General features: G+C 63.1%; 168 protein-coding genes, 1 tRNA gene and 1 other RNA gene (2 of these 170 only partly in view). 120 read left to right on the forward strand and 50 right to left on the reverse strand.

What is annotated here, in order from left to right:
- The 5 genes from K1X11_RS03300 to K1X11_RS03320 all read left to right on the forward strand — a co-directional run.
- Positions 1 to 1,961 carry the 3' portion of a ribonuclease R family protein gene (locus tag K1X11_RS03300; protein WP_221032529.1) on the forward strand. 472 nt of this gene lie to the left of the window's left edge, so only the last 1,961 of its 2,433 coding nucleotides appear in the window; its start codon lies beyond the left edge, outside the window; it ends in the stop codon at positions 1,959 to 1,961.
- A gap of 147 nt (positions 1,962 to 2,108) precedes the next feature.
- Positions 2,109 to 2,513, forward strand: coding sequence for a hypothetical protein (locus K1X11_RS03305; RefSeq protein WP_221032530.1), 405 nt, complete (start codon positions 2,109 to 2,111; stop codon positions 2,511 to 2,513).
- A 175-nt stretch (positions 2,514 to 2,688) separates the two neighbouring features.
- Positions 2,689 to 3,405 (forward strand): flagellar basal body-associated FliL family protein, encoded by a 717-nt coding sequence (locus tag K1X11_RS03310; protein WP_221032531.1) that lies wholly within the window; start codon positions 2,689 to 2,691, stop codon positions 3,403 to 3,405.
- Positions 3,406 to 3,442: 37 nt separating this feature from the next.
- The gene (locus K1X11_RS03315; protein ID WP_221032532.1) at positions 3,443 to 3,988 is read left to right on the forward strand and encodes a DUF2726 domain-containing protein; all 546 of its coding nucleotides are present in this window, start codon (positions 3,443 to 3,445) and stop codon (positions 3,986 to 3,988) included.
- Positions 3,989 to 3,999: 11 nt separating this feature from the next.
- Positions 4,000 to 4,734 (forward strand): NYN domain-containing protein, encoded by a 735-nt coding sequence (locus K1X11_RS03320; protein ID WP_221032533.1) that lies wholly within the window; start codon positions 4,000 to 4,002, stop codon positions 4,732 to 4,734.
- Here K1X11_RS03320 and K1X11_RS03325 read toward each other — a convergent pair.
- From K1X11_RS03325 to K1X11_RS03335, 3 genes are read right to left on the reverse strand one after another with little or no spacing between them, the layout of a single operon-like run.
- A complete protein-coding gene (locus K1X11_RS03325; protein WP_221032534.1) occupies positions 4,718 to 5,428 on the reverse strand; it encodes a pseudouridine synthase in 711 nt (236 codons plus the stop codon). The genes K1X11_RS03320 and K1X11_RS03325 overlap by 17 nt on opposite strands.
- A gap of 49 nt (positions 5,429 to 5,477) precedes the next feature.
- On the reverse strand, positions 5,478 to 6,635 hold the full coding sequence (locus K1X11_RS03330; protein WP_221032535.1) for a hypothetical protein: 1,158 nt from the start codon (positions 6,633 to 6,635) through the stop codon (positions 5,478 to 5,480).
- A gap of 37 nt (positions 6,636 to 6,672) precedes the next feature.
- Complete coding sequence (locus tag K1X11_RS03335; RefSeq protein WP_225919638.1) at positions 6,673 to 7,560, reverse strand: PEP-CTERM sorting domain-containing protein; 888 nt, start codon at positions 7,558 to 7,560, stop codon at positions 6,673 to 6,675.
- 340 nt (positions 7,561 to 7,900) lie between these two features.
- Here K1X11_RS03335 and K1X11_RS03340 point away from each other — a divergent pair, with 340 nt between their 5' ends.
- Both K1X11_RS03340 and K1X11_RS03345 read left to right on the forward strand, forming a co-directional pair.
- Complete coding sequence (locus tag K1X11_RS03340; protein WP_221032536.1) at positions 7,901 to 9,094, forward strand: glycosyl hydrolase family 2 protein; 1,194 nt, start codon at positions 7,901 to 7,903, stop codon at positions 9,092 to 9,094.
- Positions 9,091 to 11,352: an O-antigen ligase family protein gene (locus tag K1X11_RS03345; protein WP_221032537.1), complete on the forward strand. Its 2,262-nt coding sequence runs from the start codon at positions 9,091 to 9,093 to the stop codon at positions 11,350 to 11,352. The genes K1X11_RS03340 and K1X11_RS03345 overlap by 4 nt, the downstream gene beginning before the upstream one ends.
- Before the next feature lie 202 nt (positions 11,353 to 11,554).
- Here K1X11_RS03345 and K1X11_RS03350 read toward each other — a convergent pair whose 3' ends face one another.
- Genes K1X11_RS03350 through K1X11_RS03360 form a run of 3 tightly spaced genes read right to left on the reverse strand, consistent with a single transcriptional unit; the run spans position 11,555 to position 15,482 of the window.
- The gene (locus K1X11_RS03350; RefSeq protein ID WP_221032538.1) at positions 11,555 to 13,561 is read right to left on the reverse strand and encodes a GumC family protein; all 2,007 of its coding nucleotides are present in this window, start codon (positions 13,559 to 13,561) and stop codon (positions 11,555 to 11,557) included.
- Positions 13,562 to 13,575: 14 nt separating this feature from the next.
- On the reverse strand, positions 13,576 to 14,193 hold the full coding sequence (locus K1X11_RS03355; protein ID WP_221032539.1) for a polysaccharide biosynthesis/export family protein: 618 nt from the start codon (positions 14,191 to 14,193) through the stop codon (positions 13,576 to 13,578).
- The gene (locus K1X11_RS03360; protein WP_221032540.1) at positions 14,190 to 15,482 is read right to left on the reverse strand and encodes a porin family protein; all 1,293 of its coding nucleotides are present in this window, start codon (positions 15,480 to 15,482) and stop codon (positions 14,190 to 14,192) included. The genes K1X11_RS03355 and K1X11_RS03360 overlap by 4 nt, the downstream gene beginning before the upstream one ends.
- 257 nt (positions 15,483 to 15,739) lie before the next feature.
- Here K1X11_RS03360 and K1X11_RS03365 point away from each other — a divergent pair, with 257 nt between their 5' ends.
- The 10 genes from K1X11_RS03365 to K1X11_RS03410 all read left to right on the forward strand — a co-directional run bounded on the left by K1X11_RS03365 (position 15,740) and on the right by K1X11_RS03410 (position 27,437).
- A complete protein-coding gene (locus tag K1X11_RS03365) occupies positions 15,740 to 16,423 on the forward strand; it encodes a hypothetical protein (RefSeq protein WP_324726076.1) in 684 nt (227 codons plus the stop codon).
- Between the two features lie 128 nt (positions 16,424 to 16,551).
- Entirely contained in the window at positions 16,552 to 17,085 is a 534-nt protein-coding gene (locus tag K1X11_RS03370; RefSeq protein ID WP_225919640.1) for a DUF5069 domain-containing protein, read from the forward strand.
- Between the two features lie 64 nt (positions 17,086 to 17,149).
- Complete coding sequence (locus K1X11_RS03375; protein WP_221032542.1) at positions 17,150 to 17,620, forward strand: (2Fe-2S)-binding protein; 471 nt, start codon at positions 17,150 to 17,152, stop codon at positions 17,618 to 17,620.
- 18 nt (positions 17,621 to 17,638) lie between these two features.
- Complete coding sequence (locus tag K1X11_RS03380) at positions 17,639 to 19,900, forward strand: xanthine dehydrogenase family protein molybdopterin-binding subunit (protein WP_221032543.1); 2,262 nt, start codon at positions 17,639 to 17,641, stop codon at positions 19,898 to 19,900.
- A 232-nt stretch (positions 19,901 to 20,132) separates the two neighbouring features.
- Entirely contained in the window at positions 20,133 to 21,482 is a 1,350-nt protein-coding gene (locus tag K1X11_RS03385; RefSeq protein WP_221032544.1) for a Gfo/Idh/MocA family protein, read from the forward strand.
- A gap of 49 nt (positions 21,483 to 21,531) precedes the next feature.
- Positions 21,532 to 22,044, forward strand: a complete 513-nt coding sequence (locus tag K1X11_RS03390; protein WP_221032545.1) for a hypothetical protein — start codon at positions 21,532 to 21,534, stop codon at positions 22,042 to 22,044.
- 103 nt (positions 22,045 to 22,147) lie between these two features.
- Complete coding sequence (locus tag K1X11_RS03395) at positions 22,148 to 23,491, forward strand: Gfo/Idh/MocA family oxidoreductase (protein WP_221032546.1); 1,344 nt, start codon at positions 22,148 to 22,150, stop codon at positions 23,489 to 23,491.
- A gap of 17 nt (positions 23,492 to 23,508) precedes the next feature.
- Positions 23,509 to 24,156 carry a discoidin domain-containing protein gene (locus tag K1X11_RS03400; protein WP_221032547.1) on the forward strand — a complete coding sequence of 216 codons (648 nt, stop codon included), beginning with the start codon at positions 23,509 to 23,511 and terminating at the stop codon, positions 24,154 to 24,156.
- A gap of 102 nt (positions 24,157 to 24,258) precedes the next feature.
- Entirely contained in the window at positions 24,259 to 25,770 is a 1,512-nt protein-coding gene (locus tag K1X11_RS03405) for a hypothetical protein (protein WP_221032548.1), read from the forward strand.
- Entirely contained in the window at positions 25,767 to 27,437 is a 1,671-nt protein-coding gene (locus tag K1X11_RS03410; protein WP_221032549.1) for an FAD:protein FMN transferase, read from the forward strand. The genes K1X11_RS03405 and K1X11_RS03410 overlap by 4 nt, the downstream gene beginning before the upstream one ends.
- Here the strand turns inward: K1X11_RS03410 and K1X11_RS03415 are convergent.
- The 7 genes from K1X11_RS03415 to K1X11_RS03445 all read right to left on the reverse strand — a co-directional run bounded on the left by K1X11_RS03415 (position 27,434) and on the right by K1X11_RS03445 (position 33,503).
- Positions 27,434 to 29,629 (reverse strand): DNA polymerase domain-containing protein, encoded by a 2,196-nt coding sequence (locus K1X11_RS03415; protein ID WP_221032550.1) that lies wholly within the window; start codon positions 29,627 to 29,629, stop codon positions 27,434 to 27,436. The genes K1X11_RS03410 and K1X11_RS03415 overlap by 4 nt on opposite strands.
- A gap of 25 nt (positions 29,630 to 29,654) precedes the next feature.
- Positions 29,655 to 29,993, reverse strand: coding sequence for a DUF1516 family protein (locus K1X11_RS03420; protein ID WP_221032551.1), 339 nt, complete (start codon positions 29,991 to 29,993; stop codon positions 29,655 to 29,657).
- A 21-nt stretch (positions 29,994 to 30,014) separates the two neighbouring features.
- Positions 30,015 to 30,195: non-coding RNA, 6S RNA (gene ssrS, locus K1X11_RS03425), on the reverse strand.
- Positions 30,196 to 30,242: 47 nt separating this feature from the next.
- Positions 30,243 to 30,743 carry a hypothetical protein gene (locus K1X11_RS03430; protein ID WP_221032552.1) on the reverse strand — a complete coding sequence of 167 codons (501 nt, stop codon included), beginning with the start codon at positions 30,741 to 30,743 and terminating at the stop codon, positions 30,243 to 30,245.
- 30 nt (positions 30,744 to 30,773) lie between these two features.
- Positions 30,774 to 31,337, reverse strand: coding sequence for a DUF2017 family protein (locus K1X11_RS03435; protein ID WP_221032553.1), 564 nt, complete (start codon positions 31,335 to 31,337; stop codon positions 30,774 to 30,776).
- On the reverse strand, positions 31,324 to 31,629 hold the full coding sequence (locus K1X11_RS03440) for an ATP-dependent Clp protease adaptor ClpS (RefSeq protein ID WP_221032554.1): 306 nt from the start codon (positions 31,627 to 31,629) through the stop codon (positions 31,324 to 31,326). The genes K1X11_RS03435 and K1X11_RS03440 overlap by 14 nt, the downstream gene beginning before the upstream one ends.
- Positions 31,630 to 31,739: 110 nt before the next feature.
- Positions 31,740 to 33,503, reverse strand: a complete 1,764-nt coding sequence (locus tag K1X11_RS03445; RefSeq protein WP_221032555.1) for a proline--tRNA ligase — start codon at positions 33,501 to 33,503, stop codon at positions 31,740 to 31,742.
- 139 nt (positions 33,504 to 33,642) lie between these two features.
- On the opposite strand from K1X11_RS03445, the gene xseB reads away from it, so the two are divergent.
- Positions 33,643 to 33,894, forward strand: coding sequence for an exodeoxyribonuclease VII small subunit (gene xseB / locus K1X11_RS03450; RefSeq protein ID WP_221032556.1), 252 nt, complete (start codon positions 33,643 to 33,645; stop codon positions 33,892 to 33,894).
- 30 nt (positions 33,895 to 33,924) lie between these two features.
- Positions 33,925 to 35,874: a 1-deoxy-D-xylulose-5-phosphate synthase gene (gene dxs, locus K1X11_RS03455; protein ID WP_221032557.1), complete on the forward strand. Its 1,950-nt coding sequence runs from the start codon at positions 33,925 to 33,927 to the stop codon at positions 35,872 to 35,874.
- Positions 35,875 to 35,902: 28 nt separating this feature from the next.
- Here the strand turns inward: dxs and K1X11_RS03460 are convergent, their stop codons facing one another.
- The 6 genes from K1X11_RS03460 to K1X11_RS03485 all read right to left on the reverse strand — a co-directional run bounded on the left by K1X11_RS03460 (position 35,903) and on the right by K1X11_RS03485 (position 43,029).
- Positions 35,903 to 39,115 (reverse strand): CotH kinase family protein, encoded by a 3,213-nt coding sequence (locus tag K1X11_RS03460; protein ID WP_221032558.1) that lies wholly within the window; start codon positions 39,113 to 39,115, stop codon positions 35,903 to 35,905.
- A 243-nt stretch (positions 39,116 to 39,358) separates the two neighbouring features.
- Positions 39,359 to 40,822 (reverse strand): Gfo/Idh/MocA family protein, encoded by a 1,464-nt coding sequence (locus K1X11_RS03465; RefSeq protein WP_221032559.1) that lies wholly within the window; start codon positions 40,820 to 40,822, stop codon positions 39,359 to 39,361.
- A gap of 119 nt (positions 40,823 to 40,941) precedes the next feature.
- A tRNA-Gly gene (locus tag K1X11_RS03470) sits at positions 40,942 to 41,015 on the reverse strand.
- 57 nt (positions 41,016 to 41,072) lie between these two features.
- Complete coding sequence (gene recR, locus K1X11_RS03475) at positions 41,073 to 41,732, reverse strand: recombination mediator RecR (protein ID WP_225919641.1); 660 nt, start codon at positions 41,730 to 41,732, stop codon at positions 41,073 to 41,075.
- Positions 41,733 to 41,745: 13 nt separating this feature from the next.
- Positions 41,746 to 42,054, reverse strand: coding sequence for a YbaB/EbfC family nucleoid-associated protein (locus K1X11_RS03480; RefSeq protein WP_221032560.1), 309 nt, complete (start codon positions 42,052 to 42,054; stop codon positions 41,746 to 41,748).
- A gap of 75 nt (positions 42,055 to 42,129) precedes the next feature.
- Complete coding sequence (locus K1X11_RS03485; RefSeq protein ID WP_221032561.1) at positions 42,130 to 43,029, reverse strand: NAD-dependent epimerase/dehydratase family protein; 900 nt, start codon at positions 43,027 to 43,029, stop codon at positions 42,130 to 42,132.
- Positions 43,030 to 43,048: 19 nt separating this feature from the next.
- Between K1X11_RS03485 and K1X11_RS03490 the strand changes: the two genes are divergently transcribed.
- From K1X11_RS03490 to K1X11_RS03610, 25 genes are all read left to right on the forward strand, one after another.
- Positions 43,049 to 43,603 (forward strand): DJ-1 family glyoxalase III, encoded by a 555-nt coding sequence (locus K1X11_RS03490; RefSeq protein WP_221032562.1) that lies wholly within the window; start codon positions 43,049 to 43,051, stop codon positions 43,601 to 43,603.
- 83 nt (positions 43,604 to 43,686) lie between these two features.
- Positions 43,687 to 44,856 carry a glycosyltransferase family 4 protein gene (locus K1X11_RS03495; protein WP_221032563.1) on the forward strand — a complete coding sequence of 390 codons (1,170 nt, stop codon included), beginning with the start codon at positions 43,687 to 43,689 and terminating at the stop codon, positions 44,854 to 44,856.
- Positions 44,853 to 45,686, forward strand: a complete 834-nt coding sequence (locus tag K1X11_RS03500) for an ABC transporter permease (RefSeq protein WP_324726077.1) — start codon at positions 44,853 to 44,855, stop codon at positions 45,684 to 45,686. The genes K1X11_RS03495 and K1X11_RS03500 overlap by 4 nt, the downstream gene beginning before the upstream one ends.
- The gene (locus K1X11_RS03505) at positions 45,683 to 46,939 is read left to right on the forward strand and encodes an ABC transporter ATP-binding protein (RefSeq protein ID WP_221033330.1); all 1,257 of its coding nucleotides are present in this window, start codon (positions 45,683 to 45,685) and stop codon (positions 46,937 to 46,939) included. Before K1X11_RS03500 ends, K1X11_RS03505 begins: the two co-directional genes overlap by 4 nt.
- Before the next feature lie 252 nt (positions 46,940 to 47,191).
- Positions 47,192 to 47,917 carry a hypothetical protein gene (locus K1X11_RS03510; RefSeq protein ID WP_324726078.1) on the forward strand — a complete coding sequence of 242 codons (726 nt, stop codon included), beginning with the start codon at positions 47,192 to 47,194 and terminating at the stop codon, positions 47,915 to 47,917.
- Between the two features lie 19 nt (positions 47,918 to 47,936).
- Complete coding sequence (locus K1X11_RS03515; RefSeq protein WP_221033273.1) at positions 47,937 to 48,812, forward strand: sulfotransferase domain-containing protein; 876 nt, start codon at positions 47,937 to 47,939, stop codon at positions 48,810 to 48,812.
- Positions 48,813 to 48,834: 22 nt separating this feature from the next.
- Complete coding sequence (locus K1X11_RS03520; RefSeq protein WP_221033272.1) at positions 48,835 to 50,040, forward strand: glycosyltransferase; 1,206 nt, start codon at positions 48,835 to 48,837, stop codon at positions 50,038 to 50,040.
- A gap of 58 nt (positions 50,041 to 50,098) precedes the next feature.
- On the forward strand, positions 50,099 to 51,721 hold the full coding sequence (locus K1X11_RS03525; protein WP_221033271.1) for a glycosyltransferase family protein: 1,623 nt from the start codon (positions 50,099 to 50,101) through the stop codon (positions 51,719 to 51,721).
- Entirely contained in the window at positions 51,718 to 53,040 is a 1,323-nt protein-coding gene (locus K1X11_RS03530) for a glycosyltransferase family 4 protein (RefSeq protein ID WP_221033270.1), read from the forward strand. Before K1X11_RS03525 ends, K1X11_RS03530 begins: the two co-directional genes overlap by 4 nt.
- Before the next feature lies 1 nt (position 53,041).
- On the forward strand, positions 53,042 to 54,022 hold the full coding sequence (locus K1X11_RS03535; RefSeq protein ID WP_221033269.1) for a glycosyltransferase family 2 protein: 981 nt from the start codon (positions 53,042 to 53,044) through the stop codon (positions 54,020 to 54,022).
- The gene (locus K1X11_RS03540) at positions 54,019 to 54,852 is read left to right on the forward strand and encodes a glycosyltransferase family protein (RefSeq protein WP_221033268.1); all 834 of its coding nucleotides are present in this window, start codon (positions 54,019 to 54,021) and stop codon (positions 54,850 to 54,852) included. The genes K1X11_RS03535 and K1X11_RS03540 overlap by 4 nt, the downstream gene beginning before the upstream one ends.
- A 9-nt stretch (positions 54,853 to 54,861) precedes the next feature.
- A complete protein-coding gene (locus tag K1X11_RS03545; protein ID WP_221033267.1) occupies positions 54,862 to 55,830 on the forward strand; it encodes a glycosyltransferase family 2 protein in 969 nt (322 codons plus the stop codon).
- An 11-nt stretch (positions 55,831 to 55,841) separates the two neighbouring features.
- Entirely contained in the window at positions 55,842 to 57,059 is a 1,218-nt protein-coding gene (locus K1X11_RS03550) for a glycosyltransferase (protein WP_221033266.1), read from the forward strand.
- 3 nt (positions 57,060 to 57,062) lie between these two features.
- Positions 57,063 to 58,103 carry a glycosyltransferase gene (locus K1X11_RS03555; RefSeq protein ID WP_221033265.1) on the forward strand — a complete coding sequence of 347 codons (1,041 nt, stop codon included), beginning with the start codon at positions 57,063 to 57,065 and terminating at the stop codon, positions 58,101 to 58,103.
- 5 nt (positions 58,104 to 58,108) lie between these two features.
- Entirely contained in the window at positions 58,109 to 59,107 is a 999-nt protein-coding gene (locus tag K1X11_RS03560; protein WP_221033264.1) for a class I SAM-dependent methyltransferase, read from the forward strand.
- A gap of 10 nt (positions 59,108 to 59,117) precedes the next feature.
- Complete coding sequence (locus K1X11_RS03565) at positions 59,118 to 60,440, forward strand: glycosyltransferase family protein (RefSeq protein ID WP_221033263.1); 1,323 nt, start codon at positions 59,118 to 59,120, stop codon at positions 60,438 to 60,440.
- Between the two features lie 98 nt (positions 60,441 to 60,538).
- Complete coding sequence (locus K1X11_RS03570; protein ID WP_221033262.1) at positions 60,539 to 62,062, forward strand: hypothetical protein; 1,524 nt, start codon at positions 60,539 to 60,541, stop codon at positions 62,060 to 62,062.
- Positions 62,059 to 63,216: a glycosyltransferase family 4 protein gene (locus K1X11_RS03575; protein WP_221033261.1), complete on the forward strand. Its 1,158-nt coding sequence runs from the start codon at positions 62,059 to 62,061 to the stop codon at positions 63,214 to 63,216. Before K1X11_RS03570 ends, K1X11_RS03575 begins: the two co-directional genes overlap by 4 nt.
- 118 nt (positions 63,217 to 63,334) lie before the next feature.
- Positions 63,335 to 64,699, forward strand: coding sequence for an O-antigen ligase family protein (locus K1X11_RS03580; RefSeq protein WP_324726079.1), 1,365 nt, complete (start codon positions 63,335 to 63,337; stop codon positions 64,697 to 64,699).
- Positions 64,700 to 64,765: 66 nt separating this feature from the next.
- Positions 64,766 to 65,323 (forward strand): LbetaH domain-containing protein, encoded by a 558-nt coding sequence (locus K1X11_RS03585; RefSeq protein ID WP_221032906.1) that lies wholly within the window; start codon positions 64,766 to 64,768, stop codon positions 65,321 to 65,323.
- A gap of 2 nt (positions 65,324 to 65,325) precedes the next feature.
- Positions 65,326 to 66,444: a glycosyltransferase gene (locus K1X11_RS03590; RefSeq protein ID WP_324726080.1), complete on the forward strand. Its 1,119-nt coding sequence runs from the start codon at positions 65,326 to 65,328 to the stop codon at positions 66,442 to 66,444.
- Between the two features lies 1 nt (position 66,445).
- On the forward strand, positions 66,446 to 67,336 hold the full coding sequence (locus K1X11_RS03595) for a glycosyltransferase family 2 protein (protein WP_221032908.1): 891 nt from the start codon (positions 66,446 to 66,448) through the stop codon (positions 67,334 to 67,336).
- Positions 67,333 to 68,565, forward strand: a complete 1,233-nt coding sequence (locus K1X11_RS03600) for a glycosyltransferase family 4 protein (protein ID WP_221032909.1) — start codon at positions 67,333 to 67,335, stop codon at positions 68,563 to 68,565. The genes K1X11_RS03595 and K1X11_RS03600 overlap by 4 nt, the downstream gene beginning before the upstream one ends.
- Positions 68,562 to 69,974: a sugar transferase gene (locus K1X11_RS03605; RefSeq protein WP_221032910.1), complete on the forward strand. Its 1,413-nt coding sequence runs from the start codon at positions 68,562 to 68,564 to the stop codon at positions 69,972 to 69,974. Before K1X11_RS03600 ends, K1X11_RS03605 begins: the two co-directional genes overlap by 4 nt.
- Positions 69,975 to 70,007: 33 nt before the next feature.
- On the forward strand, positions 70,008 to 71,414 hold the full coding sequence (locus K1X11_RS03610; RefSeq protein WP_221032911.1) for a dihydrolipoyl dehydrogenase family protein: 1,407 nt from the start codon (positions 70,008 to 70,010) through the stop codon (positions 71,412 to 71,414).
- 2 nt (positions 71,415 to 71,416) lie between these two features.
- Here K1X11_RS03610 and hisA read toward each other — a convergent pair whose 3' ends face one another.
- Complete coding sequence (gene hisA, locus K1X11_RS03615; RefSeq protein ID WP_221032912.1) at positions 71,417 to 72,145, reverse strand: 1-(5-phosphoribosyl)-5-[(5-phosphoribosylamino)methylideneamino]imidazole-4-carboxamide isomerase; 729 nt, start codon at positions 72,143 to 72,145, stop codon at positions 71,417 to 71,419.
- Positions 72,146 to 72,211: 66 nt separating this feature from the next.
- Here hisA and K1X11_RS03620 point away from each other — a divergent pair, with 66 nt between their 5' ends.
- Positions 72,212 to 73,282: a M42 family metallopeptidase gene (locus tag K1X11_RS03620; RefSeq protein ID WP_221032913.1), complete on the forward strand. Its 1,071-nt coding sequence runs from the start codon at positions 72,212 to 72,214 to the stop codon at positions 73,280 to 73,282.
- 82 nt (positions 73,283 to 73,364) lie between these two features.
- On the opposite strand, the gene K1X11_RS03625 is transcribed toward K1X11_RS03620, so the two are convergent.
- From K1X11_RS03625 to K1X11_RS03640, 4 genes are read right to left on the reverse strand one after another with little or no spacing between them, the layout of a single operon-like run.
- On the reverse strand, positions 73,365 to 74,072 hold the full coding sequence (locus K1X11_RS03625) for an ABC transporter ATP-binding protein (protein ID WP_221032914.1): 708 nt from the start codon (positions 74,070 to 74,072) through the stop codon (positions 73,365 to 73,367).
- Complete coding sequence (locus K1X11_RS03630) at positions 74,069 to 75,322, reverse strand: ABC transporter permease (protein WP_221032915.1); 1,254 nt, start codon at positions 75,320 to 75,322, stop codon at positions 74,069 to 74,071. Before K1X11_RS03630 ends, K1X11_RS03625 begins: the two co-directional genes overlap by 4 nt.
- Before the next feature lie 13 nt (positions 75,323 to 75,335).
- Entirely contained in the window at positions 75,336 to 76,433 is a 1,098-nt protein-coding gene (locus K1X11_RS03635) for an efflux RND transporter periplasmic adaptor subunit (RefSeq protein ID WP_221032916.1), read from the reverse strand.
- Positions 76,430 to 77,812, reverse strand: coding sequence for a TolC family protein (locus K1X11_RS03640; protein WP_221032917.1), 1,383 nt, complete (start codon positions 77,810 to 77,812; stop codon positions 76,430 to 76,432). Before K1X11_RS03640 ends, K1X11_RS03635 begins: the two co-directional genes overlap by 4 nt.
- 184 nt (positions 77,813 to 77,996) lie before the next feature.
- Here K1X11_RS03640 and K1X11_RS03645 point away from each other — a divergent pair, with 184 nt between their 5' ends.
- The 8 genes from K1X11_RS03645 to K1X11_RS03680 all read left to right on the forward strand — a co-directional run bounded on the left by K1X11_RS03645 (position 77,997) and on the right by K1X11_RS03680 (position 90,489).
- Positions 77,997 to 78,818 carry an ABC transporter permease gene (locus tag K1X11_RS03645; RefSeq protein WP_221032918.1) on the forward strand — a complete coding sequence of 274 codons (822 nt, stop codon included), beginning with the start codon at positions 77,997 to 77,999 and terminating at the stop codon, positions 78,816 to 78,818.
- Positions 78,819 to 78,825: 7 nt separating this feature from the next.
- A complete protein-coding gene (locus K1X11_RS03650; RefSeq protein WP_221032919.1) occupies positions 78,826 to 80,316 on the forward strand; it encodes an ABC transporter ATP-binding protein in 1,491 nt (496 codons plus the stop codon).
- A complete protein-coding gene (locus K1X11_RS03655; RefSeq protein WP_221032920.1) occupies positions 80,313 to 82,805 on the forward strand; it encodes a lipopolysaccharide kinase InaA family protein in 2,493 nt (830 codons plus the stop codon). The genes K1X11_RS03650 and K1X11_RS03655 overlap by 4 nt, the downstream gene beginning before the upstream one ends.
- A gap of 18 nt (positions 82,806 to 82,823) precedes the next feature.
- The gene (locus tag K1X11_RS03660; RefSeq protein ID WP_221032921.1) at positions 82,824 to 84,818 is read left to right on the forward strand and encodes an NAD(+) synthase; all 1,995 of its coding nucleotides are present in this window, start codon (positions 82,824 to 82,826) and stop codon (positions 84,816 to 84,818) included.
- Between the two features lie 50 nt (positions 84,819 to 84,868).
- Positions 84,869 to 85,876, forward strand: a complete 1,008-nt coding sequence (locus K1X11_RS03665) for an NAD-dependent epimerase/dehydratase family protein (protein WP_221032922.1) — start codon at positions 84,869 to 84,871, stop codon at positions 85,874 to 85,876.
- 56 nt (positions 85,877 to 85,932) lie between these two features.
- Positions 85,933 to 87,297, forward strand: a complete 1,365-nt coding sequence (locus K1X11_RS03670; protein WP_221032923.1) for a nucleotide sugar dehydrogenase — start codon at positions 85,933 to 85,935, stop codon at positions 87,295 to 87,297.
- A 271-nt stretch (positions 87,298 to 87,568) separates the two neighbouring features.
- Positions 87,569 to 89,524: a hypothetical protein gene (locus tag K1X11_RS03675; RefSeq protein WP_221032924.1), complete on the forward strand. Its 1,956-nt coding sequence runs from the start codon at positions 87,569 to 87,571 to the stop codon at positions 89,522 to 89,524.
- 212 nt (positions 89,525 to 89,736) lie between these two features.
- On the forward strand, positions 89,737 to 90,489 hold the full coding sequence (locus K1X11_RS03680) for a class I SAM-dependent methyltransferase (RefSeq protein WP_221032925.1): 753 nt from the start codon (positions 89,737 to 89,739) through the stop codon (positions 90,487 to 90,489).
- A gap of 79 nt (positions 90,490 to 90,568) precedes the next feature.
- Here K1X11_RS03680 and K1X11_RS03685 read toward each other — a convergent pair whose 3' ends face one another.
- From K1X11_RS03685 to K1X11_RS03695, 3 genes are read right to left on the reverse strand one after another with little or no spacing between them, the layout of a single operon-like run.
- Entirely contained in the window at positions 90,569 to 91,249 is a 681-nt protein-coding gene (locus tag K1X11_RS03685) for a class I SAM-dependent methyltransferase (protein WP_221032926.1), read from the reverse strand.
- Positions 91,242 to 92,198 carry a glycosyltransferase family 2 protein gene (locus K1X11_RS03690; RefSeq protein WP_221032927.1) on the reverse strand — a complete coding sequence of 319 codons (957 nt, stop codon included), beginning with the start codon at positions 92,196 to 92,198 and terminating at the stop codon, positions 91,242 to 91,244. The genes K1X11_RS03685 and K1X11_RS03690 overlap by 8 nt, the downstream gene beginning before the upstream one ends.
- A gap of 1 nt (position 92,199) precedes the next feature.
- The gene (locus tag K1X11_RS03695) at positions 92,200 to 92,889 is read right to left on the reverse strand and encodes an NAD-dependent epimerase/dehydratase family protein (RefSeq protein ID WP_221032928.1); all 690 of its coding nucleotides are present in this window, start codon (positions 92,887 to 92,889) and stop codon (positions 92,200 to 92,202) included.
- Between the two features lie 419 nt (positions 92,890 to 93,308).
- Here K1X11_RS03695 and K1X11_RS03700 point away from each other — a divergent pair, with 419 nt between their 5' ends.
- From K1X11_RS03700 to K1X11_RS03730, 7 genes are all read left to right on the forward strand, one after another.
- Complete coding sequence (locus K1X11_RS03700; RefSeq protein WP_221032929.1) at positions 93,309 to 94,982, forward strand: hypothetical protein; 1,674 nt, start codon at positions 93,309 to 93,311, stop codon at positions 94,980 to 94,982.
- A 61-nt stretch (positions 94,983 to 95,043) separates the two neighbouring features.
- A complete protein-coding gene (locus K1X11_RS03705) occupies positions 95,044 to 96,315 on the forward strand; it encodes a glycosyltransferase family 2 protein (RefSeq protein ID WP_221032930.1) in 1,272 nt (423 codons plus the stop codon).
- A gap of 6 nt (positions 96,316 to 96,321) precedes the next feature.
- Positions 96,322 to 97,488 (forward strand): UDP-galactopyranose/dTDP-fucopyranose mutase family protein, encoded by a 1,167-nt coding sequence (locus tag K1X11_RS03710; protein WP_221032931.1) that lies wholly within the window; start codon positions 96,322 to 96,324, stop codon positions 97,486 to 97,488.
- A 3-nt stretch (positions 97,489 to 97,491) separates the two neighbouring features.
- Positions 97,492 to 98,193: a glycosyltransferase family 2 protein gene (locus K1X11_RS03715; protein WP_221032932.1), complete on the forward strand. Its 702-nt coding sequence runs from the start codon at positions 97,492 to 97,494 to the stop codon at positions 98,191 to 98,193.
- 21 nt (positions 98,194 to 98,214) lie between these two features.
- Positions 98,215 to 98,937, forward strand: a complete 723-nt coding sequence (locus K1X11_RS03720; RefSeq protein ID WP_221032933.1) for a hypothetical protein — start codon at positions 98,215 to 98,217, stop codon at positions 98,935 to 98,937.
- Positions 98,934 to 100,934 carry a glycosyltransferase gene (locus K1X11_RS03725; protein ID WP_221032934.1) on the forward strand — a complete coding sequence of 667 codons (2,001 nt, stop codon included), beginning with the start codon at positions 98,934 to 98,936 and terminating at the stop codon, positions 100,932 to 100,934. Before K1X11_RS03720 ends, K1X11_RS03725 begins: the two co-directional genes overlap by 4 nt.
- A 42-nt stretch (positions 100,935 to 100,976) precedes the next feature.
- Positions 100,977 to 102,377 carry a glycosyltransferase gene (locus K1X11_RS03730; protein ID WP_221032935.1) on the forward strand — a complete coding sequence of 467 codons (1,401 nt, stop codon included), beginning with the start codon at positions 100,977 to 100,979 and terminating at the stop codon, positions 102,375 to 102,377.
- Positions 102,378 to 102,406: 29 nt separating this feature from the next.
- On the opposite strand, the gene K1X11_RS03735 is transcribed toward K1X11_RS03730, so the two are convergent.
- Positions 102,407 to 104,509, reverse strand: a complete 2,103-nt coding sequence (locus K1X11_RS03735) for an ArnT family glycosyltransferase (RefSeq protein WP_221032936.1) — start codon at positions 104,507 to 104,509, stop codon at positions 102,407 to 102,409.
- Complete coding sequence (locus K1X11_RS03740) at positions 104,502 to 106,637, reverse strand: ArnT family glycosyltransferase (RefSeq protein ID WP_221032937.1); 2,136 nt, start codon at positions 106,635 to 106,637, stop codon at positions 104,502 to 104,504. The genes K1X11_RS03735 and K1X11_RS03740 overlap by 8 nt, the downstream gene beginning before the upstream one ends.
- 201 nt (positions 106,638 to 106,838) lie before the next feature.
- On the opposite strand from K1X11_RS03740, the gene K1X11_RS03745 reads away from it, so the two are divergent.
- The 15 genes from K1X11_RS03745 to K1X11_RS03815 all read left to right on the forward strand — a co-directional run bounded on the left by K1X11_RS03745 (position 106,839) and on the right by K1X11_RS03815 (position 146,628).
- A complete protein-coding gene (locus K1X11_RS03745; RefSeq protein ID WP_221032938.1) occupies positions 106,839 to 110,816 on the forward strand; it encodes a glycosyltransferase in 3,978 nt (1,325 codons plus the stop codon).
- 123 nt (positions 110,817 to 110,939) lie between these two features.
- Complete coding sequence (locus K1X11_RS03750) at positions 110,940 to 114,950, forward strand: glycosyltransferase (protein WP_221032939.1); 4,011 nt, start codon at positions 110,940 to 110,942, stop codon at positions 114,948 to 114,950.
- A 41-nt stretch (positions 114,951 to 114,991) separates the two neighbouring features.
- Positions 114,992 to 118,291 carry an ArnT family glycosyltransferase gene (locus K1X11_RS03755; protein ID WP_221032940.1) on the forward strand — a complete coding sequence of 1,100 codons (3,300 nt, stop codon included), beginning with the start codon at positions 114,992 to 114,994 and terminating at the stop codon, positions 118,289 to 118,291.
- Complete coding sequence (locus K1X11_RS03760) at positions 118,288 to 121,563, forward strand: ArnT family glycosyltransferase (protein ID WP_221032941.1); 3,276 nt, start codon at positions 118,288 to 118,290, stop codon at positions 121,561 to 121,563. Before K1X11_RS03755 ends, K1X11_RS03760 begins: the two co-directional genes overlap by 4 nt.
- A gap of 87 nt (positions 121,564 to 121,650) precedes the next feature.
- Positions 121,651 to 124,056 carry an ArnT family glycosyltransferase gene (locus tag K1X11_RS03765; protein WP_221032942.1) on the forward strand — a complete coding sequence of 802 codons (2,406 nt, stop codon included), beginning with the start codon at positions 121,651 to 121,653 and terminating at the stop codon, positions 124,054 to 124,056.
- 37 nt (positions 124,057 to 124,093) lie between these two features.
- Positions 124,094 to 126,490 carry a hypothetical protein gene (locus tag K1X11_RS03770; RefSeq protein ID WP_221032943.1) on the forward strand — a complete coding sequence of 799 codons (2,397 nt, stop codon included), beginning with the start codon at positions 124,094 to 124,096 and terminating at the stop codon, positions 126,488 to 126,490.
- A 4-nt stretch (positions 126,491 to 126,494) separates the two neighbouring features.
- The gene (locus K1X11_RS03775) at positions 126,495 to 128,723 is read left to right on the forward strand and encodes a hypothetical protein (protein WP_221032944.1); all 2,229 of its coding nucleotides are present in this window, start codon (positions 126,495 to 126,497) and stop codon (positions 128,721 to 128,723) included.
- Positions 128,720 to 129,889 (forward strand): glycosyltransferase family 2 protein, encoded by a 1,170-nt coding sequence (locus K1X11_RS03780; RefSeq protein ID WP_221032945.1) that lies wholly within the window; start codon positions 128,720 to 128,722, stop codon positions 129,887 to 129,889. The genes K1X11_RS03775 and K1X11_RS03780 overlap by 4 nt, the downstream gene beginning before the upstream one ends.
- A gap of 7 nt (positions 129,890 to 129,896) precedes the next feature.
- Positions 129,897 to 132,128, forward strand: coding sequence for a hypothetical protein (locus K1X11_RS03785; RefSeq protein ID WP_221032946.1), 2,232 nt, complete (start codon positions 129,897 to 129,899; stop codon positions 132,126 to 132,128).
- Positions 132,125 to 134,206: a hypothetical protein gene (locus K1X11_RS03790; RefSeq protein ID WP_221032947.1), complete on the forward strand. Its 2,082-nt coding sequence runs from the start codon at positions 132,125 to 132,127 to the stop codon at positions 134,204 to 134,206. The genes K1X11_RS03785 and K1X11_RS03790 overlap by 4 nt, the downstream gene beginning before the upstream one ends.
- A 58-nt stretch (positions 134,207 to 134,264) precedes the next feature.
- Entirely contained in the window at positions 134,265 to 137,732 is a 3,468-nt protein-coding gene (locus K1X11_RS03795; protein WP_221032948.1) for a beta propeller repeat protein, read from the forward strand.
- Between the two features lie 74 nt (positions 137,733 to 137,806).
- A complete protein-coding gene (locus tag K1X11_RS03800; RefSeq protein WP_221032949.1) occupies positions 137,807 to 139,831 on the forward strand; it encodes a glycosyltransferase in 2,025 nt (674 codons plus the stop codon).
- Entirely contained in the window at positions 139,828 to 140,955 is a 1,128-nt protein-coding gene (locus K1X11_RS03805) for a glycosyltransferase family 4 protein (protein WP_221032950.1), read from the forward strand. Before K1X11_RS03800 ends, K1X11_RS03805 begins: the two co-directional genes overlap by 4 nt.
- 62 nt (positions 140,956 to 141,017) lie before the next feature.
- The gene (locus K1X11_RS03810) at positions 141,018 to 144,806 is read left to right on the forward strand and encodes a glycosyltransferase (RefSeq protein WP_221032951.1); all 3,789 of its coding nucleotides are present in this window, start codon (positions 141,018 to 141,020) and stop codon (positions 144,804 to 144,806) included.
- Positions 144,807 to 144,819: 13 nt separating this feature from the next.
- A complete protein-coding gene (locus K1X11_RS03815; protein WP_221032952.1) occupies positions 144,820 to 146,628 on the forward strand; it encodes a hypothetical protein in 1,809 nt (602 codons plus the stop codon).
- Here the strand turns inward: K1X11_RS03815 and K1X11_RS03820 are convergent.
- On the reverse strand, positions 146,609 to 147,286 hold the full coding sequence (locus tag K1X11_RS03820; RefSeq protein WP_221032953.1) for a class I SAM-dependent methyltransferase: 678 nt from the start codon (positions 147,284 to 147,286) through the stop codon (positions 146,609 to 146,611). The two genes, K1X11_RS03815 and K1X11_RS03820, sit on opposite strands and share 20 nt — an antisense overlap.
- Positions 147,287 to 147,417: 131 nt before the next feature.
- Here K1X11_RS03820 and K1X11_RS03825 point away from each other — a divergent pair, with 131 nt between their 5' ends.
- The 12 genes from K1X11_RS03825 to K1X11_RS03880 all read left to right on the forward strand — a co-directional run bounded on the left by K1X11_RS03825 (position 147,418) and on the right by K1X11_RS03880 (position 161,878).
- Positions 147,418 to 148,479 carry an NAD-dependent epimerase/dehydratase family protein gene (locus tag K1X11_RS03825; protein WP_221032954.1) on the forward strand — a complete coding sequence of 354 codons (1,062 nt, stop codon included), beginning with the start codon at positions 147,418 to 147,420 and terminating at the stop codon, positions 148,477 to 148,479.
- Positions 148,480 to 148,519: 40 nt separating this feature from the next.
- On the forward strand, positions 148,520 to 149,161 hold the full coding sequence (locus K1X11_RS03830; protein WP_221032955.1) for a hypothetical protein: 642 nt from the start codon (positions 148,520 to 148,522) through the stop codon (positions 149,159 to 149,161).
- The gene (locus tag K1X11_RS03835) at positions 149,158 to 150,984 is read left to right on the forward strand and encodes a matrixin family metalloprotease (protein WP_221032956.1); all 1,827 of its coding nucleotides are present in this window, start codon (positions 149,158 to 149,160) and stop codon (positions 150,982 to 150,984) included. Before K1X11_RS03830 ends, K1X11_RS03835 begins: the two co-directional genes overlap by 4 nt.
- 39 nt (positions 150,985 to 151,023) lie before the next feature.
- On the forward strand, positions 151,024 to 151,689 hold the full coding sequence (locus K1X11_RS03840) for a hypothetical protein (RefSeq protein ID WP_221032957.1): 666 nt from the start codon (positions 151,024 to 151,026) through the stop codon (positions 151,687 to 151,689).
- A gap of 120 nt (positions 151,690 to 151,809) precedes the next feature.
- Positions 151,810 to 152,886, forward strand: a complete 1,077-nt coding sequence (locus tag K1X11_RS03845) for an NAD-dependent epimerase/dehydratase family protein (protein WP_221032958.1) — start codon at positions 151,810 to 151,812, stop codon at positions 152,884 to 152,886.
- 33 nt (positions 152,887 to 152,919) lie between these two features.
- The gene (locus K1X11_RS03850; protein WP_221032959.1) at positions 152,920 to 154,593 is read left to right on the forward strand and encodes a hypothetical protein; all 1,674 of its coding nucleotides are present in this window, start codon (positions 152,920 to 152,922) and stop codon (positions 154,591 to 154,593) included.
- 39 nt (positions 154,594 to 154,632) lie between these two features.
- A complete protein-coding gene (locus K1X11_RS03855) occupies positions 154,633 to 155,409 on the forward strand; it encodes a glycosyltransferase family 2 protein (protein ID WP_221032960.1) in 777 nt (258 codons plus the stop codon).
- Between the two features lie 70 nt (positions 155,410 to 155,479).
- Positions 155,480 to 156,358 (forward strand): sugar nucleotide-binding protein, encoded by an 879-nt coding sequence (locus K1X11_RS03860; RefSeq protein ID WP_221032961.1) that lies wholly within the window; start codon positions 155,480 to 155,482, stop codon positions 156,356 to 156,358.
- Positions 156,359 to 156,376: 18 nt separating this feature from the next.
- Positions 156,377 to 157,375 carry a dTDP-glucose 4,6-dehydratase gene (gene rfbB, locus K1X11_RS03865; protein ID WP_221032962.1) on the forward strand — a complete coding sequence of 333 codons (999 nt, stop codon included), beginning with the start codon at positions 156,377 to 156,379 and terminating at the stop codon, positions 157,373 to 157,375.
- Between the two features lie 8 nt (positions 157,376 to 157,383).
- Positions 157,384 to 158,292: a glucose-1-phosphate thymidylyltransferase RfbA gene (gene rfbA, locus K1X11_RS03870; protein WP_221032963.1), complete on the forward strand. Its 909-nt coding sequence runs from the start codon at positions 157,384 to 157,386 to the stop codon at positions 158,290 to 158,292.
- A gap of 192 nt (positions 158,293 to 158,484) precedes the next feature.
- Positions 158,485 to 161,097, forward strand: coding sequence for a glycosyltransferase (locus K1X11_RS03875; protein WP_221032964.1), 2,613 nt, complete (start codon positions 158,485 to 158,487; stop codon positions 161,095 to 161,097).
- A gap of 16 nt (positions 161,098 to 161,113) precedes the next feature.
- The gene (locus K1X11_RS03880) at positions 161,114 to 161,878 is read left to right on the forward strand and encodes a class I SAM-dependent methyltransferase (RefSeq protein WP_221032965.1); all 765 of its coding nucleotides are present in this window, start codon (positions 161,114 to 161,116) and stop codon (positions 161,876 to 161,878) included.
- Between the two features lie 180 nt (positions 161,879 to 162,058).
- Here K1X11_RS03880 and K1X11_RS03885 read toward each other — a convergent pair whose 3' ends face one another.
- A complete protein-coding gene (locus K1X11_RS03885; RefSeq protein ID WP_221032966.1) occupies positions 162,059 to 163,699 on the reverse strand; it encodes a hypothetical protein in 1,641 nt (546 codons plus the stop codon).
- Positions 163,700 to 163,850: 151 nt separating this feature from the next.
- Between K1X11_RS03885 and K1X11_RS03890 the strand changes: the two genes are divergently transcribed.
- The 3 genes from K1X11_RS03890 to K1X11_RS03900 all read left to right on the forward strand — a co-directional run bounded on the left by K1X11_RS03890 (position 163,851) and on the right by K1X11_RS03900 (position 167,100).
- Positions 163,851 to 164,549 (forward strand): glycosyltransferase family 2 protein, encoded by a 699-nt coding sequence (locus tag K1X11_RS03890; RefSeq protein WP_221032967.1) that lies wholly within the window; start codon positions 163,851 to 163,853, stop codon positions 164,547 to 164,549.
- Between the two features lie 84 nt (positions 164,550 to 164,633).
- On the forward strand, positions 164,634 to 165,854 hold the full coding sequence (locus K1X11_RS03895) for a glycosyltransferase family 4 protein (protein WP_221032968.1): 1,221 nt from the start codon (positions 164,634 to 164,636) through the stop codon (positions 165,852 to 165,854).
- A gap of 49 nt (positions 165,855 to 165,903) precedes the next feature.
- Positions 165,904 to 167,100: an aminotransferase class I/II-fold pyridoxal phosphate-dependent enzyme gene (locus tag K1X11_RS03900; RefSeq protein ID WP_221032969.1), complete on the forward strand. Its 1,197-nt coding sequence runs from the start codon at positions 165,904 to 165,906 to the stop codon at positions 167,098 to 167,100.
- A gap of 133 nt (positions 167,101 to 167,233) precedes the next feature.
- On the opposite strand, the gene K1X11_RS03905 is transcribed toward K1X11_RS03900, so the two are convergent.
- The 6 genes from K1X11_RS03905 to K1X11_RS03930 all read right to left on the reverse strand — a co-directional run bounded on the left by K1X11_RS03905 (position 167,234) and on the right by K1X11_RS03930 (position 174,128).
- Positions 167,234 to 168,247 (reverse strand): glycosyltransferase, encoded by a 1,014-nt coding sequence (locus K1X11_RS03905; protein WP_221032970.1) that lies wholly within the window; start codon positions 168,245 to 168,247, stop codon positions 167,234 to 167,236.
- Entirely contained in the window at positions 168,244 to 169,518 is a 1,275-nt protein-coding gene (locus K1X11_RS03910) for a glycosyltransferase family 4 protein (protein ID WP_221032971.1), read from the reverse strand. Before K1X11_RS03910 ends, K1X11_RS03905 begins: the two co-directional genes overlap by 4 nt.
- Positions 169,502 to 170,764, reverse strand: a complete 1,263-nt coding sequence (locus K1X11_RS03915; RefSeq protein WP_221032972.1) for a glycosyltransferase — start codon at positions 170,762 to 170,764, stop codon at positions 169,502 to 169,504. Before K1X11_RS03915 ends, K1X11_RS03910 begins: the two co-directional genes overlap by 17 nt.
- A gap of 4 nt (positions 170,765 to 170,768) precedes the next feature.
- On the reverse strand, positions 170,769 to 171,602 hold the full coding sequence (locus K1X11_RS03920) for an SDR family NAD(P)-dependent oxidoreductase (protein ID WP_221032973.1): 834 nt from the start codon (positions 171,600 to 171,602) through the stop codon (positions 170,769 to 170,771).
- Between the two features lie 63 nt (positions 171,603 to 171,665).
- Positions 171,666 to 172,976, reverse strand: coding sequence for a beta-ketoacyl-[acyl-carrier-protein] synthase family protein (locus K1X11_RS03925; protein WP_225919698.1), 1,311 nt, complete (start codon positions 172,974 to 172,976; stop codon positions 171,666 to 171,668).
- Positions 172,977 to 173,138: 162 nt separating this feature from the next.
- Positions 173,139 to 174,128 (reverse strand): ApeI family dehydratase, encoded by a 990-nt coding sequence (locus tag K1X11_RS03930; RefSeq protein ID WP_225919699.1) that lies wholly within the window; start codon positions 174,126 to 174,128, stop codon positions 173,139 to 173,141.
- A 230-nt stretch (positions 174,129 to 174,358) separates the two neighbouring features.
- Here K1X11_RS03930 and K1X11_RS03935 point away from each other — a divergent pair, with 230 nt between their 5' ends.
- The gene (locus tag K1X11_RS03935; RefSeq protein WP_221032974.1) at positions 174,359 to 175,519 is read left to right on the forward strand and encodes a glycosyltransferase family 4 protein; all 1,161 of its coding nucleotides are present in this window, start codon (positions 174,359 to 174,361) and stop codon (positions 175,517 to 175,519) included.
- A gap of 26 nt (positions 175,520 to 175,545) precedes the next feature.
- Positions 175,546 to 175,950: an acyl-CoA thioesterase gene (locus K1X11_RS03940; RefSeq protein ID WP_221032975.1), complete on the forward strand. Its 405-nt coding sequence runs from the start codon at positions 175,546 to 175,548 to the stop codon at positions 175,948 to 175,950.
- Here K1X11_RS03940 and queG read toward each other — a convergent pair.
- Complete coding sequence (gene queG / locus K1X11_RS03945; protein ID WP_221032976.1) at positions 175,940 to 177,106, reverse strand: tRNA epoxyqueuosine(34) reductase QueG; 1,167 nt, start codon at positions 177,104 to 177,106, stop codon at positions 175,940 to 175,942. The genes K1X11_RS03940 and queG overlap by 11 nt on opposite strands.
- Complete coding sequence (locus tag K1X11_RS03950; protein ID WP_225919700.1) at positions 177,096 to 177,695, reverse strand: shikimate kinase; 600 nt, start codon at positions 177,693 to 177,695, stop codon at positions 177,096 to 177,098. The genes queG and K1X11_RS03950 overlap by 11 nt, the downstream gene beginning before the upstream one ends.
- A gap of 106 nt (positions 177,696 to 177,801) precedes the next feature.
- Between K1X11_RS03950 and K1X11_RS03955 the strand changes: the two genes are divergently transcribed.
- The 4 genes from K1X11_RS03955 to K1X11_RS03970 all read left to right on the forward strand — a co-directional run bounded on the left by K1X11_RS03955 (position 177,802) and on the right by K1X11_RS03970 (position 182,834).
- Positions 177,802 to 178,860, forward strand: coding sequence for a threonine aldolase family protein (locus tag K1X11_RS03955; protein ID WP_221032977.1), 1,059 nt, complete (start codon positions 177,802 to 177,804; stop codon positions 178,858 to 178,860).
- Between the two features lie 78 nt (positions 178,861 to 178,938).
- Entirely contained in the window at positions 178,939 to 179,832 is an 894-nt protein-coding gene (locus tag K1X11_RS03960; protein WP_221032978.1) for a transglutaminase family protein, read from the forward strand.
- A 31-nt stretch (positions 179,833 to 179,863) separates the two neighbouring features.
- On the forward strand, positions 179,864 to 182,002 hold the full coding sequence (locus K1X11_RS03965) for a transglutaminase family protein (RefSeq protein ID WP_221032979.1): 2,139 nt from the start codon (positions 179,864 to 179,866) through the stop codon (positions 182,000 to 182,002).
- 127 nt (positions 182,003 to 182,129) lie between these two features.
- Positions 182,130 to 182,834 (forward strand): PAS domain-containing protein, encoded by a 705-nt coding sequence (locus K1X11_RS03970; RefSeq protein WP_221032980.1) that lies wholly within the window; start codon positions 182,130 to 182,132, stop codon positions 182,832 to 182,834.
- Here the strand turns inward: K1X11_RS03970 and K1X11_RS03975 are convergent.
- Entirely contained in the window at positions 182,831 to 183,970 is a 1,140-nt protein-coding gene (locus tag K1X11_RS03975) for a glycosyltransferase family 4 protein (protein WP_221032981.1), read from the reverse strand. The genes K1X11_RS03970 and K1X11_RS03975 overlap by 4 nt on opposite strands.
- 104 nt (positions 183,971 to 184,074) lie before the next feature.
- Positions 184,075 to 184,860 (reverse strand): FKBP-type peptidyl-prolyl cis-trans isomerase, encoded by a 786-nt coding sequence (locus K1X11_RS03980; protein ID WP_221032982.1) that lies wholly within the window; start codon positions 184,858 to 184,860, stop codon positions 184,075 to 184,077.
- 126 nt (positions 184,861 to 184,986) lie between these two features.
- On the opposite strand from K1X11_RS03980, the gene K1X11_RS03985 reads away from it, so the two are divergent.
- The 12 genes from K1X11_RS03985 to K1X11_RS04040 all read left to right on the forward strand — a co-directional run bounded on the left by K1X11_RS03985 (position 184,987) and on the right by K1X11_RS04040 (position 199,926).
- Complete coding sequence (locus K1X11_RS03985; RefSeq protein WP_221032983.1) at positions 184,987 to 186,915, forward strand: LOG family protein; 1,929 nt, start codon at positions 184,987 to 184,989, stop codon at positions 186,913 to 186,915.
- A 558-nt stretch (positions 186,916 to 187,473) separates the two neighbouring features.
- Positions 187,474 to 188,769, forward strand: coding sequence for a phosphoribosylamine--glycine ligase (gene purD, locus K1X11_RS03990; RefSeq protein ID WP_221032984.1), 1,296 nt, complete (start codon positions 187,474 to 187,476; stop codon positions 188,767 to 188,769).
- Entirely contained in the window at positions 188,766 to 189,398 is a 633-nt protein-coding gene (locus K1X11_RS03995) for a hypothetical protein (RefSeq protein ID WP_221032985.1), read from the forward strand. Before purD ends, K1X11_RS03995 begins: the two co-directional genes overlap by 4 nt.
- Positions 189,399 to 189,465: 67 nt before the next feature.
- Entirely contained in the window at positions 189,466 to 189,957 is a 492-nt protein-coding gene (locus K1X11_RS04000; RefSeq protein ID WP_221032986.1) for a low molecular weight protein arginine phosphatase, read from the forward strand.
- A gap of 57 nt (positions 189,958 to 190,014) precedes the next feature.
- Positions 190,015 to 191,277, forward strand: a complete 1,263-nt coding sequence (glyA, locus tag K1X11_RS04005) for a serine hydroxymethyltransferase (protein ID WP_221032987.1) — start codon at positions 190,015 to 190,017, stop codon at positions 191,275 to 191,277.
- Positions 191,278 to 191,382: 105 nt separating this feature from the next.
- Entirely contained in the window at positions 191,383 to 194,019 is a 2,637-nt protein-coding gene (locus K1X11_RS04010; protein WP_221032988.1) for a CHASE domain-containing protein, read from the forward strand.
- 55 nt (positions 194,020 to 194,074) lie between these two features.
- A complete protein-coding gene (locus K1X11_RS04015; protein WP_221032989.1) occupies positions 194,075 to 194,698 on the forward strand; it encodes a hypothetical protein in 624 nt (207 codons plus the stop codon).
- A gap of 54 nt (positions 194,699 to 194,752) precedes the next feature.
- Positions 194,753 to 196,072: an amino-acid N-acetyltransferase gene (argA, locus tag K1X11_RS04020; protein ID WP_221032990.1), complete on the forward strand. Its 1,320-nt coding sequence runs from the start codon at positions 194,753 to 194,755 to the stop codon at positions 196,070 to 196,072.
- Between the two features lie 51 nt (positions 196,073 to 196,123).
- A complete protein-coding gene (gene dtd / locus K1X11_RS04025; protein ID WP_221032991.1) occupies positions 196,124 to 196,573 on the forward strand; it encodes a D-aminoacyl-tRNA deacylase in 450 nt (149 codons plus the stop codon).
- A 22-nt stretch (positions 196,574 to 196,595) separates the two neighbouring features.
- Complete coding sequence (locus K1X11_RS04030) at positions 196,596 to 197,468, forward strand: hypothetical protein (RefSeq protein ID WP_221032992.1); 873 nt, start codon at positions 196,596 to 196,598, stop codon at positions 197,466 to 197,468.
- Between the two features lie 195 nt (positions 197,469 to 197,663).
- Complete coding sequence (locus K1X11_RS04035; protein WP_221032993.1) at positions 197,664 to 198,902, forward strand: MFS transporter; 1,239 nt, start codon at positions 197,664 to 197,666, stop codon at positions 198,900 to 198,902.
- Between the two features lie 124 nt (positions 198,903 to 199,026).
- A complete protein-coding gene (locus K1X11_RS04040) occupies positions 199,027 to 199,926 on the forward strand; it encodes a histone deacetylase family protein (protein WP_221032994.1) in 900 nt (299 codons plus the stop codon).
- 444 nt (positions 199,927 to 200,370) lie between these two features.
- On the opposite strand, the gene K1X11_RS04045 is transcribed toward K1X11_RS04040, so the two are convergent.
- Positions 200,371 to 202,329 carry a phospho-sugar mutase gene (locus tag K1X11_RS04045; protein WP_221032995.1) on the reverse strand — a complete coding sequence of 653 codons (1,959 nt, stop codon included), beginning with the start codon at positions 202,327 to 202,329 and terminating at the stop codon, positions 200,371 to 200,373.
- A gap of 264 nt (positions 202,330 to 202,593) precedes the next feature.
- Positions 202,594 to 204,051, reverse strand: a complete 1,458-nt coding sequence (locus K1X11_RS04050; protein WP_221032996.1) for a UTP--glucose-1-phosphate uridylyltransferase — start codon at positions 204,049 to 204,051, stop codon at positions 202,594 to 202,596.
- Positions 204,052 to 204,189: 138 nt separating this feature from the next.
- On the opposite strand from K1X11_RS04050, the gene K1X11_RS04055 reads away from it, so the two are divergent.
- Positions 204,190 to 204,570 (forward strand): hypothetical protein, encoded by a 381-nt coding sequence (locus K1X11_RS04055; protein WP_221032997.1) that lies wholly within the window; start codon positions 204,190 to 204,192, stop codon positions 204,568 to 204,570.
- A gap of 213 nt (positions 204,571 to 204,783) precedes the next feature.
- Here the strand turns inward: K1X11_RS04055 and K1X11_RS04060 are convergent, their stop codons facing one another.
- Positions 204,784 to 205,035 carry a hypothetical protein gene (locus tag K1X11_RS04060; protein ID WP_221032998.1) on the reverse strand — a complete coding sequence of 84 codons (252 nt, stop codon included), beginning with the start codon at positions 205,033 to 205,035 and terminating at the stop codon, positions 204,784 to 204,786.
- Between the two features lie 139 nt (positions 205,036 to 205,174).
- Between K1X11_RS04060 and K1X11_RS04065 the strand changes: the two genes are divergently transcribed.
- Positions 205,175 to 206,503 carry a hypothetical protein gene (locus K1X11_RS04065; protein ID WP_221032999.1) on the forward strand — a complete coding sequence of 443 codons (1,329 nt, stop codon included), beginning with the start codon at positions 205,175 to 205,177 and terminating at the stop codon, positions 206,501 to 206,503.
- Positions 206,504 to 206,896: 393 nt separating this feature from the next.
- Here the strand turns inward: K1X11_RS04065 and ptsP are convergent, their stop codons facing one another.
- Both ptsP and ispE read right to left on the reverse strand, forming a co-directional pair.
- On the reverse strand, positions 206,897 to 208,660 hold the full coding sequence (ptsP, locus tag K1X11_RS04070; protein ID WP_221033000.1) for a phosphoenolpyruvate--protein phosphotransferase: 1,764 nt from the start codon (positions 208,658 to 208,660) through the stop codon (positions 206,897 to 206,899).
- A gap of 104 nt (positions 208,661 to 208,764) precedes the next feature.
- A complete protein-coding gene (gene ispE / locus K1X11_RS04075; RefSeq protein WP_225919702.1) occupies positions 208,765 to 209,658 on the reverse strand; it encodes a 4-(cytidine 5'-diphospho)-2-C-methyl-D-erythritol kinase in 894 nt (297 codons plus the stop codon).
- Between the two features lie 523 nt (positions 209,659 to 210,181).
- Here ispE and pyrF point away from each other — a divergent pair.
- From pyrF to K1X11_RS04105, 6 genes are all read left to right on the forward strand, one after another.
- Positions 210,182 to 210,877: an orotidine-5'-phosphate decarboxylase gene (gene pyrF, locus K1X11_RS04080; RefSeq protein WP_221033002.1), complete on the forward strand. Its 696-nt coding sequence runs from the start codon at positions 210,182 to 210,184 to the stop codon at positions 210,875 to 210,877.
- 188 nt (positions 210,878 to 211,065) lie between these two features.
- Positions 211,066 to 211,752 carry a 2-C-methyl-D-erythritol 4-phosphate cytidylyltransferase gene (gene ispD, locus K1X11_RS04085; protein ID WP_221033003.1) on the forward strand — a complete coding sequence of 229 codons (687 nt, stop codon included), beginning with the start codon at positions 211,066 to 211,068 and terminating at the stop codon, positions 211,750 to 211,752.
- Positions 211,753 to 211,997: 245 nt separating this feature from the next.
- The gene (gene ispF, locus K1X11_RS04090; RefSeq protein WP_225919703.1) at positions 211,998 to 212,495 is read left to right on the forward strand and encodes a 2-C-methyl-D-erythritol 2,4-cyclodiphosphate synthase; all 498 of its coding nucleotides are present in this window, start codon (positions 211,998 to 212,000) and stop codon (positions 212,493 to 212,495) included.
- Positions 212,496 to 213,015: 520 nt separating this feature from the next.
- Complete coding sequence (locus K1X11_RS04095) at positions 213,016 to 214,686, forward strand: peptide ABC transporter substrate-binding protein (RefSeq protein WP_324726081.1); 1,671 nt, start codon at positions 213,016 to 213,018, stop codon at positions 214,684 to 214,686.
- A gap of 342 nt (positions 214,687 to 215,028) precedes the next feature.
- Entirely contained in the window at positions 215,029 to 216,723 is a 1,695-nt protein-coding gene (locus tag K1X11_RS04100; protein WP_221033004.1) for a M28 family peptidase, read from the forward strand.
- Between the two features lie 428 nt (positions 216,724 to 217,151).
- The gene (locus K1X11_RS04105) at positions 217,152 to 218,771 is read left to right on the forward strand and encodes a peptide ABC transporter substrate-binding protein (RefSeq protein ID WP_221033005.1); all 1,620 of its coding nucleotides are present in this window, start codon (positions 217,152 to 217,154) and stop codon (positions 218,769 to 218,771) included.
- Positions 218,772 to 219,276: 505 nt separating this feature from the next.
- Here the strand turns inward: K1X11_RS04105 and K1X11_RS04110 are convergent.
- The 3 genes from K1X11_RS04110 to K1X11_RS04120 all read right to left on the reverse strand — a co-directional run bounded on the left by K1X11_RS04110 (position 219,277) and on the right by K1X11_RS04120 (position 221,836).
- The gene (locus tag K1X11_RS04110) at positions 219,277 to 220,386 is read right to left on the reverse strand and encodes a hypothetical protein (protein WP_221033006.1); all 1,110 of its coding nucleotides are present in this window, start codon (positions 220,384 to 220,386) and stop codon (positions 219,277 to 219,279) included.
- Between the two features lie 54 nt (positions 220,387 to 220,440).
- Complete coding sequence (locus K1X11_RS04115) at positions 220,441 to 220,806, reverse strand: four helix bundle protein (RefSeq protein WP_221033007.1); 366 nt, start codon at positions 220,804 to 220,806, stop codon at positions 220,441 to 220,443.
- A 211-nt stretch (positions 220,807 to 221,017) separates the two neighbouring features.
- Positions 221,018 to 221,836: an ExeA family protein gene (locus K1X11_RS04120; RefSeq protein ID WP_221033008.1), complete on the reverse strand. Its 819-nt coding sequence runs from the start codon at positions 221,834 to 221,836 to the stop codon at positions 221,018 to 221,020.
- Positions 221,837 to 222,312: 476 nt separating this feature from the next.
- Here K1X11_RS04120 and K1X11_RS04125 point away from each other — a divergent pair, with 476 nt between their 5' ends.
- From K1X11_RS04125 to K1X11_RS04140, 4 genes are all read left to right on the forward strand, one after another.
- Positions 222,313 to 222,588, forward strand: a complete 276-nt coding sequence (locus K1X11_RS04125; RefSeq protein WP_221033009.1) for an FtsB family cell division protein — start codon at positions 222,313 to 222,315, stop codon at positions 222,586 to 222,588.
- A gap of 468 nt (positions 222,589 to 223,056) precedes the next feature.
- A complete protein-coding gene (locus K1X11_RS04130) occupies positions 223,057 to 224,562 on the forward strand; it encodes an O-antigen ligase family protein (RefSeq protein ID WP_221033010.1) in 1,506 nt (501 codons plus the stop codon).
- A 214-nt stretch (positions 224,563 to 224,776) separates the two neighbouring features.
- Positions 224,777 to 228,439 carry a hypothetical protein gene (locus K1X11_RS04135; protein WP_221033011.1) on the forward strand — a complete coding sequence of 1,221 codons (3,663 nt, stop codon included), beginning with the start codon at positions 224,777 to 224,779 and terminating at the stop codon, positions 228,437 to 228,439.
- Between the two features lie 210 nt (positions 228,440 to 228,649).
- Positions 228,650 to 230,074, forward strand: a complete 1,425-nt coding sequence (locus tag K1X11_RS04140; RefSeq protein WP_324726082.1) for a sugar transferase — start codon at positions 228,650 to 228,652, stop codon at positions 230,072 to 230,074.
- Between the two features lie 599 nt (positions 230,075 to 230,673).
- Here K1X11_RS04140 and K1X11_RS04145 read toward each other — a convergent pair.
- Positions 230,674 to 230,686, reverse strand: partial view of a hypothetical protein gene (locus K1X11_RS04145; RefSeq protein WP_221033317.1) — the end only. It continues 713 nt past the right edge of the window; the window shows 13 of its 726 coding nt (coding positions 714-726); its start codon lies beyond the right edge, outside the window — the gene reads right to left on this strand; its stop codon occupies positions 230,674 to 230,676.

The raw sequence follows: 230,686 nt of genomic DNA on the forward strand, positions 1-230,686 counted from the left end.
GCACCCTGCGACGCATCCGCCGCCGCTACTACGTTTCCCCCGACGATCCGCGCTTCGTGCACGACATCGGCGTGACCGACCCGGCCGACGGCAAACTCTCCCCGCCGCCCGACGAAGGGGACAAGGTCGTCGTCAAACTCCACGAATGGACCAACCCCAATCGCCCCCCGGAAGGCCGCGTGGTCGAGCGCCTCGGCCGCCAATGGGAACCCCGCGCCGAGCTCCTGGGCGTCTACCGCAAGTTTGACCTGCATCCCGAGTTCCCGGCCGACGTCCTCGCCGAAGTCGCTCGCCTGCCCGACCGCGTGCAACCCCGCGATCTCACCGCGCGCCTCGACTATCGCCAGATCCCGACCTTCACCATCGACCCCGATGACGCCAAGGACTTCGACGACGCCCTTTCCATCGAGTTCCTGCCCGATGATCTCATCAAGATCGGCATCCACATCGCCGACGTCTCGGCCTACGTGAAGCCCGGCTCCAACCTCGACAAAGAAGCCCAGCGTCGCGGCAACTCCACCTACCTCGTCGGCACCGTTGTGCCCATGCTGCCGGAGAAGTTGTCCAACGGACTCTGCTCGCTCGTCGAAGCCGAGGACCGTCTCACCAAGACCGTCTTCCTCACCTTCGACCGCAAACGCCGCATCGTGGCCACGGCCTACGCCAACACAGTCATTCGCAGCCTCAAGCGTCTCACCTACAAGCAGGCTTACACCCTGCTCAAGGAGGACGACATCCAGGCCGCCCGTGACCTGCCGCTGCCCCCGAAACACCAGACCGGCTCCACCGGCCGCGCCCTCAGTTCACTCAAGGACCGCGAGCTATCCGACCTGCAAAACTGGATCCGCACCCTCTGGTCGCTCGCGTCCAAGCTCCGGCGCGATCGCATGAAGCGCGGCAGCCTCGATCTCGACATGCCCGAGACCAAAGTCTTCGTCGACGAAGACGGTTACGCCGATCGCCTCGAACTCATCGAGCACGACGAGAGCCACCAGCTCATCGAGGAGTTTATGCTCGCCGCCAATGAAGCCGTGGCCCGCCTCACCAAGCAGCACAAACTGTGTTCGGTCTATCGCGTGCACGATGACCCCGACGAAGAGAAGCTCGGCGAATTCCGCCAGGAACTCGCCGCCCACGGCATCCGCGTCGGCGACCTCACCCTGCGCGAGGAAGTCACCAAACTCCTCGTCATCCTCAAGGACCACCCGCAGGGCCATACCCTGCGCACCACCCTACTGCGCTCGCTCAAGAAAGCCGCCTACCGCGCGTCTCCAGATGGTCACTACGGCCTCGCGAAGAAGGACTACACCCACTTCACCTCGCCCATCCGCCGCTACGCCGACTTGCTCGTGCACCGTGTCGTCGATCATTACCTGATCACCTCCGGCGGTTGGCCCATGCCGGCCGGCTACAAGTTTGGCTACACCCAGGCCAAGATGGAGCGCCTCGGCGAACACATCAGCGAAACCGAAACCAACTCCCAGGAAGCCGAACGGGAGAGCGTGAAGATCAAGACCCTGGAGTTCTTCGAACGCGAACTCGCCAAACGCCACCCGCGCAGTTTCGAAGCCGTCGTCACCGACGTGCGCCAACACGGCCTCTTCATCGAACTGGTCGAGTCCATGACCTTCGGTTTCCTGCCCACCAGCGAACTCGGCAACGACTTCTACCAACTCGTCGACGACAACACCGCCATCGTCGGTCGACGCAGCGGCCAGCGATTCGCGCTCAACACGCGTCTCAGCGTGAGTGTCGCCAAGGTCGACCGCGTGAAGCGCATGATCGATTTCCAGATCGTGCCCGACGCGCCCATCCACACGCCCAACGCCCCGCAAAGCCTCGCCGCGCCGGTGCAACGCCGACCGCAACCCAAGTCCAAACAAGGGGCCAAACCCACGGGCCGTCCCAGCGCCCAAGCCCACCGCAAAGGCCCCAAGCCGCGCGGCAAACGCGGTCGTTAAATAACGGTCTAGCCAACAGTGTTTTAGACGGATTGACCTGAAGAAAACACCGTCTTACCGACGTCCCGCATCAGCACGACCCGTCCCCCATTTTTCCTGCGCCACTCGCCCCGCGTCATCGCCGCTTTCGGCGGGCTGATCTCCGTTTTGGTGTCGGTTAGCGTCGCGACCCTCTACGTCGGCAGCATCGGGATCGATCAACTCGACTGGCCGGCGGTCTTTGGACTGGCGATCCTGTGTCCGAGCATCATCGCGCCGCCGATTGTTTATTTTCAAAGTCGCGCCTACCACCAACTCGCGGAGCAGCGCGAAAAGCTGACCGAAACCAGATCGCGCCTGGAGCAAGCGCTGGCGCAAGTGAACGAGCTGACCGACCTGCTCCCCATCTGCGCGTGGTGTCACCGCGTCCGCGACGACGAAGGCTATTGGGAACACGTGGAGGAGGTGCTGGCCCGCAACACCCGCCGCGCCATCACGCACGGCGTCTGCCCCGACTGCAGCACGCGCGAAATCGCCTCCCTGGAAAAACCCCGCGCCGACCGGGTGCGCTGATTTTGTCTTTTTGACCCAATCAGAGCGCTCGGACTTTACCTCCGACCGAGTTCTGACTTGGTTCCGCGCAACAACTTCGGCGCTGGCCTCGCCCCGGTTGAAAACCGCATGAAAAAGCAGGACCAGACCAAGGCGAAAAGCCGCTGACTCCGGGACCTCATTAATCCCCGTTCCCATGAGCCAGAAGTTTTCCGCCAAAGAACTCGAACGCGCCCGCCAAATCGCCAACGCCGTGCGCAACACACGCTCCGACATGGAGCTGATTGAAGGCGCCGGCGGCGGCCCCAGTATTATAACCGTCACTATACTGTTAATTGTAGGTATTGCGGCAGTAGCCGGCGCGTCATGGTGGTGGTTAAGCAAACCGGATCCGGCTAATCACCTCGTGTTCACGCCTCCCCAAGCTGAGGTCGCCCAACCGCCCCTCGCTCCACCATCTCGGCAGCCGACAAACCAAAGTTCGACCAAGAAGGTCACTGCTCCCTCTCCTCGATCCACCGCCAAGAAGGAGTTCAACCCTTACGTCACTCGCACGCTGCCAACAAAGCCCCAACCTAAGGCGCGGCCGGCTTCTGGATCTTACCAATCGTCCGTAAGCCTTGAATCGCATCGCCAATCAGCGGCGGACTACGCCGAGTCCTTCTTTCTTCATGATTATGTTCTCGGATCCGCCGAGAAGGTTGTCCGAAATGTAACCGTTTTCCCGCGACAAACCGAACGGATGGTTGGGTGGTCCCAGATACGAAGCACCGGCAATGTTGAGATCGAATACTACAACCGGAACACCAGGGCCTACGGAACGACTCGTCGCGGATACGAGGCGATCACGACCGAAAGCGACGGTGATTTGCGTGTCGTGGAATTTGCCCCGAAGACCGCGGAATACAAATAGCCTGATCCGAGTCCCCCTCGTCGCTCGCTTTCTCCAAATGAACACCACACCGATTCTTCTGTTGGCTGTCGTCGTAGCTGTAGTGCTGGTCGCGTTCGCGGCAGTCGCTCTCAAGTCAAAGGTCGGCGAACCGAAGGCGGACGCGGCTCTCTACACCCTGCGCCCTTCGATATACTCTCCGGCCGAGCGGTCGTTTCTCGGCGTCCTCGACCTCATTGAGCTAGGTGAACTGACCATTTCGAGCAAAGTGCGCTTGGCTGACATTTTTGAGGTCAAACCCGGCGTCGATCGCCGCGAACGGCAGGGAGCCGTAAATCGCATCACCTCCAAACACGTTGATTTTCTGCTCATCCAAAAGTCGGACGGGAAACCGATCCTCGGCATCGAACTCGACGATAAATCCCACCAGCGCGGCGCCCGCGTGAAACGCGATGAGTTTGTCGACACGACCTTCAAATCGGCCGGCCTTCCACTCCTGCGGGTGAAGGTCCAAGCGACCTACGATCCTCGCCTGGTGCTTAGCGAGATCGAGAAGGCGTTGATACCGAGTGCTCCTACTTCCCCTGATACGCAAAACGTCTGACCCCAAACCCCATGCCCCTCCCCGCGCCATCGGCCAACATTGCCTTGTTCATCGACGCCGATAATGCCCCGGCGGCGAAGATCAATTTTATCATCGGCGAACTCGCGAGCTACGGCGTCGTCAACATTCGACGCGCCTACGGAAACTGGAAAAAACCTGAATTGGCGGGCTGGGAAAGCGTGCTGCACGACAAAGCCATCCGCCCGATTCAGCAGTTCGATCTGATCAAAGGTAAAAACGCGGCCGACATGGCGCTGCTGATCGATGCCATGGACACGCTCTACACCAAAAACGCCGAGGTGTTCTGTATTGTCTCCTCCGATAGCGATTTCACCCCGCTGGTGACACGTTTGCGGGCCGAGGGGAAGACGGTGATCGGTTTCGGGACCAAGAAGGCTGCGGAACCTTTCGCCAACAGTTGCTCGAAATTCCTCTATCTGGACGAAGAGCCTGCCAGTAAGGACGAAAAACCACCGCGGGCCAAACGCCCCGGGAAAGAGCTCAAGGGGGACACCAAACTCATGAACACGCTCAGGACCGCGGTCCGTTCAGCCATGGGTGAAAGCGATTGGGCGAACCTCGCGGTGGTGGGCACCCACATCGCGAACCAGGGTTCATTTGACCCGCGAAATCATGGCTACAGCAAACTCAGCGACCTCCTCAAAGCGATAGACGTATTCGAAACCAAATACGTGAAGGACGACAATGGTGGCACCCACTTCGTTCGGCTCAGGAGCAAGGGCTAGAACGAGCTGTTTCGTTCGCTGATTCAGGCACCATCCGCCACTCGCCCGGGGGCAGGTCTTCGGGCAGCACGTAGTCGCCGATGCTTTCGCGGTGGAGGGCGGTCACGCGATTTTGGATACGGTGGAACATGCGCTTCACTTGGTGGTAGCGGCCTTCGTGCAGCGTAAGCCGAGCGGTGTGGGCCGTGAGTATCTCCAGGTGCGCCGGCTGGGTGGTGAGGTCCTCGGTGTGGAAATAGAAACCCTCCGCAAACGCCGCCACCGCGTCTGGCGCGATGGGGTCGCGGGTCGTGACGCGATAGACTTTCGCCACCTTTTTGTCCGGGTGCATGAGCGCTTTGGACCAGCGGCCGTCGTTGGTGAGTAGGACCAACCCCGAGGTGTTGCGGTCGAGCCGACCGACGAGGTGCAGGGTGTCCTTGTCGGGGTCATCAATGAGGTCGAGCACCGTGCGATGCTCGGCGTCGCTCGTTGCGCTCACCACCCCCACCGGCTTGTGCAGCATCAGGTAAAGCCGTCGCGCCGCCGGTTGAACGATTTCATCGTCGACCAACACCGCGCTGAAGCGGTCCACCTCGGTGTCGAAGCGCGTCTCAATCTCGCCGTCCACTCGCACGCGTCGCGCCAGCAACAGGGTCCGCGCTTGGGTGCGGCCCATGAGGCGGTGTTTGGCGAGAAGGCGGTCCAGTTTCATCGCGTCCACGACGCGGCGCGGCCGGCGCGGTTGTCAATGACGGACCCGACTAGCGGTTCCCGGCCACTGCCACGGGCGATGCCTGGCTGCCCAGGCTTTCGCGCAGGGCGAGAATCATTCCGCGATCCAAAGGCACGTGCCCAACCATCAGTTCACTGGCTTTGAGGCTTTGCTCCGGGTCGGTTCCGCCCAGGTATTCACCAAGCAATGACGGCAGATGCCGCCCGGTCCGCCGACGGTAAGTCTCCGCCCAAAATCGCACTTCGCCTTCGAGCCCGTGACGCTGCGCCACCGCCCAACACGCGCCGGTCGTTTCGAGTGGCAACGCGCTCGCGTCGCCATGCCAGGCTTGCAACGTTGCGGCGGCGAGATCGGCGTGCACGGCCTCCAGCAAGTGGGTGCTGACGATCGTTCGCCGCGCCGGCGTATTGGCCACCCGCAACAACGCCGACCAGGTGGACGTCTCGGCCCAGCTACGGCGCCGCGACTCCAGCTGCCATTCACAAAGCGCACGATCAAACTCACTCAAACGATGCCCTTCACGAAGAAGCAGCATTTCGGCCACGTGGGTGCCCGCCAACTCGAGTTGCGCGGAGAATACCAAGAGCATCTCCGGCGGTGACATCCGGTCGCTGGCGAGCCCGGTTAATGTCTCAATCACCGCGTCCATTCCTGTTCCGGAAAGTTGCGCGTTGTGCGCTTCCAGCAACGCTCGCGTCGCTGGCGAATAGCCGCAATCGAGCGGGAGCGGCAGCCGTGCGATGCGAGCAGAGACCAGCAGGTCGCGGAACCAACGGTGCTTCGTCGCATCCTCGTGTGCTGAAATCTGCTGGCCACAGAAGACCGCCAGTTTGGCGAATTCGCGGCGTAGCAGCAGCGCATCGAAGACAAATTGTTCGCCCGACGCTCCGCCGCGGTTGGGCAGCGCCTGACTCAGCGCCAACGCCCCGGAAAAATCGTTTTCGTCAAGGCAGGCCTGGATCGCCCCCACCCGCGCGGAAAAGCGCTGCGGGTCCAGCCTCAAGGCCGATTGGTAGGCGGTGCGTGCGGTCCGTAATTCACCGTTCGCCCGGGCCGCGTCGCCTTGTGTCACAAATTCTTGAATACGCCGCTCGCGCAACCGTGGGGTGAGCGTGCGTGCCACGGTGATGCTCGCCGCAATCGCGACAGCCAGCAGGCCGATGATCTTGAGAAAGCGAATGGACATGGGGCAGTGAAATGGAGGGGCCGCACCGCCAGCCGGATCAGGCTTGCACGGGAAGCGATGCGCGCAGTCGCTGCCGGCGGCGGCGCCAGAAGAGCGCACCGGCCACCAGCATGAAGCCGCCGATCTGGGCGTAGGTCGCGGGCTCCGGCACCGGCGTGCCCGCGGCGGTGATCGAAGGCGTGAGCGTGCCGAGGTCGGCGAAGGTCATGCCGCTGGAAATGTCGGCCTTGTTGGCGCCGAAGAGGTCCTGGTTGATCGCGTTGTCCTGCGTGGAGGTGTAGGCGATGTAGGACACCTCGCTGTTGGCATCGAAGGTGAAGGTCGAAAAGGAGCCTTTGGCGTAGGTCTGGATCGCGGCGGTGAAGTCGGTGAAACTGATGGCAAAATTGACCCAAGCGTCGGGCGTGCCGTTGAAGGCGGAACCGTCGCTGGCCTGAATGAGGCTGTAGGTATCCCCGACCACGAGGTCGATCGGGGTCTGCGTCTGGAAAGTCCAAGAGGTCGTGCTGGGCGCATCGTTGGCCCCGCTGCCAGGTGTGCCGAAGGTGATGGTGCGGCTGCGATTGCCGACGTTGCCGGAGCCTTCTGCCATCATCATGATGAGGTCGATGCTGCCGGAGTTGTCCAAGTCCATACCGAGGCTGAACCGACCACCGTTGCCGCCAAACTTGTTGTCGACGTCGTAGCCATCCATGCGGGCGCGGAACATGATGTATTCGTCGCTGCCATGGCCCGCGAGCGTGCCGGTTTTCTGCGCCATACCGTAGAAGATGGTGCCGCTGCCGTCGTCGCCGCCAACGAAGTCATCGGAGCTTTGGCCGGTTTGCTGATCACCCAGCGGGTCGGCAATCGTGTTGCCAGTCGAGGCAGCCTTCCACCCCGACCAGCCGGTCGCATCGGAAACCGTGACCTGCGCGTGCAGCATCCGGCCCCCGCAGAGGCAAATGAAAGCAAGAAGAGCCCAACGTCGGAACGAAGAAAACATCCGCCTGTTATTCGTCCCCGGCGCAAAGGCGCTGAAGCGCTATCATGGGCGCAGAAATACTCATTTTCGATCGGGTAAACCTCCTAGGTGGAGTATTTTCCGGAATTTCCACCGGACAGGTTTTTTACGCCTATGCATCAAATTCCGCTCCGGCCCAGGCGGGTGTGTGCCGAAGAACCGCTCACCTTTAACGGCCTTAACTACCATGGCTTACTCCCGCTCCTCTCGTCGGGCTGCGCTACGCCGCAGTTCTCCCCTTCTGGCATTGTGTTTGTTTGGAATGGCCGTGGCGCCGCACGCCCTGCCCGCGGATACCACAGCCAAGGCCGCTCCCGCAGACGTGCCCAACAACTTCGCCCGCGGCTTCTCCGGAGCCCACATCTTCGTCGAGTCCGGCAACGGCATGGGCTTCGTGCCTGGCCAGGCGCTGCAGGCGGTGATCGATGACGATGCCGCCTCGGGCTGGACGCCGCCCGTCGGTCGCACCCGCTTGCTGATCCAACTCACGCAGGACGCCACGCTCGAAGACCTGTCGCTCTTCGCCCCGCAGGCCGAGGGTTCGTTTAAGGTTTGGACGGCCGCTTCCGCCCCCATTCTCGGCGACTCCGACCTCACCCTCGCTCACCCCGAGCACGCTCTGAATGACGGCCAACGCACCGCGCTCAATCTCCCTCAAGCGAGCGTCGTCGTGCTCGAGCTCAACGTATCCGCCTCAGCGCCGATCCGCGGTGTGAAGATCGGCGGACGTCCCACCGGCGAACTGAGCATCGCCACGATCATTTCTCCGGCGGCGGGTAGTGACGATAACGCCCCGACCCAGAAAGGCGAAATCGCCGAAGTGAACTTTGCCCTCAAGGCCCTCGGCGGCGCCATCAGCCGCCAAGACGTGCCCGGCGAGGCCGATACCATGATCGACGGAGACACCGCCACCAGCTTTCCGCTCACGCCAGGCGCCAACGCCAAAACGGCCCACTCAGTCATTCAGCTGGCCAGTGTAGTGGACATCGACCGCGTGACTCTCGCCGTCGGACCGGCGCGCGGCACCTTGCGCGTGCAAACCTCCGATGAGGAAGGCTCGGCGGGTCGCGAACTCGCCGCCATGGAGCTCGACGGCGGCACCGAAGCATTGTCCTTCAGCACAAACGGCGTGCGCGCCGCGCATATCCAACTCGACTGGACTCCCAGCGAAGGCGAAGCCCTCGCGGTTAAAGAAGTCGGCATTTTCGCGCTTGCCCGCATCGAACGCACGCCGCCCCCGCCCGGGTCCAGTGGTCCGGTCGTCGTGAGTGTCGCTCCCGCCTTCAACGCCGTGGCTACCGCCGTCACGCCGGTCACCCCCACCCGGGTCACGGAGGTGGAGGAAGAGGAGCCGGTGGTCGAAGAAGAACCGGTGGTCGAGGTGGAGCCCGAAAACACGGCCTCCGCCAGCGTGCCGGATGCCGACCCGGTCGAACCCAGACCCGTCAGTTCGTGAGTCTGCCGCTTGGTCGCGTTTGCATGGTGATCGGCGCGATCCTGTTGCCGATTGTAGCCTGCTTCGTGCCGACGTTTCTGGGCCCCGGCGCGTTGCTGGTGGGTTTGCTGCTGTGGGGTCTCCCACGAATCCACGCCGACCGCAACGCAACGCCCCTCCCGATAGCCTCCGGCCGCTTTGAACTCACGCTGTTGGTGGGTTCCGCGGTCCTCCTGCTCAAAGACCTCGCCCCGGCTCCGGCTACACTCCGGGCCTCGTGGGCCTGGCTGGATACGCTGCCCGGCGGCGACGCGCTGGGGAACGGCCTAAACCCGGCCCCGCTGACGTCGGTGCATGCCGTGGTGCTTTTGGCTACCGTGCTGATCGGCGTGCGACTTTGTCAGCAGCTCTTCACCCAAACCGACTACGCCGAGACTTGGTTGGCGACGACTGCGGTTCTCGGTGGCGCAGCCGCGTTACCCTTGTGCTTGAGTCCGCCCGATCTCACCCCGGGCGCACTCCGTTGGGGCACGCTCACGAACGTGAACGGCATCGCCGGCGCCCTCGCCTTGAGCTGCTTGGCGGCGGCGGGATGGGCGTGGATCGCGTTTCGGCGGCGCCACACCGGTGCCATGGTGACGGCGGTCTTGGCCACATTACTGGCCGGGAGCGCCTGCCTGCAGCTCGCATCGCGCGGAGCCACCGCGGCGTTGGTCACGGGCGTGGCGGTCGGTGTGGGCGTGAGTTTACGTTCCCAGTTTCGCTTTGGCCGCCGGTTCACCCTGCTCTATCTCGCGGTGGTGGCGCTAGGTGCCCTGTTACTCGCGCCCGCGGTCGTGGCAGAGCAGCTCGACGTCGGCGTGGGTTCGCGCGCGGAAATCTGGCGCTCGGCGCTGCACATTTGGGCGCAAACACCTTGGCGCGGTTTGGGCCTCGGACTCTTTGAACCCCAGTTTGCCTTGCTGGGCGGACTCTTGCCCTCGCTCGGCGCGCAGTTTGTGCACCCCGATTCGAGCTGGGTGCTGCTCTTGTTTGAGTTTGGCCTGCTCGGTCTCGCGGTCCTCGCGATCTGCCTCGCCGCGCTCGCACGGGATCGCCACCGCCACCTGCGGGAAGACGGCCAGGTTTTGCGCGCCATCGCGTGGGCGGGCACCACGGCTTGGGTGGTGCCCGCCATTGGCGATGTGAGCCTGCATCGACCGGCGCTCCTCGTGCTCGGTGTGCCGATGGTAGGACTGCTTCTTCGCGGTCGAAGCGCCTCCGCGCCGGCCCGGCCCCGGGCGTGGCCCGTCTTTGCCACTGGGACGGTCGCACTGGCAGCACTTTTCTTTTCGCTACGCCCCTATCTTGGCCGCGCAGAAGAATCGGAGCAGGGCGTGAATGCCTACGCGAAAGACCCAAACGGTCAGGTCTCACTCACCGAAACAGGACGGGCGTCCCTGCGCATTCACCCGCTGGACGCTGTGTCTCACCACCAACTAGGTCGGGCTGCCCTGCTGCAGGGAGACCTGAAATTGGCCAGCCGCCACTGGCACTTTGCGGCTCAATTGCAGCCGGCCAACTACGCGATGTTGCGGCAATACGCGGTCGCGCTCCAGGCGCGGTCGCCGGAGCTGGCGTTGCCGCATTGGCAACTGGCATTGGCCGGCGCCCCGGAGATTCGCGCCGGCGAGCTTTCACGTCTGCTCACTGAGTATCCGGAACTTAACTACGACGTTGCCTGGCAGGCGGCCGGCGAGGATCCCGCCATGCTTATCGTGCTCGCCGGTGCCTTTCCCACGACGGCCGGACAACAGGCTTTTACGGATTGGCTGCAGCAGCCCGCCGCCGCGTTGACCACGCCCCTGCGTCTCAGCGATGTGGTGGCAGGGTTTGCCCGTTGGGGCTCCCGGCGGGACTTCGCTCGCTGGCTGGCAACGCGGTCGCAGGAGCCGCGCGCCGTGGGTGACGCCGCCCAACGTTTTGTGAGAGTGGGTCGGGCGGATCTCGCTTGGGTTTTATTGGAACAACTTCTGCCCGAACCCAGCGCCCTGCCCGCTTCTGCCGTCACCGCGCGTTCGGTGGCGCGACTGGATCCCGCCGACAAAGTGTCGCTCGGTCACCGCATCGCAGCGCTCGACCCGAGTTCGGATAACTACCTCCAGTTGCTGCAGGATGCGGTTCAGGCCCAAGACATCGCGCCGTGGTTTCTCCTCCGTCATGCGCACGCCGAGGCTCGCTCGGGAGATTTCGCAGCAGCCAGCCAATCCGCCCTGCGGGCGCTCGCCGCTCAGCGGTAGTGGCGAAGGGAGCAAAGACACCGTCTCCTACACGGATGATTGCGCCTTGGCCCCCCTTGAGTGGCTGCGCTTGAACCGAAGGTGAAAGCGTGGCCCGAAGGCGACTACGTTCTCGCTGCGCTCGAACGCTGCTACCGTTCGACACGCCCCGGCGACAGAGGCACAACGCCATGGCCCCCTCGCGAACCTCTCAAAGCAGAGCTCAGCGGTAGTAGTTGTAATACTTGGAGGACAACTCCGCCTTCACGCCGTTGAGCACGATCTGCGGTTGGGCCACGCCCATGTCCTTCAAGCGGCCAACGTTTTGGGCCACGGTGCGCAGGGAGGTGCTGGCAGCCCGCACAACAAACAACACCTTCTCCGCCGAGGCCAGAATGCCGGCGGTGTCATCCACCGGACCGATCGGCGCCGAGTCGATAATGATCACATCAAAGCCCTGACGCAGCTCGTCGATGCGCGCGTTGACCCTGGACAAACTGAAGAGATCTCCCCCCTTGCGGGCTTCGAGGCCGCGGGGCAGCACGCTGAGATTCGCGTCACTGGTGGATTGCACGACGTCGCTCGCGGGCAACTTGTGCTCCAGGAATTGGGCAAAACCGTGCGGCGCTTGATCCATCCCGGGGAACAGACTCGCGATGCGGCCGCGGCGCAGATCTGCGTCGATCAGCAATACGCGTTTGCCGGCCGCGGCAAAGGCTCGCGCCAGGTTCACCGAAACCTCGGTTTTGCCCTCCGACGCGAGGGAACTGGTCACGAGGAACACCACGCCGGTGTGATCCTGCCGGTCAATCATCAGCAGCGAACGCAGGCGACGAAACGCCTCGTCGAAAGCCGCTTCTTCGTAGCGTGTCCGGCGCATGGATACACGATTGCGCGAACGCAGCGGCACTTCGCCGAGCCCCGGACACCGCAGAAAATCGACGGTCGTCTCGAGCGAGTAAGCGCGGTCATCCGAACGCACCAGCAGCCAGAAAATCAACCATCCGGCTAGGCCTCCCACAAAGGCGCCGTTGGCAACGGAGGTGCGCACGGCCGGCATGATGGGATGCGCCGGCGTGGCGGGTTGGAGGACTTGCACGAGTTCCTGGTCCATGCCCCGGCCCACATCGAGGTTGCGCAGGGAGCCCAGCATGCGGTCGTAAAGGTCTTTGGTGCGATCGCGGGCGTCGCTGAGTTTCTGATACTCGGCTTCGATGCGCGAAGATTCGAGGGCCTTGACCTCCCACTCGGCGATGGCGGCCCGCACGCTGGCGAGTTCGGACTCCAATGCAATCTGGCGTTGGTCCCCCACGCGCGCCAATTCCTTTTCCATGGCGGCGGCGAGCATCTCCTGCTTCTCGATTTCAGCGCTCAGCTGTTTCACGATCGGGTGAGCCGGTCGCAGCACGCGTAGTCGCAATTCGCGCTCCACCTCCAGGCGGCTGAGCTCGTGGCGCAGTGCGTTCAGCTCCCCCATCATGCCGCCAGACGAACCGTTAGCGGTGCCGGGGCCAGCGGCAGTCATCAGGCTCGGAGGTAGCTCCTGTTCGGAGCTGAGACGGCGCCAGTTGGTCATAAGCGAAAGCTCAAGTTTGAGGTTGGCCTCGCGGGATTTGAGTTCGGTGAGGTAGCCCGCGCTGGCGGCAGACTGCTGTTCCCAGAAGCCGATGTTGTTGTTTTCACGGAATGCAAAAAAGGCTGCTTCCTGCTGGGCAAGGTCATCCTCCAGCCGCGCGATCTCGCCTTTGATCTGCTCCAACGTGTTCTGCGAAACGGCGAGACGCCGATCGCGCTTAAACTCCATAAATTCCTCCATCACCGCATCGAGGTAGTGCCGCGCGTAGTCGCCGTCGGCACTCACACAGCTCAGATCCAGCACGGTGGTGCGCTCGGCCACACTCACTAACAGCGTAGCGGGGACGGAGGAAGTCTGCCCCGCCAATGCGAGACGTTGCAGACTGCGTTGGTGAATTTGCTCGCTGCGCATGATTTCGATCTGCGTGCCGAGATAGTTGGCCACTTCCTCCGCAAAGGCAGAGGGGGTGTCGGCCATGACGACCCGGCCGGTCACATACATCTTGGCGTCGGACTGAAAGTCGACGTGCTGCCGACGCAGCTGGAAGTAACCGTAGGCTCCGCCCAATACGACGAAGAGCACGATAATCCAACCATGGCGTCGCACGACGGGCGACAGCAGCGGGTTGTAGCGTTTAAGATCCTCGAGTTCCACGGTGATTGGCGGGGTTACCAGTTGATGAGTTTTTCGCCCACGATGACGAAGTCACCGTCCTGCAGCGCGACGTCCTGCTCCAAACGGCCTTGGTCGAGCACAGCGCGCAGATCGACCGTAATGGTGCGCGTCTCCCCGCCCTCGTGTTGACGGACGATGCGCACATTGCGCTTGTCGGCAAAATCGGTGAGGCCACCGGCCGCGAGCAGCACCCGACCGAGGAAATTCTCGCGAGAAAGATCGATCTCCACCGGCCCCACCTGCCGCACCTGGCCGGACAAATGCACGCGGCCGCGGCTGAGGTCGTCCATGCGATACTCCGCCACGGTCAGGTTCACCGTCGCAGTCACGTAGAGTTCGGTCTCGAGCGCGGTTTTGATGCTCGCGCGGAGTTCTGGAATGGTGAGCCCGGCCGCGTCCAGCGGACCGTAAAACGGCAGCTCAACCGCGCCCGTGTTGCCGACCACCAGTTCCACGGTGGGTTCGCCATCCTCGGTCACCCGGTAGCGCAGACGGTCGCCGACGGCGAGGGGGCGATCCGGTCGCACCTCCGCACGCAGCGGGCTGACCAGCGAGCCGGACAGCAGCACAACCGTAGCGAGCGCGAGTTGGATGATGGCGCGGGCGTTCACAGGCTGTATTGCACGAAGATCGCGATGCGATTGCGGGTGTAGGAACGCGCGGCGATGTCGGAGCGTTTGTCGACCCAGCGCCATTCCAGCGAAGCCTCGAGGCGCGAGGAAAGCGGACGTTGCAGGCGAGCCTGCAGGGTCTGGCGGGTGGCGGATTCGCCGAAGGAGCCCGACTCATGAATCCGTTCCCACAACCACATGCAGTCGAGGTGAGACTGGCGCCAGAGCGCGAGCTGCGGGGCCACCCGGATCGAACGGATCTCGTAAAAGTTGGTGCCAATGCCGTCCTGCACTTCCTGCGCGGCGATGACGGTGTAACGCAGGGCACGACGCACCTGGTGGTCGAAGCGCAGCGAACCGTAGGCGCCGGAAAAATCCTCGTTGTCGTTGATCGAGCCATCGCGATCGAAGCTCGAGCGTTGCACGCCAGCTTCGGCCATGAACCGCATCTGCCGAGAGATCAAATGCTGTAAAAACACCCCGACGCTTTCGGAGTGGGAGTCGTTCTGCTGGGCGAGATCGTAGTCGAGATCCGACGCGCTCAGCGAGACGCCCCAGCCGCCGCCTTTGCCGAGCGGGAAGTAAGGTTGCAACGATACCGCCCGGCGCTTGGCGTCGAGACCATTGCCTCCGGCGGTCTGATCCTGCCAGCCGTAGAGCACCATGCCCTGAAGCACGACCCGGTTCATGTCCCAGTCGAGCTGCGCGCCGGCATCGATGTTAAGCCGCCCAAAGCGGTCGGTCTGGCTGATCACGACGGATTCGATGGGGTCTTCCTGCAGGCTGGCGCTGACGAAGGTGCGGATCTTGGCGCGCCCCACAAAAACGTCGAAACCGAGGTCGGACCCCGGCGCGATGCTTTGGTAACTGTGCAGGCCGTCCGGACCGTCCAGGTAGATGCGGCGCGTGCCGGCCACCTGGAGGTGAAATTGGTTTTGCTCCGTCAACGGCATGTCGAGGCCCACCTTCAGGCCCAACACCAGCGCCAATGCGTCTTCGCCGTCGGTCGTGAGGCGGGCGTTGTCGGTGTATTCCAAGCCGACTTCGGCCGACAGTGTTCCCTGCAAGCCCGCCGGGCCACGGTCGTTCTGCGCCGGTGTGGCCACCGCGGCCGTGACCGCCGTCGGATCCCGCATGGTGTCACGCACCCAGGTTTGGGCGCTCGCGGTAGCCCCGACGAACGCAACCGACCAAATCAACGCCATGAGCAGGCGGAAACAAGCGGTGACGGGCGAACGGCTCGCTCGAACACCGGAGAGGGAAAAGGTGCAAGTAAGGGGACAACGCATGCGGTTGAAATCCCGTATCGGTGCGGCCTGCAGGGACTTGAAGGCGAACTGTCGCCGATACGGGGCAATGCGTAGGGACTCCCGCCTACGCCTGAGGGGCATCACCTATAACGCCGCGACGTATTACCTAATCTCCCCTCTCTGCATGCGCTTATCACACCGTTGATCAAAATTGCTAACCGGTTCGTGACCGGTCTTTCGCATTGAAGCTTCACGAATTTGCATGAGGTAGATCACCCATGCGGCTCTCCTTATCTGTGCCCGCCTTGTTCTTCGCCTGCGCGGCCGTAGCCGCCGCGGACACGATGGTCATTCCCCTCACCACTGCCAACGACGGCATCTCCATCGAGACACGTCGGCCTGACTTTTCTTGGCAGCCCCAGCGCTTCGACGAGGCCGCCCCCTCGCTGCCGGTGGGACGCACCTGCAATCCGGCCAAGGGCGAACGCACTCGGGCCTTCCTGCAAGTTCCGCTGGCGAACCTCCCCGACTCCCCCGCGATCGAACGCGTCACCCTGCACCTCTTTGTCGAAGCGCCGGCCACCACGCCTACGGAGACCGACGCAGCCCCCTGTGCCACTCTTCAACACGTCTCCTCGACGACCGCCGACGGCCAAGCCGGACAACAACTGGATCAAGCGATGGGGGGCGCATATCCGCTCGGCGCGACCCAAGGCGGTTGGCTCAAATTCGACATCACCGCCGATGTCGCGCGCGACCGCATGGACGGCGCGGCGGCGAGCGCCTTCGTCATCCCTCCCTGCGCTGGCGCCACGGCCGGCATCCGCTCGGCCGACTTTGCCGATCCCGATTTCCACCCCTACCTCGAAGTCGACTGGACCAGCGCCGAGGACAACTGGAGGTGGGGCGTATTCGTGGGTCTGGGCGTGTTGTTCCTCCTGACGATGAACACCTCCAGCCGCCGCCGGATGGAACCCTGAGGCCAATTCGGGTTTCAGTAGGCGCCATGATCCGACGGGTTCGCGCTCGGTGAACGGCCCACTTCCACTCAACGAAAAACAAACCCGAGGTTTTGCGTTCTGGGAGGTCCCCCCTACGGTTCGCCGCGATGTCGATCACGCACTTCGCCTTCCCTACCACGTTCCGCGAACTTTACGATCACGCCGTCCAAGCCTACCGGGCTGGGGCCAGCTCCTCTGCCGAGCTTTACGATGAGGCGCAAACCGCCTGGCTGGCCGCCAACGGCATCAACGCCCAGGCGATGTTTGACTACGCCGAGGACGACGTCTCCGGCGGCGCACCGGGCTTTGAACACGCCCTTGCGATCGAAACCATTCGCCGCGACTACTTCCTCAACGTCCAGAAGGGCGTGCCGTCGACCGTTGTGGCCGATCCGGATACCTGGGCGGGCAAAGCCGAAGCCATCGATGGCATCGTGTGGCTTCCCCGCATCCTCCCCAAGGTGCGCGCCAAGCTGCGTGGCGAGCTGCCGGCATCGATGATGTATTGCTGCGGCGGCGACCGAAACTTTTTCCGCACGCACGACATCCTGCCGGCCGAATTCCTCAATCTCGCATGGCGGCACTTCGATGACGACGATGCCATCATTGCCTGGGTGAAAGCCCGCTCGGTCGCGGTCTGACGCCACTTTCCCCCGCGCTCCTCCCGCTTCTTCTGCCTCGAACCCTTAGCTCCCCTCCCCACTCATGAGCAGCTACACCCTAAAGGTGAACGGCGAAAGCCACACCGTCGACGTCGCCCCCGATACTCCCCTCCTGTGGGTGCTGCGGGACCACCTCAACCTTGTGGGCACCAAATATGGTTGCGGTATGGGACTTTGCGGCGCGTGCACCGTGCACCTCAACGGCGCGGCCATGCGATCCTGCCAACTGCCGGTGTCCGCCGTCGGGGCGCAACCCATCACCACCATCGAGGGGCTCGATCCGGCCGGCGTCTCCGCCGTGCAACAAGCTTGGGATGAGGTCGACGTGCCGCAGTGCGGCTACTGCCAGTCCGGCCAGATCATGAGTGCCGCCGCGCTGCTCGCCTCCAACCCGCAGCCGACCGATAGCGACATCGACTCGGCCATGGCGGGCAACCTCTGCCGTTGCGGCACCTACGTCCGCATCCGCCAAGCCATTCACCTCGCCGCCGAAAAGACCGCGGCCAAAGCCTAACCCCAGGAGGACGACACCATGAACACGGAACTCGCCTCCCGCTTCGCCGATCGCAACGCCGCCGCAACCGGCGTCAGTCGCCGCGGTTTTATCAAAACCACCGGTGCGGCCTACGCCGGCCTCAGCCTCGGCCTCATGTTGCCGGGCCGGTCTGCCGCCGCCGACAAGAACCCGGCCTTCCCCGCCCCTGACGACGGGGACTTTGCGCCCAACTTTCACCTCCGCATCGCTCGCGACGGCAGCGTCGTAATCGTTTCCCAAAACCCCGAATGCGGTCAGGGCGTGAAGACCGCCCTGCCCATGCTGATCGCCGAAGAACTCGAGGTCACTTGGGACAGCGTGCAGATCACCCAAGCTGGTCTCGACAACCGCTACCAACGCCAGATGGCCGGCGGTTCGGGCGCCACCCCGGCGCATTTCATGGAATTTCGCCGCCTCGGCGCCACCGCCAAGGCCATGCTCATCACGGCCGCCGCCCAGAGCTGGGACGTGCCGGAGTCCGAGTGCCACGCGGCCGCCAACGCTGTGCACCACGCCGCCAGTGGCCGCTCGCTCGGTTACGGAGAACTCGTCACCGCCGCGTCTGCCCTCGAAGTGCCGGACGCCGAGTCCGTGCAGCTCAAGGACCCGCAGGACTTCAAGATTCTCGGTAAACGTATCCCGGGGATCGACAACCCCGCGCTGTTTACCGGCAAACCACTTTTCGGCATCGACCAAACCGTCCCCGGCATGGTCCACGCCACCTTCATCAAGTGTCCAACCTTCGGCGGCACGGTGAAGAACGCCAACCTCGACCACGTGAAGCGCCAGCCCGGCGTGACCGACGCCTTCGTCATCGAGGGCAATGGCAAGATCGACGAACTCTTACCCGGCGTCGCCATCCTCGGCGTCGACACCTGGTCGGTGCTCAAAGCCGCCAGCCGCGCCCTCATCGTCGAATGGGACTACCCCGAGGAGACAGCCGGCCAAAGCACCGATGGTTTCTACGCTCAGGCCGAGAAACTCTCCGCCGGTGAGCCGCAGAAAGAGCTCCGCGCCGACGGTGACGTCGATACCGCCCTCACCCAAGCGAGCGCGTCCCTCGAGTCGTATTACACCTACCCGTATCTGTCGCACGCCACGCTTGAGCCACAAAACTGCGTCGCCGTGGTCACGGCCGACCGCGCCGAAATCTGGGCACCGACTCAGCTCCCGAGCTGGGGCCGCGGACTCATCGCTGGCAATCTCGGCATCCCGGAAGAAAACGTCTTCATCCACATGACTCGCATTGGCGGTGGATTCGGCCGCCGGCTCATCAGCGACTACATGGTGCAGTGCGCCGCCATCGCGCAACGCGCCGGCGTGCCGGTCAAGATGACCTGGAGTCGCGAGGAAGACACGCAGCACGACCTCTACCGCGCGGCGGGTTGGCATCGCTTCAAGGGCGGCGTCGATGCGGCCGGCAAACTGGTCGCCTGGCAGGATCACTTCGTCACCGTCGGCCAGCAGAGCGATTCCGAGCCGGGTCGTGGCGCCGGCATCAGCAGCGACGAGTTCCCCGGCCGCTTCGTGCCGAACTTCAAACTCTCCCAAACCGTCATCAACACCGGCATACCGCTCGGTTGGTGGCGTGCCCCGGGTTCGTGCGCCATCGCCTTTGCCACCCAATCCTTCCTCGACGAGTTGGCGCAGGCGTCCGGCGTTGATCCGGTCGAGTTCAAACTAGCCGTCTTGGGCGAAGAGGCCAAACCCGCCGCCGGTGGTCGCGGCCCCGAATACCACGGCGGTCGCATGTCGACCGTCGTGAAGGACGCCGCCGCCAAGATCGGCTGGGGCAAAACGCTCCCCAAGGGCGAAGGCCTCGGCGTGGCGTTCCACTTCAGCCATCTCGGCTACGTTGCCATCGGTGCCCATGTGCAGGTGAGTCCTGCCGGTCAACTCACGGTCAAACGCGTCGTCGCCAGCTGTGATGTGGGCGAGACCATCATGAACCTCAGCGGTGCCGAGAACCAGGTGCAGGGCTCCATCGTGGATGGCTTGTCCTCCGCCCTCGGCTTGCAGGTGACCGTGGCCAATGGCGCCGTCCAGCAGTCGAACTTCCACGACTACCCGCTCATGCGTATCAACGGCACGCCGGAGAAGATCGAGGTGCACTTCATCTCCACGCCTTTCCCGACCACTGGACTCGGCGAACCGGCCCTGCCGCCGCTCGCGCCTGCCATTGGCAACGCTATCTTTGCCGCCACCGGCAAACGCGTGCGAAGCATGCCCTTCAACCAAGTCGACCTCAGCTGGAGCTGACGGTCGTCTTTGCCCGTGAAGTTAACAGGCGTTGACCGACCGCAAGCTGCGGTCGGTCTTTTGCAATATCCAGCCGGACAGAACCTGATTCAGACAGATATAAACACGACGCCTTCGCTTGGCATTGCCTCGGGAACACGGCGCGTTAACGGTCATGCAATTATGTGCATACCGGTGAGGTAACCCCTTTCCTCCCGGCCGGCCTATCTCCCCTCTTTCTTATCCCCCCATCATGCAACTCGACCCCAACCTCTCCCGCCGCAGTTTCCTCAAAAAAACCTCAATCGCCTCCACCGCCGCCATGGCGTTTCCGGCGATCATGAAAGGCCAGGGCGGCGCCGCTTCGCCCAATTCGAAGCTCAATCTCGCCATCGTCGGCGTCGGCGGTCGCGGTCGCAACGCCATCGAGGCCCTGGTGGGCGAGACCTTCGTCGCCTTCTGCGACGTCGACGACAAGATGGCCGCCGAGGCGTATCAGAATTATCCCGACGTCCCTCGCTTCCGCGACTACCGCGAAATGTTCGCCACTATGGGCGACAAGATCGACGGCGTGGTCATCTCCACGCCCGACCACATGCACTTCCCGATCGCGATGACCGCGATCGCTCACGGCAAACACGTTTACGTCGAAAAGCCGCTCACCCACACGGTTGAGGAAGCCCGCCTTCTGACCGCCGCCGCCAAGAAAGCCGGCGTCATCACCCAGATGGGCAACCAAGGTCACAGCAACGAAGGCACCCGCCTCCTCAAAGAGTGGATCGCCGCCGGCGTGCTCGGCGAGGTGCGTGAAGTGCACAGCTGGACCAATCGTCCGATCTGGCCGCAGGGCCTGCCGTGGCCCGACCACAGCAAGATGCTTCCCGTGGTGCCCGACACCCTCGATTGGAACCTCTGGCTCGGTGTCGCGCCGGAACGCGCCTACGACCCGGCTTACGTGCCCTTCGCTTGGCGCGGTTGGTGGGACTTCGGCTGCGGCGCCTTTGGCGACATGGCCTGCCACATCATGGACGCGGCCTACTGGGGCCTCGAACTTACCGCGCCGACGGCCGTGGAAGCGTTCTCCGCCAAGATGACGGAACACGCCTGCCCGGTCAGCTCGGTGGTGAAGTTCGACTTTGCCGCGCGCGGCAACATGCCCAGCGTGAAGTGGACCTGGTATGATGGCGGTCTCACCCCCACCCTGCCGCCCGAATTCGAAGCCGGCCGCCAACTCCCGCGCGACGGCTCCGGCAGCTTCATCATCGGCTCCGAAGCGAGCGTGCTGAGCACCACCTACAACAGCTCGATCCGCATCTTCCCGGAAACCAAGATGCGCGAGATCGCGCCGAACCTGCCGCCCAAGACCCTGCCGCGCGTGCCGACCAGCAACCACCACGAAGCTTGGGCCATCGCCATCCGCGAGGGTTATCAGCCGGCCGCCAATTTCGACTACGCCGGCCCGTTCAGCGAGACCGTGCTGCTCGGCAACGTGGCCATCCGGGCCAACCGCCGCATCGAATGGGACGCCGCCAACATGAAGATCCCCAACCTGCCGTCGGCGGAGCAATACCTCACCAAGTCCTACCGCCCGGGCTTCTTCTAAGCCTCACGCTCCGCAATCCGATCCCGGCTGATTCACTTACCTCCACACCATGTCCAACCCTGACCAAAACCTCGCCTCCACCTTCGCCTTCTGGGTGCTGCGTCTGTGGCTCGGCGTCCGCGCCGTGTTCACCGGCCTCGAAAAATACGCCGGCACCGTCACCGAGCAGCAACCGTTGCTCGATGAATTCGGTGAACCCGACATCAACGGCGCCATGGTGGAGGTGTCCAACAAAGTGTATGGACTCGAGCACTACCACGGCATCCCGGTGCCGCTCGCGGACAAGTTTGCCGCCGAACCGCTGCTGCCGGGCTGGGCGCTCGGAATCTACGACACGGTGCTGGGTCCTCTGCTCATCGCCATGGGCATCACGCTGCTGCTCGGCATCGCGCCGCGCATCTCGCTGCTGGTGCACGGCCTAGTCTATGTGAGCCTCACGGTGGGTCTGATCCTCATCAAGCAAGACGGCGGCATCGCGTGGCTCGGCATCCACGTCGCGCTGGTCGCCCTCGCCCTGCGCCTCGTGCAGCACGACCGCTTCTCCATCCTCAAGAAGTGGTGACGTGCATCGACTGCGCTGGAGGGAAACCGCGAGCCGCATTCGCTGTCTCCTTCCGACCCGTCGCTCTCCGCCTGAACGTTACGCCCTCGGATATTAAGAATTTATGACCGACTCCCCTTCCCCTCAGTTAAACCCCACGTCCTGGTCCCGCCGCGGCTTCCTCAAAACCGGCCTCGCTGCCGGCGGCATGGTGCTCGCCGCCCCGGCCGTGCTCCGTGGCCAACCGTCCGCCAACGCGATCAACATCGCGCTCGTCGGCGTCGGCTCGCAGGGCCGCGTGTTGCTCGATTCGATGCTCAACATCCCTGAGCTCAACTTCGTGGCCGTCTGCGACATCTGGGAACTTTCCCAACGCTACGGCGTGAACCGCCTCAAGAAGGCTGGCTTCAACCCCAACGGCTACACCGACATCGAGGACATGCTCGCCAAGGAGCAGAACCTCGACGCCGTCATCATCGCCACCCCCGACTTCTGGCACGCCCCGCACACCAACATGTGCCTCAAGGCCGGCCTCCACGTCTACTGCGAGAAGATGATGGCCCACACCGTCGAGTCGGCCCGCTCGATGGTCCAGACCATGCGCGAAACCGGCAAGCTGCTGCAGATCGGCCACCAACGCCGCAGCAACCCGCGCTACCTGCACGCGCTGCACAACATCATCGAGAAGGCCAAGATCCCCGGCCGTATCACCAACATCAACGGCCAGTGGAACCGCGCCGTCTCCGAAGATCTCGGCTGGCCCAAACGCTACGAGATCCCGGCCGACACCTTGCAGCGCTACGGCTTCAAGGACATGCACCAGTTCCGCAATTGGCGCTGGTTCAAAGACCTCTCCGGCGGCCCCATCTCCGACCTCGGCGCCCACCAGATCGACATCTTCAACTGGTTCCTCGGCACCGGCCCGAAGAGCGTCATGGCCTCCGGCGGCGCCGACTACTACGACACCCACGAATGGTATGACAACGTCATGGCCATCTTCGAATACGACACCGCCCAGGGCCCGGTGCGCGCCTTCTACCAGGTGCTCACCACCACCAGCGCCGGCGGCGGATACTTCGAGCAGTTTATGGGCGACGAGGGTTCGGTGAAGATCTCCGAGAACCCGAATCTCACCAAAGTTTACCGCGAAGACCGCGCCCCCGATTGGGAAAAATGGATCGAGCTAAACTACCTGCGTCGCTCCGCCGGAGCCCCCGCCCCCAAGGAAGCCGCCACCGTCGACGTGCGCGAAACCGCGCCCCTCGTCGCGTATGATCTCCCCGTCGTGCTCGACAAACCGCTGCACCAACCCCACCTCGAAAACTTCTTCGCTGCCGTGCGAGGTCAGGCCAAACTCAACTGCGACGCCGCTCACGCCTTCGAAAGCGAAGCCGCCATCTTCAAGGTCAACCCGGCCGTCGCCGCCCGCAAGGCCCTCGACTTCACCCCCGAAGACTTCAAAGCCTGAACGTCCCTTCCCCTATTATGATTCGTCCCCTGATTTTCACCGCCCTCGCCACCTGCGCGACTGTCGCCCTCGCCGAGTCGAAGCTTGAGCTTGAGTTTCCGCCGCCGAAGGTCACCTCCACCCCGGCGCCGATCAAGCTGTCCAACCTCGAAGCCCCCAACACTCCGGCTCCCGACATCATGGTCCCCAACGACGTCACCAACGTCGCCGCCGGCAAGACCGTCACCTCCTCCGACCCGTGGCCCATCATCGGCGAACTCGATATGGTCACCGACGGCGACAAGGAGTCCGAGGACGGTTACTACGTCGAACTCGGCGAGATGCAGCAATGGGTGCAGATCGACCTCGAGTCCGAAACCGAGATCTTCGGCATCGGCCTGTGGCACTACCACGCCCAGCCGCGCGCCTACCTCGATGTGATTGTGCAGGTATCCAACGACCCGGAATTCGCCTCCGGCGTGACCACCCTCTTTAACAACGACAACGACAACTCCTCCGACATGGGTCGCGGTGAGGACCCGGCGTATCTGGAAAAGAACTACGGCCGCCTCATCCCCGGCAAACAGGCCAAAGCCCGCTACGTGCGCCTCTATTCCAATGGCAATACCAGCGACGGCCTGAACCACTACATCGAGGTCGAAGTCTTCGGTCGTCCGGTCGAATAAACGTTTCGATCCCTCCCCCTTCTCCCAACGGCCTCACCTTTGCGTGAGGCCGTTTTGCTTCCGGCCTTGTCGCCTCCCAGCCCACCTGAAACCGTAACGCCGATGGCGCGCCCTCGCCCTACCCCCGACTCCTCCAGCCGCCGCCAGACGGTCTGGCTGCTGCTCGCGTTGGCGGCGGTGTTTCTCGGGCTTTTCTGGCGCGGTCAGCACCTCGACAACCGACCGCTGCACGCCGACGAAGCCGTGCAGGCCTGGCAGACTTGGAACCTCCTCCGCGGGGAAGGTTATCGCTACGATCCACTCGATCGCCACGGTCCCTCGCTCTACTACGGCGCAGCGATGTATCATCGGCTGTTGGGCGGCGATGCGGCCACTTTTGACGACGTGGCGGCCCGTCGTTTTGTCCTACTCGCCGGCGCGCTCACCCTCGCGTTGTTTGCTTTAGCTCCGCTTCGGCGCGGCTACGCACCGGCCCTCGGCGTGCTGGTCGCCGGACTGCTGGCGTTTGAAACCCTCAGCTCGCTCTACCAAACCTACTTCGTGCAGGAGGCATGGCTCGCGCTGTTCGTTTGGAGCTTCGTGTTCCTGCTCCTTGCACCGCGGTCGCACAGTAATCTTTTCGCGCTCGGCTTGGTGGCTGGACTCGCCCAAGCGACCAAGGAGGTCGCGCCGCTCTACCTGCTGCTGGCGTGGCTGGGGGTGCGCCGGTTTCGCGAGCCATCGACCACGCTGACGTGGCCTGATCGCGTTTGGACCGTCGTGGGATTCCTCATCCCCTTCGTCGCGCTCTACTCCAGCTTTGGCAGTCACTGGGGCGGTTTGGTGGACGCCTTCCGCACCTACGCGCTGCAGGCTCAACGCATCGGCGGCGACGCCCATCATTACCCGTGGTGGCACTACCTGCGCACCTTCGGTGTGCTCCCAACCGGCGGACCCGCGTGGGGCCAATACCCGTTACTATTGCTGGCCTTGGTCGGAGCAGGATTGGCGCTGCGCCGCTCAGCGGCCCCACTGCACCGCGCCGCCACCGTGCTGACCGTCGGCCTGTTGGTGATCCATAGCGCCATCCCCTACAAAACGCCGTGGCTCATGCTGACTCCCATGCTGGGCCTGTGCCTGCTCGCGGCCTACACCTTGCTTGAGCTCGGCCGGCGCGGCCGCTGGTTCGCCGCGATCGCAGCGGTGCTGCTGGTCGGCACGATGGCCCAATCCGCCCATGTCGGGCGTCTCGCCCTCGACCGCTATCCGGGCGACGCACGCAACCCCTACTTCTACCAACAAACGCCGCGCCCGTTCTTGCGGGTGCTGGATCGTATCCAAGATCTGGAGCGTGTGCTCGACCGTCCTCTACGTATCGCAGTCGTGAGCCCCGACCATGCCTGGCCGCTGCCGTGGTATCTGCGGAACCGCGAACAAGCAGGCTTCTTTGATCAGAAGCCTCCCTCCAACCTCAATACGTGGGATGTCGTGATCTGGGACAGCCAGCTCGGCTCGTTCGCCGAGGGCCAACCCGACGGCGCGCTCATGGTCGATTACGTCGGGTTGCGTCCGAATGTGCTGCTCGAAATCTCGGTGCAACGCGGGTTGTTTGACCGCACCTACGCCACGCCATGAGTAACCCGCCCCCGCTTGTTCAATTGCTCGAACTCGAAGGCCTGCAGCGCTTCGAACACGAGGCCATGGCGACTCAGTTTGTGCTGCATTTGGCTCCGCCGCCTGGCGGCTCGGTCCGGCAGGTGGCCGCCGAAGCGTTTGCCTTACTCGACCGCCTGGAGGACCAGCTCAGCTTTTACCGCGAAGGCAGCGACGTCACGCGGATCAACCGCGCGTCGCCGGGCGAGGTCGTGCGCATCAACGAAATCACCCACCATTGCCTGCTCACCGCGCTGGAAGTGTCGGCCGCCAGTGCAGGCGCCTTCGACCCCTTTGCCGGTGGTGCAGCCCTGATCGCCAAGGGTCAGCCGCTACCGCCGCACTTGCGCGACGTTCCTTCGCCCGAGCCCGACGATCAACGTCCGGCACTGGCGCTGGATCCCGCGCAGCCGCTGATCACCAAACTCGAGGGCAGCCGCTGGCTAGACCTCGGCGCCGTCGGCAAAGGCGCCGCCCTCAACGCGATGGCTGCGCTGCTGCAGGACTGGGATATTCCCACCGCCGTGCTCGTGGCCGGCGGCTCCAGCATCAAGGTGTTCGGCCCACCGCCGCAAAGCGACCAAACCACTTGGACGCTGCGTCTCGCCGCGCTCCCCGGCCAACCGGAAGTTGAACTCCCCGCCCCCTTCGCCCTCGGCGCCTCCGGCGGCGGGTTCCAAGCCGGCCACATCATCGCACCAAGCGGTTTCACTTCTCGCACGCAATCGCTGGTGCTGGCGCCGGACGCCGCCCTCGCCGATGCACTTTCAACGGCTGCTTACCTGCTATCCGACGACGCCCTGCAACGTCTGTTTGCCGAAGCCGAAGATTGCGCGGTCTTGGCGACGCGCGAGAGAGCGGCGCCGCTGCGCACGGGTGTATTCGCCACGTGGAGACGAGCGGCTCCGCAACTCTCGCTGGTCATTCCCTGTTGGCGTGAACAGGAACGCCTGCCGCCGTTTCTTGAAGCCCTCGCAGCAGCCATCGACACCGCTGCGCTGCCGGTGGAAGTGCTCGTCGTCGACGATGGTTCACCCGCCGACGATGCTGCCGCCACCCGCGAGGCGGTGCGACGTATCAGCGAACGTTTCCCGCAAATCCAGCCGATGATCGACATCGATCGCCACCGCGGCAAAGGCGGGGCGGTGTATTGGGGTTGGCGCCACGCCGCCCCCTCCGTGCAGTGGCTGGGTTTTGTCGATGCCGACGGCGCGATTCCGCCCGAAGAAGTCGTGCGCGGCATCCAGCAGACGCTAGCTCAACCCGACGACGCGTCACCGCGCCTCATCGCCGCGACACGCTACCACCGCGATTCGACGCGACGCGTTCAGCGTGGATTCTGGCGACAACGCACCGGCGGCTGGTTCGCCAACTGGGCCCGCACTCAGTTGCAACTCGGCGCCGCCGACAGCCAATGTGGTTTTAAGGTGGTTCCCGCGGCGTGGTGGCGTGATCGCGAGCCATGGCAGGTCGACGGTTATGACTTCGACCTCGAGCTCTTGCTGGCCGCACGTGACGACCAACTCACCGTGAGAAACCTTCCGATCACGTGGCGCGAAATCCCGGGATCCCACGTCGGCGTCGGCGACGGTCTGAACCTGGTCAAAGTCGTCAAACGCCTCCGCCGCGAACGGCCGCCAAGGGGCTAAAGCAACTCGCCCTGCTGCTCGGTCGGACCGAGTTTGGCTGCGTCCAGAAACGGTTCGTAGCGCGTCACCCAGTCTTCGAGCTTTTTGAGATAATACTTGGGATCGTAGGGGGCCTGCAGCGGGTCGTATTCACCGACTGGATTCGCGCGCTGCCAGTCACTGGTCTGACCTTTCTGTCGCGGCAGAATGTAATAACTCACCCGATCGCCCATGCGCGGCGGTGGTTGCATGCGCAGCGACACCTCGGCCGAGGCTCGGCGCGGTTTGCCCCCGCCGGCGATGAACCGTTCGTAGGCGTCGGGATTCTGACTGAGCACCTCCGTCTTGGCCAAGTCGGCGATCGCCACCTTGCCCGCCGGGATCGTGTCGCGATACTGCACCACCAGATCGGCCGGAGATTCGCCGCCTGCGCCCAGCAAATGCGAAATGAGGCTGTCGCTGAGGCGCTTGAGAAAGGGCTCCATGCCACGCGAACGCAGGGCGCTGCCTTTAAGCGTGATGCGTTCACCATCGTAGATCGCGTAGTTCTTGGCTTTGTAGCAGAACATCGCGTCGTAACGACCGTCATACTCCAACTCGATGCCCTCCGGCAGAATCGCGGACGCTTTGGCCAAGAGCTGTTCGGGTTGCTCGAAGTAATCCGGCGCGGACAGGTAGATGCCGTCGGTATCCGCTTCTAGGATCGTGGCGCCCTGCCGCTGCAGTTCATCAATCAAACCCTGCAAGAGCTCGCGGCCACGACGCGTCACCTCCGCAGCCAATTCGCCGTCGCCAAACCGGGCGCCGGAAAAGCCGAGGTAGCCGTAGAACGAATTGATCAAGATCTTAAAACTGGCCTGGCGCGCGGCGGCTTCGGCTCGTTCCTCGACATCGTCGCTCTCCCGCGCGAGCCGCTTGTAGCGCAGGCGGTATTCGCGGAGCTGCTTGAGAAGTGGAATAAAAACACCCAGCGGATCATTCACCGGGTTGCGGCCGATGTTCAGCAGCAGGCTCGGATAGAGCGACGCGACGTCGAAGTGTAGGACGTGTTTGAATACGCCGGTCTCAAAGCTACGGGTGAAACCGCCTTCAAAAGGACGCACTTCGGGCGGCACCGGCGTCGCCCGACCGGCATGAAAATAGTGCTCGAGAAAGAGCAGATCGATCTTGCCTGTCGTGCCGCGCAGCGTGGCTTCCTGCAACGTGATCGGGAACGTTTTGACCTGCTCGAAATAGGTCGGGAGCAGGCGATCGGCGATGCCCTTGGTCTCGCGCAAGTCATCGGCCAGGTAAGCCAAAAATGTCGGCCGATCATCGGTGTAAGCCTGGTGGATTAGGTTGCCGGCAAGGTAAGTGCGATCACCGCCATCGGCCGGCGTGATGCCGAAGTGGATGGCCACATCCTTCAGGCCGAACGCGGTGAGCTCGCGCGTCGAAATGTCGTAAAGCTGCACGAGCAGGAACGTGTCGACGACCGTGCGGCCTGGCAGGTCGCAGCGCGGAAAATCAATCCAGCGCTCCGCCACCTTTAGGCGACTGCTGCGAAACTTGGCGCGCTGCCCAAAACGGCCCCACGCACACGGCACCTTGAGGCGCTTGGCCCGACGGCGCAGGTAATCGAGGTCGAACTTGAAGATGTTGTGCCCTTCGAGGGTGTCGGGGTCTTCCTCTGCCAGCACGGCGTTGAGCTGTTCGAGCAAGGCCTTTTCGGCGGCGTCGGTTTTTTCGGCCAGGACGAGCGTGCGATCGCGATCGCCAAAACGCAGCCCGATCGCCAGCACGCGGTCCTCCGGTTTGTCCGCATCGCTGAACGAGCCATCCGGCGAATCCGTTTCGATATCGAGCTGGCAACGACGGAGCTGCCCGAAACTAACGTCTGCAAACAACCGCTGGCGTTCGCGCAGCAGATGCTGGCTCTCCAGCGGCTTCACTGCATCGCAAGCCCACCCACCGCGTGTCGACTTGACCAAGGCGTCGTAGGTCGAAAGCGACTCAGCTTCGGCTATCCAGGTGAACGCGCCCTCGCCTTCCAAGGGCCGCACTTCCACACCAGCGAAAGCACCGTCATCCGGAGCCTCGGCCAACCACGCAAACGGCCGCAGCGGCACCGATGACGCCAGACGACCGCCGTCGGCGGTGCGATGGGATAGATGAACCGTGCCGTCGCGATCGACCCAGATCCCGCAGAGAGAACCAGCGGCCGGCGCAGTCATGGCGCGGAGTTGTGCTAGACGGTCCTTAGAACGGACGTTGGTAAACCATCACCAACGCCACAAACACGAGGGCCAGGATGATGGTCATGAAGAGACCGGCTTTGTCGCGTTTGCGGTAGCCGATGCCCGCGAGACCGGCGAGACCGAGCCAGCACACGATCTTCACGATCGCCCAGCCGGGAAAACCATAGCTCAACTTGTGCAGCAAACCGACGCCGCTGATGAGCATCAGCAAACTCGCGATACCGGTGAAGATCATCACCTTCTTACGCGATTCCGCCGGACCGGCGAACCCGTAGAACGTGCCTCCCGTGAGGACGATGAGCGAAAGGAGGTGGAGGACGTGGTAGAACGCGGGCGACATAAGAACTTGGGTAAGGAAATTGGTCACCCCGCACTGTGCCGTATGCCAAAAGGCTCGAGACCTTTTTAGGTTAAGGTGGGCACCTTCCGCAGCAGTTTCAGCCTTCCGATTTACGGCCCGGCATCGACCACCACGTCACGGTTCCCGAAGTATATCAAAGGCGAAGAGCTGTATAGAAGCACCTCGAACACGGCAGGGTGAAGGACGACGGTAGAGCGGGATAACGCCCCGTCAAACGCCAAAGGCATTTCAATTCTGCAAGCCGCTGGCACCAGTGCGTCCCCGCCGCGGGCGCAACCAACCGCGGGCACTCCAAACCAATACCGCCAAGGTTCCAGCGACCGCGCAGAAACCCGATCCCATCGTCCCTCCGATGAGCAATAACACCGCACCCACCAACGCGATCGCCACGTCGACCCCACGGCGCGCGCCGGAACGTTGTTGGGCATAAGTCGTCAGGGCCCACGACAGCACGCCAACCGCCAGCGCGCCCCACCACAGCCGGTCGCCCAGCTCCCCTCGCCCGTCGCTGGCCACGATGCCGCTCAGCAACAGCAGCAGAATTTGGTTAAAAGCCGTGAACCCCGCCAGTAGCGCCAGGACCAACTCCGGGGTGACCGGAAACTCGCCATCGCCGGTGCGCACCCGGTCGGCCACGGCGCATCCGGCGCAGCAATACAGCTTCTCGCCGGGCGCCACGCGCCGGACCTTAAACGGCAATCCGCAGTAGTCGCACTCGACCGCTTTCATGACTGGAATTGGAGACCGAGCGACGATGGCTCAGTCCTCCTTACCGAAGGGGAAATCGTTGTCCTCCTCGTCGTCATCGCGATCGTCCTCGTCGTCCTCGTCGTCGAACTCCTCCGGCGCCTGAGCAGCCTGAGTCGATCGCGATGCGTTGCCGCTGAGATGTTCGATGATCAACTCCTGCACGGTGGCTAGGAAAAGGTAGCACATGAAGGCGCGCTGCGTGTCGTCCTGCAGTTCCTCGAGATCGATATCGCCGCTCTCGAGCTCTTCGTCAGGCAGATGCTGCAGATACCGCTCGCGCAGACGCAGGCGAACCGCCGAGCAGGCGCGCAGGATCGCATCGCCGTTGTCTTCGTCGAAGTTGACGATGCCGTTGGCAAAAAAGTCGGAGTCAAACAACGCGAGCAGCGTCGCGACGTCGCCATTTTGCCCCGCCACCAATTCGCTGCGCCAGGTGTCCCGCAACTCCGCATCAACGCGCTCGAGCGCCTGCGGCGCGGCGAGGCTGTCGTCGAGAGAATCGGCGACAGATTTGATCACGTCGAGCAGCGGGGCCACGACGCCCAGACTCAGCTTTACCTCAATCCGTTTCATTGCGTTCGAGGATGGCGGTCAGGTGCCATTGCTGGAGCACGAAGGCATAGTGTTCGGCCTGTTCGCGCAGGCCGCACCACACGATGGAGCGGCCTTGTTCGTGCACCTCCAACATGTGTTTGCGCGCCACGCTTTTGCTGAAGCCGAAGACCCGGCGAAACACCAGCACGACATAGCTCATCAGGTTCACCGGATCGTTCAGCACAATCACCTTCCAAGGGCCGGCCAGAGCCGTGGCTTCCTCGGCTTCGATGGTCGGCGTGGGGGCGGTTTGGGCTTGGTCGATCGTCATTTAAGAGAGTGGCAGGCTGCGGGTCGCGGCGCCGCAGGAAATCGCAGCGGCAAGCTACGCAGTGGCACGGGTGGGTCAACCACCCGCGCGCAGACCGGCGGAAGACGTTCTCAGCGGGCGGCTTGTTGCTCCACAAGACCAGCAATGTGACTCGCGGCTTCGGCCACCGGGATCGAGGCGACGTCCTTTTCGTGACGCCACTTGACCTCGACGATGCCGTTCTTGAGGCCGCGACCACCGATGGTGACACGCAGCGGAATACCGATGAGGTCCGCGTCCTTAAACTTCACGCCCGGGCGTTCCGCGCGGTCGTCGATGAGCACATCGGCGCCAGCCAACTCAGCGGCGACACCGATCGCCTTGGCGAGGTCGGCGGCCTCTGCGAGCTGCGGATCGAGGTTGCAAATGAGCACCTGGAACGGCGCCACGGCCCACGGCCAGACGATGCCGTCCTGGTCGTGACCTTGCTCGATCACGGCCTGGAGCGTGCGGCTGATGCCGATGCCGTAGCAGCCCATGACCATCGGGTGCGTCTGCTTCTGGTCGTCCATGTAGGTCGCCTCGAAGCAGTCGGAGTATTTGGTGCCGAGAATGAAGATGTGACCGACCTCGATGCCACGGCGGCTCTTGAGCGGCTCGCCGCAGAGCGGGCACGGTTCACCGGCCTTGACGGTGCGGAAGTCTCCCCAGCCGGTGATGGCGAGGTCGCGCTCCACATTCACGTTGCGCAAGTGGAAGCCGTCTTCATTGGCGCCGGTGGTGCCGTTGCCGATGAGTTTGATGGCGTTGTCGGCGTAGATGCCGTCGAGCTTGTCGGGCTGGGCGATGGTGCCCTTCACGGCGCCGAGGCTACCCGGCTTCGCCCCCATGATGGGCGCGATCTCTTCCGGGGTGGCCGGACGCACGAGCGTGTAACCGAGGGCGCCGAGCTTGGCCTCCTCGAGGTCGTCGCTGCCGCGCAGGATCACGAGGAAGGGTTTGTCGTCGCCCACGTAAACGAGGGTCTTAAACTGCGCGTCAGGCGCGACGCTGTAGGGCTCCTTGGCCAGCGCCGCGATGGTGACCACGCCGGGGGTGGCGAACTTTTCGGTTTCGGCGGTCGGCGCTGCGACCACGAAGTCGGCCGGGACGAGGCCGCTGGTGGCTTTTTCGCGGTTCGCCGCGTAGCCACTGGTTTCGCAGTAGATGACGTCGTCGTCACCCACTTCGGCCGGGACCATAAATTCGTGCGAAAAGCTGCCGCCCATCACGCCGGTGTCGGCTTCGACGGCGATCGCGAGCACGCCGACCCGCTTGAAGAAGGCTTCGTAGGCGGCCTTCATCTTGCCGTAAGCAACCTCGGCGCCGGCTTCGTTGGCGTCGAAGGAATAGGCGTCCATCATCACGAACTCACGCGCACGCATGAGACCGTAGCGCGGACGGATCTCGTTACGGAACTTAGTGGCGATCTGGTAAAAATTCTTCGGCAGGTCGCGGTAGCTGCTGATCTCCGCCTTGATGAGCGGCGTGATCACTTCCTCGTGAGTCGGCCCCAGCACAAACTCAGGGTCGGGGGAACTCTTCTTGCCGTCACCGGCGTGATCAGCGCGGAACATGATCTCGCGGGCGGCGTTCCAGCGCGGACCCTTTTGCCAGTTTTCCGCCGGATGCACGTGGGGCATCCACAGCTCGATGGCGCCGGACTCGTCGAGTTCCTCGCGGCAGATCTGGGTGATCTTCTGCAAAGTGCGCAGTCCCAACGGCATGTAGGTGTAGAGGCCACCGCTCAACTTGCGCACCAAACCGGCACGCACCAGCAGCTTGTGGGAAGCGATTTCTGCATCGGCCGGGCTCTCTTTGAGCGTCGGAACAAAGAACTGAGACCAATATTTCATGGGGAAAAGCGCCACCAGAGCACTGCGCCCGCCCTCGGGCAATCGTAATTCCGCGCCCAGGACCGGCCTCGCGTGCCATAGGGAGAACTTCGCAAAGATTGCATTGAAAACACCTCTACCCGGAGCATGTTGGCGCCCTATGACCAAAACCAAGGCCGCCGCACTTTCCTTCGAGGACGCTCTGGCGAAACTCGAAACCATCGTCGAGGCGATGGAGGATGGCGATGTGCCGCTGGCTGAACTCCTGGCCAAATTTGAGGAAGGCACCAAGCTGCTCAAGCAGTGCGAAAGCCGCCTCCAACAGGCTGAGCTCAAAATCGAACAACTTAAACAATCCAAGGACGGCGAGACTGAGTTCGCCGCTTTTGATCTGCCGGAATCCGAGGACTGATCCTCCGCTTCCTGCGTCACTTCATACTAGATGAGCACCCCCGCACCAGAAGCGGCATCCTCCCTCCCTTCCTCGCCCATTTTGCCCACCATCAAGGGCCCCGACGACGTCAAGGCCCTGCCGGCTGCCGCCCTGCCCTTGCTCGCCCAGGAGATCCGCGACGAGATCATCGAAGTCACTTCGGTCAACGGCGGTCACGTGGGCCCCAACCTCGGCGTGGTGGAGCTCTGCCTCGGTTTGCACCGGGTGTTCTCGACCCCGACCGACCAGTTTGTCTTCGACGTCGCCCACCAAGGTTACGTGCACAAGCTGCTCACCGGCCGCACCGGAGAGTTCTTCCGCGGGCTGCGCAAGACCGGCGGCGCGAGCGGCTTTCTGAATCGCGAGGAGAGCGAACATGACTCGTTCGGCGCAGGTCACGCCGGCACCGCCCTGAGCGCCGCCCTCGGCATGGCCACCGCCCGCGATTTGCGCGGCACCGATGAGCATGTGGTCGCCGTCTGCGGTGACGCGGCCTTCACCTGCGGCGTGACGCTGGAGGCGCTCAACAACGTCGTGGAGTCGACCAAACGCCTCGTGGTCATCCTCAACGACAACGAGTGGTCGATCGCCAAGAATGTGGGTGCCATTTCCCACTACCTGAACCGGCTCTCCACCAACCCGACTTACAACAAGATCCACCACGATCTCGAACGCTTCTTCACCAGCCTGCCCGGCGGCAACGACATGCACCGGGTTTACATGAAGTGGAAGCGGGAGACGAAGGACTTCTTCATGGAGTCCTCGCTGTTCGAGAAGTTCGGCCTGCGTTATCTCGGCCCCGTCGATGGCCACGACATGGACGAACTCGTGAAGAATCTCGAGTTCGCCCGCGACAGCGACACCCCGATCCTGCTTCACGTCGTCACCAAGAAGGGCAAGGGCCTCGCCGCGGCGATTCGCTCGCCCGAGAAGTTCCACGGTGCGAGCCCCTACGATCCCAAGACCGGGGAAAGTCGCGGCGGCAAAGGCGGCGCGCCTAACTACCAAGACGTGTTTGGCCAAGCCCTCACCCGTTTCGCCAAGGCCGATAAGAAGATTGTCGGCATCACCGGCGCGATGCCGGCCGGCACCGGCCTCACCCATCTGGCTGAAGGCTGCCCGGGACAATTTTTCGACGTCGGCATCGCCGAAGAACACGCCGTGTTGTTTGCCGCCGGTCTCGCCACGAAGGGCATTCGTCCGGTCTGCGCGATCTACTCCACGTTCCTGCAACGCGGCTACGACCAGATCATTCACGACGTCGCCCTGCAGAACCTGCCGGTGACCTTCTGCATGGACCGCGCCGGTTTGTCGGCCAATGACGGTCCCACCCACCACGGCCTGTTTGATATTTCTTACCTGCGCTGCGTGCCGGGCGTGACGGTCATGCAACCGAAGGACGAAGACGAACTCGTCGACATGTTGCACACCTCCCTGCAGCTCGACGGCCCCGGTTTCATCCGCTACCCGCGTGGTGCCGGTGAAGGCGTGACGATCAAAGACGAGCCGGTCGCCCTGCAAGTCGGCAAAGCCGAAGTCCTGCGCGATGGCACTAACCTCATCATCTGGGCACTCGGTCCGATGGTGGTGGAAGCTCAAAAACTCGCCGATCGCATCGCAGCCGAAGAGGGCCTCTCCGTCGGCGTGGTGAACGCGCGTTTCGCCAAACCCCTCGACGCCGAACTGTTGCTCGAACAGGCTGGCAAGGTGCCGCTCATCGTGACGATGGAGGACCACGTGGTGACCGGTGGCTTTGGCTCGGCGGTGTTGGAAACGCTGCAGGATGCCGACCTGCGCACCTCGGTCGAACGCATCGGTTGGCCCGACAACTTTGTCGAGCACGGCAGCGATGTCGCGACGCTGCGCGCTGCCCACGGCCTCTCGCCTGATGCCATCCACCAACGGGTCATGTCCCGCTGGCGGCGCATCGCATCGATCCCGGTCGAAGCCGACGCCTGATCGGCGTCGGCCAGCGGCCGTCGAAACGTCAGCGGATCTCGTAGACCTCGACCAGCGTCGCCCCCGTCGCGCCGTCGACGCCTTCGACCGAAGCGGTATAAACCCCCGGATCGACCGTGATGAGCATTGCCGCATCGGCCGTGCCGTCCGCGAGGCTGAACGCGCCCACGTAGCTGGAGGCGGCAATGAGATTCTCACGGTTGGGCGCGTCGGACCAGTCGTCATTCACCGCGACTTCGACCCCCTCGCGGCGCAGAATCAGGCGCGGATTATCGATGGAGCCGGGGACCTGAAAACTTGCCAGCGTGGGACCGATGGCACGGATGAGGAGGCGTTTGCGTTCGTTGCCTTGCACGACAAAACCCGCCACTAGCGGATCATCTTCGCCCCGCACGGAGCCACGCACCGAGAGGTTCAACACCGAGCCGATATCGTTCTGCTCGTAGACTTCGAGCAACCCCGTGCCGCCATCGCCGTCCGCGCTGGTAAGATGCACTGTGTAGTTGCCGGCCGGCAACATCGCCAAGGTCGCAGCGTCAGCCGAGCCTTCGTCGAACGGGAAGGCGCCGAGTTCGGCCGCGAGCCCAGGCAAGAGATCCGCGGCGGCGTCACTGCCCCACCCTTGATTGGACGCAATCACCTGCCCGGCCTGATTGAAGATTTCCAAACGCGGAGCAGCGATCACCCCGTTGATATTGTAGCGCCTGAGAGCCGGGCCCACACCGCGAATGAGCACCGGCTTCCCATCGCTTTCTTCGATGACCAAACCGGCGATCACGGCATCGTTGCCCGCAGCGAGTGCTGCCCGCGTGGATACGTTGGTGAGACGCGGATGCGACATGTAAGGCGCCCCCACTTCGCCGGGCACTGCGCCGCTCCAAGGGCTGCTGGGAAACACGCCGATCCGGCTCTCGTCGTAGGTGCGCGCGCGGAAGTTGCTGTCGGCCGGCAGCGTGACGGAGCCGATGACATCAATCGCATCCGGCGCGATCGCACCTCCGCGCAACCGTGGATCTGCGCCATCGAGGGTGTAAATGGTGCGCGTGCTGTCGGGCGGAGTGAGCGTAATGGTGCCATCGCCGTTATCGGTGATGCGCGGTCGGGAGGGGAACTGCAGATCAATCCAATAACCACGGGAGACCAACCACGTTTCCATGTAGTCCATCTCACTCGCCCAGTCCCCAAATCGGGAGGCATTCTCTGGCCATTTGGCCGCATCGCGAGCGGCGGCATCGGTCGAAACGAGACCACGAAAAGCGTCAAAGCGGCGGCGGATTGAGCCTTCGCCCAACACCCCTACGCGCAGGCTTTGCCAGCGGTCCACCCACGCCTGCATGAAATCGGGATCCTGGGCCAGCATCCCCCACCAACCGAGCCCCCAATAATCCACCGCCTCTCCTTGCGAAGTCGACGGCGTGGGCCGCCACGTGTTCCACTCGCCGTCACGGGGATCGAATGAATCCATCGAGCGCTCCATGTCCCAAATAGGACCGGCGGCCAGTCGCTGGCCGCGATCCTTGTGGTAGTAGGAACTGCGCCAAAAGGCGTCGGTGTTCTTGAAAAACACATTCAACATGTGGTGATCGATCCACGAACCGCGGTCGAGATACTCCAGGTAGTGGCGTCGGCGCCAGTTGTCGGCGGCGTCGGCGTAGAGTGCGTCCTCCATGCGCTGCACGTAATCAACGATGTAGGCCGATTGTTCGGGCGTGATATCGTCCAGCTTTGGTGTATCGACGTGGAGCTCGGAATTGAAAATATCCGGGAATCCGCGGTCCGTTCTCCAGTGAAGCTTCTCGGGATCCGGTTCGTCCACGAGCAAGAGGTAGCCGCCCGTGACGGCATTACCTTCGTTGTCCTCGTCGTCGAGCCTTTCCAGATCGATGCGACCCGGCTCGACGTCGGTCTTGTCGACCATGATGACCACGCCGTGGTAATCCGCCATACTGAGACCGTCATCATCGGTATTCAAAAACACCTCGGCCAAGCGCGTCTTGGCGGCCCAGCGACCGATCGCGTTACTCACTTCGTAGGAGTAAGCGTTCCGGATGTAGGCCGTGTCCCAAAGGTAGGGTGATACCATGTTCCATTCGTCGAACGGCCCCATGCCCAAGAGATCAAACGGGGTCTTTTCGCCCCAGTCATTGCGCATCTCGAATTTGAATCCCTTTTTTGGATACATCGACGAAGTTTGGCCGCGCACGCGAAAATCCACCATGGTGCTGGCGGTGGGCCCGTCGGAGATCCGGGTCAGGCCACCCGCCGATGGTTCGAAGGTATAAAGCCATCCGCGACGCTCCGCCCCCCCCTCCAACCAAACCGGGATCATGGGACCGGCCCCATGATTATCCACCACGACCACTGGCATGCTTGTGGAAAAGCTGCTCAGACCGGTGCCTCCATCGCCATCGATCTCCACCAATTGAATCGTCGAGATCACACCATGGCTTTGCCCGTTGCTCGAAAATACCGTGGCGCTGAGCACCGTGGACTCGGTGAGCGTGAGCGGCGCATTGTAAACGAGGGAATCCTCGTCCGGGTCCGGCGTGTCACCGCCATCCTCGGACGGCGAAGACAGCACGTAACGGATCACTTGGTCGCCCGTGGCACCGCTTAGGGACACCGTGATGGAATCGGAAAACGTAGTGGATCCGGTCGAGAAAACCACACTCTCATCGAGCACCACATCTTGGGTGCCGCCATTGCTAGCCCCCGGCGTGGCTTCCGCCAGATAGCCAATTACGTTGGTCTCGCCGTCAGTTGTGATGCCGTAGGAAATGTCGGTAATCTGTGGCGGGAACTCCGGGGCATACTGGTAGGCAATCGTAGTGCCATCGGGCTGCACTAAACCGAGATACTCCCCCCCCGCGCTCAGACTGAAACTCGCATGCAAAACGCCGGCCGGATCCGTCCGGTCTTTGCCCGAAGTAAACACCACCAAGTAGCCATTGGCGGGAATCGTGACCGCCGGAAACATCCACTTGGTCAGGTTATCCGCGCGGTCGGTGAGGAACCAACCGGACAGCGACAGAGCCTGATCGGACGGGTTGTGAATCTCCACCCAATCCTCAAACTCGCCATCTTCATCAGCATAGGTCTCGTCGTTCGAGGCCATGAACTCCGAAATCACCGGCTGGGCGTGAGCGCTCACCGCGCCCAAGACGAATACGCAAATGCAGTGTATCCAAAACCGACGCACACGCGCCGACTGCTTTTGTGAAACGAATGCAGGAAGAGTCATAGGTAAATCAATTGCGACAGCACAAGCACCCCGGACACTGGGTCTGGAACGCTGCAACAAGCAGAAGGGACAATCATCGCGACAGCGACCACCACCCGTGGTTTAAAAAAATACCCAAAAAGAGGGAAAAATCGCCCTACTCAGAGAGTTTCGGCCAATACGTCGAACGCGTGGGGCGCAAAAAAGAAGGGCTTCACCGCAAGCCGGGTGGAGCCCCCTGAATCGACCGCGCAGGGAACCGGTTCAACCGGGCATTTTGATCGGGAAGTCGCGTCCCGGCATGGCGACGTATTCCGGCTTCCGCCAGCCCGGCGCGAATTCGTCCAGCTTGACCGGCGCGCCGGTTTCGAAACAGCGGTTAGCGGCCGCCCCGACAAGCACCGAGGCCGCCCCACCCCGCTCATCCGACGCCCGACCGTAGGGATCGTGCGGTGGGTTTGCCAGGAACAGGTCGTCGAGCAGAACCTTGTCGCCGCCGCCGTGGCCGCCGGAGCTGACCCAGGGCTCGTGATCTGTGGCCGGCCCTCGCAGCGGGATCACCCGAGTCGAGATTCCGCCACGAGAGATACCGCCCTGCACGGCGTCGGTGCCATTCACGTAGATCTGCTCGACGATCTGATGCTCGATGCGTCCCTGCGTGCCGTTGAAGGCGATCTGGTAGCCCTCCCATGAGTTAAAGGCGTTGAGCGAGTAGGACAGCGTCACCTTGTTGTCGTAGCGCACGATGACGTTCATCGTATCCTCGATGTCGATACGTGGGTTAAAGACGCATTGATCGCGGTGGTAGCCGTCGTATTTTTCCTGGTCCAGATAGAGCGCCTTCAGGCCCGCGTTGGCGGCGAGATCCATCTTGAAGGTGCACTTGTCTCCTTCCGGACAGGTGTGGCAGCGCTCATGATGGCTTTCGAGACCGAGCCGGCGCGCCATCTCAGGCGTGTAAAACTCGCGCTTACCCATGGCTGTGACCTCGACGGGATTCGAACCGAGCCACCAATTAACGAGGTCAAAATGGTGAGTGGCCTTGTGGACCATCAGGCCGCCGGAATTTTTCTTTTCCCCGTGCCAGCGGCGGAAGTAGTCGGCGCCGTGGTGCGTGTTGAGCAGCCAATGGAAATCGACCGACAACAGGTCGCCGATCGCGCCCTCCATGAGGAGTTGTTTTACTTGGGTGCGGGCTGGTGAGTAGCGGTAGTTGAAGGCCACGCGAACGTTTCGCCCGGTGCGTTCGACCGCGTCCTGCACCCGCTGCACCTTGGCGGCCGTCGTGGTCATCGGCTTTTCGGTTACAACGTCGCAGCCAGCCTCCAAGGCACGCACGATGTAGTCGTCGTGCGTCGCATCCATGGTGGTGACGATCACGATGTCCGGCATCGTCTCGCGGATCATCTTCTCGAAGTCAGTGTGGGCGTAGGCGGGTGGTGCCTTGGCGCCATTGGTCACCGAACGCTGACGGGCGAGTTCGAGACGGCCGGCGTTAAGATCACACAGGCCAACCAACTCACAGGTGTCGGCATAGTTCTTTTCGATGGCACCTTGGTAGAAGCGGGAACGTGAGCCGGTGCCGACGATCGCATACCGCCGACGACGACCGCCAACTTGCGCGGCCAATCGCGGCGCGAGGGCGATGCCCATGCCGGCGAGGGCAGCAGTTTTAACGAAAGCGCGCCGAGTCGACGCGGAGGACGAAGAGGAGGGGGTATTGGTCATGGGGAGGGAGAAAGAAAACCCCGCCATCAAAACGACCAGCGACCCGGTTGTCGAATACCTCGCGATGGTGCATTGACTGTCCACCTCACAAAACGCCCTCACTTGCCTCTCGCTCACTTTGGTGCGCCGAGAGGGAATCGAACCCTCCTCTCAAGCTTGGGAAGCTCACATTCTACCGATGAACTACCGGCGCGTTTCCAAAGAGTAAGACCGGATATGAATCAGCTGACCGTCGCTGCGCAATCTCGAACTACGTGTAGGATCGTCGGCCATCGAGCGCGCTCTTCAGGGTCACCGAATCCGCGTAAAGCACGCCGCCGCCACTGGGCAGTCCAAAGCCGATTCGGCTCACCGCAATCTCCTGCCCCTCCGGCATCAGTTCGTCGGTCAGGTAGTGGCACGTAGCCTCGCCCTCGACGTCGTTCGACAGCGCCAGGATGAGTTCCCGCACCTCCCCGGATTCCATGCGCTCACGCAGACTCTGCAGGTTGAGTTGCTCCGGTCCCACCCCGTGAATCGGCGACAACTTACCGTGCAACACATGGTAGCCGCCCCGATAGGCGCCGCTGCGTTCGAGCGCGACGAGATCGGGCACCTGCTCGACGATACAAACCACACCATGGTCCCGCGCGTCATCTTCACAAACGGCGCACAGAGCGCCCTCGGCGAGATTACCGCAACGGTCACAGCGGCGCACCGTGGCCGCGGCGTTCTGCAACGCGTCCACCAGTTCTGGCAGGCGCTCCGGCTTCTCCAGAAGGAGATGCAACGCCACGCGCTCGGCCGAACGATAGCCGAGTCCCGGGAGGCGCTTCAGCAATTGCTGCAGATGTTCCAGCGATGGCGTCATGGGAATTTCGATCTCTCGGATGAGGCGGCACGCCGCTCCCAATCCAAAATCGAGATTCAAAAACCAAAAATCCTTACATGAAGCCCGGCATCTGGAAGCCGGAGGTCACGGCCTTCATCTGCTCGTCGTTGTAAGTCTTGGCTTGTTCGGCGGCATCCTGCACCGCAGCGAGCACGGTCTCGTTGACAAGGGATGGCTCTTCCTTGAGCAGCTCGGCATCGATTTCGAGCGCGAGGAATTTGCCCATGCCGTTGATCTTAATCTTCACCGCGCCACCACCGCTGGTGATGTCGAGTTCCTTGGCTTCAAGCGCGGCCTGAGTGGCCTCGACCTGACGCTGCATTTTCTGGGCTTGTTTGAGAAGTTTACCGACACCGGCCATGATGGATAGGGATTGGGTTAAAGGACTGCGTGTGAGTGAAGAAAGCCGCTATGCCTCGTCATCAGGCGACGATCTTCAAGCCTCAAGTATCGCGGCGTAACCTTCGCGAAAGGAGGCATAGCGTGGTCGCCAGCCGAGCACGCGCTTCAGTTTGGCATTCGAAATGATCCGATCCGGCATGTAGGCCCGCCGCCCCGGGGCGCTCACTCCAGTGAAATCGGGCACGGGGCGCCCGAGTGTGCTGGCCAGATGGGCCACCACGTCACCCTTGGTCGCCGCACCATCATCGGCCACATTGAAGGTCTCGCCGGCTGAATACGACGGCTGAGACCACGCGACCAGGATCGCACTCACGATATCGTCACGATGTGCCAGATTGAGGTGATAATCGCTCCGGCCCGGCACGGTTGCATGACCGGCACGCAAACCATCCAACAGGTAATGACGGCTTGGCCCGTAGATACCGGCCAGCCGCATCACCGTCCAATGACCAGGCCACGCGCGGACTGCTTCCTCGGTCGTGGAAAGCACCACGGCGCGCTCTTCGGACAATTCCAGCGCCGCGTCTTCCTCGACCCGCACACCACCATCGGCGGCATACACGGACGTGCTTCCCGTATAGATCAAATGGGCGGACGAATCGTGCTCTTGCGCCCAACGACTCAGAGACTGCATCCCGGCCAGGTAGCTGTGGCGATAGCCCGCCACTCCGCCGCCCCCTGAACTGACCGAAAACAGGACCAGGTCGAACGCGGGGGTCAGGCGGTCATGCCAATCGTCGGCCGCCACGTCCGCGACGACTGCGGCACAACCGCGCGACTGCCAGCGCGATCCCGTGGCCTCGCTCCGCGCCAAAACAGTGACTTCAGCGCCGCGACCGAGCAACGCCTCGACGACCGCTCCACCCACGTAACCTGGTCCGCAGACCAAAGCACGTTTCCCGTCGAAAAAACCATCGGCAAGTGAAGCAGGCATCGCGTAATCTGCCCGCACCATGGCCACTGTTCTGACAATTTTGCCAGAGGGATTTGAAGAGATCGAAGCCATCACGCCCATCGACCTGTGGCGGCGGGCCGGACTGACCGTCAAGGTGGCTGCGCTTGGAGCGAACAAAAAGGTCACGGGTAAGAACGGTATCACCGTGATCGCCGATCAGCTCTTGGGCGCCGTGCCGCCGGAGGCGACCTTTGACCTGCTCTTCCTGCCGGGCGGGCCCGGAGTAAAACACCTGCGCGCCTCGCCTGAAGTGCGGGAACTCCTCGGTCGTCAATTCGCCGCCGGTCGCCGGATTGCAGCCATCTGTGCCGCCCCGCTCGTTCTGCACGACGCCGGACTCCTCAGTGGTCGCCGCTACACTGCCCACCCCACCACCGAAACCGAACTCTCGGCCGTGATCGCCACTGAATACGTCGTCACCGACGGCCCCCTCACCACCTCCCGCGGCGCCGGCACAGCGCTGCCTTTCGGCCTCAGTCTGATCGAACAACTCCTCAGTGAAGAGAAGGCAAAAGAAATCGGGCTAAGTATTTGTGCGAAAAGTCTTTCTTAAGGTTCGCGCCACGCGTCCGAACGTTTCAACAATCCCGCCCTCACGTCTAGGGGATTCCCCCCTATGCGATTTGGGTCCGCCCCATGGTCCGCACCGGCACATCGCTCGAATCAGTCACATCCCCGGGAAGTGACGCGGCGAAGCCATCGCCGGAGGCTAGAAATTTCCACCCTAATCGCTGGATCCTGCTGGCCCCGGAGATCTTTAAGCATCAAGGCGGAATATCCCGGGTATCGAGACACTACCTGCAGGTCGTCAGCGAACTCTCCGATCCAGTTCCCTTGGACCTGATCGTGTTGAATGACGCGGACGCGCCGAAAACGGAACTTGCCCGCTATGGTGCGACCAACGCCCGGCTCCACCTGTGCAATCGCTCCAAGTGGGCGTGCTGGAAAGCAGTTTGGCGAGCCACCCAAAAGCCGGGGGCGCACGTGGTCTGCACCCAAGTCTACCTCTCGCCCCTGCTCTGGATCGCCCGCAAGCTGGATCGGTCGTTGAGCTACGAGATTCTGTTGCACGGCGTTGAAGTGTGGAAGCCGCTTTCGTGTTCCCTGCGTCTCGCGCTTGGCGGCGCGCGCAATGTTTTCAGCGTCAGCCGATATACCAAAGACTACGTCGGCGCACGTTATCCGAAGATCGGCGACAAAATTACCGTGCTGCCGAATGCTTTGGACCCGCAGTTCGCGGCTCGATTGCTGCATAAAAGCGACGAACCCCACGAATCGACCACAATACTCGCGGTTTCGCGCATGGCTGCCCACGACCAAAAAAAAGGCATCGATCACCTCATCGAGGCGATGCCAGCCATCCGCCGCGCGATCCCCGCAGCGTGCCTTCGAATCGTCGGCGACGGTGCTGATCGAGCCCGGCTGGAGGAGCTCGCCCGGCGAAGCGAAGCCGCGGCCAGCATCTCGTTTCTGGGCGCGGTCGACGACGCATGCTTACAAGAGGAAATCCAAGCATGTCGGGTCTTTGCGTTGCCCAGCGCCAAGGAAGGATTCGGTCTGGTTTATCTCGAAGCCATGGCCGCGGGTCGCCCCTGCATCGTCGCGCAGGCCGGCGGCGCCCCGGAGGTGATTGACGAACACTCGGGTATCCCGGTGCCCTACGGCGATGTCACTGCGTTGGCAAATGCGACGGTCCAAGCACTCACCAAGATTTGGAACCCGGAGCGCATCAAAGCTCGCGCCCAACACTTTTCCTACGCCGCGTTTGCCGAACGTTGGCGCCAACTCGTTTTGCATTCCGCGTGAGCTCTCCCGAACCAACCGCATCGATTGTCATAGAAGCCGGGCGATCCGAGCGCCACTACTGGAAAGACCTGTGGCGCTATCGCGAACTGCTCGGCTTCTTGGCGTGGCGTGACATCAAGGTCCGCTACAAACAAGCCGTGCTCGGCGCCGCCTGGGCGCTGATTCAACCGGTCATCACCACAGCAATCTTCACCATCGTGTTCGGTCGATTGGCCGGAATGCCGGACGGCGGCATTCCCTACCCCCTGCTGGTGCTCTCTGGCCTAATCGCTTGGCAACTATTTTCCACGGCGTTGAGCGGTTCGAGCGGGAGTCTCGTTTCAAACGCAAACCTCGTTTCCAAGATCTACTTTCCGCGGCTGATCGTTCCGCTGTCTGCCATCGGTGTTGCGGTCGTCGACTTTGCAATCGTGCTGGGATTGTTCACGGTGATGGCGATCAGCTTCGGCTACTACCCCACATGGCATTGGTTGCTCTTGCCGGTCTTCATCGCTTTTGCCCTTTTGACGGCGCTGGGAGCAGGCATGTGGCTTACGGCGCTCACGGTCAAGTACCGGGATTTTCGCTTCATCACGCCGTTCTTGATTCAAATCGGACTCTTCGTCTCGCCTGTGGGTTTTCGCACTGACTTTTATCCCTCTTGGCAGCCGCTCCTTAGCCTTAATCCCATGACGGGAATCATCAACGGGTTCCGTTGGTGCCTGTTGCAGGGCAACCAATCTATCAACTTCGCAGGGCTCACCCAGGGGGTCTTGGTCATCCTCCTTCTCAACGTTTTGGGCCTTTGGTACTTTCGCCGCACCGAGCGCGGTTTCGCAGACATCATATGAACGCGGTTCAAGTTGAAGGGTTGGGAAAACGCTACGTCATCGGCCATCAAGCCCAGGCCGACACCTTGCGTGACGCCGTTGCGGGCGGCGTGACCGGCCTGTGGCGCCGGCTCCGTCGAGGCGCGATGAAACGCGAGGCCTTCTGGGCGCTCCAGGACGTGAGCTTTGGAATTAAGCCAGGTGAGGTCGTCGGCATCATCGGCCGCAATGGCGCGGGAAAGTCGACGCTGCTGAAGCTGCTTTCCCGCATCACAGAACCGACCACTGGACGGATCACGCTCAATGGACGCGTTGCCTCGTTGCTCGAAGTGGGCACCGGATTTCATCCCGAGCTGAGTGGCCGGGAAAACATCTATCTGAATGGCGCGATCCTAGGAATGTCCCGAGCCGAAATCGCGTTGAAGTTCGACGAGATTGTCGCATTCGCGGAGATCGAACGCTTTCTGGACACCCCGGTGAAGCGTTACAGCAGCGGCATGTATGTGCGGCTCGCGTTTGCCGTCGCCGCACATTTGGAGCCGGAGACGCTCATCATTGATGAGGTTCTCGCAGTCGGTGATGCCAATTTCCAAAAGAAGTGCCTCGGCAAGATCGGTCAGGTGGCGAGCAACGGCCGCACGGTTCTCTTCGTTTCGCACAACATCGGAATGGTGAACCGCCTTTGCACCTCGGCCATCCTGCTTGAGAAAGGAAAACTCTCGCTTCGAACCGATAGCGTGGAGCAGGCGGTGAATCGCTACATCGAGTCCGGATTGGGACAGTCAACCGACGCGGCGCATCTGTATGTGAACGACGAGACCACGCCCGGCTCAAAGCCTGTGATCGTTCGTCGGATGGAGGTTATGCACCAGGGGCCGGCTCAGCAGCAGTCTCCCGCATCACCGGTTCATCTCGCCATGGAGTTGGAGCTGTCGGAGGAGATTCCCAACCTGAACCTCGGCCTCTACCTGCGCAACAATGAGTGGGAAACACTATCCGTCGTGGCTTCCTCCGACGGCGAACGCGACTCATGGCCGATTCTAAAACCCGGCCGTAACCGCCTGGAGGTTTCGATCCCGGCAGTGAGCCTCAACCTCGGCACTTACTTCCTCGAGTTCGTCGCGAGCATTCATAATCGCGATTGGATCATTTCTCCGGGATCGGGACCGATCGTGAGCTTTCGGGTCACCGAGTTGATGAGTCAATCGACCCGCTGGGTCAGTCGACGGGCCGGATTGCTCGCTCCCTTGTCGGAGTGGACACTCACCCCCTGACCCAGGTCGCGAGGTGCGGCGCCATTGCCTGAATCAGGCCAATTTCGAGCGAACTTACGCCATAACATGACAACTCCGGTATTATTGCTTTCGTTCAATCGCCCGGACTGCACTCGCCGGAGCATGGACCGTCTACGTTCCGTGAAGCCGAGCCACTTGTTTCTGGCGATCGACGGCCCCCGAGGAGCGGCAGATGAAGCAGCGTGTACCGAGTGTCGCAGCGCCGCTCAATCGATTGATTGGCCCTGCCGCGTGCACACCCTCTTCCGGGAGGAGAACCTTGGTTGCGAAAGGGCGATCAATGAGGCGCTTGACTGGTTCTTTGAACAAGTCCCTTGCGGTATCATCCTGGAGGACGACTGCCTCCCCGACATCTCCTTTTTCCGTTTTTGTGAAGAGATGCTGGAGCGCTACGCCGCGGATCTGCGGGTGTTTCAGGTCTCTGGCAGAAATGAAGCCCCGGACCGACGCTGGAGCGGTAACGCATCGTATTTCTTTTCCCGATACGGCGGAATCTGGGGCTGGGCAACTTGGGCCGACCGATGGCAGCGTCACGTAAAGCGGCGTGAACTGACGTCCGAAGAATTGTCGGCAATATCTGAATACACTGAACCTGGCTTCGGCGTGGGTAAACGCATCGAACTTTGGAAATCAACCCAAGCCGGGCAAATCGACACTTGGGACATCCAGTGGTGGCTCACCCGGGCTCTCGAACATGGACTCGCCGTCGTTCCCGAAACCAACCTGGTCGAGAACATCGGTTTCGGCAAGGGAGCTCACAGCACCTCGACAGACCAGGTTCGCCATCGCAATGAGGTGGGTGAGATCTCGTTTCCGCTGCGACACCCGGAAACCCTCCACGCCAACCTGACTTACGATCGCGAGTTCTGCCTGATCAACTCCAGTGGCGAAGCTCCTCGTCGATCGCTCAAGACCCGCCTACTTCAACGCTTTCCCGCGCTGGGATCGTTGAAATGACCGCATTCACCCGCTACCCGTGAATCCCGCGAATCCTAATCTTTTCATTGTCGGCGCCGCCAAGTGCGGAACGACTTCAATCGCCGCCATGTTGGCCGAGGAGGCCGAGGTTTTCCTCCCTCGCTTCAAAGAGCCCAGTCCGTTCGCCGAGGGCCTGCCCTACCAAACCAAGTTTCCGGATCCTTACCTCGATCTTTTTGCCGGCAAGGGAGACCACCGTTACCGACTTGATGCCTCCACCTGCCACCTGAGCACCCCTTGGGCGGCCCAGGAAATCCAGCGGCACTTCCCGGAAAGTCGCATCATCATCATGCTGCGCAACCCCGTTCGTCGCGCCTATTCGCTCTACAACTGGATGCGACGGGAGGGCTACGAACCCTGCGAAACCTTCGCGGCGGCGCTCGCCGCCGAAGCGCATCGGCGGGAGGCATTCCGGGAATTCAATCCGCAATATTATTGGAACTACCTCTACCGCGAGAGCGGCCTGTATTGCGACCAGGTGAAACGCTACCTTGAGCTGTTCCCGAAAGAACGCGTTCACGTCATCTTTCTCGATGCGCCAGACTCCAACGATGGGAAGATCATCGCAGGTCTGGAAGCGTTCCTTGGACTGCAGCTATCAGCCAACAGCTTGCCCCGCCTGAACGAAGCCCAAGGCGTTCGTTCCGCCCGACTCAGCTACGCGTTGCGCCATCAGTTCCAAAAGCCCGGGACCGCGTTGCGCCCGATTCCCGGCAAAGGGCGGTTGATCCGCTGGTTGCAGCGGGTCAACAAAAGCGGCCGGGTCCCGCGGCTCGACGGAGGCATCGCCCGAGAGCTAAGCGACTACTATCGCGCTGACGTGATCGCGCTCGGGAATCTGCTTCAGCGCCCGGTGGATCACTGGCTGCGGTGAGCAACCACCCGCGAAGATTGACGTGAAGATTCTTTTCCTGAGCGACTTTCATCTCGGAGGCGGAGCGGCGATTGCCGCCACCCGTCTGGCCAAGGCATTCTCCTCCGCTGGACACGAAATCGTGCGGGTCGTGGGGCGCCGAGAAAGCGATGATCCGACGATCGTCCAAGAATTTGCCCGTCACGACTCGACCTTGGATCGGCTCCGGCGCCGCGTGGGGCTGTTGCCGCCGACCACCTATCGATCGTTGCCCGACGCCACCATCGCAGACATCAATGCGGAAAAGCCCGATTGGATCAGTGTGCACAATCTGCACGGCTACGGGCTGCGCCTCGATTTCTTCGAGAAGCTGGATGCCCCCATCCTGTGGACCTTGCACGACATGTGGTCGTTCACCGGCCGCTGTGCCTACAACGGTGATTGTGTTCGGTATCAAACCAACTGTGGCCATGACTGCCCCACGCCGACAGAGTATCCGGCGCTCGCGCCTTCGTTGATTCCGCAGGCCCACGCGGAGAAAACGGCGATGCTGCGGACGCATCCCCACCTGCACGCCGTCACGCCGTCGAACTGGCTTCGCCAACATGCTGTGACTAGCGGTTGGCCATCCAACCGGGTGACCACCGTGCGCTACACGCTGGATCTCGACGTTTTAAAGCCCGTTTCAACCAGCGCGGCGCGGGTCGCACTCGGGATCGAACCCTCGGCCTTTGTCGTTGGGTTTGGCGCAATGAACCCCGGCGATGTTCGTAAGGGAGGCCCTGTGCTGACCGCCGCGTTCGATTCAGGTTTAGCCGCGGAAGCGACCTTGCTCAGCATCGGCTCGCGGCCATTGCCGCTCCGGCGTTCATCCGATTACCTCCACCTCGGCACGATCAATTCGGACGTTCTGCTGGCCACCTTCTACTCTGCCTGTGACGTGTTTCTGCATTTGTCCCAACAAGACAATTTGCCAAACATGGTGAACGAGAGTCTGGCCTGCGGAACCCCGGTAATCGCCACTCCCGAATCGGGCGCAGCGGAGGTGATCGAACACGGCGTTTCCGGGTTGATCCTGGATCGCGTGGATCAGCACTCGCTGTCCGCCGCGCTCGCCCACTTTCAGCACGGCGCCGGCGCGCACGGCGCTTGGCGCGCTGCCGCCCGCAGACGCGCCGAGACCGTGTTCGACGCCGCGACGGTCGTCCGAGAATACATGGATTTGGCGAACCACCTGATGGCGCAATGAACCGGGCACCTTTGACGTGGTCGTCCGATCCGCAAATGACCGGACCTGAAACTGAAACATGAAGATCGCGCTGGCCCATTTATGCTATGCGGAGCACGGCGCGGATTGGTATTCCGCCATTGCCAATCGTGCTCCCGCTCCGCTGAAGGTGGTGCCACTGCCGCTGGTTCTGCCGGGATTGGAAGGCCGCATCAGTTGGCAGGAGCTCGATGAACGCTGGCGCTTCCGCGACCGCGAATTGCTGAGCCTCTATCGGCATGTTCGTGAGATCGCCGAGGGGGTTGATGTGCTCTGGAACTACAGCGGGGCGATGCTGCACCCTGAGTTCGTCAGCACCCTGCCCTGCACCACCGTATTCACCTGTTTCGACGATCCCGAAGATTACCCGGATTTGGTCGCTCCCGCCGCCGACGCCTTCGACCTCGGGCTGCATGGTAACCTCGCCTCGGGTTCATTGTTCCGTCGCCACTTCCCGGTCACCGCCTGGCAACCGATCTTCACTGCGCCCGCCCCAGACCTGACGAATGCCGCGCGCGACATCGGACTGTTCTTTGCCGGCGGGTTGAGTGGCTACAGCGACTACCGCCGCATGCGCTTGGAACGTTTGTCCACGGAGTTCCCCGACGCCATCTGCGTCGGTCGGGGATGGGACCGTGGTTACGTAACGACGGCGGAAATCGAGGGATTCTATCAACGAGCCCGAATGGGCTGGAACGTGCATCGCACCATCGGCCCGGTGAACCAACGGCTGTTTGACCTCGCCCGCCAAGGTGTGGCCCAGGTTTGCGACAGCCTGCCCTACGTTGGCCAAGCGTTTGAAATCGGGACGGAGATTCTGGCTTTCTCCCAAATCGAAGACGGCATCCGGCAGATTCGCCAACTTCTCGCGGAACCGGAACGCGCCATGCGAATGGCCGCGGCCGCCCGTCTTCGCTACGACCGGGACTATACCACCGAGCGCCTGTGGGAACGGTTCGCGGAGTTTGTCGGCCGCCATGCTCCGACCGCACGACCCGCGCCGAAACCAAACAAACTGCCCGTGCCCACCGTATTGCCCTACCGCTGGCGCCGGCGAATTGAGCGTATCAACGCTTCCCTTACATCCGCTCTTTCTGCCGCCCGCGCCACTTGGCGGGCGAAACCCACCTATCAAAGCTGGAAATTTGATGAGAGCGCCTGCCTTCCGGTTTCAGCGGTTTCAGCAACGCCAAATGCTCAACACGATGAGCCGGCCAACCTAGATGTTCCCGAATCCGTGCAGGCAGCATGGATCTCGATATTGCCACTAGGATCGGACATCAAGGTGGTCGGTCGTGTATTGCCCGAGTTGAGCCGCTTGCTGCCGGCTGCCCGCGGAGCCACTCGCCTTGAGCCGGATACTCCGCGAGTCATCGTGGCAACCGGGCCCCTCTCGCCGCTGTGGTCGGCAAGCCGGGCGAGCTCACATCAGATCATTTCGTGGGCCACCTACGGCCATCCGGCGACAATCGTTCGAGAGTTCAATAGCCTGATGGGCGACTGCAAAGCACACGATCCGACCACCCCCCATCGCATCATCCGCGCCTATGTTCAGCCGAAACCAGATGTCCCGTGGTTGGAGGTGCTGGGCGATTCTCACCTGTCCGCATCGTTCTGGATGATCCTAACCGCCACTTCGGTCGATTTGGCACCACCAGCATGAGGCTTCTGCTCATTACCCCGGAATATCCGCCCGCCTTTGGCGGAGGAATCGGCAGCTACTACGGCGTGCTCGCACCGGCCCTGGTCGATCTCGGTTGGCAAGTCACCGTCGTGGCAGGCTCCGCGAATGCACCAGGGCCGGACGCCGGCGAGGCAGATGGCGTGCGGGTCGTTCCGCTCGACTCGAATCGGACACGCGCACTGGCGCGTCGCTTTCCGCAGTTCGATCTGGCTCCCGATTTCTGCGCACACCTTGGCGCGGCCTGGGCGGCTTGGGAACAGGCCGACGCCGGCCGGAATTTTGATGTCGTTGAGTGCACCGATTGGGGCCTGCCTTTCGTGCCTTGGATCGTCTCCCGGGAACCGACGCCACCCACCCTCGTGCGCTTGCATGGCAGTATAGGCCAAATCAATGCACACGATCCGCGGCCGTCGTTTGGTCTCAGCGAAAATCTCGCCGCAATGGCCGAACGCAGCCTGTTACCCCATGCCGCCGGTCGCGCGACCTGCAGCCTCGCCAACCAGAAGCTGTGGTCCGAAATTTTGCGGCAAGAGGTGCTGTATACCCCACCGCCACTTCACACCAACTCGCTACCGGACCCTCTTCCACCGAGCGCACACGGCTTGGTGGCGGGCCGCATCCAGCGCTGGAAGGATCCGGCAACACTTTGCCGGGCACTGGCACGCCTTGGCGCCGAAGCCCCGGTCATCGACTGGTTCGGCCGTGATACCGAGGAGGCGAGCGGCGGGAGCCACGGCGACTACCTTGCCCGGGAATTCCCGCGGATATGGGGGGCAAGGATTCGACCGCACCCACCCGTGCCACCGGCGGAGATCAGCCTCCATCAATCAGCGGCCGCGTTTGTCGTCGTGCCCTCCGCTTGGGATGTCTTCAACCTTGGCGCCGCCGAGGCCATGGCGCAGGGAGCGATTGTAATCTGTTCCCGCGGAGCCGGTGCCAGCGATCTCATCACCCATGGGGTCGACGGATTTCTGTTCGATCACGGCGACGATGAGGAGCTCGCCGCGTGCATTCGGCGTGTCCTGGCCCTGCGGGCGGAGGAGCGGACAGCCATCTCGGCCAGGGCTCGTAAGAGAATCCTGGATACCCTGGCGCCGGCAGTAAGCGCCCGCGCCCACGCCGAACAACTGTTGGCCACCGCACAGTCCTCGCGTCCTTCTCGATCGCCCTCGCTCTACGATGGGATGTTTTTTCCCCGCGAATCGGAGGCTGCCGATCACCACGGCTTGGACCGAATATCGATTCGCCAGATTGTCCACTACCTGACCGGGCGACTGCGGTCCAAATTCCGCGACTAGCATGTCCCGCCCCACCCTTGCTCTTTGTATTCCCGCCTACCGCGCCGCATGGTGTCTTCCCCGGCTGCTCGGATCGGCGGCGCGCCAGGGAATCCCTTTCGACGAGATCCTCGTCTACAACGACTGCAGTCCGGACAACACCGCCGAGGTGGCTCAGGCCCACGGTGCCACCGTCGTCGATGGAAAGGTCAACGTGGGCTGCAGTGCGGGAAAGAACGCCCTGCTCAACGTCGCGACATCCGAGTGGATACATTTCCACGACGCCGACGACGAGCTCCTGCCAAATTTCACCCAGTTGGCCCACGCGTGGATGGCCCGTGGCGCGGATTGCCCCGATGTTGTGCTGTTCGCCTACGAATATCGCGACAACGAGAACCAAACCCTCCTCGCCACCCGTTACTTCGAAGCGGACGCGCTGCGCCACGATGCGGTCGATTACGCCATCCGGGAACAAATCAATCCGTTCTGCGGATTGTATCGGCGGGACCGCGTTGCAGGCGTAGGCGGCTACGACACCGCCCCCGAGATCCTGTTCAACGAGGATGTCGCGTTTCACTGCAAATTGGCTGTGGCGGGATTAAATTTTGATGCCGAGTCGGCGGTCTCGATCATCAATTACCGCGTCGGCGGTTCGATGTCCGGCAGCAACCAACTGCGGTGCATCCAGGCGCACGTAGAAGTGATGCGTCGATTGATTCCCCAAGTCGGCAAGTCACACGGCGCGGCGATTGCGAGCCGGACGTGGCACGCCGCCGGTATTCTGGCGATGCACGGCAAGTGGGACGAGGCGGACGCCGCGATTGCACTGGGAAGGTCGGTGTATCCAAAACCTCCCGACGCAATCAATCGCACTTTCGCCATTTTGTGCCAACTGATCGGCCCTGAAAGAGCCTTCCGACTTCGGGAAGGCTTCATCCGCCGTTTTAAACCTCACCTCCGTTCATCGTTGGACAAGCAAACGTCCCCCTCCGCCTCACCATGAATGCTCAATGTGGATTCATCTATGTGGTTTCCGGCGAAAAATACGTCCGCGAAGCGGAACGGTCCGCGGCGCAGTTGAAAGCGCTGCACGACCTGCCCGTAACATTGATCAGTGACCGGGCGCCGAGTCCGGAGGCTGCAAAATACTTTGATGAAGTGCGGGTCGACTTGGTCGACTTCGACTACAGTAACAAAATTCGCATGCGGGAGAGTCGCTACGACCGAACCATTTTCCTGGACTCCGACACCCTGCCGATTCGAAGCCTCAAGGGAATCTTTCAGTTGCTCGACACCTTCGACGTCGCCTTCCAATTCACCGAAGGCGGGAATCACTACGCCCTTCCCGGGGTGCCCCCGTGTTTCTTCGAACCCTCTGCGGGAATCGTGGCTTGGAGACGATGCGCAAAAAGTGCCGAGTTCTTTGACGCGTGGAGCTCGGCCTACGCCGAAATTGAAAAGGACCAAGGCATGCGCGGGGCCTGGGACCAACGGAGCATGCGGCAGGCTGCCTTCTACAGCCAAGTGCGGCTCGCTCCCATTCCCAACGAGTGGCAGTTCTACACCTACAAGCCGAACTTTCTCGCCCACAATATCCACCTCCTGCACGGCCGCGATTCCACCCGGATCCTGGCGGACCAAGTGGATGCCAACAAGGGCCCGCGAGTCTGGTTGCCGCGGGTCGGATTGGTGCCCTCGCTGGAACACCCCAACTTGCTTGAAGCGGCGGGTTTTGGTCTGCGTTTTTACCGCCGCCTGGCCACTCGCTGGCTGCGGCTGTTGCTTCACCGGATCGGTCTTTGGCCCCTGCCAAAAGGAAAGCGCCCGGCTTAATTTGCCGCGATGCATAGCTTGGTCTCCATCTGCATTCCTTGCCACAATGCTGGCCCGTATATCGGGGAAGCATTGGATTCGGTTCTCGCCCAGACATGGCCCAATCTGGAGATCATCGTGGTCAACGACGGATCCACCGACGAATCGGCAGCGGTGCTCGATCGATACACCGAGCGAGGGATCATCGTCATCACTGAGGTGCTCGGCAGTGCCACCCGTGCCCGCAACCGGGCTGCGGCGGCCGCCACCGGGGATTTCATCAAATTCTTCGATGCCGATGATCTCATGTCACCGGATATGATCGCCAGCCAAGTGAAGCGACTGGGCGCATCAACCGACAAGATGGCCAGTGCGCAGTGGGGGCGATTCCAAGGTTACCGACCCGAAACGCTAAAACTCAACCCTGAGTCGGTATGGCGAGACATGGCCGGGACGGATTGGTTGGTGGAGGCCTGGCACCACGGCGAACCGATGATGCAACCAGGAATCTTTCTGCTTCCCCGCGCTTTGTGGGAGTCCGTAGGTCCCTGGAACGAAGAGCTGACCCTGATTGACGATTTCGAATTCTTCGCCCGGGTGCTCGCCAACGCGGAGCAGGTGCTTTTCTGCCCCGAGGCCACCCTGCTCTATCGATCTGGCATCCACGGCAGTCTCTCCGGCCGCCGCTCTCGCACCGCCGTTGAATCCGCCTTCAACGCGCTGCAACAGGGAACCCATTCATTGCTCGCGCGCCGCGACGATGCGGCGAGTCGGCGGTCCGCGGCCAATATTTTGCAGGGCTTCATTTATACCTACTACCCGGAGCACCCCGACCTGTGCCGCGAAATGGAGCGGCAAATTGAAAAACTCGGCGGGAGCGATCTGCCCCCGTCCGGCCCACCCCGCTTTAAGAAACTGGCCAAACTCACCGGGTGGAGGATCGCGCGCCGAATCCAGCGGCTGACGGATCAATGGCGCCATCCCGCGGCCGTCGCCTAGTTTATTCGCCCATGGCCCGCGTCGCCATCTACATTGCCCGCCATCTTTGCACCGCACCCCGAGGGCGGAAGGAGGCAGACGCGCTCGCCGCGGCCGGTCATGACGTGACGGTGCATGGGCAATGGTGGGATCCGCAGCTGATCGAACGCGATCGCGCGTTGATGCAGAATCGCCCCTGGTGCTTCCGCCCCTTCGCCGATCATCGGCCGGGCTCCGGGATACGAGCTCTCCGGTGGTGGTTCTATCGACTGCAGTGTCGTGCGGCGCGCGAACTGTTTCTACGCACTCGCGCGAAGTTTTCCCCACTGTTGGGCTACGGCGTGCCCGCGCTCCTTCGCCACGCGCGAAAAGAGCGCGCGGATCTCACGATTGCTCATTCCGAAGGATCGCTCTGGGCTATCAACAAACTGCGGGCGGAGGGCCACCGGGTCGGGGTGGATTTTGAGGATTGGTTCTCGCAGGACCTTCCCGCAGACAAACGTCGCCATCGTCCCGTCGCGTGGCTGGAAGAATTGGAGGCCGCCGCCTTGCGAACGTGCGTCTATCTGACCGCGCCCTCCCTCGCGGTCGCGAACGCCATGCAACGCGCCTACGGTGGTTCAGCTCCATCGGTGATCTACAACACGATCAGCTCCGAACATCACGCGACGTCACCTCGCGAATCGGGACCGGCGCGCCTTCACTGGTTTTCCCAGACCATCGGTCCCGGACGTGGTCTGGAGAATCTGTTTTCGGCCTTGCCGGACGTATCCGGTGATTGGACACTGCACCTTCGCGGGGAAGATCCTCAGCGCCATGGTCAGCACCTGCTTTCAACTCTCCCCGAAGGCCTTCGCGATCACGTTGAGTTTCTACCCACCGTTAGCCCAGGTGAATTGACCGAGTCCACCGCCAGATTCGATGTCGGTCTTGCGCTCGAACCATCCACTTCGCGCAACAACGACCTGACTGTTTCCAACAAGCTGTTCCAGTATCTGCACTCCGGCCTGGCCATCATCGCCAGTGCCACCACCGGTCACCGTGAGATTCTGGAGCAAGTGCCCGAGGCCGGATTCGTCGTGCCTATCAATGACCCGTCCGCACTGGCCACCGCGATCAACCGTCTCATCAGCGACGCGACTCAACTTGGAAATGCGCGTTCCGCCGCGCTCGCCGCCGCGGCAAACTTCGACCAAGCCCGCCAACTCGATCACTACGCCGCGCTCGCCGCGCGGGCTCTCGCTACCTAACTCATGCGCATTCTGCTGACCGCCGACGCCGAACTTCCGGTCCCCCCCAGGCTCTATGGTGGCATCGAACGAATCATCGCTTCGCTCGTGCAGGAATTCCGCCGCCGCGGTCACCAAGTGGCGCTCGTTGCCCATCGCGAATCCACCGTGCCGAACGATGCATTCTTCCCGTGGCCGACGCTTTCAAGCACCCGAGTCATGGACCATTGGAAAAACGGGCTGGCTCTCCGAAAAGCAGTCGGCCGTTTCCGACCCGATGTCGTGCACAGTTTTTCCCGCCTGCTGTGGCTGCTGCCGCTTCTCCCCAGTTCTGTCCCTCGCATCATGAGTTATCAACGAGCGCCGACCGGACGCACGGTCGCTTGGTCGCACCGCCTTCACGGCCACCGATTGAAGTTCACGGGCTGCAGTGAACACATTGCGGCCGCCGGACGCGGTAGTCGCGGTGAATGGAACGCCATCCCCAACTTCATTGATCCGGACCGATTCTCCTTCGTCCCGAAAGTGCCCGAGGATGCTCCTCTGGTCTTTCTGAGCCGCATCGAACGCATCAAGGGCACCCACACCGCTATTGCCATCGCCATGGCCAGCAAGCGTCGACTGATCATCGCCGGCAACCGCGTGGATTCATTGGAGGGAAAGCGTTATTGGCAGCAGGAGATCGGCCCTTTGCTGGAACCCGGCAAGATCGACTACATCGGTCCCGTGGATGACGCGCAAAAGAACGCCTTGCTCGGCGGGGCCGCGGCGATGGTCGTTCCGATCGAATGGGATGAACCGTTTGGCATCGTGTTCGCCGAGGCGCTGGCCTGCGGAACCCCGATCATTTCCTCACCGCGGGGATCTGCGCTGGAGATTGTCCGCCCTGGCACCAATGGATTTCTCGTCGGATCGGTCGACGAAGGCGCCAAGGCAGTCGACCGGATTTCGGCACTCAATCGTGCGCAGTGCCGGGCGGATGTGGAAGCCCGCTTCAGCGTATCCGTCGTGGCACAACAGTATTTGAATTTGTATTCCCGGGTCATCGAAAACTCCGCCAGCTGATCGTCATGAACCCAAACAACACCCCCGACCGCTCCAGCGTTCCGTGTCCCTGCTGCCAAACCGATTGCGCCGCCCACCGCATCCGTCGCTATCGCTGCGAGGAGGCGGCGGCGTATTTCTGTCCCCCGACTCGCGATGAGGGTCGCCACCTACGTCTTCGGGAAGCGATTTCCAGCCTGTGGCCGGATGGTCATGCTTCGATCCATACCTGTCCCGGCTGCGGTTTCGGTTTCGCTTTTCCCCACGTGGGTGGAAACGAGCAGTTCTATCAAACCCTGCACGAACAGGCCGGCTACCCCGCGGATCGCTGGGACTACGAGGAAGCGCGCCAGTGTCAGGCCTTCCTGGATACGCCTGGCAGGGTGTTGGATATCGGCGCCGGCTTCGGCGCGTTTCTGGCCAAACTTCCCGCCGGTTGGGAGCCGCACGCCATTGAATCCAGCCCGACCATGCGAACTCATCTCGAACAGCGCGAGGTCACGGTCCATCCCTCCAGCGCGAGCGCGAAGCAGCAAGGTCGTTTCAAGGTGATCACGCTCTTCCAGGTGCTGGAGCACCTGGCGCCCTTCAGACCGATTCTCCAGGACGCCGCCGCCATGCTGGAACCCGGCGGATGGCTTTTCATCACCGTCCCCGACGGAGAAATGATGACGGAACAGGAAAGACGACTGGGCAGCCCCGACATGCCGCCCAACCACGTCAACCGCTGGACGCCTTCGAGTTTGGCCGCCGTGCTGAAGGAGCTTGGCTTGATGCCCGCGGCACCAACCGTCGAACCCGGTCGGCCGGGACTCGTGCTCAAGCGCCTGCATCTGCTCATCATGCAGCGGGCCGCCAGCAGCCCCCGGTCCCTCAGCGCCGCGGTTTACCGACTTCAGTCGCGGAAAGTGCGGGCCGTCATCATGGGCTTCCTCGCCATTGGCTTTGCGCTCAAGCATCTGCCCAATCTGGGGTGGATGAGCCGCGGCGGGGCCTTCGCACTCGCCGCGCGCAAGCCAGCCTGAAGCCGCCACTGTGTCGTCTCCCCAACGCAGACTCATTCTGGTCTCACCGCATTTTCCGCCGATCAATGCGGCCGACATGCACCGGGTGCGCCAGAGCTTGCCGTATTGGTCCGATTTGGGTTGGGCGGCCGAAGTCGTCTGCGTCGACCCGCGGTTGGTCAATGCGCCACGCGACGAGTTTCTGGCTGAAATACTTCCCTCGTCCGTTCCAGTGCATCGGGTGGGTGGGTTTGATCTTCGGTGGGCCCGGCTGCCCGGGCTCGGCACACTCGGCATACGAACGCTGCGCTCGCTCCGAAAAGAACTGCTCGACCTCCTGCGGGATAGCGGCGACGGCACTGGCTGCTGCGTATATTTCAGCACGACCCAATTCATCGTCCATTCGATCGCCCCCGAATTGCGGCGAAGATTTCCGTGCCTGGCCCTCGCGATGGACTACCAAGACCCGTGGGTGAATACCTACTACAATGAAAACCCGCAGGTGCCAAAACCCGGAGGAGCGCTGAAATTTCGCTTTACCCAGGCGATCGCACGACGACAGGAACCGCGCGTGCTCAGGGCGATGAACGGCATCACTGCGGTCTCCCCCGCCTATCGCACGATGCTGTCTCAACGGATGCCTTGGGTCGAAGACAAAGCTTGGTTGGTGCTGCCGTTTGGCGGCGCGATGTCGGACTTCGAAGCGCTACAAAACCTCGGTCCAGCACAGCCGTTCTTCGACCCTCACGACGGTTTTGAGCACTGGGTCTATGTGGGGCGAGGCGGCAGTGACATGTCCTTCGCGGTTCGCGCTTTGTTCCGCGCCTTCCGCCAAGCCAAACAACGGCAACCGGACCTCGACCGCGTTCGCTGGCATTTTCTCGGCACCAACTATGCGCCGGCCGAGAAGACCGTGGCAACGATCCGACCCATCGCGGTAGAAGAAGGTGTGGGCGACTGGGTCCAGGAAGTATCGGTCCGCATTCCCTACGGCTCGGCATTGCGTTGCATGGTCGACGCCGACGCGCTGATCCTGCCTGGCTCGAACGACCCAGGTTACTCCGCCTCCAAGATCTATCCGTGCATCCTTGCGCGCAAACCGCTGCTCGCCTTGTTCCACCGGGAAAGTTCCGTGCACGACATTTTGCAGCGCACGGGAGGCGGCTTGGGCATACAATTCAATGCGCGGTCCTCGACGGATGAGATCGCTCGCCAAGTGTCTCAGCAGTGGATGGAGTCAGAGGATCGTCAACGCATCCCCGCAACGGACTGGACCGCATTTTCCCCCTACACCGATCGGAGCATGACCGAAAAGCTTTCGTCATTCTTGGACAGCCTATGCCAGGGTCTGTGATCCCGCACCACCCACCCGAGAATACCAATATCGCGAACCTCACGGGGGCCGATATCGGGTATGGTTTTCAGTCCTACGCCAACCGAGCGCGCACCCTAATGTTCATGCTGGTTTTCGGGCTGATCTGCTATTTGCTCTATGCTCAGGCGTCGAACGCGGTTGCGCTCCTCAAGATCTTTGGCGGAGGATTGGTGATCGTGTTCGTCTGGCTCCGCGCGAAAAAGCCCGGAATCCCGATTGTGCTCATTGTGGCCGCTCAACTCGTCGCGGTTTTTGGCCTCCCGATTCTGACGCGCAACGAAGTGCTGGCGGATGCTCCTCCAGACGCCATCTCCAGCGCCGCGACCGAGGCTTTGGTCTATGGCCTGATGGTTTCCATGGGCTGGTCGTGGGGCATCAATCGACCGGATCCGAAACGACATGAATCGCTTAATTTTCGGATGATTGAGGGCCAGGATTCGAGCCGGGTCGTCCGGCTTTCCTTCATCCTGCTGACGGCCTCCATCGCCTATGAAGCACTGTTCTCAGCCGGGATGCTCGACCGATTGTTCCAGTTTCTTCCCACCGGTGTCAGTTCGGTCACCAGCATGGCCTCGAAGGCGCTCTCGCTCGGCGGCGGCTTGCTGGGTGGATTCACAGTCAGTAGCCGCGCGATGTCGGTTTCCCAGAGGACGCTGTTCTGGGGCTTATTCTGGATTCAGTTCGCACTCTTGATTTCCGGTTATCTCATTTCTTCCGCGACCGGTTTGATGAGCGCAACGTGTCTGGGCAGCCTCATCGGGAGCCGTCGTCCACCGATCAAACTCATGGTGATTCTGGGATTGGTTTGCGCGTTCTTCAACCTCACGAAATTCGAAATGCGCGAAGCGTATTGGGATCCGGATACAAATTCCACGAATCAATCGCTGAAAGACCTTCCCGACCGCTACATGGAATGGGCTACACGGAGCTACACCGCACTCGTTTCACCGGAGCAGCATCGGCGGGAACAAGAGAAAAAGGGACAGATTCTTTACGATCGGGTCAACAACCTATCGATTCTAATGTTTGTGGAACAGGCCGTGCAACGCGAAAGCTACCCGTTACTCGGAGGGCAGACCTATTCCCTCATTCCGAAATTGCTGATTCCCCGGCTCTTTTGGCCGGACAAGCCGAGGGCCCATGCCGGGCAGGAGCTGCTGAACGTCCATTTCGGCCGCCAGACCCTTGAACAGACGATGCGAACCTACATCGCATGGGGCTTGCTGGCCGAAGCCTATGGAAATTTCGGGCCGATTTGGGGCGCGGCGATCCTCGGCGTCGCACTCGGATTTCTCTTAGGACGTGTCGAAGCTTGGTCGCGTGTCTTTGCGCTGAAGTCGCTGCAATCGTTTCTGATTCTCTCGTTTGCGGTCCAGATCGGCACCTCATTCGAAATGGTCGCGAGTGTTTTTGTCACCTCCACGTTCCAGCTACTGGTGGCAGTTGCGGCCGCCTCCTATCTGCTGGTCGACCGGCGCACGGTGGTGACTTCTGGTCCAGGCGCGGGTGCGTCGAACGATTCGGAAGATTTCAACAATCAGGAACATGGCATTCCGGATGATTCTTCGTCCACGGACTCATCCCCGCCTAAGAAAACATGAGCACCAGACTGGCGATCGTCTCGTCGCACCCCACGCAGTATTATGCGCCTTGGTTCTCGTATCTTTCGCGCCAGGAGCAATTGGAGCTGCGCGTGTTTTACCTGTGGGACTTCGGAGTTAAAGCACACCCGGACCCCAAGTTCTCTCGTTCAGTGCGTTGGGATTTGGATCTCCTTAATGGGTATCAGCATGAGTTCGTGCCCAACCGGGCGAAGAACCCGGGAACGCACCACTTTGGCGGGTTGCACAACCCCACCTTAGCCCAGCAGCTGGGAGCTTGGTCGCCGCAGATCGTGCTTGTTTTTGGTTACGGCTGGCGATCGCTACTGAATCTCGCGCTGCAGTGGCGGCAATCCCCGCTTATCCTGCGTGGTGACACTCACCTTTTGGGGCGGCCCCGTCCCAATCGAGTGCGAACTCTCGTGCTGCGCACTCTGTTCACCCGGTTCCGTTCCTTCGCCTGCGTCGGATCAGCCAACCGCGCATTTTACCGCGCTCATGGTGTCCCGGAGAATCGTTTGTTTGACGTGCCGCATTGCATCGACAACGCCCGGTTCGCTGCGGCGACCTTGGAAGAGGCTGCGGCTTGGCGGCGGGCTCACGGCTTCGACGCCGTGAAGCCACTTTTTCTGTTCGTCGGTAAGTTTGAACAGAAGAAACGGCCTGACCTCTTGCTACAGTCATTCAAGCAGTCCGCGCTTTCAGATGCCCAGTTGGGTTTTCTCGGCGATGGCGAGATGAAACCAAGGTTGTTGCGAGCTACCTCGGAATCGGACGGCCGCATAAAAGTCCTGCCTTTTCACAATCAGAGTGAAATGCCCGCAGCACTCAGGGCCGCGGATTGCGTTGTATTGCCCAGCCAGGGGTCTGGTGAAACCTGGGGTTTGATTGTGAACGAAGCGATGGCCTGCGGAACCCCGGCCCTCGTGAGCGACCATGTCGGCTGTGCGGCAGATCTGGTGATACCGGGCAAGACCGGATGGCAGTTTCCGGCGGGCAACCGGGACGCGCTTACACAATCCCTACTCGAGGCGAACGCTGCGATTCGAACTCGTCGCGACGAGCTTCGGGCCAGCGCGGCTGCCCATATTCAAGCCTACAGCTACGAGACCGCGGGAACGGCACTTCGCAAGATGCTGGCCGAGGTGCTATGATCAACCGCTGCCAGAAACGTATCACTCAAACACCTACGGCCGTCCCTTGAATTCAGAGAGTCCCCCTACCGCAGTACCGCAACGCGACCGATTGGAGCGATATACCTTTTGGCATCTGGTGATTTTCCACGTCCTTACCGCTTGGTTGCTGGGCGGTGCCACGACTTGGATGTGGCTGCCGATGGTGCTGTGGGGAACGGTCGGCGGTGCGGCCCTCACAGTCTGGGGCTTTGTGCGCCGTCGAAATTTGGGGCGTCCTGTGCTGTGGCCACTGCTCTGGCTGCTTCCCGGACTTTTGCTCGCCCTGTGGGTGCTGGTGGGAAGCTTCAATCCCAGCTTTACGGTCATCAGCTACTATGAGCAGTTGGTCTACCGTCCGACAGAACCGATCGGGTGGTTGCCCAGCTCAGCGGTGCCGGCCGAGACCCGACGCGAACTGCTCCTCCTCTTGGGAATCTTCCTCTCCGCGTTCAATCTGGCGCTCAATACAGAACGGCGAGAGCCAATCAAACAGCTGTTTGGGGTGATAGGACTCAACACCATGCTCATCGCCGTGATTGGCACCCTGCAAAAACTGAGCGAGGCCGAGGGGATTCTTTGGTTCATCTCGTCTCCGAATCCTCAATTCTTCGGCACGTTTATTTACCACAACCACTGGGGAGCGTATGCCCTCATGAATGTCGCATTGCTGGTCGGCCTTTCCCTCTGGATATACGAAGAACGAGCCCCCCGCGGGTTCACTCACTCTCCCGGCATGCTTTCAATCGTGGGGGCAATATTGGTGCTCATCGCCATCCCGGTGAGCTCTTCGCGTTCCTGCACCGCACTGGCGGCGGTAATCCTCTTATTCTCCACTGGACACTTTGCTTGGCGGCTGCATCGACGGAAGCGGCTTACTCCCCAAACCTCGGTGCTACTGCTGACGCTGCTCGCTGCGGTTGGCTTCGCGTCCTTCATTGTGGCTGAACGCGTGATCATGCAGCGTTTGCGAGAGACCCATAAACAGTTCGTGACCGATCCGACCAACAAACGTTATCTCAAGGGGCGTGAGTTAGTTTATGCCGACACCCTGCGGATGATTGGCGACAAACCGGTCGCTGGCTGGGGACTGCAGAGCTTCTACCTCGTGCACAAGCGATACTCCACCGTTCCCCGGGGAGACGATGGGCGTATGCAAGTTTACCGGAATACGCACTCCGACTGGTTGCAGACCGCGGCCGAAACAGGCCTGGTGGGCTTGGGGCTTTCTCTGGTCACGTTTCTCACGCCGCTGGTTTGGGTGCGCCGTCGTCTCAACTCGGACCAAGTGGCTGTCTTCACTCGCGTGGGATGCGTGCTCGTCCTCGGTCTGGCGTTGGTGGAGTTCCCTTTGCAGAATCCGGCGGTGATCCTGCTCTTTGCCTCCTTGCTCTATGGAGGATGTCGACTTGCCCTCCTCAGCCCGGTCCACCACCGGCATCGCCGTCAGTTCCATGCCTCCTGATCCCGCGCGTTTCGCTGAAACGTGTGCCTGACAAGCACCGTCGCCTCCATCCATTCTCCGCGCTGCATGCAACTACTTGGCCAACACAGTCCTTCGCCTTGGTCGACGCTCGACAAGGTCCGTCGGGCGCTTTGGATATTGGTCTCCCAAACCGTTTGGCGCTGGTCGCCCGTCTCGTGGAACGCTTGGCGGAACGCTTGGCTTCGCCTTTTCGGCGCCACCATCAACGACCGTCCGGATGCACGCGCCTGTGTTTGGCCTGATGTGGATATTTATCACCCATGGAAGCTGACGCTAGGAGCCGCGTCGATCGTGGGCACGGGAAGTCGTCTCTACAATCTGGCCCCCATCACGCTGGAGGATGGCGCCAATCTGAGCCGCTTTGTTCACGCCTGCACCGGCAGTCATGATTTGGCTCGATGGGACATGCCCCTCACCACCGCCCCCATCGTGATCAAGCGCAACGCTTGGATTGGCACCGACACCTATTTGGCGCCGGGGGTGACCATAGGTGAAGAGTGTATAGTGGGAGCTCGCTCGGTGGTGACCAAGGATCAACCCGCCAGCATGTGCTGCTGGGGACATCCCTGCAAACCCGTGAAACCTCGACCTGCCTTGCAGTGAGGGTGATTCATACGATAACGAGTATCGAAGCTCGTTTTGGTGGCCCCGCCCGGTCGGTCCCCAGTTTGGCTGCGGCGGAACAGCAACTGGGATTGAACCTTGAAGTTTGTTCCCTCGGACAGCCCCACACCGTGACCTCTTCGCCCTGGCCGAGCATCGCTCCGATCCGTGTTTTCCCCCGCCAAAGTCCAGATCTTGTCGGACGTAGCACTGCGTTAAAAAACCATCTCGAAAACGCTACCAGCGACCTGATTCATCACCACGGGCTTTGGCACCGCACGCTCCACTATGCGCATCAGAAAAAGCGTCGGGACGGCGTGCCATTGGTAATCTCTCCGCGGGGTATGCTCATGCCTTGGGCAAGGCGTCACCACGGGTGGCGCAAACGGGTCGCCGCTCGCTTGCTCCATCCCGGCGCTCTTAGCGGAGCTTCGGGCTGGCACGCCACCAGTGCCGAAGAAGCGCGCGCGATTCGCGACGCCGGATTTCGACAACCGATCTGCATCTCGCCAAACGGCGTGACTCTGCCCACCGCCGCGGAACAATCGGCCGCCGCATCGCACTGGCATCGCGTGGAACCTGCGACAACCACGCGCCGAGTCGCCCTGTTTTATTCACGCTTTCACAGCAAGAAGCGGGTGCGGGAGTGCATCGAACTCTGGCATGAGTTGGCCCCCAAGGGCTGGTTACTTCTCGTGGTCGGCATTCCTGAGGAGTTTTCGGTCCAGCAGCTGCGAGACCGGGTGCAACAGCTCAACTCTACGGACGCCGTTAAAGTCCACGACGGCACCAACGCCCCTCCCCCGTATGCCGCCGCGGAGTTGTTTTTACTTCCCACCCAATCCGAAAACTTCGGCATGGTGGTGGCGGAAGCACTCGCCCATGGCGTGCCCGCTTTGGTGACGGATGACTTGCCATGGGCAGAACTCGGAAGCCGGGGAGCCGGTTGGAGTGAACCTTGGATCGATCCCTATCGTGCACAGCTGCAGTCCGCTTTGGCGTTGGGCACGCCAGAGCTGGCTGAAATGGGCGAACGCGGGCGCCTTTGGATGAACGAAGCCTTTTCTTGGACTGCTGCTGCCGGCAAGTTAGTCGATTTTTATCATTCCCTGCTTCCCTGAAATGGGTCTCCCCGTAAACGCTCCCCTGCCGCTCTCTGTTCTCATTCCCGCCCGGAACGAGGAAGCCAATCTACGCGACTGCATCGCCTCATGTTCTGTGGCTGACGACATTGTGGTCGTCGACAGTCGTTCGTCCGACAATACCCCGGCAATTGCCCGGGAGTTGGGCGCTCGGGTGATCGATTTTGATTGGAACGGGCGGCTGCCCAAAAAGAAGAACTGGGCCCTAGCCAACGTGGAATGGAAACACGACTGGGTGTTCATTCTCGACGCCGATGAGCGATTCACACCGGAACTGGTCGAGGAGCTTCGAACAATCCTCGCATCGCCCCCCGAGAATACCCCCGGCTACTATGTGAATCGGCGTTTTTGGTTCCTGGACGGGTGGTTGAAACACTGCGGTTATTACCCGAGTTGGAATCTGCGTTTATTCCGTCACAACTGCGGACGCTACGAGCAGTTCACTGGGGTTGAAGATACGGGATCCGGCGACAACGAGGTCCACGAGCATGTGCAACTGCAAGGCTCCGCCGGATACCTCAAAGGCGAACTCGACCATTACGCATTCCCCACCATCGACATCTGGGTCGAGAAGCATAACCGCTATTCCAGCTGGGAGGCGCAACTCGATCTTTCCGCCGCGGCTCGCGCCGAAAGCACCACTGGAAAGCTCAAAACCGACATCGCGTTGAAACGTGTCCTGCGTCGCATCAGTCGCCGACTGCCGTTTCGTCCGACGCTTCGTTTCGTTTACCATTACCTGTTGCGACGCGGCTTCCTCGACGGCTATCGCGGGTGGGTGTTTTGTCGCCTGCTCGCATTCTACGAGTTCTTGGGCGTGGCCAAGGCTGCCGAATACCGGCGCAGTCGATCGAGTCCCCCGCCGTCATGAGTCGCCTGCTCTTCATCAACCGCTTCTACCGACCCAGCAGTGTCGCCACGGCCCAGCTGCTGACGGATATGGCCGAGCAGCTCGCGGGGCGAGGTCAGGACGTATCAGTATTGACCTCACGTTTGGACGACCAAGCCCCCACCGATTCGGTCGAAAACGGCGTGCGTTTACTACGAGTGCGCGGCACCCGTTGGGGAAACTCAGGCAACGTCGTCGCCCACGCGATCGACCTACTGACCTTCGCATTGGTTGCCGTATTCAAGGCCGTTCGTTCGGTAGGACGCGGAGACATGGTGGTGATCATGACGGACCCACCGCTTTTAGGCCTGTTGCTTCAGCCGATGCTTCGTTTGCGCGGGGCGCGCATCGTGCACTGGATCCAAGACATATACCCGGAGGTCATTCAGCGGGTAAGTGGCAGCAACGCCGCCCGATGGCTCGCCGGGCCGCGTAATCGCATGTGGCGCAACGCGGATGCCTGCATCACGTTGGGCGAAGATATGGCCCGATTGGCGCATCAAGCCGACGTGCCCGCCAACCGAATACATCTCCTGCCCAACTGGGCGCCGGATGGCGTTGAACGCCTTGCGCCTGAGCGAGCAACGGAATTGCGTCGCGAATGGGGACTCGAAGGGAAGTTCGTCATTCTCTACTTTGGTAATTTCGGGCGAGTGCATGCGCTGGACCAGATTCTCGACCTGGCCGATGAACTGCGGGATGACCGCCGGGTGTCGTTTTGCCTTGTGGGTCCGGGACCGCAGAAAGCGGCGCTTGAGACCGCTGCCACCAACAGAGGACTGACCGCCGTGCGTTTTCACCCGGCACAACCACGCGAGCGGCGGAGCGAGATTCTTGCGCTGGGTGATGTTCACCTCGTGACCCTCAAGGCCGGCTGCGAAGATGTGGTTTTCCCCAGCAAACTGTATGGCATCTGTGCCGCCGGTCATCCGGTCCTGTTCATCGGCCCGCCCGACTGTGAATTCGCCCAACTCATCCAAGAGCGCGGTCTGGGACTGAATGGCGATCCATCGAGTATGCCAAAGCTCGCCGAGCAAATCCGCAAATGGGTCGAGGATCCATCACAGGCCAAGACCCATGCGGCCGCCGCACATCACTTCTATGTGACAGAGGGCAACGCGCAGGTCGCCGCCGAACGATGGTTGCAAATCATGGCCAGAATCGAAGCACTGCACACCTCGGCGGGATTGAAGCCTTCTTCCACTCGATGACGATTCGTCGCGGCCATCTCTTTCTCTTGCTCGGACTCGACACCCTGGTGGTGTTCGTGACCTTCAATCTGCTCGGCCAATTGCGCGGCATTTTGGGCGCCGGGAACTGGCTACTCTCTCCGCTGCTGACCCCGTGGGTATTCACCGTCGTCGGACTATTCCTGATCGATGGCTACCGATCGCGCACGGAAATGATGAGCGCCGACTACACCTCGCAGCATTTCGTGGCGATTGCGTTCGCTCTCTTGGCAACGCTCATCGTCTCGTTTGTGCTCATCACCGAAGGGTCGCGTCTCGAAGACTCGCGTTTGGTCATAACCATGGGTTTCGCCTGTGTTGCCTTTCTCACCCTAAGCTACCGCCGGTCGATTCACCGCTGGATGAGCCATGAACGCTCCGATCGTGCGGTGCTATTTCTCGGCGACCAAGCCTCCTGTGAAACCTTCCGGGCAGCATGTGCCGAAAACGAGTTCCGGCAAAGAGTCATTTACGCCTACACCGGCGATGCCCCCCCCCCGCCGATGTCGGCGAAAAATTCGGAGGCCGATAGACTGCGGATGTATCGGGCCGTATTGGATGAAATCAAGTCGGGCGACATTTCGGTGGAAGCCGTAGTGCTCAAAGAAACCGCCAGCTCGATTCCGGAGGGTTTGGCCAGTGAACTCACCGAGTTGTATTTTACCGGTGTTCCGACCTTCACCCTCGAGCTCTTCTACGAGACCTACTGGCGCAAAATTCCCCTCTACCGCATCAACTATGTGTGGCTGTTCCAAAAAGGTTTTGAGATCGCCCGTAACCCGGTGTTCGAACGGATGAAACGCATGGCCGATGTGATTTCGTCTGCCTTGGGTCTTGTCTTGGCATCCCCGATTCTCTTGGCCGCAGCCTTGGCAATCAAGTTCACCGATGGCGGCAGCGTTTTCTTTGAACAGACCCGCATCGGCCGCAATCGAGTCCCCTTCCAAATCCTCAAACTTAGGACCATGCGATCGCTGCCGCCTGCGGATGTAGAGGCCGCATCGGTGCCTGGAAAAGACAGCCGTTACACGCAGGAGAACGACCCCCGCATCACTCGGGTGGGCAACTTTCTGCGCAAAACCCGGATCGATGAAGTGCCACAGTTGTGGAACGTGCTGCGGGGCGAAATGAGCCTCATCGGACCACGCGCGGAATGGGACGCTCTGGTGGCCGACTACGAAGAAAAAATCCCCTGCTACCACTTCCGTCACCTCGTTCGCCCTGGCATCACCGGCTGGGCCCAAATCAACTACCCCTATGGCGCGGGGATCGACGATACTCTGCGCAAGTTGGAGTATGACCTCTACTACATCCGTCACTTTTCCTTCGTGATGGATGCCGCCATCGTGCTGCGCACGATCCACTTGATGGTATTTGGCAAGGGACGTTGAAATAATCTGTCTCGCGGGCCCCTCTTGTAAGTCATGAAACGCCCCATCTCTTACGACTTCATCGCCATAGGCGGTGGATCCGCTGGTTTTAACGCGGCTCGCGTCGCCGCCGATCTCGGCAAAAAGGTAGCCATCGTCGACGGCGCAGAAGAGCTGGGTGGGCTCTGTATCCTCCGCGGCTGCATGCCGTCGAAAACTCTACTCTATTCGACCGATGTGTTGCACCTCGCCCAGCACGGAAAGCTTTTCGGTCTCAACATTCCGTCGGCCAAGGTCGACATGAAGCGCCTCCACGCCCGCAAGAAGGCGATCATTGGGGAATTCGCCGAATACCGCGCCAAAGCGATGATGCAGAAGCGTTACGACGTTTATCGCGCACACGCCAAGTTCATCGATCCGCACACCATTGCGCTCTCCGACGGCAAACTGCTTCGCGCCGAGCGCTTCATCATTGGCACGGGCTCCAAGGTTTCCGTGCCTCCACTCCCCGGCCTCGCCGACACTCCGTTTTGGACGAGCGACGATGTGCTCGACCTGGATTTTGTGCCCCAAAGCGTCATCGTGCTCGGCGGCGGAATCGTTGCCTGCGAGCTCAGCCAATTCCTCAGTCGCATCGGATCTCGCGTCGTCCAGATTCAACGCAGTTCCCACATCCTCAAAGAGCATTCGCCCGAGGCCTCCATCGTCGTGGAGGACGCGTTCCGGGACGAAGGGATCGATCTCCATACCGGCACGAGCATCCAATCAATCCGCACGACCAGCGACGGTGGCGTCAGCGTTACTTTCCTCAACTCCGACGGCAAGAAGCTCACTCGTCGCGCCAAGCACCTTTTCAACGCTCTCGGTCGCAGCCCCAACACTGGGTCTCTCGACCTCGCCAACGCAGGCGTGGAACTGCAGAAGTCCGGCCGCATCAAAATCAACCAGTGGCAGCAAACGACTCAGCGCCACATCTACGCCGGAGGCGACTGCTGCGGACCGCACGACATAGTGCATCTCGCGGTGGCACAGGGCGAACTCGCCGCTCGCCACGCTTTCGGCGAAAAGAAGCTCAAGCCGGTTGATGAGAACCTGCTCCTCAGCGTCGTTTTCACCGAACCGCCCATCGCCTCGATCGGCCGCTCCGAAGCGCAGCTCAAGGCCGAAGGCACGCCCTTCCTCACCGCGAGCTACCCCTTCGACGATCACGGCAAGTCCATCCTGATGGAGGCCAAACGCGGCTACGTGAAGGTCATCGCCGAACCCAAACGTGGACGGATCCTCGGTGCCGAAATCGTGGGTCCGCAAGCCGGCGAACTCATCCACTGCTTCACGGCTCCGCTGGCGATGAAAGCCACGGTCTTCGATCTGCTCAAAGCCCCGTGGTATCACCCGACCCTCGCGGAAATCCTGACCTATCCGCTCGAGGACATCGCCGACGAAATCAACGGCGACGCCTGAAATCAGGTCTTCGCGATCGCCAGCAGATCGCTCAGCTCCACTCGTTTCTCATAGAGGGCTTTGCCCACGATGACGCCGCCCAGGTTCGGGCGGCGTTTTTCGATTTCGGCCAAGCCGATTACGTCCTCGCGTCGGCTCACCCCACCGCTGGCGATGATCGTTGCGGAAACCGCGTCGGCCATTTCTTCCTGCGCGGCGAAATTGGGGCCCGTCAGCATCCCGTCGGTGCCGATGTCGGTGTAGATGATCGTCTGCACGCCGATGGCGTCCATGCGCTTGGCGAGATCGATCGCGCCGACTCCGGTGGTATCGACCCACCCCTTGACGGCGACCTGGCCATCCTTGGCGTCGATGCCGACCGCGATCTTTTCGCCGAAAGCCTGCACCATCTCGGCCACAAATTCTGCGCTCTCTGCGGCCCGCGTGCCGATGACGACCCGGCTCACGCCGAGCCCGAGCGCGCGCTCAATCGTTTCGCGGTCGCGCATGCCCCCGCCGAGCTGCACCTGCATGCCCGTCTGCGCGATGGCTTCCACCCGCGCCAGGTTCTGCGGTGACCCCGCAAACGCCCCATCGAGATCAACCACATGCACCCACGGGCTACCCGTCGCCTGAAAGGTCTTGGCGACCTCGGCCGGGTCCGTCGCGTAGACCGTCTCTTGGTCGGCGCGTCCTTGCAGCAACCGCACCGCGCGGCCGCCTTTGATGTCAATGGCTGGATAGATGATCATCGGGAATTTTGATTTTGGGTTTTTGATTTTCGATTTCAGGCTGGGCCGAAAGCAACTGTTCCTTTCATGGCAAAATCTTACTCTCCTCCTCCCTTCCTCGTGGAACTGCTCGCCGCGCGCGCTCCGTCCGGCGACGAATTTGAATCCCAGGCCGTCTTCGACCGCCACGTCCAGCCTTCGGCGGACATCTATCAGAAAGACGCCCTCGGCAACCGGATCGCGACGCTCAATCCCAAGGGTGACCCGATACTCATGCTTGCCGGTCACTTGGACGAGCTCGGGCTCATCGTCACCTACGTCAACAACGACGGCTTCCTCTACTTCAACACCATCGGTGGTCACGACCGCATCATGATCCCGGGTCGTCGCGTGATCATTCGCACGGCCAACGGCCCCGTGAAGGGCGTCACCGGCAAACGAGCCGTGCATCTCATGAACCCGGAGGATCGCAAGAAGGTCCCGGAGATCCATGAGATGTGGATCGATATCGGCGCAAAGGATAAGAAGGACGCCCTCAAGCGCGTGAGCATCGGCGACACCGCCACCTACGACCACGAGTTTGAGTTGCTCAATGGCTCCATCGGCACCGCCCGCGCCTTCGACAACAAGGTCGGCGCTTACGTCGTCGGTGAAGTCCTGATCCGCCTCGCCAAAGCCAAAAAGAAACCCGCCGCGCGCGTCGTGGCCGTTGGCACCGCGCAGGAAGAGATCGGCGTGCGCGGAGCGACCACCTCCAGCTACGCCGTAGATCCGCATATCGCCGTCGCCATCGACGTCGGCCACGCCACCGACCACCCCGATTGCGACAACCGCAAATTCGGCGAAACCAAACTCGGCGGCGGCCCGATCATCTGCCGCGGTCCCAACATCAATCCCCTGCTCTACGAGCGCCTCGTCGAGGCCGCTAAGAAAGCCAAGATCGACTACCAGTTGGAAGCCGACCCGCGCCCGACTGGCACCGACGCGCGCGCGATCCAGATGGCCCGCGGCGGTGTTGCCACCGGACTGATCTCGATTCCGCTGCGCTACATGCACACCCCCAGCGAAATGGTCGATCTCGCCGACGTGGAAGCCTGCGTGCAGCTGCTGGTCGAGTTCACCAAAGCACTCAAGCCGGGCGACTACCTGCACTGGTAGTCGCGCCCCGCGTCACCTTCCTCTCAAAACAAAAGGGCGCCTGCTGAGGCGCCCTTTTCTGTATCCCGTAAGCGGCTCGTCCTCAGACGAATTCACCATCGCGCATCGGACGCACAACATCGCAGCGCTTGGCAATTTCCGGATTGTGGGTCACGAGGACAATCGCCTGCCCGTTCTCCTTCGCGAGACGGGTAAGCAAATCGAAGACGAGGTTGGAGTTCTTTTGGTCGAGGTTGCCGGTCGGCTCGTCGGCCAGGATCACCGAAGGTTCGTTGGCCAGAGCCCGCGCGATGGCCACGCGTTGCTGTTCGCCTCCAGAAAGCTGCGTGCCCAGACGATGCGTCTTCTCGCCCAGGCCCACCGACTCCAGCAGGGACTTCGCCCGCGCTTCCATCTCCGCCTGGCTCAATTTGCCCTGCTTGCGCATCGGCATGATGACGTTATCGAGCGCCGAAAACTCGAGCATCAGAAAGTGGAACTGAAAGACGAAACCCAAGTGGCGGTTGCGCGCCGCGGTGCGGGCGTCATCGCTACTGTTGGACATCAGTTCGCCGTCCAACCAAATTTGGCCGCCGTCCGGTTGGTCGAGCAGCCCGAGCTGATAAAGCAGCGTCGATTTACCACAGCCTGAAGGTCCCACGATGGCGTAGACGTTGCCGCGTTGAGCTTCGAAAGAAACGCCCCGCAAGACATGCACGCGTCCCTCGCCCTCGCCCAGATAGCGATGCAGGCCTTCGCAGCGCAGCACCACTTCGCCACTCGCCGCCGGCTTGTTCGTCGTTTCACTCATTGGGCTGTCCCCCGAATAACGTCACCTGGCTCCAGCCGAGCGGCACGACGCGCCGGCACCAGACTCGCGATCATGACCATGATGATGGCCGTGATTGTCGCCGCGACGTAGTGCCAGATGGACCACGACACGATGAACGTATCCGTGGCGAAAATACCGGTGATACGCACCGGCACATTGGAAATCACATAGGTGCCGCCAGCGCCGAGCGCACAGCCCAAGATGGTGCCGATCACCAGCACGATGACCGCCTGCCACAGGAAGATCTGAAGCACGTCCTCTCGGGTGTAGCCCATCGAGCGCAGGATCGCGATGTCCTTGGTCTTCTCCATCACGATCATGGCGAGTGTGTTGAACATCGCCAGACCCGCGATGAGCGTGAAGACCGACACCGTAATGCCGGAGGAGATACGCAAGGCCCGGAAAACCTCGAGCCAAGTCTTCTCGCGCTCCTGCCAACTGGTCGCGCTGTGTCCGAGAGTCTCCTCCATGAGCACCGCATCTGCGGGGGCGCGATTTGGCTCGATCAAACCGACCTGCAAAAACGAAGCACCGGTGGTTTTCTTGAGCAACGAACGGGCCTCACCGAGGTGCATGTAGACACGTTCCTTGTCGATGTCGGCCACGCCGGTCTCGTAGATGGCGCAGATGGTGTAACGGCGATTCTGTTCACGCGTTTGCAGTGACACCGAATCCCCCGGCTCCAGTCGCAGACGCGTTGCCAGAACCCGGCCGATCATTATGCCAAGCGCCGACACACGATATTCCGCCAAATCCCCGCGCACGATCTGGTGCTCCAGGTCGGAGACCGCGATGTGGTCGTCCAATTCGATGCCGTAGATCTTGGCGTCCTCGTCCTTGAAGGAGCTCTCTACCGTCACCGATCCGGTCACGACCTGAGAAATGGCGGCCACGTTGGCGAAGGGGCGCAGCCCCTTGATCAGCAACGCGGGCTCGTCGATGCCCTCGATGTATTTCCGGTTCTTCTCATTGGAGATGAGCATGCTCGACTCACCAAAATCGGTGCCGCCGGCATACATCACTCCCATCGTGTCCTGAATCTTGTCGGCGATCCGAATAGCGCCGTTGGTGCCCAGGATGGTGCGGATGAAGAATTTCTCGAAACCGCTGGTGGTGGCCTGAGTGATGATGAAAAGGCCAACGCCCAGCACGATGCAGGCGAGGCTCATCAGCATGGCTCGCTTCTTCGCGGTGAGAAACCGCAGGGCGATGCGAAAGTTAGGCGACATAATCGCGCTCGGCTCAGCCGCGCTCCTCAACATTCACCCGATCGCCATCCCGATAGAGATCGAGTTCTTCCGTGATCACGAGCTCGCCCGGGCTGATACCGCTGACGATTTCGACTTCGTTGAGACTCTCGTAACCGGCTTCCACCGAGCGGATTTCTACGACGCCGTCACTCACGACCATAACCTTATCGCCGATCAGGGCACGTCGCGGGATGAGGGTCGTGCCATCACGCTCGTTCGTGATGATACTGACCTCACCGGTCAGACCCGGGACCAACTGGTCGAGCGGGATATCGACGTTCAGATGAACGATGTAGCGCTGCGTCTCGGCATCAGCCGCCGGCAACACCTTGGAAACCGTCGCGTTAAATTGTTGGTTGCCGTAACCGAGCAAGCGCACGGAAGCGCGTTGGCCCAGAGCGATGTTGGAGAAGTTCTCCTCGCTGATGCGGGCCTCAACGGTGCGGCTGGTCGAGATGAGCAAGGCGATCGGCGAATTGGAACCGATCAGGTCACCCGGCCGGGCGTAGACTTCGGATACGACGCAATCAAACGGCGCCGTGATGCGCATCTTGGCCAGTTGGCGGCGACGCTGCGCGAGGGTATTGCGGTAGCTGGCGAGCAGGAGGTCGTTGTTCACCTCCTCGGTCTTCAGCTTGTTCTCGATCTGCTGCACCGCGCGCTCGCGCTTGCGATACTCAGATTGTGAGAAGTTACCCGAGTCCAAGAGGCGCTTGTCTTCTGCCAACCGTTCCTGCGCGGTCTCGAGTTCGAGAGCGATCGTCGATCCCAGTTCGATACGGGCCTTGGCGGCGTCATACTCCGTTTGGATGCGCTCGATCTCGAGCTCCAGATCGCTCGAATCGATCTGCACCAAAAAGTCGCCTTCCGCGAAGCTGGCTCCGGTATCGAGAGCAGAGTCCTGCACCCGGCCACCGACCTCAGATTTGAGCGCCATGTCGTATTCGGCCTGCACCGTAACACTTCCAGGCACCGACTGCAGCGCCTTGCCTTGCCACGCCGCGCGCACGGTGGCGGTCGGTCGATTCAACATGACAGCCGCGGCCACACCGGCCACGACCACTACCAAAACAGCGATAAATTTTTTCATCGGGAATTAGCCGGCAACAAATCCGCAGCCGGATCAGCATCCATCAGACTCAGGAAGTGGAACAAACGTTCCCAATAACCCATGCGAGCCGTCATGGTTCCGCCCCACCGCTCGAGCAGATTGATGCGAGCCTGCGACAATTCGTTTTCCGAAGCCTCCCCTCGATCGAAACGCTGCTGCGTGTAGTTGAGGTGATTTCGCGCAATTACCAACTCTTCGTCTTCGACTGAGACCTCCATCGAGCGGTAGTCGAGCTGCCGTTCGAGGCTGTCGATATCGTCAAAAATCCGGTTCTTGGTCGACTCGTAGTTCACCTCGGCAGCGCGCATGCGATTGAGCGACGCACGCACCGCACCACGGCTGGCGAATCCGTCCCAGATCGTCCAATACACGCCGATACCCGCGTAGAGGGATTGGTATTCGTAGCGGTTACCAATGTTGGCCGAATAGCTCTGCTCGTCCTGAGTCAGGCCCGCGATGGCGTTGACGCGAGGGCGCAGGCTCATCTTGGCGTTTTTGAGCTCCTTCTGCTTGATTTCCAGTTCTTTGAGCTGGATCTGGAGATCGAGATTGGTCGGATCGGCCATGCTCTTGAACCGCAAGGCGAGGCTTTCGATCGCCGCGGCATCATCCTCCGTATTGAGCTCGGGAAACTCGTCGGCGATGTCGTCATCGGTGATCAAGTCCACGCCCACCATGCGGCTGAACATCGATTTCGCGACCATGTAGCCATCCTCCTGATACCGCACGCCCACCAGAGATCGTTTGTGAGATTGGCGCTGGGCCTGAAGTTCACCCTCTGAAAGCGTATTGAGGCGTCGCTTTTCCTCCGCATCGGCCAGCTTCTCGTCCACCAACTGCATGCTGAAGCGGTAACGCTCGACCACTTTTTTCTGGATCATGAGCTCGAGGTATTTTCTCCGGATTTCGTTTACCATGGTCAGCATCGCCTGGCGAGTGCGGCCGGCCTCGATATCGCGGCGAATCTTCGCATTTTGGATGTTACGGGAGATCACCCCCCAGTGGTAAATCGGCTGCGACATCGAGACGCGGTAGTAGACCTTGTCCGCCGTTTGCGGCTCCGAGAAATCGCCCCGGTCTTCTTCGGAACGGACCATGTCCGCCGAAGCGCTGAGGTTGGGTAGACGGGCTGACTTGGCGGTCAGCAGGTCGGCGTCGGCAACCGCCTCGTCGAAGCCACGCACGATCGCTCGCGGGGATTGCCGCAGGGCGTGGTCGATAAATTCCCGCAACTGCGGCAGGGAGTCTTCCGGCATTTCGAGCGCCGGTTGAGCCGAAGCGCTGATTCCGAGGCTGAGGGCACCCAACACGGCACCGACAAAGTAGCGTCCAAAGGAACGGCAGGAGGAGAACAACATTGAAAGGGATCTGGTTTTGAATCGTGAGCCCCAGTGGGATTGCGAATTCGAACAGGGACAACGCCATAGCAGCGAGAGTGCATGCAAGCTCATTCTCGGTCCTACGACAGACTGCGGCGGGGCCTCCTCCATTGGGAAATTGTGCTTTACTCTTCAAAGCCCCTATTGGTTCGTCTTCCGGTTCATGCCTGCCACCACCCTCGCGTCCGCAAACCGGTTGCCCAGCCTGTGGCAATCCCGCGACCTGCTGTGGCAATTCACCCAGCGTTCCATCGAGCTGCGTCATCGCGGCAGTCACCTCGGCTTGGCGTGGTCGTTTGTCCAACCGCTCCTCATGCTCGGCCTCTATGTGGTCGTGTTTGGGTTCATTTTTGATGGCACCTTCGGCGTCCTGCCCGACGAGTCCCGCGTCGACTACGCCCTCGGCATTTTCCTCGGCCTTACCCTCTTTCATTTCATCGCCGAGACCTTCTCGGTCGCTCCGACCGTGATCGTCGGAAACCCCAATTTCGTGAAGAAGGTCGTCTTCCCGCTCGGCATCCTGCCGGCGTCCACCGTAGGCACCGCCGCCTTTCACCTGCTCATCAGCTTGGGCCTCGTTTTCATCGGCGTCATTTTCTTCGGCGAGGGCCTGAGCTGGAGCGCACTGTGGCTGCCGTTGATCCTAATCCCCATCATTTTCCTCGCCCTGGGCGTCACCTATGCGGTCTCGGCCTTGGGCGTATTCTGGCGCGACCTCCAACAGCTCACCCAGTTCACAACGCTCGCACTCATGTATGCCAGCGCCATCTTCTTCCCGGCTTCCAAGGTGCCGCCGTCGATCTGGATGTTCCTGCGCTTCAACCCGCTGCTGTTGGCCATCGAACTCTCCCGCGACGTGCTCCTGTGGCACCGCCCGCTCAATTGGCACCATCTCGTTTACCTTTGGTTCGCCAGCCTGCTGACCTTCTTCATCGGCCGTTGGGTCTTTGAACGACTCCGCCCGGCATTTGCCGATGTGCTCTGATTCCCCCATGAGCGAAGCCCCATTGGTCATCGCCGCCCACGGCATCGGCAAAGCCTACCGCATCTGGGAATCTCCCGGTGCCCGCCTCTCCGCCGCCTTCTGGCAGGGACTAGATCGGCGCATCCCCGGCCAAAACGGCCCCCTCAATCGCGCTCTGGCCGAACGCGCTCGCCGCGGGTTTCGCGACTTCCACGCCTTGCAGGATATCGAGCTCGAAGTGCGCCGCGGTGAGAGCGTCGGCATTATCGGCCGCAATGGTTCCGGCAAATCCACCCTGCTTCAAATCATCGCCGGCACCCTCCGCCCCTCGACCGGCGATGTGGCCGTGCAAGGTCGTGTCGCCGCCCAACTCGAGCTCGGCGCGGGCTTCAACCCGGAGTTCTCCGGTCGCGAAAACGTCTACCTCTACGGTGCAGTGCTCGGTCTCGATCGAGCCGCCATGGATGCCAAATTTGATGAGGTCGCGTCCTTCGCCGATATCGGCGAATTTTTGGAGGAACCGGTAAAAACCTACTCCAGCGGCATGATGACCCGGCTCGCGTTTGCCGTGAGCACCTGCGTCGAACCCGAAGTGCTCATTATCGACGAAGCACTCAGCGTGGGCGACGCACCCTTCCAGGCGAAGTGCTTCCGCCGCCTGCGCAAACTCATCGATGAAGGAGTGAGCCTACTGTTCGTGTCCCACGACCTCGCCACGGTCCGTTCCGTCTGCTCGCGTGCCCTCTGGCTCAAGGACGGTCGCACCGCCGCGTGGGGCGACGCCAAGACGGTTTGCCGCGAATACGAAAAGTTCTGTTGGCGCGAACAGGGGATCAACTTCGACGACGACGGCCCCTCCGGCGGCTCCGCCAAAGCCCAGATCCTCGCCGGCGCGAAGTCGGACGGCGAATCCACAGACGAGGAGCCCGTCGGAGATGCGGAGGAGGCCGCGCCCGCCCTCTCCCCCATCGATAAACTGCTCGATTCGGCCGCAGCCGATTTCGCCCAACGCGCCTCCGAAGCCGGTCGGGTCGGCACCGGCGTCGCCCGCTTCGACAGCTGCGTGCTCACGGCCACGAACGGTGAGTTGATTCAGCGCGTCGATTTCGAGCAGGAGGCGGTCTTCCACACCCGGATCACCGCGCGAGAAGCCATCGATTCGGACATCGTGATCGGACTCGCGATTTTTAACGTCAAAGGCGAGCGCATCGCCGGCGTGCAAAACGTCCACGAGGAATTGCGCCTCAAACTCGCAGCTGGCGAGAGCACCTACGCGTCGGTGCAAATGCGTTTCCCTTTCACCCACGAAAAATACGCCGCCCGTCTCACCTTGATGGGCTTTCAAGACGGCGATCGCACCGTCAACGGCATCTACGACTTCAATCGCAGCATCATCTTTGATCAGGTGACCGACGCGTTGTTTTTTGAAGTGCAGCTCCACGCTCCCTTCCCGATTGGCCCCGCCGTGTGCTTGCCCGCTCACATCACGCTGAGCTCAACCCCGCCCGCCTTGTCATGAGCATTGGCCCCTCTCGCCCAGATTACGGTCCAGCGCTGCACGCGATGATCGCGCGGATCGATGCCGAGCTGGGTTCTCCGGCTCAGCCCAGTCGCCAACTCACCACGGCCCCGGCCGCTCCCACGTCTCGTTCTTGGCGCCAGCTTGAAGAAGCGGCCGAGCGCTTCGCCGCCGCCTGGACCTCGCGGCGCGATGGCTTGGGCTCTTTCAAGCGTATCGGACGTGCCACCATCGAGGCCGACAACACCGTCGTCGCCACCACCAAACCGTGGGAGTTCCAAGGCTGGCTCCCCTTCGCTTCCCGCCGCGTTTTGCGACTCAACGGAGCATTGGCCGAGGTTGAATTGGAGGTCACCCAAGGTGAAGTGGGCATCGCGATCCTGGCGGACGACGGCTCCCAATTTGTCGGCAAACGCTACGTCGCCACTGTCGGTCGCCACCAGCTGCAGCTGCCGATCCGCAGCGACGAGGTGAAAGGCATCGTTTTTTGCAGCACGGATGCCGTCGAGACGCCGGCGCGTTTTTGCATCCGACGCACCGCCCTCCTCAAGATCGATCCGGAATCACCCGCCGCCCAGCACTTGCGGGAACAGTTTCTGGCCGCCGGCAATCCACCGCCCGAAACGGATGACCCCGACGCGGTTCCGGCGACCGTGCCGCTGGTGCTCTTCCATCTCCTCGGTCAGGGCAAACTGCACGCCGTGCGTGCCCTGCTTCACGCGGCGCGCCAACTTACTGGCGACACGCCCGCTTGGTTCCCGGCCCGACTCAGCGAATTGTTGCAACAATTCGACGGCCTCAAAGATCGCGGCGACCAGCCGACTGCGGTCCCGCCCGCCACCACCACGCCCACGCCTTCGACTTCCCCCGAACCAACCGAGCGAGCCGCCGCAGAGCTACTCGCCCTGCGTCACCTCACGACCGGGGCAGACCTCGTTCCACTCCAGCTCGAGTTGCTGGAATTCGGCTTCACTTTGGACCTCATCGGCAGCGTCCACGCCAAACCGCTGCAGTTCACTTGGCAGCGTCAGGCGCTCGCCTCGACCCTCGTGCCCCGCGGTCTGCTCGCGTCGTTGCTGGCCGTCATTGGTGACCGCCTCCGCGGCGACCTCCAATCGCTGCGCGTCGAAGCTTCGACCACGACCACCGGCACCGAACTCTGGCTGCACAGCGATCTTGCCCACGGCGACCTCCAGTATCGCGACTTCACCGGCAATGCCGCCGCACTGCACCACCACCTCAACGATCCCCGCTGCGCCTCCCCGCGCCTGGAACACCGCTTGGGTGAGGAAAACGCCATCGGCCTGATCTGGCCGGATACCAACGAAGAGGCCGACCTCCCCGATCTGAGTTGGACCGCAGGAGACGATGTTGCTGCGACCACGCAACTTTACATCGGGCAAAACGGCGGCGAGATCCGGCGACGCGGCGGCCTCTGCTACAAACTCTCGCCCACCGAATCCACCAAGCCCAACGACTTGGTCGACGAAGCGAAACTGTCCCGCCAACTCGCGGAACTCGATTTTGTGGTCCCGGTGCTCAGCGCGCATCGCTGGCCCGAGGGTTCGGCCATGTCCTATCCCTTCCAAGCGGGCACCACCTTGGCCCAGGCAGCCTTGGACGCCACTCCCGCCCCCGTCGACCAACCTGCCATCATTCGTCAGGTCACCGACGCCTTGGTGGAGCTCAACCAGCGAGGTATCCAGCACCGCGACGTTCGCGCCGAAAACATCCTGCTGCGTCCCGACGGCACGATCGTGGTGCTCGACTTCGACCAAGCCCGCCCCCACGCGGACGCTGACGACTTCGGCAACGAATGGGATGCCGAGGCGGTGTGCGCTGGCTTTGGCGGTATGCTGCGACAACTGCACTGGGAGCGCGACTATCTCGCCACCGCCGGCCAACTCGGTTTCGCGTGGGAACTCGGCCGTCACTCCGCCGCCAATTCCCCCGGCAAACACGCCTGCTACTACGCTTGGCGCTGGGGTCCCCTTGCCCTCGAGGGTGAGCGCCCGTGGTCGCTGCGCTGGCAGCTGTTGCGCCCGGCTTTCCGCCGCGAAGGCGTGGCCCCTGGACGCTTTCTCGAGCTTGGTGCCAATCTCGGCCTGCTCTCCACCTATGCTTCGTTGGAAGGCTGGGAAGCCCGCGGCATCGAGCGTGATGGGGTCGCCGTCACCGCCGCCCAGCGCATCGCCGCCACCCTCGGCGCGTCCTCCCAATTCTCCCGCGGTGACCTTACCTCGCCGGCCCTTTTCGCGGACCTCGACGACACCTACGACATGGTTTCGGCCCTTTCAGTCGTGCACTGGCTACCCGACCCTGCCCCGGTCGAGGCCTTCCTCCGCCGTCAGCCCCGCCTTCTCTTCGAAGGCCATCGCGCCATTGCCGACGAAGAAGCTTACCTTCACGAATTGGGCTTCGAAACCGTTAGCCTCCTCGGTTATTCGGAAAGATTACGTCCGATTCTACTAGCGACTCGCGCGTCCTGAACTGTCTCCTTTTCCACCGTGCCTGCCTCCTCCGATTTCGGCTTCCTTCGCATCGCCACCGTCTGCCCTGAGCTACGCGTGGCCGATGTCGTGTTCAACCTCGACCAACACCACCGCTGCCTCGCCCAGGCCGCCGCCGCCGGTGCCCGCCTCGTCCTCTTCCCCGAACTGAGTCTCACCGGCTACACCTGTGGCGATCTCTTCGCCCAGCAACTGCTCCGCACCACCGCCCGCGAAGCCCTCTGTGCTTTGGCCGAAGCCACTGCCGAGATCCCCGCCTTTGCTTTGGTTGGCCTCCCCTTTCTGGTCGACGACCGCCTCTACAACTGCGCCGCCCTTATCGGCGACGGTCGCGTCCTCGGACTCGTGCCCAAGACCTTCCTGCCCAACACGCAGGAGTATTACGAGCAACGTTGGTTCACCAGCGCCGAGCGCCTGCGCGTCGACACCGTCGAGCTCGCCGACGACTATGTGGCGATTTCGCCTTCGCTGCTCTTCAACGACATCACCACCGGTGCCTGCATCGGCATCGAGATTTGCGAGGACCTTTGGACTGCCAGCCCGCCCAGTGGCCAGCTGGCTCTCGCCGGCGCCAATCTCATCCTCAACCCCTCCGCCAGCGACGAACTCCTCGGCAAGGCCCCCTACCGCCGCGACTTGGTCAAACAACAGTCTGCGCGCTGCCTCGCCGCTTACGCTTACGCCAGCTCGGGTCCCGGTGAGTCCTCGACCGATGTCGTGTTCTCCGGCCACTGCCTCATCGCCGAAAACGGCGCCCTGTTGAGCGAGTCGAAACGCTTCCAGTTCGAGTCCCAGATCCAATGCGCGGACATCGACATCCAGCGTCTCTCTCACGAGCGCATCATCAATAGCTCCTATTCGAGCGCAGTCGCGACCCTCACGCCGGATCGCATCAAAATTGCCCTGCCCGAGGCAAAAACGCCGACGAAGAAGCAACCGCAGGCCCCGTTGGGCACCCTTCGCCCGAACCCCGCGCGCCCCTTTGTCCCGTCCGATTCCGCCATCCGCGCCGACGCCTGCCGCGAGATCTTCGCCATCCAGTCCACCGGCCTCGCCAAACGCCTGCGCCACACCGGCGCGCGCAAAGTCGTGATCGGCATCTCCGGCGGACTCGATTCCACCCTCGCCCTCCTGGTGACGGCACACGCCTTCGACCTGCTCGGACTCGACCGCGCCGGCATCATCGCGCCCACCATGCCGGGCTTTGGCACCACCAAACGCACCCGCGGCAATGCCGAAAAACTCGTCGAGCAACTCGGCGCCACCCTGCGCATCATCCCCATCGGCGACAGCGTGATGCAGCACTTCAGCGACATCGGACACAACCCGGAGTCACACGATGTGACTTACGAGAACGCCCAGGCTCGCGAGCGCACCCAAATCCTCATGGACGTGGCCAACCAGGTGGGCGGATTTGTCGTCGGCACCGGTGACCTGTCCGAATCCGCCCTCGGCTGGTGCACCTTCAATGGCGACCACATGTCGATGTATCACGTGAACGCCAGCGTTCCGAAAACCCTCGTGCGTTACCTCATCGACTGGGCCGCCGAAGCCGAGTTTTCCGGCGCCACCACCGCCGTGCTGCACGACATCGCTGACACCCCGATCAGCCCAGAACTGCTGCCGATGGGCGCAAATGACGAGATCTTGCAACAGACCGAGGACGTCGTCGGTCCCTACGAACTGCACGACTTTTTCCTCTTCCACTTCCTCCGCCACGGCGCCCCGCCGGCCAAAATCCTCTACCTGGCCGAGCTCGCATTCGGGAAACGCTACTCCCGCGCCGTGCTGCTCAAGTGGCTCGAAACCTTTGCCCGACGCTTCTTTGCCCAACAGTTTAAGCGCTCGGCCATGCCGGACGGCCCCAAGGTCGGCTCGGTCGCCCTCTCCCCGCGCGGCGACTGGCGCATGCCCTCCGATGCCTCCAGCGCCACCTGGCTCGCGGAGATCGAATCGCTTAAGCCGGCAAAATCTCGCGCAAAGCGCCGTTGACTCGCCCCGCAGTCATTCGCTGTGCTCGCTAGTTTCTTATAAAACGACCCATGAAGGATAAGCTTATTGTTGTCTGCGGCGCCGGCGGTTTCATCGGCGGACATCTCGTTGCAGACCTTATTCGCCAAGGCCACACGCGCATTCGTGCCGTGGACCTCAAACCCCTCGATCGCTGGTATCAACGTTTCGACGACGTCGAAAACCTCACGCTCGACCTCCAAGGCCTCGCGGCCTGCCGCACCGCGGTGAAGGACGCGGCCTGGGTCTACAACCTCGCCGCCGACATGGGCGGCATGGGCTTCATCGAGAACAACAAAGCGCTGTGCATGCTCACGGTGCTCATCAACACCCACCTCCTGCAGGCCGCCCGCGAAGTCGGCGTGGAGCGCTTCTTCTACTCCTCCTCCGCCTGCGTTTACGCGCACGACAAGCAGACCGATCCGACCATCACCGGCCTCCGCGAAGAGGATGCCTACCCCGCGATGCCCGAGGACGGTTACGGCTGGGAGAAACTCTTCTCCGAGCGCATGTGCCGCCACTTCACCGAGGACTTCGGTCTGCTGACCCGCGTGGCGCGCTACCACAATGTTTACGGCCCCCACGGCACCTTCGACGGTGGTCGTGAAAAGGCCCCGGCCGCCATCTGCCGCAAGGTCATCAACGCCAAGCTGGCCGGCACCAATGACATCGAAATCTGGGGCTCGGGCGAACAGACCCGCTCCTTCATGTTCATCGACGACTGCCTGCAGGGCACCCAGGCCATCATGCGCAGCGCCGACATCACCTTCCCGATCAATCTCGGCAGCGAGGAGAAGGTCTCGATCAACCAGCTCGTCGACATCGTCGAATCCATCGCCGGCATCGAGCTCAAGCGGAACTACAACCTCGACGCGCCGAAGGGCGTGAACGGCCGTAATTCCGAAAACACCCTCATCCGCAAGATGCTCGGCTGGGAGCCCTCCATCTCCCTGCGCACTGGCATGGAAAAGACCTACGCTTGGATCTACGACCAGATCAAATCCGGCGCCTCCAAGGACTCCGTGGTCAACATCGCCTGAACCTTCGTCTCGGCCCCCATCCCGCCCCTCTTCCCGCTCTCCCGCGATCTCACACAATGACTGAAAACGTCTCCATCATCGGACTTGGAAAACTCGGCGCCAGCATGGTTGCCGGCATGGCCTCACGCGGCCTCAACGTCATCGGCGTCGACATCAACCGCAATGCGGTCGATGCTGTGAACGCCGGCCGCGCGCCCGTCCAGGAAACCGGGTTGGATGAGATGATCGGCCAGCACCGCGAGCGCATCCGCGCCACCCTCGATACCACCGAGGCGGTGCTCCAGTCCGACATCAGTTTTGTGATCGTGCCGACTCCGAGCGACGAGCGCGGGGCCTTCACGCTGCAATACGCGTCCTATGCGTTCAAAGCGCTCGGCCAGGCGTTGAAGAAGAAGGACGGTTACCACGTCATCGTGCTCACCAGCACGGTTCTCCCTGGTGCCACCCGCCATGGTCTGCTGCCCATTCTGGAGAAAGAATCCGGCAAAGTCTGCGGCCGCGACTTCGGTCTCTGCTACAATCCCGAGTTCATTGCGCTGGGATCGGTCATCCGCGACTTCCTGAATCCCGACTTCTACCTGCTCGGGCAGTTCGACGAGCGCTCCGGCGACTTGCTCGAATCGGTCCACAACAAGGTGTCCGAGAACGCCGCGCCGGTGAAGCGCATGACCATCGAGAACGCCGAGTTGGCCAAGATCGCGGTCAACAGCTACGTCACCATGAAGATCTCCTTCGCCAACATGCTGTCGGAGTTCTGCGAGAACATCCCGGGTGGTGACGTCGACGTGGTTTCCGATGCCCTCGGCATGGACAAGCGCATCGGGCGCAAATACCTCACCGGCGGTTTCGGTTTTGGTGGCCCCTGCTTCCCCCGCGACAACGTCGCGCTCAACTTCATGGGCAACTCGCTCGACGTCGACAGCCGCCTCTTGGCCGAAAACGACGACTACAACCGCAACCTCGCCAAACGCTACGTCGCCCGCCTCCAGCGCGACCTGCCGAAGGGCGCCAATGTGGCGGTCCTCGGTCTCGCCTACAAAGCCCACTCTCACGTTATCGAGGAATCCCCCGGCATCCTGCTGTGCAAAGCCCTCTCCGAGGCCGGCTATCGCGTGATCGGCCACGACAATCTGGCGGCCCCTTACGCGGAAACCGCGTTGAAGATGAGCTCGCTGGTAACCGACTCCCTCGAGGAAGCCCTCAAAGACGCCCAAGTGGTGCTCATCACCACCAACGATCCGGACTACCTCGCCCTCACCGCCGACCAAGTCGCTCGCGACCAGGACAGCGTCACGATCGTCGACTTCTGGCGGACCCTCGGTCACTTGGCAGAGGACTCGCGCGTGCGCTACCTCCCCATGGGTCGCTGTCTCGACGACGCCGGCGCCGCCGAAAAACTCGAGCCGCTCTGGACGTCCTAAGTCCGGCATAGATTCGGCTTACGGGACCCCAGCCAAACAAGAAATGTCGACCCGCCGACCAATCGAGGAGCGACCAAATCGGGTTACAAACCGATGGATGTGGCTCACGTGGGTAACGGCTTGGGCATTGGGAAACCTCTCACTGCTTTTATTTCGCGAAGGGTTTCCCTTTCCTCCCTTCGATCAAATCGACACCTGGTTTTACACGGGGTTCATGTGGAACCTTACGCGTTGGAATGAGCTCTACCCCTCTACCTACTATGCAGCGCGAGTGAGCTGGCTCTTCCCTGCCGCACTGATCCACTCTCTCCTTCCTGCAATCTGGGCCAATATCGTCCTCAAAATGACGTTCTCTGGCCTCTTGTCTTGGGCGTGGGGATTCATCGGTTGGCGAGTAGGTGGGAAGAGCGTGGCCACCACCGGCGTTCTATTGGCCGTTTTTGCGCCCCAAGTCATTATTGCGCTTCACGGCGACTACACCGACACCGCCTTCTTGGTCTACTCCGCGCTCGCGGTTGCATTCATATTTGGGGCCGCAACCTCCAAACACGCCTGGCTTTGGATGATCGGAGTGGGGGTCGCCTTAACCTTCACCGGTTTGGCGAACATAGGTATTTTAACCTTTGTCGGGGTGGGAATCGTGCTCTTCCACTTAATGTGGATCCCGGGCACGTTCTTAACCCAACTGCTCCGGCTGGCCGGATACGTCTGCACTGCTGCGGCGACAATCGGCATTTTGCAGTGGATCCACTACAAAATGGGCGGAAACGAGTTCCTTTTTGCGGCTCAGATACGTCTGGCAAATATCCTCAATACCGAGGGCACTGCGAACGAATGGTTCATCCCGGGATGGGACTGGGCCGTGCAGGCCACCCAACTCGTTTTACCCGCCTCTGCGGTATTTGGCGGCGCGGCCTACCTGTTCACCTCCAAACGGTGGTATTCGGAGTCAAATCACGCGATTCTGTCACTTTTGGCGGGCCTTTGCATGTCGTTGATGATCGCGGGCTACCTGCAATTTCGCGGCACAATGGCACTGAGCTCATTCTACTATTCTGTCGCGTTTCTCTCCCTGAGCATCCCGCTCCTACTGGCCTTGCTCGGGAAATTCAGCCTCTCGGAAACCGCATCCAAGTGGTGGAGCCTGTTTACCGCCGGCGCACTCGCGTTTGTTGCCCTCGTGCCTTGGCCCATGCTTTATAGTAAAGGGTTTTTATGGTGGCGAACGATCTGGGGTGATTCAGAAGCATTCCTCTTTGGCAGTTGGGGTATTATTTCCATAGCCGCCGCACTACTCCTCGGCGTTCGAAATCGGTTCTCCTTCATTCGCCGGATCCACCCGACCATCTACCTCGTTGCTGTGGTTTACCTGAGTATGCCGAGAACCTTTCCGCATTTCAGCTACTCGGACCGCCTGCAACAACGCTACTCAGCGATCTACCAAGCGACGCAATACCTTCAGGAAACGACCGAGCAAAAACCGCTCTTCTGGATAAACCCCGATTTCGATGACGCGTGGTCCCTCGCATCGGTGCACATTTACGGCTTCAGCCTCTACACCATGGACCCCTTCCCTGAGGTTTCGGATCCGTTTCTAACCCCCAGCCCAGTGGTGCTCGCAGTTGAACCGGGAAAAGGCGAAGAGGCGCTAGTTGCAGCACAAGACCGCCTTGCTCGCTCAGGTTTTTCCGTCGAAAACCTGAAAACAAAGAGAATCGACGCGAACGATGGAATCGGGTTCGACCTATTAGTGTTTGATGTCGGTCTCCTCCCCATCGATCCCGCCTCTCCCCCCGCTGACATCAAGCCACTTCAAATCATCAGCGCTTTAGAGTATTCCGGAGAGCACTCTTACCTGAAAGAGCTGGGCTTTTTTAATCACAATGGCGGACATGTTTCCATTCAAACCACCGACCATGTCGCAAGGTTTGTTCGAACAACGCCCATCGATTACGCATTCACCCATTGGCGCGAACTCCCCAAAACAGGTCATAGTCGCCACCTCATCATTGAGTTCTACTTCAATCATGGAGGGCATACCAAAGTCGCCATCGAAGATGAACACCTCCGCCAGTTCCACATCATGGACTTTACCGAACCGGGGCGTCATGTTCGCCAACTGCCGGTGCCCAACGATTCAAAGTTTTTCCGCTTTCGCTTCTACTCCCCCACCGAAGAAAGTGCGCCCCTTCCAACCAATATCATTATTCACGAAGCACCTAAATAACTTTGGGGAGTTCCCCGGAACCACTCACTCCTCTGGTATACGCACTCTTACGCTAAACCCGACGCCTGATTCGAAGGGCAGCTCAAAAACCACTTTATCGGAACACCTCCACATTTGATTTAAATCACGTGGCGAAAACAGACCAAAACACAACCTGCCCTGTTTGCGGTGGCATTTCTAAGTATTCGGGAGAACACACCGAAGCGACCATCATGCGCTGCACTGCTTGCGGTCACCGCTATAGCTTGCTCAAGGGAGAACCCGAAAGCTATTCCGCCGAGTATTTCTTGGAGGCTCACCGAAATTGGTTCAATAATCCCAACACTCCTTTATTCCAAAAAGTTACTGATGGATTGAGGGAGCTTCCGGCTGGAGCCCGCGTCCTTGATGTGGGTTGCGGCAAGGGCGATTTTCTCAAATACCTGCACGGTCAACGACCAGACCTCGAACTCTGCGGTTTGGATCTTAGTCCAAATCAAGACGTGCCCGGCATAACATTCGTCCAGAGCCTGGTTGAAGAATACGAACCCACTGAACCTTATGATGCTTTGGTCACCATGGCGGTGATCGAACATATCGACGACATCCAAGGTTTTGCCCAGAAGCTCAGCGACCTTGTCAAACCCAATGGGTTGGTTGTAGTAATGACCCTCGACGACACTAGTTTACTCTACAAACTCGGTCGGCTATTCCGAAAATTCGGAATCAACATCATATACAACCGGATTTACCAAGCCCATCACCTCAACCATTTTAATCGTGTCAGCTTACAGACTCTTTTGGAGCGCGCCGACATGGAATTGGTCGAATACCACGGGCATAACGTCCCACTTGCAGCGATCGACATTCCTGCAACTGGCTTACTCCAAAAGGTTTTAAGGGCTGGAGTCTGGGGCGTCTTTAATCTCAGCGAACTGACCGGAAATACCTATCTACAAACCTTGTTCATGCGTTCAAAGAGGTAATTAGCAGTAGCTATACCACATCAGAAGCGCCAAGGTTGAGGCTCCCCGCCCCCAAGCCTAAACGCTTTTTATAAAACCATCACCTGGACCTACGCAACCTGACGTAGTATTGAGCCCCCATAGGTATGGCTGAAAGCCAAGGTTCCACAAAGCGAAGGAAGGACAGTTGAGCCGGAAAGAACAATGTGTAGCCCGACTTGTCCAACTCCAAACCGGCCCCTCTCGCGATCGAAACCGTTTCGCTCCGCGGCAGCATGACCGCGTTTACATCGAAGGGGCATCGCTCAAAAATCCGCTTTGTGACCGGGTTGTAGGGGTTATGTTCGAAAATATACATAACCCCGGATTCCTTCAGAACCCGCGCACAGGCTTTCAGGGCATCAGATTGTTCTGATTTCGGTATGTGATGGAAGACATTGGCCGCGAAGATTAGATCAAATTCTTGATTTTGAATCTCATCCATATCCAAAACAAATTTGGCATTAGGATTATTCGCTCTCGCCTGCTTCACTGAATCTTCTGAAACATCAAATCCCCAAATCTCAGCTCGCGGAAAATATGAGGCGAGAAATTCAATACTTCGTCCCGGACCACATCCAAAATCCAAGATCCGCTCTGGAGCGCGCTCCTTAAGCTGCTGATTAATCAGCTTAATCTTGTATTCCGCAAAGTAGACATTCTCAGCCATCCCTGGCGGCATTGCTCCCGCCAATACGGCATCGTAGTTCGTGGCGAACTTATCGAATTCTTTCTCACTCATTCGATTTATTAGCAACGTTCACCAGCCGCCCAACACTAAACTGCGGCTTTTTGTTCAGCTTCAAATATGTGCGCCCCATATACTCGCCAATCATCCCAAGACAAAGAGTTTGTATTCCGCCGATGAATAGAATGGTGGTGACGACCGATGCCCACCCAGCTTGGATATCTGGATACATCAACTTTCCGACAACTACCGCCACCAACATAAGCATGCTAAGAAACGAGAGAGTAATACCCAGAAAGGAAACCACTCTCAAGGGGAATACCGAGAAGCTGGTGGCCATTTTCAGCCATAGGGATACTGAATTTATAAGATTGTAGTTACCAGCCCCCGACTCCCGCTCTTGGTGCTCAATATCAATTGTAGCAATCGATCGAGTCACGTCTAAGATCAAACCATCGATATAGGGATAAGGACCGTCATAGCGAACAATCTCATTCACGACCTCGCGGCGCATGGCCTTGAACGATGAAAGGTAAAGCCCGGTAGGTTTACTCAACAAACGCGTCGCCACCCAATCGTTAAAACGACTGCCAACCTTTTTCCAGAGCGCATGCTTTCGGTTACGATAATTCGTGTAACACACATCGTAACCCTCCTTAAGGGCGGAAAGAAGTTCCGCAATCGCTGAAGGAGGATGCTGTAGGTCATCATCCATTATAACTACATAACAGCCACTGCTGAGGTTAAGCCCGGCCATAGTGGCGTTATGTTGGCCAAAATTGCGTCGCAACCCAACCCCCTTGACCCATGGGTTTGCTGTCGCCAGTTCAAGGATAACATCCCAGCTGTTATCCGGACTGGCATCATTTACCAAAATCAACTCGAACTGCCCCTCGAGCCCCAAGGCCTTCATTTCCGTTGCGACCACCGCTACCAGCTTCGGCAAAATGGATTCGCTCCGATAAACCGGAACGACTATCGACAGAACGGGAGCGTCATCCATTTTACCCATAATACTTCCTCACCAGATTATCCAGATACGCATCATTAAAACCAAGCGAAAGCGTGCGGAGAATTTCAGCAATGCCTGCGATATCGACCTCATACGCTCCCCCCTTTTTTTCTTCGACGGTCGAAGCTTTCACCCCCAGCACACGTTCAAATGACTCAATGATCTCCCCCACTCGATAATTCCGGGGATTTGCGACGTTCAAAACTCTGTTTTGCCCCGTCCCTTGATCAATGATCGCAGCGCAGATACGCTCGATATCGTCGATATCCAAGAGATTGCGCTTAGCCCCGGTCCAGACCTTTACCTGCGCTCCCGCTCGAATCTTGTTGTAGAGACTATTTAAGAGGGTGTGTGGGTTTGCCGAGCGCCCCACTGCTTGGGGTAATCTCACGATAAGAAAATTATTCGATTCGCTGACCAATCGTTCCATGGCCAGTTTGTGCTTCACATACAGCGTCTGCGCCCGATCAGGATCGTAGATGCTGCATGTGCTGAAATACACCAACATGCATTCAGGTTGCAATTCCTTCAGGGTAGTCGAGAGCCGATCCTTCTCCCGGGCAAACTCCCCTGCATCGACACAGGAAGAATTGGAAACACCAGCGGCGTAGACACACACGTTCTCGGTGGCCTCAAACCTCCGCAGAAATACACCTGCCAATAGACCTGATCCGACAACCATGACCTAACTGGCGAGAATTGAGGCTAGCTGCCTTTCGAAGTTTACCATTCCCATGTGCTCAAACGGGAACTTTTCGTGAGCGCCACATGGTGCAGCAAGCATTTTGTCTCCCCTCCCCAAGACCAACCCGTTTCTGCGCTCCTTTATTTTGTCGCCGCAAGCACGCCCGTCCCATCAGCCGAGGGTATGCGAGGGACAGCCGAAGCGCCATCGTTCTTACCTTCCCCCTGCCCCCCCGCCTTCCCAGACACGCCCTAAAGCGGTCAGTGAACGCCTCCTGCGCTTACCGCTCTACAATACCCTGGATGACGCCACTCAGGACCGTGTGATTGAGGCAATTCTGGACTTCGCCTGAGACCGCCTCTCAGGCCTTGCCTCCGAAGGAAGCAGGCGTTGGCCTCTTCCCTTTTAACACGTCCATGACCCAATCTGCGTTCGAACCTTACCTGTCCGTAGTCTGCGCCTCGCGCAACGACGACCACGGCGGCGACCCCCTCATCCGCACCCAAATTTTCGTCAACTGCCTGGCGCGCCAATGCGAAGCCCTGCAGCTGCCGACCGAACTCATCATCGTTGATTGGAACCCCGTCGCCGGTCGCCCCGGCCTCGCTGGCGTTCTGCAGCTCCCGGAGGGCTCCACCTACTGCCGCGGCCGCGTCATCACCGTCCCGACGGAGCTGCATCGCCGCTACAAGTATTCCGAAAAGCTGCCGTTCCTGCAGATGATCGCCAAGAACGTCGGCATCCGTCGCGCCAAGGGCCAATTCGTCCTCGCGACCAACATCGACATCATCTTCTCCGCCGAACTGATGGCCTTCATCGGCAAGCAGCGCCTCGACCCGTCCAAAATGTATCGCGTCGACCGCTACGACATCAAAGCCGGCATCCCCCTCGACTTCACCCTGGAGCAGACGCTCGACTACGCGTGGAAGAACCCCCTGCGCAACAACCGTCGCTTTGGCCCCGCCGCCGTCGTCGAACACCTCTACGGCGACAATCCGCACCGCAAGGAGTGCATCCCCAACCCGGATTTCTTCGAAACCGTGCATGGTTTTGAGGCCATCCAGCACGACGGCGCCTGGCTCATCTGCCCGCAGCGTGACACCCTCATGGGCGAGATTCACACCAACGCCTGCGGCGACTTCACCCTGCTCGCCCGCGAAGCTTGGGAGCAAATCGCCGGCTACGCCGAGTTCGCCAGCTACTCCTTCAACATCGACAGCGTCGGCGTTTATGCCGCCCATTACGGCGGCTTCGAGGAGGTCTCGTTGTTGCCGCCGTGCGTGTGCTTCCACATCGAGCACAGCCTCGGCTCCGGCTGGACCCCGGAAGGCGAAAAGAAGCTTTTCGAGCGCCTCAACAACGCCGAAATCCTCAATCCCGAGTGGCCCGTGCTCAACGACCTCATTGAGCAGATGAAGGTCAGCGACGCGCCCATACCCCTCAACGACGCTGAGTGGGGCCTCGCCCCCTTCGAGTTGCCGGAGGAGCCGATCGAAGTGGGCGCCTTTCACGCCTCTCCCGATCATCCGTGGCCCCAGCAGGACTGGCCGCCCGCCTCCGTCAGCGCGATCAAACCGGGCTTCGATCTGGACCGCATGACCCTCTGGTATGAGCGCAAGCTCGGTGAGGGGCGTTATGGCCGCAAGGATCCGGACCAGACCCACGTGGTGCAGATCTTTGTTCCCGACGCCAACAACGCTCACTCCGAGGAACGTTGCTTCAACCTCGAGACCCACCTCGATGGCGACGAAACCCACTACGTCGCCATCGACGACTACTTCCCCGGCACCACCCTGCGCTTCGATCCGGCTTACAAGCCCGGTATCATTGAGATCCACGATTTCACGATCATGGAGCCTCAAAGCGGCCGAGTCCTCTGGAGCATTCAGGACTGTGCCAAAGCCCGCCTGGGCGTCTGGGGCACCACCCGCGTGCTCTCTTCGCCGCCTGACTCGGCAAATGAACTGCGCCTGCTGGTCAACGGCTGGGATCCCCAGCTCTGGCTGCCGCCGCTGCCCACGCACCAACAATCCATCATGGTGCGCTTTCGCATGACGCACCTCCCCTACTCGCGGTTCGAGGCACAGTAACGCTCCTTCGGGCTTCGCCGCTGGCCTGGTGATTCCCTGCATCCATCCAACGTCAGTCACGTTGCCCGCCGCCTGTTCCACACCTGCCCTTCTGCACCACCTCGACGCGCCCGCCTCGTGGCACGACCTGCCGCGTCGCGTCCTGGTGCGGGGCTGGGTTTTCGCTCCCGGCGCCGCCCCGTTGCAGGCCGTGCGCGCCCGTGTCGGCGGCACCTTGATCAGCGGAAACGTCGGCTTTCATCGCCCGGATGTGAAGGCGGCGTATCCAGATGCCCCCGACGACTACACCGGCTTCCAGATCGCGATCGAAACGCCTCGCGGCCGCTTCCCGCTGGAGCTCGAAGCGCTCACCGCCGGCGGCGAATGGTGGTCCTTTCTGGAGCTGGAGGCGCATGGGAAGCCCAGGCGTCGCCCTTACATCTTCGGCGCCGATTCCCCCGAGGAACTACTGGCCGGACAACTTGCCCTGCAACCACGCCACCCGCCGCGTCCGTTGCAGCCGGAGCACTTTCCCGCCGTCCATCTCGCGCCGGGCACGAGCCTGCCCGTCGTCGATATCGTCACCCCCAACCTCAATCAAGGTCGTTGGCTCCCGGCCGCCGTAGCCAGCACCGCCGGACTCGACGGCGTGCGCCACACCGTGCGTGACGGTGGCTCCACCGATGGTTCGGTCGAGTGGCTGCGGGAGTCTGCTTCATCGCTCCATTCGTGGGTCAGCGAAAAGGACGATGGCCAGGCCGACGCGATCGCCCGGGGCCTCGCCGCTACCGCCGGGGAGCCCGAGGACCTCATGGCCTGGATCAATGCCGACGATCATTACCTGCCCGGCGCGATCGAGTTCGTGCGCCGCTATTTTGCGGCTCACCCCCGGGTCGATGTCATTTATGGCAACCGCGTGATGGTGGACGAAGACGGTGCGGAAGTTGGCCGTTGGCACCTGCCCCCGCATAACGACGATGTGCTGAAGCTCTACGATTTTGTCCCGCAGGAGACCCTCTTCTGGCGGCGTCGTATATGGGATCAGGTCGGCGGCATCGACCCGACCTTCCAGTTCGCGCTCGATTGGGACCTGCTGCTTCGCTTTCAAGCCGCCGGCGCTCGCATCGAGCACCTCCCCCGATTCCTCGGCGCCTTTCGCCTGCATGCCGCGCAGAAATCTTCCGCCGCCATCGGCAGCACCGGCCAGGCCGAGCTGGATGCTCTGCGTCGCCGCACCTTCGGACGGGATCTCGCTCCGTCGGAGTTAATCGAATCCTCGTTCATCAACCGCTACCTCCGCCGAAGCGCGCGCCGCGAACTCGCCGCCCGTTTCGGTCTGCGCCCGTCCCTTTAACGCCTTATGCCTTCTCCCCGCTTTCTTGTTGTTGGTGCCGGTTTCTCCGGAGCCGTCATTGCTCGCGAATTGGCCACCCACACCGGTGCACAGGTCGACGTCATCGACAGCCGTCCGCACATCGCCGGCAACTGCCACACCGAGCGCGACGCCTCCACCGGCGTGATGGTGCACATCTACGGTCCCCACATTTTTAATACGCAACGGCAGGACGTTTGGGACTACGTGAATCGCTTCGCCACCTTCGGCCCCTACGTGAACCGGGTGAAGGCGCACACCCCGCGCGGCGTGTATTCGCTCCCCATCAACCTGCTCACCATCAATCAGTTTTTCGGCCGCGATTTCAGCCCCGCCGAAGCCCGGGCCCACCTCGCCTCCCTCGGCGACCACTCCATCACCGAACCGCAAAATTTCGAGGAGCAGGCCCTGAAGTTTCTCGGCCGGGAGCTCTACGAAAACTTCTTTCACGGCTACACCGTAAAACAGTGGGGCTGCGACCCCAAGGACCTGCCTGCCTCCATCCTCAAGCGACTGCCGGTCCGCTTTAACTACGACGACAGCTACTTCAACTGCCTCCACCAGGGCATTCCGCTCGACGGCTACACCGCGCTCATCGAGGGCATCTTCGACGTATCCGGCGTCAATGTTCGCCTGAGCACGACCTTTGAGCCCGGCATGGCGCGCGACTACGACCACGTCTTCTACACCGGCCCGCTCGATGCCTACTTCGGCCACCAACATGGTCGCCTCGGTTACCGCACCGTCACCTTCGACCGCTTTGAAGCCGAGGGCGACATTCAGGGCAACGCCGTCATCAACTACACCGACGCCGCCGTGCCCTTTTCGCGTATCCACGAGCACAAACACTTCACGCCCTGGGAAACGCACGAACGCTCCGTCGCCTTTCGCGAGTATTCCAAGGAAACCGAAGCCGCCGACATCCCCTATTACCCCAAGCGTCTCGTCGCCGACCTCGACCTGCTACGCACCTACGCCGACCTCGCCGCTCAGCAAACTGGCGTCTCTTTCGCTGGGCGCCTCGGCACCTACCGCTACCTCAACATGGACCAGGTCGTCGGTGAATCCCTCGACTTCGCCGCCCGCTGCGTCACCGCCCTTGCCCAGCGCCAGCCGCTTCCCCTATTTTCCGCCCCTCCATTGCCCCCCGCCTGACCCATGCCCGACCTCGCCATCGTTATCCCGATCTACAACGAGTCCGCCAACATCGGCGCGCTCCTCCGTGAATGGGGCGAAGCCCTCGACGCGGTGGGGGCAGATTACCGCTTCATCACCCTCAACGACGGCTCCAAAGACAATACCGCCGAGGTCCTTGCCTCCGCCGCTACCGAGCTCGGCGACCGCATCGATGTCGTCAACAAAGCCAACAGCGGGCACGGCCGCACCTGCCGCTTCGGTTACGAACGCGCCCTCGCTGCCGACTATCCGTGGATCCTCCAGATCGACTCCGACGGCCAGTGCGACCCGATTTACTTTGCCGACATGTGGGCCGCCCGTGACCAGGCCGATTGCGTTTTTGGTCTGCGCGTCACCCGCGACGACGGCCTCGCCCGCGCCATCATTTCCCGGATGGTGCGACTCTCCACCTTTTGCCTCACCGGTCGCGATCTGCGTGACGCCAACGTGCCCTACCGACTGATGCGCCACGAGGTGCTCGCCCGCGCCCTCAAGCGCGTGCCCGCCGATTTCGACATCCACAACGTCGCTCTCACCCTCGCCCTCAAACGTGACCCGTCCGTGCGCTGGCACTATGTGCCGATTCGCTTCCGCGACCGCCAAGGGGGCACCAACAGCATTGATGTGCCCAAGATCTTCAAAATGGGCTGGAACATGCTCCGTGCCTTGCGCGGCGTGAGCTGACCGCCACCGCACTCGTTCGTCATGGCAGATTCGCCCGCATCGTCCTCCGAAGCTTCTCGTCCCGCCGACGAGAATCTGGTCACGACCTTGCGTCGCGAAATCGTCGCCGCCGAACTGCAGATTCTCGAGCTCAATGACCGTCTCGCGGCCAAGGACACCGACCGCGCCGACGCCGTCGCCCTGCTCGGCCAAGCCGAACTCGTGCTCGAGGAAAAGATCGGCTACATCATGACGCTCGACCAGGCGCTCAACACGCGTATCCGCGAACTCGAGCAGGAGTGTGATCGCAAGACCGCCGAGATCGACCGTCGCGGCGAAGCCCTCCAAGCGGCCCACGCGGCCGACGAGCGCAATCGCGCCGAACGCGACGCGGTCATCAAAGACCTGAGCGAACGTCTCGAAGCCGCCAATCAGGAGATCAACCGCGCCCACGAACTGGCCCGCGACTACGCTGAAAAGTTCAACGGCGCCGAACAGGCGCTCGCGGCGACCAAAGCCGAACTCGCCGCGACCACCGAGCAACTCACGCAGACCCAAACGAAGCTCACCACTCGCGACGCCGAGCTCGCCGACGCCCTCGCCCGCATCGAAGCCCTTTCCGCTCAACTCAACGACACGACCGTCCGTCTCTCCACCTCCGAGGAAACCCTCGCCGCCGAACGCGGACGCCTGCACACCATATTTCACTCCACGCTGTGGCGCTGGGGTCGGCCGTGGCGTGCGCTCTTCGGCCCCAAGCTATGAGTGTCGCCCCGCCCGAGATCGCCCACGGGCTGGAGACCCCGTATCCGCTGCAGCCGTGCCAGAACTATTTTCGGCTCGAGGGCTGGGCTCTCCTCCGGGGCGGCGCCGCCCCGACCATCGCCCGTATTCGGATCGGCGATACCACCCATGCGCCCGAATCCACCTCCCGCCGCGACGACGTGCAGTCGCTGTATCCAGAAGATGAATTCGCCGCCAACACCGGGTTCCTCTTCGTCATTTACCTGCCTTTCGGCAACCACCTCGCGACCCTCGAAGCCAGCAACGACGGCGGTGACACCTGGCACCCCGTGCGCAGCATGATGGTGCCGGTCAGCTCCCATCCGCTGATGGGCGCCTTCGAACCCGCGGGCACCAACGGCCTCATCACCGAGACTTGCCGCCCGACCGGTTGGGTGTGGCACCCCGAATTCGAGATCGCGCACATCGAACTCCTCTTCGGCAACATGGCCCTGCCCGTGGAAACCGGACTGGAGCGACCCGACGTGGCCGAGCGTTTTCCTGACCAACCCGGCGCCCGTTACAGCGGATTCCTCCTCGCCGAGAATCTGCCCCGCGGCAAGGGACCGATTCGCCTACACGTCACCACGTCCTGCGGCCGCACCTACTTTCTCGATCCGGCCTATTCGGCCAAACTGCCGAACGGCGCATACGCTCCGCCGCGCCCACCGCCCGACATGTGGGAGCTGCCACCGGTGGATCGAGCCGGCACCGGTGCCTCAACACCTCTGCCTGCCGCGCCCGACCCGGCCGGCCCGCACAACGTGCTCTTCGTGCTCTACGGCGATTTTACCTCCAACAGCGCCGCCCACGTTTGCGCCTTGGCCGACGAACTCATCGGTCACGGCTATGACTGTATCGTCGCGGTCCCGGAGCATGCCGAAACCATCGGTGCACAAGGCCGCACCCGCTTCCTGGCCATCGAATACCCCGATCTCCCGAATCTGGCGTCCTATTACCGGGACAGTCGCGGCCCCGCGGTGATTCACGCCTGGACCACTCGCGAGCGCGTCCGCCTCTTTTGCGCCGAAGCCCAGACCCGTTTCGACTGCGACTTGATCCTGCACCTTGAGGACAACGAACGCGAACTCCTCGCCAATCACCTGAACTGCTCTCTGGAGGAACTGGAAACCCTCCCTGCCGAGGACCTGGATCAACGCGTGCCGCTCGACCTGACCCACCCTCTGCGCGCCAGCCAATTTATGGCCTCCGCCCAGGGCATCACCGTGATCATCGATCGTCTGCGTGAATTCGTTCCTGCTGACGTCCCGTCGACCGAGATTTGGCCGGCAGCGTTACCAACCTTCGCCCCCCGGCCACTCGATCACACCTTTCGCCGCACCCTCGGTATCGCTGATTCGGATACCGTCCTTTTTTATCACGGCAACGCCCACGCCTCCAACGCACCGGAGATGCTCGAGCTGCACCGTGCCGTGCTGCAGCTCAACGAAGCCGGCCACCGCACCTGGCTCCTTCGCACTGGCCGCAATTCCCCGGACTTCGAGCGGCTCCTCCCCCCCGCGGTGCGACCGCACTTGATCCACCTCGGCTTCGTCAAACGCCACCGCGACCTGCCCCGCTTCATGGCCATGGCCGACGTCTTCGTGCAACCCGGTCAGGCCGGCAGCTTCAACGACTACCGCTTCCCCTCCAAACTGCCCGAGTTCTTTGCCCTCGGTCGTCCCGTGATTCTGCCACGGTCCAATCTGGGCCACACCGTCCAGCACCTCCGCGACGCCTACGTGCTGGAGGACGCCAACGCCGCCACCATTGCCGCCGCCGTGATGGAGTTGACGGCCTCGCCAGAACTCACCGCCTCCCTGTCTCAAGGCGCCATCGCCTTCGGACAAAAACACTTCTCGTGGCCCCGTTCAGCGCAGCGTCTGATCGACTTTCTGCTTCAGCACACCCGTCTGAAGGCCCCCGACGACGCCCGCCAACGCGCCGCCCGCGCGGTCTCCGCCGCCGCTGCAGATTAATCCGCCTGTTTCCGCCCCCCGTTCTCCGCTTCGATCCTACTCGTGAGTTCCTCCGACGCCTCCCTTTCCAGTCACGCCATCGCCTATCGTCGGCTTCTCGCCCGGTATTTTAACCTGCTGCTGCCGCCGGACGCCTCAGTGCTCGAGGTCGGCTGTGGCACCGGCATGTTGCTCAAGCACCTAGCGGCCTCCCGCCGCGTCGGTATCGATATCGACCCTCAAGCCGTCGCCGCCGCCCGTGAGCAGGTGCCCGACGCCGAGTTCCAAGAAGCCGACGGCAACCACCTGCAGCTGGAGGAATCCTTCGATACCGTGATTCTCTCCGATACGATCAACTACGTCCCGGACGTGCAGTCGATCTTCGCCCAGATCCGCCGTATCAGCACGCCGACTACACGGCTGATCATCACTCTACCCAACACCCTCTGGCGTCCGGTGTTCGCCCTCGCCGATAAACTCGGCTGGCGTCGCTCCCATCCGCCCAGCAGTTGGCTGTCGGATCGCGACGTGCACAACCTGCTTTCGCTTGCCGATTGGGAACCCATCAAAACCCAGTCCCGCATCATTTTCCCCTATGCCGGCGGCTTCATCGAGCGCGCCTTGAACCGCTGGGTGGCGCCGCTGCTGCCCTGGTTCTGCCTCACCCAGTTTATTGTTGCCCGCCCGGCCCGCGATCAGGCCCGCTCGTCCAACACCCTGCGACGCACGCTCCAAGCCCCTGACGAGACCACCGTGTCGATCGTCGTGCCCGCCCGCAACGAGGCCGGCAATATCGAGGCCGCCATCACCCGCACCCCGCCGATGGGCAAATGGACCGAGTTCATTTTCGTTGAAGGCGGTTCCAGCGACAACACGTGGGAGGAAATCCTGCGCGTGCAAAAGGCCTACCCCGCGGTGCGGATCAAAGCCCTGCAGCAAAGCGGCAAAGGCAAGGGCAACGCCGTGCGTGACGGTTTCGCCCAGGCGGAGGGCGACGTGCTCATGATCCTCGACACCGACCTCACCATGCCGCCCGAGGAGCTGCCGAAATATTTCCATGCCGTCACGGCCGGGCACTGCGAATTCGCCAACGGCTGCCGCCTGGTGTATCCAATGGACAAGCACGCCATGCAGTTCCTCAACATGCTCGCCAACAAAACCTTCGGCGTGCTCTTCTCCTGGCTCCTCGGCCAACCCGTCAAGGACACCCTCTGCGGCACCAAGGTGCTGCGCCGTTCGGACTACGAACGCATTGCCGCCAACCGTGCCTACTTCGGTGACTTCGACCCTTTCGGCGATTTTGACCTGCTCTTTGGCGCAGACCGCCTCGGCCTCAAGATCCGCGACATCCCCATCCGTTACCGCGATCGCACCTACGGTTCCACCAACATCAGCCGTTGGAGCCATGGTTGGCTTTTGTTGCGCATGGTCCTCTTCGCCGCCCGCAAGCTGAAGTTCGTCTAGGGAGGTAGCTGGGCACGCCCTAATCGGGCTTAACGCGCGTCGAAGCGGCTGAGCCAGAACTGGTCGAAGGCCCCGTTGTGGCCCGGCCCGGCCAGCACTCGCAGCACCAGCCTGTCGCCCGGCTGCCAGTCGCCCAGCGGCACCACCTTTTCCCGCATGCCGATTTCGCCCTGCGGGGATAGCCAGTCCGAGTGGATTCCGGCCACCACTTGGTCGTCGCGCACCCACTCCACCAGCAGCGCCACGCCGTCAAAATCACGTTGTTCATAGGCGGCCGGGTTTACGCCGTAACGTAGATCCAGCTCGGTCGCGCCCGCCGGAACGTCAAAGAACAATTCACTGACGGCGTGGACCAACAGGTGTTGCTCCTCCCCATCCCACACCACGTCATAACCAAACGGATACGCCCCTTCCACCGCGTCGATCCCGACCTGTTCTTTCGCGCGTTCGCCTTCCGGCGTGCCGCGAATCGGTTTGCGTTGATCGGCCGGGAGCAGCTCTTCGGCATTGTTGAGGCGCGTCCCGCGGATTCCCAGATTGGCCGCTTCCGTGCGCAGCCGACCGTAGTCCTCCTTGCTGCAATACATGGTGATGTCCTCCTCCCAGAACAACAGCGGCAAGGGCCACATCCCAAGCTGGTCGATCCGCTCCGTCGTCCACTGCCCTTGCACCCGCGATTCCGCCCGCAGCACCAGCAGCGGCACGTTCTCGTTTTCCAGCAACTTCACGCCCTGTCGCACCCGGTCGGGGTGCAAAAACATCTGCGAGTCCGGGATGATCAACATCCGCCGCTCACTGAAGAACGGATACGCCGAGCTCCATCCGGGCGAGTGCATCACGATCACATCGCCCGGCTCCGTCAGCTCGCGCATCAAACGCGTCAGCCCGAAATCGCCCCGCGTCGGCATGGTCTGCTCCGCCAAATAGTTCTTCTGGTAGCCTTGGTGCTGGGCGGCTGCAGTCACCAGCAATCCAACCACGGTCAATCCTCGGAAAAGCCCAGCTAGCCCTGCTTTCTCGCTGGCGGCTGCCTTCCGCCATAGCTCCATCCCGGCGATTCCCACCAGCACGCACGCGAACGCGCCTGTGGCGTAGAAGTAGTAGTCGTGCAGGTAATACAGGTTGAAGAAGATCGACGGGCCGCCGAAGAAGCCCAGCGTAGCCAACAGCGCCAACTCGCGCGTCCGGCGCATCAACAGGCACAAGCCGAGCGCCACCCCGGCCGCACTCAAGGTGATCACATTCACCCGCGTGTAGAGGAAGAGTTGCCCCCACTGTTCGGGATCCAGTCGCGCCGCCAAGGTGCCGAAGTTGAACTCCTGCAATTCGCTCGACCGCAAAAAGCTGGCCACCGGGTTCAACGATTTCACCCCATCGGCATAACGCACCCACGCCAAACCAGCCCCCAACAACGGCACGCCCAGCCCCACCGACTGCCACACCAACGACGCGCCCGATCCTTCGCGACGACGCAGCCATACCCACGCGTCCCGCAAAAACAAGACCGCCCACGGCAGACAAAACACCGCCCACGTCGTGCCCTTCACCACGGCCGCGCCCGCGCCCGTCACCAGCGCCAAGCCCCATGCCCACTTCGCCGCGGGCTCCGCTCGAAAGCGTAACACCGCCCACAAAAACCACGCACTCAGCGCCCACGCCGTGGACTCGATCATCACCGTGCGGGAGTAGAATATGTAGATCGGCGACGTGAGGATCGGCACCACCACAAGCAGGCTCGTGCCGCGCCCGTAACCCGCGAGTCGCGCCATCAGCCGCCACGCCGGCAGCCCGAGCAAAAACATCGCCCACGCCACCGCCCGACCGGATTTGATCACATCCGAGTCCAGCCCATTGGCCACCTTCGCCGCCATCCATTGATAGAGCGGAAACTCCATCGGCATCGACCACGGTTTGCCCAGCACCGGCGTCTCGTAATCGAGGCGGAAACCTTGTTCCCGCATCACTCGCGCTGTCAGTGCCGTCTGGCTCTGGCGAAATTCATGACCGAGCAGCCCCGGGTTATCCCAATTGCGCGACGCCCAGAAGAGGCTCCACCCAAGCGCGACCAGCAGCACCAGCACGGCCGCCCATTCCCAACGCACCTTACGCCCGGCAGCGCTCGTCTCACTCACGGGCCGCCTCCTCCAAGCTAAATTCCGCCAGCGTCAGATACGCCCAGTCGTAGGCAATGCTGCCTCCTTGGCGGGTCGTAAACACCAGCTGTTCTCCCGACATCACTTCACCGGTCACCACATCCTGCTGCAGGCCGCGGTCACCTTCCGCCGAACGCGGATCCAAGTAACGCTTCCAAATCAACCGACGCGTCCCCTCGTCGCCGTCCCGCTCTCCCCAAAGCGCAAACTCGACGCCGTCAGTTTTGTCGTCGAGTCGCACGTCGCGGTTCCAAGACGGGTCGGTCAGACCATACTCGAGCTTCGCCTGAAACGCCCCGGCGACCTCGGCGATCCACAGGTCCGTCGGCGGATGCACACTCACCGCCCAGCGTTCGCCCACCGGATACGCGTTGTAGCCAAACTTCACCCGGTAGCGATCCACCGGCCGATTGATCATCTTAAACGCCGTGTGTGAGCCGCCCGCCGTCAGACGATATTCCTCCAGATAGTCCGGACCCGCGTCGTAATCCTCCGTCAATTCGATCGCGCTGTATTGGGAGGTCTTCAACGAGGCCCGCAGCTTCGCGTAGTGTGTCGGGGTCACGTAGACATCCGAGTCCTGGTGTCGAAACGCCGGCACCGGCACGAGCCCGACCCGCTTGATCAGAAACTCCACCATCTCGCGATTTTCCCGCGGGCGCCCCGTGATCACCACGGCCCCGATATCTTCGTCATCCAAATCGCCGATCGCGCCATCCAAATACTCGAGATCCGCGTCCAAGCCATTCCGCACCATCAACGCACGCCGCTTGGCATAATACGGCAGGATCGCCGACCAGTCGTGACCGATGCCGACCAGCACGGTCTCCTTGGGCAGGAAGTCGCGCAGCACCTCGGCCATGCCGGAGCCTCCGTGGCTCTCCACCTTTTGCAGCGGGAAATAATACGTCGCGTAGGCGTGCACCATGCCCGCACAGGGCAGCAGCGCCAAACCGGCCCGCAGCGCCAACGGACCGCGCCCGTATTCCCACACGCCAACGATCGCGAAACCGAACGCGAAGGTCAGGAACGCCACGCCCGCATAAAAATAGTAGTCCTGGTAGGCGTAGGCATACGGAAAGGCCAGTTGCCCAAAAAACCACACTCCGGTCGCCAGCAGGATCAGACCCCGGTCGCGGGCCTGGCGGCACCACACCAGCCCCAACACCAGCGTGAGCCCCACCACCCAGGGCAACGCGATCGCCTCCGACCAGCGCGCAAACATCACCCGCCAGGTCTCGACCGAAAACCGCGAATCAAGGCTGAACGTCCCGAAATTCCCCACCGAGAGATTCTTCGAGGTAAACACATACCCGGAGCGATGCCCCTCTTTGATCGCATCCGTGTATCCAATCCACCACTTCAACGCCCCCAGCGGCAGCACCACCGTGCCCAGCCCCCACGCCGTCGTGAGCCAAGTCGGCCGACTCAGCCCGTGTTTCCGCCAACTCGTCCACAAGCACCACGCCCCATACACCGCCGCCGGAAACAGCCAGACCGCAAAAACCAAACTCTTGATCAACGCCGCAAGCGTGCCCGCCACCACACAGGCGACGAACCAGCCCACCTTGCGGGTATCCATCGTGCGCACAAACGCGGTCAGGAACCAGGCCGACAGCGCCATCGCCATCGGATCGATCAAAAAGGCCCGGGAGTAAAAGATCAGCGCCGGACAAAACAGCGTCACCGCCAGCAAAACCCAACGCCGCGCCGCACTCACCCCGAACGAGCCCAGCAGCAGCCAAAACGCCGGCAGCGCCGCATAAAAACTCCCCAGCGAAACGATCCGCGCCGCCTCGAACAATTCCAACCCGGTCGCGCGCTTTAGTCCCACCACCGTCCACTGGTATAGCGGGAACTCCAAGGGAAAGGCCCACGGTTTGCCCAAAATCGGCGTTTCGTAATACAGCCCGAAGTTATCCTGCTGATCGATATACTCCGAGATGATCGCCGTCTGCGCCTGGCGAAACTCATGCCCCACCATAAATCCCCAGCTGAAATTGTAGCTGGCGAAGTAGAAGTGGCCCAGCAGCGCCACCACGAAGAACCCGAACGTCCATCGGGAAGAGAGCAAATGCGGCGAAGCGGACGGGGCTGTCTCAGGCATGGGAAACGCGCACTTAGCAGGATTCCCGCGCCCCCTGTCAACAAAGCCCTCTGCCCGTCGTAAGCAGCCAACGCAAAACACATTACCGACACGTCACCGTCTCCCAACCGCCATTCCTAATTCAAATTATTTGCCCCGCCGACCCGCCGGGAAAAACCACGCTTTACTGTGCCGTTTCCCGCCGCTTCATTCGGCGGTTTCATGTTCGAGAACGACTTTTGCCGATACTTCATCGATGAGCCGATTGATTGGAATCTATCCCAAGAAATCGTCGATATCCGCGGATGGGTATTGGCCAAGAGTGGTGAAGAGATCGTCGACCTGCGCGCCCGCCTCGATGGCGTGATCTTCTACGGCATCATCGGCCTGCATCGCCCGGACATTCGCGACACCTTCGACGCCGGCGCCCCGGGCCTCAAATCCGGTTTCCGCGTCAACGTCCGCCCTTGGATCGGCGCCCGCCAACTCGCCCTCGAGGGCATGCTGCGCGACGGCTCCTGGGTCGAGTTCTGCCAGCGCGACGTGACCGTCACCGGCGACAAGGTGCCCCCGGCCCAGCCCAAGCCCTACGTGCGCTCCGAGGTGCTGGAGGAGTCCCTTTACTACCTCTACCGCCATTTCCACTTCGAGAGCAGCACCCAGCTCCGCGCCGAAGCCCGCCGCGTGCTCGCCGAGATCTCCGTCAACCAGACCGAGATGCTCCCCGAAAACGACCTCATCGGCTACCTCGACCTGCCCGACTTCTGGATCAACGCCCACTACGAGAAGTTCCGCGTCTCCGGCTGGGCCTTTTCCAAGGACCAAACCATTTCCCGGCTCCACGCCACCATCGGCAACGTCGACGAAAACCGCCTCGTATGGGGCAAGGAGCGCGACGACGTTCTCGCCCACAACCCCGGCTACCCGCAGGCGCTCAAGTCCGCCTACTACGGTCTGGTCGACGTCCGTCCCGATTCCTTCAGCCCGGCCTGCCTCAAGATCTGGGTCGACTACCCCGACCAGCCCCGCCAGCTCCTCCGCTCCAAGCGCCTCTTCGTCAACAAACTCGACGAAAACTCCGGCCCCATCCCTTACTACAGCCACTTTCAGTTTGTTCGCGTCATGCTCGCCTTCGTCCGCGAGCTGCGTCGCGGCGGCTACGAACTCGAGAGCTGGTCCGACCTCTGGGAGGCCATGCGCCGCACCCGCGCCAAGCTGGCCGACAAGATGGTGCGCGGGGGCAAAAAGGCCAACACCCCGCCGCCTCCCACCCCGTGGGAACGCAAGGAGCCCTACGATCTGTGGTTCCACCACAACCGCCTCACGCCGCGCCTGCTCAAGTTCCTCGCCGAGACCGCCAAACCCATCTCCGCGCGCGGTCCCAAAATTTCCATCGTCGTCCCCACCTACAACACGCCGGCCAAGTTCCTCGATGAGCTCATCGCCTGCGTGAAGGCCCAGGTCTACACCAACTGGGAACTCTGCATCGCCGACGACAATTCCCCGCAAAAGCACGTCGTCAAAAAACTCGCCGCCGCGGCCGCCGCCGATTCGCGCATCAAATATGTCGTGCGCAGCGAAAACGGCCACATCTCCGCCGCCACCAACAGCGCCTTGGAGCTGGCCACCGGTGAATACGTCAGCTTTCTCGACCACGACGACCTGCTCCCGGCCGACGCCCTCCTCCACGTCGCCGAAGCCATCCTCGAACACCCCGCGGCCGACTTCCTCTACACCGACGAGGACAAGATCGATGCTTCCGGCCGCCACTACGACCCGCAGTTCAAGGGCGAGTGGAATCCCGAGATGGCCATCACTCACAACTACACCCACCACCTGCGCACCATCCGCCGCAGCGTCATCGAAAAGGTGGGCGGCCTGCGCGTGGGCTACGAGGGAGCCCAGGACATCGATCTCATCCTGCGCTGCGTTGAGCACATCGACGACGCCAACATCCGCCACGTTCCGTTCGTCTGCTACCACTGGCGCGCCCACGAGGAATCCACCGCCCAGCGCGGCGACCAAAAGGGTTACCTTTTCGACGCCGCCCGCCGCGCCATTGCCGATGCCGTCGAACGCCGCGGTCACCGCGCCGAGGTGTTCATCCCCGGCCATCTCGAGGAAAACGCCCTCTGCCTCCACCAACTCAAGTGGTCGCCCGAGCTCCTTGCCGAGAACCCGGTCACCATCGTCATCCCGACCCGCAATCAGGCCAAGATCCTTCAGGCTTGCCTCGATTCCCTCGAACGCACGGTCAACTGGGATCACACCAAACTCATCGTCGTCGATGACGGCTCCGACGAGAGCGACGCCCAGACCCTGCTCGCCCGCGTCGAGACCCGCGAGGACCGCCCGTGGCGCGTCCTGCGCCCGATCCGCGGCCAGGACGGTGAGTTTAACTACTCCCGTCTCGTCAACCTCGGCACGAACGCCGCCGACACGCCGCTCGTCCTGCACCTCAACAACGACATCGAGGCGCTCGAACCGGGTTGGTTGGAGGACATGGTCGGCTGGATGTCCGTCAACGGCGTCGGCGTCGTCGGCGCCCGCCTGATCCACCGCGACGAGACCCTCAACCACGCCGGCATCTGGGTCGGTCCCAACGGCGGCCTCGCCCACGGCATTTTTGTCGGCCTGCCCAAGGACGACTTTGGTTACCTCTTCCTGCCGCACGCCGCCCGCGACACAACCGCTGTCACCGGCGCCTGCCTGCTCACCCGCACGGACCTCTACAACCAGCTAGGCGGCTTCGACGAGAAGGACTTCTGCGTCGCCTACAACGACGTCGACTACTGCATGCGCGCCCTCCGCGCCGGCTACCGCACCGTCTACTCGCCGCAGGCCACGCTCATCCACCTCGGCTCCGCCACCCGCGGCATCAGCTACACCGAGAAGGAGCACCTCGCCTTCGTCCAAAAGTATCCGGGATTCCGCGATCCGCACTTCAGCGAGTCGGTCGAATACGCCAATCCGTCCTTCCGCATCAACGCCTACGACCACCGCCACGCCTCCCGCCCGCTCAAGCTCCGCGTCGCCGTCGTTTCTCACAACCTCAACCTCGAGGGCGCGCCGCTCTTCATCGTCGAATACGCCAAGCACCTCCAACACGTCGCCGGCTGGGACGTGAAAGTCATCGCGCCCATGGAAGGTCCGCTGCGCGAGAACTTCACCGCCATCGGCCTGCCGCCCGAGGTCATCGACATCGAGTGCGCCACCAAGGCCGCCACCGCCGCCGATTTCGCCAAGGGCATCGATCAGCTCGCGAAACTCGAGATCTGGCAGGACGTCGATCTCATCGTCGGCAACACCATGCTTTCCTACTGGGTCGTGCCGCTCGCCCAAAAGCTCGGTCTGCCCAGCTCGATGTATATCCACGAGAGCAATACACCGCGCCGCTTCTTTTCCGAGCACCGCCTCGCCACCGACGAGGTCATCCCGCTCATCGACAAGGCCATGAGCGAAGCCACCCGCGTCGTTTTCATCGCCGAGGCCACCCGCCGCATCTACGCCGAGCTCAACCGCTACGACAACTTCCGCCTCATCAACAGCTGGATCGATATCGAGCGCATCGAAAACTACATCGCCGCCACCGACCGCGCCGCTCTGCGCAAGCAGCTGAAGATTCCCGAGAACGCCACCGTGGTCGTCAACGTGGGTTCAGTCTGCCAACGCAAGGGCCAGCACATCTTCATCCGCGCCATCGATCACCTGCACAAGCAGCACGGCCCCGAGATCGAGAAACGCGGCCCCATGCTCTACGTCATGGTCGGCGCCCGCGAAGGCCTCTACCTCGAGACCATCGAGAACGACATCGAGTTGATGGGCCTCAAGAACACCCGCCTCATTTACGAGACCCAGGACGTCTACGCCTGGTATCGCGTGGCCGACATGTTCTGCTGCACCTCCTTCGAGGAGTCCTTCCCGCGCGTGCTGCTCGAGGCCGCCTCCTTCAAGCTGCCCATCGTCTCCACCGACGTGAACGGCATCCCCGAGATGCTCACCGGCAACGACGAGGCCTACCTGATCAAGGCCGGCGATTACCACGTGCTCGCCGCCACCTTGAAAAAAGCCCTCGACCGCCACTTCGCCGGCGACACCAAGATGGTCTCCATGGCTTACACCCGCATCTCGCGTTTCTACGACTCACGCATTTCCCTCCCCCACCACGTCGAACTCGCCCGCGAAACCTACTTCGGCTGAAGCTTTCCCTAGCATGATTTTGGCTGCCCACGGAAAACACGGAAAACACGGACAGGATCTATCTCCTGCTTCGGTGTCTTCCGTGTGTTCCGTGGGCCAATTCCCCTGCCCGTTCGGCACGGCATGAACGAAAACGAATCCTACCTCTTTCACGTCGAGCAACCGACGGACTGGAACCTCAAGCCCGACCATTTTTGGATCTACGGCTGGTTCGTCTCCAAGAACGGCGTCACTTACACCGACGTCCGCGCCTTCGTCGATGACGTGCCCTTCACCGGTCTGCTCGGCATGCCGCGGCCCGACATCGAGGGCGCTTACCCGGGCTGGACCAAGGGCCGCGCGCCGGGCTTTGCCTTCCGTCTCGAGCCTTGGGCCGGCGCCAAACTCATCCGCCTCGAGATCCTCAACGAGAAAAACGAGTGGTCCGAATTCTGGCGCGTCAGCATCAACGTCACCGGCACCGGCGAATGCTCCCGCAAAAAACTCCGCCTCCGCCCCGAGCTGCTGGAGTTGCTTTACCTGCGCCTGCTCAAGCACCCCAACCTGCACCCCAAGATCCCGCTCGCCAAACAGGCGCGCCGCCTCGTGCAGGACTTCTCCATCGAGTGCGTGGACGTGCTGCCCAACCCGCCTTTCCGCGGTCAGTTCGAGCAACCCAAACTCCTCGCCCACACCCAATACAACAAACTCTCCATCCTCGGCTGGCTCTTCCACGAGGAACGCCCGCTCGCCCGCCTGCTCGCCACCACCGACAGCGTTAACTTCAACGAGCTCACCCACGGCATCGAGCGCGAGGATGTCGGCGCCAAATACAGTCAGTTCCCCCAGGCCCGCCATTCGCGCTTCCAGGGTATCATCGATCTGAGCCAAAACGCCGGCGATCCGGTGCCGCTCAAGATCTTTGCTGAGTTCGAAGACGGCACCCGCGAACTCGTTTTCGCCAAGCGCCTCTACCAGTGGTCCTGCATCGAAAAGGAATCGCGCCTGCCGCCCTACGACGCACCGCATTTCAACCACGTTAAAACCGCCATCATCGACGCCTGTCGCGACCTGAAGATCGCCACCGGCGGCTGGCGCTTCTGGCGCGAGACCAAACGTCTCGAACGCCTCTACGAAGAAGAGGCGCAAGATCCCTTGCCGTGGTATGACTGGCAGCAACGCTCGCCCTACCAGGCCTGGCTCGCGCACAACGAACTGCGTCCGCGTCTCCGCGCCGAGTTTGAGAAATCGGCGGCCACCCTCGCCGCCTCCGCCGAGGCCCCGCGCTTCTCACTGCTGGTCGATACCCGCGAAGCCGCGTTCCCGCGCCTCGATCGTTTGGCCGCGTCGCTGCGTGCTTCGATTTACCCGCATTGGGAACTGCTCTTCGTCATCCGCGCCGACGCCGATCCCGCGCTCACCGCGCACATCGAGACGATCGTCAAAACCGATCCGCAGCGCATCCGTTTCTGCCACGGTCAGCCCGAAGAGAACTTCTCGCTTTCGATGAACAACGCCGTTGGTGCCGCCACCGGCGATTGGCTGTTGTTCCCGACCGCCGGGGCCCGTTTTGCGCCCGAAGGTTTGCTGCTCCTAGCCGAGCCCGCTGCTACGACCGAGGTCGATGTCGTGTTCGCCGACGAGGACCACATGACCGATGCTGGCGAGCGTCGGGACCCGGTTTTTAAATCCGCGTGGAGCCCCGAGCTCATTTTCTCCGGCACCCACCCCGGCGAGTGCGTCACGATGCGTCGCCGCACCTTCGAAGAAAGCTACGGTTTCCAAATCGAATACGATCAGCTGCTCGGCCCCGCGCTCGCGCTGCGTCTGCAGGCTGTCGTTGATCCCAAGCGCGCCCAGCACATCCCCGCGATCGCCTACCACCGCGCCTGGCCCCTGCCGCACTACGAGGCCGGTTCAGTCGTCGTGGAGCAGATGAAGTCGGCCGTCTCCACCGCGCTGAATCGCCGCAACCTGCCCGGCCAGGGCTTCCAACCGGGCTTCGCCGTCAACGCCGGTCTGCCGGTCCACCAGATTTATTGGGACGCCAACTACCTCGCCCAAAACCCGGTCACCATCGTCATCCCCACGCGCGATCGCGTCGATTTGTTGGAGCGTTGTGTCGAGGCTCTGCTGCTCACCGTCAATTGGGCCCACGTGAAGCTCATCATCGTCGATGACTTCTCCCGCGAGGAAAAGGCGGTGCGCTTCCTCAAGTGCCTCGCCGCCCGCCGCGACATCAATTGCCGAGTCATTCAGCCGCAGGTCGATCCGCAGCAACCCTTCAACTACTCGCGCCTCGTCAACGCCGCGCTGCCCTACATCGACACGCCGCTCATTCTCCATCTCAACAACGACGTCGACGCCCTGCGTCCCGGTTGGATCGAGGAGATGGCCGGCTGGTTCTCCATCCCGGAGGTGGGTGTCGTCGGCGCGCGCCTGCTTTACGCCAACGATCACATCAATCACGCCGGCGTCATCGTGGGCCCGCAACACGGCCTCGCCGATGTGCCGCTCGCCGGCCTCGGTCCCGACGAACCCGCGCCCTTCGAGCTGCACAAGATCGCCCGCAACTGCTCCGCCGTCACCGGCGCGTGCCTCATGACACGCACCGACACTTACAAGCAGTATCACGGTTTCGACGAAGAAACCCTCGGCGTCGCCTACAACGACATCGACTACTGTCTGCGCCTCAACGCCGACGGTATCCGCACCGTCTATACACCGCAGGCCGAGCTCTGGCACTGGGGCAGCGCCTCGCGCGGCACCGACTACCACCCGGAGGAACACATTGCCTTTGCCCGCCGCTACCCCGGCATCAAAGATCCGTTTTGGAGCCAGCACCTCGAGCCTAAGAACCGCAACGTCACCATCGACGCCAGCAGCTACGCTCACACCAAACGCCTCGGCCAGCTCCACCTGCTCGTGGTCACGCACAACCTCAACTTCGAGGGCGCGCCACTCTTCCTCTTCGAATACGTCAAATACCTCATCCACGAGCTCGGCTTCAAAGTCGACGTGGTGTCCGCCGAGGAAGGCCCGCTGCGCGCCCACTACGAGGCCATGGGATCCGACATCATCCTGCTCGATCGTCACCCGCTGCACGGCGCGCGCAATGACCAGGAGTTCACCGAGCAACTCCAGCACATGGGCCACCTGCTTTCGCAGCAGATCGATCTCGGTCCGGTCGACGCCGTGATCTGCAACACCATCGCGACGTGGTGGGGCGTGCACCTCGCCGCTCAGGTCAACAAGCCGTCTTTGTTCTACATCCACGAGAGCACTTCGCTGAAACGTTTCTTCAGCAAGGCTCTGCCCAAGGGACGTCTGCACGTCGCCCGTCAGGCCTTCCGCCTGGCGACTCGCGTGTGTTTCCTCTGCGAGGCCACCCGCGCCTACTACGAGGAGCTCAACGACTACGACAACTTCTGCTACGTCTCCTCTTGGATCGACATCCCGCGCATCGAGCAGATCAAAGCCGCCACGCCGCGCCACGAGGCCCGCGTGAAGCTCGGCTACGGCGCCGACGAACAGATCATCGCCAACATCGGCACCGTCTGTGAGCGCAAGGGCCAACACGTCTTCCTGCGCACCGTCGATTACTTCATGAAGCATTTCGGCGCCGGCGGAAACTACCGCTTCATCTTCGTCGGCGGTCGCCCCGGCGAGTTCCAGGACTCGCTCGAAAAGGACATCAAGCGCCTCGGCCTCGAGGACCGCATCCAGATCATCGGCGAGACCGACCGGGTCTATGAATACTTCCGCGCCGCCAATCTTTTTGTCTGCACCTCCTTCGAGGAATCCTTCCCCCGCGTGCTGCTCGAAGCCATGGCCTTCGAGACGCCGATCGTGAGCACCAACGTGCACGGTATCCCCGAAATGGTGACAGATAAAAACGAGGCCTACCTCGTGTCGCCCGGCGATCCCATCACCTTCGCCCGCGCCATGAAGACCTGCCTCGACAAGCTGCTCCACGGCACCTCCACCGTGCCCGTCGCCTACAGCAAGGTCGTGCGCGCCTACCACCCCGATCGCGTCCTGCCCGACCACGCCGATCTTGCCCGCCAAGCCGTCCTTGACTACGACGGTAACACCACCCGCAACCAACCACGTCGACTCTCTGGCCGAGGCGACCGGGTTGAATCCAGTTGGTAACCACCTGCCGCCCCACCATCTGATTCAACCATGAGCCCGCCTTGAAGTCGTCGACCGCCTCCCTTTTACGCGGCCTCTTTGTCGTGGTTGTGGTTCTTGCCGCGGTGCTGTTGCGCTGGCCGGGCTTGGACAAACCGCACTTCGGCATCGATGAGGGCGTGACCTTCACGATCGCGCAGCAACTCGCCGAAGGCGAAGTGATGTATCGCGACGCGGTTGATCATCGCACGCCGCTCGTGCCCTACCTCAAGGCCGCAATCCTGCTCGTCGCCGGCGACTGGAATGTCTTCGCCGTGCGCCTCGTGCTCGCCGCCATGCTCGGCCTCAGCGCGGTTATGCTCTGGAGCATCGGCCGTCGGCTCGGCGACGAGGGCACGGGCTTCGCCGCCGCCGGCGTTCACCTGCTCGGAGCGTTCCTCTACCTCGGCCTGCCCGACGGTCCGTCTGCCAGCACGGCGTGGTTTCTGGTCTTTTTCTCCACGCTCGGATTCTGGCTCTTTGCCGGAGCGCTCAGCGCGCCGAGTTTCCGCCGCGGCTTACCCGTTGGGCTGGCCTTCGGTCTTTCCATTCTCTGTAAGCAACCGGCCCTGCTCGATTTTGGCGCGACGTGGGTGATCATCGGCATCGCCGCTGCCCGCGAGCTGCAGGACCGCCGCCGCTGGGGCGCCTTGTTCGCCGGCCAGTTGGTGGGCGCCGTGCTGCCGCTCGCCGCCTTTGCCGTCTATTTTGCGGCCAAGGGCGTGTGGTCCGATTTCGTTTTCTACGCCTTCACCTACAACACCGCGATCTACGTGCCCGCCGGTGGCCCGATCGACTACTGGGCGACGATCCAGATGCCCTTCACCGCCGCGTGGGCCAACATGCCCGTGATCGGCGTGCTCGGCGTTCTGGGAGGTGTCTGCATCCTTATTCCCGCGCTGCTCGGCCTGTTCCGCCCGCGCGAAACGACGGCTTCCGACACGCCTGCCATCCCCAACTTTCGTGTGCTGTTGTGGATCACCCTGGGGTGGACCGCGACCGGGCTCGTCGCCACCACCCTCAGCGGCCGCACCTTTGTGCACTATGCCGCGCAGGTGTTGCCGGGTCTGTCACTCGCCGCCGGCTGGTGGCTGCACCAACTCTACCGACTGCTGCGCGAGCGGCGCGGTTTACTGCGCTGGGCCGCTGCGGTCGTGTTGCTCACCGTGGCCGGGGCGTTGAGCTGGCAAACGATCCCCCGCGTCGTCGCCCAATACCGGGGCACTCAACAATGGGGCTTGGGCAACGCCGACGTCCCTGAATTGGTAGACCACTTCACGTCCCCCGCCGAACGGATCTTCGTCTGGGGTTACTATCCGGAGTTCTACCTCACCAGTCACCGACTGCCGGCTACCCGCTTTAATTACACCAATTTCCTCACCGGTTTTGTGCCCTGGGCCAATATGGATGCCCTCGTCGACACCTCCGCGCAGATTGTGCCCGGTGCCTGGGACAAACTGCAGGAAGACTTCGCCGCCTCGCCGCCCGCGCTGATCGTGGACATCAAACATGAGCGCGCCCAAGGCAAGTTTCCCCTCAGTGACCACCCGCTCATCTGGCAGCAGGTTGTCACCCGGTATGTCGAGGTCCGGCATGAGGCGATCTACGGCAATATCCGGTTCTACCGCCGCCTGGACGTTGCCACCGAGCCGCTGGCGTCCTCCAACGAAACAAGCGAGTCGGCAGACCTCCAACTGACGCTCACCGCCAATAACCGCCCCGGCGAAGGCCATCTCTTAAAACTCTCCGGCCCTACCGGCTGGCAACATTTCAGCATCTGGGCCGACGGTCGCGCGGTGGCTTCGTTTCCCTACGCCCCAACTGAACCCGCCGAGGTCAGCGTTTTTATCGATCACACTGCGTTTGCCGACTCCCGCCACCTGCAGTTCGTCGGCCGACGCGAAGACGGCACGCTCGCCGCCAGTCCCGCGATCAACCTGCCCGTCGCACGACAGGCGGCCGACGATGCTCGCGGTCCGTTGCCGGCCCTGATGCTCAACGGCGTCCTCGTGCAGCCCACCAAGATTTCGCAATCCAGCGAAGCCACCCGAGTCGCTCCCCAACAACCCCACGCCGTCGCCCTTTCCGCCCCCGCTCGCCTCGTTTATCCCTGCGAAGCCTCCGTGCGCCGGATCGACTTTTTCCACGGCCTGCACCCGTGGCTCTACAACGAAAGCGACGGCTACGACGTGGTCATCAACTGGCTGCCGGCCGATGGTTCTCCCCCGCAACGTATCTGGCACACCCGCCTGAGCAACCTCACCGAGGGTCGCCATCGCTCCACGCAGCGCGAATCGGTGGCGTTGCCTCCCCGTGGTCCCGGCCAGCTGGAATTTCTCTTCCTCAATGGCCCCCGCTCGAATCCCCAGTTCGACGAGTTCTTTTTCGGCGACGCTTCGGCCGACGTGCAACGACCGCGTATCTTCCTCGACGGTCGAATCGTCGCCGTGGCCCGCGATCACTCCGAAGACGAGCTCTCCCAGTGGATGCGCAAAGCCGACCAGTCGTGGCTGCTCCACGCGCCGGGGCACATGGATTGGATCTTCCCCTCGCCGCCTCCTTTCCCCGCCCTCCAGCTCGACTACGGCATCGACGACGGCGCATGGACCCCCGATGGCGGTCGGACCGACGGGGTCACCTTTTACGTTGAATACTTCGTTGGTGATGACCCCGAGCCCGTGCCTCTCTTCACCCGCCATCTGGATCCGCTCAACAATCCGACGGACCGTGGCCCTCAAACCTCCATCATCGATATTCCGGTCTCCGAGTCAGGCGTGCTTCGCATCCGCACTACCGAAGGCCCCGTGGGCAACGGTGCCTGGGACTGGGCATGGATCATGGATCCGGTGGCTCTCCCGGCCGGGCCTCCGCTGCAATGGTCGGGAGCTGAAAACGGCCGCATCCGTGCCAGCGCCTACCAAGGTGCCGGGGGCAGTCGGCTGCAGGAAGGGCACCCCAATACCTGGACCGGCCATTCTCCCAGCCGCCTCGAATACCCTAAACCGGCCGGCTTGGCATTCATCGACTTCGAATTTGGCTTGGAGGACGGCATTCCGCGCGACGAGTCCGGCCGACTGCGCAGTGATGGTGTGATTGTCATCGTCGAGTTTTTGCCCGACGGCAGCGAGACGCCCATCCAGGTTTACCATCGCCACCTCGATCCTTCGATCCGCCCCGAAGACGTCGGCCGCCAACACGTCACGCGTCAGCTGCCGGAGAACGACACCGGTAAGCTGATTTTCCAAATGTTGCCCGGCCCCAATCAAAACGCCGCGTTTGACTGGGCCTACTGGGGCACCTTCACCGGTCGCAGTCACCCATGAGTGTCTCGGCAACCACCCCTGCCGGTTCGCCCGGCTCGCCGCGACCCCGCGTGCAGTGGATTCTGCTCCTGGGCCTGGTCTGCTTCGCATTTGGTCTGCGGGTCTCGTTTACCGATCGCATTTTTTATAACCTCGATGAGGGCGTCACCTTCACCCTCGCCCAGCAGATCCTGGATGGTGACGTGATGTATCGCGACGCCGCGGACCATCGCGGTCCGTTGGTGCCCTACCTCAAGGCGGCCGCCCTGCTGCTGTTGGGCGACTGGAACATCATCGGCACCCGTCTCGCCTTCAACGCCCTACTGGGTCTATTTGCCTACGGCTTGTTTTCGCTCGCGCGGCGACTGGGCGAGCCTCGCACCGGCGTCGCCGCGGCACTGGTGTTTTCCATCCTCTCCTTCACGTTGCAGGGCCCGCCTGAAACCATGGCCCTGCACACCGAATGGTTCATGGAGGCGTTTTCATTGCTGGGGTTTCTGGTGTTTGCCTCCACCCACGCCGCTGCCCGCAAACGCCACGGCGTGCTCGTTGGCATCTGCTTCGGATTGGCCGCTCTCAACAAACAGCCCGCTCTGCTCGACTACGGTGTGGTGCTCGTCATTTCGCTGCTGCAGTGCTTCGTCGCCGCCGGAACACGCCGGCAACGGGTGGCTTACCTCACCGCCACCGCGATCGGCGTGGTGCTCCCCTTCATCGCGGCCTGGGCTTACTTTGCCGCCAATGGCGCAGGCGACGCGTTTCGTTGGTATGCGTGGACTTACAATACGTCGATTTACGTGCCGGAAGTCCCGTTCGCCGAACGCCTCCAGGGCTTCCGCTTACCTTTCAAATTGTTGAGCGAACACGCTCCGCTCTTAGGCCTAGCCACGGCGGTGGGCATCATCGGTTTGCTGGTTTATGTCTTCAGTCCGCGCAATTTGCCGCGGGCCGGCGGGCAGTCGTTGCCCGTGCTGCCGTGGCTGATCCTCGGTTGGGGCGCGGCCGGTTGGATTTCCTGCCTGCTGAGTGGACGCGATTTTCCCCACTACGCCCTGCACATGCTGCCCGCCATTTGCCTGGCCTCGGGCTGGATATTCGCGCGGGCCTGGACCCTCCTCGTCAGCCCGCCACGAAGGTCTTGGCCCCTTCGTCTACTGGCTGGGGTCATGCTCTGCTACTGCCTGGTGAATTCGGTCCAACACGCCACGATCGTGCATCGTTACGTGACGGTGCCCGCCTCCCCCGGAATCATCGTCTTCCCTCCTTTGGCCAAAGCGTATACCGCCCCCTCCGACCGCGTTTTTGTATGGGGATTTTTCCCGGAAATCTACGGCTGGATGCACCGATTGCCGGCGTCCCGTTTCAGCAACACCAATTTCCTCACGGGCATGATTCCGTGGACCAATGTCGCACCCGACGTGGATACCAGTTACGCCATCGTCCCCGGCGCGTGGGATCAACTCCGGGACGACCTCCAGCCCGATCCGCCGCGGCTCATCGTTGCGACCTCCGCTCGTTACTACACCAAGTATCCGCTGGTCCAGCAGTCCTGGTTTCGCGACTGGCTGCCCGACCACTACGCGGAGGTGACGTCCGTTGACTTGCAGGTCTTCAGTGCCCGCGCATTCCTGCGCCTGCAACCCATCGCCGCCTCCGACATCGAAACGGCCCGAGACGCACAACTGATGCCTGCTCCTGCCATCCGTTTCGAAGACGGCCCCGGTGAGGATGCGATCATTCGAGTCAGCGCCGAACTGTCCTCCCGGCTCGAGCAGGACGTCCTGTTACTGGTCGAAGGCCACCCCATTCGCCACCTCCGTCTCCCGGCGACGGACGAGCCCGACCGTAGCATCGCATTCCTCATTCCGTTGACCGAACTGCACGGCCTTGGCAGTGATCGCATCACCCTGCGCACCACCGCGGTCGACGCACCGGAACTGCCGATCAACATCGCGACCGAGGCCGAGGTCGCCCTGTTGCTGAATTTGAACCGCGCCGCCTTCGGCGGTCCCCCGGTCCTGCGGTGGGGCAATTCCGTCCTCTCGCCCCTCGCATCGACCGGCGACTGGTCCACCGCAATGGCCACTTCCAGCCCAACCACCCCCGAGTGGCAACTGAACGGCCCCGGTTCGTTGACCTTCCCCCTCCCCGCCGCCGCCCAGCGGCTGTCTTTCCGCTGGGATGGAGCGGGTGCACCCCTGCTTCGTTTCACTGCCGCCAACGGTGACGATATTCCCGCGCTGCCGCTTCAGGATGAAACGGGAGGTCAGTTCTCGACCATCCTGCCGTCGCCGCGTCCAGCCCGTGTTACCCTGGCGTGGTCGCCCACTCCCGATGCCCCCCACGCCCGCGTAAGCGCGCTCCTGGTTGATGCCGTGGGCCCGGTGCTGCACCTAGGGGACCAAGCCATTCATGCCATCCACAGTGAAATAGGCGTCGGCGGCCTTCCGTCGCCCATCGATGCTCAACGTTGGTTCATGCATGCCCCCGCTCGCGTGCACTACCTTTTGCGCCCCGGCTTTACCGGCGTGGTGATGCGTTACGGCTTCACCGATGACACCTGGCAACGGCCGCCGGAACACCCGACCACCGGAGCGGAGTTTCGTATCGAACACGTTTCGGCCGCCGGCCAACGCGAGGTCCTGTTCTCGCGCTACATGAACCCGATGTATCTCGAACACGACCGCGGTCTGCAAACCGTGGAACTGCCACTGACTCGTCGCTCCGACGGCGAGCTCCAGTTCGTCATCGACGAGGGTCAGTTCAATGAAAAGTCGGGCGATTGGACGATGCTGGCTGACGGCCGCCTGCTCGGTCCCGGACCCGACATCACCCTGCCCGACGACACGAACCTCACTCCGCTCCATGGCAGCTTCGGCCAAGCGGAAATCATCGACACCCGCACGCCGGAGGGCTGGTGGGACGCCCATGCCCCTTCTCGCTTGATCTATTCGTTCCCCACCCGTCTGGCCGCGGTCACCATCCGCTTCGCCTTCAAGCCCGGTGCCTACGAAAACCGGGTCGAGCCACACGTCACGGACGGCATCGAACTCGTCGTGGAACGGCTATCCTCTGGCGGAGAAATCGAGCAACTGCACCGCTCGGCGTGGAATCCGCATGTGGAACCGCAACATCGCCGACGATTGGAGGTCACCGTGCCTCTGCCTCGCGCCGACCCCGGCGACCAGCTCATCATTCGCTCCACCACCGGTCCCAACTCCGATCCGGAACTGGACTGGACCCTCTGGGGCCCCTTCTCCGGCGCACTCCGCGAAAATTCGACCACGCCATGATCCACCCACTCGGCTGTTCCGTCATCCGCCTTCCCCGAGGTTGCCATCCGTCGGCCTCAGTCCTGCTTTTGTCCCCCCACTCTCTCCATGCCTAACTTCACTTCCCTGCGCAAAAACTGGCTTTTACTCCTGGTCGCCGCGCTGCTGACCGCATGGATCTTCTGGCTCCGTGCCCCCACGTGGTCGACGGCCATCTGGAACGTCGACGAAGCCATCCACACCTCAGTCGCCGACGTCATCCTGGACGGTGGCGTTATCTATCGTGACGCGATCGATCAACGCACCCCGCTCACCTATTACGTGTTTGCGGCGGTTTACTCGATCACCGGCAACAGCCTGCCCGCCATGCGTGTGGTGCTCACCGCCATGATCGTCGCCACCATGCTCCTGCTCGGGGCAGTCGTGCGCCGCCACCACGGCAATATCACCGCCTTGCTCGCCGCCCTCACCTACGGCGCCCTGACCAGCAAACTCCTCCAGCCCGCCGACGCCTACGCGGTGCACACCGAGTGGTTTGTCGCGCTCTTCTCCACCGCCGCCGCCGCCTGCTTTCTTTGGCCCACCGATCGCGCCCCCTCGTCCCTCCGCGCGGCGGCCAGCGGCGTGCTCCTCAGCCTCGCCGTGCTGAGCAAACAATCCGCCCTCCTCGAGATCGGACCACCGTTCGTCGCCCTCGCCGGCCTGTTGCTGGCGAAACGGCTGGGTTGGTTCGGAGCGCTCGCGTGTGGTGGGGCCCTGCTGGCCGGCTTGGCGGTGCCCCTACTCATCACCGCCGGACTATTGGCATCGGCCGGAGCCCTCGATGACTTCTGGCTCTATGGCTGGGCCTACAACGTGAAATATTACGGCGCCGAGATTTCGTTCCCCGACAAAATCCTCTCCGCCACCATCTGGTTCCGGCTCCTTTGGGAACAGTATCCTCACGTCTTGATTCTCGGTTCCGCCGCTGCCGCCGCCCTCGTTGTGCGTGCGCTTCAGGCCCGGGCTTCGGACAGCCTGCGCCAAGCCCGCCCGGTGGAATTTTACCTGCTCGCCTGGTCGGGTCTCGCCCTCGGTTCGGCCATGGCTGGCGGCCGCGGTTTTGATCACTACTTCTTCGTTTGCCTGGCCCCCTTTTCCTGGGCCGCCGCTTGGGCGTTGCGTGGCTTGACCACCACCCTCGGTCGACTGCTCCATCTCAGCCCCCGGGGCCAACGCGTCGCGGCCACCGTTCTGGCGGTCGCCTTTGTCGCTCCTACCGTTTGGCACGCCCGCTTGTCCCGCACGGTCGACAGCTACCCCCTTGATACCACCCACCGGCTGGTCGAAACCGTGCATGCCTACACCTCCGACGATGAGCCCATCTTCATCTGGGGCTACAACACCGACCTCTACACCCTGGCAGATCGCCTGCCGGCCTCCCGCTTCCTCTACTGCTCCTTCCAGACCGGCCTCATCCCCTGGACCAATACGGCCCCCGACATCGACACGTCCTACGCCATCCTGCCCAACGCGATGGACGATCTCCTCGCCGACCTGGAGGCCTCCAAACCGCCCATCATTGTCGATGGCTCCCTGCAGGAATACCGCGGTTTCGCCAAATACCCCCTGCGCAAGTTCCCTCGGCTGCGCGACTGGATCGACGCCCACTATGTCGAACTCGAGCCGGACCGCATCCGCTCCTACGGCTTCGCCATGTATCGTCGCCGCCTCGATACCCCGCCTGAACTCGATCTCAACGCTCCCGCCGCAGGCAACCAGATCAGCCTCGAGGTCGGTAATCCCGTCTCCCTCGGTCGGCTCCACATCGGTGTGTTCGGCGAGAGCCAAGACGGTCTGCCGCTCACGGGCTTGGCGCTGACACTGGAGGACGAAGTTCTCGCCGCCGTCGAGATCGCTCACGCCCCCTACTCCCAAATCACCATTCCCTTTACCGCCACGGACGAGATGACGACCTTGCCTTTCCGCGCGTGGGCGCGATTCGGCGACGGCCCTTGGCAACCGGGCCCAAGCCGCGACGTGAAGGTGATGCCGCTCACCGCCAGTCCCGAGGTCGCCACGACCTTTGCCCTGCCCATCATCGACAGCCGCGTCCCGGCGGACGGCGTGCGCTCACTCATCGATCCGCGCCTCGATGTCTACGACAACAAACGCATCTTCGCCGTCCACGCCCCCTCGGTCCTGCGCTACACCCTGCCCGATGCGGCCAATCGCATCTGGGGTTTCTACGGCATCCCCGCCGGAGCCTATGCCGCCGACAACACCCACCCGACCGATGGCGCGGAATTTATCATCCGTCTGCTCTTTGCCGACGGCGGCGAACGGGAGTTGATGCGCCACTTCATCGATCCAGCCTCCCGTCCGGAGGACCGCGGACACCTGCGCTTCGAGTATGAGCTCCCGTCCGCCCCCGGTCCACGGGTGATCGAGTTTGACATCAACCCCGGTCCGACCGGCTCCGCTTCGAGCGATTGGACCGAATGGGCCAACATCGTCCTCGAAACTTCCCCGTAGACGGCTGGCCCCGCATTCGTTCAAGTCATCGCCTTCCATGTCCGCCGCGGTCTCGCCCACGCCCTCCTCTGCCTCGCCCGCCACCTCTGCGCCCCAGCCCTACCGCCCCGGTGAGGTGCTGCTCTGGCTGCTGCTCACGCTGCTCGCCCTCACGCTGCCGCAGAAACCGCTGCTGGAGTTGGACTCCTCCTGGCGTCAGGCCCTCGCCTACTTCTTCCAACGCGACTACCAGTTCGGCACCGAAGTCGTCTTCACCTACGGCCCCCTCGGCTTCCTCCTCGGTAACACTTACGTCGGCCTCTACTTCTACGCCTACGTCGCCTTCCAGGTAGCGTTCTCCGCCATCGCCGCCGGCCTGATCGTGCACATGGCGCGCCCGCTCAGCGGGGTCGCGCGCTTCGCCTACTTCACCTTCTTCATTCTGTGGGGCGTCGGCTACGGCGATGCCCTGCACATGATCGTGATCGCCTTCTGCGGCTGGAACGCCGTCAAGGCACTCGCCGAGGGGCGTTCCCCGCGCCCCGTCCTCCTCGGACTCTTTCTCGCCTTCCTCGCGGTCATCAAATTCACCAACCTGCTCTTCGCCGGCTTTGTGGTGGCCGTGGCCGTCGGCTTCGGGCTCGTTCGCGGCGAACGTCGCGCCGCTCTATGGCTCCTCGGTTGCTTCGGCCTCGGCTTCCTCGCCCTCTGGGTCGCCTGCGGCCAGTCGCTGCTCAACCTGCCCGCCTACGTGCTACATTCCTTGGACGTGAGTTCCGGTTACCAAGCCGCCATGGGCCTGCCCACCCCGCGCGGCGAAACCGGCTACGCCAGCCAGCTCACGCTCGCTTTCCTGACCTTCGCCATGCTCGGCGCCTACCTGGTCTGGCACGCGCTCACCCAACCCGATCGCCTGCGCTCCGCCGCCCTCGTCCTCATCCTCGCCGCCTTCCTCTTCCTCAACTGGAAACACGGCTTCGTGCGCGCCGACGGTCACATGCTGGGCTTTTTCTACTGCGCCCTCGTGCCCGCCGTCGCCTTCCCCGCGCTCTTCGGCGAAACGCTCGCACGCCGCCGTTGGGTGCCTCGCGTCGCCCTCGGTTTGGCCGCCTTCTTCTGCCTCTCCGGCATGCGCGGCACCTTCACCTCCAACATCGATTACGCCCCCAACATCACCAACGAGAAGCTGCAGTATAACCTGCAATACCTGCTCGATTGGGATCGCTTCCGCGGGGACCTCGGTGGCCAGCTCGACCACTGGCGCCGCGAAGGTGAACTCGAAAAAACCAAACAACTCGTCGGCGACGCCTCGCTCGACGTGCTCGGCTACGAACAAGCCATCGCGCTCTTCAACAACTTCAACTACACGCCGCGCCCCATCTTCCAGAGTTACTCGGTTTACACCCCCAAACTCACCGAGCTGAACGCCGAGTTCATCACCTCCGAGCGCGCTCCCGAATTTCTCCTCCTCAAGCTGCAGACCATCGACGAGCGCCCGCTACTCATGGACGACTCGCAGCTCATGGCCTTCTTCCCGCACCTCTACACCTTCAAGCTGCTGGAAAAAGACTTCTACCTCTTCCAACGCCGCGCCGAACACGCCCCGATCGAGAGCCTGCGCCCCCGCCGCCTGCGCACCCTCGACCTCGAAATCGGTCAGCCGCTCTCCCTCTCCGAATACGGCGACCGCCACCTCTGGATCGAAATCGACCTGCCCTTCAGCCTCACCGGCAAGGCCCGTAGTTTCCTCTACAAACCTCCCTTCGTGCACCTCGAGGTGACCGACGTCGCTGGCGAAATCTTCAACTACCGCCTGCCCCTCACCTCCGCTCGTGCCGGGTTCCAGATCAACCCGCTGGTGCTCGACTTCGAGTCCTACCTCGAAGCCCACGGCGGCAAGAACCCACACCTCGTGAAATCCGTGCGCCTCGTCGTCGACAAGGCCGACCGTCATTACTTCGCGGATACCGCCCTGGTCTCCCTGAGCTCGTTGCAGCCCACCGCCCTCAAACAGGAATACGAGAAGCAACTTGAACGGGAGAAGTTCTCCATGTTCTCGGAGCTCCCGCTCGATTTCTCCTCCGCCACCGCGCCGTCCAAGCTCAAGATCGATGGCCGCGAGGCGCTCGTGATGCATGCGCCCAGCCTGATGACCTTCCCCTTCCGTGCTGGCACCCAGCACATCCGCGGCGCCCACGGGTATCCGCCCGGCGCCTACACCAACGGCGGTGAAACCGACGGTGCCCTCTTCCGCATCCTCTGGACCGACGGCACCGAAGAGCGCGAACTCTACGCCCGCGAGCTGCAGCCCTTCACCAACGAGGCCGATCGCGGGTTGGTGGACTTCGACGTCTCCACCGCCGATCTCCCCGCCGGCACGCTGCGTTTCGAAATCAGCATTCGGGACCACCCCGCCTGGGACTGGACCACCTGGGCCGACATCGTGATCGAATAAGCCCGTGCCTGATCAACCGCCAGCAACCCGCGCACTGTGGCTCGCCGCCCTCGGCGGAGCCCTGCTCGCGCTCGCGGCTCACCTCGACCTGATCGCCATCTTCGGCACCGTCCTGCCCTACCGCGATCAGTGGCAACTCACGGGCGTCGAACTCCTCGGCCCGTGGGTCGACGGCAACCTCACCGGCGCCTCCTTCCTCCAACCGCTCAACGACCATTGGCCCGTCCTCACCCGCGTGCTGTCCTTCGCGCTCCTGCGCCTGAACGGCCAGTGGAACAACCTCGTCGAGACCACCTTCAACGCCTTCATCCTCGCCGGCGCCATCGCGGTGTTTTTGCGCGGTGTGTTGCCCGCCTTCGGTCCGCGCCTGCGCGTCGTCTTTGCCCTTTTCACCGGTGCCGTGATGGCCTTGCCCATCGGTTGGGAAAACACCCTCTGGGGTATCCAGTCGCTGCCCTACACCCAGATCCTGCTTTCGGTCTGCTACCTCTACCTGCTCACCAGCCGCACTTCCCGCGACGCCGTCTGGTGGCTCGCCCAACTCGCCGGCGTGCTGGTGCTCTTCACCCAACACTCGGCCATCCTCGCCCACTTCGCCCTGCTGCCGATCTGCGTCTGGCGCTTCGTGCGCAACGATGGCGACCGCTCGCTGCACGCGCTCAACGCCGCCCTTGCCGCGATCACCATCCTCGCCTTCTTCACCCTCTTTCCGTCGATCGAAACCACCGCGCACCTCGCCGCCGATTCGATTCCCTTGGCGCTTGAGGTCGGCCTGCGTCAACTCGCCTTCCCCACCGCCCATCCCGCCTGGGCTTTCCTGCTCTGGGCGCCGTGGTTGCTGCTCCCCATCGATCGTTTTGCCCGTCGCCGCCTCGATACGCCCACCGCCTTTGTATTGGTTTTGGGTCTGTGGGTCGGCGGTCAGGCCGCCGCCATCGGTTACGGTCGCGCCGCCGAGACCTATACCTTCGCCTCGCGTTACTGCGATTTCCTGCTGCTCGGTTTCGCCACCAATGGTGCCGCCGTTCTCCTGCTCTGGCAGGCCTGGCCCCGCCGCCTCGTGCGCGTCGCCACCGTGGTCCTCGCCACCCTCTGGCTGCTCGTGCCGCTGGAGGGCTTCTGGTGGGAATCCACCCAAAGCCACGCCGGCTTTAACCTCTCCAACCGCTTCCGCGAAAACCCCGCCAACCTGCAGCGCGTTCACGACTACATCGCCACCCGCGATCCCGCCGTGCTTTCGCTCGAACGCGGCGGCGCCCTGCTCTTCACCTACCCGCCTTCCGTGCAGGCGCTGTTGGACAAGGCCGGCGTCCGTGCCTACCTGCCGCCCGAAACCGGCGCGCCCGAAGCCCGCGACGATCACGGCCGGCTGGGCGGCATCACCCACCTCATCCTCGACGGCCGATTGCTCATCGCCTTGCTCGGTTTCGCCGGACTCGGTGCGAGCCTCTTGGTGCGTCGTCCCTCCACGTCCACGGCCGATGCCGACGTCGGTCCCTCCACCTGGACCGCACCACGCCTCTGGTGGTCCTCGACTTCGGTCGTGCTCACCTTCGCCGCCCTTTGGTCCACGTGGGAACTGCCGCTGGAATTCGACGCCACCGAACGCATTCGCCAACTCATGGCCCCCGCCGACCCGGGACTGTCGTTCGCCGACCTGAGTTTCCACTACGAGGGCCATGGTGAGGTCGACACCTCGCAAACGCCGGGCGCGGTCTTGTCTGAACCGGAAACCTGGCGGCCCTTCACCCACGGCACGGCCTTCGGCGGCAAAACCAACGGCTTCCAAGGCACCCTCGCCAGCGCGCCCATTCCGATCACCGCCGACACCTTGTCGGTCCTTTTCACGGGTTTCCCCTGCGCGCACGGCAACGGCATGCGCTGGAAACTCCTGCCGCCCGATGGCGGGGAACCGCAATGGTCCGGCTACGACGGCCCGAACCCCGAGAGCGGTTGGTATACCTGGACCATCGACACCTCCGCCCACCGCGGCTGGAACGCCGTGCTCTATCTCTTCGACGGCCGGCCCGATCGCGAGGGTTGGCTCGGCGTCACCCGCCCCGTCTTCACCGACGATCCCACCTGGGCCGCCGGCTGGCAGGCACGTCTCCGCGCCGAACGCGCCGCGCCCGCCCATCGCACCCTCGCCGGGGCCACGCTCGTCTCGGGCAGCCTGTGGTTGCTCGGTGGCGTCGTCCTGCTCTTCAGTCGCCGTTTGCGTTCCCCGTCATGACCGATTCCACCGACATCGAGCTCACCTTGCTCATGCCCTGCCTCAACGAGGCCCTCACGCTGCCGTCCTGCCTGGCGGAGTGTCAGGAGATCATCGATCGCCTCGGCGTGTCGGCTGAAATTCTCATCGCCGACAACGGCAGCACCGACGGTTCCCAAGCCATCGCCGCAGCCGCCGGCGCCCGCGTTGTGCCCGTCACTCAGCGCGGCTACGGCCACGCGCTCAACACCGGCATTCAGTCCGCGCGCGGTCGCTACGTCATCATGGCCGACGCCGACGGTAGTTACGACTTTCGCGAATGTGGTCCCATGCTCGACGCCCTGCGCGCCGGCGCCGATATCGCCATGGGTAACCGCTTCGCCGGCGGTATCCAGCCCGGCGCCATGCCCTGGAAAAACCGCTACATCGGCAACCCTGTATTGAGTTTTCTGGGACGCCTCTTCTTCAAGATTCCCACCCGCGATTTTCACTGCGGACTGCGTGGCGGTTCCAAAGCCGCGCTCACCGGTCTCGACCTGCGCACCGGCGGCATGGAGTTCGCCTCCGAGATGGTGATCAAAGCCTCCCTCTCCGGCCTCAAGATGGTGGAGACCCCCGTCTCGCTGCGACCCGATGGCCGCGACCGTCCGCCGCACCTGCGCCCGTGGCGCGACGGCTGGCGACACCTGCGCTTCATGCTGCTCTTCAGCCCGCGCTGGCTGTTCCTGCTGCCCGGCCTCGCTTTGCTCGCCGCCGGTCTCACCGGTTTCGCCACCTTGCTGCGCGGTCCGCTCGATCTCGGTGGCGTGGTGCTCGACGTGCACACCTTGCTCTACGCGGCCGCGGCCATCCTGTGTGGTTTCCAAGCGGTCGCTTTTGCGGTCATTTCCAAAGTCTTCGTTCATGAGGCCGGCCTCGCGCCCGGCAGCCGCGACGAGAACAGCCCTCCGCCTTTTGCCGGCTTCACCCTCGAACGCGGCATCGTCGCCGCCGTCGCCCTCGGCGCGCTCGGACTTGGGCTCTCCATCGAAGCCGTGCTGCAATGGTCGCAAACCTCCTTCGGCGAACTGTCCCCCACGCGCATCCTGCGTTGGGTCGTGCCCGGCGTCACCTGCATGGTGCTGTCGCTCCAAGTCGCGCTCGCCGGTTTCTTCGTCGACATGATGCGACTGCGCTTGCGTCGCTAGTCTCCGCATGGCCGACCGCAAGCACAGCAAACCCGCCCCGCGTTGGCCGCTCTGGCTGGCCCTGTTGTGCGCCGTCTTGGCTGCGTTTCTCGCCTGGCAACGCGGTAGCCAAACCGATGTCGAACTCGCTCCCTCCGACATCCGTTGGGAGCGCCTGAACAACCTCACCTGGGATGCCGAAACCGCCACACTCACCGTGACAGGGCCCGATCCCTTCGGCCATCTCGCGATCCCGGCGGCCTCCATGCCGCTCACCGAGCTGCGCATCAACGCACTCGGTCCCTACCATCCCGGCGGCTGGTATGTGTATCCATCGCCCGCCCACCTCGGTGCGCCCGTGATCAACCAGGACTGGGTCGTCACCGCCACCGTCGAAGACACGCCCGTCGGCCACGCTCTCGTGTGGGAACTGGAGGACAGCCGCCTCGCCCGCATCGATCTGCCCGACGAACTCGACGTGCCCCTGCAGGTGAGCTCCATCCAGCTGCGCTCCCCGTGGGGCAGCTTGGCCAACCCTTATGTGGTCGCGATGATCTGCGCGGTCGGCCTCTCGGCCTTGCTGCTGATCGGCGCCCTGCTGGCACGTTCGCTCGAACACAAACCGGTTGAGCTCGCCGTCATGCTGGCGCTCACCGCCGCCAAGGTCTGGCTCGTCGTCGGCATTGGCCAGACGATCTTCGCTGGCGCCATCCACGACGACCGCCTGTTCATGGACCAAGCCCGCGCCTTCGCCGCCGGCGAGTGGCTCGGGCCCTACCACGAACTCACCCTCGCCAAGGGTCCGGCCTACGCGATGCTGGTCGCCCTGTCGGCGCTCACCGGCCTGCCGCTGCAGCTCAACACCGCCCTGTTTCACGCGCTGGCCTGCGGTCTCTTCGTCTGGGCGCTGAGCCCGTGGCTGCGCTCCGCCGGACCGCGACTGCTCGTATTCACCATCCTGTTACTCGACCCGCAGAACCTGTCCGCCGAGGTCGTGGGCCGGGTCCTGCGCAGCGCCGTGCAAACTCCGCTCGTGCTGCTCACGCTGGCCGGCTTCGTCGGTTTGCTGGCCCGGTCGCGGGTGCGTGACCTTACCACCGCGCGCCTCGTGCCGTGGGCGCTCCTGGCCGGACTAAGCGCCAGCGTCTTCTGGGCTTCCCGCGAGGAAGCCATCTGGTTGGCCCCCTCGATCGCCCTTACCCTCGGCGCCGCCGTGATCGGCCTGTGGACCGCACCACACGGCTCCCGCCTCGCTCGGCTCGCGGTGTGCCTGTTGCCGCTGTTGGTCTTCCAGGGCCTGCGCATGACCCACCGCGCCTGGAATGCATCCCACTACGGCCAGGTCGTAACGGTCGATGTCGCCGAAGGCAGTTTCCCCGCCGCCTATGGGGCCATGTTGCGCGTCGATCCCATAGACCCGATCCCGGGCGTGCCGCTCACGCTCGCCACCCGCGAAACCATCTATCCGCACAGCCCGGCTTTCGCCGAAATCGCGCCCTTGCTCGACGGCGAACTGACCGAAAAATGGGCCAAACCCGGCTGGGGGCGCGACGGCAACCACGCGCGGGCCGGGCTCGAAATTCGCGGCGGTTGGTATCAATGGGCCCTGCGCGAGGCCGCCGCTCGACTCGGTTATTACGAGTCCGCCACCGCCGCCGAAACCTATTGGGCCAGAGTCGCCACGGAGATTAATACCGCCGTCGATTCCGGTGCGCTCGCCGGCGGCAAATCGCGCCACGGTTTCTTCCCGCGCTGGCAGGAGGCGTATTCCGACCAAGTGACCCCGGCCCTCGGCCAGGCCCTCGATCTGGTCGTGCGCTGCACTGACTTTAAGGCCGTCGCCGTGCCCTCCTCCGGTAATCCGGAGCAGATCGAGGAACTCGCCGCCTTTCTGCACGCCCGCCCGGTGTGGGAACGTTCGCCGCCCTCCACCGACGGACGCATCCGTCTCGCCATTCATCGCATCTACCAACTTACCGGCTGGTGGCTGACGGGGTTCGCCCTACTCGCCACCGCCATCGTGGCGTGGCGCGCACGACGTGAGGTGTCGGCTCGCCTGCAGTTGGCCTTCCTCTGCGCCTGTTGGGGCGGCGCGCTCGCGTTGAGCGTGGTCGTCACGCTGGTGCACGTCACCTCCTTCTACGCCCTCATCGGCGCTTACCTCGCCCCCGCTTCGGCGTTGGTCATCGCCTGCTGGGTGCTGGCTCCCATGTGGGCCTTTGCCCGCCGCGAGCCATCGTCTCCCAATTCTGCCTCATGAACGCGCTCTGGGTCCAACTCCGCCGTATCCATCCCGTCGTGACGCTCGCCGCGTTGCTCGTGCTGGGCTTCTTCGGCTGGGGCGTGGTCCGCGGCTGGAGTCTGCCGGTGACCGACTCACACAGCTCACGACAGGCGCAGACGGCCATCACCGCGCAACTGCTGCAGGAACAGGGTCCGTCGCCGCTCACGCCCTTCAACGGCCTCGGACCTCCCTGGTCGGTGCCGATGGAGTTCCCCACTTATCAGCTCCTCACCGCCGGGTTCACCGTCGTCACCGGTGGTGACGTTGTAGCCGCCGGCCGACTGGTTTCAGTGCTCGGATCCCTCGCGCTGTTGCCAGCGCTCTGGCTCCTGCTGGGCCGCCTCAACCTGACCGCCAATCAACGCGTCCTCATTCTCTGCGGTCTGCTCACCTCGTCGTTGTGGGTGCACTATTCCCGGGCGGTTTTGATCGAGACCTGGGCCACGGCCCTTGCCGTCTGGTGGCTGGCCGCGTGGGTGGAAGCGTTGCACCGCGGCACCTTTGAACGCCGCTGGCTTTTTGCCGCCACCGCTCTCGGCCTCGTCGCCGCGCTGACCAAGGTCACCAGCTTCGCCGTCGTGTTGCCCGTGGCCTTCGTGCTCACGTTCGTTCGAGCCCGCGCGATCGGCCGCATCGCGTGGTATCGCTCCGGCTTTTGCACCGCGCCGGGCATCCTCGCTGTGGTCTGGTGGACGCATTGGAGCGACGCGGTGAAAGCCGCCCATCCCTACGCCGACTTCCTCACCTCGGCCGCCCTCACGGAGTGGAACTGGGGCACGCTCGCGCAGCGACTTGATCCGGTCTGGTGGCAACAGTGGTGGGCTCACGCCGACCTAATTTTGCCGCACTGGACGCTCGTGCTCATTCCGGTCGGCTTGGCGCTCGGCAACCGGGCGATCCGCATCGCCATCGGCCTGTGCCTGTTGGCTTTCGTCACCGGCCCTTTGGTCTTCGCCAACCTCTATTACGTCCACGACTACTACCACCTCGCCGTCGCGCCGTTCCTCGTCGTCGCAGTGGGACTCGGTCTGGTCGCGATCCAACAACGTGCGCCGCAACGCAAACTCCTCCTCCCGGTGGTCGCGTTGCTGGCGGTCGCCGTCTGGACCACGTCCGCGCTCGCCTACCGCGATGGACTGGGCCGCGGTCAGATGCGCAATCGCCCCATCCCCGAACTCGCGAACCGGCTGCAGGAGCTCACTCGCCCCGACGATGTCGTGTTGCTCTATGGCCGCGAATGGGAGCCCTTGGTCACCTTCTATGCGGGACGACGCATGACCGCGATTCGCGGCACGCACGAGACCGATGAAACCGCCTGGCAAGCCTCCGTCGCTGCGCTCGCACCCGACCACTACACGGTGCTCGTCGCCCTCGACTCCGTGGCCGGCGACCTCGCGTTCGTGCATCACCGTTGCCGCGAACTCGGTCTCTCAACCACCCCGCTGGCCTCCACCGGCCGCGCCGATTTTTACGTGAGCGAAACCCGCCGCGCCGAACTCGCGCCGACTGTCACCGTTCTCCGCGAAGCCGGCCGCCTCCTGCCGCAACGCCCCGACCGCATGGGGCCGGGCGAATCCCGCATCGAGTTCATCACCGCCGACTGGAAACCGGTGACCAACGCGGACATCGAGCGCCTCTACGGTCCGACCACGCCGGTGCCTGACGCGGTGTTCGCCAAATACGATCCCGCGCCCATGCAAGTCGGTGAGCAAACCGTGCTCCACATCCATCCGCCCGGCGGCCTGCACTACGCGCCGCTATCGGTCGAGCGCACCGTCACCCTCGACTACGGCATGATGCCGGAGATCTGGGAAAAGGAGCGCGACACCGACGGTGTGCGTTTCCGCGCTTACGTGCGTGATCCCGACGGCCGCGACCACCTCATCTGGACGGATTTTCTGCAGCCCCGCCGTGATCCAACCGACCAAGGTCAGCAGTCCGCCACCTTCACCATTCCCGCCCACCACGCTTTCGAGCTACGCCTCGACGCCGGCCCCGACCACAACCCCGGCTACGACTGGTCTTATATCGCCCGCCTGGAGTTGATACCCTAGTTAGGGTGTGTCTGGGCAAAATGTTGGCGGTTTTGGCGGGTTCGAGTGTCGTAACCCCGTGATGCGATACTTAAGCCCCCGGCTACTCGCCGTCTTCGCCACCTTACTTCTCCCCGCGGTGCTCTCCGCCCAGACCGCCTGGCAACGCGTAGTGGACGCCTCCCCCGCCCTGTCGGTTCGCGATGTCGCCGCCAATGATGAACGCTTTGTCGCCGTCGGTGAACTGGGTTTGGTCATCACCTCCCCCGACGGTTTCAATTGGACCGACCGCGATCCCGGCACTCACGAAACTCTGCTGGAAGTCACCCGTTTTAAGGACGGCTTTCTCGCCCTCGGTGCCGCCGGAACCCTCCTGCAATCGTCCGACGGAATTACATGGACGCCGCGCCTAGCCGGCGACAACGCGGTGCAAAACCTCGCCTCCAACGATACTCTGGCCATCGCCACCAACGCCGACACCGCGTTTCTCTCCACTGATGGAGTCCGATGGGAACCTGTCTCGCTGGCCCTCGCTCCCTCCGCGATCGACGCGGCCCTCGGGTTCTTTTTTCTCCGCGTCGACGGGATTCCCTACGTTTCGCAAAACGGCCGTGAGTGGCAGCCCGTATCGTTTCCCGACGGCGTTGCCGCAGAACTCACCGGCGCCAACCTGGTCCCCGGCGCGACCGCCGCGCTCTACCACACCTACAACGCGGAGGGTTTCGCCGGCCTATTCCGCAGCACCGATGGCCAGGTTTGGTCGCCCGTGGAGTTCTCCTTTGAACCGTTCTTCTTTGGCTACGATGGCACCCAGTTTGTCGCCCGCACCGCCGATTCTAAAACCTTTGTTTCTCCAGACGGCACTTCGTGGGTCGCATCCGGTGCAACCGATTGGGCTTCGCTCGACCCTGGAGTCAGCCTGAACGGCGTTTCTATCCGCGACGCTCGAAACTTCGAACGTCGCACCGCCGATTCCGACTGGGAGCCGATCAACGCGACGCGCGTGGAACGGCGTTCCACGTTCGACGGCATCGCCTATGGCAATGAGCGTTGGGTGGTCGGGAGCGGCTTCGTTTCCTCAGATCTTTCCCAGTGGGATGCCGTCCCCCCCTTGCCGATACCGGAGGGCGTGACTATGGCGCTGAATCATCCGGAACCTCGGCCCAATCACCTCAGTTTCGCCCACGATCGCTTTTTTGTGACTGGGTCCACCTACATCCCCAGTGGCAGCATCCTTTGGTCATCGCCGGACGGTTCGGACTTCACCGTCGCAGCCCAAACCAGCGCCCGCCTGTCGTCGTCCGTGATCTACGCCAACGGGGTGTATCTCATTCCCGCCGTTAACGGTCGTGCTGCCCTGCGCTCCACCGATGGTTCGGCCTGGAACCTGGTGGAGGACTGCCTGCCCACATCCGACATGCCCGATGCCCGCAGCTTCGTGGTCAGCTTCGGATCCAGCTTTCTTGCCGCCATTGATGGCGCCGGTTGGTTCTCCTCCGCCGACGGGGTGACATGGTCGGCGCTGGTGGACAACGACACCACGCCAGCGATATCTCAACTGAGCGGTCTGAACGCCAATGCCGGCCAAATCGTTGCGTGGGGCGCCGGCTCCCTGTGGACCAGTCCGGACGGTCAAAATTGGAGTGCGGTCTCCGTGCCGGAATTCTGGATACGGAGCGCTTCCTTCTCCGGCGAGCGATTGGTCGCCGCCGGGGAGCAATCGGTTGCCACTTTGGGCCCGGAAGGTGTTTGGAACTACGCCGCTCTTTCGGTTTATTCCGCGTATTTTTCTGACGCCATAAGCATCGCGTCCAGCGACTCCCACACCTTGGTTTTGATGCGTAGCATCGTGCTCATGTCGCCCCACGGGATCGGTCCGGTAATCACCGCCATCTCCCCCGCTGACGCCGTCACCATTGCCGACAACGAGCTCACCCAATTTAGCGTAACGGCCACCTCTTCGGCCACCCTTTCGTATCAGTGGGCCCACAACGGTCTCAACCTCACGAATGCCAACGGCGCCGCACTGCACACGCTGTTGCCGGTCGACCGCTTCGACAACTGGAGCAGAGTCGCCGTCAAGGTCAGTGACGGGACCCACACCGTGGCCGGAGTGGTGCCGACCCAGGTCATCTCTTCGACGCCGCCCTTTCTCGACGAAGACGGAATATCCTCGTTCCTACGTTTCCGCGCCGACGGTATCGGATTCTGGAACCTGAGGGCCGACATAACCGGCTCCATTCTCGACTACCAATGGTATCGCGATGGTGAACCCATTCCGGGGGGCACTTGGGCCGAGCTTAACGTCATCGCCAATGTGACCAACATCGGACACACCTACCACGTCGTCGGCAGCAACGCTTTTGGCACAGTCGCCAGTAGTGAGTTTACCATTACGCGGCCGCAAATCGCCGCCGGGGAGATCGCCATCACGATGGAGTCACACCTCTCTCTGCCGACGGACGTCCGGTTGAGCCTGGACGTGGAGCACGCGGCTCAGATCCAATGGCGCCGCAACGGCGTTCCAATTCCTTGGGCCACCTACTCCAACTACTACCTCCGCACCGACCGACAGCCCCCTGACGGCGGCGGTTGGAGCGGTTTCTACGACGTGGTGCTTAGCAACGCCTACGAAACCGTCGTGGTCCAGGCCGTGCGCCTCCATTTGGCCGGCGACCCGGACCTGCCGACCACGATCCCAACCTATCCGGCACCGTCAGCAGATTTTATGCGATTGGCCAACCTGTCCGTCCGCGCGCCGGCTAGCACCGGATCCCACGCCTTGGTCGCCGGTTTCGTGCTCGACGATTCCACGCAGGTCACGACCGAGCGCGCCTCCTCCGTGCTCCTGCGTGCCATCGGTCCGGGGTTGAACGCCTTCGATGTCCCCGACGCCATGGCCGATCCGGCGCTGAGCCTCAGTGAGCCCAACGAGACCGCGATTGCCTCCAACCAAGCCTGGTCGTCCAACCTCGCCACCACCTTCGCCACCGCCGGAGCGTTCGCGCTGGAGGAGGCGTCCCTGGACGCGGCGCTGCTTCACACGATCCCGGCAGCCAACCACCAGCCCGTGCTGGTCGCCACGGTGACGCCCACCGACGACACCGCCCCTGGCGAAACGCTGTTTGAACTCTACGCCATGCCCGAAGGCAACGGCACCAGTCTGAGCAACCTTTCCGCCCGCGCTTACGTCACCCCGGACCAGCCGCTCACCGCCGGCTTGGTGATCACCGGCCAGCGCGATCTATCCGTGTTGGTGCGGGCCGTGGGCGACGGGCTCCAGGCCTTCGGACTCACCGAGACCGCCAGCAAACCGACCGTGCGTTGGACCGCCCTCGACGGCGCTCTCGGCGGCTTCGCTTCCGGTCACTTTGAGCAAGCCGATGCCGCCAGTGCCCGCCTCGGCGCCTTCCCACTCGACTCTGCCGACGACACCGCCGCCCAACTCAACTACCTCCGCCCCGGCCGCTACACCTTCACCGTCGAGGTCGAGTCCGCCGGCGTCGTCCTCTTCGAACTCTACGTCGACTGGCAAAACGCCTACTGACGCCCCCACCAGTTGACGGGAAAAGGCGTTGCCCGCACGCGCTCGGCGGGCTTCGCTGCACGGCTCGTCTTGCCGTGCAGGTTTCCTTCGTCATCCCGGTCTATAACCAACTCGCCCACACCCAGGCCTGCCTGGCGTCGTTGCGCGAACACCTGCCAGCCGACCTCACCCACGAAATCATCCTCGTCGACGACGGCAGCGACGCCGAGACCCAGACCTTTCTTGCCGGCCTCAGCGCCCCGCACCGCGTCATCACGCTGCCCGGCAATCACGGTTTTGCCCGCGCCACCAACGCCGGCGCGACCGTCGCCTCCGGCCAATGGCTTTGTCTGCTCAACAACGACGTGGAGCTCACCGCCGGCACGATCGAGGCCATGCTCGCGGTGCGCGACGCCCACCCGGACGCCGGCATCATCGGCAACATTCAACTCACCACCGCGACCGGCGAGGTCGACCATGCCGGCATCGAGTTTCGCGACGGTGGATATCCGCGCCACATTCGCGGCGAACTGACCGCCCTCCAGGCCGAGGGCGAGATCGTGCCGGCCCTCGCCGTGACCGCCGCCTGCTGCCTCGTCGATCGTGCCTGGTTTGTTGCCATGGACGGACTCGATCCGTGCTACCGCAACGGCTTCGAAGACGTCGATCTCTGCCTGCGCGCCCGCGAAAACGGCTGGGGCATCTACGTCGCCACCCGCAGCGTCGTGAAACACGCCGTATCCACCAGCCAAGGACGCGGGGATCACGAGTTTCGCAACGCCCAGACTTTCCTCGACCGTTGGGGACCACGCACCGCCGCCCTCGAGGTCGCCCAGCGTCGCGACGCCGCCCGCCGCTACCGCACCCGCCGCGCCCGCGAAACCGCCGGCCAACCCGCCCCCCAGTCGGTCCAGGCCGCCCGTCTCGCCGCCCTCGCCGCCGCCGAGCAGCAGGAGCGCCTCACCCGCACTCCCGTGACCGTCTGGGTCGACCTCCTGCGCATGGAACCCGGTGGTGCCAACGGCGGCATCAAGCCACTCGTCTACGCCATGCTGCGTGAGCTCGCCACCCTGCAGTGGAACCCGCAGCGTTACGTGCTGCTCGCCCGCGCCCCGCTGCACGACGAGCTGCGCCGCCTCGAACTCACCGCTCCGCTCGCGCTCCAAGGCCCCGACGGTTGGACCCTCCACGAAGACGGTCGCACCACGCCGACCTCGCCGACCGCCCTCGCTCGCAGCCACCTGCCGGAAGTCCTCTATTGCCCCTTCGGCACCTCTGCCTTGGCCCGCCCCGACCTGCCCAGCGTTGCCCTGTTGGTCGATGCGCTGCACCGCGATTTGCCCGCCGCCTTGCCGATCGAGGAGGTCAACTTCCGCGAGGAGAACTTTAAACGTGTCATCGGTTCGGCCACCTGGCTGCAAACCCTCGCGCTGCACGGCATCGAACGCCTCCACCACCACTGGGGCGTGCCTCCCTCACGCTGCTTCCACACCTACGCCCCCGTGCAACGCCGCCTGCGTGTGCCCGATCCGCTGCCGCCGCCGCCGGATGGGTTGCCCGAGCGCGATTACTTTTTTTATCCGGCCAATTTCTGGGCGCACAAAAACCACGAGGTGCTGCTCACCGCCTACCGGCTCTATCGTCAGCGCGTAGGCGCCGACACCGCCTGGCAACTTGTGCTCACCGGCTTCCCCGATGCCCGCCAACAAACCTTGCGCGAGATGAGCACCGCCCTCGGTCTGACCGACTGCGTGCACTTTGCCGGCCATCTACCCGACGACGCCTTCGCCGGCCTGTGGCGCCGCGCCGGGGCGCTCGTGTTTCCGTCGCTGCACGAGGGGTTCGGCATTCCGCTGCTCGAAGCCTTCGAAAACGGTCTGCCCGTGCTCGCATCCGACGCCTCCGTCCTGCCCGAGGTCGGCGGCGACGCCTGCCACTGGTTCGACGCCTCCCACCCGTCGGCCGTCGCCGAGGCCCTTACCACCGTCGCGGCCGACCCGGCGCTGCGTGTCCGCCTGATTGCCGCCGGCACCGCCCGCCTGTCACGCTTCTCGCTCCATTACGAGGCGAGCCGCCTCAACCACTTTCTCCACGCCGCCGCCCGCGGCCTCGTGCCATGAAAATCGGTCTCGATGTCGCCCAAACCTCCGCCGAGCGCGCCGGTTGCGCCTGGTATGCCGACGCCTTGGCCCGCGCCTTGGTCGAGCTCGGCCGCCCGCAGGGCCACGCGTTTGTCCTGTATCACCAATTTGGAGACTGGATTAACGGCGAGCCCGGTCACGGCACCCGGCTCACCGGCAAAGGCATCACCATGCCGCTGCTGCACACCCTACCCGTGCCGGCTCGCGCGCTCTGGCGCGCCATCGAAGCCGGCACCGCCGACCTGCCGGACGCCCCCGACGTCGTCATCGCCTCCAGTTTCCACGCCCCGCGCACGCCGGGTGCCAAGCTCGTCTACGTCGTCCACGACCTCGTGTTCTGGACCCACCCGCAATACGCCACCGACGCCACCCGCTTGGTCTGCCAACGCGAACTCGGTCAGGCCCTCGGTCGCGCCGCCGCATTTCTTTTTGTCAGCGAATCCACCCGCCGCGACTTCGAGTCGCTTTTCCCGGGTTGGCTGGCCGAAAGCGGCACTCCGCACGCCATCGCCTCCGGTGCCAGTCGCTGGCCTGCCGTGGAGTCGCCCACACCGCGCGCACCGGATGCCCCGTGGTTGATGGTCGGCTCATTGGAGCCCCGTAAAAACCACCTCACCGCCCTCGCCGCCTACGAGATGTATTACGCGTCCAGCGAGCATCCCCGCCCACTGCACATCATCGGCGGACGCGGCTGGATGTCCGACGAGGTGCACGCCCGCATCGATCTGATCGCCGCCCGCGGTTGGCCCGTGGTGTATCGCGGTTACCTCGACGACCGCGAGCTGCGCACCGCCTACCGCGATAGTTTTGCCCTGCTCCAACCGAGCTGGCACGAGGGTTTTGGGCTGCCCGTGCTGGAGGCCTTCAGCCAAGGCCTGCCGGTCATCGCCGCCGACGCCGCCAGCCTGCCCGAGGTCGCCGGCGACGCCGCCATCCTGTGCCCGCCGGAAAACCCGCCCGCCTGGTCCATCGCCATGCTCGAACTCGATCGCGATCCGACCGCCCACGCCCGCCTCGGCGCCGCCGGTCTGACCCGCGCAAATGACTACAGCTGGCAAAAAACCGCCCGCACCGTCCTCGATCTCATCACCAAGCTTAGCTGATACTTTTTCGTGTCTTTCGTGCCTTTCGTGGTTTCAAACTCCTCCTCCCCCGTCCGCGTCTCGTGAACATCCTCTTCGTCAACTACGGCGACTGCACGTCGAACAGCCTCAACCACATCGGAGCCTTCGCCAATGAGCTCTGTCGGGGCGGTCATGCCTGCGTGGTGGCCGTGCCGGAGAAACCCGAAACCGTCGCCGTCCTCGACGCACCGCTGTTTCCCGTCCGCCTCTTCGACCAACTGCTCAGCGACTTGCCGCATTTCCCCGACCGCCGCCCGGCCGATGTGATCCACGCTTGGACGCCACGCGAAAACGTCCGCGACTTTGTCCTCCATTACTTGGCCCGTCATCCGCAGGCGCGCCTCTTCATTCACCTCGAGGACAACGAAGACCACCTCAGTGCCGCGTTCGCCCGCACCCCGATCGCCGAACTGCGCCGCCTCTCCGACGCCGACCTCGCCAACAAGCTCGCGCCCAGCCTGTCCCACCCGGTGCGCTCCCGGCACTTTCTGCGGCTCGCCCACGGCGTGACCTGCATCACCGAGCGGCTCAACGAGTTTGTGCCCTCCGGCACAGCGCATCACCTGCTGCTGCCCGGCCTCACCGAAACCACAGCGCCCTCTGCCGACGATATCGCCACCGAGCGTGCCACGCTCCAACAGCGCCCCGACGAAAAGCTCATCGTCTACACCGGCAGCGTCACCTTCGCCAACCTGGCCGACATTCGCTGCCTCACGCTCGCCGTCCGCCAGCTCAACGAAGCCGGCCAACCCACTCGTCTCGTGCGCACCGGCATCACCCCGGCCGAATACGACGAAGCCCTGCGCGATATCGGTGGCGACTTTGTCACCGCCCTCGGTTGGTGCCCTAAGTCCCGCCTGCCGCGCCTACTCGCCGCCGCCGATGTTCTCGTCCAGCCCGGAGCCGCCGACGACTTCAACGCCTACCGCCTGCCGTCCAAGATTCCGGAATACCTCTGGGCGGGTCGTCCACTGGTCATTCCGGCCACCAACATCGCCGCCAAGTTGAAGGACGGTCACGACGCCCTGCTCCTCGCCGACGCCACGCCCGACGCCATCGTCACCGCTTGTCAGCGCCTCTTCGCTGACGCCGAACTCGCCGCGAATCTCGGCCAAAACGCTGCCGCTTTCGCCCGCCAACATTTCACGCTCGCCGACAACACCCGCGGGCTCCTGTCGTTCTACGCTCAGGCCGAAGGCCATCCCGGCGTGTTTGGCGAGCAACCGCCCACCAGCCACGAAACCGCCGCCCTCGTTGACCGCACCGATCCCGAACTGGGCGCCCGCGTGCGTGCCCTCGCCACGGAAGTCGACGACCTCAAAGCCGCTCTCGCCACGGCACGCGCCGAAGCCCACCGCCACGCCGCCAACGCGCGTTACACGGCGTCCAAACTCGAGGCCCAAAAACACGTCACCGAAAACGTTCGCGCCGACCTGCGTGCGCAGCGCGAGGAACTCCCACCGCTGCTCAAACGTCTCGAAGAAGACGCCGCCACGATTCGCGAATTGCGCGGCCTGTTGGAGCACAACGAGCGCGTGCAACGCGACACCATCCGCTCACTCGAGGCTCGCGTGCAAAAGGTCACCCAGTCCGGCTCCTGGGTCTTCACCGCCCCCTTCCGCGCCCTGCGCCGCAGCCTCCTCGACCCTCTCCTCAAAAAGGAAGAACAAACCTCTGTAGCCAGGGTCGCCGCCCCCGGTCCCTCCGGCGACTCCGCGCCAGCCCCCGCTTCCAACGATCACCTCCCCATCGACCCCAGCCTTCCACACAGCCTCGACGAACCGGCCGACTGGGCGGCCATTCCCGCCCGCGGCCTCATGCGCGGCTGGGTGGTGACGAGTGACCAGCAGGAGATCGTCGCCCTGCGTATCAAGGCGGCCGATACGACCTTCAACGTCGATCTCGGCGTGCCGCGGCCCGATGTCGCCGGCCTGCATCCGGGCCATCCTTTCGCCGATCACGCCGGCTTCACCGCCGACTACGAGCTGCCGCCCGGCTGGGAAGGCGAAACCGTGTTTGAGGCGCTCACCGCCGACGGCCAATGGCGACGCTTCGCCGCCCGCCAAACCCGCGTGATGAGTGACGATCCGGCCAACCTGCGCCGCGATTACCGCTCGTGGGTGCAGCGTTACGACACGCTCAAACTCGCCGATGCCATCAACCACCGCGCTCGCATCGAGGGCATGGCCGCCGAGGCACGGCCGCTCATCTCCGTGCTCATGCCGGTTTACAACGCGCCGAAGCCGTGGCTCATCCGCGCCATCGAATCGGTGCGCGAGCAGTTTTACCCCAACTGGGAACTGTGCATCGCCGACGACGCCAGCACCGAGCCGCATGTGGCCGAAGTGCTGCGCGACTACGCCCAGCGCGACGCCCGCATCAAGTTCGTCATCCGCGAGCAAAACGGCCACATCTCCGCCGCGTCCAACTCCGCGCTGGAGCTCGCCACCGGCGCCTTCTGCGCCCTGCTCGACCACGACGACGAACTCACCCGCCACGCGCTGGCCGAGGTGGTTTACGCGCTCGAAGCCCAGCCCAACCTCACCTTCATCTACTCCGACGAGGACAAGATCGATGAGTCCGGTCACCGCAGTGATCCGTATTTTAAACCGGACTGGAATCCCGAGCTCCTGCTCGGCCAGAACTACACCTGCCACCTCTCCACCTTCCGCACGACGCGTCTGCGCGAGATCGGTGGTTTCCGCGAAGGCCTGGAGGGCAGTCAGGACTGGGACCTCACCCTGCGTGCCACCGCCGGACTCGATCCGGCGCGCATCCACCACATTCCCAAGGTGCTCTACCACTGGCGCGCCATTCCGGGCTCGACCGCCTTCGTCATCGACGAAAAGGCCGACTATCCGTTCCAGGCCGCCAAACGCGCCCTCACCGATCACCTCGCCGCGACCGGTGTATCCGCCGAGTTGTTACCGGTGGAGGGCCGACATTGGCGCGTGAAGTATCCCCTGCCGGATACGCCGCCGCAGGTCAGTCTCATCATCCCCACGCACAACGGTTACGAGCTGCTCAAAACCTGTCTCGACTCGTTGCGCGGCCGCACGCGCTACCCGGATCTGGAGATCATCGTCGTCAACCACCAGTCCGACGACCCGACCCTCCTCAAGTATTTCACCGCGCTCAAAACCGAGGGCGTGCGCGTGATCGACTACGAGGGCGTCTTCAACTTTTCCGCCATCAACAATCACGCCGCACGCCATGCGCGCGGCAGCGTGTTGGGCTTCCTCAACAACGATCTCGAGATCATCGATGAGACGTGGCTCGAGGAAATGGTCGCCCAAGCCTGCCGCCCCGAAATCGGCGCAGTCGGTGCCATGTTGTATTACCCCAACGACACCGTGCAGCACGCCGGCGTCATCCTCGGCATCGGCGGACTCAATGGCTCGCCTTCCGTCGCGGGTCACGCCTTCAAGGACTACCGCCGCGGCGACGAGGGACAACGCAACCGCCTGCGCCTCGTGCAGAACTACTCGGCCGTGACGGCCGCCTGCCTCGTTATTCGCCGCGAGGTGTTTGAACAGGTCGGCGGCTTCGACGAACGCAAACTCGCCGTGGCCTTCAACGACATCGACTTCTGTCTGCGTGTGCGCGCCGCCGGTTATCGCAACCTCTGGACGCCCTTCGCCGAACTTTACCATCACGAGTCCGCCAGTCGCGGTATCGAGGACAATCCCGACAAGCTCGACCGCTTTGCCGGTGAGATCGCCACCATGCGGCAACGCTGGGGGCGGGAACTCGATCACGACCCGGCCTACAATCCGAACCTCACCGGGCTCTACGAAGACTTCTCCCTGGCCACGCCGCCGCGCGGCTGACGCTTGATCGTCCATGGATCGACTCGCACATGTTCGCCGTTGGGTGATTTGGACGGGCGTGGTGCTGCTCGTCATCGGCGCAAAGCTCTGGCTGGTCGACTACGCCGGCAGCAGCGTGCCGCGTTGGGACCAGATCGACGCCGAGGGCGAAGTCATCCTGCGTCCGTGGCTCAACGGCGAATTGCACGCCGCCAACTTCTGGCAGTCGCACAACGAGCATCGCATCGTCTTCACCAAACTGGAGGCCCTCGGGCTGGTCATGCTCAACGGCCAGTGGGACGCCTACGTGCAGGTCTTCGTCAACGCCGTGCTGCACGCCCTGCTCCTGCCTGTCCTGCTCGCGTGGATACACCGCCGCGTGCGTGGTTGGCCGTTCGCTATCGTGGCCGTCGTCACGACCGCCTTGTGGTTGTTGCCCCTGGCCTGGGAAAACACCGTGCAAGGCTTTCAGTCCCAGTTCTACATCCTGATTTGGCTGAGCTTTTTCCATCTGCGCGGCGTGCTCAGTGCGGAACGCTTTAATACCGCGTGGTGGGTCGGGCAGCTCTGCGGTCTGCTGGCCTTGGGGGCGATGGCTTCCGGACTGCTCTCGTCGCTCGCCGTCCTCATCATCACCGCCGCCGAGATCGCCCGCTCCCGCACGGTCAACCGCCTGCGCATTGCCACCATCGGCCTGTCACTTGTCTGGGTCGTGCTCGGTTGGCTGACGCGCACGCCGTATCCGGGGCACGAGCCACTGCACGTTAAAACCCTCGGTGAAGCCTTCGACGGCATCGCGCAGGTGCTCACCTGGCCGCTACAGGGCGCCTTGCCCTACTCCCTCCTCGCGGCGCTGCCCCTCGCCGCACTGGCGGTGGTCTGGTTTCGCCAGCCGGAGCGCGACGGTTTCCAGCGTAGCCTGCTGGGGCTCGGCGTATGGTTCGGCCTGATCGCCGCCGCCCTCGTTTACGCCCGTTATCATGGCGCCCTGCTCGCTCCGCGTTATGTGGATCAATTCGCCATCGGCCTCCTGCTGCAGGGCGCGGCGCTGGCGCTCCTGCCGATGCCCAAGTCCCTGCGTATCGCCTGCTTCGCCGGCTGGGTCGCGAGCTTGGGATTCGCCCTTCAGGCCGACGTGCAACACATCACCAGCCATACGTTGCCGCGCCAACGGCAACTGATCGCCAAGCAGGAAGCCAACACCCGTGCCTTCCTCGCCGACCCGCGACCGGAATTGCTGCGCGACAAAGGTAAATTTGACCTGGTTTACCCACACGGCGAAGCCCTCTGGTTGCGCTGGCAGGACCCGGCCATCCGCGACCTGTTGCCCGGCGCAGTGCGTCCCCCCGTCGCGATTCCCACCGTCCCGGACGCACAGACGGCGCATCTGCCCACTCCGCCCTATCCGGTCATCGCGACTTCACCCACCGGCATCCAGCGCGAGCCGTGGATCTGGCAAAGCGAGCGTCAACCCGCGGACACCCTGCCCATTCTGCGTTTCCGCTTCAGCGGACAACTCGGCGACCCGCGCGCCGCCCTCACCATGCGCGTCGTCAGCGACGCCTGGGCGGTGGACGTGCGTCCGGATGGCTCTGCGCCCAATCGCTGGAAAACCATCAATGTCATTCGACCACCCGGCGAGTGGTGGATTGAGCTAAGCGATCGCGACAGCGCCGCCAGCGTCGCCCTGACCGCGCCCGTCGAAATGGGCTGGTTCTCGTGGGCGACCGAAAAGGCGATCAAGTATCACGCGTGGTGGATCGGCATTGGTGGCGCACTGCTGTTGGCCGGGCTGCTCGGTGGGCAACCGGCGCGCCCCCGCGTCACTCCGCCAGCGGCTTGACGCCCCAAGCATCGACCCAGAGGTCACGCTCGCGGGTCTGCACGTCGGTGAACCCGGCGCGCTGCAGGTAGGTCGTCAGCTCCTGCGGCGTGGAACACTTCGCGATGTGCGTCGGACGCTCCAGCGGGGAGAAGGCCTTGCAGTGCTCCTCAAAATATTTCCAGCCGTTCTCGGTCATGATGCTGATGTTGTCGCACCAGAAACGGCCGCCCGGACGCAGGATGCGAAACGCTTCCTGCACGTAGCGGTAGCGATCCCAGTCGTCCAAGTGCATGAACACGACCGTCGAATAGACGACGTCGTAGGACGCGTCAGCCAACGGTTGCAGATCGTGGCCCGAGACCTCGATGGCATTGGCGTTGTCCATTGCCGCGAGTCGCTTGTTGGCGAGATCCACCATGGCGCCGGACGCGTCGCAACCGGTCCAGGACTTCACGATCGGCCCGAGGGACTTGCCCACCCGACCCACACCGCAGCCGATCTCCACAAAATCGTCCTCGTCGCGGATGCCGACCGTGGCCCGCAGGACATTGAGGGTGTGGATCGCGGTGGCGTCCAATTCGGCCTCATCGCGAGTGCCTCCCACGTAGAGGAAGGCCTCCTCGGGCGTTTGGGCGAGTTCGTTCCAGGTGTTTTTGTAGTCGGCGCGCGACGGCATAACCGCGGAGCCCAATCGGCAGGCCCCGCGGCGTCAATCCCCGTCACCGTCGCGCCGCTCGTCCCCGGGCCATCCCGAGCCTTGCCCTCACGCCGGGGGCATGCTTCGGTCCCCATTTTACACCCTCGTCCATGGCAAAAACGCTCCTCGTCACCGGCTCTTCGGGCCTCATCGGTTCTGAAGTCTGCACCTATTTCTCCCGTGAACTGGGCTACACCATCCACGGTGTGGACAACAACCAGCGCGCCGTCTTCTTCGGCCCGCAGGGCGACACCCGCTGGAATCAGCAACGCCTCGCCGAGGGACTGCCGGGCTTCGTGCACCACGAGGTCGACATCCGCGACCGCGCCGGCGTGCTCGCCCTGCTCAAGGAGGTGAAGCCCGACGTGATCGTGCACACCGCCGCCCAACCCTCGCACGACCGCGCCGCCGCCATCCCGTTCGACGACTTCGACACCAACGCCGTCGGCACCCTCAACATGCTCGAGGCCACCCGCCAGGCCTGCCCGGAGTCGCCCTTCGTGCACATGAGCACCAACAAGGTTTACGGCGACGCGCCCAACCGCATTGAGCTCGCTGAACTTGAGACCCGTTGGGACTACGCCGATCCCGCCTACGAGCACGGCATCGCCGAGACTTTCTCGATCGACCAGTCCAAGCACTCCCTCTTCGGCGCGTCCAAGGTCGCCGCCGACGTCATGGTGCAGGAATACGGCCGCTACTTCCAGATGCCGACCTGCTGCCTGCGCGGCGGCTGCCTCACCGGCCCGAACCACTCCGGCGTCGAGCTCCACGGCTTCCTCTCCTACCTCGTGAAGTGTAACCTCGAAGGCCGCGAGTATCGGGTTTTTGGCTACAAGGGCAAACAGGTCCGCGACAACATCCACTCGCTCGACGTCGCTCGCTTCATGGCGGCATTCGTCGGCGCCCCGCGCACCGGTGAGGTCTACAACCTCGGTGGCGGCAAGGCCAACTCCTGCTCCATCCTCGAAGCCTTCAAGATCGCGGAGAGCTTCTCCGGTCAGGAGCAGAAATACACCTACGTCGACGAGAACCGCATCGGCGACCACATCTGCTACTACTCCGACCTGCGGAAGATGCGGGAACACTACCCGAATTGGGATATCTCAGTTTCACTAGAGGAAACCATCCGCCAGATTGTCGAGGCATGGCGGACCCGGTCCAGTCACTGAAAACGCCCGCCCTACACCTCCGATCTGAATGTTGGTAGCCATGAAACTTAAACCTCAGCGGCTACCAGCCGCTTCTGCCGTCCTGGCGCTCACGCTTGGACTGTTCGTCGCCTTGGTCGCGGTCCCGCGGGCCGCCGCCATTTCGGTGGAGCCCCCCTCCTTCACCGATCTCGTCGCGAAATCCGATGACATCCTCGCCGGCATGGTGACCGATGTGCACAGCCGCTGGGTGGTCAATTCCGCCGGGCACCGGGTGATCAAAACCTTCGTGACCGTGCGCGTGGACGACCAAATGAAGGGCGCCACCGAGTCCACCAAAGTGCTCGAGTTTCTCGGCGGCACGGTCGGCCACCAGACCATGGAAGTCGGCGGTATGCCGCGCTTCACCAAAGGCCAGCGCGCGTGGTTCTTCATTCGCGACAATGGCGCCACCCTCTGTCCGCTGATCTACGCCCATCACGGCGCCTACCTGCTCAAGCGCGACCCCATCAGCCCCTCCGACCGGCTCTACCGCTTGAACGGCGCCCCGCTCACCTCGATCGACGCTATCGGCCAATCCGACGACCACGCGTCCACCGCCGCGGTCGTCTCCGGCCCAGCCATGAGTTCGGCCGACTTCGGTCAGGCCATCTCCCGTGAGCTGCGCGAACTGGAACTCAATCAGAAGGTGCAAGTGCCATGAGTATCCTTACCCGCATCCCTCTCCTTCGCCCCCTGCGCAGCCTCGTCGCTGCCGCCCTTTGCCTCACCGCCCTCGCCCCGACCGCCCGGGCGTGGGTTTTCGCGGGTCACTCGTGGCCGGATGGAGACCTGCTGTTCCATGTCAACATGGACAACAACGACGCGCCGGTCATCAGCGCGTCGCAACTCCTCGACCGTAGAACCACCTGGTCCGCCGTGCTCCAGGACGCCTTCGATGTTTGGAACGACGAACTCGGGCGTATCCAAATGGTCTCGACCGCGATGACCGAAACGCCCGCGGAGGACAACGGCCGCAATGAGATCTTTTTCTCCAACACCGTCTACGGCGAAGCCTTCGGTGAAGGGGTGCTGGGCATCACCATCCGCTACGGCGACACCGATAACTTCTACGCCATCGGTGAAGCTGACGTGATCTTCAACAACACCGTGGAGCGCTGGAACTCCTACCGCGGTAACCTGCGTAGCACCAGTCGCGACCTGCGCCGCGTCGCGATCCACGAGCTGGGTCACGCCATCGGCTTTTCCCACCCAGACGAAGCCGGCCAAGATGTCGATGCGATCATGAACTCGATCGTTTCGGACGTCGACACCCTCGCGAGTGACGAACTGGAAGGCACGCTCATCTTCTACGGCGAGGCCCTGCCCACCCCCGCGGTCACGCGGGCACCGCTGAGCCAGGCGGTTAACGTCGGCGACCTCGTCTCCCTCGACTTTGAGATCGATGGTGCTCCTCCCGGTGATGAAGCTGGCGACACCTACGGCTTCGCGTGGTATTTCCCGGAATACATCTACGATAACCTCCTGTTCACTTTCAGCGACCCGACCCTGTTCATCGGTGCGGCCCAGCCCTATGACGCCGGCACCTACACGCTCGAGGTGGGCAACGCCAACGTGCTCTCCTCCGTCGAAACCGAGCTGACCGTCAATCCGGTCACGGTCTCCCCGGACACCCGGCTCAGCAACCTCTCCACCCGCGCCTTTGCCGGCACCGGTTCGCAGACCCTCACGGTCGGCTTTGTTGTCGGCGGCACCGGCTCCAAACGCGTGCTCGTGCGCGCGGTCGGCCCCACCCTCGGCGCCGCCCCCTACAACGTCGCCGGCACCCACGCCAATCCTCGCCTCACCCTGGTGCGCAGCCTCGACGGCACCTTGGTCGCTTCGAATGACGACTGGCAGACCAACAGCACTGCCACTGCCACCGAGATCGCCGAAGTCACCGCGAATGCCGGTGGCTTCGAACTGCCCGAAGGCTCCAAAGATGCCGTGCTTCTCGTCGACCTCGAACCCGGCGTCTATACCGCGCAGGTCGAAGGTGACGCCGGCGACGAGGGATTAGTCATCGTCGAGGCCTACGATGTGGACGCCCCCGGTGGCTCCAGCCGCCTCACCAACCTCTCCACCCGCGGATACGTGGGCAGCGGCAGCGACATCATGATCGCCGGTTTGGTGGTCGACGGTCCCGGCCCCCGCACCTACCTGATCCGCGCGATCGGCGACACGTTGCGCGACTTCAATGTCGCCGGCGTGCTCGATGACACGCTGCTCACCGTCTATCGCGGTCAGGACGTCATTCGCGTCAAAGACGACTGGGACGATCCCATCGCCCACCAGCCGCTCTTCGTCGAAGCCATGCAGAAAGTGGGCGCGTTCCCCGTTCCCCACGACCCGGAGGGCATTAACTACCGCCAGGAGTCGATCACACTCCTGACCTTGCATCCCGGCGCCTACTCCCTTCAGGTCTCGGGCTTCGGCGGTCTCGAAGGTGTCGCCCTCATCGAGGTTTACGACTATCCGGAAGATTAACCGTCACCGCCGCCTCTGACTGACGTCTTCTCTGCCATCATGCTTCCCCATTCCACCACCCGCCTCTCTTTCGGCTGCCTCAGTCAACGGCTCCGCTGTGCTGCGTTGGTGGGCTTGGGGATCGCGGGAGGCGTCGCCGCCGCGCTGGCCCAGAACCCGCCCAAGCAGTCGCCCTTCGCCACTCGCGGTCAACCCGCCGGCGGCAATCCGGCCGCCGCCACTGCCCCGGCCGACGCGATGTTGGAGTTTTCCGGCATCATGAAGATCGGGCAGTCGACCATGGTGTGCATCACCACCCTGCAGGACAAACGCACGCACTGGATCAAAGTCGGCGAAACCAACGCCGGCATCCACGTCCCCGCCCAGGAGGCGCCGACCAATGCCGTCCTCGTGCGCCATCAGGGCCGCGAGGTCACCTTGCCGTTCAAGCAGCCCGTGTTCGATGCGGCCGCCGCCGCCAATTACCAACTCTCGTCCCTGCCCACCGGTCCCGCCCCTCAAGCCGGCATCGCCACTCCGGTCGCCGTCACCAACGAGGAAAAGGAAGCCGAAGCCCGCATGTTGGTGAGTGATCTCCTCGAGATTGGCCTCATCCAACGCAAGGCCTACCAGGACGCCAAGAAGCAGGAACTCGACGAAAAACGGGCCGAGACCCAGGCCGCCGCCGAAGCCGCCGCGGCCACTCGCACCGTTCCCCAACGGTGACGGTCAGCCCGACTTTGCGTTGGACCCCGGCCGCGCCCCTTGCTCAGTTTGCCGGTCCGCTCCACGGCTCGTCCGTGCCGGCGGCTCGCTCCCCCCTCCTTTGATCCTTTTCCCCGTCGTATGAAGATTCTCATTACCGGCATCTGTGGTTTTGTTGGCAGCACCCTGGCCGAGGCCTTTCACGCCAGTGGCTCCGGTCACGAACTCATCGGTTTGGACAACTTTATCCGCCCCGGCAGCGAATCGAACCGCGCCCGCCTCAAGGCCCTCGGAATCAAACTCCACCACGGCGATATTCGCGCCGCCTCCGACCTCGAGGGTTTGCCTGCCGTCGATTGGGTCATCGATGCCGCCGCCAACCCCTCCGTCCTCGCCGGGGTCGACGGCAAAACCAGCTCCCGTCAGCTCATCGAGCACAACCTCACCGGCACCATCAACATGCTGGAGTTCTGCAAGGCGCACGGAGCCGGTTTCACCCTGCTCTCCACCAGCCGCGTGTATTCCATTCCGCCGCTGGCCGATCTTCCGGTGGAGATTCACCGCGGTGCCTTCCGCCCCGACCCCACCGGCGAGCTGCCGACCGGAGTGAGCGCCGCCGGCGTCTCCGAAACCTTCACCACCCAGGCCCCGGTTTCCCTCTACGGTGCCACCAAAGTCGCCAGCGAGGCCCTCGCCCTCGAATACGGCTGCACCTTCAATTTCCCGGTCTTCGTCAACCGCTGCGGCGTCATGGCCGGCGCCGGTCAATTCGGACGCCCCGACCAGGGCATCTTTGCCTTTTGGCTCAACAGCCACCTCCGGCGCCGTCCGCTCAAATACATCGGCTTCGACGGCCAGGGCCATCAGGTGCGCGACTGCCTGCATCCGCGCGACCTCGTGCCGCTGCTCGCCAAACAGTTTGCCGCCGGCACATCCACGGCCGCCGGCGATCGCATCATCAACGTCGCTGGCGGTGCGCCCTCGGCTATGTCGCTGCGCCAGCTCACCGCCTGGTGTGACGACCGTTTTGGGGCCCATCCGGTGGCGACGCAGGCGGAACCGCGACCCTTTGACATCCCGTGGATGGTGCTCGATGCGGCCAAAGCCGAGCAGGTCTGGGGCTGGCGCCCGGAAACCAGCACGCTCGCGATTCTCGAAGAAATCGCTGCCCACGCCGACCAACATCCCGACTGGCTCGACGTCTCGGCGCCGTTCTGATCGACGACCGACGCCCACGCTCTTCGGGTCGCCATGTTGACGTGGTTCGCAGCTGCACCGATCCGCTACGAAGCGCTGGTTTGGCTCACGTTCGGACTACTGACTCTGAGCAGCGTGCTGCCCGCGATGGCTCGCACCGGGGCCCCGCCGCGCTGGCAACGCCGCATCCCGGTCTGGGGCTTCGTCTTGCTCGTCTCGCTCTGTTTTCAGGTGGCGCGATGGCCATGGTGGTTCGCCGAGCGCGAAATCAACGTCGACGAGAGCCAAATGATCGCCGAAGCGATCACCTTACAGCAAGACCCGGTGTTTTGGCGCTCCGTCGATGGCACCACCCACGGGCCGCTTGACGCCTACCCCTTGTTGCTCGCCAAGGTGCTCGGTTTACCGCTCGACCACGGCTCCGCCCGCCTGATCGGAACTCTCCTGCGGCTGATTGCGGTGCTCGCCGCCTACGGAACGTTTCGCCGTTTCTGGGACGAGGATGTGGCCCGACTCATGGTGCTGCCGCCCCTGCTTTTTCTCGGCCTGGGCACCAATCTCGATTTTGGCTACTACACCAGCGAGGTGGTGCCGATCGCCCTGTTAAGTGTGGGGCTGTGGGGCACCGTTCACCCAGTCGCGCGCCCCGGGTCGAACCTTGCCTGGTGCGCCGGCGCTCTCGCCTTGGGCGCCGCCCCGTGGGCCAAACTGCAGGCCGCGCCGATCGCCGCGGCGTTGTTGGCGTGGCTCGCGCTGGCCGAACTGCGCCGACACAGATGGTGGGGAATCGCCGGCTGGAAACGGGTCGCGCTGCTGACTACCGCCGCCGCCGCCCCCACCGTGGGATTTGTCCTCATGACCTTGGCCACCGGTCAGTTTGCCTACGCCTGGGAAAGCTACATTCAGCAAAACCTGTCCTATACGTCGGCGCACCAGCACGATTTCGCCGCCATGATTGGCTCGTTCTGGTCCTTTACCAGCATGGGACCGGGAGTGACCCCGCTTTTTGGAGGCGCACTCATCTGCGTGGCGGCCTTGGGCTTCGGGTTATGCAAAACCTCCGACCGACACCTCGGCACCGCCATCGCCGGGGTGTTTGCCGCGAGCAGTTTCTACGCGACGCTCGCGCCCGGACGTCTCTTCCCGCACTACCTGATGCTGCTGGTTCTGCCGGCAACCGTGCTCGCCGCCGCCGCTCTCCAGAGCCATTGGACCACCTCCTCGACCGCGGGGTCTCGACCCCGCCGCGTTGCGCTGGTGCTCGGCTGGTTGGGCCTGCTGGTCCTGCCCCTCGCGCTGTCGCGCGCCCAACACCCGCATTCTGAAGTGGCGCGTCTGCCTGATCTTCAAGCCCACAAACGCGGCGCCGTGGCGCGGCACATCCTGCAACTGGCCTCGCCCGGCGACGCCATGGGACATTGGGGCTGGATGCCCCGCTACTACGTGCAAACCCGCCTGCGCATGGCCACCCGAGTGGCCCACAGCGAACGTTGCATCATGCCATCACCACTGAGCGAGCACTGGCGGGCAATCTACCTCGCCGACCTCACCGCGACGCGGCCACCGGTTTTCATCGATACCGTGGGCCCCGGCAGCTTCGCCTTCACCGACCGCAGCCAGTTTGGCCATGAATCTTTTCCGGCTCTCGCTGCTTTTATTGCCGCAAACTATACGCTGATCGCCGACCGGGACGGCACCCGGATTTATCAACTGCGGCCAAATCCATAGTGGATTCAGCCTCCAAACCCGTTTTTCTTTTTCCCTTTCATGTCCGCCAACGTTCGCCCGCAACCCCCGCTCAAGCTGTTTTCCGTCGTCATCCCGGCGCGCGACGAGGAAGAGTCCCTGCCCTCCACGGTCAGTGATATCCACCAGACGTTTACGCGTAAAAACATCCCGCACGAAATCGTGGTGGTCGACGATGGCAGCAGCGACGACACGTGGGCGGTGCTGCAGGAACTCAAAGCCACCGTGCCCACCCTCGCGCCGGTGCAGAACCCGGGCCCCCACGGCTTCGGCCGGGCCATCATCTACGGCCTCAACCACAGCAAGGGTGACGGCGTGGTCATCATGATGGCCGACGCTTCCGACTCGCCTGAGGACGCCGCCACCTACTGGGACATTCTCAATGAAGGCTACGACTGCGCCTTCGGCAGCCGCTTCGTCAAAGGCGGCAAGGTCATCGATTACCCGCGGGTGAAGCTGCTGGTGAACCGCATCGCCAACTTCTTTGTGCGGATCGGCATGCGGCACGGCCTCAACGACACCACCAACGCGTTCAAAGCCTACCGTCGCACCGTGATCGACGGCTGCCGCCCGCTCATCGCGCCGCACTTTAATCTCACCGTCGAAATTCCCCTCAAAGCCATCGTCCGGGGCTTTTCCTACAAAGTGACCCCCATCTCCTGGCAGAACCGCAAATACGGCGTGGCGAAGCTCAAAATCAAAGAAATGGGATCCCGCTACTTCTTCATCTGCGCCTACGTGTGGCTCGAAAAATACTTCAGTCGCGGGGACTACCGCCGTCCCGACGATCGCGTCTGATGTCGCGCCGCCGCCGTTGAAATCGGGGTTGCGCTGACCGCTTCGCCACCAACCCTAGACCGTTTCCCATATGATCTACCTACTCGGAGGCTCCGGCTACGTGGGTCAGGCCTATCAAGACCTGCTCACCCGCAAAAATATCCCGTTCAAGAACCTGCGTCGGGCCGACGTCGACTACACCGATGTCGCCACGCTGACCGCCGCCCTGCAGGCCGATCGCCCGGAGTTTTTGATCAACGCCGCCGGTTACACCGGCAAACCCAACGTCGACGCCTGCGAGCAGGACAAGGCCGAGTGCCTCTTCGGCAACGCCGTCCTGCCCGGTCGCATCGCCGCCGCCTGCGCCGCCGCCGGTGTGCCCTGGGGACACGTCTCCTCCGGCTGCATCTACACCGGCAAAAACGCCGATGGCTCGGGTTTCACCGAAGACGACGCCCCCAACTTCAGTTTCCGCACCAACAACTGCTCCTACTACAGCGGCACCAAGGCCCTCGGCGAAGAGAACCTCGCCGGCATCGACAACGTTTACATCTGGCGCCTGCGCATCCCCTTCGACCACCGCGACAACCCGCGCAACTACCTCACCAAACTCATGCGCTACCAGCGTCTGCTCGAGGCCGAGAACTCCATCTCGCACCTCCACGAGTTTGTCGCCGCCACCTTCGCCTGCTGGGAGAAACGCATTCCGTTTGGCACTTACAACGTGACCAACCCCGGCTACATCACCACCCGCCAGGTCGTCGACCTCATCAAGGAATCCGGCGTCTGCACCAAGGACTTTGAGTTCTTCAGCGACGAGTCCGAGTTCATGGCCAAAGCCGCCAAAACCCCGCGCTCCAACTGCGTGATGGACTCCACTAAGCTCGCCCAAGCCGGCATCACCATGACCCCGGTCATCGAGTCCCTCCGCCAAGCCTTGGCTGATTGGGTGCTGGCAGCCCAAGGCTAAATAACCCTCAAAATTTTCATGAAAATTTTGGTCACCGGCGGCGCCGGATTCATCGGCAGCAACTTCGTCCACTACACGCTGCGCACTCGCCCGGAGTGTCGCATCACCGTGCTTGATGCGCTGACTTATGCGGGCAGCCGCGCCAGCTTAGCCGCCGCCGATCAAACCCGCCTGGAGCTGATCGAGGGGCGCATCGAAGATGCCACCTTGGTCGACCGCCTCGTCGCCGACTGCGACCTCGTCGTGCACTTCGCCGCCGAATCGCACAACGACAACTCGATCGCCAATCCCGCTCCGTTCGTCACGACCAACGTGGTCGGCACCTTCACCCTGCTCGAGGCTGTCCGCCGTCACGATCGCCGCTTCCATCACGTGTCGACCGACGAGGTGTTTGGTGACCTCGAACTCGACGATCCCGAACGCTTCCGCGAGACCACGCCCTACAATCCGTCGAGCCCCTACTCGGCCACCAAGGCGAGTTCCGATCTCCTCGTGAAGGCCTGGATCCGCACCTTCGGCGTGAAGGCGACGATCAGCAACTGCTCCAACAATTACGGTCCCTACCAGCACATCGAAAAGTTCATCCCGCGCCAGATCACCAACGTGCTCAGCGGCATCAAACCGAAGCTCTACGGCGCGGGGCTGAACGTCCGCGATTGGATTCACGTCGATGACCACAACGCCGCCGTCTGGGCCATCATCGATCGCGCCAAACCCGGCAGCTACTATATGATCGGTGCCGACGGTGAGGAGAACAACAAGACCGTCGTCGCCCTCGTCCTCGAGCTGCTCGGCAAACCGGCCGACTGGTTCGACCACGTCAACGATCGCCCCGGCCACGACCTGCGCTACGCCATCGATGCCACCAAGCTGCGCACCGAACTCGGTTGGGAGCCGCGCTACACCACCTTCCGCGACGGCCTCGACGCCACCATCGCATGGTATCGCGACAACGAGGCGTGGTGGCAGCCGCTCAAAGCCGAGGTCGAAGCCCGCTACGCCCGCCAAGGTCAGTAAAATTTTCCATGTCCGCGTCCACCCCACCTCCTGCCCGCAAGGGCATCATTCTCGCCGGCGGCTCCGGCACGCGCCTTTACCCGCTCACCATCGCGGTCTCCAAGCAGCTCATGCCGGTCTATGACAAGCCGATGATCTACTACCCGCTGTCGGTGCTGATGCTCTCCGATATCCGCGAGGTGCTCATCATCTCCACTCCGCAGGATCTGCCGCTTTTCCAGAAGCTCCTCGGTGACGGCTCCAACTTCGGGCTAAAACTCTCCTACGCCGAACAGCCCAGCCCCGACGGTCTCGCCCAAGCCTTCCTCATCGCCGCCGACTGCGGCTTCCTCACCGGCGACGAGCCCTGCGCCCTCGTGCTCGGCGACAATCTTTTTTACGGCAACGACTTCAAACGCTGCCTCACGTCCGCCGACGCGCGCACCGACGCCTCCACCATCTTCGGCTACCACGTCGCCAACCCGAAGGCCTACGGCGTGGTGGAGTTTTCCGCCGACGGCCACGTGCTGTCTCTTGAGGAAAAGCCAACGTTACCAAAATCCAACTACGCGGTCCCCGGCCTCTACTTCTACGACAACCAGGTCGTCGAACTCGCCCGTTCGCTCAAACCTTCCCCCCGCGGCGAACTGGAGATCACCGATCTCAATCGCCTCTACCTCGAGCGCGGTGAACTCCACGTCGAACTCCTCGGTCGCGGCACCGCTTGGCTCGACACCGGCACCCACGACTCCCTGCTCGAAGCCGCCGAATTTGTGAAAGTCATCGAGTCTCGCCAGGGCCTCAAAATCGCCTGTCTCGAAGAGATCGCCTACGAGCAGGGCTGGATCGACGACGCCGAACTCGACGCCCAGATCGAACGCCTCGGCAAATCCTCCTACGGCAGCTACCTGCGCGCCTGGTCCCGCCGCCGCGACTGAGTTCGCCGCGCCGCTATCTCGATCTCCGTCACGACCTGTGAATCGATTCTCGCCAGACCCGTCGGGCATAAAGCCCGACCCACAAAGCAGTCTTAGTTCCTCCCTGTGGGTCGGGCTTTACGCCCGACATCCTGACCCCTTCGCGCCCCTTCGTGCCCTTCGCGGTTAACCCTCTCCGCTCGTTCTCAACTCGTGCCCAAGGTCTCATTCATCATCCCGCTCTACAACAGCCTGCCGCTCACGCAGGCCTGTCTGCGCACCTTGCGGGAGACCCTGCCGACCGACCTCGATCACGAGATCATCTTCGTCGACGATGGCAGCACCGACGGCACCCGCGACTGGCTCAAAACCTTGCGCGATGATCCGGCGATCCAGGTCATCCTCAATGAGGTCAACTGCGGTTACGCCGACTCCAATAACAAGGGCGCCCACCGCGCGACCGGCGAATTCCTCGCCCTCGTCAACAGCGATCTGGAATTCCTGCCCTGCTGGCTGGAGCCCATGCTCCACGCCCTCGAGACCGATCCATCCCTCGCCATCGTCGGCAACGTGCAGCGCCGCGTGTCCGACCACGCCATCGATCACGCCGGCATCCGTTTCCGCGCCAACGCCAAGCTCGAGCACATCCAGCAACTCCCGTCCGCCGCGAGCATTCGCAAAAAGCCGGTGCGTTTCGTGCCGGCGGTGACCGCCGCCTGCTGCCTCGTGCGTCGCGACTTGTTCATGGCGCCGCGCCGCGACGGCATCATTCCCGCCCAACCCGGTTTTCGCGTCTCCTACCGCAACGGCGGCGAAGACGTCGACCTCTGCCTCGAACAGCTCCAGCGCGGTTACCGCATCGGCGTCTGCCTCAATAGCGTGGTGCTCCACCACGTCAGCGCCTCCCGCGGTAAAGGCCGCCCCAACGACGAGGCCAACAGTCGCAATCTCTTCGGGTATTGGCGCGGACAGATCATCAACCTCTGCGCCGCCGACTGGGCCCGCGAAAAACTCGCCGCCTGGCGTGCCGATCGTGCCAGCGTGCCGACCCGCGTCGCGCTCACCGCCCTCGCCTACCGCCTCGGGCTCACCAACCGCACGCCGCGCGTTGCCTGGCTCGAAATCGGCAGTGCCATTTTCTACGAGGAGTTGCACTGGCGCAAAGCCCTCGGCCTGCCCCGCCCGCCCGCCTCCGAAGACGCCGGCGACTACGTCCTGCAAAAACTGCAGGAGGACAACCTCCAGCACGAGACCCGCGCGTTCCGTGAGGCCTTCCAGCTCCGCCTGCCGCCCGGCACCGTGGAGAAGAACATTTTCTTCAACGGCTTCGTGCTACCGCCGACCAAGGACCGCCCCGAAACCCACGGTGACCTCGGCCTGCGCCTCCTCATCAACGGACTGCCCGCCGGCACCCACTTCCCGCTTCCCGAAGGTCACTTCAACGTCGGCGTAAACCGCCCGCTCGTCGTCACCGATGAACCCGTCGATGTGCGGGTCGAGCTGATCGGAGCCGAGCGCCAAAACCTCCTCGCCTGGCTCGGCCGCGTGACGCGCGGACTGCCCCTGCCCGGCGCTTGGCGCCAGTTCCTCGAAGCGCACCGCGCCCAACTCAAAAACCGCCGCGTCCGCGTTTCGCAGATCTTGGCCGACGACGCCGTCGTTTACGATTTTAAGAAACGCCGCCCCCTGCGCATCAATCGCCGCGAGACCAAGGACTACCCGCTCGGTCTCAACGTCGTGGGCTGGTTCCGCGCCGAACTTGGCATCGGTGAGAGCGCCCGTTGCATGGCCCGCGCCACCGCCGCCGCCGGCCTCGATCACGCCTTCGTCGACATGAAACTGCCCTGCCTTAACCGCATGGGCGACGACACCTTCACCGCGCAGTTGCAGAAGACGAATCCCTATCGCGTAAACGTCTTCCACATCGACCCGCCAGTCTCGCGCGACATCGATCATCACCACGGCGACAACTTCCGCCACGAGCGCTACAACATCGCTTACTGGGCGTGGGAACTGCCCGAGTTCCCCGACGACTGGGTCGCCGCCTGCGAGTTCTACGACGAGATCTGGACGCCGTCCGCATTCTGCCGCGAAGCCATCGCCGCCAAGACCCCCTTGCCCGTGCACGTCATGCCGCACGCCATCGAGTTCGCCGAGCCCGTCGGTGACCAGCGCGGTCGCTTCAACCTGCCGACCGATCGCACCACCTTCCTGTTTCTCTACGACCTCAATTCGTATCAGGAGCGCAAGAATCCCCACGCCGTCATCGAGGCCTATCGCCAGGCATTCCCCGACGAAGCTGGCGTGCATCTGGTCATCAAAACCCAGAATCCCGAGCGTAACCCCGAGACCTACGCGCGCCTGCAAAAAGCCCTCGCCGGCCTCAGCCACACCACGCTCATCACCGAAACCCTTTCGCGCGAAGATGTGCACGCGCTCGAAGCCGCCTGCGACGTGTTTGTTTCCCTGCATCGCTCGGAAGGCTTCGGCCTCGCCGTCGCCGAGTGCATGTATCTCGGCAAACCCGTGATCAGCACCGACTGGTCCGCCACCGCCGAGTTTGTCGACGCCGACAACGGCTGCCCGGTCCCGGTCGATCTCATCGAACTCACCGAAACCCACGGCCCCTACCAACAGGGTCAGATCTGGGCCAACCCACGCGTGCCCGCCGCAGCCGAAGCCATGCGTCGCCTCGCCGCCGATCCCGCGCTGCGGACCCGCCTCGGTGCCAACGCCGCCCGCACCATCCGCGAACGTTTCGCCCCGTCCGTCGTCGGCGGCCTCTACGCCAAACGCCTCGACGCCATGCGCCTGTGGCCGGACTGATTTTCCCGCGTCGCCGATGAACATCCTTCGCCTGCGCATGGTTTGGGAACGCCTCGCCAAAGAGGACCCGTATTGGGCGGTGCTCACGTCCCCCGACAAGGCCGGCAACCGTTGGCAACTGGAGGAGTTTTTCCAAACCGGCCGCGACGAGGTCGACGCCTGCCTCAACGAGATGAAGCGCCATCGCCCCGACGTCGCGCGCGGTGCCGCGCTCGACTTTGGCTGTGGTGTCGGCCGTCTTTCGCAGGCGCTCGCCCGGCACTACGATCGCGTCACCGGCATCGACGTCGCCGAGCGCATGATCGAACTGGCCAATCGCCACAAACCGAGCGACGCCGCCGACCGCATTCGCTACGTGCACAACGCCCGCAGCGACCTGCGCGTGTTTGATGACGGCGCTTTCGATTTGGTGTTCAGCCTCATCACGCTGCAGCACATCCCGCCGCCGCTCATCGAGGGCTATTTGGGCGAGTTCGCCCGCATCACCAAACTGGGCGGACTGATCTATTTCCAACTCCCGTCGTTCGCGCCCAACGCGACGCCCGAAGTGAAAAAATGGTCGTGGTATCCACCGACCCTCTACACGCGCCTCAAGCGCTGGACGGGCCGCTGGTTCCGCCGCTTCACCGGCATCGGTGACACCATGCACATGAACACGCTGCCGGAAGCACGCGTGCGGGAACTCCTGCGCGCCGCCGGAGCCGAAGTCATCAGCGCCCGCCAGCAAACCGAGCAGGACGGCTGCATCAGCGTCATCTACCTAGCCGAACGCGAGGTTTAGGGCGTGTCTGGGAAAGGCGAGGAGCCAGCGTGAGTGGGAAAAGGGGCTGGCGCGGCGTTGACCACGACGGCATGGCCCTCTGGGCCACCTCCGTCGCGGCCGCCTGGCGCGAGCCCCTTTTCCCGCTCACCCTTCGGGCTGCGCTCCCAGCGATGGCTCCTCGCCTTTCCCAGATACGCCCTAGTCCAGCACCCGCCCCTTCACCGCAAACTTCAACAACCGCACCGACAACTTGCGCGGATCGGCCGGATTGGACTGCGCCGGCGCTTGGTCCGAGGTCACCCAAAGTTCGCTGCGGCCAGGCGGCAGCACCACCCCACTCACTCGCCAGTCCGTCGGAGCTCGGGTGAGGTGCTCCTGCCACAGCACCGTATCGCCCTGCTTGAGCTGACCGAGTCGATCGGTGTGCACCGACCACTGTCCGCGGATCTCCACTTCGACCGGCCGATCGTAGGGATTAAACACTTCGATCGCGGCGTCGCCTTCCGACCAACGCCACTGGCGATCGCCGTCACTTTCCGCCCGGTGCCATGGCCGCGGAAAATCGACGCGCAATTCGCCCTGCGGCAGCGCAGCCTCGGCGACCTCTGCCCGGTTGGTGATCAGCACGGTGTGAATCTCGCGCGTGCGCGGCTCCAACGAGACCGGGCCAAAAAACATCGTCAGGTTCCCCAGCAGCAGCAGCGCCCACCAGCGGCGACCTTTCGGCAGCAGCAGATTGAAGCCCAACAGCAGCGGCAACAGCACCCGACTCGACGCGCCCGGATGGCCCTCCCACACCGCCGTGCCCAGCACGAGCGCGAGCACCGCAAACGGCACCGTCAGCCGCCACGCCGCGCTGCTCCACCGCCACCAGCACAACAAAAACGCCGCCTGCACCGTCACGCTGATGTGCGTCGCCAGACCGCCGCCGAGGTATTTCCACGCCACGTTGCCTTCCACCACGGCCGAGGCCAGCTCCGCCCACCGCTCCGCGAAAGCGACAAACGGCAGCGAGAAATTCCGCACTCCCGCCAACGAGCCGCCCGTGTCGCCAAACCGCCAACGCAGGATGGCAAACCACACCACAAAGGGCAGCGCCACCAGGATGCCTTGCAGGATGGCCATACCCCAGCCGCGCGCCGATTTCCAATTCGCGGGCGCCAGTCCAGCCGCCCCTAGCAAATTCGTTTCCTTGGCCAACCCACCCATCGCCAATACCGCCGTAGCGCGCCAAGGGTGACCGGTTTCGATCCATTTCAACCCCAGCGCGAGGAGCAACAAGCTCGGCGCGTCCACCAGCGCCGCAAACACGCTGAACAATACGCCGATCGAGAGCATGATGCCGAGCCAGCGCATCGCGCGGTCCAGATCGGTGGGTGGAAACCAGCGCAGCAGCAGCCAGCCGAGCAGGAACCAGCACACCAGATTCTGCAGCGCAAAGACGTTGAGCACCCAGTTCGGCTGCCCGACGCCAAATAGATACGCCGTCCACGGCAGCAATATCCGCCGCGCCCGGTAAGGCAGGTTATCGATCGATTTGGCCAACACCGGATCCTGCAGGCCCGGATCGATCGCGATCTGAGCGTAATATTGCGCGTCGTAGCCGGGCGACCGGAAATGCCGGTAAACCACCACGTCGCGATCGCTCGCCCAGTCGATCCCCTGCGGCGGCTCCTCGCCCACGCCGATCAGGTAGGTGTAACCAAAATGCGGCACATGGTAGTCACTGATCTTCGCCACGATCCATCCCGCCGCCAACACGTAGAGCAACACCAGCCCGGGGCGCACGCCCGCCTTGCCGACGGGGTTTTGGATCCAGGACCAGACGCGTTGCAACATAGAGGGAAAACGGGAAACCCCCAACGCAGGAGAAGTCCGGGCCCAGCGTCAATCGCCGCGGTCCAACTCCGGCACTTCCCCCGCCCCGCCATTTCGCCACCTCCGACGTTGCACGGTTCCGCCGTATTCCCCTCAATGACCGCCCTTTCCGATGCCCACTCTCTCGATCGTCATTCCCTGCTACAACGAACGCGACACCGTCGCATCGCTCATCGCCGCGGTCAAAGCCGCCACCGTCGACATCGATTCCGAGATCATCATCGTCAACGATTGCTCGACCGACGGCACCGACAAGGTGCTCGACGAACAAATCGCTCCCCTCGTGGCCAAGGTCATTCACCAGCCCGTCAATCAGGGCAAAGGCGCCGCCCTGCGCACCGGTTTTGAGGCCGCCACGGGGGACTTCGTCATCATCCAGGACGCCGATCTCGAATACGATCCGCAGGAATACCCGCGCCTGCTCAAGCCGCTGCTCGACGGCAAAGCCGACGTCGTATTCGGCTCCCGCTTCATGGGGGGTGAACCCCATCGCGTGCTCTATTACTGGCACTCCCTCGGCAACCAGTTCCTCACGCTGATCTCCAACATGTTCACCAACCTCAACCTCACCGACATGGAGTGCTGCTATAAGCTCTTCCGACGCGATATTTTGGACAAAGTGAAGATCGAGGAAAACCGCTTCGGCGTGGAGCCCGAACTCACCGCCAAGGTCTCGCGGCTCAACTGTCGCATCTACGAGGTCGGCGTCAGCTACGCCGGTCGCACTTACGCCGAGGGCAAAAAGATCGGCTGGCGCGACGGCGTGCGCGCCATCTACGCCATCCTCAAATACAACGTCTGGCATCGCTGAAGCGCCTTTCGGCGAGCACGCCACCATGTGGGTCGGGCTTCATGCCCGACAGCCACCTGCCCCACAGCCCCGCCCGTCCCCCGCATGCTCCTGCTCGACCTCTCCCACACGAGCCACACCCGCGCCCGCACCGGCGTGCAACGGGTCGCTCTGGAGCTGCGTCGCGCCCTGACCGCCCCCGCCGCGACCGCGACCGGCTCAGTCACCACAATCACCCACGACCCCCATGCTCGCGAATGGCGTCCGCTACAGCCGTGGGAAGCGTCCTCCCTCGACGCCCCGCCGGTCGCCGCCCGCAAACGCGGCACCACCTGGCCTCTCCGCGCCAAGCTAATGGGGGCTTGGCATAGCCGGGGGCGCTCCGCCCACCTCGTGCGCGACCTGCCGACCACGGCCCGCGCCGTCCTGTTTCCGGAGATCTTCACCGAGCGCACCGCTACCGCCCTGCCGGTGCTCTTCGCCACCATCGAGGCCCCTAAGATCGCCGTCTTCCACGATGCCATCCCTCTGCGGCTGCCCGAATTTTCGCCGCCTTCCACCGTTGGCCGGTTCCCACGCTATCTCGACCAGTTGCGCCTCTTCGATGGCGTCGCCGCCGTGTCCGAGGACTCCCGCCAGTCCCTGCTCGACTACTGGGCTTGGGCTGGCTTCGAGGACCACCCGCCCGTCGTAGCCATTCCGCTCGGCACGGATCACCTGCGTCGCGGTCAGCCCCCGTCCAACGCGTCCGCGGCTCCGACCTCGCCCCCGCGCGTCCTGTGCGTCGGATCCCTCGAGGGCCGCAAAAACCATCTCACCCTGCTCCGCGCGGCCCAGCAGCTTTGGGACGACGGCGAATCCTTCGAACTGGAACTGATCGGCGGCCTGCAACGCGAAACCGGCGCCGCCGCTCAGCAGCTCCTGCAACAGCTCCAAGCCGACGGTCGCCCCTTGCATTACCGCGGCTGGGTCAACGACGACACCCTGCAGGCGGCATTCGCCCGTTGCGCGTTCACCGTCTACCCGTCCCTGCTGGAAGGCTTCGGCTTGCCGGTCTGGGAAAGCCTGCTCCACGGCAAACCCTGCGTCTGCTCCGACCGCGGCGCCATCGCCGAAGCCGCCCGCGAGGGCGGTTGCCTCACCACCGATACGACCGATCCCAGCGCCCTCGCCGTCGCCCTGCGTCGCCTCATCGAATCTCCCACCGAGCTGGCCGAGCTCACCACCGCCGCCCGTCGCCGCTCGGCGCGTCCCTGGACCACCTACGCCGACGACCTCCTGGCCTGGGCCGACGGCCTGCCGCGACGATCCTTACAAACCCTTTAATTTGGCCTTCCCCCACGCTCTTCCCGCTGCCTAAGGTCTTCCCCTTCGCATGGCTCTTACGTTCTTCAAGCGCAGCCCCAAGGCTATTCTCCAACGCGCGCGTGACGATTACGCGACTAAGATGCGCCTCAAATACGCGCCTTACTACCTCGCGATGGAAGCCCAACAGGGCACCAAAATCCGTCTCGATGGGCGCGATATGATCATGCTCTCGAGCAACGATTACCTCGGGCTGTCCTTTCATCCCAAGGTCATCGAAGCCGGCCAGAATGCCATGAACAAATGGGGCACCAGCCCCACCGGCGCCCGCTCCTCCAACGGCTCCCGCGCCTACCACATCGATCTCGAGGAAAAACTCGCCGCCTTTCTCGGTCGCGAAGCCTGCCACGTGCACGCCGCCGGCTACCTCTCCTGCCTCACCAGCGTCGCTGCCTTTGCCCAAAAGGGTGACGTGGTCCTGGCTGACAAAAACATCCACTCCTGCCTCTGGGACGGCCTGCGCCTCTCCATGGCCACGGTGGAACGCTTTTCCCACAATAACCCGGAAGACCTCCGGGAGGTCGTTTCCTACGTGGATTCCCGCTCCGCCAAAATGCTGGTGATCGAGGGCGTCTACTCCATGGAGGGCCACATCGCCAAGATGCCGGAACTCATCGGTATCGGCGAAGAGTTCGGCTGCTTCTCCGTCGTCGACGACGCCCACGGCTTCGGCGTGCTGGGTCGTCAGGGCCGCGGCACCGTCGATCACTTCGGCCTCAACGACCAAGTCGACATCATCTGCGGCAGCATGTCCAAGTCGCTCGCCAGCACCGGCGGTTTCATCGCGGCCTCCAAGGACGTGATCGAATACCTCCGCACCAACTCCAAGCAGACCATCTTCAGTGCCGCGGTTTCGCCCTCCCAGGCCGCCGTCGCCAGCACCGCGCTCGACATCATGCAAAACGAGCCGGAGCACCACGAACGCCTCTGGCGCAACACCAAGCGCTACACCGACATCCTCAAGTCGCTCGGCCTCGACATCTGGGGCAGCGAAACCCCCGCCGTGCCCATCGTGCTCGGCTCGCGCGAGTCGGTTTATCGTTTCTGGAAAGCGCTCCTCGAAAAGGGAGTCTTCACGGTCATGTCGATCGCCCCGGCCGTGCCCCCCGGCAAGGACCTCATCCGCACCGCCATCTCCGCGCTGCACACCGACGAGGAAATCGACCGCATCGGCGAGGCCATGGCCTATGCCGTCAAAAAGCTCTGAGCCCACGCGCTTGCGTGTAGCAGCGGCCGTGTCGGCCGCTCCTCGTTGCCTCTCCGCTGTAGCCGGTCTCGCTGAGGCCGGCCCGTCAGGACCGCCGCCTAACGTAGGGTCGGTCTTCAGCCGACCCTCCCCCTCACCCCAGCACCCGCCGGATCTCGACTGCACTATCGGCCCAAGTCGGCAACCGACGCTCCGCCGCCCGATCGGCCAAAGCCCGCCAATAGGCGTCGTCGCTCAACACCCGCGCGAGCCCCTCGCCCCAGGCCGCGGCGTCATTCTTTGGCAGCACCAGACAGCCACCTTCATCGGTCAGTTCACGCAGCACCGGCAGATCCGTGCACACACAGGGCAATCCACGCCACAACGACTCGATCACCGGCAGACCACAGCCTTCCGCGATCGTGGGAAACACCACCGCTCGCGTGCGCCCCAGCAGTTCCGCCAGCACTTCGTCCGACGCGGCTTCGTGAAACTGCACGCCGAGCTTTGTCGTCACCGCCCCACGGATACGCTCGGCAATCGCGCCGCCGAAATGCGGATTCACCCGCCCCACCACGTGCAGCTCAAAGTCCTGCCCCCGCGCCTTCAGTGCCTGAGCCACGTCGATGAGAAATCCCTGATTTTTCCGCGGCTCCACGATGCCCACGCACAGGAGCACCGGCGGAGGCACCACGTCGCGCCGCGGGTGCCGCGCCGAGCCGTCAAAGTCGGCCCCCAGCGGCAACACGCTCACCGCTGTGGTCGTTTGGCGTCCCTGCCATTGCCAGAACCCGGTCAGGTCACGCTGCACCGCCGCCGAAATCGCAAAAACGTGATCAAACTTCGCCAACGCGGTCATGTAGCCGGGATGACGCGCCACCGAATGCGGCCAGGTCACCTGTGGCAGATGTAGCGGAATCGCATCCGGAAACAGCGCCGCCAACCGACACGGCGGCCGATCCAGGAATTCAGCAAAACCTGGGCGCTGCGCGACGTCGAAGGTCTCGGTGGTGAAATACCAATCGTCCGGCCGAAAGTCCGGTCGATCCTTTCCCCACACCACCGGTTGCACCGCCTCGCCAAGCTCGTCCCGCAACCGACGATTCACCCGCATGAGCCCGGACGCGTGGCGGGCCTTGGCGGATTTGGTGACGTCGAAATAAATCATGGCTGCGAGACGGCTTCCCGAAAGCAGCCATGCAACACCGCCGCGTTGGTGTGCGCATCAAAATTCGCCTCCGTCCACGCGCGGGCATTTTCCCGCAGTCGCTCGGTCAACACGTCGTCCTCGCGCACGCGCTGAAACGCAGTCACCCAGGCCTCGGGTTCCGTCTCGCGACAAACAAATCCGGTCTCTTCGTGGGTGATCGCTTCGGTCGTGGCCGCGTGCGGTGAAGTGAGCACCACCACCCCGGCGGCCATCGCTTCTGGGATCACGTTGGGCAAACCATCGCGGTCACCACTCGGCGCCACCACGCCCGTGTGCAACAGGCAGTCGGCCCACGCCAATTGCGCCCAAACCTCCGGCTGACCCAGGTGCCCGGTCAGCGTGACCTGATCGTCCAAACCGAGCTCGGCGCGCAACCGCTCCACCCGCGCCCGCTCCGGTCCTTCACCGATGATGCGCGCCGCGAATGGCACGCCCGCATCCCGCAGCGCCGCGTAAATGCGCAACTGATGATCGAGCCCCTTCTTCGCCACCAGTCTCGCAATGCAGACCAGCCTCAGCGCCGAACGATCAGCCCGCAGGCGTTTGAACTCCGGGAAGGTCTCCAGCCCGCGTCGAATCAATCGCACCTTGGCGGCATCGTGCCCGCGCGCGATCAGCGAGTCGCGGCCCATGCCGGTTGAGGTGTGGATGAAGCGCGCCTCGGTCAACTTCTCGTCCAGCCACCAATCGCCACCGTGTTCGTAGATGTCGTAGGCATGCGCGGCCGCACTGAAGCGGTGGCCGTCGAGCCGGTGCAGAATCCACGCCGCCGTCGCCGGCGCTCCGCCCCAGGCCGCGTGAATCAGGTCGGGCGGATCGTTGCGCAGCTCGTGTTGAAACACTCCGGCGAAGCCCGCCCCCAACATGTTCTCCCAAAAGTTCAACCAGCTCGGCGCCCGCCGGGTCCACAGGCCGTGCCACAGGATGCCGAATACATCCCAGCGGGTGATCGCCACGTGCGGGATGATCCAAAAGAGCTCCAGCAAGCGCCACATGGAGAACTTGCGCACAGGGATGCCGTGGAAATCGCCGCCGCCTCCAAAAAGTGAATACACGCGCAGCTCCAGCCCCCGCGCCTGCATCGCCAGCACTTCGCGCTGCAGGAAGGTCTCAGTCGACTTTGGGAAGGTCGTAAACAGGTAGGTCAGCTTGATCGGCGGATCCTGCGGGTCCGCCTCGGCTACCGGCACGAGCTCCGCCTCACTGGCGCTGTCAGATGGAGGCGCCATCGTCCACAATCGGGTCGTCCGTCGGAGCGGGTTTTGATTTGTCCTTCGCGGGCGGAAAACTCTGACGTTCGGCCTGCCACCCAGCCGCGGCTTCGGCCAGTCCCACGAGGTCGCCGATCAACTCCGTCTGGTCATCAGGATACTGCAGCGAAAGGAAGTCGTCGCGGTAACGGGTGTAGGTCTTGGGGTTGGCCATCCACTGGTCGATGATCTTGGCGAAGTCGTCGCCCGATTCGATTTTCTGCGAGCCGGCGCCGTTGCGGAAGAATTTCCAGGTCAGCTTTTCCTGGGGCATGATGCCGCCAAAGGCGTTGAAGATGATTGGGCAGCCCACGTGGAGCGACTTGGCACAGGTGGTGGTGCCGCCGCGGGTCACGATCACATCGGAGGCGATCACCAGCTCATGCATGATGTCGGTGTAGCCCTCGAGGTAGAGCGGCAGATCGGCGTGCTGCGTGCGCCAGTGCGCCAGCATGTTGTAGCACTCCTGGTTGCGGCCGCAGATCACGATCACCTGCAGCTTGTCGGCGTGCTGCCGTAGTGCTTCGAGCAATACGAGATGGTTGTTGGCGCCATTCGACCCGGTGGCGAGAAACACGGTGAAGCGGTCGGCGTGCAGACCCAGTTTCTTGACCCGGTAGCGCGCGCGCTGGGCGGCGTTCATGTGCACCTTGGTCGCGCTCGGTCGCATGAGATGGCCGCGCACCAACGCCCGCTCGGTCGGAATGCCACACTTGACCGCAAAGTCGCGGGCGGTGGGCGTGCGAGAGATGTAGAGGTCGACCGTCGGTTCGATCCAGTTGCGACTGTAACCCCAGCCGCCGGAAAACTCGCCGCAATAGGTCGCACAACGCACCTTGTCGGCGCCGAGCACCTGGCGGGCGAACTGGAAATAACCGCGGTTGAGGCAGTCGTGCACGCTGAGCACGAGGTGCGGTTTATACTCCGTCAGGACATCGCGATAGTAGCCCCGACCGAGCGACACGCTGCGGCGATTGAGGAAGCTGAGCAGCTCCACGAAGGCGTAGAAACCGTTGTGCAGAAACGGCAGCTTCACCTGAATCCAGTTGTAGATGTTCACTCCGGTGCGGTTCACCACGGAGGACTTTTCCAGCATCTGCTCGATGCGCACGTCGACCTGGTGGCGATAGAGCGCAAAACACCACTCGGCGAAAGCCTTGGCCCGGGCGTCGTGTCCGCCTCCGGTGCTTGAAGTGAGAACCAGAATCCGAAGTTGGCGCGGCACGAGGTTAGCGGAGTCCGAAGTAGCGCCAGCGCACGGCGCGGGCCAGCGCCGTCGGCACCAACCGTTGGAAAAGCGGCGCAAGCACCGTCTGGAACCAATCCCCCGATCGCAGCATGCCACGATGGCGTCGCTCGATCGCGCGCCACAGATCGCGGGCCGCTCGTTCCGGGGGCGGGGCCGCATTCAGGTTGGCCTCCAGCGCGTTCCACGCGGCCTCCTGGTCGGCGGTCGCAGCGGGGTCGGCGGAGTGGGTGGGGCGTTGCATGGATTGGTTAAAACCCGTGCGAAAATCGCCGGGTCGGAAATCGATTACGCTGACTCCCGTGTGCCGCGTTTCAATCAGCAAACTCTCGCTCAATGCACTCAGTCCGGCTTTGGCGATGTTGTAGCCGGTCATGTAGGGCAACGGGAACTCGGTCGCCAGCGAGGCGACATTCACCAGCACCCCACCCTGAGCTCGACGGCGCAGATCGGCCAACTGGGCCTGCGCGAGCGCGGCAGTGTTCACCAGCATGGCGTTGAGCTGCTGTCGCCAGACCGCGAACTCGACCTCCGCAAAGGAGCCCAAGGTGCCGTAACCCGCGTTGTTGATCACCACCGCAAATCCGCCCGCGGCCACCGCTGCCTCGCGATAGGCGCTCAACGCGCCGACGGCGTCATCAAGATCGAGCACCACGGGGTGGAAGCGCTCATGCTCCGCCAACTCGGCGAGACGCGCCTCCGATCGGGCTGTGCCCCACACTTCTGCGCCCTGAGCGAGTGCCAGCCGGGCAATCGCCGCCCCGATGCCTGCAGACGCCCCGGTGATAAATACGGGGCTGGAGGTCGAGGACGGCATGGAGCGAGATACGGAGGACGGGGCAGGCAGCGCCAGAGTCGATTACGGGCGAAGGAACGGACCTCAGCTCGCTGAAGGCACAGCGCGCAGCACGATGGCGACATTGGCCCCACCAAAACCACTGCTGTTGTTGATCACCACCTGGGGCCGCTCGGCCACGGTTTCGCGCACGATGTTGAGATCGGCCACGGCCGGATCGATTTCGGTGATGTGAGCCGATCCCGGGATAAATCCCTCGCGCAATGCGAGCGCGCAGAACCCGGTCTCCATCGCGCCGGCCAGCGACAGACCGTGACCGGTAAGCGCCTTGGTTGAACTGATCGCCGGACGCGCGCCCGACGGGCCAAAGACGGTGCGGATCGCCTTGCCTTCGGAGATGTCGCCGATGGGCGTCGAAGTGGCGTGGGCGTTGATGTAGTCCACATCCTCCGGCGCGACGCCGGAGTGCTTGAGCGCGCGAGTCAGGGCGTTGGCCAAGCCGGTGCCCTCGGGATGGGAAATGGCAACGTTGTGACCGTCGGAGGCCTGGCCCCACCCGGCCACCTCGCAATACGGCACCACGCCGCGGCGCATGACCTCGTCTTCGCTTTCGAGGACCAGCACCGTCGCGCCGCCAGTGCCCACAAACCCGTCGCGGCCTTTGTCAAACGGACGTGAGGCGCTGTTCGGATCGTTGCTCATGGAGAGCGCCCGCATGCCGGCAAACGGCAGGATCGTCTCCACGTTGCCGTCCTCGGCGCCGACCACAAACATGCGCTTTTGGCGGCCGAGCATGATCTCGTCGTAGGCGTAACCCAGCGCGTGGGAAGACGAAGCGCAGGCCGACGCGAAACCGGTCGAAGCGCCTTTGATCTTAAAGTGCGCCACCAGGTTGAACTGCACCGTGCCCGCAATGGAGGCAACGATGCCCAGCGGCGAGCAGCGCATGACGCCCATTTCGTGCATGCGACGCACGTAGTAGGTCAGAAAATTGGGTGAACCCGCCGAGGCTCCGAACAGACCCGTATCGTCGTTGGACACATCCTCCGGCGACAGACCTGCATCCTCGATCGCCTGGGTCATCGCGCAGTAGCTGTAGAGGCCATGCGGTCCCATGCTGCGCAGGTATTCGCGCCGCACCCGGTAGCGTTCGGGATAGATCCAGTCCTCGGGATCCAGCGAATCCGTATCAAAGCCCTTCACGGGGGCGGCGACTTTCACCGGGATACTGGCGGCAGCAAAAGGCGGGTAGAGCTCCACCCCATGCTTCATTTCACGCAGATTCTGCGAGACCGTTTTTGCGTCGTTGCCGATGCTGGTGATGGCACCCAGGCCGGTGAGATATACTTTCGCCATGATACTTTGCTGATGCAGCACCTTGGTCGAAGCAGGCATCGGGAGTCGGTCGAACCGATGCTCCGAACTTCGCCAAAGCGCGTAGGGGGATGAGCTAAGGCAGCGACGCCGCCCGGGTCAACGCGGCGGAATACCCGATTTCAGGCATTTTAAACCGGTCGCCGGCCCCGGACTGCGGGCGACTCTGCCCGCACGGAGGGGTTAGGCGTTCACCGCGGCCGCGATGGGCGGACGGGTGTCGTCGTCGTTGCTCTTGCCGGTCATCGGCGCCTTGGAGTCAACCGCGATGGGGGTGCCGTCAGCCGCCAGTTTCGATTCAACGTAAGCAAAGGTGAGCGTGATCTCCTCGGCCATCGCGGCCTTTTCCTGGCCCACGCGAATGGAACCTTCGAAGGTCGCCAACGGCATCTTGGTGCGCTTCGGCTTCACCGACATCGACAGCAGATCGCCCGGGCGGCAGATCCGGTGGCAACGCACGCCTTCACACGAAGTGAAGAAGATCTTGGACGGATCCATCGTCTTGCCTTCCTCGGGCGTGGTGCCCTCGAGCAAGTAGAGGACCGCGAGCTGGCCGAGGGCCTCAAGCATCAGCGAGGCCGGCATGACCGGGTTGTCCTTAAAGTGGCCTTGGAGGAAAAACTCCTGCCCCGTGATCTTATACTTACCCTGCGCGCCGTTGCCCACAATCGAGGCTTCGTTGAGGAACAGGAACGGGGCCTGAATCGGCATAACCGACACGATCTGCTCGATCGGCAGGAACTTCGTCGGCTTCGGCGGGGGCAAACCGCGCACTTTGCAATCAATGAAAGTTTTGATGTCACCGACGGTGCGCAGGTTACGCAGATCCTCATTGTTGATCTGCATCTGGAGCACGTCTTCCACCAGAATGACGATTTCCATCATCGTCAGGGAATCGATCCCGAGGTCTTCCACGAGACGCAGCTCGTCGTCGGCCTCCTTCAACTTGGCGCGCAGATCAGGCTCCACAAAGCGCTCGATCACACCGATAATCACTGCCGGTAAGTGACTGGCCTCCTGAGTCTTACGATAGGCAATCGCGGCCTCAATGGTCGCGGGCGAACACCGCTTGAGCGATTCGCGCAGCGCCGACTCATCTTCTATTGAGAACGGTTTGGGGGCCGTCTCCGGGGCCGCGTGGCCCTCCTGACCATCGAGGTCTCCTTTAGGCATGATTTTCGGTAGTTAGGTTTCGGTATTTTGAATGTAAACGTAATTCTTGGACCCACGCTGTGACGTTCCATCAGACCGACCGAGATCAAAAAGTTACTCAAACGTTGGTATTCCGACGCGGCTTTCCGCTGCTGACAGAATTTCAGAACCCGCGTTTGCATTCACTACGCCATTTTCAGTAAACGGTCGCTGTTTCATTCCGCGCGTCGCTTCGAGCGACCGCGTTTCCGATGTCCGATCCCGCCTTTAACCCTCTGTCGTCTCAGACGCTCTATCTCATCACGCACGAGTTTTACCCGAAGCGTGGCGGGATCGCGACCTTCACCGAGGAAATGGCCAAGGCATCGGTGGGACTCGGGCTCGATGTCGAGGTCTGGGCCCAGGAAGCCCCGACCGTGCGCGACGCCAGCCTGTGGCCGTTTCGGGTTTGGCGCATGCCGCTCAAGGGCACCCACGACCTGACATGTCAGCTTCGCTTGGCCTGGCAATTGATCCGCCGCCGCCGTGAGTTACGCCGAGCCACCGTCTACCTGCCGGAGCCCGGGCCGATGCTCACGCTGATGTTGCTCCAGCGCTTTCATGCCTTCCGGCCCAAACACCTCGTGCTCACGTTCCATGGCTCCGAGGTGCTGAAGTTTTACCGCAACCCGCTCATCCGTCCCCTCGCCCGCCGCCTCATCGGCTACGCCAACCGCATCAGCGTGCTCTCCGGCTACACCCGCGATCTGTTGCACACCCATTTCCCCGAGGCCCGCTCCAAGATTCTGCTCACGCCCGGCGCCCTGCGTTCCGACTTCGCTGTCGTGGAACACCCGGCCACCGCGCCCAATCCCAAGGTCGTCATCCTCACCGTGGGTCGGCTCCACCCGCGCAAGGGTCAGCTCATCACCCTGCAGGCCCTCCAAGCCCTCGCGCCCCGCTTCCGCGACCAGATCGAATATTGGCTGGTGGGCTCCACCGCCAAGGAGTCCTACGAGCAGAGCCTTCGCAGCACCGCCGCCCAGTGCGACTTCCCGGTGCGCTTCTTCGGCGATGTGCCCGACAACGAACTGAGCCGCATCTACGACCGCGCCGACGTCTTCGGCATGACCAGTATCGACTTTGGCAACAGCGTGGAGGGCTTTGGATTGGTCTACCTCGAGGCCGCCGCCCACGGCCTGCCCGTCGTCGCCCACGCCGTCGGCGGCGTGGCCGAAGCCGTCGCCGATGGTGAGACCGGCCTGCTGGTGCCGCCCCACCACCCGGCGCAGCTCACCGCCGCCTTCGAAAAACTCATCAGCGATCGCGCCCTGCGCGAACGCCTCGGCCAGGCCGGTTGGAACTGGGCCCGCCGCAACAACTGGTCGCATTCGGCCCGCGTGCTGTTCGGTGAGGCTCTCGCCGACTCCTGACACGTCCTGCGCCGTCGCCACCTTTCATGCTCGAATCCCGCACTACGATCCGCGTCCGCTATGCCGAGACCGACGCGATGGCTATTGTTTACCATGGCAGCTACCTGCCGTGGTTGGAGGTCGCTCGCACCCAATTGCTCCGCGATTACGGTTACCCTTACCGTGACCTGGAACAGGCCGGCTACCGCCTGCCCGTGCTCGATCTATCGGTGAGCTACCGCCGCCCCGCGGTCTATGACGACGACGTGGAAATCCACGCCGTGATCCGCGACCGCCCCGGCATTCGCATCAAAATCGATTACGAGATCCGCCGCGGCGAGGACCTGCTAGCGACCGCCCAGACGACGCACGCCTTCGTCGACGCCAAGGGCCAACCCACCCGCCCGCCGGCCGATTTTATGGCGGCCATGCGCGCCTATTTCACGGCGTAGGTTCACCGAATTCCGCCAGCACCGCGGCATCGGTCTCCCGCCCGCGCAACGCGGCCAGCTCGTCGAGCGTCGCGCCGAGTTCCCGCAAAGCCGCGACGGCATGGGCGCGCACCATCGCCCACTCACTCTCGGCCGCCAAGCGCCAGAGCGCCGGTCGGCACGCCAACGCTCCCGTATTCGCCGCGACGATACAGGCGTTGCGCAACAGGCCGCGCAGCTTGAGCCGCTTCACGGCCGTGCCTTTGAAGACGGCGGCGAAACGCTCCGGCGTCAGCGTCAGGATTTCTTCCAACGATAGCGCCGCGAGCTCCGGCCGCCGGTTCAGCAGCAGCGATTTCGAGGCCTGCGCAAACCGATTCCACGGGCACACCTCCGCACAGATGTCGCAACCATAGAGCCGATCGCCGATCCCGCGCCGCATTGCCCGCGGAATGATGCCGCGGTTTTCGATCGTGTGATAAGAGATGCAGCGCCGCGCATCCAATTCCCCCGGCGCGACCAGCGCCTGCGTCGGACACGCCTCAAGACACGCCGTGCACGAGCCGCAAAGCGTCCCCACCGGTCGATCCGCCGCCGCCCGACTCACGGGCGCATCGGGTTCGATCAAGATGCCGCCGCCTACCACGATGGCCGCCAGGAACAGCCAATTGCCAAACTCCCGCGAAATCAGCATGGCGTTTTTCCCCGTAAACCCCACCCCGGCGCGCGCCGCCCAACTGCGCTCCAGCACCGGCCCGGTATCGACGTAATACCGGTAGTCGGCTCCGCTGATGCCGCCCCATTGCTCCAGCACTTGCCCGGCCGCAACCAAACCCGGTTTGATCGAGTCATGGTAATCGTCGTGCAGCGCGTAACGCGCCCAGACGCCCGTGCCGCCCCCGTCCTCAGCCGGCACCGCCGCGGCCCCCACCGCCGGCGCCGGCGCGTAATTCACGCCCAACATCACCAGCGTGGTCGCCCCGGCCTGCACCTGCGTGACGTCGCGACGTTTCGCCCGCGAGCGTTCCATCCACGCCATGTCGGCCTGATGCCCCGAATCCAACCATCGCTCAAACGCATCCGCCCCTGGACTATCTCCGTCCACGCGGGCGAATCGCACCACGTCAAAACCGAGTGCGTGCAGTCGCTCCCGCAGAACCTCTCGATCAGCCGCCATGGGGCCCGGCCGCCTTGGCCTGTTTCTTCAACCAATCCGGCACTTCGCGGCGATACACCCGCATGACATGCGAGATGATGTCACTCGTCGGCCGGTGATCGGTCAGGATGACCGCGCCAGCCCGTTTGTAGACCGGCTCCCGCTCCTTGTAGAGCGCGCGGATGCGATCCATCGGATCCTCCACATCGAGCAACGGCCGATTCCGATTGGCCGAGGTGCGCTTTAAAATCGTTTCGAGCGACGCGTGCAGGCACACGACCACGCCCTTGCGCTTCAGCAGATCGAGCATGCCGGGCTGCACCACCAGACCGCCGCCGCAGGCCACCACGCAGTTTTCCGGCGGATGGCCCTCATCGATGAAATTTCGCTCCAACTGCCGAAAGAACGGCTCCCCTTCGTCGGGGTTCGCGAAGATTTCGGGGATCGTTTTCCCCATCGCCTTTTCGATTTCGTAGTCACTGTCCAACAGCCGGTATTTCAAGCGCTGAGCCACCGCGCGACCGATGGTCGTTTTGCCGGTGCCCATAAATCCCACCAGATACAAATTGGGCGCACTGAAACTGGAGCTGGCATCGGACGGTGGCATCATGCGCAGCGAAGGCACCACACCGGTGCTTGCCAAACCACAAAATTCTTCGCCTTTCGCTCGCAAGCCTTTGCCCGCAAGGTCTCCGCTTCCGTATAGCATTACTGTCATGTCCGACTCCGAGTTCCATCATTTCGCCAGCGACAATACCTCCGGCATTTGCCCAGAAGCCTGGGCTGCCCTCCAAGCCGCCAACACCGGCTTCGAACCGTCCTACGGCGACGACGAATGGACGACTCGCGCGTGCGACCTCATCCGCACTGTCTTCGACAAACCTGACGCCGAGATCTTCTTCGTCTTCAACGGCACCGCCGCCAACTCCCTGGTGCTCGCCTCGCTCTGCCAGAGCTACCACAGCGTCGTTTGTCACGAGGTGGCCCACGTCGAGACCGACGAATGCGGCGCGCCCGAGTTCTTTTCCAACGGCACCAAAATCCTCACCGCCACCGGCCCGCACGGCAAACTCACCCCGGCCGCCGTTGAGCGCATCATCCGCAAGCGCACCGACATTCACTACCCGAAGCCCCGCGTGCTTTCGCTCACCCAATCCACCGAGTTTGGCACCGTTTACACCACGGCCGAGATCAACGCCCTCTGCACCCTCGCCCACGCCCATCAACTGAATGTGCACATGGACGGCGCTCGTTTCGCCAACGCCGCCGCCGCCCTCCGCGAGCGCGAGGGCGCCACCCCGGCCGACTTCACCTGGCGCGCCGGCGTCGACGTGCTCAGCTTTGGCGGCACCAAAAACGGCATGAACACCTCCGAGGCCGTCGTGTTCTTCCGCCCCGAACTCGCCCGCGAGTTTGACTACCGCTGCAAGCAGGCCGGCCAACTCGCCTCCAAGATGCGTTTCCTCAGCAGCCAATGGGTCGGCATGCTCGAGAACGACAACTGGCTGCGTCACGCCGGCCACGCCAACACCATGACCCGCCGCCTCGCCGACGCCGTGCGCGACATTCCTGGCGTGGAGCTCTTCATCGAACCCGAGGTCAACGCCGTCTTCGTCGACATGCCGCCCGCCGTCGCCGCCGCCATGCACCACCGCGGTTGGCATTTCCACAACTTCCTCGGCCCCGAGCGCTACCGCCTCATGTGCAGCTGGGCCACGCAGGAGACCGAGATCGAGAACTTCGCCCGCGATTTGCGCGAGGTCGTCGCCGTCTAGGCTCGATCCCTGCTGCCCGCCGCTCCATCAACTCCTCACCGTTGGCGTGCCCTCTGACGCGCCAACGGGACGTCCTCCATGATTCTCCGCATCACCCACGAGACCCGCTACCGTTACGCCGAACCGGTGTCTCTTTCCGGCCATCTGCTCTACCTGCGACCGCGTGAAAACTCCCGCCAGCGCCTGCATCACTTCGACCTGTCGATCTCGCCCGACCCGATCCTCTCGCGCGTCGAAGACCCCCTCGACAACGAGCGCTGGACCATCCGTTTTCCGGAGAACACCGACCACCTCGACCTCGTCTCCACCGCCGTCGTCGAGACCCTTGAGAGCAACCCGTTCAACTTCGTCCTCGATCCCTCCGCCATCGAGTCGCCTTTCGAATACGCGCCGGAGCTGAAGTTCGCTCTCGGACCCTACCTCGCGCCGCCCTTCGACGACACCCAACGCGCGCTGCAGGCCTGGCTCGACCAAAACTTCGCCGAACGTCCCCGCAACACCGTGGAGATGCTCACCGCCTTCAGCCAACTCATCTACGAGCGCCTCACCTACGTGCGCCGCGAGGAGCGCGGTATCCAACCTTCCCTTACGACGCTCGAGCTCGGCGGCGGCGCCTGCCGGGACTTCGCCGTGCTCTTCACCGAGCTCTGCCGCACCCTCGGTCTCGCCGCCCGTTTTGTCAGCGGCTACATGCACGCTCCCGACGGTGACGACCATCGCACCATCGGTGCCATGCACGCTTGGGCCGAGGTTTACCTGCCCGGCGCCGGCTGGAAGGCCATCGATCCCACCCACGGTATCTGGTGCGACGATCGTTTTGTGCCCGTCGCCCACGGCGCTCAGGCCGAGGTCGTCAACCCCGTGCAAGGCGATTACTTCGCGCCGCATCCCGTCGCCTCGTCGCTCGAGGTCAGTGTGATTGTCGAACCCACCGAACTCCCCGCCTCCTCCCAGCAGCAGCAACAGTCATAAAGCGCCTCCGACGCCCTCTCCCTTTCCCATCGTGAGCTCTCCTTACTCCGCCTGCGCCTCCGCCATCGAAGCCTCCCTGCGCCGCACCGACGTCGCCATCACCATGGGTGGTGAACCGACCTTTGTGCCGCTCCACCCGGAGGGCGCCGAGTGGGCCACCGCCGCGCTCGGCCCCACCAAACTCGACTACGCCCGCCGCTTCGCCCTGCGCCTCATCCGCGACACCTTTCCCGGCGCCGTCCTGCTCGAGACCACCGGCAAACACTACCCCGGTGAACCGCTCCCGCGCTGGACCCTGCTCCTGCAACGTCGCGCCGACGGCAAACCCGTCTGGAAAAACGCCAAACGTCTCCGCGGCGACATCAAGCCCGGCAAACACCGCCTCGCCGACGCCCGCGCCGTCCTGCAAAAACTCGCCCGCACCCTCGGCGTCGGCACCCGCACCATTCGACCGCTCGCCAACGGCGGCAAATCCGCCGGCTACGTCCTGCCGCTCGACCACGTTGACGAAACCTGGATCACCGACAATTGGCGCGCCGATTTCGACGGCGCCGTCGAACTTTTCCCCGGCGACGGTTACGCCGGCCTGCGCCTCCCCCTCGGTCAACTCGCCGAGGGCCGCCTCCGCCGCGCCCTCACCGTCGAGTTGCGCGACGGCGCCGTGAGCGTGTTTGTGCCGCCGCTGCTCACCGCGCCCTACCTCGAACTGCTCAGCCACATCGAGGATGCCTTCGCCGCCGTCAAACTCACCGGCTGCACCCTCACCGGCTATGCCCCGCCATCCGATCCGGAGCTACCCACCATCGGCTTCGCCTCCGATCCCGGCGTCTTGGAAATCAACCTTGCGCCCTGCCCCGACTGGACCGCCTACGACACCCAACTCGAGGCGCTCTACACCGCCGCCACCAAAGTCGGCCTCACCGCGCGTAAGTTCCAGTTCAACGGCCGCGAGACCGGAACCGGCGGCGGCGCCCATGTAGTCTTCGGCGGCCCCGACGGCCTCTATTCGCCGTTCTTCGCCTTCCCCCATTTCCTGCCGTCGGTCATCCGCTACTTCCAGCATCACCCGTCGCTGAGTTTTGCCTTCACGGGCCTCTACATGGGCCCGAGCTCGCAGGCCCCGCGCATCGACGAATCGACCTACGAGGCGCTCTACGAACTCGAAATCGCCTGCGCCGGCGCCGAGTCGCTCGGCCATCCGCCCAACCTGCCGCAGTTCGACCTGCTCTTTCGCGACCTGCTCATGGATCGCTCGGGCAACACCCACCGCGCCGAGATCAGTGTCGACAAACTCTACAATCCTTTCGCACCCAACGGCCGCCTCGGCCTGGTCGAATTTCGCGCCTTCGAGTCCCATCCCGACGCCTCCACGCTCAGCCTCCACGGTCTTCTGCTGCGCGCCGTGCTCGCGCGCCTCGTCGGCGATCCGTTCAAGGCCAGCTTTGTCCGCTGGAACGGCGAGTTGCACGACCGCTTCCTGCTGCCGTCCTTCATCTGGCAGGACCTGCAGGCCATCTGCGCCGATCTCGCCGCCCACGACATTCCCTTCGATGTGGAATGGTTGCGACCCTACTGGGAGTGGCGTTTCCCCGCACTCGGCGCCTTCAAACTCACCTACGAGGACGACAAAAAGAAGTCGCACGACGCCGACGTCGTTTTCCGCCAAGCCCTCGAAGCCTGGCCGCTCCTCGGCGAGTCGCCCAACGCCGGCACCGTGTCGCGCACCGTCGATTCCAGTATGGATCGCATCGAGGTCGCCGTCTCCGATCCCGAGTTGCTGGAGCGCGGCATCCTGCTCGCCAACGGCTATCCCTGCACTTTCCGCACCGCTGGCGAGACCACCGCCTGCGGCATCCGTTTCCGCGCGTTCCACCTCTACCCGTCGTTGCATCCCCACGTGCCCGTGCACGCGCCGGTGCTGCTCGAGTGGGTCGATCGCGCCACGCTCACCGTCGTGTCCGCCGCGCGCTGGCACGTCTGGAATCCGACTGGCACGCCCTACCACACCCGCCCCGCGACGCCGAAAGAGGCGCAGGTTCGCCACGCCTCGCGCTGGGAGGATTGGCCGCACACCGTCGGCCAGAGCCGCTGGATCCCGGAAATCAGTTTCCCGCCGGAAGGCCAACACACCCTCGACCTGCGCCGCTACCCGGCCCAGGCCCGCGGGTGAGGGCTTCCAACGCTCCTGCCGGGATCGGTTGGTTTACGGGTCTCCGCTAAGTATATTCAGCAAGGATTCCGCCAAAAGTGGATCCCCCTTCGTGCCGTTGTGAAGGCAGGCAGATTTCGCCTGCTCTATGCGACCACAACCCACCGCCGAAACCAAACTACGCCAACGGATCGTAGCCCTGGAACAGCTCGTTTCTCGCCTGACCGAAGCCGCCGCCGCTTCCGACCACCGGGACTCCAGCTGGATCTTCGCCGTGCAAGGCAGTCGCGACGGCGTCTGGGACTGGAACGCCGTGACCAATGAGGTGTATTTTTCGCACCGCTGGAAAGAGATGCTGGGCTACGAGGAGGCAGATATTGGTTCCCACGTCGAAGAGTGGTCGAGTCGCCTGCATCCCGATGACGTCGCCAGCGTTTTTGCCGATCTCAACGCCCATCTCAATGGCGAGACGCCCTACTACGAAAACGAGCATCGCCTGCGCTGCAAAGACGGCACCTATCGCTGGATCCTCGATCGCGGCAAAGTCGTGAGCTGGACCGAAGACGGCAAAGCACTGCGCGTCGTTGGCACCCACACCGAGATCCATCACCGCAAGGAGGCGGAGTTGGAAAATCTCCATCTCATGGCCGAGCTCAAGGACGCCCTCGCTCACGTCAAAACCCTCAAGGGTATGATCCCGATTTGCTGCTGCTGCAAAAAAGTCCGCGACGACAAGGGCTACTGGGGCCGCGTCGAAACCTACATTCGCAATCACTCCGACGCCGACATCACTCACACCTATTGTCCGCAGTGCGCGCGCCGGGCGATCGCCGACATGCCTGAACGCGTTTAGGCACCAGCGTTCTCGTTTGCGGCATCCCCCAGCACCCCGGCAAACCCATCGATGATCGCCGCCCACGTGCAACCTCGCATGGTGCGCGCAGCAGCGGCTCGCACCTCCGGCCAGTCCGCGCGACGCGTCACCACCTCAACGGCGCGAGCCTTGAATCGCTCCGCGTCGTCGAAGGGCACCAGGTAACCGTTCTCCGCCTCCCGCACGTGTTCCCGTGGCGCCGCATAATCGTAGCCGAGCACCACCAAACCACTCGCCATCGCTTCCGTGACCACGTTGCCAAAGGTTTCGGTCACACTCGCGAACAGGAACAGATCGGCAGACGCGTAGTGCGCCGCCAATTCCTCGCCCCGCCGCATACCCGCGTAGTGAAAATCTGGATGCGCCGCCTCGATGGTCGCCCGCGCTGGACCATCGCCGACCAGCACAAGTTTCGCCGACGGAACCCGGGCGCGAATCCCTTCAAACGCCGCCACCACGAGGCCGATGTTTTTCTCCGCCGCCATCCGGCCGACGTAGAGCACCACCACATCCTCGGGCGCCGCCCCCCACTGCGCCCGCAGCGCGTCATCCCGCCGGTCCGGCGAAAACAAGGTCGTATCCACGCCCCGCGACAGCACGCCCAGCCGCTCAAAGCCTTCCGCCGCCAGCTCGTCCACCATCTGCCGGGTCGGCACCAGTGTGCGTCGGGTCGCGTTGTGAAACCTCCGCATCCACCACAGCGCCAACGACCGCCCCAATCCGATCCCGTAGTGCGCGCCGTATTGATGGAAATTGGTGTGATAACTCGATGTCACCGGCAGACCGAGCGACCGCGCCGCCCGCAGCGCCGCCACGCCCAACGGCCCTTCCGTCGCCACGTGCACCACGTCCGGTCGCGCGCTCTGCCACCGTCGGCGCAAGCGGCGCGTCACCGGCAAGCCCATCCGCAGGCTGCGATAAAACGGGATCGGCATGCCAGGCACCACCCACTCGCACTCCGGCACCGCGGCGTCCGCCGCTTCGTGGGCTTGGCGCGGCCGCACCACCTCCACCACGTGACCACGCTCGCGCAGGCCATCGACCAGCCGCCCCAAGGTCATGGCCACGCCATTTACCTCAGGACGAAACGTTTCGGTCACCAACGTGATGCGCACGGTCCCTTTCTCGACCCCGCGCGACGCCACGCAATCGAATTACCGCGACCCGCTGTTACATCCGGGTAACGAACCGGCCTGGTGAGGAACCCTGCCAAGATCGCTCAGGACTGCTCTTCGACCGCGGTGGCGGCCGGCGCGTCCGCCACCGGCGTCAGAATCTGCAACAACTCCACGTCAAAAATCAGCGTCGCGCCCGGCGGAATGTCGCCGCTGCCAAAATCACCGTAGGCGAGCTCCGGCGGCACGAAGAGGCGGATGCTGCCGCCTTCACCGATCAACTGCACCCCTTCGGTCCAGCCCGGGATGACCTCGGTCAGACGCGTTTCGTAGGCTTCGCCGCCTTCCGACGAATCAAAAATAGCTCCACTCAGCAAACGGCCGGTGTAGTGCACCCGCACCCGGTCGCTGGCCAACGGTTTACGCTCCCCGCCAGGAACCTTCACTTCGTAGCCCAAGCCGCTCGGCGTGATCACCACGCCGGGCTGCGTGGCCAGATCCTCCCAGAACGCGACCGCCGCCGCTTCCTGCTCGGCTTTCTGCACGGCCTGCGCCGCCTCAAATTTCTCCTGCATGAATTGGGCGATGAACGTGCCCACCTGCTGCAGGTCGACCGCCGGCTCTTCACCGCGCGACGCCATGCGCATCCCGCGCAACACCGCTTCCACCTCGGAATCATCGAGCGCCAGCATGCTCATCCCGGACCGCATCCCGGTCATCCAACCAAAGATCTCCAGCATCTGTTCTTCGCTCAACTGCGCTTCCGGCAGCGGCGCGGCTGCCACCGCCTCCGGAGCCGCCGGCGCAGGGGGCGCGCTTTGAGCGAACCCGACCGAAGCCGCGATCAAAAGAATGCCGGAATACGAAACACGAAGAAACGAGGAGCGCATAAACGAACGAGAGGGGGGGGGGGAACAGGTTTGAAACGGTCAAACTGTTCCCTGGCGACCCTCGGCGCAATCTCCGACTCCTCCCTTGTCAGGACGCGCTTTCTTGCCATGGTTCTTGCCCCCCCTATGAACGCCGATTCCTTCTGGACGAGCCAAGACGGCCAAATCCTCAATGTGCGCCCCCAGGGAGACGACCAGCCGGTCGCCCTCACCCTGGCCTTCTGGCCGCGCAATCCCTCCGAATTCGAATATCTCAAGGCGCACCTCGCCGAGCTTAAGTTCTCCCTCCGCTCCACCCTCGCGCGCATCGGGATCGAGATGCTCATCCAGGAAACCGCCCGCATCGACGGCAACCGCGTCGTCCTCGAGGCCGAGGCCTTCCTTTACGACCTCTCCTTCCCGCACGCCGCCTACTGGCGCAAACTCCTGCGCCTCGGCACGCCGGTCGGTCGCCTCTTCGTCGCTCCGGCCGCCGCCAAGCTCACCACCGCCGAGATCTGGGAAGCCATCCGCGCCAACGTGCTCAAGCTGCCCAACACGATCTCCATCGATCGTGATGGACACGTGTTCCTCACCCCCCACCACGTCCGCTACACCCTCAAACCCGACCTCGACCGCGAGTCCTTCCAGCGCCTCGTCTCGGGCAACGCCGGCCGCAGCTTCCTCGACAAGGTCCAGATCCGCCACGCCGCGTCCCCCCTCGCCATCCCGCCGCACTCCGGCGTCCTCACCAGCTGCTCCCTGTATCTCAAAGAGCACTACGTCGTCCTCAACCAGGGCGCCGGCAACTTCGGCATCCACACCAGTGCCGTCCTGCTCGACCCGGTGAAGACCTTCGGCACCAACATCATGTTGGAAATCTACAACCAGGGCGAGGAGCCGGTCGTGAATCCCATGGTGTCGGTCGAGATCTTCCGCGCCCCCGAGCGCGACGGTTCCCAAGTCAAGACGCTCACCGCCAAACGCGAACGTCTCATCTCTGTCGCCCAGGACACCTTCGCCTGCCTCGACGACCGTCCGCCCGAGCCGGGGGCGGCCAAGGACGCGCCGAAGCCCCGCCTGCGGGTCGCGTTGCGCGGCCAACACGCGCAGATGGAAAACGCCTGCCACTTCCTCCACGTCGGCAACAACGGCCACAACCTCAAGGAAGTCCTCGCCGACACCGAGGGCGCCTGCGGCTACCCGACCTTGTTGCACGCCCTAGAGCACGCGCCCGCCAACGCCGACACGTTGGTGACCCACTGCTTCCCCAACCTGCCCGAGCAGGTCGAGCTGCTCACCCGCCTCCCCGACCTCAAGCTCAAGCGCATCATCTTCCGCAGCGCCTCGCGCACCCACGGGTTCTTCCTCTCGCACAACGCCCACGGACGCCTCGACACCCTCAACGCCCTCGGCATCGACGTCTACTGGTATAACCCCCAGCTCGGCGACCTCTTCCTCCACACCTACAAGAAGAACCACGGCTTCTTCATCCGCGAAGAGATGCAGCGCCGCTTCCAGGAGTCGACCATCCTCGCGTTCTACGGCAGCGCTGTCGGCCTCACCGACGAGCAGACCGAAAACATCTCGATCCTCATCGAGAAACTCACCCGCTACATGGCCCCCAACGTCGGCGTGCTCACCGGCGGCGGCGGCGGCGTGATGGGCCTCGCCTGCGAAAAAGCCCGCTCCGAAGGTGGCCTCACCGGCGCCTGCTTCCTCGAACTCGAAGCCCAGCCGCCCAAGCTCGGCGTCGACTTCTTCAACACCTTCCAGGAGTCGTCCCGCCACTTCCGCCAAAAGTGGTTCGAAGTCGCCGATTTTTGCATCTTCAACGTCGGCGGTGTCGGCACCCTCGAGGAAATCGGCATCGAGCTCTGCAACCTCAAGCTCGGCATCCGCCCCCGCGTGCCCTTCGTCTTCTTCGGCGCCGACTACTTCAACCACCTGCGCAAGCAGATCACCCACATGGTCAACGAAGGCCGCGCCCCGGCCTGGATGCTCGATTACATGCTCTTCACCGACGACCCCGACGCCGTCGTCGCCTTCTACCGCGAGAAACTCCAGGTCCTCTGATCGTCCCGGCCGGCTCGCCGACCGCGACGGAGTTGAAGGGTTAAGTTTAAGTTGAAGCCCCCGGGACCACCGACGTGAGCGCGAGCAAGCTCGCGGCCTACAGTGCGGTATCCGACCGCGAAATGTAGGCTGCGAGCTTGCTCGCGCTCCGTTGCCTCTCCGTTCCAGCGGTAAGCGATCAGCGGTCAGCGGTCAGCTTTCAGCGCTCAATTTTTCAGCATTTCGACGGCGCAACGCGCCGCTTCCCGCCACTCCGCCGCAACACGCGGGCGACACGCCCACGGCTACATCCCCATCCAAATGTAGCAGCGGCCGTCTCGGCCGCTCCGTTTGCCCTCTCGGACCTTTGCGTTCTTTGCGTCCTTTGCCGTCTTTGCGTTAAACTTCGTTGCCTCTCGGTCCCAGCGGTAGGCGGTAGGCGGTAGGCGACCAGCCCCCAGCCACCCAGCAAATCAAAACCTCGACGACCCGGTGCCGCCTTCGGCAGTTTCACGGCTTGCCTGCGACACCGGATCTCGGCCGGTCGTGCGGGCGTCCTGATTTCTACGACCCAGACCCATGACCCAGCTCCCCTCGTCCGTTCTCGTCGTTGGCTCCGGTGGCCGCGAACACGCTCTCATTCGCGCCATCGCGGCTTCCCCCGCCTCGCCGCGCCTGCTCGCCGCTCCGGGCAACCCCGGCATGGCCGCCGACGGCGCCGCCTGCCACGCCGTCAAAGCCGATGATATTCCCGGTCTGGTTGCCCTCGCCCAAGCGGAGAAGGTCGACTTCGTCGTCGTCGGCCCCGAGGTCCCCCTCGCACTCGGCCTCGTCGACGCTCTGGCCGACGCCGGCATCCCCGCCTACGGCCCGAAAAAAGACGGCGGCGAACTCGAAGCCTCCAAAATCCTCACCAAGCAGATCCTGCTCAAATACGGCATCCCCACCGCCCCGGCCGGAATCTTCGATGAGGTGGAGCCCGCCCTCACCTACCTGCGCGAACGTGGCGCGCCCATCGTCGTCAAGGCCGACGGTCTCGCCGCCGGCAAGGGCGTCATCGTCGCCGCGACCCTCGACGAAGCCGAAGCCGGCGTGCGCGACATGCTTTCGGGCAACAAATTTGGCGAAGCCGGCTCCCGCGTCCTCATCGAGGACTGCCTCGAGGGCGAAGAGACTTCGATCCTCGTGGTCGTTTCCGGCACCGACTACCTCATCCTGCCGACTTCGCAGGACCACAAACGCATCCGCGAGGGCGACACCGGCCCCAACACCGGTGGCATGGGCACCTACTCCCCGGCCGAGGTCGTCACCCCCGAACTCCTCGCCCAAATCGACCGCGAGATCGTGCTGCCCTCCGTCGAAGCCATTGCCAACGAGGGCATCGATTTCCGCGGCACCCTCTTCATCGGCATCATGCTCACCGCCGAAGGCCCGTCCGTGCTCGAATACAACACCCGCTTCGGCGACCCCGAGACCCAGGTCGTCCTCCCGCGCCTCGGTTGTGACGTGCTCGAGCTGCTCTGGCGCGCCGCCCAAGGCAAACTCGCCGGCTTCGACCTGCAGGTTCACGAGGACTCCGCCGCCATGTGCGTCGTGATCGCCGCCGACGGTTACCCCGGCGACTACCCGAAGGGCGACCCGATTTCCGTTCCCGAGCCCCTGCCCTCCGGCGTTGCCGTCATCCACGCCGGCACCAGCACCGACGAGGCCGGGCAACTGGTCTCCGCCGGCGGCCGCGTCCTCGGCGTCACGGCTCTCGCGCCCACCCTGCGCGCCGCCGCCGACGCCGCCTACGAGACCTGCGAAGCTATCGGCATGGCCACCAAAGTATTCCGCCGCGACATCGGCGCCCGCCAATTTGGCCGTCACCAATGAGCCACTTCCTCCGCTCCGCCCGTCTCACCGCGCTGGCAGTCACCGTCGCCGCCACGTTCGCAACCGCCGCTCCCACCGAGCTGGCGACGGGGCTGTTCTACGCCCGCGGCGCTGACATCACCCAAGTCGATCCCGACACCGCCGCCGTGCTCGATCTGCGGCTCACGCCCGCGCCGGCCTCCGCGCCCGCCTGGGCGACCACCACCGACCAAGCGCCCAAAGTCGTGCTGCTCGCCGGCCCTGCCTCCACCGCGTGGGCCAACCTCCTCACCGACCGTGCGCCCCGCGTGCTGTTGCTGGGTCCCACGACCGAACCCACCAGCGCCTTCGACCTTCATGTCGCCGTGCTCCCGGACGAAATCTCCGCCAGCATCGCCGCAATCGAGACCGACGGCGCCGACCTCACCGCGCTCGCCCTGCCCACCGTCGCCAAACGTCGTTTCGACGAAGCCGCGCTTCTCCGCCATCACAACGGCGATGACGAGGACGAGGCAGAAGACTCCCCCGCCGAAACCGCGGAGGAGGCCGAAACCGAGACCACGACCGACGGGTCCGCGACGCCTACCGACCCCATGCTGGAACGCGCCGCGCAGGTGCTGCTCGGGCTCCAGGCCCTCGGCCACGGCTGAGCTTTTCCGCGTTCGGCCACATTTCGTGTTTTCTCCCGGCCCGATAGCCCGTTAAGCCCAACCGTTCATGGCTGACCCGCAATCCGGACTCCTCCTCGCCGTCTGCACCGCCAACATCTGCCGTTCGCCGATGGTGGAGGCGCTGCTCGCCCACGCCCTCAAGGCCGAAGAAGGCCCGCTCAAGAGCTTCCGGGTCGCCTCGGCCGGGGTCGCCGCCCGCTCGGGCGATCCCGCCTCGGCCAACTCCGTCACCGCGCTCAAAAAGGTGGGCCTCGATATTTCGAAACACCGCAGCCAGCCGCTCACGCCCGAGCTGCTCAGCGAAGCCACCGCGGTCTTCGTCATGACCGAGTCCCACCGCGACATCATTTACGCCATGTTTGAGCCGCAGCCGGAAAACATCTTCCTCCTGCGCGAGTTCATGCCGCCCGAGGCCGATCAGCAGATCGCCGATCCCTACGGCGGCCCGCTGCCGCTCTACGAAATGTGCCGCGACGAGATCGTCGAAGCCATCCCCTCGCTGCTCGAATTCCTCCGCCGCGAAATCCCCGGCAACTGAGCCCCCGCCCCTACGACTTTCCGACTTTTAGACCTTTAGACTCTCCGACCCGTATCCATGAACACCGCCCCCCTCGCCACCGCCGATCCCGCCATCGCCGCTGCCATCGCGGCCGAACGCTCCCGCCAGGAGAGCCACATCGAGCTGATCGCTTCCGAGAATTTCACCTACCCGGCCGTCATTGAGGCCCAGGGCAGCGTGCTCACCAACAAGTATGCCGAGGGTTACCCGGCCAAGCGCTGGTATGGCGGTTGCGAGCACGTCGACGTCGTCGAAAACCTCGCCATCGAGCGCGCCATGGAGCTCTTCGGCGCCGAGCACGCCAACGTTCAGCCGCACTCCGGCTCCCAGGCCAACTTCGCCGTCTACACCGCCGTGCTCCAGCCCGGCGACAAGGTCCTCGGCATGAACCTCGCCCACGGCGGCCACCTCACCCACGGCAACCCGGTCAACTTCTCCGGCAAGCTGTATGAGTTTGTTCAATACGGCGTGCGCGAGGACACCGGCCTCATCGACTACGAGGAGCTCGCCGCCGTCGCCGAACGCGAAAAGCCGAAGATGATCACCGTGGGTGCCTCCGCCTACTCGCGCATCATCGACTTCGAGCGCATGGGCCAGATCGCCAAGTCCGTCGGCGCCTACCTGTTCGCCGACATCGCCCACATCGCCGGTCTCGTCGCCGCCGGCGTGCACCCGTCGCCCGTGCCGCACGCCGACTTCGTCACCACCACCACCCACAAGACCCTGCGCGGTCCCCGCGGCGGCCTCATCCTCTGCAAGGCCGAGCATGCCAAGGCCATCAACTCCGCCATGTTCCCCGGTGGTCAGGGCGGCCCGCTCATGCACGTCATCGCCGCCAAGGCCGTTTGCTTCGCCGAGGCCCTCAAGCCCGAGTTCAAGACCTACGCCCAGCAGATCGTCAAAAACTCGCAGGCCCTCGCCGCCGCCATGATCGATCGCGGCTACAAGCTCATTTCCGGTGGCTCCGACAACCACCTCTTCCTCGTCGACCTGCGCGCGAACCTGCCCGAGCTCACCGCCAAGAAGGCCCAGGAGACGCTCGATCTCGCCCACATCACCTGCAACAAGAACACCGTGCCCTTCGAGACCCGTTCGCCCTTCCAGGCCTCCGGTATACGCCTCGGCACGCCCGCCGTCACCAGCCGCGGTTTTGACGAAACCGACATGGTCGAGATCGCCGACTGCATCGACACCGTGCTCAAGGCCATCGACACCGACGGCCTCGATGCCGCCCTCGATGCCGTGAAGGCCCGCGTGGCTGCGCTCACCGCCAAATACCCGCTGCCCTACCCGGTTTGAGCAGCTCCGAGGAATCCACCGGGGAGCGCGCCTGCCGCCCCCGGTTCCCCTCGGCTGCTGCGGTCGCAAGCCAGCCCCGGTTTCCTCATCTGATTTCCCTCTCGCATGCCCGCGGCCGCCCCTGAATCCACTCCCTCCTCCACCTCGCGTCACCGGGTGGGGCTCACCCGTGGGCAGGCCAAGGCCTTGGTTTGGGGCGTCACACTCGTCGGTCTCGCCCTCAGCGTGTTCCTCGCTCGCCGCGCCCAACTCAGCGAGGAGGCCCGCATCCGCGACAACTTCCGCACGCTCGCCACGTTTCAAATCGCCGCCAATCGCGAACGCGTCTCCCTCATTGAGGAACTCCTCGGCAGTCTGCGTCGCGGCATCATGTTCCAGGGCACCGTCACCCGCGAAGAGTTCGACGGCATGTGCGCGGACATCATCAACGACCATGAGGGCTTCCTCTCCCTGCAGTGGGTGCAATACGTGCCCCACCGCTATCGTTCTGAGGTCGAGCGCGCTCTCTCGCTGGATTACGGCCAACCCTTACCGGTCAAGCAACGCACCCGCGACGGCGGTTTTGCCCCGGCCGCCGATCAGGATGTCTATCACATCATCCGGCACGCCTACCCGCTCGAGTTCAACGCCATCGTGCTCGGCTACGACGTGAGCACGGCCCCGTCGGTGGCCGACCAAAACCGCGCCCTGCAATCGCGTTCGCTCGCCGTCACCGCTCCCTTCCGTCTCGCGCAAGCCACGCCCGCCGACGACACTCAGGGCATCATTTTCATCCTGCCGGTGTTTGAGCAGGAGCCCTTCGCGGCCGTGCCACGCGGTTTTGTGCAGGGCGTGTTCCGCATGGACGGAATCTTCGCCCCCGCCATCCAACCCGAGTATACGTCGTTCGCCACCTTCCGCTACTTCGCGGTCAACGAGAGCGACGGTATTCAACACCTCCTCTATTCCAGCGACGCAGCCGAACACGCCGCCGGGATCGCATCGGCTCCCGATCCTGACGCCCCCTTCGTCGTCGACGAATTTGCCATCGGCGGTCGCACCTGGCGCTTCACGGCCTCGCCTTCGCCGACTTGGCTGCAAAACCGTCAGACACGCGAACCTGAGACCCTTTTCATCGCGGGCTTCTGCATCTCTCTGCTGAGCGCGCTTTCACTACACAGTTTCTTCCGTCGCGCCCATGAAGTGGAGCGCCTCGTCGAGGAACGCACCCACGCCCTGCTCACCCACCAAAACGAACTCCAAGCCATCCTCGACAACAGTCCCAACGCGATCTGGATCAAGGACGACACCGGCCACTACATCCTCGCCAACAAAGAGATGGCCGAGCTCTACGGGCTCACCGTCGAACAGATTGTCGGGCACCGCGACGAAGCCCTTTTTAACTCGGAGATTGCCGAGAAACTTCGCGAGTCCGATCGCCGCGTGCTCGAATCTCGAGTCCACAGTCTGTTCGAAGGCGAATACGACATCCGCGGCGAAAAACGTTATTACTACACGGTGAAGTTTCCCCTGTTCGACGCCGACGGAGAACCCTTCGGCGTCGGCGGCATCTCGACCGATGTCACCACCTTCAAACGGGTGGAAACCCAACTCGCCGAAACCCAAAAGCTCGAGAGCCTCGGTGTCCTCGCCGGCGGCATCGCCCACGACTTCAACAATCTGCTCACCGGCATGCTGGGCAACGCGTCCCTCATCTCGCTAGAACTCCCCCCTGAGACCGAAGTGGGCCACTCCGCCCGCGAGATCGAAACCGCCGCCCGCCGCGCCGCCGAACTCTGCCGCCAAATGCTCGCCTACTCGGGCCGCGGCAAATTTGTGGTCGAACGCCTCGATCTGTCGTCCGCCATCCGCGAACTCGTGCCGTTGCTGCGCTCCTCCGTCCGCGCCGACGTCACGCTGAAGCTCGATCTCGCCGACGACTTGCCGCCCATCGATGTCGACCCATCGCAGCTGCGTCAGATCATCATGAATCTGGTGATCAACGCCAGCGAGGCCACCGACGGTGCCGACGGTCGGGTCATGGTGCACACCGCGACCGCCGACGTGGACAGCGAGACACTCCGTGCCGGCATTGGCCACCCCGACCTGCCCGCCGGCCGCTACGTCCGTTTCCGCGTGACCGACAACGGCTGCGGCATCACCCCGGACAACCTGCGCCGGATTTTCGAACCGTTCTTCACCACCAAATTCACCGGCCGCGGCCTCGGGCTATCGGCCGTGCTCGGCATCGTGCGCAGCCATCACGGCGCCATGCTCGTCGACTCCATCGAAGGCAAGGGCACAACCTTCGAGCTGTTGCTCCCCTCCGCCGAAGGCGAGTTTGATACCCGTCCGCCGCTCCCAGTCAGCCCGCTGACGGCTTCCGGTCGACTGCGAGGCAAACGCATCTTCCTAGTCGAGGACGAACCCTCCATCTACCAACTCGCCACCCGCGTGCTGGCCCGCGTAGGCGCTCACGTGACCGCCTACGAAAACGGGGCCCGCGCCGCCTCGGAGTTTCATCCCGGGCAGCACGATTTTGCCGTGCTCGACCTCACGCTGCCTGGCCTCAGCGGCCGCGAGATCCTGATCCGCCTGCGCGACCGCGACCCGCGCCTGCCCGTCCTGCTCATCAGCGGTTACTCCGAAAACGAAGCCATCCAGCTGTGCGGCACCAACCAGCCCGACGGCTTCCTGCAGAAACCGTTCTCCGCCGATGAGCTGGTCAAAGCCATCGAGACCATCCTCGGTCAACGCGCCTAGGGCACGCCATCCCCGCCTTGCGGTCAGCCGCTCCCCGCCCCAACGTCGCCGGTTCATGCCCAAACCGCCGCCCGCCCTCGACCGCAAACCCTGGCCCATGAAATGGATCGTGTTGGCCATTGTTGCCTGCCTCGTGCCCTACACGTGGTTGACCTTGGCCTACCGCAAGGAAGGGCCGGCCTACGAGCCGTATCAGGATAACAAGGACCGCGCCCAGGTCATGCGCCTGCTCGACGCCGGCTTCCGCCGCGTGGAGCTTTCCCTCGACCGCCTGGTCGATCCGTCGATGCCGCTCGCGGCCTCCGCCGAAACCCAAGCCATCGAGGGAGGCCTGCCTCCCTTGCTCTCCGAGGTGCTCATCGACAAGCCGCCCGTGCCCTCCTCTTTCGCGCTCGTGGATGCCCCTGCCCAAAGCCTCGCCGGCGCACCTTACGTGCTGTTGCTCACCGCTCAACAACCCGATCACAGCGAACGCCCCGCCGTATCCACCCTCTACCTCCGCGGTCAGGAAGCCGTGTTCATCGTGGGTTACGATGCCCTCCCCGGTGACCTTCAGGCCCGCGATCTTACCGCCCGCCTCCGGCTCACCGTGCCGCCAAACACCCTCGAACCCGGCACTTATCAAGGCACCCTCATCGGCGCCCTCGAATCCCGCCGCTGGACCTTCGACATTCACTGACCGTAGTCCAGCCACCATCGTTTAGCTTTTCAGCCTCTCTCTGCGCCCTTCGCCATGTCTGCTCCGACCTCCGTTCCCGCTGCCGAAACGTCGATCAAACCGACCGACCTGCGCGGTATCCTCAAATACATTCCGCGCTTCCGGGATCAGATTTTTGTGGTCGCCCTCGACGGTGCGGTCATCGCCGACGACAACCTCACCAACCTCTTGGTCGATATCGCCGTCCTGCGCAGCCTGACCATCAAAGTCGTCCTGGTTCACGGCATCTCCCAACAACTCGCCGAGCTGTCGACCCTGCGCGAAATCCCGATCACCAATGCCGACGGCACCGGCGTGACCGATCGCCCCACCCTCGACCTCGCCGTTCGCGCCTCTTCGCGCGTGTCCCATCTCGTGCTCGAAGGCCTCACCCAAAACGGCCTCAAGTGCGCCATCACCAACGCCATTCGCGCCCTCCCCGTCGGCATCATCCGCGGCGTCGATCAGCAGTTCACCGGCCGCGTCGATCGCATCGACAAAGACACACTGCACCATCTCATCGCAGCCGACATCGTGCCCATCATCCAGCCCATCGGTTTCGCCCCCAACGGCCACACCCTGCGCATCAACTCCGACCTCCTCGCCATCGAAGTCGCCGAGGCCCTCGACGCCACCAAGGTCATTTATCTCACCAACCAGGACGGCCTGCGCATCAACGGCGAACTCCGCCGCGACATCGCCGTCGACACCCTGCGCAAGACCCTCGACAGCGTGCCCGAATCCGTCGCGCCGACCGCCCGTTCCAAGGCCCTGCACGCCGTCAAAGCCATCGAGAGTGGCATCCCCCGCGTGCACCTCGTCGACGGTCGCGTCTACGACAGCCTGCTCAACGAGGTCTTCTCCAGCGAGGGCGTCGGCACGCTCATTTACGGCAACGACTATCAACAGGTCCGCAAAGCCACCCGCAGCGACGTGCGCTTCATTCACAGCCTTACCCGAAGCGCCGTGAAGCGCGAGGAACTGCTCCACCGCACCCAGCAGGCGATCGAGAAAAATATCGACCAGTTCTACGTCTTCGAGGTCGACGAAAACATCGTCGCCTGCGTCACCCTGCAGTTCTATCCCGACCGCCCCGAGCTCGCCGAACTCGGCTCGCTCTACGTCATGCCCTTCCACCACAAACGCGGCGTCGGCCGCAAGATGGTCGAGTTCGCCGCTTTGCGCGCCAAGGAGCTCGGGGCCAAATACCTGCTCGCGCTCTCCACCCAGAATCCTGGTTTCTTCACCAACGTCTGCGGTTTCGACGAGTCCGACAAATCCGCCCTGCCGGCCGAGCGACTCAAGACCTACGAGGCCAGCGGCCGCAACGCCAAGGTCCTCGTCCGCGCCCTCTGAGTCGTCCCGAATTCTTTCTCTTTATCGTTATCTTTATCCCGCTCGTCGTTCATGCGCGCCGTCGTTCAACGCGTCTCCCACGCGGCCGTCACGGTCGGTGAACGCACCACCGGTGCCATCGGCCAGGGCGTGCTCATCCTGCTCGGTATCACCCACGCGGATACGACCGACGACGGCGAATGGCTCGCCCAAAAGATCGCCAAGCTGCGCATCTTCCCCGACGAGGGCGGCAACATGAACCGCTCACTCCTCGACACCGGCGGTGATGCGCTCGTCGTGAGCCAATTCACTCTGCACGCCCGCGTGCGCAAGGGCACCCGCCCGTCCTTCAACGACGCCGCCCCGCCCGCCCAGGCCGAGCCGCTCTACGAAACCTTTCGCGCGCAACTCTCTGCCGCCCTCGGCGGTCGCCCCGTGCCCGGCGGCGAGTTCGGCGCCATGATGCAGGTCGCGTTGGAAAATGACGGTCCGGTTACTCTCATTGTGGATACAAAGGCATAAGGCGGTGTCATAGGCACCTGCCATGCCCCTACCCCTTCGTTTGTTCGCGCCGGTTTTGCTCGGCACGCTCCTCACCGCCACGCCCCTCTTCGCCAAACCCGCCTCGGCCCGCATCGCCATCCGCTCCGTCGCCGCCGGGTATTACGCCCCGCCTTCCGTCGACGGCTCCGACGACCCCGCCCAGACCTTTGTGTTGATCGACGGCGGTTACGCGCCCGGCACCGCCCGAGACGGCAAACTCGCCAAGCTGACCTTCGCGGAGGTCACCGCGCCGCTGACGGCCGCATTGATCAAACGCGGCTTTCGTCCCGCCGCCGAAGGCGAAGCGCCCATGCTCCATCTCGTCGTCGAATGGGGCCGCACCAAACCTGCCATGGACATGAACATGGATATCTCGGTGAGCCAGATTCAGGAAATCCACCGTGATCTGCCGCCTTCCAAACGAGGCAACGTGGATTTCCGCCCCGATCCCCAATCCGAATCGCTGCGTAACGCCCTGCGGATGGAAAACGCCAAACTCCAACTCGGCGCCGACCGCCGCGCTTACACTACCTGGGACAATGCCCTCCTGCTGGGCTACGCCAACGAGTTGTATGCGCTCAGCCAAGCGCCCCGCGCCGAACGCCCGTGGAAACGCCACGAAGAGCTCTTGAACGATCTCACGAGTGAACGCCTCTACCTCATCGTGCGCGCCTTCGCCTTCGAAACCGGCGCCGACCCGGCCGACGCCCCGCAAGCCCATCTCATCTGGCTGACCCGCCTGAGCATCCGCGACGAAGGCCCCAACTACCCCGCTCAGCTCGAGCTCATGCTCCCCTTCGCCGCCCGCTACTTCGGCTACACCACCGGCGAACTCATCCGCGCCACCTCCATCAAAGACCTGTCGCAGAAGTAAGCCACCACGCTCACCGCTGTAGCCGGTCGCGATGAGGCCGGCCGAATTGCCCCTCCGCTGTAGCCGGTCTCGGTGAGGCCGGCCCGGGGTCACCGTCCCCGACTACAACCACAGCCGGTCGCGTCGAGGCCGGCCCCACCTTGCCCCCACGACTATCGACATCCCCCGCCCGCGTCCCCGGAATGCGCGGCGCACATGGGCTACCTGCGATTCATCCGCGAGCAACCGGTCGAGGCGACCTTCGGTTTTGGCACCACGCTGTTCACCAGCGTCGGCCAGACCTTCTTCATCTCGATGTTTGTGCCGTCGCTGGTCGCCGCCCTGCCGCTCACCGAAGGCCAGTTCGGCACCGTTTACGCCGCGGGCACCTTGGTCGGCGCGCTCATTCTGCCTTTCGCCGCCGCCCACTACGACACGACGCCGTTGGCCCCCTACACCCGCCGCGTGTTCTTCGCGCTGGGCCTTTCCGCCCTGGTCATGGCGTTTGTCGTGCATCCCGCCATCCTCTTCCTCGCCGTGGTCGGCCTGCGCCTCTGCGGCCCCGGTCTGGTCACCCACATCGCCAACACCACCATGGCCAAGGGCTTCGAACGCCGTCGCGGCCTCGCCCTGGGCCTCACCTCCCTCGGCTATCCCCTCGGTGAAGGCATCCTGCCACCGCTCGCCGCGGCCCTGCTTATCTGGATCGACTGGCGCTTCATGTGGATCGCCCTCGGGCTGTTCTACCTAACCGTTCTGCCTTGGGCGGCCACCCGACTGATCGCTCGCGCCCGCTTCGAGACCTTCGTGGCCAGCGACCTCACCACCGGCCCCAAACCGTCCACGCGCCGCCAGCTCATCGCCGCCTTCAAACTCATGGGCACCGATGCCCGTTTTTGGTGGATGCTGCCCGTGCAGGTCCTGCTGCCCATGCTCATCACCGCCGCCTTCCTCTACCAAGGTCCCATCGCCGTTTCAAAGGGGTGGAGCACCACCTTCATGGCGTCGCTTTTCACCCTCTTCGCCTGTTTCCGCGCCGGCACCTCGCTCACCTCCGGTCACCGCATCGACCGCGTCGGCGCCATCCGCCTCGCCCCCTGGGTCGCGGTGCCGGTCACCCTCGCGTTTCTCCTCCTCGCCTGGGGCACACATCCCGCCGCGGGAATCGGCTTCTTCGTCCTCACCGGTCTCACCGCCGGCTCCTCCGGCAACGTGCTCACCGCCATCTGGGCCGAACTCTACGGTCCGGCCCAACTCGGCACGATCAAAGGCCTCACCGGCGCGCTCGCCGTCTTCTCGTCCGCCGCCGGTCCTGCCATCGCCGGCATCCTCTTGGAACTGGGAGTCGGCTATCCTGCCATGCTGACCGGCTTCGCCATCGCCACCGCCCTCGCCGCCCTCAGCGCCACCCAACTCATCCGGATAGGGTCGAACCGCCGGGCCGACCGCCCCTGAGCACCAAATCCCCCCCCGTGGCCGAGGCTTCCAGCCTCCAGCGTCAACCGCACCACACTTTCGATTTTTGCGCCCTTTTGTGCCTCTTTGCGGCCAACAACACCTCTGCCTCACCGCCGCCCTAATGCGCTGCTTCTACCACCCCGAATACGTCTTCCCGCTGCCCCCGGAACACCCGTTCCCGATGGACAAATTCTGGCGCGCCGAAGCCATGCTCCGCGAGGCGAACCACCCCGCGATCACGATCCACTCGCACGCGCCCGCATCCATCGAGCAACTCCACCGCGTTCACACCCCGACCTATCTCGCCAGCATTCGCGCGGGTGCCCTCGTCAAAGCCGATGCCGTGCGCCTCGGTCTACCCGCCAGCGAAGCCCTGCTCCATCGCTCTGCCCTCGAGGTCGGCGGCACCCTCGCCGCCACCCAGGCCGCCCTCGAAGACGGCCTCGCCTGCAACCTCGCCGGCGGCACTCACCACGCCTTTGCCGACCGCGGACTCGGCTACTGCGTCCTTAACGACGTCGCCGTCGCCATTCGCGAACTCCACACCACTCGCCCCAAGCTCCGTATCTTCGTAGTCGATACAGACGCCCACCAAGGCAATGGCACGCACGGCATTTTCGCCGCCGAGGACCGGGTCTTCACCTACTCCATTCACGTCGGCAAAAACTATCCCGCCGCGAAAACCCCGGGCGACTTGGATGTGCCGCTGCCACGCTACGTCGAGGGAGCCGACTACCTCGAGCAACTGGAGTCGACCCTCTCCCCTGCCCTCGATGACTTCGCCCCCGACTTCGTGTTTTGGATCGGCGGTGCCGACCTGCACATCGACGACCGTTTTGGCCAGATGCGCCTGACCGACGAACACTTCGCCGCGCGCGACCATCACATCCTGGATCTCGTCACGACCCGTCGTGTGCCCACCGTCGTGCTCTACGGCGGCGGCTACAACCGAGACCGGATCAAAACCGCCCGCCTCCACGCCGACACCGTCCTCCGCGCCGCCGACCACGCGCAAAAATAAAGCGAGTCTTCAGGTGGACGCGGACGTCCCCGGCCGCGTCGACGCCTGCCTCTCGGTCTGTGCAATAGGCGATAGGTTGTAAGCTTTCAGCGGTCAGCTTTCAGCCACCAGCCAGCCCTTCCACCGCAACGCGCGGGCGACACGCCCGCGGCTACATCCCAATCGCAATGTAGCAGCGGCCGCCTGTCCCGCGACTGCGGTGATCTCGGCCGCTCTCCGTCGCCCCGTCCGCCTCTTGGTCTCTGCCGCTCGGCGTAGGCCGCGAGCTCGCTCGCGCTAACGTTGCCTCTCGGTTCCAGCGATAGGCGATAGGGTATAAGCTTTCAGCGATCAGCCGTCAGCTTTCAGCCTTTCGACGGCGCAATGCGCCGCCGTCCCCCAACACAAAAAAAGAGCCACCCGGTTGGGTGGCTCTCTTCAAACACTGCTAGCTGCGCTTCGCGCTCAGCCTTCGGCTCGCGCCTTGGCATCGGCTTCGATGGCGTCTTTCACTTTCGTCAACTCCGCGGCCACTTGGGCCTTCGCCGTGGCGAGGTCGACGCCGTCTTCCAAGGGCGCGTTGGCGAACACGTAGAACTTCATCTTCGGCTCGGTGCCGCTGCCGCGCGCGGCAAACGAATAACCGTTGCTCAGTGTGACAAAATACAAGTCCTGCTTCGGAATGAGCTCGAGGTCGGCGTCACGGATGTCTTGCACGCCGAAGTCCTCAAACTTGGCCACCTTCACGTCGCCAAACGCCTCCGGCGGATTCGAACGGTAGGTGTCGAGGATGCGCTTGATCTTCTCCGCGCCGGTCGCGCCTTCGTAATACAGATTGATGGTGCCTTCGGTGTAGTATCCGTGCTTCTGATACAACGCATCGAGGCGATCGAGCACGGTCTCGCCGCGGCTCTTCGCCCAGGCGCAGAACTCGGCAAACATGAGACAGGCGGCGTTGCCGTCCTTGTCGCGCACGTAGTCGTTGGGCAGGTAGCCGTAACTCTCTTCGGAGCCGAAGGCGTAGAAGGTGGAATGTTCCTGCAGCAACTTGGCGCGCGATTCAAACGGAGTCGCGTCGTAGTCGAGACCGATGCCCTGCTGCAGCATGGCGGCGGTGAGCTTCTCTTCGTAACCGCGCATCTTCGAGGCGATCCACTTGAAGCCGGTCAGAGTGTTGATGACCTTCACACCGTGGCCCTTGCCGATGGCGTCCTGCAGCGGGGAGGTCACGAAGGTCTTCACCAGCGCGACATTCTCGGAGCCGTCCTGCGGGATCCAACCGAGCTCCTTGTATTTGGAGATGCGGTAATCGGCCAGCAGCGCGCCGATTTGGTTGCCGGTCAGCAGGTGCATCTTGCCGTCGTTGCCGCGCACCGCGCAGCCCATGCGGTCGCAGTCCGGGTCGGTGCCGACGATGACATCGAGGCCCTTCTCTTCGGCCATCTTGACCGCCAGCGCGAGCGCCTCGGCGTTCTCCGGATTCGGCGATTTCACCGTCGGGAAACGTGGATCAAAACCCGCCTGTTCCGGCACTTCACTCACGTCGCAACCGGCGTGCGCCAGCAGCGGCATCGAGGCCACGCCACCCACGCCGTGGATGTTGGTGAAACCGATCGAGAGTTTGGTCTGCTTAAAAATCTCGGTGTCGATCACCGCCTTGGACGCAGCGGCGAGGTAGGCGTCGTCGGCCGCGCGGCCGAGCGTGATCACTCGATCGCCGGACACGTCGAGGAACTCGGAGAGCTCGCTGAGCGGCACGCCGTTGACCTGATCCACTATGCCCTTGTCGTGCGGAGCAACCACCTGGGCACCGTCTTCAAAGTAGGCTTTGAAGCCGTTGTCGTGCGGCGGATTGTGCGAGGCCGTGATGACCGCACCGCAGTGGGCACCGAGCCAACGCACGCTGAAGCTGAGCTGCGGGGTCGAACGCGGACCATCGAAGATGAAGGCGTCACCGCCGAGCTTCACCCAAGTCGAGGCGGCGAGCTCGCAGAAGTGGCGGGAGAAGTGACGCACGTCGTGGGCGATGACGAGTGTCGGCACCTCGGGGCGGTCGGCGTCCTTGAGGAAGCCGCTCACGTAGCGGAACAGGCCGACCGTGGCGCGCACGAGGGTGAAGTCGTTGAGGATGTTGCTGCCGGCGGCGGCGTGTTCGGGCGTGCCCTGCTCGCTCGGCGTGCCGGTCTCGACCTTGGTGACGACGCGACCGATGGTGCGGCCGCGCATGCCGCCGGTGCCGAAGGCGAGCTCGCGATAGAAACGGTCGTTCAGCTCGTCCCAAGCCTGCTGGGCCACGAGCTCGTCGATGCTCTGGTTCACCCAATCGGGCAAACCCGCCTGCAGCCACGTGGACGCGTTGCCCACGGTAGACGGAAGAAGATGACCGGCCTCACCGGCCGCTTTAATGGATTCGAGGGTGCTCATGAAATATTACGTGGTTTGACCGCAGAGGTCGCAGAAGGGCGCAGAAGCCGGACTAGGCGTTGGTGACATACAGCACCTGAAGCTTCGCGTGTTTGAAGTTCAACCGCAAGGCGAGCTTCAGTCCCGTGCTATTCAGGTAACCCTCCTCGCGGCAGCGATGATTTGACCGCTCAGTTCGCGGTGAGGGACGTCTTCTCCAGGAGCCCGAAACATTGCCCCAAAGGATCTGCGGCTATCTGCGTGATCTGCGGTTAAAACAAAAAATCACTCCAGGACCGTGCCGTCGGCGATCGTCGGTTTCGGATCGGCGGCCTCCCAGGAGTCGGCGAACGACGCTTCGTCGTAACCGAAGCTGGGGGCGACCTCGAAGCCCACCGCCGGCAGGCCGCTGTCGTCCACCGCCAGACCCGCGCCGTGCGCATTGGCCCAACGAGCGAACTGACGCAGTTGGTCGTCGCGGCAGGTTGCCGGACTGTCGACGCCCTCGGCGTTCTTCACCGGGGAAAAGTCGTCCGCGCGGCGCGTCTCGATGATCACCGGATTCTTCGCAAACGGGAGTGCATCGAACACAAACATCTCAAACTTCACGCCGTTCGGCTCGCTCGGTTTCACCGTTTCGCCGGATGCATCGACCGTCGGGATCTTCTTGTTCGCGCGATGGAAAGGCAGCGATTGCGCCGCCTGCACCGTGCCCACGAGCGGTTCCCCGCCCTGCGCCAGCCGACGCACAAACTCACGATCGAGCACGTGAATCGCGATGCTGCCCGCGAGGTAGCGCAGCTCACCGGCATCGTCGGTCTCTTCCTGCAGCTCGGTCGGCAGATCGGAATACTCCACCACCACCGTCTGGCCGCGTTGGGTGCAGAAGTGGCCGACCTTTTCGCCGGCGTAGGCCTTCGGCACCGTCTTGCTCGACATCTCCGACTGACCCAGCACGTGCCAGCCGATGAAGGCCGGGTCGATGATGCGGATGAGCGGGTTGTCGACTTGGAAATAGCTGATGATGTCGATGCCCTGCTCCGCCAGAAAATCGAGCGAGCCACTCCGCGCCAGCGCCCGCAGCGAACCGCCATGGCCGTCCGGCGACATCGCAATGTGGCCTTTGCTCTCGAGCATGATTTTGCCGTCGAGATCGACCGCCGGCATGCGCCCTTGGCGGAAGAACTTCACCTGCGATTCAGCGAGACCGAAGAAAGCGTGATCGCGGAAAAAGGACTCGGTCGCCGCATGGTTCTGGTGGCTCGTCATGATCAGCCACGGGATCGTCGTGCCGTAGCGTTTGCCGGCGGCGGCGATTTTCTCGGCGAACACTTGGAAGAGGGTCTTCTGCTTCACCGGCGTCACCGGGAACGTGCCCTTGGGTCCGTCGTAACCCAGACGCGTGCCCTGACCACCGGCGACCGTGAACGCCGCCACGCGGCCTGCGCGCAGCGCCTCCTCGCCCACCTCGGCGGCCTCCGCCCACGCGGCACCATTGCCACCGTTTTCCGGCAGCTTTTCGTAGGCCGCCGGCTCCAAATCGGTGAGGTCGACCGCCGCGCCGTGATCGCTGTCGATCAACTCACGTTTCAGTCGCGCGATCTCCTCCAAATCGATCTCCGCTGCCTCGGCCAACAAGGCCTCCTGCGCGTCGGGCGACAGCTCCTCGAAGTAGGCAAAAACCTGCTCTTGGCCGGCGGATTTGAATGATGCGATGATTTCGGACGGGGAAGACTGGGCCATCGAAGGGAAAACCTGCCGCATGGCTTTCGGTTCCCGCAACGCCATAAATGCAACAGCGGCGTTTCGCTGGTGCAACGCGTTGAACCGACGTAATTGCCATTGCCCAGAGCCCCCTGCAGCCGCCAACGTCCGCCGCCGATGGACTTCGTGCCCAACGCTGTTTTTGCCGCCCCTTTCTTTGCGCTCTTCGAGTTGGTGCAACTCATCGTCAGCGAGCGCTACATCGGCGTAAAACAGATCAAGCGCGGCACCGACCCGCGCGAGGAAGGGCCGCCCAATCGCCTCGCCGGCTGGTGGGTCTTCTTTCTGGTGGTCTACTGGATGTGGATGGGCCCGATGCTCTACTACCCGTTCACGCGAATGCACATGGCGGTGCTGATCGGCGTCGGCCTGTTCGGCTACGCCCTGCGCCGCAATGCCGGGCTAAAGTGGATCCTGGTCATCCTCACCTTCGAAGGCGCCATCCGCATCGGCATCCTCATCTCCCTCATCGGCCGCGCCTGGCGCGCCCTAACCTGAGCCCGCAAAAAAAGTGGCCGAGGCTTCTAGCCTCGGTGCCCGCTCAGTCTAGTCGTAGCAGCGGCCGCCCGTCCCGCGACTGCGGTGATTTCGGCCGCTCTCCATCCCGCAAGTCACCTTCCTCCACCACCGCTCTCAGCGTCTCTGCGCCTCTGCGTCAAACCACCCATTGCCTCACAGCCTCCCAGCTCTCCGCCCGTCAGTCTCAGCCCATCAACGCTCCCAAACCCGCGTCTCTTCTCCTGCCAGCGATGCCCGGAAAAACGCCTCCGCCTTCGAGAGCAGTTTGGCGTATTGCGAATACTGTCCCGCCCACGAGTTCGGCACCGACAGCCGCTGAATCGTGCCCGGCCTCACTTTCCCGTTCACCATCTCGGCGGCAAACTTCACCGCCATCTTGGGGTCGTGCGTATGGACCACAAAATACTGCGTCGAGCCATCGCTCGCTTCTTGTTCGATGCGCACGAAATGCGGAAAGTTCATGTCGCTGGCCCCGACCCTGATCAACGGGCTCCGTTTGGCCACCCCAAAGCGCCCATCACCCCGGTCCGCTCATTTCAGCATTTCCGAACGACGCCTTTTCCGCTTCGCTGCTTCCCGTCACATGGAACTCCCCGACGACGCCCCGAAGCTGCCCAAACTTCCCTTTCTCATCGGCGACGTGATCTTCCTCGGAATCACCGCCTACTTGATCAACCAAGCGGGCTCGACGCCCTCCACCGCCAGCATTGTCGGCATCGTGGTGAGCGCCGGCATCGCGGTGGGCTTGGGCCTCGCGCCCTTCATTGTCGGCTACGCCCGCCAGCAGGACCAACAGCTCACCGAGCGCCAAAACGCGCTGGAGGCGCTCACCCGCACCACCGCCAGCGCCGCCGACCAAGCCTGCATCGCCGCCAACGGCCTGCACGAGATCGCCGAGATCACCAAACGCAACCTGCACTCCATCGAGGAGCTGCCCGCTGCGATCGAAGCCGCCCGGCAGTCGGCCAAATCTAAAGAGAACCACCAGCACGCGACGGCAGTTGAAGCCCTGCGCTCCGACCTCGATCAAGTGCGCGAGGAGCAGGCCAGCGCCCAGGAGTCGACCACCCAACTGCTCGAAAAACTGGCCGAACAACTTACTGCCCTGGAGACCCAAGTGAGCCAACGCTTCGCCGAGCTCGAAACCCACTTGGACCAAGTCCCCTCCGCGCCGCCACCTCCTGCAATCGCCCCAGCTCCTGCTCCTAAACCGACCGCGGCGCTCGCTCCCGACCCGGAACCAGAGCCTGAGCCCGAGCCTGAGGACCTCCCTCCCGCAGCCCCGGTCGTGGAACCGGAACCGGAGCCTGAGCCCGAGCCCGAAATCGACCACGCCGAGGAACCTACCGCCGAGCCTGCCCCCACTCCCGAACCCGCCAAACCCGCGCCTAAGAAAAAGGCCAAAACCAAGAAGGCTGAGCCGAAGAAAAAACCCACGCCGCCGCCTGAGCCCTCCCTTTTTGATCCGGTAGCGGAACCCGACGAGGATGCTGAGAATTTCGACGACGAGGAAGATCTGGTTCTCGCATCCGATGAACCCGCTCCCGCGGAGGAAGTCTCCGAAGAACCCGACGACGCTCTCGAACCGGATGCCGATGAAGACCTAGAGGAAGAGGAAGGGATCGACGACGAGCCCCCCGCGCCCTCATCCGACGGCATCACGCGCCTCACCGTGACGGCCTACATCGGCATCGGCAATCGTCTCTTCGTTCGCGGCGACGGCCCCGGCCTCAGCCGCGACGAAGGCACCCCGTTGCAGTTCGTTTCGATCGGCAAGTGGCGCTGGGAGTCCGACGCCGCCACCGAACCGGTGAAGCTCACGATTTGGAAGAACGACGAAACCGAGTGCACGGCCCTCGGCGAAATCGAACTCCCCCCCGGCGCCCAACTCGAAACCAGCGCCAACTTCTAAGCGCCGGTGTTTCCAGGCTGTTGCCCCTCCGCGTAGGCCGCGAGCCCTGTCCCGCACGGCGCGGTGATCGCTCGCGCTAACGTTGCCTCTCGGTCCCAGCGGTAGGCGGAAGGCGGAAGGCTATAAGCTTTCAGCCGTCAGCATTTCGACGGCGAATCGAGCCGCCTTCCGCCCTCCCTTTTTCCTGAGATCCCGACTACGAGATTTGATTCTACACTCATAGGTTCCGGTGCGTAGCCGGTAGGCGAAGCCATCCGTGTCCATCCGTGGTTAAAAAACCTCCCTGCCTCTCGGTCCCAGCGATAAGTGATAGGCCGTCAGCCGTCAGCTTTTCAGCGTTTTAGCTTTTCCGCGTTTTAGCGTTTCGACGGCGCATCGCGCCGCCCCCCCCCTTCACATCCGCATGTGCGTGCGGTAAAACTCGACGCAAATACGCTCGATATCCTCCGGCGCATCCAACGCCTCGGCTCGCGCCGCCAGCTCCCGCGCCTCATCCATGCGCATGTTGCGGATCAAATACTTCGCCGCCGGCAACAACGGCGGCGTCATGCTCAGCTCATCCACGCCCATGCCGAGGAGCAGCGGCACAAACACCGGATCCCCGCCCATTTCGCCGCACACGCTGACCTTGATCCCCGCCTTGTGCGCCGCCGCCACCACTTCGCGGATCACGCGCAGCACCGCCGGATGCGCCGGCTCGTAGAGCTGCGCCGTGCGTTCATTCACGCGATCGATCGCGATCAGATATTGAATCAGGTCGTTGGTGCCGATGCTGAAGAAATCACACTCGCGCGCGAGTTTGTCGGCCATGAGCGCCGCACTCGGGATCTCGATCATGCTGCCTACCGGTAGGTCCGCCTTGTGCGGCACGCCTTCGGCGGCGAGTTCCTGACAGCATTCCGACAACAACCGCCGCGCCTCGCGCAGCTCGCGCGAACCACTGATCATCGGAAACATGATGTGCACGTTGCCATGTGCGCTCGCCCGCAGGATCGCGCGCAACTGCGCCTTAAAAATGTCGTGGTGCTCGAGGCAAAAGCGAATCGCCCGGAAGCCGAGGAACGGGTTGTCCTCGCGCGGGAACAGATGCGGCGCACCGCTCATCGGTTTGTCGCCACCGAGGTCGAGCGTGCGGATCACCACCGGCGCATCACCGAAGGCCTCCGCCACCGTCTTGTAGGCCTGGTATTGCTCCTCCTCAGACGGCACGCGCGGCGCCGCCAGATACAGATACTCCGAGCGAAACAGCCCCACGCCCTCCGCGGCGTGCTCCCGCACCAACTCCACTTCGTCTGGTTTTTCTATGTTGGCACGCAACGCGACCGGCGCGCCGTCGAGCGTCACGGCCGGCTCCTGCACCGCGTCCATCAGCCGCTTTTCGAAAGACTGTTTCTCGCTGCGCAGCTCTCCGTAACGGTAGAGCGTGCGTTCGCTCGGACGCACAATGACGATGCCGTCGTAACCATCGACGATGACCTCGTCACCGTCCTTGATTTTCTCCATCGCTCCGCGCACGCCCACGACCGCTGGCACCTTCATCGAACGCGCCACGATGACCGCGTGACTGGTCTTGCTGCCCGACTGGGTCACCACGCCGAGCGCCGAAGAACGATCCAAGGTCGCCGAATCCGACGGCGCGATATCGTCGGCCACCACGATGCGTCGCCCCAGCAGCTCGCTCAGGCTCTCGGCCGTGTGGCCCATCAAATTGTTCAGCACCCGAAACGCCACGTCGCGGATATCGCCCGCCCGTTCGCGCAGGTATTCGTCGTCGATCTCGGCAAAGGCCCGAATATAACGCTGCGCCACCGTGTTGAAACAGGCCTCCACATTTCGCCCCGATGTTTCGATCTCGCGCTCGGTTTCGGAGATGAGGGCCTGATCCTCCAACACCATCAGGTGGGCGTCGAAAATCTGCGCCTCATCGGGCCCCAGATTCTTTTCCACCTGATCCCGGATCACCGTGATCTGGCCCCGCGTGGTCATGAGGGCCTGGTTAAGCCGCTCCACCTCGGCCGCCCGCTTGTCCGCCGTAACCTGATACTCCGGCACCTCGAGTTCCGCCTTCCGATAAACAAAGGTCGGACCGTAAGCGATGCCCGGCGACGCTGAGATCCCTTGGAGGATCAGCTCGGAATTGGCATCAGTTTCGGACATGCAAGAGTGGATGGAAGTGGCGAGGAGGAAAGGGATAGCAACAGCGTCTCCCGGGGGCGGCGTCACACGATAACGATCCCTCTCCCAGAGGGGTCAATCCGGATTTATGACACCCCGTCCCTGATCCGCGTCACTTCACATAGGGCCGCCTCCCCCCATCCCTCCCGGATCGTTGCAGTAATGTCATCCACCGCCGCATCCGTATCCAAGAACGCATAACACGCACTGCCGCTGCCACTCATCCGGGCCCGCACCCCATGCTTGTGCTGCAAAACTTTTATCATGGTGGGTAACGCGAGGTGCTTATCGAACGCCGGCACCTCCAGCGAATTGAACCCTAAATCATGCACCGACGCCACGGGGGTCTTGATCCACGACCGCAACCAGGCCTCCGCATCGGCTGTCGGCAGATACCCGCGCGGCGCGCCCTGCGCCAAGGTCCGGTAAGCCCACGCCGTGTTGATACTGAAACCCGGTTTAAACACCAACACCCGCTTCTCAGCCAAGCGCTGCACCACCTCCGCCGGCAAATCCTCCAAGCGTTCCCCGCGTCCCCGCATGATCACCGGCGCATCGCGCAAAAACAGCGGGCAGTCGGACCCGACCTCTGCGGCCAACGCCTCCAAGCCCCCCCGGTCCAAGGGCTCACCGGCCAAATGATTCAGCGCCCGAAACGCCATCGCCGCATTGCTGCTGCCGCCTCCCAGCCCCGCGCCCATCGGCACGCGCTTGCGCAGATGAAAGCCCGCGCCGCCCGTCCAACCGGTCTTCGCCGCAAAGGCCCGCGCCGCCTTCAGCACCAAGTTGTCCTCACCGGTCGGCACCGCCGCATCGTCGCAAGTCAGTGAATACGCGCCATCGTCGGTCGGCGTCACTTCTAACGCGTCGCCAAACTCCAGCGGCGCGACGACCGACACCAATTCATGAAAGCCATCGTCCCGCCGCCCCGTGATCGCGAGGAAGGCATTGATCTTAGCCGGACAGAAATAGGAACGCATCCCGTTCAAGTCACCACACCCCCGCCGCCCCCACCAGCCAATATCGTGCCCCCGAGTAGCCGCCGACGTTCCCCTTCCTCACCAAACCACGCAGCAACACGCCCACCGCGGACATCCCCAACCAACTCCCCAACCAACTGTAGCAGCGGCCGTCTCGGCCGCTCTCCCTGCCCCTCGGCCCCCAAACGTGGCCGAGGCTTCCAGCCTCGGTGCCGCCCCGCCGCAGGCATGGCAAGCCACGCCCCTACACTCGCCTCTGTAGCAGGCTGGCTCGCCAGCCCTTTCCCGACCGAACCACTCGGGCGATACGCCCTCTTTCCATGCGCCCCCCTTTTTTAGACCCCTACTCTATGATTTGTTGCTAGAGCCATAGGTTCCAGTGCGTAGCCGGTAGGCGAAGCCATCCGTGTCCATCCGTGGTTAAAAAAACCCTGCCTCTCAGCCACCCCGGCCCCGTCTCCCATCTCAGCCTTTTAGCATTTCAGCTTTCCAGCGTTTCCCCCTTTCAGCTTTTATCCTCCCGATGCCCACCCAACTCATCCTCGCCCTCGACGTCCCCGACCGCGAAACCGCCCGCCCGCTGCTCCGCCAGCTCGACGGCTCCCTGTCCTGGGTGAAGATCGGACTGCAGATGTTCACCGCCCACGGCCCCGATTGGGTGCGCGAGGTCTCCGACATGGGTTTCAAAATCTTCCTCGACCTCAAACTGCACGACATCCCCAACACCGTCGCCAAAGCCGTCGAATCCCTCAGCGTCCTGCCCATCCACATGCTCACGCTCCACACCCTCGGCGGACGCGACATGATGGCCGCCGCCGTGCAGGCCCAGCAGACCACCAAGCCCGACCTGCAGCTCCTCGGCGTCACCGTGCTCACCTCCATGGACGCCGCCGCCCTCACCGCCATCGGTTGCGGCAACGATCCCGCCACCCAGGTTTCCCGGCTCGCCCAACTCGGCATCGACGCCGGCATGAGCGGCTTCGTCTGTTCCCCTCTCGAGGTGGGCCAACTCCACGCCGATCTCCCCACCAACACCCAACTCGTCACCCCCGGCGTGCGCCCCGTCGGCGCCGACAAGGGCGACCAGTCCCGCGTCACCACGCCCGCCGACGCCGCCCGCGCCGGTTCCACCCACATCGTCGTCGGCCGCCCCATCTACAAAGCCCCCGACCCCGCCGCCGCCGCCCGCTCCATCCTCTCGGAGCTCAGCCTCGCCTGAGCCCACATCCGACCCGCGCGACGGCCACCAAAGTTTCGTTTGACGAAACAAAGTGCCGTCGCGCCTATCTCATTACCCCACTCGCAATTGAGGGCGACTTGGCTTTGCTGACCTTCCCGCAGTTCGCGTAGCCGCCCCCTCGTTTTTTCAGCGTTTCCGCGTTTTAGCTCTTTAGCGTTTTCCCCACTATGTCTCGCACCGCTGCCATCCTCCTCGCTGCCGGCTCCGGCAAACGCATGGCCGACTCCGTCACCGACAAAGTCCTGGCCCCCTTGGCCAACATCCCGGTGTTTTCCCATAGCGCCGCCACCTTTGCCGCCAGCGGCGTCGCCGATCTCTACGTCGTCGTCTATCGGGACCAGCGACAGATGCTCGAGCTCACCGCCCTCGCGCCCACGCCCACCCTCTTCGTCCCCGGCGGCAGCGAACGCCAATACTCCGTCGCCAACGCCCTCGACGCGCTGCCGGCCGACATCGAGCAGGTGTTCATTCACGACTGCGCCCGCCCCTTTGTCCGCGTCGAACACCTCATCGCCCTGCACAAAATTGTGCGCAAGGAAGAGGCCGTCGTGCTCGCCCACCGTGTAACCGACACCATCAAACTTCATCGCGACACCGGTCACCTCAAGACCCTCGATCGAAACGAACTTTGGGCGATGGAGACCCCGCAAGTCTTCGCCCGGGAGCTCATCGTCAAAGCCTACAACCGCGCCGCCAACCGCGGCGTAAAGCTCACCGATGACGCCGCCGCCGTGGAACTCCTCCGTCACCCCGTCGCGCTCTTGGAGAACACCCACCCCAACCCCAAGCTCACCACCCCCGCCGACCTCCCCTGGTTCGAATACCTGCACCAGTCCCAGCAATCGACTGAGTAAGTGGGCCCCTTGCGACCGCCGCCCCCCGTGGGGCTTACCCAACGTGGCCGAGGCTTCCAGCCTCGGCGCCCCCACCGCAACGGACTCGACAAGCCAAGCCCCAACACGCGCCCCCTGTAGCGGGCTGGCTCGCCTGCCCCAACCCAGTCCCCAGCTACGAGCCCCCCCAGCACCCAGCAACAACCAGCCCACCAGCGCTCCGTTTCTCTTTGCGCCTTCTGCGCCTTTTTGCGGCTATCCCCCCGATGATCCCCTTCCGCATCGGACACGGCTACGACATCCACCGCATCGTTGACGGTCGCCCCATGGTTTTGGGCGGAGTCACCTTCGACGTCGCTTACGGACTCGACGGCCACTCCGACGCCGATGCCCTCACCCACGCCATCTGCGACGCCTTGCTCGGCGCCGCTGGCCTGCCCGACATCGGACACTTTTTCCCCAACGACGACCCGGCCTACAAAGGCATCGACTCACAAAAGCTGCTCACCCGGGTCGCGTCCGAGCTCCGTCAGCGCGGCTGGGAAATCGGCAACATCGACGCCTCCCTCATTGCGGAAAAACCCAAGATCGCCCCGGTCCTGGCTGAGATGAAACAAAACCTCGCGACCTCCGCGGGCATCTCGATTGAGCAACTCGGTCTCAAAGCGACCACCAACGAAGGCGCCGGCAGCCTCGGCCGCGCCGAAGCCATCGCCGCCCACGCAGTCGCCCTCATCCACCGCCCCGAAGCGCCAGCGCGGTAGGCGATAGGTGTTAGGTGCTAGGTGATCAGCTGTCAGCGGTCAGGCATCAGCTTTTCGACAGCGCAACGCGCCGCCCTACGCCCCCCACCGCAACACGCGGGCGACACGCCCGCGGCTACATCCCGCATAGATTTATCAGCAGCGGGCGCCTGTCCCGCGACTGCGGTGATCTCAGCCGCTCCCCTCTCGCTCCTGCCCGCCGTAGCCTCAGCGTAGGCGGATACCTCTCAGCCCTTCCCGTCTCTGTGTCTTCCCTGTCCGCCGAAGCCTTGGCGTAGGTGGATGCGTTCTTCGCGTCCTTTGCCGTCTTTGCGTTAAACTTCGCTGCCTCTCGGTCCCAGCGATAGGCGATCAGCTGTCAGCCATCAGCCTTTCGACGGCGCAACGCGCCGTTGGGGTCGCGGGTCCTCCCGCAGACTCGACCTTCAGACCTTAAGACATTCAGACCTTAAGACCGCGGCGCAACGCGCCGCTCCATTTCCCTTTGCGCCTCCTCTACCTTTTTGCGGCTATCCCATCTGTGTTCATCTGTGTCCATCAGTGGTTAAAAAACCACGCCTGCCTCACCGCCCGCCACGCCCTCTCCGTCGCGCTCGCCCTGCCCCTGCTCCTCGCCCTGCCCGCCTGCAAACCGCGTGAGACCAACGTCGAATCCGGCAACCGCACGCAGACCCTTCACCGCGGCATGGGCCCGGCACTCGCCAATCTCGATCCCCACCTCGCCACCGGCACGACCGACTACAATGTCCTCTCCGCCCTCTTCGAAGGTCTGATCGCCGAAGACCCGGTTGACCTCTCCCCGGTGCCCGGCGTCGCTGCCTCCTGGGACATCTCGGCCGACGGCCGTCACTACACCTTCCACCTGCGCGCCGACGCCCGCTGGTCCAACGGAGATCCCGTCACCGCCACCGACTTCCGCGACTCCTGGCAACGCGTGCTCTCGCCGCAACTCGCCGCCGACTACGCCAACCTGCTCTACGTGCTCGACGGCGCCGAAGCCTACCACCGCGGCGAAACCACCGACTTCACCACCGTCGGTGTTCGCGCCCCCGACGCCCACACCCTCGAGGTCACGCTCGCTTACCCCGCGCCCTTCTTCCTCTCCCTGCTCCAGCATTGGATGTGGTATCCCGTGCACCTGCCGTCCATCGCCGCTATCGGCGATCCACTCGACCGCACCACCCCGTGGGCGCGAGCCGAAACCCTGGTCAGCAACGGCCCCTTCCAACTCACCGAATGGCGCCGCGGCGAACGCATCGTCGCCACCCGCAACCCGCACTACTGGGACGCCGCCACCGTCACGCTCAACGCCATCCACTTCCACCCCTTCGAAGGCGTCGACACCGAAGAACGCGCCTTTCGCGCCGGCCAAATCCACCTCACCGACGCCCTGCCCGTTGCCAAGATCGACACCTACCGCCGCGAAACGCCGGAGCGCCTGCGCATCGATCCCTACCTCGGCACCTACTTCTTCCGCCTCAACACCACCCACGATTTCCTCGCCGATCCCCGCGTGCGCCAAGCGCTCAACCACGCCACCGATCGCACTGCCATCGTCGAAAACATCCTCCGCGGCGGTCAGATCCCCTCCGCCGCCTACGTGCCCACCGGCACCGGCGCCGGCTACCAACCACCCGCCGGCCTGACCTACAACCTCGCGACCGCCCGCGCCCTGCTCGCCGACGCCGGTTACTCCGATGGCACCAACGCCCCCACGATCGAAATCCTCTTCAACACCTCCGAGAATCACCAACTCGTCGCCGAGGCCCTCCAAGCCATGTGGCAACGCGACCTCGGTCTCACCGTGACCCTGCGGAACATGGAGAACAAAACGGTCCTCGAGACCCGGCGCACCGGCGGCTACGACCTCCTGCGTTCCGCGTGGATCGCCGACTACAACGACCCCACCTCCTTTCTCGACGTCTTCCGCAGCGACAGCGGCAACAACTACACCGGCTGGGCCAACGCCGACTACGACCGCCTCCTCGACGAAGCGACTCAGGCCAGCGACCCCGCCACGCGCCGCAGTCTGCTCCAACAAGCAGAGACCATTCTTCTCGAAGACGCCCCCATCCTCCCCCTCTTCACCTACACCCACGTCTTCGCCCTCCACCCCTCCGTCCAAGGCTGGTTTCCCACGCTCCTCGACCACCACCCCTACAAACACGTCTCCCTAAAGACCTCAGAATAGCGCGCCCACGGTGGACGCGGACGTCCCCGGCCGCGTCGCCCTGCCTCTCAGTCTAGGCCGCGAGATCGCTCGCGCTATCCCTGCCCCACGGCCGCTTCCAACGTGGCCGAGGCTTCGCCCGATCCGTCTCCACACCACCGCAAAACGCGGGCCACACGCCCGCGGCTACATCCCCCTCAAAATGTAGCAGCGGCCGTCTCGGCCGCTCCCCGTGCCTCTCGCTCACCTCCCCTGTCCGCCGAAGCCTCGGCGTAGGAGGATGCCTCTCGGCTCAAGTTCCCAGCTACCAGTTACCCACTTTCAGCTTTTGCCGCCCGACCGCGCCGCCCATTCTCCCCCGCCATGCAACACCTCCGCCCCTCGCGCCGCGCCATCCGCACCGTCGCACTCCTGCTCACCACCTTCGGCCTCACCTCCGTCGTCGCACCGCTCGCGTCACTCGCAGCCGATCGCGCTTCGCCGGACCATCTCCACGAGATGATCGCCACGCTCTCCTCCGACGACTTCGAAGGCCGCAACCCGGGTTCCGCAGGCGAAGACAAAACCGTCGCTTACCTCATCGATCAACTCACCGCCATGGACGTCGCACCGGGCAACCCCAACGGCACCTACACGCAGGACGTCGGCCTCGTCGGCATCACCTCCAAAACCTCACTCTCCTTTTCCGTCGGCGACGAAACCCTCGAGCCCGTGCTCGTCAACGACTATACCGCCGCCTCCAAGCGCGTGACCGCCGATCCCATCGCCGCCACCGCCAGCGAAGTCATCTTCCTCGGCTACGGCGTGCAGGCCCCAGAGTTCAATTGGGACGACTTCAAGGGCGTCGACGTCACCGGCAAAACCATCGTCGTGCTCGTCAACGATCCGCCCCTGCCCGATCCCGCCGATCCCACCAAACTCGATGACGCCCAGTTTAAGGGCAAGGCGATGACCTACTACGGCCGCTACGACTACAAATACGAAACAGCCTCCCGCCTCGGCGCCGCCGCCTGTCTGATCGTCCACGAAACCGGCCCCGCCGGATACCCCTTCGCCGTGCTCACCGCCGGCTCCGGTCGCGAATCTTTCTCCCTCGCCAGCGCCGATGGCAACGCCTCTCGCGTCGGCCTCGAGGGTTGGATCTCCCGCGACTTCGCCGAAAAACTCTTCGCCGCCGGCGGCCACGATTTCGCCGCCCTCAAAGCCGCCGCCGCCCGCCGCGACTTTGAACCCGTGCCGCTCAACGCCACCCTCGACTACACCGTCACCAACACCACCCGCACCGTCGACTCGCAGAACGTCATCGGCCTGGTTGAGGGTTCCGATCCGTCATTGAAAAACGAATACGTCATCTACACCGCGCACTGGGACCACATGGGCCGCGACGAACGCCTGCCCGGCGACCAAGTCTTCAACGGCGCCATGGACAACGCCAGCGGCACCGCCGTCGTGCTCGAGATCGCCCGCCTCTTTGCCGCCACGCCCCCCGCCGAGCGTCCCGACCGTTCCCTGCTCTTCCTCTTCGTCACCGCCGAAGAACGCGGCCTGCTCGGCTCAAAATACTACGCCGAGAACCCGCTCTACCCCCTGCGCGACACCATCGCCAACATCAACAAAGACGGCGCCAATATCTACGCCCCCACCAAGGACATTGAAATCATCGGATCAGGCAGCACGACCATCGAGGACGTCGCCGCCGAGCTCGCCGCCGAAAACGGCCAATTCCTCCTGCCCGACTCGCAGTCCGAAAAAGGCTTCTTCTACCGCAGCGACCACTTCTCTTTCGCCAAAGTCGGCGTGCCCGCCTTCTACAGCAAAGCGGGTCGCATCGCGATCGGCTTCCCGGAGAACTACATCGACGAAAAACGCGCGGAGTATACCGCCAAGCACTACCACAAAGTGAGCGATGAAATCAGCGACCTGTGGAACTTCGAAGCCATCGCCCAGGAAGCCAACTTCCTGCACGAACTCGGCCGCCGCCTCGCCAACGCCGAAGAGGTCCCCGAGTGGCTCCCCGGCACCGAGTTTAAGTCCACCCGCGACGCCCAGCGCCCGTAACCATCGCAGCCTCCTGAGGTGGACGCGGACGTCCCCGGCCGCGTAGCCCCGCCCCTCGGTCCCTGCGACCAGCGCTCAGCTTTCAGCACCTCGCCACCAGCGACCATCCCCCCGCAACACGCGGGCGACACGCCCGCGGCTACATCCCCATCAATATGTAGCAGCGGCCGTCTCGGCCGCTCTCCCTGCCCCTCCGCCCCTTTTCCTGAGATCCCGACTACGAGATTTGTTTCTACACTCATAGGTTCCAGTGCGTAGCCGGTAGGCGAAGCCATCCGTGTCCATCCGTGGTTAAAAACAGCCCTGCCTCTCGGCCCCTGACCCACCGTCCCCAACACCCAGCTCCCAGCCCACCAGTTTTTACCATTTCGACGGCGCAATGCGCCGCCAATCCTTGCCCCCGGCACGCTCTTGGCTGTCTTAAGCCCATGCTTAAACTCCGATCGCTGCTCAGCATCGTCTGCTCCGCCCTCATCCTCACCCTTCTCGCCGGCTGCGGCGGCGCCGGCGGCCGGGACGACGGCGACCTCAAAGTCCTCCACTTCGGCAACGGCGCCGAACCTCAGGACCTCGATCCCCAAATCATCACCGGCACCATCGAGCACCGCCTCATGCTCGCCCTCAACGAAGGCCTCGTCTCCGAAGACCCCGACCTGAAGATCGTCCCCGGTGTCGCCCAGAGTTGGGACATCTCCGACGACGGACTCGTCTACACTTTCCACCTCAACCCCGCGGCCAAGTGGTCCAACGGCGACACCCTCACCGCCGCCGATTTTGTGGGCTCCTACAAACGTATGCTCACGCCGTCATTGGCCTCTGAATACGCCTACATGCTCTACCACGTGGTCGGCGCCGAGGACTACCACCTGGGCAAACTCACCGACTTCAGCGAGACCGGTTTCAAAGCCCTCGACGAGCACACCCTCGAACTCACCCTCAAGCAGCGCACGCCCTTCCTGCTCCACGCCATGAACCACTACGCCTGGTTCCCGGTGCCGATCAAAGTCATCGCCGAACATGGCGGTTTGGAGAATCGCACCTCCGGATGGACCCGTCCCGATACCTTCGTCGGCAACGGCCCGTTCGCGCTCAAAGAATGGCTCCCCAGCCGCAAGATCGTCGTCGAACGCTCGCCCACCTATTGGGACCGGGAGAACGTGAAGCTCGACGAGATTCACTTCTACCCGATCGAAAGCCTCGACACCGAAGAGCGCATGTTCCGCACCGGTCAGCTCCACGTGACCAACGAAGTGCCGCTTTCCAAGATTCCGGTTTACCAAGCCGAGCGCCCCGACGACATCGAGATCGCGCCCTACAACGGCATCTACCTCTACCGCTTCAACGTCACGCGTCCGCCCTTCGACGACCCGCGCGTGCGCAAAGCCTTCACCTACGCCATCGACCGCGAAGCGCTCGTCTCGAAGGTCACGCTCGCGAACGAATTGCCCGCCTACAACGTCGTGCCCCCCGGCCTGCTCGACTACAAGTCGGAGCACAAATTCACGGCCGACGTCGCCGAAGCCCAACGCCTGCTCGCCGAAGCCGGCTTCCCCAACGGCGAAGGTTTCCCGCCGGTCGATGTGCACTACAACACCTCCGAGAAACACAAGATCATCGCCGAAGCCATCCAGCAGATGTGGCGGCAGAACCTCGGTATCACCGTCGGCCTCTACAACCAGGAGTGGAAGGTCTACCTCGATGCCCAGGACGAGTTGAACTACACCATCTCGCGCGGCGGTTGGATCGCCGACTACGTCGATCCGCACGTTTTCCTCGACCTCTGGAAAGGCGGCGGCGGCAACAACGACACTGGCTGGGTCAATGAACGTTACGACACCCTGCTCGAAAGCGCGCTCAACGCCCCCAACGACGACGAACGTTTTTCGATCTACAACGAGATGGAAGCCATCCTCCTCGAGGACATGCCCATCATGCCCATCTACCACTACACCCGCGCTCGCCTGATCGACCGCGACAAAGTCCTCCACTACCACAGCACCCCCCTCGACAACTTCCCCTGGAAGTTCGTCGACCTGGTAAAAGAGTAAGCCAGCCGCCCCCGAATAGATCTCGAGGGTGGACGCGGACGTCCTCGGCCGCGTAAGCGTTGCCCCTCCGCCGACGCCCGCCCCACAAACGCGTTCGTCCCCGACAGCGTCGGCGAGGTGAAATTGAAGGGGACCGTCGCTAGGCGGTTAGCGATCAGCGATCAGCGGTCAGCGATCAGCTTTTTGCTGCGGCGCAACGCGCCGCCTATGCTGCCCTTCCACCGCAACACGCGGGCGACACGCCCGCGGCTACATCCCCGTCCGAGTGTAGCAGCAGCCGTCTCGGCCGCTCCCCGTTGAACCTGTCCGCCGTAGCCTTGGCGAAGGCGGATGCCCTCTCGGCGGACCGCCCCACCGGGGAGCGGGTCCACCCGCAGACTCGACCTGAGGACCTTAAGACTTTCAGACCTTAAGACCTTGTCCGCCGCCCCCTCGGCGTAGGCCGCGAGCTTGCTCGCGCTAACGTTGCCTCTCGGTCCCAGCGACCAGCGACCATCCCCCCAGCTCAAAACCGCTTTGTATAAACAAAACCCTGCGGATCCCGGAACTGCAGTTCCCGATCCGTGATCGCAATCACCCGCAGCTGCAGGTCGCGATCCACCACATCTTCGAGCCGGTAGACGCGGTCGTTCATCAGCACCTTGGGATCGGTCGCCGACACCCGCACCCCCGTCACGCGGGAACGCTCCAAATAGCGCAACACCGCCTCATTCGGCCGCGCCGCACCACCAGCATTCACCACCGCTGCCGTGGAGCGCGTCGCCTCCGCATCGGTCAAAATCGTCAATCCCCCACCACTTGCCCGCGCCGGCACCGTCACCACCGGCTCTTCCCTCGCATAACCTTGTGGGTCGGGCTTCATGCCCGACATCTCCTGCCTCTCACCCGCCCCTTCCGATGGGTCAACCAGGTGAACGACCTCCCTCACGGCCAACGAGCCCTGCCCGCTCTGCTGTTGGTCGAGCCGCTTGTCTGCCTCTCGCACATTTATGCCCGACATACCTTCGTTCGCCTCGTCCGCCGCCACTCCAGTCGCAGCCACCACCGGCACCGCCGTTTCATCCACGACCGCCCGACCCTCCTCATCCTCCTCGACCTCCACCGGAGTCACCACAACCGCAGTCGCAACCGCAGTCGCCGCCGGTTCACTCACCTGACCAGCCGCATTAGCCGCATCCGTCGCGTTCGCCGCACCAGCCACGTCGGCCTCACGACTCGCCGACGCAACAGCACCAACACGCGCCGGCTCGCCCGCGTCACCATCGCCATCGCCAGCACCAGCACTGTCACCACGCCCAAACCACCACACGCCACCGATCAAAATCACGGCCCCCACGCCCACCGGCATCGCCCACCGACTCAAGCCACCGCCGGCCCGACGCGACCGCGCCGCCACCAACGGATCCGACCGACGTGCCCCGCGGCCGTCATCATCGCCCTCAAAATCGCTCCCCGAGGCCGGAGCCCGTGGAGGCTTCGACGGCGGAGGTGGAGACCCGGGAGTTTTCGCTCCGCCCAACCCACTCCCCGGCGGCGGCACCGCCCCCGACTGAGCCGCCGCCTCATCCGCCCGCTGCTTCTGCGCCTTCTTCAGGGCTTCGTTGATTAAACTCATCGGCTAGGTGCTGGGGTTTAGTTGCTGGTAGCTGGGTGGTGGAGTGCTCTCAAACTAGGCGCTGGCGGAATCACTTTGCGACTGAATCAATCGCGTCAACATACGACCCACCGTCTCATTGTCGGCCATGAGTTCATCCACGTTCGGCTTGAGCTCAAGGTAGCATTCGCCGACGTAGGTCAGCCATTCCAGTGACTCGTCGTTGGAGGCTCGCGAAACGATGAGGAAACGGTGGTAGTCCTGCGGGTAGTCTCGCCGACCATAACCTTCGACTAGATTCGCCGAAACCGACTTCGATGCCCGCCGCAACTGGCTGCCCGTTTCGTAGAGCTCATACTTCGGCAAACGGAGACTCAGTTGGTGACAAGCGAGACCGAAGGCGTGAGCCCGACGATAAACTTCCAAGGACTTATAGGACATGATGCGAGAGGGTGACGGGAACTACATGTTACAAAATCCAAATGATTGCACCTACCTAGTCTACCAATCCCCACCGCCTAGCAACCAGCCCTTCCCGCCCAAGCCCCGGCGTAGGCGCACCGCCAGCCTCCAGCCCCCAGAAACCCAGCACCCAAAAAACCAGTATCCAGCCCCCCCAGAGACCAGCCCCCAGAAACCCAGCATCCAGCCCCTAGAAAGTGAGGCGACGGACATCTTTGATGGCCCGCCTCACGTCCCAGTATGTCACCTCATCCGACTCGCGGATGAAGGAAGCCAGCAGAGACTTGTCGCAGACGTTGTTGATGATGCGGGGAATGCCCCCCGAGTAGCGGTGGATCTTGCGGGCGGCCCAGCTCGTGAACTGCGGACGTCCCTGGCTGCCCGCCAAGGTGAGCCGATGGCGGATGTAGTGAGCCACATCATTGCGCGTGAGCGTCTTCAGCTCGTAGTGCACGAGGATGCGTTGGCGGAGTTGGCGCAATTCCGGCAGCGCCAGGATGTCCTTCAGCTCCGGCTGCCCCATCAGCACGATCTGCAGGAGCTTCTGTTTGTCGGTTTCGAGATTCGAAATCAGCCGGATCTGCTCCAGCACCTCAAAGGACAGATTCTGCGCCTCATCGATGATCAGCACGATCTCGCGTCCGGCGGCGATGCGCTCGAGCAACACCGCCTGCATTTGCGCGATCAAATCATGGAGGCCCACATCCTTGGCCGTCTCCACGCCCAGCTCGCCCAGGATGGCCCGCAGCATCTCCACCTCGTTGACCCGCGGATTCAGAATCAGGGCAGTATCCCACTCCGTGTCTTCGATCTCATTGAGCAAGCGCCGACACAGCGTAGTTTTGCCGCAGCCCACCTCGCCCACCAGCACGATGAACCCCTTCCGCTCCTGCAGACCGTAGAGCAAATGCTGCAACGCCTCCTGGTGCGTGGGGCTCAAGTAGAGGAACTTGGGATCCGGGGTGATGTTAAACGGCATCTCCGAGAGGCCGTAGTAACCTTGATACATAAGCCGCTCACCATGAGAGAGCTGAACGCAAACGCACGCCAAAACCTGTCCGCGCCAAACCCCTTCGCGTTTCTTTAACAACCCAATTCCCCCGACCGCGCCGCCGGCCGGCGAGGTGAAGGGGAAAGATGAAGGTTAAGGGCCACGGGCGACACGCCCGCGGCTACATCCCCCTCAAACTGTAGCAGCGGCCGTCTCGGCCGCTCCTCGTTGCCCCGGCCCCCCCACTCCTTTTCCTGAGGTCCCGACTACGAGATTTGTTTCTACACTCATAGTGTTCCAGTGCGTAGCCGGTAGGCGAAGCCATCCGTGGTTAAAAAACAGCCCTGCCTCTCGGTTCCAGCCCCCAGCAGCCAACCCACCAGTTTCCAGCACCCAGCAACCAGCACCTAGTCGCCACCCACTTTCACACCTTATCGCTTCGGCGATACTTTCCCACTTTGACAAGGTCACCACCCTCGACTTCCGTCGCCCGCATGCAACGCGTGGTCATGATCGTAATGGCGCTGGTGTTCGTCGCGATGGCGGCGGGCTCGACCACGGTCTATTTCCAGACCAAAGCCGAATACGATCAGCGCAAGCAGACCGAACGCGTCGTGAAAGAGCGCCTGCGCATCGCGGAGAACCGACTCAAGGAGCAGGAAGAAACCCTGCAACGCCTCCGCACCGACCCGGACTACGTGTCCTTGGTCATCCGCCGCCGCCTCGGCTACGCCAAACCCGACGAACTGGTCTTCCGGTTTGAAAACTGAAACTGGTGGCTGGTCGCTAGCGAGCTGGTATCTAGGGGAAACAAATTCGAAGCACCTCGTGTTTTCGGTTTCGGCTCCGTCTGGATCGCGCCGCGCTGCCACCCAACGCAGCGGACTTGGCAAGCCAAGCCCCTACACTCGTCTCCCTGTAGCGGGCTGGCTTGCCAGCCCTTGGGGTAGCCGGCGTCCCCGCCGGCCGCGAGGTGAAGGAAGAAGATGAAGTTTAAGGCTTTACCTACCTGTCACCAACTCTGCGGCTTCGCGCCTTTGCGTCAAAATCCACTTCCTATCCGCCGACGGGGTCCGCCGAAGCAAATCAAGAGCGAAGGCGGATTCCCCTCTGCCGCCCAATTTCAGCGTTTTAGCTTTTCAACGTTTCAGCATTTCGACGGTGCTCCGCGCCGCCTCCTCCCCTGACCGCCATAGTTTCGTTGACGAAACGAAGGAGGATTGCGGCTATCGCCTCCGATGCCAACGCCTCCCGACCAACTGCTCCGAGAGTTTAAAGGCGATCTCCGCGCTTCCCTGCCCCTGCACCCCTTGGAGAAGGCCACCATCTGGGCAGTATCCATCACCCTCTGCGCGTTGCCCTGGATGCTCGGCAGTATGCGCGTCTGGGCTCAGCTTATTGGTTTCGGACTCGCTCTCGTCGCGTTTGCGCTGGCCTTGATTCCCCGCCATTTCGTCGGCGATTACACCCACAACCAAGCCTTCACCTACTACCCGTGGAAGAAGCTGATTCGCTGGCCGTTCTTTTGGATCGGGATCCTCTTTTTTACTTACGTCCTCATCCAGGCCCTCAACCCCGCTTGGGAATATGTCACGCATCCCGAACGCGGCACCTGGAGCATGCGCAAGATCGAGCACATCGACTGGCTGCCCACGGGCATGACGACCCCCTTCGCGACCATGAACACCTGGCGCCAAATGATGATCTGGACCCTGCCCTTTTTCGTCGGCTGCGCCATCTGGATCGGTTTCACCCGCCGCAAAAGCCTCATCGCCCTGCTGACCGTAGTAGTGGGCAACGCCACCGTGCTGGCGCTCGTGGGCATCGTCGCCCGCTACACCGCTCCGGCCAAGATCCTGTGGCTCGTGGATGGCATCCGAAACTACTGCTTTTCGTCCTTCGTCTACAAAAACCACGCGGGCAGTTTTTTTGCCCTCAGCGTCGGCCTCACCCTCGCTTTGGCCGTATTTGTCCATCAACGCGCGGCCCGGCATCAGCGTCGCAGCAGCCCCGCCAGCCTCTTGGTCTTCGTTGCCATGATTCAGTTGGTGGCCGTGCTGCTCACCTACTCGCGCGCCGCCATCCTCATCGTGGGAGCCTTTCTGGTGGTGCTGACCCTGTTTGGGTTTATCCGCCTGTTGCTGCGTGGCGGGTTTAACCGTGCCCCCATCGCCATCGTTGGTTTCCTCCTCGGGCTGACCGTGTTTGGCGTGGTGGGCAGCAAGCTGGTCGAGTCCGAAAAGACCCTCGATCGCATCAGCCAGCTCACGAACAGCGAAAAGGCCGACTATTCCGTGCTCAGGCGCCGCTTGGCCTGGGTCGCAGGATGGGATATGGCGTCGGAAAACGCGATGACCGGCTGGGGGGCCGGGGGCTTCCGGTTTTTGTTTCCCCGCTACCAACAAACCGAACCGAAAATCACTTGGCGCTACCACAACAAAAAACGCGGCTACATCTTCTGGGAACACGCCCACAATGACTACCTGCAAACGCTGATCGAAGTGGGGCGCGTGGGCCTCGGACTCTTGCTGGTCGGCTTCGCCACGATGGTCTTAAGCTTTTTCCGCAACCGAGGGATCCACCACCTCACCGGACTCTCCCTCTTTGCCGCTGCAGGAATCACCTTGGCCCATGCGGCCGTGGATTTCCCCCTGCAAAACCCGGCGATCTTGACCCTCTTGGCGGCGGTATTGGTTTTGCCGCTTTCGCTGACCACACTGGAGCGCCGCCCCACCCGTGCTTGAGACCTTTTTTAAGCGGATCCGTGCGATCTTGCGAGTAGGGCGCCCCGCCAAAAAAGGTAGGGTCGGACCACCGCGCTTGCCCCTCGGCCACTCCACCGCAACCGGCGAGCCCAGCGGTCCCGACATCGAGTCACGACAGAGAGGCAACGCGGCGGCCTCACACGAGGTTAGGCCCTACAACTTGCGTTGGGAAACCTTGGCCAGACACGCCCTCGTGCTCGTCAGCCTCTGGGGCCTGCTTTCGTTCGTCGCCGCCCAGTCTCCGCTCGGCTTTGACATGGGGCCGCCCCCCGAAGCGGCGGCTCGCACCATCAACAGCCTGAACCTCAACAATCCACCCACCGGTTGGATGCGCTTTCGTCGCCTCGGTCCGGGGGCGATTATGTCTCCGGCCCGACCTGACGAGACTAGTGAAGGCGTTCAGGAACGCCGCGATGCACTCACACATATTCGTGAACGAGGCATCCGTGCCGTCGCGATTTTGGAATGGCCACGAAACTGGTGGAACAGCGGCCTTCGCGCTACCCCGTCTGAACTGCCGTTGGACCTGACCGAAGCCTACCGACGCTGCCGCGACCTCGCTTACACCTACGGCGATCTCATCGACGCCTGGGAGATTGAGAACGAGCCCGACATTGGTTTCGTCAAAGAAAACGCCGAAACCTTCGCTGCCTTCTACAAAGCCTGCGCTCTCGGCATCTTAGCCGGCCGCGAAGCGGCCGCCTCGTCCAATAGTCTCAATGTCCAAAGTCGAATAGTCGACAGTAGCGAGCTCCAGCTCGCATCCAAATTCGATGAAAGCGGCAACGCCGCCGCTAGCGACATTGAGACCTTCGGACCTTCAGACCTTCAGACCGTGCATGATCGCGCTGGAAGCGCGATCATGCACGCACCTCTCGCCCTTCCTCCCGGCCCCTACTGGCAAGAACTGGTAGCCAACGATACCCTCCGCTACACTGAAGCCTTTAATTACCACTTCTACGGCTACCCCGAAGACTTCAAAGGCGTCCGCGATGCATGGGTTGCTGCGCTGGAAGCGGCAACCGAGGCCAGCGAACGGAGGTCAGAGAACGGAGCAGACTCAGAGCAGAACCGAAGTCTACCGGAAACGGAGGAAGAGCGGGACCTACCACAAAAACGCCCCTTGGTCGCCTCAGGTGCCGAACCGACCACCGCGTCAGCTACAACGACTGAGCCTGCGGAGCAGGCCGCTGATGACCTTCAGACCTTTAGACCTTTAGACCTTAAGACTCCGTCAAAAACGCCGGCGTTGCCGTTGTTTTTGACGGAATACGGCTACGGTCTCCTCGACCGTTACGACCGCCACACGGTCGCCGGACGGGAGCGCCAAAAACGGTTTTTCAAACTCATCCTGCCCCACGTGACCGACGGCACCATTACCGGCGCCATGGTCTATATGATGCTTCCAACTCAATCGCCGAATGGAAGCGAGTTTGGACTGCTTGCCGAAGTCCCCAAGGGACTTCGGCAAGAGTCTAAAGGTCTTAATGTATCAGGTCTATCCTCCTTCGCCTCGGCTTCGGCGGACAAGAATGTCACGGAACCTCCCCCCCCCAGTCCTCCCACCACTTCGCCTGACGCAACGCATCCCGACGAATCCGCCGCGTCAACAGTGGCTTCCACCCGACCTTCAGACTCTCAGACCTTAAGACGTTTAGACTCCACCGGGCTGAGCCCGGTGGTAATCGACTTCATCGCCGGTGAAGACACCCGCAGTGTGAAACGCTACAACGGACACCTGCTGCAGAGGCGCGAAGCCGCTACTGCAGAAGTATCAAGCGGCAAGAATCAAGTTCCAGGAGTAGGACTCGACCTTGCGTCGCCGTCAGCCACAACGGATGCCGACGAAGCGCGGCAGCGCGTAGATGGTGCGACGAAATCGTCGCGCCCCGAAGGGGTGACGCAGTCGGTCGCCTACCAGGCAGACGAGGAACAACCTCATGCGACCGCTGACCAGAAACCAAGCCGACCTTCAGACTTGCGACCTTTATACTTGAGGAGTGAAGCGACGAGTTCCGGAGACTTCACCTTGGTCCTCTACAACTTCAGCGACGAACCAGTCACCGGCACCCTGTCCATCGCCCTCGAAAACGGCGAGATAAGACAACGCCAGCAATCCAGTGACCGGTCCCCTTCTTCGCCTGACGTGAAACGTCGGGACGAATCCGCCGCCCATGTCCGCCATAGCAATGAAAAAGCGACGGCGGAAGCTTCAGCGAAGGAGGACACAGACCTAAAAACTTCCGATACAGCAGAGCCGTATCGCCGTCCCCCCACCCCACGCTCCAGCCTCAACCCGCCATCGGAACCCGACTGGCCCAACGCAGACAGCAGATTCATCACGACCAGCGACGGAAAAACCTACGCCATCACGCCAGCCTTGGAGCTGTTGCTGGAAACGGCCGCGACCGATGACCGAAGGACCGAGGACGGAGAACAGGAGTCCGTAACTGGAGAACCGAAAACGCCAACCTCAAGCACCGCTGTAGCCGGGGTCGGTGCCCCCGGAACTCAGTCCCTCAGCCCCGAAGACAGCCGCACCGAGGCCGGACGCGACGACGTTCCCAGTACGGAACCGCCAGTCGAAAATAAACCGGAACACTCCCCCTCTGATTTCAGTGTTTCAACGTTTCAGCATTTCAGCGTTTCCAGCATATCCCTCGCCCCCATGGAACGCCGCGTCCTCCATTTCACAGCCACCCTCCCCAACCAAGAATTCCGCCCCCACCGCCTTTGGGCATTTTGGAACTTAAACGACGACTCCACTGATGCTTCGCCCGATCTTGAGGAACCTTCCGATCCCGCGGTCGCGGGACTGAGCGTTGCTCAGCCGAAAACCTCAGAAGCAGACTCGCAACCTTTAGACTCAAGGAACCCGTCTTCTTCCGATCCCGCGGTCGCGAAACTGGGCATTGCTCAGCCGAAACCCTTAGCGGCTGATTCTATTTCAGCATCTCAGCGTTTAAGTTTTCAGCGTTTTGACGCGCGCCTAGCGACGCGCCTCTACCCTTCCCCGGCCGCCTTCCGCTTCGAAACGCTCGATACCTTCAGCTTCACCGCCGAGGATAACGCCGCCGTCCGCGCCCGGCAACTCGCACGCCCCCGAGTCGCTGAAGAAGCTCAACTCTACCAACACCCTACGGCCCAACGCTGGCTCACCACCCCGGGAGTTGAAATCGAAGAAACCCCGACCACTTGGCGGATCACCATCAACGACCTCCCCCCCGAGCCCCTCCGCCCCGCCGAACTGGAGCTCCCATTTCCTTCGCCTCGCGCTTCGCGCGTGGCCGAATCCGCCAACTTGTCCGCCATAGCCTTGGCGTCGGCGGAAGCCACCACTGCCTTGGCGAAGGAGGACCCCGACGCCGCCCTGTCCCTAAAATACCGCCTTATCATCCCCGCTTCGCCTAGCGTGAAACGCTCGGACGAATCCGCCGACTTGTCCGCCAAAGCTCATGCGGCGGCGGAAGCCACCACTTCATTGGCGAAGGAGGAAGCCACCACTTCCTCGTCGCGCTATGAGGAACTCGACATCAATTTTCGAGATGCCTCCGGCACCCTCTGGGGCGTATGGCCGCGTCTCACCGCCCAAGCACAATGGCGAAGTTACCTCGAACCGCTCACCAACTTCACCCCCATGTTCTTCAGCCGCGCCCCCGTTTCTAACTCGAAGCACGAAGCCCCTGTCCGCCTACCTGTCCGCCGAAACAACCGTGAAGGAGGAAGCCTCGGCGAAGGAGGATCTGCTTTTTCGCCAAACGAGTTCCGATCGCTCGTTTTGCTTTTCCGTCCCCGCGTGCTGCCCACGGTGATCGAAATCGAAAAACCCCGCACCGTGCGCCTCGCGCCCCGCTGAGCCAATCTGCACGTCTTTTCTGTCAGGGCGGGCCAGAAAATGGTTTCACGACTCAAGGTGCAGGGTCTCACCTCGTGTGAGGCCGCCGCGTTGCCTCTCCGTCGCGGCTCGACACAGGGCTCGCCCTTCACCTCCTCAGCGCAAAATAATTTCAGCTTTTCCGTTTTTCAGGTTTTAGCTTCTGCCCCTTGTCGTTTCGACTGCTCGCCCATGGCTCACAAGCGCAGCTATCCTCGCACTCAGAACCTCTTATTGCTGACCCTCTTCCTCGGCGATCTGGCTTTTGCCTACTTCGGTCTCACCCTGGGGTACCTGTTGCGGGTTAAGTCTCCGCTGCGGACCTTGGGCATTGAACCGAGCTCCGTCAGTTTTGAGCTCTACCAACCCCTCATTTGGCTTGGCACCATCTTCATCCTCCTGGTGATGGGCTACCAAGGCCTCTACGACGCCCGGCTCCTGCTGCGCCCGCATCGGGCCCTCAGCAACATCATGCGCGGCATCTTTTTCTGGGTCGTCGCGTTCCTCGGTTTTTCGCTGGTCTTCCGGATGGAGCCCGCCATCTCCCGCTACTTTGTACTCATCAGTTCGGTCACCACCTTCGCCGTCTTGGTCGGGTGGCGCTTTACACTCTATTACGCCCTGTCCAATTCCGAGATTCGTCGCCGCCTCACTCAGCGCGTGGTGATCATCGGTTGGAGTGCCGAAGCCGAACGATTGGTGGAAGCCATCGACCGCGATTCCAATCACCCCTACGAAGTGGTGGGGGTGATCGCCGTCGACGAGAAGACCGCTAACAATCCCCGTCAACTTCTAGGCGAACGCCTGCTTGGCGAAATCGATCAACTTGAATCCCTGCTGCAGCACCACGAAGTGGACATCGCTGTGCTGGCCGACCTCGATCTCCCCAAGCATCGCGTCGTTGGCCTCATGGCGTTGTGTGAGCGCCTCTACGTCAGCCTCAAGATTGTCCCCAGCTTCTTTCAGGTATTTGTCTCCAATCTGCGCATGCAGACGATCTCCGGTGTGCCCATACTCGGCGTGGAGGAACTGCCCATCGCCAAATTCTACAATCAACTAATAAAGCGCAGCGTAGATCTTATCGGCGGTATCGTAGGGCTCTTGGGTTCCCTGCCCGTCATCCTCGTACTGACACTCATCATTCGCCGGGAATCCCCCGGACCCGTAATTTACCGCCAAACCCGCACGGGTCTGCACGGCCGACCCTTCACCATCTACAAACTCCGCTCCATGCGACTGGATGCGGAAAAAGACGGAGCGCAATGGGCGCAGGCCGGAGATCCCCGCCGACTCCGCATAGGTGCCTTTATGCGGGAATGGAACCTGGATGAACTGCCCCAGTTCTGGAACGTGCTCAAAGGGGATATGAGCCTCGTCGGCCCGCGACCCGAGCGACCTGAACTCATCAAACAATTCGAGCGGGAAATTCCGCACTACAACCCCAGACACGAAGTACGCCCAGGCGTAACCGGTTGGGCGCAAGTGAACGGACTGCGCGGCAACACCTCCCTGGTGGACCGCATCCGCTATGATCTGTACTACATTGAGAACTGGAGCATCTGGTTCGACGTCCAGATCATGCTGCTAACGTTCTTCAAGCGCGACAACGCCTACTAAAGTAGGCGCTTACGATCGGTACCAACCAACTCGGGGACGTGATCGTTCACATCACCGCCAGCAAACCACCCAGCCAATAGATCGGGAGTGAGCCGCAGCCGCCCCTCCGGGCTCTCCGGCCAAATGAACCGCCGGTGCTACAACCGCCGAGAGCCGCACCAGCCTCTGTTTGCGTCCGCGGCGAGAAGCTTTAACTAATCGCGATTGCGGTTGGTAAACACATAAAGCGCCTTCGGCCCGCGTTGCCGATCGGCGCCAGCAACTCATCGGCACTTTTGCGTCTCTTCCGCCATACACCTAAATGCGTTCCGTTTCGATCTGCGCCATCCGCTCAGACTACCCAACCTCCCCCCCCTGCTTACCACGTACCCGAACAGATGCTTACTCCGCAAATCGACCAGCGCTCTATTATTCCGGTCGACCCCGATTCGAAACGCTTCTTGTTTGCTACCGGGTTCGGCAACCAACAATTTAAATTCCTACTAAAATAGCAGTCTCATAAAAGTAAAACAAGATTTGGTCCATGTGATGCTCAAAAGTAGGTCACCCGAAATGCATCTGTTATACTTCGTGAAACAAAGCACATACGCCTGAAACGATCATAAAACCGGG

The sequence above is a fragment of the Actomonas aquatica genome, assembly GCF_019679435.2.
In the GTDB taxonomy this organism is placed as follows: Bacteria; Verrucomicrobiota; Verrucomicrobiia; order Opitutales; family Opitutaceae; genus Actomonas; species Actomonas aquatica.

Coding starts and splice junctions, on each gene's coding strand:
- K1X11_RS03575 (WP_221033261.1), top strand. CDS start 62,059: ATGAGCACCAGACTGGCGATCGTCTCGTCGCACCCCACGCAGTATTAT.
- K1X11_RS03410 (WP_221032549.1), top strand. CDS start 25,767: ATGAGTAACCCGCCCCCGCTTGTTCAATTGCTCGAACTCGAAGGCCTG.
- K1X11_RS03505 (WP_221033330.1), top strand. CDS start 45,683: ATGAACGCGGTTCAAGTTGAAGGGTTGGGAAAACGCTACGTCATCGGC.
- K1X11_RS03480 (WP_221032560.1), bottom strand. CDS start 42,054: ATGGCCGGTGTCGGTAAACTTCTCAAACAAGCCCAGAAAATGCAGCGT.
- K1X11_RS03335 (WP_225919638.1), bottom strand. CDS start 7,560: ATGCTGCACGCGCAGGTCACGGTTTCCGATGCGACCGGCTGGTCGGGG.
- K1X11_RS04030 (WP_221032992.1), top strand. CDS start 196,596: ATGCCCCTACCCCTTCGTTTGTTCGCGCCGGTTTTGCTCGGCACGCTC.
- K1X11_RS03960 (WP_221032978.1), top strand. CDS start 178,939: ATGATTCTCCGCATCACCCACGAGACCCGCTACCGTTACGCCGAACCG.
- K1X11_RS03620 (WP_221032913.1), top strand. CDS start 72,212: ATGGCAAAATCTTACTCTCCTCCTCCCTTCCTCGTGGAACTGCTCGCC.
- K1X11_RS03635 (WP_221032916.1), bottom strand. CDS start 76,433: ATGAAAAAATTTATCGCTGTTTTGGTAGTGGTCGTGGCCGGTGTGGCC.
- K1X11_RS03645 (WP_221032918.1), top strand. CDS start 77,997: ATGCCTGCCACCACCCTCGCGTCCGCAAACCGGTTGCCCAGCCTGTGG.
- K1X11_RS03785 (WP_221032946.1), top strand. CDS start 129,897: ATGGCCGACCGCAAGCACAGCAAACCCGCCCCGCGTTGGCCGCTCTGG.
- K1X11_RS03950 (WP_225919700.1), bottom strand. CDS start 177,695: ATGATGCCACCGTCCGATGCCAGCTCCAGTTTCAGTGCGCCCAATTTG.
- K1X11_RS03850 (WP_221032959.1), top strand. CDS start 152,920: ATGTTGACGTGGTTCGCAGCTGCACCGATCCGCTACGAAGCGCTGGTT.
- K1X11_RS04065 (WP_221032999.1), top strand. CDS start 205,175: ATGGAACTCCCCGACGACGCCCCGAAGCTGCCCAAACTTCCCTTTCTC.
- K1X11_RS03920 (WP_221032973.1), bottom strand. CDS start 171,602: ATGCCGTCCTCGACCTCCAGCCCCGTATTTATCACCGGGGCGTCTGCA.
- K1X11_RS03725 (WP_221032934.1), top strand. CDS start 98,934: ATGAGTGTCGCCCCGCCCGAGATCGCCCACGGGCTGGAGACCCCGTAT.
- K1X11_RS04010 (WP_221032988.1), top strand. CDS start 191,383: ATGCCCGCGGCCGCCCCTGAATCCACTCCCTCCTCCACCTCGCGTCAC.
- K1X11_RS03465 (WP_221032559.1), bottom strand. CDS start 40,822: ATGACCAATACCCCCTCCTCTTCGTCCTCCGCGTCGACTCGGCGCGCT.
- K1X11_RS03495 (WP_221032563.1), top strand. CDS start 43,687: ATGGTCCGCACCGGCACATCGCTCGAATCAGTCACATCCCCGGGAAGT.
- K1X11_RS03845 (WP_221032958.1), top strand. CDS start 151,810: ATGAAGATTCTCATTACCGGCATCTGTGGTTTTGTTGGCAGCACCCTG.
- K1X11_RS03555 (WP_221033265.1), top strand. CDS start 57,063: ATGCGCATTCTGCTGACCGCCGACGCCGAACTTCCGGTCCCCCCCAGG.
- K1X11_RS03390 (WP_221032545.1), top strand. CDS start 21,532: ATGTCCAACCCTGACCAAAACCTCGCCTCCACCTTCGCCTTCTGGGTG.
- K1X11_RS03340 (WP_221032536.1), top strand. CDS start 7,901: ATGGCCGTGGCGCCGCACGCCCTGCCCGCGGATACCACAGCCAAGGCC.
- K1X11_RS04130 (WP_221033010.1), top strand. CDS start 223,057: ATGCCAACGCCTCCCGACCAACTGCTCCGAGAGTTTAAAGGCGATCTC.
- K1X11_RS03880 (WP_221032965.1), top strand. CDS start 161,114: ATGAACATCCTTCGCCTGCGCATGGTTTGGGAACGCCTCGCCAAAGAG.
- K1X11_RS03685 (WP_221032926.1), bottom strand. CDS start 91,249: ATGAGTGAGAAAGAATTCGATAAGTTCGCCACGAACTACGATGCCGTA.
- K1X11_RS03840 (WP_221032957.1), top strand. CDS start 151,024: ATGCTTCCCCATTCCACCACCCGCCTCTCTTTCGGCTGCCTCAGTCAA.
- K1X11_RS03910 (WP_221032971.1), bottom strand. CDS start 169,518: ATGGCGCCTCCATCTGACAGCGCCAGTGAGGCGGAGCTCGTGCCGGTA.
- hisA (WP_221032912.1), bottom strand. CDS start 72,145: ATGATCATCTATCCAGCCATTGACATCAAAGGCGGCCGCGCGGTGCGG.
- K1X11_RS03400 (WP_221032547.1), top strand. CDS start 23,509: ATGATTCGTCCCCTGATTTTCACCGCCCTCGCCACCTGCGCGACTGTC.
- K1X11_RS03940 (WP_221032975.1), top strand. CDS start 175,546: ATGCTCGAATCCCGCACTACGATCCGCGTCCGCTATGCCGAGACCGAC.
- K1X11_RS03825 (WP_221032954.1), top strand. CDS start 147,418: ATGGCAAAAACGCTCCTCGTCACCGGCTCTTCGGGCCTCATCGGTTCT.
- K1X11_RS03415 (WP_221032550.1), bottom strand. CDS start 29,629: ATGACTGCGCCGGCCGCTGGTTCTCTCTGCGGGATCTGGGTCGATCGC.
- K1X11_RS03550 (WP_221033266.1), top strand. CDS start 55,842: ATGGCCCGCGTCGCCATCTACATTGCCCGCCATCTTTGCACCGCACCC.
- K1X11_RS03830 (WP_221032955.1), top strand. CDS start 148,520: ATGAAACTTAAACCTCAGCGGCTACCAGCCGCTTCTGCCGTCCTGGCG.
- K1X11_RS04055 (WP_221032997.1), top strand. CDS start 204,190: ATGGACTTCGTGCCCAACGCTGTTTTTGCCGCCCCTTTCTTTGCGCTC.
- ispF (WP_225919703.1), top strand. CDS start 211,998: ATGATCCCCTTCCGCATCGGACACGGCTACGACATCCACCGCATCGTT.
- K1X11_RS04125 (WP_221033009.1), top strand. CDS start 222,313: ATGCAACGCGTGGTCATGATCGTAATGGCGCTGGTGTTCGTCGCGATG.
- ptsP (WP_221033000.1), bottom strand. CDS start 208,660: ATGTCCGAAACTGATGCCAATTCCGAGCTGATCCTCCAAGGGATCTCA.
- K1X11_RS03570 (WP_221033262.1), top strand. CDS start 60,539: ATGTTCATGCTGGTTTTCGGGCTGATCTGCTATTTGCTCTATGCTCAG.
- dxs (WP_221032557.1), top strand. CDS start 33,925: ATGAGCACCCCCGCACCAGAAGCGGCATCCTCCCTCCCTTCCTCGCCC.
- K1X11_RS03715 (WP_221032932.1), top strand. CDS start 97,492: ATGCCCGACCTCGCCATCGTTATCCCGATCTACAACGAGTCCGCCAAC.
- K1X11_RS03605 (WP_221032910.1), top strand. CDS start 68,562: ATGACGATTCGTCGCGGCCATCTCTTTCTCTTGCTCGGACTCGACACC.
- K1X11_RS04120 (WP_221033008.1), bottom strand. CDS start 221,836: ATGTATCAAGGTTACTACGGCCTCTCGGAGATGCCGTTTAACATCACC.
- K1X11_RS03440 (WP_221032554.1), bottom strand. CDS start 31,629: ATGACGATCGACCAAGCCCAAACCGCCCCCACGCCGACCATCGAAGCC.
- K1X11_RS03545 (WP_221033267.1), top strand. CDS start 54,862: ATGCATAGCTTGGTCTCCATCTGCATTCCTTGCCACAATGCTGGCCCG.
- K1X11_RS04000 (WP_221032986.1), top strand. CDS start 189,466: ATGGCTGACCCGCAATCCGGACTCCTCCTCGCCGTCTGCACCGCCAAC.
- ispE (WP_225919702.1), bottom strand. CDS start 209,658: ATGCGTTCCTATTTCTGTCCGGCTAAGATCAATGCCTTCCTCGCGATC.
- K1X11_RS04105 (WP_221033005.1), top strand. CDS start 217,152: ATGCTTAAACTCCGATCGCTGCTCAGCATCGTCTGCTCCGCCCTCATC.
- K1X11_RS04040 (WP_221032994.1), top strand. CDS start 199,027: ATGCGCTGCTTCTACCACCCCGAATACGTCTTCCCGCTGCCCCCGGAA.
- K1X11_RS03680 (WP_221032925.1), top strand. CDS start 89,737: ATGCGCTGCACTGCTTGCGGTCACCGCTATAGCTTGCTCAAGGGAGAA.
- K1X11_RS03695 (WP_221032928.1), bottom strand. CDS start 92,889: ATGGTTGTCGGATCAGGTCTATTGGCAGGTGTATTTCTGCGGAGGTTT.
- K1X11_RS03770 (WP_221032943.1), top strand. CDS start 124,094: ATGTCCGCCGCGGTCTCGCCCACGCCCTCCTCTGCCTCGCCCGCCACC.
- K1X11_RS03330 (WP_221032535.1), bottom strand. CDS start 6,635: ATGTCCATTCGCTTTCTCAAGATCATCGGCCTGCTGGCTGTCGCGATT.
- K1X11_RS03650 (WP_221032919.1), top strand. CDS start 78,826: ATGAGCGAAGCCCCATTGGTCATCGCCGCCCACGGCATCGGCAAAGCC.
- K1X11_RS03740 (WP_221032937.1), bottom strand. CDS start 106,637: ATGCCTGAGACAGCCCCGTCCGCTTCGCCGCATTTGCTCTCTTCCCGA.
- K1X11_RS03860 (WP_221032961.1), top strand. CDS start 155,480: ATGATCTACCTACTCGGAGGCTCCGGCTACGTGGGTCAGGCCTATCAA.
- argA (WP_221032990.1), top strand. CDS start 194,753: ATGTCTGCTCCGACCTCCGTTCCCGCTGCCGAAACGTCGATCAAACCG.
- dtd (WP_221032991.1), top strand. CDS start 196,124: ATGCGCGCCGTCGTTCAACGCGTCTCCCACGCGGCCGTCACGGTCGGT.
- K1X11_RS03600 (WP_221032909.1), top strand. CDS start 67,333: ATGAGTCGCCTGCTCTTCATCAACCGCTTCTACCGACCCAGCAGTGTC.
- K1X11_RS03360 (WP_221032540.1), bottom strand. CDS start 15,482: ATGCGTTGTCCCCTTACTTGCACCTTTTCCCTCTCCGGTGTTCGAGCG.
- K1X11_RS03700 (WP_221032929.1), top strand. CDS start 93,309: ATGACCCAATCTGCGTTCGAACCTTACCTGTCCGTAGTCTGCGCCTCG.
- K1X11_RS04035 (WP_221032993.1), top strand. CDS start 197,664: ATGGGCTACCTGCGATTCATCCGCGAGCAACCGGTCGAGGCGACCTTC.
- K1X11_RS03485 (WP_221032561.1), bottom strand. CDS start 43,029: ATGCCTGCTTCACTTGCCGATGGTTTTTTCGACGGGAAACGTGCTTTG.
- K1X11_RS04015 (WP_221032989.1), top strand. CDS start 194,075: ATGCCCAAACCGCCGCCCGCCCTCGACCGCAAACCCTGGCCCATGAAA.
- K1X11_RS03820 (WP_221032953.1), bottom strand. CDS start 147,286: ATGCCGTCGCGCGCCGACTACAAAAACACCTGGAACGAACTCGCCCAA.
- K1X11_RS03805 (WP_221032950.1), top strand. CDS start 139,828: ATGAAAATCGGTCTCGATGTCGCCCAAACCTCCGCCGAGCGCGCCGGT.
- K1X11_RS03955 (WP_221032977.1), top strand. CDS start 177,802: ATGTCCGACTCCGAGTTCCATCATTTCGCCAGCGACAATACCTCCGGC.
- K1X11_RS03490 (WP_221032562.1), top strand. CDS start 43,049: ATGGCCACTGTTCTGACAATTTTGCCAGAGGGATTTGAAGAGATCGAA.
- K1X11_RS03655 (WP_221032920.1), top strand. CDS start 80,313: ATGAGCATTGGCCCCTCTCGCCCAGATTACGGTCCAGCGCTGCACGCG.
- K1X11_RS03405 (WP_221032548.1), top strand. CDS start 24,259: ATGGCGCGCCCTCGCCCTACCCCCGACTCCTCCAGCCGCCGCCAGACG.
- K1X11_RS03765 (WP_221032942.1), top strand. CDS start 121,651: ATGCCTAACTTCACTTCCCTGCGCAAAAACTGGCTTTTACTCCTGGTC.
- K1X11_RS03420 (WP_221032551.1), bottom strand. CDS start 29,993: ATGTCGCCCGCGTTCTACCACGTCCTCCACCTCCTTTCGCTCATCGTC.
- purD (WP_221032984.1), top strand. CDS start 187,474: ATGACCCAGCTCCCCTCGTCCGTTCTCGTCGTTGGCTCCGGTGGCCGC.
- K1X11_RS03525 (WP_221033271.1), top strand. CDS start 50,099: ATGAAGATCGCGCTGGCCCATTTATGCTATGCGGAGCACGGCGCGGAT.
- K1X11_RS03670 (WP_221032923.1), top strand. CDS start 85,933: ATGACTGAAAACGTCTCCATCATCGGACTTGGAAAACTCGGCGCCAGC.
- K1X11_RS03760 (WP_221032941.1), top strand. CDS start 118,288: ATGAGTGTCTCGGCAACCACCCCTGCCGGTTCGCCCGGCTCGCCGCGA.
- K1X11_RS04100 (WP_221033004.1), top strand. CDS start 215,029: ATGCAACACCTCCGCCCCTCGCGCCGCGCCATCCGCACCGTCGCACTC.
- xseB (WP_221032556.1), top strand. CDS start 33,643: ATGACCAAAACCAAGGCCGCCGCACTTTCCTTCGAGGACGCTCTGGCG.
- K1X11_RS03530 (WP_221033270.1), top strand. CDS start 51,718: ATGAGGCTTCTGCTCATTACCCCGGAATATCCGCCCGCCTTTGGCGGA.
- K1X11_RS03665 (WP_221032922.1), top strand. CDS start 84,869: ATGAAGGATAAGCTTATTGTTGTCTGCGGCGCCGGCGGTTTCATCGGC.
- K1X11_RS03980 (WP_221032982.1), bottom strand. CDS start 184,860: ATGCGCTCCTCGTTTCTTCGTGTTTCGTATTCCGGCATTCTTTTGATC.
- K1X11_RS03985 (WP_221032983.1), top strand. CDS start 184,987: ATGAACGCCGATTCCTTCTGGACGAGCCAAGACGGCCAAATCCTCAAT.
- K1X11_RS03690 (WP_221032927.1), bottom strand. CDS start 92,198: ATGGATGACGCTCCCGTTCTGTCGATAGTCGTTCCGGTTTATCGGAGC.
- K1X11_RS03905 (WP_221032970.1), bottom strand. CDS start 168,247: ATGATTTATTTCGACGTCACCAAATCCGCCAAGGCCCGCCACGCGTCC.
- rfbB (WP_221032962.1), top strand. CDS start 156,377: ATGAAAATTTTGGTCACCGGCGGCGCCGGATTCATCGGCAGCAACTTC.
- glyA (WP_221032987.1), top strand. CDS start 190,015: ATGAACACCGCCCCCCTCGCCACCGCCGATCCCGCCATCGCCGCTGCC.
- K1X11_RS03595 (WP_221032908.1), top strand. CDS start 66,446: ATGGGTCTCCCCGTAAACGCTCCCCTGCCGCTCTCTGTTCTCATTCCC.
- K1X11_RS03790 (WP_221032947.1), top strand. CDS start 132,125: ATGAACGCGCTCTGGGTCCAACTCCGCCGTATCCATCCCGTCGTGACG.
- K1X11_RS03970 (WP_221032980.1), top strand. CDS start 182,130: ATGCGACCACAACCCACCGCCGAAACCAAACTACGCCAACGGATCGTA.
- K1X11_RS03710 (WP_221032931.1), top strand. CDS start 96,322: ATGCCTTCTCCCCGCTTTCTTGTTGTTGGTGCCGGTTTCTCCGGAGCC.
- K1X11_RS03750 (WP_221032939.1), top strand. CDS start 110,940: ATGAACGAAAACGAATCCTACCTCTTTCACGTCGAGCAACCGACGGAC.
- K1X11_RS03585 (WP_221032906.1), top strand. CDS start 64,766: ATGCAACTACTTGGCCAACACAGTCCTTCGCCTTGGTCGACGCTCGAC.
- K1X11_RS03310 (WP_221032531.1), top strand. CDS start 2,689: ATGAGCCAGAAGTTTTCCGCCAAAGAACTCGAACGCGCCCGCCAAATC.
- K1X11_RS03815 (WP_221032952.1), top strand. CDS start 144,820: ATGGATCGACTCGCACATGTTCGCCGTTGGGTGATTTGGACGGGCGTG.
- K1X11_RS03630 (WP_221032915.1), bottom strand. CDS start 75,322: ATGTCGCCTAACTTTCGCATCGCCCTGCGGTTTCTCACCGCGAAGAAG.
- rfbA (WP_221032963.1), top strand. CDS start 157,384: ATGTCCGCGTCCACCCCACCTCCTGCCCGCAAGGGCATCATTCTCGCC.
- K1X11_RS03320 (WP_221032533.1), top strand. CDS start 4,000: ATGCCCCTCCCCGCGCCATCGGCCAACATTGCCTTGTTCATCGACGCC.
- K1X11_RS03610 (WP_221032911.1), top strand. CDS start 70,008: ATGAAACGCCCCATCTCTTACGACTTCATCGCCATAGGCGGTGGATCC.
- K1X11_RS03460 (WP_221032558.1), bottom strand. CDS start 39,115: ATGACTCTTCCTGCATTCGTTTCACAAAAGCAGTCGGCGCGTGTGCGT.
- K1X11_RS03315 (WP_221032532.1), top strand. CDS start 3,443: ATGAACACCACACCGATTCTTCTGTTGGCTGTCGTCGTAGCTGTAGTG.
- ispD (WP_221033003.1), top strand. CDS start 211,066: ATGTCTCGCACCGCTGCCATCCTCCTCGCTGCCGGCTCCGGCAAACGC.
- K1X11_RS03625 (WP_221032914.1), bottom strand. CDS start 74,072: ATGAGTGAAACGACGAACAAGCCGGCGGCGAGTGGCGAAGTGGTGCTG.
- K1X11_RS04050 (WP_221032996.1), bottom strand. CDS start 204,051: ATGGCCCAGTCTTCCCCGTCCGAAATCATCGCATCATTCAAATCCGCC.
- K1X11_RS04045 (WP_221032995.1), bottom strand. CDS start 202,329: ATGAGCACCCTCGAATCCATTAAAGCGGCCGGTGAGGCCGGTCATCTT.
- K1X11_RS03445 (WP_221032555.1), bottom strand. CDS start 33,503: ATGAAATATTGGTCTCAGTTCTTTGTTCCGACGCTCAAAGAGAGCCCG.
- K1X11_RS03720 (WP_221032933.1), top strand. CDS start 98,215: ATGGCAGATTCGCCCGCATCGTCCTCCGAAGCTTCTCGTCCCGCCGAC.
- queG (WP_221032976.1), bottom strand. CDS start 177,106: ATGGCGGCTGATCGAGAGGTTCTGCGGGAGCGACTGCACGCACTCGGT.
- K1X11_RS03435 (WP_221032553.1), bottom strand. CDS start 31,337: ATGAAACGGATTGAGGTAAAGCTGAGTCTGGGCGTCGTGGCCCCGCTG.
- K1X11_RS03535 (WP_221033269.1), top strand. CDS start 53,042: ATGTCCCGCCCCACCCTTGCTCTTTGTATTCCCGCCTACCGCGCCGCA.
- K1X11_RS03745 (WP_221032938.1), top strand. CDS start 106,839: ATGTTCGAGAACGACTTTTGCCGATACTTCATCGATGAGCCGATTGAT.
- K1X11_RS03430 (WP_221032552.1), bottom strand. CDS start 30,743: ATGAAAGCGGTCGAGTGCGACTACTGCGGATTGCCGTTTAAGGTCCGG.
- K1X11_RS03385 (WP_221032544.1), top strand. CDS start 20,133: ATGCAACTCGACCCCAACCTCTCCCGCCGCAGTTTCCTCAAAAAAACC.
- K1X11_RS03890 (WP_221032967.1), top strand. CDS start 163,851: ATGCCCACTCTCTCGATCGTCATTCCCTGCTACAACGAACGCGACACC.
- K1X11_RS03930 (WP_225919699.1), bottom strand. CDS start 174,128: ATGCCTAAAGGAGACCTCGATGGTCAGGAGGGCCACGCGGCCCCGGAG.
- pyrF (WP_221033002.1), top strand. CDS start 210,182: ATGCCCACCCAACTCATCCTCGCCCTCGACGTCCCCGACCGCGAAACC.
- K1X11_RS03540 (WP_221033268.1), top strand. CDS start 54,019: ATGAATGCTCAATGTGGATTCATCTATGTGGTTTCCGGCGAAAAATAC.
- K1X11_RS04115 (WP_221033007.1), bottom strand. CDS start 220,806: ATGTCCTATAAGTCCTTGGAAGTTTATCGTCGGGCTCACGCCTTCGGT.
- K1X11_RS03855 (WP_221032960.1), top strand. CDS start 154,633: ATGTCCGCCAACGTTCGCCCGCAACCCCCGCTCAAGCTGTTTTCCGTC.
- K1X11_RS03560 (WP_221033264.1), top strand. CDS start 58,109: ATGAACCCAAACAACACCCCCGACCGCTCCAGCGTTCCGTGTCCCTGC.
- K1X11_RS03925 (WP_225919698.1), bottom strand. CDS start 172,976: ATGCCTGCTTCGACCAAGGTGCTGCATCAGCAAAGTATCATGGCGAAA.
- K1X11_RS03895 (WP_221032968.1), top strand. CDS start 164,634: ATGCTCCTGCTCGACCTCTCCCACACGAGCCACACCCGCGCCCGCACC.
- K1X11_RS03900 (WP_221032969.1), top strand. CDS start 165,904: ATGGCTCTTACGTTCTTCAAGCGCAGCCCCAAGGCTATTCTCCAACGC.
- K1X11_RS03375 (WP_221032542.1), top strand. CDS start 17,150: ATGAGCAGCTACACCCTAAAGGTGAACGGCGAAAGCCACACCGTCGAC.
- K1X11_RS04140 (WP_324726082.1), top strand. CDS start 228,650: ATGGCTCACAAGCGCAGCTATCCTCGCACTCAGAACCTCTTATTGCTG.
- K1X11_RS03370 (WP_225919640.1), top strand. CDS start 16,552: ATGTCGATCACGCACTTCGCCTTCCCTACCACGTTCCGCGAACTTTAC.
- K1X11_RS03935 (WP_221032974.1), top strand. CDS start 174,359: ATGTCCGATCCCGCCTTTAACCCTCTGTCGTCTCAGACGCTCTATCTC.
- K1X11_RS03995 (WP_221032985.1), top strand. CDS start 188,766: ATGAGCCACTTCCTCCGCTCCGCCCGTCTCACCGCGCTGGCAGTCACC.
- K1X11_RS03885 (WP_221032966.1), bottom strand. CDS start 163,699: ATGTTGCAACGCGTCTGGTCCTGGATCCAAAACCCCGTCGGCAAGGCG.
- K1X11_RS03325 (WP_221032534.1), bottom strand. CDS start 5,428: ATGAAACTGGACCGCCTTCTCGCCAAACACCGCCTCATGGGCCGCACC.
- K1X11_RS03380 (WP_221032543.1), top strand. CDS start 17,639: ATGAACACGGAACTCGCCTCCCGCTTCGCCGATCGCAACGCCGCCGCA.
- K1X11_RS03395 (WP_221032546.1), top strand. CDS start 22,148: ATGACCGACTCCCCTTCCCCTCAGTTAAACCCCACGTCCTGGTCCCGC.
- K1X11_RS03780 (WP_221032945.1), top strand. CDS start 128,720: ATGACCGATTCCACCGACATCGAGCTCACCTTGCTCATGCCCTGCCTC.
- K1X11_RS04110 (WP_221033006.1), bottom strand. CDS start 220,386: ATGAGTTTAATCAACGAAGCCCTGAAGAAGGCGCAGAAGCAGCGGGCG.
- K1X11_RS03835 (WP_221032956.1), top strand. CDS start 149,158: ATGAGTATCCTTACCCGCATCCCTCTCCTTCGCCCCCTGCGCAGCCTC.
- K1X11_RS03640 (WP_221032917.1), bottom strand. CDS start 77,812: ATGTTGTTCTCCTCCTGCCGTTCCTTTGGACGCTACTTTGTCGGTGCC.